This window comes from Micromonospora sp. BRA006-A (assembly GCF_033433935.1).
GTDB classification, from domain to species: Bacteria; Actinomycetota; Actinomycetes; order Mycobacteriales; family Micromonosporaceae; genus Micromonospora; species Micromonospora aurantiaca.
In genome coordinates, this window is the sequence record NZ_JANCLW010000001.1 from 6437343 (window position 1) to 6667449 (window position 230107).

205 protein-coding genes, 4 tRNA genes, 2 rRNA genes and 3 pseudogenes are annotated in these 230107 nt (G+C 72.3%); 116 read left to right on the forward strand and 98 right to left on the reverse strand.

Features of this window, described 5'->3' with window-relative positions; translation table 11 throughout:
* Positions 1-222, reverse strand: a 222-nt coding sequence (locus NMK34_RS29510; RefSeq protein ID WP_318336049.1) for a transposase family protein, incomplete at its 3' end; no start/stop codon positions are given.
* A 493-nt stretch (positions 223-715) separates the two neighbouring features.
* On the opposite strand from NMK34_RS29510, the gene NMK34_RS29515 reads away from it, so the two are divergent.
* Positions 716-1717, forward strand: a complete 1002-nt coding sequence (locus NMK34_RS29515; protein WP_318336050.1) for a DUF6236 family protein — start codon at positions 716-718, stop codon at positions 1715-1717.
* 32 nt (positions 1718-1749) lie between these two features.
* Here the strand turns inward: NMK34_RS29515 and NMK34_RS29520 are convergent, their stop codons facing one another.
* Complete coding sequence (locus NMK34_RS29520; RefSeq protein WP_318336051.1) at positions 1750-3036, reverse strand: RNA polymerase sigma factor; 1287 nt, start codon at positions 3034-3036, stop codon at positions 1750-1752.
* 318 nt (positions 3037-3354) lie between these two features.
* On the opposite strand from NMK34_RS29520, the gene NMK34_RS29525 reads away from it, so the two are divergent.
* Together NMK34_RS29525 and NMK34_RS29530 are read left to right on the forward strand one after the other, a co-directional pair.
* Positions 3355-3969, forward strand: a complete 615-nt coding sequence (locus NMK34_RS29525; protein ID WP_318336052.1) for a hypothetical protein — start codon at positions 3355-3357, stop codon at positions 3967-3969.
* The gene (locus NMK34_RS29530; RefSeq protein WP_318336053.1) at positions 3966-4487 is read left to right on the forward strand and encodes a hypothetical protein; all 522 of its coding nucleotides are present in this window, start codon (positions 3966-3968) and stop codon (positions 4485-4487) included. The genes NMK34_RS29525 and NMK34_RS29530 overlap by 4 nt, the downstream gene beginning before the upstream one ends.
* 42 nt (positions 4488-4529) lie before the next feature.
* On the opposite strand, the gene NMK34_RS29535 is transcribed toward NMK34_RS29530, so the two are convergent.
* Positions 4530-5567, reverse strand: a complete 1038-nt coding sequence (locus NMK34_RS29535; RefSeq protein WP_114919100.1) for a hypothetical protein — start codon at positions 5565-5567, stop codon at positions 4530-4532.
* Between the two features lie 155 nt (positions 5568-5722).
* Positions 5723-5809, reverse strand: a tRNA-Ser gene (locus NMK34_RS29540).
* A gap of 75 nt (positions 5810-5884) precedes the next feature.
* Here NMK34_RS29540 and deoD point away from each other — a divergent pair.
* The 3 genes from deoD (at position 5885) to NMK34_RS29555 (ending at position 7807) form a co-directional block, all read left to right on the forward strand.
* Positions 5885-6592, forward strand: a complete 708-nt coding sequence (gene deoD / locus NMK34_RS29545; protein WP_318336054.1) for a purine-nucleoside phosphorylase — start codon at positions 5885-5887, stop codon at positions 6590-6592.
* Positions 6593-6704: 112 nt separating this feature from the next.
* Positions 6705-7343 carry a TetR/AcrR family transcriptional regulator gene (locus NMK34_RS29550; protein WP_318336055.1) on the forward strand — a complete coding sequence of 213 codons (639 nt, stop codon included), beginning with the start codon at positions 6705-6707 and terminating at the stop codon, positions 7341-7343.
* Positions 7340-7807 carry an acyl-CoA thioesterase gene (locus NMK34_RS29555; RefSeq protein ID WP_318336056.1) on the forward strand — a complete coding sequence of 156 codons (468 nt, stop codon included), beginning with the start codon at positions 7340-7342 and terminating at the stop codon, positions 7805-7807. Before NMK34_RS29550 ends, NMK34_RS29555 begins: the two co-directional genes overlap by 4 nt.
* 26 nt (positions 7808-7833) lie before the next feature.
* Here the strand turns inward: NMK34_RS29555 and NMK34_RS29560 are convergent, their stop codons facing one another.
* The 4 genes from NMK34_RS29560 to NMK34_RS29575 all read right to left on the reverse strand — a co-directional run bounded on the left by NMK34_RS29560 (position 7834) and on the right by NMK34_RS29575 (position 9636).
* Positions 7834-8277 (reverse strand): nucleoside deaminase, encoded by a 444-nt coding sequence (locus NMK34_RS29560; RefSeq protein ID WP_412098971.1) that lies wholly within the window; start codon positions 8275-8277, stop codon positions 7834-7836.
* 172 nt (positions 8278-8449) lie between these two features.
* Positions 8450-8974, reverse strand: coding sequence for a tRNA adenosine deaminase-associated protein (locus NMK34_RS29565; RefSeq protein ID WP_318336057.1), 525 nt, complete (start codon positions 8972-8974; stop codon positions 8450-8452).
* A gap of 122 nt (positions 8975-9096) precedes the next feature.
* Positions 9097-9267, reverse strand: a complete 171-nt coding sequence (locus NMK34_RS29570; RefSeq protein WP_166457820.1) for a hypothetical protein — start codon at positions 9265-9267, stop codon at positions 9097-9099.
* Positions 9268-9339: 72 nt separating this feature from the next.
* Positions 9340-9636 carry a hypothetical protein gene (locus tag NMK34_RS29575; protein WP_318336459.1) on the reverse strand — a complete coding sequence of 99 codons (297 nt, stop codon included), beginning with the start codon at positions 9634-9636 and terminating at the stop codon, positions 9340-9342.
* Between the two features lie 172 nt (positions 9637-9808).
* Between NMK34_RS29575 and NMK34_RS29580 the strand changes: the two genes are divergently transcribed.
* Together NMK34_RS29580 and NMK34_RS29585 are read left to right on the forward strand one after the other, a co-directional pair.
* The gene (locus NMK34_RS29580; protein ID WP_318336058.1) at positions 9809-10540 is read left to right on the forward strand and encodes a M23 family metallopeptidase; all 732 of its coding nucleotides are present in this window, start codon (positions 9809-9811) and stop codon (positions 10538-10540) included.
* A 71-nt stretch (positions 10541-10611) separates the two neighbouring features.
* Complete coding sequence (locus NMK34_RS29585; RefSeq protein ID WP_318336059.1) at positions 10612-11682, forward strand: PHP domain-containing protein; 1071 nt, start codon at positions 10612-10614, stop codon at positions 11680-11682.
* Here the strand turns inward: NMK34_RS29585 and NMK34_RS29590 are convergent.
* Positions 11565-12661, reverse strand: a pseudogene (locus tag NMK34_RS29590) (DMT family transporter); the annotation flags it as partial. The gene NMK34_RS29585 and the pseudogene NMK34_RS29590 sit on opposite strands and share 118 nt — an antisense overlap.
* Positions 12662-12734: 73 nt before the next feature.
* Here NMK34_RS29590 and NMK34_RS29595 point away from each other — a divergent pair.
* The gene (locus NMK34_RS29595) at positions 12735-14405 is read left to right on the forward strand and encodes a DUF885 domain-containing protein (protein ID WP_318336060.1); all 1671 of its coding nucleotides are present in this window, start codon (positions 12735-12737) and stop codon (positions 14403-14405) included.
* 45 nt (positions 14406-14450) lie between these two features.
* On the opposite strand, the gene NMK34_RS29600 is transcribed toward NMK34_RS29595, so the two are convergent.
* The 3 genes from NMK34_RS29600 to NMK34_RS29610 all read right to left on the reverse strand — a co-directional run bounded on the left by NMK34_RS29600 (position 14451) and on the right by NMK34_RS29610 (position 18222).
* Positions 14451-15971 carry a DUF6114 domain-containing protein gene (locus NMK34_RS29600; RefSeq protein ID WP_318336061.1) on the reverse strand — a complete coding sequence of 507 codons (1521 nt, stop codon included), beginning with the start codon at positions 15969-15971 and terminating at the stop codon, positions 14451-14453.
* A gap of 77 nt (positions 15972-16048) precedes the next feature.
* Complete coding sequence (locus NMK34_RS29605) at positions 16049-16672, reverse strand: DUF6230 family protein (RefSeq protein ID WP_318336062.1); 624 nt, start codon at positions 16670-16672, stop codon at positions 16049-16051.
* Between the two features lie 392 nt (positions 16673-17064).
* Complete coding sequence (locus NMK34_RS29610; protein ID WP_318336063.1) at positions 17065-18222, reverse strand: DUF3068 domain-containing protein; 1158 nt, start codon at positions 18220-18222, stop codon at positions 17065-17067.
* A 113-nt stretch (positions 18223-18335) separates the two neighbouring features.
* Here NMK34_RS29610 and NMK34_RS29615 point away from each other — a divergent pair, with 113 nt between their 5' ends.
* Complete coding sequence (locus NMK34_RS29615; protein WP_318336064.1) at positions 18336-19577, forward strand: acyltransferase; 1242 nt, start codon at positions 18336-18338, stop codon at positions 19575-19577.
* Positions 19578-19728: 151 nt separating this feature from the next.
* The gene (locus NMK34_RS29620; RefSeq protein ID WP_318336460.1) at positions 19729-20907 is read left to right on the forward strand and encodes a glycosyltransferase family 4 protein; all 1179 of its coding nucleotides are present in this window, start codon (positions 19729-19731) and stop codon (positions 20905-20907) included.
* Here the strand turns inward: NMK34_RS29620 and NMK34_RS29625 are convergent.
* Genes NMK34_RS29625 through NMK34_RS29635 form a run of 3 tightly spaced genes read right to left on the reverse strand, consistent with a single transcriptional unit; the run spans position 20892 to position 24708 of the window.
* The gene (locus tag NMK34_RS29625; protein ID WP_318336065.1) at positions 20892-21086 is read right to left on the reverse strand and encodes a hypothetical protein; all 195 of its coding nucleotides are present in this window, start codon (positions 21084-21086) and stop codon (positions 20892-20894) included. The genes NMK34_RS29620 and NMK34_RS29625 overlap by 16 nt on opposite strands.
* Before the next feature lie 35 nt (positions 21087-21121).
* Entirely contained in the window at positions 21122-22831 is a 1710-nt protein-coding gene (locus tag NMK34_RS29630) for a hypothetical protein (protein WP_318336066.1), read from the reverse strand.
* On the reverse strand, positions 22831-24708 hold the full coding sequence (locus tag NMK34_RS29635) for a hypothetical protein (protein ID WP_412098972.1): 1878 nt from the start codon (positions 24706-24708) through the stop codon (positions 22831-22833). Before NMK34_RS29635 ends, NMK34_RS29630 begins: the two co-directional genes overlap by 1 nt.
* Before the next feature lie 169 nt (positions 24709-24877).
* Here NMK34_RS29635 and NMK34_RS29640 point away from each other — a divergent pair, with 169 nt between their 5' ends.
* Both NMK34_RS29640 and NMK34_RS29645 read left to right on the forward strand, forming a co-directional pair.
* Positions 24878-29401, forward strand: coding sequence for an alpha-(1->3)-arabinofuranosyltransferase family protein (locus tag NMK34_RS29640; RefSeq protein WP_318336068.1), 4524 nt, complete (start codon positions 24878-24880; stop codon positions 29399-29401).
* Positions 29377-30681: a lipopolysaccharide biosynthesis protein gene (locus NMK34_RS29645; protein ID WP_412098973.1), complete on the forward strand. Its 1305-nt coding sequence runs from the start codon at positions 29377-29379 to the stop codon at positions 30679-30681. The genes NMK34_RS29640 and NMK34_RS29645 overlap by 25 nt, the downstream gene beginning before the upstream one ends.
* Here NMK34_RS29645 and nudC read toward each other — a convergent pair.
* A pseudogene (gene nudC / locus NMK34_RS29650) lies at positions 30572-31495 on the reverse strand (NAD(+) diphosphatase); the annotation flags it as partial. The gene NMK34_RS29645 and the pseudogene nudC overlap by 110 nt on opposite strands.
* A 186-nt stretch (positions 31496-31681) precedes the next feature.
* Between nudC and NMK34_RS29655 the strand changes: the two are divergent.
* Positions 31682-33502, forward strand: coding sequence for a VanW family protein (locus NMK34_RS29655; RefSeq protein ID WP_318336461.1), 1821 nt, complete (start codon positions 31682-31684; stop codon positions 33500-33502).
* 58 nt (positions 33503-33560) lie between these two features.
* Here the strand turns inward: NMK34_RS29655 and NMK34_RS29660 are convergent, their stop codons facing one another.
* From NMK34_RS29660 to NMK34_RS29675, 4 genes are all read right to left on the reverse strand, one after another.
* Positions 33561-34187 (reverse strand): NADPH-dependent F420 reductase, encoded by a 627-nt coding sequence (locus tag NMK34_RS29660; protein WP_318336070.1) that lies wholly within the window; start codon positions 34185-34187, stop codon positions 33561-33563.
* A 204-nt stretch (positions 34188-34391) separates the two neighbouring features.
* A 5S ribosomal RNA gene (gene rrf, locus NMK34_RS29665) occupies positions 34392-34508 on the reverse strand.
* Positions 34509-34585: 77 nt separating this feature from the next.
* Positions 34586-37694 (reverse strand): 23S ribosomal RNA (locus NMK34_RS29670).
* A gap of 699 nt (positions 37695-38393) precedes the next feature.
* Positions 38394-38657 carry an SCO4848 family membrane protein gene (locus tag NMK34_RS29675; RefSeq protein ID WP_318336071.1) on the reverse strand — a complete coding sequence of 88 codons (264 nt, stop codon included), beginning with the start codon at positions 38655-38657 and terminating at the stop codon, positions 38394-38396.
* Between the two features lie 122 nt (positions 38658-38779).
* On the opposite strand from NMK34_RS29675, the gene NMK34_RS29680 reads away from it, so the two are divergent.
* From NMK34_RS29680 to NMK34_RS29710, 7 genes are all read left to right on the forward strand, one after another.
* Positions 38780-39220, forward strand: a complete 441-nt coding sequence (locus NMK34_RS29680; protein WP_318336072.1) for a PRC-barrel domain-containing protein — start codon at positions 38780-38782, stop codon at positions 39218-39220.
* 273 nt (positions 39221-39493) lie between these two features.
* Positions 39494-40552 carry a tryptophan--tRNA ligase gene (gene trpS / locus NMK34_RS29685; protein ID WP_318336073.1) on the forward strand — a complete coding sequence of 353 codons (1059 nt, stop codon included), beginning with the start codon at positions 39494-39496 and terminating at the stop codon, positions 40550-40552.
* 271 nt (positions 40553-40823) lie between these two features.
* Positions 40824-42542, forward strand: a complete 1719-nt coding sequence (gene argS / locus NMK34_RS29690; RefSeq protein WP_318336074.1) for an arginine--tRNA ligase — start codon at positions 40824-40826, stop codon at positions 42540-42542.
* Between the two features lie 149 nt (positions 42543-42691).
* Complete coding sequence (locus tag NMK34_RS29695; RefSeq protein ID WP_318336075.1) at positions 42692-44032, forward strand: MATE family efflux transporter; 1341 nt, start codon at positions 42692-42694, stop codon at positions 44030-44032.
* 47 nt (positions 44033-44079) lie between these two features.
* The gene (locus NMK34_RS29700; RefSeq protein WP_318336076.1) at positions 44080-45255 is read left to right on the forward strand and encodes a hypothetical protein; all 1176 of its coding nucleotides are present in this window, start codon (positions 44080-44082) and stop codon (positions 45253-45255) included.
* On the forward strand, positions 45230-45919 hold the full coding sequence (locus NMK34_RS29705) for a hypothetical protein (RefSeq protein ID WP_318336077.1): 690 nt from the start codon (positions 45230-45232) through the stop codon (positions 45917-45919). The genes NMK34_RS29700 and NMK34_RS29705 overlap by 26 nt, the downstream gene beginning before the upstream one ends.
* Entirely contained in the window at positions 45907-47340 is a 1434-nt protein-coding gene (locus tag NMK34_RS29710; protein ID WP_318336078.1) for a condensation domain-containing protein, read from the forward strand. The genes NMK34_RS29705 and NMK34_RS29710 overlap by 13 nt, the downstream gene beginning before the upstream one ends.
* Positions 47341-47392: 52 nt before the next feature.
* Here NMK34_RS29710 and NMK34_RS29715 read toward each other — a convergent pair whose 3' ends face one another.
* The 3 genes from NMK34_RS29715 to NMK34_RS29725 form a co-directional block, all read right to left on the reverse strand.
* Positions 47393-49453 (reverse strand): MMPL family transporter, encoded by a 2061-nt coding sequence (locus NMK34_RS29715; RefSeq protein WP_318336079.1) that lies wholly within the window; start codon positions 49451-49453, stop codon positions 47393-47395.
* Between the two features lie 158 nt (positions 49454-49611).
* Positions 49612-50277 (reverse strand): response regulator, encoded by a 666-nt coding sequence (locus NMK34_RS29720; RefSeq protein WP_030504405.1) that lies wholly within the window; start codon positions 50275-50277, stop codon positions 49612-49614.
* 28 nt (positions 50278-50305) lie between these two features.
* Positions 50306-51457, reverse strand: a complete 1152-nt coding sequence (locus NMK34_RS29725; RefSeq protein WP_318336080.1) for a sensor histidine kinase — start codon at positions 51455-51457, stop codon at positions 50306-50308.
* 169 nt (positions 51458-51626) lie between these two features.
* Between NMK34_RS29725 and NMK34_RS29730 the strand changes: the two genes are divergently transcribed.
* On the forward strand, positions 51627-52706 hold the full coding sequence (locus NMK34_RS29730; RefSeq protein ID WP_318336081.1) for an inositol-3-phosphate synthase: 1080 nt from the start codon (positions 51627-51629) through the stop codon (positions 52704-52706).
* Between the two features lie 48 nt (positions 52707-52754).
* Here the strand turns inward: NMK34_RS29730 and NMK34_RS29735 are convergent, their stop codons facing one another.
* The 15 genes from NMK34_RS29735 to NMK34_RS29805 all read right to left on the reverse strand — a co-directional run bounded on the left by NMK34_RS29735 (position 52755) and on the right by NMK34_RS29805 (position 68997).
* Positions 52755-53438 carry a 4'-phosphopantetheinyl transferase family protein gene (locus tag NMK34_RS29735; RefSeq protein ID WP_318336082.1) on the reverse strand — a complete coding sequence of 228 codons (684 nt, stop codon included), beginning with the start codon at positions 53436-53438 and terminating at the stop codon, positions 52755-52757.
* Positions 53431-54588 (reverse strand): acyl-CoA dehydrogenase family protein, encoded by a 1158-nt coding sequence (locus NMK34_RS29740; RefSeq protein ID WP_318336083.1) that lies wholly within the window; start codon positions 54586-54588, stop codon positions 53431-53433. Before NMK34_RS29740 ends, NMK34_RS29735 begins: the two co-directional genes overlap by 8 nt.
* Complete coding sequence (locus tag NMK34_RS29745; protein ID WP_318336084.1) at positions 54585-55238, reverse strand: hypothetical protein; 654 nt, start codon at positions 55236-55238, stop codon at positions 54585-54587. The genes NMK34_RS29740 and NMK34_RS29745 overlap by 4 nt, the downstream gene beginning before the upstream one ends.
* A complete protein-coding gene (locus tag NMK34_RS29750) occupies positions 55235-56068 on the reverse strand; it encodes a hypothetical protein (RefSeq protein ID WP_318336085.1) in 834 nt (277 codons plus the stop codon). The genes NMK34_RS29745 and NMK34_RS29750 overlap by 4 nt, the downstream gene beginning before the upstream one ends.
* 5 nt (positions 56069-56073) lie before the next feature.
* Positions 56074-56349 (reverse strand): acyl carrier protein, encoded by a 276-nt coding sequence (locus tag NMK34_RS29755; RefSeq protein ID WP_318336086.1) that lies wholly within the window; start codon positions 56347-56349, stop codon positions 56074-56076.
* A 34-nt stretch (positions 56350-56383) separates the two neighbouring features.
* Complete coding sequence (lysA, locus tag NMK34_RS29760; RefSeq protein WP_318336087.1) at positions 56384-57640, reverse strand: diaminopimelate decarboxylase; 1257 nt, start codon at positions 57638-57640, stop codon at positions 56384-56386.
* A complete protein-coding gene (locus tag NMK34_RS29765; protein ID WP_318336088.1) occupies positions 57637-59016 on the reverse strand; it encodes an ATP-grasp domain-containing protein in 1380 nt (459 codons plus the stop codon). The genes lysA and NMK34_RS29765 overlap by 4 nt, the downstream gene beginning before the upstream one ends.
* A 9-nt stretch (positions 59017-59025) precedes the next feature.
* Complete coding sequence (locus NMK34_RS29770) at positions 59026-59955, reverse strand: ketoacyl-ACP synthase III family protein (protein ID WP_318336089.1); 930 nt, start codon at positions 59953-59955, stop codon at positions 59026-59028.
* Positions 59952-60224 carry an acyl carrier protein gene (locus tag NMK34_RS29775; protein ID WP_228533073.1) on the reverse strand — a complete coding sequence of 91 codons (273 nt, stop codon included), beginning with the start codon at positions 60222-60224 and terminating at the stop codon, positions 59952-59954. Before NMK34_RS29775 ends, NMK34_RS29770 begins: the two co-directional genes overlap by 4 nt.
* The gene (locus NMK34_RS29780; protein ID WP_318336090.1) at positions 60221-61927 is read right to left on the reverse strand and encodes an acyl-CoA dehydrogenase family protein; all 1707 of its coding nucleotides are present in this window, start codon (positions 61925-61927) and stop codon (positions 60221-60223) included. The genes NMK34_RS29775 and NMK34_RS29780 overlap by 4 nt, the downstream gene beginning before the upstream one ends.
* Positions 61927-63648 (reverse strand): acyl-CoA dehydrogenase family protein, encoded by a 1722-nt coding sequence (locus NMK34_RS29785; RefSeq protein WP_318336091.1) that lies wholly within the window; start codon positions 63646-63648, stop codon positions 61927-61929. Before NMK34_RS29785 ends, NMK34_RS29780 begins: the two co-directional genes overlap by 1 nt.
* Position 63649: 1 nt before the next feature.
* Positions 63650-65422, reverse strand: coding sequence for a fatty acyl-AMP ligase (locus tag NMK34_RS29790; protein ID WP_318336092.1), 1773 nt, complete (start codon positions 65420-65422; stop codon positions 63650-63652).
* 115 nt (positions 65423-65537) lie between these two features.
* Positions 65538-66692: a hypothetical protein gene (locus tag NMK34_RS29795; RefSeq protein WP_318336093.1), complete on the reverse strand. Its 1155-nt coding sequence runs from the start codon at positions 66690-66692 to the stop codon at positions 65538-65540.
* Complete coding sequence (locus tag NMK34_RS29800; protein WP_318336094.1) at positions 66689-67723, reverse strand: Gfo/Idh/MocA family oxidoreductase; 1035 nt, start codon at positions 67721-67723, stop codon at positions 66689-66691. Before NMK34_RS29800 ends, NMK34_RS29795 begins: the two co-directional genes overlap by 4 nt.
* A complete protein-coding gene (locus tag NMK34_RS29805) occupies positions 67720-68997 on the reverse strand; it encodes an aspartate aminotransferase family protein (protein WP_318336095.1) in 1278 nt (425 codons plus the stop codon). The genes NMK34_RS29800 and NMK34_RS29805 overlap by 4 nt, the downstream gene beginning before the upstream one ends.
* Positions 68998-69265: 268 nt before the next feature.
* On the opposite strand from NMK34_RS29805, the gene NMK34_RS29810 reads away from it, so the two are divergent.
* The 4 genes from NMK34_RS29810 to NMK34_RS29825 all read left to right on the forward strand — a co-directional run bounded on the left by NMK34_RS29810 (position 69266) and on the right by NMK34_RS29825 (position 72380).
* The gene (locus tag NMK34_RS29810) at positions 69266-70090 is read left to right on the forward strand and encodes an inositol monophosphatase (RefSeq protein WP_318336096.1); all 825 of its coding nucleotides are present in this window, start codon (positions 69266-69268) and stop codon (positions 70088-70090) included.
* Positions 70087-70821, forward strand: coding sequence for a sulfotransferase (locus tag NMK34_RS29815; RefSeq protein ID WP_318336097.1), 735 nt, complete (start codon positions 70087-70089; stop codon positions 70819-70821). The genes NMK34_RS29810 and NMK34_RS29815 overlap by 4 nt, the downstream gene beginning before the upstream one ends.
* A 28-nt stretch (positions 70822-70849) precedes the next feature.
* Positions 70850-71602 carry a hypothetical protein gene (locus NMK34_RS29820; protein WP_318336098.1) on the forward strand — a complete coding sequence of 251 codons (753 nt, stop codon included), beginning with the start codon at positions 70850-70852 and terminating at the stop codon, positions 71600-71602.
* Between the two features lie 97 nt (positions 71603-71699).
* On the forward strand, positions 71700-72380 hold the full coding sequence (locus tag NMK34_RS29825) for a LuxR C-terminal-related transcriptional regulator (RefSeq protein WP_167796949.1): 681 nt from the start codon (positions 71700-71702) through the stop codon (positions 72378-72380).
* 75 nt (positions 72381-72455) lie between these two features.
* Here NMK34_RS29825 and NMK34_RS29830 read toward each other — a convergent pair whose 3' ends face one another.
* The 3 genes from NMK34_RS29830 to NMK34_RS29840 form a co-directional block, all read right to left on the reverse strand.
* The gene (locus NMK34_RS29830; protein WP_318336099.1) at positions 72456-73127 is read right to left on the reverse strand and encodes a LuxR C-terminal-related transcriptional regulator; all 672 of its coding nucleotides are present in this window, start codon (positions 73125-73127) and stop codon (positions 72456-72458) included.
* A gap of 145 nt (positions 73128-73272) precedes the next feature.
* The gene (locus NMK34_RS29835) at positions 73273-73941 is read right to left on the reverse strand and encodes a response regulator transcription factor (RefSeq protein ID WP_318336100.1); all 669 of its coding nucleotides are present in this window, start codon (positions 73939-73941) and stop codon (positions 73273-73275) included.
* Positions 73908-75266: a sensor histidine kinase gene (locus tag NMK34_RS29840; protein ID WP_318336101.1), complete on the reverse strand. Its 1359-nt coding sequence runs from the start codon at positions 75264-75266 to the stop codon at positions 73908-73910. The genes NMK34_RS29835 and NMK34_RS29840 overlap by 34 nt, the downstream gene beginning before the upstream one ends.
* Positions 75267-76103: 837 nt before the next feature.
* On the opposite strand from NMK34_RS29840, the gene NMK34_RS29845 reads away from it, so the two are divergent.
* Positions 76104-76625: an alpha/beta hydrolase gene (locus tag NMK34_RS29845; RefSeq protein WP_318336102.1), complete on the forward strand. Its 522-nt coding sequence runs from the start codon at positions 76104-76106 to the stop codon at positions 76623-76625.
* A 145-nt stretch (positions 76626-76770) separates the two neighbouring features.
* On the opposite strand, the gene NMK34_RS29850 is transcribed toward NMK34_RS29845, so the two are convergent.
* Together NMK34_RS29850 and NMK34_RS29855 are read right to left on the reverse strand one after the other, a co-directional pair.
* Complete coding sequence (locus tag NMK34_RS29850; RefSeq protein ID WP_318336103.1) at positions 76771-77064, reverse strand: DUF4287 domain-containing protein; 294 nt, start codon at positions 77062-77064, stop codon at positions 76771-76773.
* 182 nt (positions 77065-77246) lie between these two features.
* Positions 77247-78788 carry a non-reducing end alpha-L-arabinofuranosidase family hydrolase gene (locus tag NMK34_RS29855; protein ID WP_318336104.1) on the reverse strand — a complete coding sequence of 514 codons (1542 nt, stop codon included), beginning with the start codon at positions 78786-78788 and terminating at the stop codon, positions 77247-77249.
* A gap of 308 nt (positions 78789-79096) precedes the next feature.
* Between NMK34_RS29855 and NMK34_RS29860 the strand changes: the two genes are divergently transcribed.
* The 7 genes from NMK34_RS29860 to fxsT all read left to right on the forward strand — a co-directional run bounded on the left by NMK34_RS29860 (position 79097) and on the right by fxsT (position 92230).
* Positions 79097-81142 (forward strand): hypothetical protein, encoded by a 2046-nt coding sequence (locus NMK34_RS29860; protein ID WP_318336105.1) that lies wholly within the window; start codon positions 79097-79099, stop codon positions 81140-81142.
* A gap of 10 nt (positions 81143-81152) precedes the next feature.
* Positions 81153-83414, forward strand: a complete 2262-nt coding sequence (locus tag NMK34_RS29865; protein WP_318336106.1) for a hypothetical protein — start codon at positions 81153-81155, stop codon at positions 83412-83414.
* Positions 83415-83688: 274 nt separating this feature from the next.
* A complete protein-coding gene (locus tag NMK34_RS29870; protein WP_318336107.1) occupies positions 83689-83862 on the forward strand; it encodes a hypothetical protein in 174 nt (57 codons plus the stop codon).
* 6 nt (positions 83863-83868) lie between these two features.
* Positions 83869-86175 (forward strand): FxsB family cyclophane-forming radical SAM/SPASM peptide maturase, encoded by a 2307-nt coding sequence (locus NMK34_RS29875; RefSeq protein WP_318336108.1) that lies wholly within the window; start codon positions 83869-83871, stop codon positions 86173-86175.
* Positions 86172-86978, forward strand: coding sequence for an AAC(3) family N-acetyltransferase (locus tag NMK34_RS29880; protein WP_318336109.1), 807 nt, complete (start codon positions 86172-86174; stop codon positions 86976-86978). The genes NMK34_RS29875 and NMK34_RS29880 overlap by 4 nt, the downstream gene beginning before the upstream one ends.
* Positions 86979-87107: 129 nt before the next feature.
* On the forward strand, positions 87108-88298 hold the full coding sequence (locus NMK34_RS29885; protein WP_318336110.1) for a TIR-like protein FxsC: 1191 nt from the start codon (positions 87108-87110) through the stop codon (positions 88296-88298).
* Positions 88295-92230 (forward strand): FxSxx-COOH system tetratricopeptide repeat protein, encoded by a 3936-nt coding sequence (gene fxsT, locus NMK34_RS29890; RefSeq protein WP_318336111.1) that lies wholly within the window; start codon positions 88295-88297, stop codon positions 92228-92230. The genes NMK34_RS29885 and fxsT overlap by 4 nt, the downstream gene beginning before the upstream one ends.
* On the opposite strand, the gene NMK34_RS29895 is transcribed toward fxsT, so the two are convergent.
* The gene (locus NMK34_RS29895; RefSeq protein ID WP_318336112.1) at positions 92208-93128 is read right to left on the reverse strand and encodes an alpha/beta hydrolase; all 921 of its coding nucleotides are present in this window, start codon (positions 93126-93128) and stop codon (positions 92208-92210) included. The two genes, fxsT and NMK34_RS29895, sit on opposite strands and share 23 nt — an antisense overlap.
* Positions 93129-93169: 41 nt before the next feature.
* The gene (locus tag NMK34_RS29900) at positions 93170-96664 is read right to left on the reverse strand and encodes an NACHT domain-containing protein (protein ID WP_318336113.1); all 3495 of its coding nucleotides are present in this window, start codon (positions 96662-96664) and stop codon (positions 93170-93172) included.
* A 165-nt stretch (positions 96665-96829) separates the two neighbouring features.
* Here NMK34_RS29900 and NMK34_RS29905 point away from each other — a divergent pair, with 165 nt between their 5' ends.
* The 5 genes from NMK34_RS29905 to NMK34_RS29925 all read left to right on the forward strand — a co-directional run bounded on the left by NMK34_RS29905 (position 96830) and on the right by NMK34_RS29925 (position 100344).
* Positions 96830-97438 (forward strand): class I SAM-dependent methyltransferase, encoded by a 609-nt coding sequence (locus NMK34_RS29905; protein WP_318336114.1) that lies wholly within the window; start codon positions 96830-96832, stop codon positions 97436-97438.
* 72 nt (positions 97439-97510) lie between these two features.
* On the forward strand, positions 97511-98041 hold the full coding sequence (locus tag NMK34_RS29910; protein WP_318336115.1) for a hypothetical protein: 531 nt from the start codon (positions 97511-97513) through the stop codon (positions 98039-98041).
* Entirely contained in the window at positions 98035-98424 is a 390-nt protein-coding gene (locus NMK34_RS29915; RefSeq protein WP_318336116.1) for a DUF1330 domain-containing protein, read from the forward strand. The genes NMK34_RS29910 and NMK34_RS29915 overlap by 7 nt, the downstream gene beginning before the upstream one ends.
* A 47-nt stretch (positions 98425-98471) precedes the next feature.
* Positions 98472-99464, forward strand: a complete 993-nt coding sequence (locus NMK34_RS29920; protein ID WP_318336462.1) for a P1 family peptidase — start codon at positions 98472-98474, stop codon at positions 99462-99464.
* A gap of 175 nt (positions 99465-99639) precedes the next feature.
* On the forward strand, positions 99640-100344 hold the full coding sequence (locus tag NMK34_RS29925; protein WP_318336117.1) for an excalibur calcium-binding domain-containing protein: 705 nt from the start codon (positions 99640-99642) through the stop codon (positions 100342-100344).
* A gap of 41 nt (positions 100345-100385) precedes the next feature.
* On the opposite strand, the gene NMK34_RS29930 is transcribed toward NMK34_RS29925, so the two are convergent.
* The gene (locus NMK34_RS29930; RefSeq protein ID WP_318336118.1) at positions 100386-100763 is read right to left on the reverse strand and encodes a helix-turn-helix domain-containing protein; all 378 of its coding nucleotides are present in this window, start codon (positions 100761-100763) and stop codon (positions 100386-100388) included.
* Positions 100764-100841: 78 nt separating this feature from the next.
* On the opposite strand from NMK34_RS29930, the gene NMK34_RS29935 reads away from it, so the two are divergent.
* From NMK34_RS29935 to NMK34_RS29945, 3 genes are all read left to right on the forward strand, one after another.
* Complete coding sequence (locus NMK34_RS29935) at positions 100842-101252, forward strand: RidA family protein (RefSeq protein WP_318336119.1); 411 nt, start codon at positions 100842-100844, stop codon at positions 101250-101252.
* A gap of 379 nt (positions 101253-101631) precedes the next feature.
* Entirely contained in the window at positions 101632-102177 is a 546-nt protein-coding gene (locus NMK34_RS29940) for a hypothetical protein (protein ID WP_318336120.1), read from the forward strand.
* 157 nt (positions 102178-102334) lie between these two features.
* On the forward strand, positions 102335-102646 hold the full coding sequence (locus tag NMK34_RS29945) for a hypothetical protein (RefSeq protein ID WP_318336121.1): 312 nt from the start codon (positions 102335-102337) through the stop codon (positions 102644-102646).
* A 263-nt stretch (positions 102647-102909) separates the two neighbouring features.
* On the opposite strand, the gene NMK34_RS29950 is transcribed toward NMK34_RS29945, so the two are convergent.
* The 3 genes from NMK34_RS29950 to NMK34_RS29960 all read right to left on the reverse strand — a co-directional run bounded on the left by NMK34_RS29950 (position 102910) and on the right by NMK34_RS29960 (position 104436).
* The gene (locus NMK34_RS29950; protein ID WP_318336122.1) at positions 102910-103962 is read right to left on the reverse strand and encodes a polysaccharide deacetylase family protein; all 1053 of its coding nucleotides are present in this window, start codon (positions 103960-103962) and stop codon (positions 102910-102912) included.
* Between the two features lie 274 nt (positions 103963-104236).
* Positions 104237-104309: transfer RNA gene (locus NMK34_RS29955), tRNA-Arg, on the reverse strand.
* 36 nt (positions 104310-104345) lie between these two features.
* Positions 104346-104436: transfer RNA gene (locus tag NMK34_RS29960), tRNA-Ser, on the reverse strand.
* A gap of 479 nt (positions 104437-104915) precedes the next feature.
* On the opposite strand from NMK34_RS29960, the gene NMK34_RS29965 reads away from it, so the two are divergent.
* Complete coding sequence (locus tag NMK34_RS29965) at positions 104916-106010, forward strand: hypothetical protein (RefSeq protein ID WP_318336123.1); 1095 nt, start codon at positions 104916-104918, stop codon at positions 106008-106010.
* A gap of 100 nt (positions 106011-106110) precedes the next feature.
* Here NMK34_RS29965 and NMK34_RS29970 read toward each other — a convergent pair whose 3' ends face one another.
* A complete protein-coding gene (locus tag NMK34_RS29970) occupies positions 106111-106884 on the reverse strand; it encodes a CPBP family intramembrane glutamic endopeptidase (protein ID WP_318336124.1) in 774 nt (257 codons plus the stop codon).
* 122 nt (positions 106885-107006) lie between these two features.
* On the opposite strand from NMK34_RS29970, the gene NMK34_RS29975 reads away from it, so the two are divergent.
* The gene (locus NMK34_RS29975) at positions 107007-108128 is read left to right on the forward strand and encodes a globin domain-containing protein (RefSeq protein ID WP_318336125.1); all 1122 of its coding nucleotides are present in this window, start codon (positions 107007-107009) and stop codon (positions 108126-108128) included.
* A 68-nt stretch (positions 108129-108196) separates the two neighbouring features.
* Here NMK34_RS29975 and NMK34_RS29980 read toward each other — a convergent pair whose 3' ends face one another.
* The gene (locus NMK34_RS29980; RefSeq protein WP_318336126.1) at positions 108197-109729 is read right to left on the reverse strand and encodes a peptide deformylase; all 1533 of its coding nucleotides are present in this window, start codon (positions 109727-109729) and stop codon (positions 108197-108199) included.
* A 321-nt stretch (positions 109730-110050) separates the two neighbouring features.
* On the opposite strand from NMK34_RS29980, the gene NMK34_RS29985 reads away from it, so the two are divergent.
* Positions 110051-110833, forward strand: coding sequence for a hypothetical protein (locus NMK34_RS29985; protein ID WP_318336463.1), 783 nt, complete (start codon positions 110051-110053; stop codon positions 110831-110833).
* 4 nt (positions 110834-110837) lie between these two features.
* Here NMK34_RS29985 and NMK34_RS29990 read toward each other — a convergent pair whose 3' ends face one another.
* Positions 110838-112616 carry a hypothetical protein gene (locus tag NMK34_RS29990; protein ID WP_318336127.1) on the reverse strand — a complete coding sequence of 593 codons (1779 nt, stop codon included), beginning with the start codon at positions 112614-112616 and terminating at the stop codon, positions 110838-110840.
* A gap of 208 nt (positions 112617-112824) precedes the next feature.
* Here NMK34_RS29990 and NMK34_RS29995 point away from each other — a divergent pair, with 208 nt between their 5' ends.
* The gene (locus tag NMK34_RS29995; protein WP_013289245.1) at positions 112825-113529 is read left to right on the forward strand and encodes a class I SAM-dependent methyltransferase; all 705 of its coding nucleotides are present in this window, start codon (positions 112825-112827) and stop codon (positions 113527-113529) included.
* 53 nt (positions 113530-113582) lie between these two features.
* Here the strand turns inward: NMK34_RS29995 and NMK34_RS30000 are convergent, their stop codons facing one another.
* The 3 genes from NMK34_RS30000 to NMK34_RS30010 form a co-directional block, all read right to left on the reverse strand.
* Positions 113583-114116 carry a YbhB/YbcL family Raf kinase inhibitor-like protein gene (locus tag NMK34_RS30000; RefSeq protein WP_318336128.1) on the reverse strand — a complete coding sequence of 178 codons (534 nt, stop codon included), beginning with the start codon at positions 114114-114116 and terminating at the stop codon, positions 113583-113585.
* A gap of 40 nt (positions 114117-114156) precedes the next feature.
* Positions 114157-114846, reverse strand: a complete 690-nt coding sequence (locus tag NMK34_RS30005; RefSeq protein WP_318336129.1) for a DNA alkylation repair protein — start codon at positions 114844-114846, stop codon at positions 114157-114159.
* A 428-nt stretch (positions 114847-115274) separates the two neighbouring features.
* A tRNA-Ser gene (locus NMK34_RS30010) sits at positions 115275-115364 on the reverse strand.
* Positions 115365-115459: 95 nt separating this feature from the next.
* On the opposite strand from NMK34_RS30010, the gene NMK34_RS30015 reads away from it, so the two are divergent.
* Together NMK34_RS30015 and NMK34_RS30020 are read left to right on the forward strand one after the other, a co-directional pair.
* Complete coding sequence (locus NMK34_RS30015; protein ID WP_318336130.1) at positions 115460-115588, forward strand: hypothetical protein; 129 nt, start codon at positions 115460-115462, stop codon at positions 115586-115588.
* 9 nt (positions 115589-115597) lie between these two features.
* Positions 115598-116572 carry an NAD(P)H-quinone oxidoreductase gene (locus NMK34_RS30020; RefSeq protein ID WP_318336131.1) on the forward strand — a complete coding sequence of 325 codons (975 nt, stop codon included), beginning with the start codon at positions 115598-115600 and terminating at the stop codon, positions 116570-116572.
* Between the two features lie 3 nt (positions 116573-116575).
* On the opposite strand, the gene soxR is transcribed toward NMK34_RS30020, so the two are convergent.
* On the reverse strand, positions 116576-117028 hold the full coding sequence (soxR, locus tag NMK34_RS30025) for a redox-sensitive transcriptional activator SoxR (protein WP_318336132.1): 453 nt from the start codon (positions 117026-117028) through the stop codon (positions 116576-116578).
* Between the two features lie 46 nt (positions 117029-117074).
* On the opposite strand from soxR, the pseudogene NMK34_RS30030 reads away from it, so the two are divergent.
* Together NMK34_RS30030 and NMK34_RS30035 are read left to right on the forward strand one after the other, a co-directional pair.
* Positions 117075-117759: pseudogene (locus NMK34_RS30030) on the forward strand (transketolase).
* 14 nt (positions 117760-117773) lie between these two features.
* Positions 117774-118649: a transketolase gene (locus NMK34_RS30035; RefSeq protein WP_318336464.1), complete on the forward strand. Its 876-nt coding sequence runs from the start codon at positions 117774-117776 to the stop codon at positions 118647-118649.
* Positions 118650-118719: 70 nt separating this feature from the next.
* Here NMK34_RS30035 and NMK34_RS30040 read toward each other — a convergent pair whose 3' ends face one another.
* The 6 genes from NMK34_RS30040 to NMK34_RS30065 all read right to left on the reverse strand — a co-directional run bounded on the left by NMK34_RS30040 (position 118720) and on the right by NMK34_RS30065 (position 124159).
* A complete protein-coding gene (locus NMK34_RS30040) occupies positions 118720-119430 on the reverse strand; it encodes a glycosyltransferase family 2 protein (protein WP_135242490.1) in 711 nt (236 codons plus the stop codon).
* Between the two features lie 79 nt (positions 119431-119509).
* The gene (locus NMK34_RS30045; RefSeq protein WP_318336133.1) at positions 119510-120097 is read right to left on the reverse strand and encodes a hypothetical protein; all 588 of its coding nucleotides are present in this window, start codon (positions 120095-120097) and stop codon (positions 119510-119512) included.
* A gap of 57 nt (positions 120098-120154) precedes the next feature.
* Positions 120155-121597: a sensor histidine kinase gene (locus NMK34_RS30050; protein WP_412098974.1), complete on the reverse strand. Its 1443-nt coding sequence runs from the start codon at positions 121595-121597 to the stop codon at positions 120155-120157.
* A gap of 16 nt (positions 121598-121613) precedes the next feature.
* Positions 121614-122297 carry a response regulator transcription factor gene (locus NMK34_RS30055; protein WP_030499376.1) on the reverse strand — a complete coding sequence of 228 codons (684 nt, stop codon included), beginning with the start codon at positions 122295-122297 and terminating at the stop codon, positions 121614-121616.
* 68 nt (positions 122298-122365) lie between these two features.
* On the reverse strand, positions 122366-122878 hold the full coding sequence (locus NMK34_RS30060; protein ID WP_318336134.1) for a hypothetical protein: 513 nt from the start codon (positions 122876-122878) through the stop codon (positions 122366-122368).
* A gap of 108 nt (positions 122879-122986) precedes the next feature.
* Positions 122987-124159, reverse strand: coding sequence for an acetyl-CoA C-acyltransferase (locus NMK34_RS30065; protein WP_318336135.1), 1173 nt, complete (start codon positions 124157-124159; stop codon positions 122987-122989).
* Positions 124160-124258: 99 nt separating this feature from the next.
* On the opposite strand from NMK34_RS30065, the gene NMK34_RS30070 reads away from it, so the two are divergent.
* Positions 124259-124690 carry a PH domain-containing protein gene (locus NMK34_RS30070; protein WP_030272641.1) on the forward strand — a complete coding sequence of 144 codons (432 nt, stop codon included), beginning with the start codon at positions 124259-124261 and terminating at the stop codon, positions 124688-124690.
* A 3-nt stretch (positions 124691-124693) separates the two neighbouring features.
* Here the strand turns inward: NMK34_RS30070 and NMK34_RS30075 are convergent, their stop codons facing one another.
* Together NMK34_RS30075 and NMK34_RS30080 are read right to left on the reverse strand one after the other, a co-directional pair.
* The gene (locus tag NMK34_RS30075) at positions 124694-125635 is read right to left on the reverse strand and encodes a rhomboid family intramembrane serine protease (RefSeq protein WP_318336136.1); all 942 of its coding nucleotides are present in this window, start codon (positions 125633-125635) and stop codon (positions 124694-124696) included.
* Positions 125636-125660: 25 nt separating this feature from the next.
* Positions 125661-126191 (reverse strand): peptidylprolyl isomerase, encoded by a 531-nt coding sequence (locus NMK34_RS30080; protein ID WP_013289260.1) that lies wholly within the window; start codon positions 126189-126191, stop codon positions 125661-125663.
* 84 nt (positions 126192-126275) lie between these two features.
* Between NMK34_RS30080 and NMK34_RS30085 the strand changes: the two genes are divergently transcribed.
* Complete coding sequence (locus NMK34_RS30085) at positions 126276-127133, forward strand: hypothetical protein (RefSeq protein ID WP_318336137.1); 858 nt, start codon at positions 126276-126278, stop codon at positions 127131-127133.
* Between the two features lie 70 nt (positions 127134-127203).
* Here the strand turns inward: NMK34_RS30085 and corA are convergent, their stop codons facing one another.
* Positions 127204-128352 (reverse strand): magnesium/cobalt transporter CorA, encoded by a 1149-nt coding sequence (gene corA, locus NMK34_RS30090; RefSeq protein ID WP_318336138.1) that lies wholly within the window; start codon positions 128350-128352, stop codon positions 127204-127206.
* A 345-nt stretch (positions 128353-128697) separates the two neighbouring features.
* The gene (locus NMK34_RS30095) at positions 128698-129792 is read right to left on the reverse strand and encodes a PLP-dependent aminotransferase family protein (protein ID WP_318336139.1); all 1095 of its coding nucleotides are present in this window, start codon (positions 129790-129792) and stop codon (positions 128698-128700) included.
* Between the two features lie 198 nt (positions 129793-129990).
* Here NMK34_RS30095 and NMK34_RS30100 point away from each other — a divergent pair, with 198 nt between their 5' ends.
* On the forward strand, positions 129991-130869 hold the full coding sequence (locus tag NMK34_RS30100) for a 3'(2'),5'-bisphosphate nucleotidase CysQ (protein WP_318336140.1): 879 nt from the start codon (positions 129991-129993) through the stop codon (positions 130867-130869).
* Between the two features lie 101 nt (positions 130870-130970).
* Complete coding sequence (locus NMK34_RS30105; protein WP_318336141.1) at positions 130971-132542, forward strand: hypothetical protein; 1572 nt, start codon at positions 130971-130973, stop codon at positions 132540-132542.
* Between the two features lie 58 nt (positions 132543-132600).
* Here the strand turns inward: NMK34_RS30105 and NMK34_RS30110 are convergent, their stop codons facing one another.
* The 4 genes from NMK34_RS30110 to NMK34_RS30125 are packed head-to-tail and all read right to left on the reverse strand — an operon-like array spanning position 132601 to position 135558.
* Entirely contained in the window at positions 132601-133515 is a 915-nt protein-coding gene (locus NMK34_RS30110) for a glycosyltransferase family 2 protein (protein WP_013289266.1), read from the reverse strand.
* On the reverse strand, positions 133512-134513 hold the full coding sequence (locus NMK34_RS30115) for a sulfotransferase family protein (protein ID WP_135242499.1): 1002 nt from the start codon (positions 134511-134513) through the stop codon (positions 133512-133514). Before NMK34_RS30115 ends, NMK34_RS30110 begins: the two co-directional genes overlap by 4 nt.
* Positions 134510-135085 carry a glycosyltransferase gene (locus NMK34_RS30120; protein ID WP_318336142.1) on the reverse strand — a complete coding sequence of 192 codons (576 nt, stop codon included), beginning with the start codon at positions 135083-135085 and terminating at the stop codon, positions 134510-134512. Before NMK34_RS30120 ends, NMK34_RS30115 begins: the two co-directional genes overlap by 4 nt.
* Positions 135082-135558: a polysaccharide biosynthesis protein gene (locus NMK34_RS30125; protein ID WP_013289269.1), complete on the reverse strand. Its 477-nt coding sequence runs from the start codon at positions 135556-135558 to the stop codon at positions 135082-135084. Before NMK34_RS30125 ends, NMK34_RS30120 begins: the two co-directional genes overlap by 4 nt.
* A 500-nt stretch (positions 135559-136058) precedes the next feature.
* Here NMK34_RS30125 and NMK34_RS30130 point away from each other — a divergent pair, with 500 nt between their 5' ends.
* The 9 genes from NMK34_RS30130 (at position 136059) to NMK34_RS30170 (ending at position 149481) form a co-directional block, all read left to right on the forward strand.
* Positions 136059-137909: a Wzz/FepE/Etk N-terminal domain-containing protein gene (locus tag NMK34_RS30130; RefSeq protein ID WP_318336143.1), complete on the forward strand. Its 1851-nt coding sequence runs from the start codon at positions 136059-136061 to the stop codon at positions 137907-137909.
* Positions 137906-138913 carry a DUF3048 domain-containing protein gene (locus tag NMK34_RS30135; RefSeq protein WP_318336144.1) on the forward strand — a complete coding sequence of 336 codons (1008 nt, stop codon included), beginning with the start codon at positions 137906-137908 and terminating at the stop codon, positions 138911-138913. Before NMK34_RS30130 ends, NMK34_RS30135 begins: the two co-directional genes overlap by 4 nt.
* Positions 138910-140394, forward strand: coding sequence for an O-antigen ligase family protein (locus tag NMK34_RS30140; protein WP_318336145.1), 1485 nt, complete (start codon positions 138910-138912; stop codon positions 140392-140394). Before NMK34_RS30135 ends, NMK34_RS30140 begins: the two co-directional genes overlap by 4 nt.
* The gene (locus NMK34_RS30145; RefSeq protein WP_318336146.1) at positions 140394-141599 is read left to right on the forward strand and encodes a hypothetical protein; all 1206 of its coding nucleotides are present in this window, start codon (positions 140394-140396) and stop codon (positions 141597-141599) included. Before NMK34_RS30140 ends, NMK34_RS30145 begins: the two co-directional genes overlap by 1 nt.
* Positions 141600-141616: 17 nt before the next feature.
* A complete protein-coding gene (locus NMK34_RS30150; protein ID WP_013289274.1) occupies positions 141617-142480 on the forward strand; it encodes a sulfotransferase family protein in 864 nt (287 codons plus the stop codon).
* The gene (locus NMK34_RS30155; protein ID WP_318336147.1) at positions 142447-144060 is read left to right on the forward strand and encodes an oligosaccharide flippase family protein; all 1614 of its coding nucleotides are present in this window, start codon (positions 142447-142449) and stop codon (positions 144058-144060) included. The genes NMK34_RS30150 and NMK34_RS30155 overlap by 34 nt, the downstream gene beginning before the upstream one ends.
* Before the next feature lie 28 nt (positions 144061-144088).
* The gene (locus NMK34_RS30160) at positions 144089-145018 is read left to right on the forward strand and encodes a sulfotransferase (protein ID WP_318336148.1); all 930 of its coding nucleotides are present in this window, start codon (positions 144089-144091) and stop codon (positions 145016-145018) included.
* Positions 145019-145162: 144 nt separating this feature from the next.
* Positions 145163-146206, forward strand: coding sequence for a glycoside hydrolase family 26 protein (locus NMK34_RS30165; RefSeq protein WP_318336149.1), 1044 nt, complete (start codon positions 145163-145165; stop codon positions 146204-146206).
* A gap of 218 nt (positions 146207-146424) precedes the next feature.
* Complete coding sequence (locus NMK34_RS30170; RefSeq protein ID WP_318336150.1) at positions 146425-149481, forward strand: malectin domain-containing carbohydrate-binding protein; 3057 nt, start codon at positions 146425-146427, stop codon at positions 149479-149481.
* 97 nt (positions 149482-149578) lie between these two features.
* On the opposite strand, the gene NMK34_RS30175 is transcribed toward NMK34_RS30170, so the two are convergent.
* Positions 149579-149971: a cyclic nucleotide-binding/CBS domain-containing protein gene (locus NMK34_RS30175; RefSeq protein ID WP_013289279.1), complete on the reverse strand. Its 393-nt coding sequence runs from the start codon at positions 149969-149971 to the stop codon at positions 149579-149581.
* Positions 149972-150083: 112 nt separating this feature from the next.
* Between NMK34_RS30175 and NMK34_RS30180 the strand changes: the two genes are divergently transcribed.
* The 4 genes from NMK34_RS30180 (at position 150084) to NMK34_RS30195 (ending at position 153093) form a co-directional block, all read left to right on the forward strand.
* Positions 150084-150539 (forward strand): NUDIX domain-containing protein, encoded by a 456-nt coding sequence (locus NMK34_RS30180; RefSeq protein ID WP_262012989.1) that lies wholly within the window; start codon positions 150084-150086, stop codon positions 150537-150539.
* Between the two features lie 70 nt (positions 150540-150609).
* A complete protein-coding gene (locus NMK34_RS30185) occupies positions 150610-151341 on the forward strand; it encodes a phosphocholine cytidylyltransferase family protein (protein ID WP_318336466.1) in 732 nt (243 codons plus the stop codon).
* Positions 151329-152396 carry an iron-containing alcohol dehydrogenase family protein gene (locus tag NMK34_RS30190; protein ID WP_318336151.1) on the forward strand — a complete coding sequence of 356 codons (1068 nt, stop codon included), beginning with the start codon at positions 151329-151331 and terminating at the stop codon, positions 152394-152396. Before NMK34_RS30185 ends, NMK34_RS30190 begins: the two co-directional genes overlap by 13 nt.
* Positions 152371-153093 carry a CDP-alcohol phosphatidyltransferase family protein gene (locus NMK34_RS30195; protein ID WP_318336152.1) on the forward strand — a complete coding sequence of 241 codons (723 nt, stop codon included), beginning with the start codon at positions 152371-152373 and terminating at the stop codon, positions 153091-153093. Before NMK34_RS30190 ends, NMK34_RS30195 begins: the two co-directional genes overlap by 26 nt.
* 58 nt (positions 153094-153151) lie before the next feature.
* Here the strand turns inward: NMK34_RS30195 and NMK34_RS30200 are convergent, their stop codons facing one another.
* Positions 153152-154420, reverse strand: coding sequence for a glycosyltransferase family 4 protein (locus NMK34_RS30200; RefSeq protein ID WP_318336153.1), 1269 nt, complete (start codon positions 154418-154420; stop codon positions 153152-153154).
* Positions 154421-154444: 24 nt separating this feature from the next.
* Between NMK34_RS30200 and NMK34_RS30205 the strand changes: the two genes are divergently transcribed.
* The 5 genes from NMK34_RS30205 (at position 154445) to NMK34_RS30225 (ending at position 159913) form a co-directional block, all read left to right on the forward strand.
* Positions 154445-155305, forward strand: a complete 861-nt coding sequence (locus NMK34_RS30205; RefSeq protein ID WP_318336154.1) for an Fpg/Nei family DNA glycosylase — start codon at positions 154445-154447, stop codon at positions 155303-155305.
* Between the two features lie 324 nt (positions 155306-155629).
* Complete coding sequence (locus tag NMK34_RS30210; RefSeq protein WP_318336155.1) at positions 155630-157135, forward strand: sugar transferase; 1506 nt, start codon at positions 155630-155632, stop codon at positions 157133-157135.
* Positions 157136-157168: 33 nt separating this feature from the next.
* Positions 157169-158392, forward strand: coding sequence for a sensor histidine kinase (locus tag NMK34_RS30215; RefSeq protein WP_318336156.1), 1224 nt, complete (start codon positions 157169-157171; stop codon positions 158390-158392).
* Entirely contained in the window at positions 158389-159156 is a 768-nt protein-coding gene (locus tag NMK34_RS30220) for a LytR/AlgR family response regulator transcription factor (protein WP_013289288.1), read from the forward strand. The genes NMK34_RS30215 and NMK34_RS30220 overlap by 4 nt, the downstream gene beginning before the upstream one ends.
* Positions 159157-159250: 94 nt before the next feature.
* A complete protein-coding gene (locus NMK34_RS30225; RefSeq protein ID WP_318336157.1) occupies positions 159251-159913 on the forward strand; it encodes a DUF5701 family protein in 663 nt (220 codons plus the stop codon).
* Positions 159914-159935: 22 nt separating this feature from the next.
* Here NMK34_RS30225 and NMK34_RS30230 read toward each other — a convergent pair whose 3' ends face one another.
* The gene (locus NMK34_RS30230; protein ID WP_318336158.1) at positions 159936-160487 is read right to left on the reverse strand and encodes a Uma2 family endonuclease; all 552 of its coding nucleotides are present in this window, start codon (positions 160485-160487) and stop codon (positions 159936-159938) included.
* Positions 160488-160794: 307 nt separating this feature from the next.
* On the opposite strand from NMK34_RS30230, the gene NMK34_RS30235 reads away from it, so the two are divergent.
* The gene (locus tag NMK34_RS30235) at positions 160795-161145 is read left to right on the forward strand and encodes a hypothetical protein (protein WP_318336467.1); all 351 of its coding nucleotides are present in this window, start codon (positions 160795-160797) and stop codon (positions 161143-161145) included.
* Positions 161145-162785, forward strand: a complete 1641-nt coding sequence (locus NMK34_RS30240; RefSeq protein ID WP_318336159.1) for a cation acetate symporter — start codon at positions 161145-161147, stop codon at positions 162783-162785. The genes NMK34_RS30235 and NMK34_RS30240 overlap by 1 nt, the downstream gene beginning before the upstream one ends.
* 45 nt (positions 162786-162830) lie before the next feature.
* Here the strand turns inward: NMK34_RS30240 and NMK34_RS30245 are convergent, their stop codons facing one another.
* Positions 162831-163688 (reverse strand): hypothetical protein, encoded by an 858-nt coding sequence (locus NMK34_RS30245; RefSeq protein ID WP_318336160.1) that lies wholly within the window; start codon positions 163686-163688, stop codon positions 162831-162833.
* On the reverse strand, positions 163681-164181 hold the full coding sequence (locus NMK34_RS30250; RefSeq protein ID WP_269703455.1) for a SigE family RNA polymerase sigma factor: 501 nt from the start codon (positions 164179-164181) through the stop codon (positions 163681-163683). Before NMK34_RS30250 ends, NMK34_RS30245 begins: the two co-directional genes overlap by 8 nt.
* A 151-nt stretch (positions 164182-164332) precedes the next feature.
* Between NMK34_RS30250 and NMK34_RS30255 the strand changes: the two genes are divergently transcribed.
* The 3 genes from NMK34_RS30255 to NMK34_RS30265 are packed head-to-tail and all read left to right on the forward strand — an operon-like array spanning position 164333 to position 167267.
* Positions 164333-165097 (forward strand): ABC transporter ATP-binding protein, encoded by a 765-nt coding sequence (locus NMK34_RS30255; protein WP_135242523.1) that lies wholly within the window; start codon positions 164333-164335, stop codon positions 165095-165097.
* The gene (locus NMK34_RS30260) at positions 165082-166776 is read left to right on the forward strand and encodes an ABC transporter permease (protein ID WP_318336161.1); all 1695 of its coding nucleotides are present in this window, start codon (positions 165082-165084) and stop codon (positions 166774-166776) included. Before NMK34_RS30255 ends, NMK34_RS30260 begins: the two co-directional genes overlap by 16 nt.
* Positions 166776-167267 carry an SRPBCC family protein gene (locus tag NMK34_RS30265; protein WP_318336162.1) on the forward strand — a complete coding sequence of 164 codons (492 nt, stop codon included), beginning with the start codon at positions 166776-166778 and terminating at the stop codon, positions 167265-167267. Before NMK34_RS30260 ends, NMK34_RS30265 begins: the two co-directional genes overlap by 1 nt.
* 21 nt (positions 167268-167288) lie before the next feature.
* On the opposite strand, the gene NMK34_RS30270 is transcribed toward NMK34_RS30265, so the two are convergent.
* Positions 167289-167546 (reverse strand): hypothetical protein, encoded by a 258-nt coding sequence (locus tag NMK34_RS30270; RefSeq protein ID WP_262012975.1) that lies wholly within the window; start codon positions 167544-167546, stop codon positions 167289-167291.
* Between NMK34_RS30270 and NMK34_RS30275 the strand changes: the two genes are divergently transcribed.
* The 12 genes from NMK34_RS30275 to NMK34_RS30330 all read left to right on the forward strand — a co-directional run bounded on the left by NMK34_RS30275 (position 167536) and on the right by NMK34_RS30330 (position 179443).
* The gene (locus NMK34_RS30275) at positions 167536-168132 is read left to right on the forward strand and encodes a flavin reductase family protein (protein ID WP_318336163.1); all 597 of its coding nucleotides are present in this window, start codon (positions 167536-167538) and stop codon (positions 168130-168132) included. The genes NMK34_RS30270 and NMK34_RS30275 overlap by 11 nt on opposite strands.
* A 239-nt stretch (positions 168133-168371) precedes the next feature.
* Positions 168372-168740, forward strand: a complete 369-nt coding sequence (locus tag NMK34_RS30280; protein WP_013289297.1) for a DUF485 domain-containing protein — start codon at positions 168372-168374, stop codon at positions 168738-168740.
* Positions 168718-170391: a cation acetate symporter gene (locus tag NMK34_RS30285; protein ID WP_135242528.1), complete on the forward strand. Its 1674-nt coding sequence runs from the start codon at positions 168718-168720 to the stop codon at positions 170389-170391. Before NMK34_RS30280 ends, NMK34_RS30285 begins: the two co-directional genes overlap by 23 nt.
* Positions 170392-170458: 67 nt before the next feature.
* Positions 170459-171436, forward strand: coding sequence for an NAD-dependent epimerase/dehydratase family protein (locus NMK34_RS30290; RefSeq protein WP_318336164.1), 978 nt, complete (start codon positions 170459-170461; stop codon positions 171434-171436).
* Between the two features lie 74 nt (positions 171437-171510).
* On the forward strand, positions 171511-172758 hold the full coding sequence (locus NMK34_RS30295; RefSeq protein WP_318336165.1) for an LCP family protein: 1248 nt from the start codon (positions 171511-171513) through the stop codon (positions 172756-172758).
* A gap of 203 nt (positions 172759-172961) precedes the next feature.
* Positions 172962-174176: an LCP family protein gene (locus tag NMK34_RS30300; protein WP_318336166.1), complete on the forward strand. Its 1215-nt coding sequence runs from the start codon at positions 172962-172964 to the stop codon at positions 174174-174176.
* A gap of 179 nt (positions 174177-174355) precedes the next feature.
* Complete coding sequence (locus NMK34_RS30305) at positions 174356-175291, forward strand: LCP family protein (RefSeq protein WP_209310489.1); 936 nt, start codon at positions 174356-174358, stop codon at positions 175289-175291.
* Between the two features lie 26 nt (positions 175292-175317).
* Positions 175318-175653 carry a rhodanese-like domain-containing protein gene (locus NMK34_RS30310; protein ID WP_013289303.1) on the forward strand — a complete coding sequence of 112 codons (336 nt, stop codon included), beginning with the start codon at positions 175318-175320 and terminating at the stop codon, positions 175651-175653.
* A 15-nt stretch (positions 175654-175668) separates the two neighbouring features.
* Complete coding sequence (locus NMK34_RS30315) at positions 175669-176460, forward strand: glycerophosphodiester phosphodiesterase (protein ID WP_318336167.1); 792 nt, start codon at positions 175669-175671, stop codon at positions 176458-176460.
* 76 nt (positions 176461-176536) lie between these two features.
* A complete protein-coding gene (locus NMK34_RS30320; RefSeq protein ID WP_318336168.1) occupies positions 176537-177991 on the forward strand; it encodes an ATP-binding protein in 1455 nt (484 codons plus the stop codon).
* Positions 177992-178022: 31 nt separating this feature from the next.
* A complete protein-coding gene (locus tag NMK34_RS30325; RefSeq protein WP_318336169.1) occupies positions 178023-178472 on the forward strand; it encodes an ATP-binding protein in 450 nt (149 codons plus the stop codon).
* A gap of 86 nt (positions 178473-178558) precedes the next feature.
* The gene (locus NMK34_RS30330; protein ID WP_194800339.1) at positions 178559-179443 is read left to right on the forward strand and encodes a DUF5926 family protein; all 885 of its coding nucleotides are present in this window, start codon (positions 178559-178561) and stop codon (positions 179441-179443) included.
* 10 nt (positions 179444-179453) lie between these two features.
* Here the strand turns inward: NMK34_RS30330 and NMK34_RS30335 are convergent, their stop codons facing one another.
* The gene (locus tag NMK34_RS30335; protein WP_318336170.1) at positions 179454-180668 is read right to left on the reverse strand and encodes an arginine deiminase; all 1215 of its coding nucleotides are present in this window, start codon (positions 180666-180668) and stop codon (positions 179454-179456) included.
* Between the two features lie 162 nt (positions 180669-180830).
* Between NMK34_RS30335 and NMK34_RS30340 the strand changes: the two genes are divergently transcribed.
* The 4 genes from NMK34_RS30340 to pheA all read left to right on the forward strand — a co-directional run bounded on the left by NMK34_RS30340 (position 180831) and on the right by pheA (position 183758).
* Positions 180831-181571, forward strand: coding sequence for a hypothetical protein (locus tag NMK34_RS30340; RefSeq protein WP_135242537.1), 741 nt, complete (start codon positions 180831-180833; stop codon positions 181569-181571).
* A 144-nt stretch (positions 181572-181715) separates the two neighbouring features.
* Complete coding sequence (locus tag NMK34_RS30345; protein WP_318336171.1) at positions 181716-182165, forward strand: hypothetical protein; 450 nt, start codon at positions 181716-181718, stop codon at positions 182163-182165.
* A gap of 83 nt (positions 182166-182248) precedes the next feature.
* Positions 182249-182791, forward strand: a complete 543-nt coding sequence (locus NMK34_RS30350) for a hypothetical protein (protein ID WP_318336172.1) — start codon at positions 182249-182251, stop codon at positions 182789-182791.
* Positions 182792-182801: 10 nt separating this feature from the next.
* Positions 182802-183758: a prephenate dehydratase gene (gene pheA, locus NMK34_RS30355; protein WP_318336173.1), complete on the forward strand. Its 957-nt coding sequence runs from the start codon at positions 182802-182804 to the stop codon at positions 183756-183758.
* A 42-nt stretch (positions 183759-183800) separates the two neighbouring features.
* Here the strand turns inward: pheA and NMK34_RS30360 are convergent, their stop codons facing one another.
* The 3 genes from NMK34_RS30360 to NMK34_RS30370 all read right to left on the reverse strand — a co-directional run bounded on the left by NMK34_RS30360 (position 183801) and on the right by NMK34_RS30370 (position 185478).
* A complete protein-coding gene (locus NMK34_RS30360; protein ID WP_064448083.1) occupies positions 183801-184520 on the reverse strand; it encodes an AIM24 family protein in 720 nt (239 codons plus the stop codon).
* Positions 184521-184615: 95 nt separating this feature from the next.
* A complete protein-coding gene (locus NMK34_RS30365) occupies positions 184616-184960 on the reverse strand; it encodes a metallopeptidase family protein (RefSeq protein ID WP_026268384.1) in 345 nt (114 codons plus the stop codon).
* 89 nt (positions 184961-185049) lie between these two features.
* Entirely contained in the window at positions 185050-185478 is a 429-nt protein-coding gene (locus NMK34_RS30370) for an OsmC family protein (protein WP_013289315.1), read from the reverse strand.
* Between the two features lie 163 nt (positions 185479-185641).
* Between NMK34_RS30370 and NMK34_RS30375 the strand changes: the two genes are divergently transcribed.
* From NMK34_RS30375 to NMK34_RS30385, 3 genes are all read left to right on the forward strand, one after another.
* A complete protein-coding gene (locus NMK34_RS30375; protein WP_318336174.1) occupies positions 185642-186331 on the forward strand; it encodes a hypothetical protein in 690 nt (229 codons plus the stop codon).
* A 167-nt stretch (positions 186332-186498) separates the two neighbouring features.
* The gene (locus NMK34_RS30380; RefSeq protein ID WP_318336175.1) at positions 186499-187320 is read left to right on the forward strand and encodes an HAD family hydrolase; all 822 of its coding nucleotides are present in this window, start codon (positions 186499-186501) and stop codon (positions 187318-187320) included.
* Positions 187320-188132 carry an HAD family hydrolase gene (locus tag NMK34_RS30385; RefSeq protein WP_318336176.1) on the forward strand — a complete coding sequence of 271 codons (813 nt, stop codon included), beginning with the start codon at positions 187320-187322 and terminating at the stop codon, positions 188130-188132. Before NMK34_RS30380 ends, NMK34_RS30385 begins: the two co-directional genes overlap by 1 nt.
* A 35-nt stretch (positions 188133-188167) precedes the next feature.
* On the opposite strand, the gene NMK34_RS30390 is transcribed toward NMK34_RS30385, so the two are convergent.
* Positions 188168-188758 (reverse strand): bacterial proteasome activator family protein, encoded by a 591-nt coding sequence (locus NMK34_RS30390; protein ID WP_135242545.1) that lies wholly within the window; start codon positions 188756-188758, stop codon positions 188168-188170.
* A 57-nt stretch (positions 188759-188815) separates the two neighbouring features.
* Here NMK34_RS30390 and NMK34_RS30395 point away from each other — a divergent pair, with 57 nt between their 5' ends.
* Both NMK34_RS30395 and NMK34_RS30400 read left to right on the forward strand, forming a co-directional pair.
* Entirely contained in the window at positions 188816-189643 is an 828-nt protein-coding gene (locus NMK34_RS30395; RefSeq protein WP_318336177.1) for an alpha/beta hydrolase, read from the forward strand.
* A gap of 49 nt (positions 189644-189692) precedes the next feature.
* Positions 189693-190916 carry an ABC transporter substrate-binding protein gene (locus NMK34_RS30400; RefSeq protein WP_318336178.1) on the forward strand — a complete coding sequence of 408 codons (1224 nt, stop codon included), beginning with the start codon at positions 189693-189695 and terminating at the stop codon, positions 190914-190916.
* Positions 190917-190982: 66 nt separating this feature from the next.
* On the opposite strand, the gene ddaH is transcribed toward NMK34_RS30400, so the two are convergent.
* The gene (gene ddaH / locus NMK34_RS30405) at positions 190983-191816 is read right to left on the reverse strand and encodes a dimethylargininase (protein WP_318336179.1); all 834 of its coding nucleotides are present in this window, start codon (positions 191814-191816) and stop codon (positions 190983-190985) included.
* Positions 191817-191875: 59 nt separating this feature from the next.
* Between ddaH and NMK34_RS30410 the strand changes: the two genes are divergently transcribed.
* Together NMK34_RS30410 and NMK34_RS30415 are read left to right on the forward strand one after the other, a co-directional pair.
* A complete protein-coding gene (locus tag NMK34_RS30410) occupies positions 191876-192334 on the forward strand; it encodes an Lrp/AsnC family transcriptional regulator (protein WP_026268389.1) in 459 nt (152 codons plus the stop codon).
* Between the two features lie 61 nt (positions 192335-192395).
* Complete coding sequence (locus NMK34_RS30415) at positions 192396-193352, forward strand: zinc-binding dehydrogenase (RefSeq protein WP_318336180.1); 957 nt, start codon at positions 192396-192398, stop codon at positions 193350-193352.
* 7 nt (positions 193353-193359) lie between these two features.
* Here NMK34_RS30415 and NMK34_RS30420 read toward each other — a convergent pair whose 3' ends face one another.
* The 3 genes from NMK34_RS30420 to NMK34_RS30430 form a co-directional block, all read right to left on the reverse strand.
* Entirely contained in the window at positions 193360-194514 is a 1155-nt protein-coding gene (locus tag NMK34_RS30420) for a T3SS (YopN, CesT) and YbjN peptide-binding chaperone 1 (RefSeq protein ID WP_318336181.1), read from the reverse strand.
* A 65-nt stretch (positions 194515-194579) separates the two neighbouring features.
* The gene (locus tag NMK34_RS30425) at positions 194580-194837 is read right to left on the reverse strand and encodes a DUF6457 domain-containing protein (RefSeq protein ID WP_013289326.1); all 258 of its coding nucleotides are present in this window, start codon (positions 194835-194837) and stop codon (positions 194580-194582) included.
* Positions 194834-195580 (reverse strand): molybdenum cofactor guanylyltransferase, encoded by a 747-nt coding sequence (locus tag NMK34_RS30430; protein ID WP_318336182.1) that lies wholly within the window; start codon positions 195578-195580, stop codon positions 194834-194836. The genes NMK34_RS30425 and NMK34_RS30430 overlap by 4 nt, the downstream gene beginning before the upstream one ends.
* 266 nt (positions 195581-195846) lie before the next feature.
* On the opposite strand from NMK34_RS30430, the gene fdhD reads away from it, so the two are divergent.
* Entirely contained in the window at positions 195847-196701 is an 855-nt protein-coding gene (fdhD, locus tag NMK34_RS30435) for a formate dehydrogenase accessory sulfurtransferase FdhD (protein WP_318336183.1), read from the forward strand.
* Between the two features lie 47 nt (positions 196702-196748).
* Here fdhD and NMK34_RS30440 read toward each other — a convergent pair whose 3' ends face one another.
* Positions 196749-197912, reverse strand: coding sequence for a DUF4192 domain-containing protein (locus tag NMK34_RS30440; protein WP_318336184.1), 1164 nt, complete (start codon positions 197910-197912; stop codon positions 196749-196751).
* 152 nt (positions 197913-198064) lie between these two features.
* Between NMK34_RS30440 and NMK34_RS30445 the strand changes: the two genes are divergently transcribed.
* The 5 genes from NMK34_RS30445 to NMK34_RS30465 all read left to right on the forward strand — a co-directional run bounded on the left by NMK34_RS30445 (position 198065) and on the right by NMK34_RS30465 (position 204803).
* Positions 198065-198979, forward strand: a complete 915-nt coding sequence (locus tag NMK34_RS30445) for a fructosamine kinase family protein (RefSeq protein ID WP_318336185.1) — start codon at positions 198065-198067, stop codon at positions 198977-198979.
* Positions 198976-199992 (forward strand): GTP 3',8-cyclase MoaA, encoded by a 1017-nt coding sequence (gene moaA / locus NMK34_RS30450; RefSeq protein ID WP_318336186.1) that lies wholly within the window; start codon positions 198976-198978, stop codon positions 199990-199992. Before NMK34_RS30445 ends, moaA begins: the two co-directional genes overlap by 4 nt.
* 2 nt (positions 199993-199994) lie before the next feature.
* Positions 199995-200240 carry a MoaD/ThiS family protein gene (locus tag NMK34_RS30455; protein WP_194800319.1) on the forward strand — a complete coding sequence of 82 codons (246 nt, stop codon included), beginning with the start codon at positions 199995-199997 and terminating at the stop codon, positions 200238-200240.
* A gap of 20 nt (positions 200241-200260) precedes the next feature.
* Complete coding sequence (locus NMK34_RS30460) at positions 200261-201523, forward strand: metallophosphoesterase (protein WP_412098936.1); 1263 nt, start codon at positions 200261-200263, stop codon at positions 201521-201523.
* A 94-nt stretch (positions 201524-201617) separates the two neighbouring features.
* Positions 201618-204803, forward strand: coding sequence for a UvrD-helicase domain-containing protein (locus NMK34_RS30465; RefSeq protein ID WP_318336188.1), 3186 nt, complete (start codon positions 201618-201620; stop codon positions 204801-204803).
* A 48-nt stretch (positions 204804-204851) separates the two neighbouring features.
* Here NMK34_RS30465 and NMK34_RS30470 read toward each other — a convergent pair whose 3' ends face one another.
* Positions 204852-205478, reverse strand: a complete 627-nt coding sequence (locus tag NMK34_RS30470; RefSeq protein WP_318336189.1) for an A24 family peptidase — start codon at positions 205476-205478, stop codon at positions 204852-204854.
* An 11-nt stretch (positions 205479-205489) separates the two neighbouring features.
* On the reverse strand, positions 205490-206497 hold the full coding sequence (locus tag NMK34_RS30475) for an EamA family transporter (protein ID WP_318336190.1): 1008 nt from the start codon (positions 206495-206497) through the stop codon (positions 205490-205492).
* Between the two features lie 84 nt (positions 206498-206581).
* Between NMK34_RS30475 and NMK34_RS30480 the strand changes: the two genes are divergently transcribed.
* Both NMK34_RS30480 and NMK34_RS30485 read left to right on the forward strand, forming a co-directional pair.
* Positions 206582-207430: a flagellar basal body protein FliL gene (locus NMK34_RS30480; RefSeq protein WP_318336191.1), complete on the forward strand. Its 849-nt coding sequence runs from the start codon at positions 206582-206584 to the stop codon at positions 207428-207430.
* 143 nt (positions 207431-207573) lie between these two features.
* Positions 207574-208809 (forward strand): ATP-binding protein, encoded by a 1236-nt coding sequence (locus NMK34_RS30485; protein WP_318336192.1) that lies wholly within the window; start codon positions 207574-207576, stop codon positions 208807-208809.
* 20 nt (positions 208810-208829) lie between these two features.
* On the opposite strand, the gene NMK34_RS30490 is transcribed toward NMK34_RS30485, so the two are convergent.
* A complete protein-coding gene (locus NMK34_RS30490; RefSeq protein ID WP_135242561.1) occupies positions 208830-209375 on the reverse strand; it encodes a GNAT family N-acetyltransferase in 546 nt (181 codons plus the stop codon).
* Positions 209376-209510: 135 nt separating this feature from the next.
* Here NMK34_RS30490 and NMK34_RS30495 point away from each other — a divergent pair, with 135 nt between their 5' ends.
* Positions 209511-210056: a DoxX family protein gene (locus tag NMK34_RS30495; protein ID WP_135242562.1), complete on the forward strand. Its 546-nt coding sequence runs from the start codon at positions 209511-209513 to the stop codon at positions 210054-210056.
* 207 nt (positions 210057-210263) lie between these two features.
* Positions 210264-211688, forward strand: coding sequence for a glycosyltransferase 87 family protein (locus tag NMK34_RS30500; RefSeq protein ID WP_318336193.1), 1425 nt, complete (start codon positions 210264-210266; stop codon positions 211686-211688).
* A gap of 10 nt (positions 211689-211698) precedes the next feature.
* Here the strand turns inward: NMK34_RS30500 and NMK34_RS30505 are convergent, their stop codons facing one another.
* The 5 genes from NMK34_RS30505 to NMK34_RS30525 all read right to left on the reverse strand — a co-directional run bounded on the left by NMK34_RS30505 (position 211699) and on the right by NMK34_RS30525 (position 217686).
* A complete protein-coding gene (locus NMK34_RS30505; protein WP_262013026.1) occupies positions 211699-212124 on the reverse strand; it encodes a molybdenum cofactor biosynthesis protein MoaE in 426 nt (141 codons plus the stop codon).
* 35 nt (positions 212125-212159) lie between these two features.
* A complete protein-coding gene (locus NMK34_RS30510) occupies positions 212160-213419 on the reverse strand; it encodes a molybdopterin molybdotransferase MoeA (RefSeq protein WP_318336194.1) in 1260 nt (419 codons plus the stop codon).
* A 37-nt stretch (positions 213420-213456) separates the two neighbouring features.
* Complete coding sequence (locus NMK34_RS30515) at positions 213457-213927, reverse strand: MogA/MoaB family molybdenum cofactor biosynthesis protein (RefSeq protein WP_318336195.1); 471 nt, start codon at positions 213925-213927, stop codon at positions 213457-213459.
* Positions 213924-214415, reverse strand: coding sequence for a cyclic pyranopterin monophosphate synthase MoaC (moaC, locus tag NMK34_RS30520; protein ID WP_013289345.1), 492 nt, complete (start codon positions 214413-214415; stop codon positions 213924-213926). The genes NMK34_RS30515 and moaC overlap by 4 nt, the downstream gene beginning before the upstream one ends.
* A gap of 235 nt (positions 214416-214650) precedes the next feature.
* Positions 214651-217686 (reverse strand): AfsR/SARP family transcriptional regulator, encoded by a 3036-nt coding sequence (locus NMK34_RS30525; RefSeq protein WP_318336196.1) that lies wholly within the window; start codon positions 217684-217686, stop codon positions 214651-214653.
* A gap of 512 nt (positions 217687-218198) precedes the next feature.
* Between NMK34_RS30525 and NMK34_RS30530 the strand changes: the two genes are divergently transcribed.
* The 5 genes from NMK34_RS30530 to NMK34_RS30550 all read left to right on the forward strand — a co-directional run bounded on the left by NMK34_RS30530 (position 218199) and on the right by NMK34_RS30550 (position 223940).
* Positions 218199-220733: a bifunctional diguanylate cyclase/phosphodiesterase gene (locus tag NMK34_RS30530; protein ID WP_318336197.1), complete on the forward strand. Its 2535-nt coding sequence runs from the start codon at positions 218199-218201 to the stop codon at positions 220731-220733.
* A gap of 40 nt (positions 220734-220773) precedes the next feature.
* Positions 220774-222117: a glycosyltransferase 87 family protein gene (locus tag NMK34_RS30535; protein WP_318336198.1), complete on the forward strand. Its 1344-nt coding sequence runs from the start codon at positions 220774-220776 to the stop codon at positions 222115-222117.
* The gene (locus NMK34_RS30540) at positions 222114-222746 is read left to right on the forward strand and encodes a phosphoribosyltransferase (RefSeq protein ID WP_318336199.1); all 633 of its coding nucleotides are present in this window, start codon (positions 222114-222116) and stop codon (positions 222744-222746) included. The genes NMK34_RS30535 and NMK34_RS30540 overlap by 4 nt, the downstream gene beginning before the upstream one ends.
* A 23-nt stretch (positions 222747-222769) precedes the next feature.
* Positions 222770-223165 (forward strand): zf-TFIIB domain-containing protein, encoded by a 396-nt coding sequence (locus NMK34_RS30545; RefSeq protein ID WP_030499471.1) that lies wholly within the window; start codon positions 222770-222772, stop codon positions 223163-223165.
* 94 nt (positions 223166-223259) lie between these two features.
* Positions 223260-223940 carry a maleylpyruvate isomerase N-terminal domain-containing protein gene (locus tag NMK34_RS30550; protein ID WP_318336200.1) on the forward strand — a complete coding sequence of 227 codons (681 nt, stop codon included), beginning with the start codon at positions 223260-223262 and terminating at the stop codon, positions 223938-223940.
* A 6-nt stretch (positions 223941-223946) separates the two neighbouring features.
* Here NMK34_RS30550 and NMK34_RS30555 read toward each other — a convergent pair whose 3' ends face one another.
* Positions 223947-226625: a replicative DNA helicase gene (locus NMK34_RS30555; RefSeq protein WP_318336201.1), complete on the reverse strand. Its 2679-nt coding sequence runs from the start codon at positions 226623-226625 to the stop codon at positions 223947-223949.
* 397 nt (positions 226626-227022) lie between these two features.
* Between NMK34_RS30555 and NMK34_RS30560 the strand changes: the two genes are divergently transcribed.
* Positions 227023-228699 carry a hypothetical protein gene (locus NMK34_RS30560; protein ID WP_318336202.1) on the forward strand — a complete coding sequence of 559 codons (1677 nt, stop codon included), beginning with the start codon at positions 227023-227025 and terminating at the stop codon, positions 228697-228699.
* Between the two features lie 93 nt (positions 228700-228792).
* Here NMK34_RS30560 and rplI read toward each other — a convergent pair whose 3' ends face one another.
* From rplI to NMK34_RS30575, 3 genes are read right to left on the reverse strand one after another with little or no spacing between them, the layout of a single operon-like run.
* The gene (rplI, locus tag NMK34_RS30565; protein ID WP_135242573.1) at positions 228793-229239 is read right to left on the reverse strand and encodes a 50S ribosomal protein L9; all 447 of its coding nucleotides are present in this window, start codon (positions 229237-229239) and stop codon (positions 228793-228795) included.
* A 14-nt stretch (positions 229240-229253) separates the two neighbouring features.
* Complete coding sequence (gene rpsR / locus NMK34_RS30570) at positions 229254-229493, reverse strand: 30S ribosomal protein S18 (protein WP_013289355.1); 240 nt, start codon at positions 229491-229493, stop codon at positions 229254-229256.
* 41 nt (positions 229494-229534) lie between these two features.
* Positions 229535-230062, reverse strand: coding sequence for a single-stranded DNA-binding protein (locus NMK34_RS30575; RefSeq protein WP_018788497.1), 528 nt, complete (start codon positions 230060-230062; stop codon positions 229535-229537).
* Between the last annotated feature and the right edge of the window lie 45 nt (positions 230063-230107).

Consider the following 230107-nt stretch of genomic DNA (forward strand, 5'->3'; position numbering starts at 1 on the left):
GCGGACATAACGCCAGGCGGTCGTGACGCCGATGTCGAATCCGGCGGCCGGGCGGGTGTAGGTGTCGCCGTTGCGCAGGTGGGCCAGGGCGAGCAGGGCTTGCCGGCCGGGGTCGAGGCGTCGCCACCGAGACCGTTGCTGCTGGCGGCGGGTTCGGATGAGGGCGGCGAGGTGGTTCAGGCTGCGGGTGGACAACGGAATCGCGGCAGGGTAAGACAGCACAGCGAGGCTCCCGGTTGGGGCATCTGATCTTGGTCGATTGCTGTCTTACCGGGAGCCTCGTCCTACCTGGACACCGGCCTCCCACACCGCCCGTGACCTGCGCCGTCACGATGAAAATGGCTCAGTGATCCCTACGGGTCGTTGGCGTCCTGCTGACGTCAACGCCGCCTGACGTTACGGGCTGCGCTCTGGCTCGGGGCCGTCGAAGCATCTCCTGTTACACCGTCACGATCGCAGACCTCGCTGCAAGACCGGTCCTGGCTACGGCCGGAGAAGCGACCACGAGGAGGACCCTGCGCCCCCCGCTCGGCGCTAAGGACCGTGTTGCTGGTCGATCTGCGGGCGTCCAGGCAGATGAAGGATGCGATACGCGGGCAGACCGGTGAACTTCAATCAGACGGACGGCCTACTCCGCAAGCTTGAGGCGCATCGAGATGTGGCCTTTACTTACAGTACGCATGAGAGACACCCTGTGGAGGTTCGCTTGGCCGGGATGCTCTACTACCCCTTTGCAAACGCACCGGTGCCCGTCTTGCAGCAGGCAATCTTGTACTGGGATGACCTAGCCACTGTCGTTGCCCCAGGGTGGGAAGCCCGGCTGACCGACCGCATGAAGGCGGTTCAAGACGCGGGCCTTTACCGGCCGCTTGAGGCGGACCAGGCATTCGGACCATTCGAGCTGCACGAGGTCCAGGGGGAGCTCAGCCATGCCCTGAAACAGGTGCCGCATGATGACCTGATCCCCCCGGCCGAGCCACCGGACGGCGAGTTCAGCACCCTTCACGTCGGCAAGCTGCATAAAAGCGTCGCGAACGAACTTCGCCGACAGGATCTAGTCTACCCACACCCCGGCAACCCTTCGCGATTGGTCGCTGCACCTGCCCTGCTCAACATCGTTGTCAGCCTCATCGCAGGGCGCATTGCTGCCGACAACAACGCGCGCTCAGGCTGCACCGGCCCGCGCGGTTTGCGTCCACACACCGACATCCGCACGGCGCATCGATTCAACACTGAACCGACGTCCGGCTATGACGTCACAGCGTGCTGGGAGGTTGACCTCGGCCCACTCCTGCCGGTACCGAGAGACGACGTGATGATCAGTGACCTCGTGCATTTCAGAACGAAGTATGACGCCGAGCGACGAAGACTCATGCTGGCCGTAGACGAGCTCCTTCATCAACTGAAGCAAGCGGGCCGTCACCCGCAAGACGCGTATCGCTTGGTCGAGCGAGAGATAACCGAGGCGACAGCAGAGTTGAAAGCGGCAGCGCGAGGCACGAGGTGGGGTTGGGTCACCCGGCCGGTCGCTGCGTTTGTCGCCCTTGCCGCTGGCTCTGGAGCAGTGACCGAGCCAGGTCTGGAGGCACCCCTGACCGCTCTCTCCGGCGCAGCTATCAACATTGCGACGACGCAACTGCGGCGGAGCGTCGCTGGCACCGCCCAGAACTACACCTACCTGCATCGGACACAGAACCTGGTTGGAGGAGCCGGTTAAGCCGGATAGTGGGTACGGAAGAAGCCGGTAGATCAATTGGCAGGCTTGGGGCCGGCTCCCTCACGGGCCGGCCCTGAGACGTTCTCGCGGCAAGACTCACCTGTCGCGCCCAACTGGTCCCGCTGCCGCTTCAGGTACGCCGTCTCCGCGCTGTTCCCGGCCAACTCGATCGCCCGGTCGTACGCCGCCCGCGCCTCCCCACCGCGCCCCATCCGGCGCAACAGCTCGGCACGCGTCGCGTGGTACGCGTGATAGCCGTCCAGCGGCAACCCGTCCACCTCGGCCAGCGCGACCTGCGGCCCGTCGAGTTCGGCGATCGCCACGGCCCGGTTGAGCCGCACGATCGGCGACGGGTCGACGCGTACCAAATGGTCGTAGAGCGCGGCGACCTGCGCCCAGTCGGTGTCCCGCGCGTCGCGGGCGTCGGTGTGGACGGCGTTTATGGCGGCGAGGATCTGGTAGCGGCCCGGCGGACGGCCGGCGGCGATGCACGCGCGGACCAGGGCGTGTCCCTCGGCGATCAACTCCCGGTCCCAGGCGCTGCGGTCCTGCTCGGCGAGGACGACGAGTTCGCCGGTCGCGGAGACCCGGGCGGGCCGGCGGGCCTCGGTGAGCAGCATCAGCGCCAGGAGCCCGGTGGCCTCATGGTCGTCGGGCAGCAGCGTACGGACCAGCCGGGTGAGCCGGATCGCCTCGGCGGTTAGGTCGGCGCGGACCGCCTCCTTGCCGGGATCGGAGGCGAGGTAGCCCTCGTTGAAGATCAGGTACAGGACGGCGAGCACGCCGCTGACCCGGGCCGGCAGGTCGTCGCGGGACGGCATCCGGTACGGGATCCCGGCCGCCTTGATCTTCGTCTTGGCCCGCGTGATCCGCCTGCTCATGGCAGCTTCCTGGACGAGGTACGCCCGCGCGATCTCCGGCACGGTGAGCCCGCCGACCAGGCGCAGCGTCAACGCCACCCGCGCCTCCACGGCCAGCGCCGGGTGGCAGCAGGTGAAGATCAGGCGGAGCCGGTCGTCGTCGATGACACCGAGCGGTTCCGGTGCGTCGGCCAGCATCAGCGCCTCCCGGTGCTTGTCGTCCCGCCGGCTCTCGCGCCGGATCCGGTCGACGGCCCGCCGGTACGCGGTGGTGGTGAGCCACGCGCCGGGGTTCGGCGGTACGCCGTCTGCCGACCACCGTTCGACGGCTGCGGCGAACGCCTCGGCTGTCATCTCCTCGGCCACGTCGAGATCGCCGATGCGCCGGGCGAGCGTGGCGACGACCCGGGCCCACTCCTCGCGGTGGACCCGGGTGAGCGCTTCGCCGACGTCTGTCACGCGCCCAGGAACGGCCGCAGCTCCCCGATCGCGGCCATCTCCGCCTCGGTGGCCGAGCCGGTCGTGTCGTCGAGTACGGAGATCAGGTACTGCGCCATCGGTTCCTCTTTCACTCTGGTCGGCCGCCGTCACCCCGGCTACGAACACCGCCGCCCCGATCCGACAACTGTGCAGAGCAAGTATCGGGCGCGATGATGCGCGAGCGCTGCCGCGCCCGTACGTTGGGCATCGGCCGCGTCACTCGCTAGCGCGCCGACAGGCCCGACAATCCGTCGTACACATGTTCCATCCACAGCCTGTGGACGCCGAGAGGACCGGATGAGTTACCAGCTCAGCGCCGTGGTCGCCGACGTCGAGCTGCTTCGCGAGCAGACCGCCGACCTGGACCACGCGGTGCTCGCCGCGCTCCGCCAGGACTTCGCGCTTCTGCCTGTCACCCCACAACTGGTGCAGGAACTGACCGGTGGCCTGCCGGACTTCGCCACCGACGAGCCGCGCGCCGAGCGCCCGTTCCGGCTGGTGCTCTCGCCCTCACTGGCGGAGGTGCTGGCCCGGTGGTCGAGGAGCGGCCCGGTGGCGTACCTGGAGGCGGAGTTCGCGGGCGGCCTGGGCCATCAGTCGGCGGTGGTCTGGCTCGGCGGTGAGGTGAGCTGGGGCCCGCGGTACGACGCCGCGCTGGACCGGCCGCGAACCGAGTGGCCGATCAACACGGCGCTGGCCCGGCTGGGCGCGGAGCCGGGACCGTGGATCGACCCGTTCGCCGAGCTGGGCCTGCACCTGGAGCGCGACACGGACGGCTGGCTGACGCACGGCCGGCGTGGACTGTCCGCCGACTACTGGGACGAGCTGGCCGAGGAGTGGGAACTACGCCAATCCGACAAACAGCAGCAACCTCATCGCCCCGGTCCCGTTGGTGACTGGGGGATTGCATGAAACTACGACAATTCGGCTTTATTGCCGCACTGCTTGCTGCCGCGTCCGCAGCCGGCAGCGGCGTTCATCCACAGTGGCCCACCCGGCCGGTCGGCGCCGCCCAGGTGGTGAGTCTGGAGGGCCTGCGCAACGCGGAGTTCGGCGACACCGAGGCGGACCTGACCCGGCGCGGCGTGCTGCGCGCCGACGAGGAGGCATGCGGGCCCGCGCTCGTCGGGCACGGATCGGTCAGCCCGATCTTCGTCGACGACCGGCTCGTCCTGCTCTGGCTCGACGACCCGATGAGCACACCCGAAGGCATCAGCGCCGGCTCGCCGGTGGGCGAGGCCCGTTCCGCGTACCCGGGTGCCGTCGACCTGCCGGCACCGCCCGGCAGTCACCGCTTCGCCGGGCTGCTCGCCCGCCACGGCGACCGCGCGTACCTGTTCCTGCATGACGGCGTCACCGTCCGCGAGATCATCGCCGGGTACGCGGACTGGGCCCGCCGCCTCTTCGACGAGGGCTACGGCCCCTGCTGACCACACGCGTCGTGGGTCAGCAGGAGCGAACAGCGCGCTCTGCTACCGGTGAGCACCCGCCACTACGGTGACAACCTTCGTCCGGCCCGAGCTACTGGCTACGAATCGGTCCGACGGCGAATAGCCGACGAGGAAGTATCCGCTCTGGATAGGGACGACGTCTGCTGCAAACTGGCCCTTGGCATCGGTGTTCAGCGGGCCGTAGGTGGCGTAACAGCCGTTGTCGTCGCACAGGGTCAGGTAGATGTCGTTGACCTGGTTGGCATGCGGGGCCCAGCCGGAGGCGGTGAGCCACGACAGACGCCCGGAGAGCCGGACGCTCTGCCCCGCGGCCACCCGGGTGCGGTTCACCGTTGCCGTGACTCGGGTCTGCCGGGGGTCGATGGTGATCGGGAAAAACTGCTGGGGAATGTACTCGAAGTACGGCCGGTCCAGGGAGTAGGAGTAAGAGATCTCCACTTCCGGGCTGAGGGCGTAGATGGTGACCGTCTTGCTGAACGAGCCGTCGGACGCAGTGCTGGCCGGGGTCGGCTCGAAGCTGTTGTTGACCTCGACCGGGAAGTCGACGAGCGGCCGAACCTCGCCGGTGCCCGGCCAGCGGCCCTTGAGCACCCCCCGGACAGTCACCTGCCGGTTGTCGTAGTCGACGGTGCTGGGGTTGACCGTCACATCCTCCAGGAAGGTGACGACCCGGTAGAGGATCCACCCGGCCCGCTCCTGCCGTACGTGGTTGCCCGCAACGTCGGTCACCTCGACGTGCACGAGGTAGTCGCCGAGCGCGTCGAGAATCAGGGGCGCCGACGTGCGGAAGACGGTCTTCTCCGGAGTCTCCGAGTGGAGCACGAAGTCCGTGGAGCGCGCGACCAGTGCTCCGGTCTCCTCGTCGACGAGTTCCGCACGGATCTCGGCAACCGGCTGAGACGAGGTGACGGAGACGAACAGTCTTCCGAGGTCGTCCGACGAGTCGTTGTAGGCAGAGTTGACCTGCAGGACATCGGCGGCCTGGGCGGAGGCCGGCGAGTTGAAGGCCGACAAGACAGCGGCGAGTACGCCGACAGCAAGGACCGATCTGATCTTCATTTGTCCCCCGTGCAGAGCCCGCCGACTGTCGGCGGGAGCCGACAACAGTTATAGGCGCATCGACCCTCGTCACACAACCGGCTTGCCGAACGGGGACAAGCGGAACGCCCGGTGCGATCCTCGCGGATCGACCGGGCGTTCTCGCTGTTCACGAGCGGTGGCGGCGGGATTTGAACCCGCGGAGGGCGTAAACCCTCACACGCTTTCGAGGCGTGCTCCTTAGGCCACTCGGACACGCCACCGCCGACGAGGGTACAGGACCGCCGGCTTGGACGCCGAACCGGTATCCCTCGGCCCGGCCTGGCAGGATCTTTGCCATGAGTACGCACATCGGCGCTGAGCCGGGAGAGATCGCCGAGCGGGTCCTGATGCCGGGCGACCCGCTGCGGGCCAAGTGGATCGCGGAGACCTACCTGGAGGGGGCCCGCTGCTACACGACGGTGCGCGGCATGCTGGGCTTCACCGGGAAGTGGAACGGTGTCGACGTGTCCGTCCAGGGCTCCGGCATGGGAATGCCGTCCGCCTCGATCTACGCCCACGAGCTGGTAAACGAGTACGGCGTGAAGTCGCTGATCCGGGTGGGCTCCTGCGGCGCCCTGACCGAGGATCTGCAGCTGCGGGACGTGGTGGCGGCGATCGGTTCGTCCACCGACTCGAACATGAACCGGATGCGCTTCGACGGCCTGATCGACTACGCCCCGGTGGCCGACTTCGGGCTGCTGCGTACCTCGGTCGAGGTGGCCGAGCGGCGCGGCATCAGCATGCGGGTGGGGCCGATCCTGGCGGCGGACGCCTTCTACACGGACCGGCCGGACCTGTACGACACGCTCGCCGACTACGGCGTACTGGCGGTGGAGATGGAGTCGGCGGCGCTGTACACGATCGCGGCGCGTTTCAAGGCCCGCGCGCTGACCATCCTGACCGTCAGCGACCACATCAAGACCGGCGAGAAGACCACGTCGCAGGAGCGCGAGCAGACGTTCGGCCAGATGGTCGAGATCGCGCTGGACACCATCATCTCCTGACCTGATCGATCCTGGACCGCCCCGTCACCGCCCGGTGGCGGGGCGGTTACGCGTTACCGTCGTCACAGAAATAAATACGACCGGTCGTGCTCCTTTCCCCTACGCTGATCGCATGACCTCCGACGGCCGCGTCGCCCGCGGCGACCGCACCCGCACCGCGGTGCTGGACACCGCAGTGGCGCTGGCGACCGAGGTCGGCCTGCACGGCCTCTCCCTGGCCCAGCTCGCCGACCGGCTGGAGGTGAGCAAGTCCGGCCTCTTCGCGCACTGGCGCTCCAAGGAGGCCCTGCAACTCGCCACCGTCGACCGGGCCGTGGCGCAGTGGCAGGAGATGATCGTCGCGCCCGCCCTGGACGCACCCCCGGGCGTACGCCGGCTGCGCGCGCTGCACGAGGCCCGGATCGACTTCTACGCCGCCCGGGTACTGCCCGGCGGCTGCTTCTTCGCCAACACCGAGTTCGAGTACAACGCCCGTCCCGGCCCGGTCCGGGACCGGCTCGCCGACGCGTTGTCCCGCTGGACCGCCCTGTTGGAGCGACTCGTCCAGGAGGCGGTGGACCTCGGCGAACTCCCCGCCGACCTGGACGTGCCGCTGCTCGCGTACGAGATCGACGCGCTGGGGATCAGCGCGGTGATGCGGTCCCGTCTGCTCGACCCGGACGCCTCCTACCGGCACGCCCGCCAGGGCCTGCTGAACCGGCTGCGGGCGCTCTGCCCGGAGCCGGCCCTGCTACCGGAAGGCCAGTCATGAGCCACACCACCACCGACCGGCCGGTCGCGGAGTTCGGGCACGTCGAGCACGTGCCTGTGCACTTCGACGACCTGGACGCGATGGGCATCCTGCACAACGCCCGGTACGCCGTGCTGCTGGAACGCGCGCTGACGCCGTACTGGGCCGAGCGCGGTGTCGCCTTCCGCGGCGACGTGCACGCCACCCCCGACGTGTTCCACGCGGTCCGCGAGTTCACCATCACCTACCGGGCGCCGGTCATCGGCGTCGGCACGGTGGCTGTGCACTTCTGGCTGGAGCACTTCGGCACCAGCAGCGCCCGTTACGCCTTCGAGTTCCGCTCGACCGACGGCGCGACCGTGCACGCCACCGGCACCCGGTCGATCGTCCGGCTCGACCCGGCCACGCTGCGTCCGACCGCATGGACCGAGGTCGCCCAGGGGGTGGCCGCGACGCTGCTGCGCCCCGCGCCGGCAAGCGCCTGAGCCAAGAGCGCCTGAGACAGAACCCCTCAGCGGAAGAAGGCGCGCAGCAGCGCCGCGCTCTCGCGTTCCAGCACGCCGCCGTACACCTCGGGGCGGTGCGTGACGCGGCGGTCGCGCAGCACGTCCCAGAGTGATCCGACGGCGCCGGTCTTGGGTTCCCACGCGCCGAACACCACTGTCGAGACGCGGGCCAGGGCGATCGCCCCGGCGCACATGGTGCACGGTTCGAGCGTCACGACGAGCGTGCAGTCGTCCAGCCGCCACCGGCCGAGCCGCTGCGCGGCCCGCCGCAGCGCCAGCACCTCGGCGTGCGCGGTCGGGTCGCCGGTCAGCTCCCGCTCGTTGCGCCCGATCGCCAGTTCGGTGCCGTCGGGGCCGTAGAGCACCGCGCCGACCGGCACGTCGTCGGCGTCGGGGGTGGCACCGTCCGGGCCGGTCACCGCGACCTCGAGGGCCCGGCGCATCCACAGCTCGTGCCGCTGCCGGCGGCCGACCGCGCCCGGGTCGGCGAGCGCCTCGTCGGCGCCGGGACCGACGCGCGCGGCCCGGCCGGGGGTGGGCTGCCCCGGGCGTACGGTCTCCAGCGACGGATCGGTCGCGTCTGCCGGTTCGGCGGCGCCGGGCGTCAGGGACTGGCCGGGCTCAGACCTCACGCAGCTCCTCGACCTCGTCCACACAGCCGAGCACCTGGCAGATCTCGGCTGTCACGTCCGCCGGCATGGAGCCCTCGTGCGCGCAGAGCGTCAGCAGCTTCTGCGCCGGGATGCCCAGGTCGGCCAGCAGGTCCGCGTCGCCGACCGGGTCGGCCTCCGGGTCCACGGCGGGCTGCTCGCTGTCGTCGTCGCCGGCGGAGGTGCGCGGTTCGTCGACCTCCTCCAGCCCCGTCACCGAGGTCTTCAGGTCGCCGACGAGCAGCGCGCCCAGCCGGGACTCCTCCGCGTACGCCGAGTCCGAGCCGAAGACCCGCAGGTCCTCCCCCTCGTCCAGGCGCAGGATGACCAGGTACGTGTCGTCGGCCTCGACGAACAGCAGCGAGAGGTCGGCGTCCGGCTCGACGTCGCGCAGCCGGTCGGCCACCTCCTCGATGTCGGTGACGCCGCGCAGGCTCACCTCACCGGCGGTCCAGCCGCCGTCGACGCGCGCCACGGCAGCAGCGAAGTACGACACGGTCCCCCCAAATCAGCCTCGGCAGCACGCCGACACGTCACGCGATGCACGTTAACCGGTCGGATCGGCGGGCGAGCGGTCAACGCCCCGTATGGGCCGGCCGTTCCTGAAGAGAAAGCCGGTCAGCCGACGACGCGCCGGCGGGTGGCGATGAGTTGGCGCAGTCGCTCGGTGCGGGCCCGCTGCGGCCGCTGCCGCTGCTGCACCGCACGGGCACCGGCCAACTCGGCGAGGAGTTGCAGGCGACGGCGGCTCCGCTCGGGGTCGAGCCGCGGCGGTGTGGTCCAGGCCATACCGCGAGCGTGGACCGTCCTCACGCGTACGTCAAGGTGGCCTTCGCTACGCAGCGAAACCGGCACCGAAGGTCACCAGAGCGGCCAGTCTCCGGTCTGCGCCCAGCGCATCGCGACGATCCCGGCGGCGATGCTCCAGCCACCGGCGGTGACGATCGCGACGCCCGTCGCCACCCCCCTGTCGCCGTGACGGACCAGCACCGCGGCGGCCACCCAGGCCAGGCCGCCGGCCAGCAGCGTCCACCAGGCGTAACCGGCCACGCCGCCGCCGAGCAGCCCGAACAACAGCAACCAGGCGAACGCGACGAGCGCGCCGGCTGCGACGCCGGCGCCGGTGATCGGGTACGGCTCGCGGTAGCTGGGCCGCATCGACGTGCTCGACGGGAACAGCCCGGAGGGCGTACGCGGTGGCGGGAACGCCCCCGGACCGGCCCCCTCGGGTCCGCCGTGCCATCCGTGCGTCACCGCCGCCCCCTTTCCCGGATCACCCGTCCCGCGTTCGGCATTCGTCCCTACGGTAGTGGTCTGTCAGGATGACCGGATGCGCTCGCCATCGATCGGACGCCGGACGCGGCCGGCGTACCCGGTCCTGCTGCTCGTCGCGGCGCTCGCCGCCGGGGGGTGCGGCGCCTCCACCGGGCGCGCCGACAGGTGGCAGGAACCGAGCGCGGTGGCGACCGCGGCGCAGCCCGCCGATCCGGCCCCGCCGTCGGCCGCATCCTCGCCGGCCGCGCCGTCGCCGGCGCGCGCCGACGTGAAGCGGGTCTTCCCGGTACGGTCCGGCAACGTCGACTATCACCCGACGCACGGCGGCTACCCGGGCACCGACGTGTTCGCCGACTGCGGGGAACCGGTGGTGGCGGTCACCGACGGCGTGGTGCTGGAGGTGAGCCGCGTCGACAGGTTCGACAAGCGCGGGCCGCTGGGCCCGAACAACGGCGGGCTCTCGGTCTCGCTGCTCGGCGACGACGGGGTGCGCTACTACGGCTCGCACCTGAGCGTGATCGCCGCCGGTGTCGACGCCGGGGTACGCGTGCGCGCCGGGCAGCAGCTCGGCGAGGTGGGCCGCACCGGCAACGCCAACAACGTCTGCCACCTGCACTTCGGGCTCTCCCCGAAGTGCACGGGCAGTGACGACTGGTGGATCCGCCGGGGCGTGGTCTGGCCCGCGCCGTACCTGAACTCGTGGCGCAAGGGCGGCAACCGCTCGCCGGTCGCCGAGGTCACCACCTGGCAGCGCAAGCACGGCTGTCCGGCCGCGCCCGGCCGGTAGGCGCGCGGCGGCTGACCGGCTCGCGGTGCGGGGTCACCCGGCGGGCGGCGAATGCGCGTAGGTTCCAGGACATGAGTGCCCGGGATCCCATCGCCGACCTGCGCCGGATCGCGTTCCTGCTGGAACGGGCCAACGAGGCCACCTACCGGGTGCGGGCGTTCCGGTCGGCGGCGAACACGCTCGGCGCGCTGCCCGCCGCCGAGGTGGCCGAGCGGGCCCGCACCGGCAAGCTGACCGAGCTGCCCGGCGTCGGTGACGTCACCGCCCGCTGCGTGGCCGAGTCGCTGGCCGGCGAGGAGCCGGTCTACCTGCGCCGGTTGCTGGCGACCGAGGGCACCGACCTGGACGAGGCGGCGGCGAAGCTGCGGGACGCGCTGCGCGGCGACTGCCACACCCACTCGGACTGGTCCGACGGTGGCTCACCGATCGAGGAGATGGCGCTGGCCGCGGTCGAGCTGGGTCACGAGTACCTGGTGCTCACCGACCACTCGCCCCGGCTGAAGGTGGCCCGCGGCCTGACCGCGGAGCGGCTGCGCAAGCAGCTCGACCACGTCGCAGCCGTCAACGAGGCGCTGCCGAAGGGCTTCCGGATCCTCACCGGCATCGAGGTGGACATCCTCGCCGACGGCTCACTCGACCAGGACGAGAAGCTGCTGGCCCGCCTGGACGTGGTGGTCGGCTCGGTGCACAGCGGCCTCAACGACGACCGGGCGAAGATGACGCGCCGGATGCTGACCGCGATCGCGAACCCGCACCTGGACATCCTCGGCCACTGCACCGGCCGGATGGTCTCCTCCCGGCCCGCCGGGGTGACCGGGCCCGGCGACAAGGGGCACCGCGCGCGTACCCGCAAGGAGAGCGAGTTCGACGCGGACGCCGTCTTCGCCGCGTGCGCCGAGCACGACGTGGCCGTCGAGATCAACTCCCGGCCGGAGCGGCAGGATCCGCCGAAGCGGCTGATCCGGCTCGCGCTGGAGGCCGGGTGCCGGTTCGCCATCGACACCGACGCGCACGCGCCCGGCCAGCTCGACTGGCAGCGGTTCGGCTGCGAGCGGGCCGCGCTGTGCGGCGTACCGGCGAAGCAGGTGGTGAACACCTGGACGGCCGACCGTCTGGTGAAGTGGACGGCCGGCCGCGGCTGAGGAGTCAGCCCCGGGTGGCCGCTTCGGCCGGACGGGCGGTGGGTGCCACCGCGTCCGGGCGCGGGCGGCGCCGCCCGAACAGGCCCTGGGCGACCGCGACGCCGACGAGCACCACGAACGCGCCGACCGGTTGGTGCCAGTTCATCCGCTCGCCCAGCACCACAGCGCCGACGAGCACCGCGAACACCGGGATCAGGTACGTCACTGTGGACGCCGTGCTCGCCCCGGCCAGCCGGATGTTGCGCATGTTGATGACGAAGGCGAGCCCGGTGCCGAGCGCGCCGAGCGCCAGCACGCTCGCCGCCACGCGCGGGGAGAGGCCGATCGGCGACGGCGGCGTGCCGACGAACGGCGCGACGAGCGCGAGCTGCGCGGTCGCCACCAGCAGCTGCGCCGCCGACAGCGACAGACCGGAGTACGCGCTGCCCGCGACGAACCTCTTCTGGTACGGAATGGCCAGCCCGTAGCAGGCCGCCGCGCCGAAGCACATGAGCTGGCCGACGAAGTGGGCGCCACCGACGCCCTCCCAGACGCCGAGCACCACGAGGACGCCGACGAAGCCCAGCCCCAGCCCGACCGCACGCCGGGCGGTCAGCCGCTCGGTGCGGAACACCAGCACCGCCAGCGGCAGCACGATCAGCGGCGTGGTGGCGTTCCAGATGCCGGCGAGCATCGACTCGACCCGCTGCTCGCCGTAGCCGAACAGGGTGAACGGCACCGCGACGCCGAACGCGGCCACCACGAGCATGTGCGCCCAGACCCGGGGCTCGCGGGGCAGCCGGTCGCGCAGCACCGCGAGCACCACGAGCAGCGTCAGCGCGCCGGTGGCCACCCGGTAGAGGGTGAGGTGCACCGGGTGCAGCTCGGCCACGCCGACCTTGATGAACAGGAAGCTGGAACCCCAGATGGCGGCGAGTGCGACGAACCCGGGCAGCCAGCTGCGTACCGGGGCCCGGTCAGGAGTGATCTCGACGGTCACCCCTGACACTCTGCCGCAGAGGTACGACGAAGTCGCGCGGTATTCCGGATGCGGGGTCACGTAGGGTCGCCTCGTGGGACGAATCGATGACCTCGCCAACCGGTACGTGGCCGAGTGGGCCCCGCTGAGCCCGACCGGCGCCACCTACGTCGGCATCGCCGGCTACGACGACCAGCTCGACGACCTGTCGCCCGAGGGTTACGCGGCCCGCGCCGACCTGGCCCGCCGCACGCTCGGCGAACTCGACGTGACCGAGCCGGAGACCGAGGCGGAGCGGACCGCCCAGGAGGCCATGCAGGAACGCCTCGGCCTGGAGCTGGCCCGCTACGAGGCGGGCGAGACCGGCAGCGAGGTCAACGTGATCTCCAGCGGGCTGCACGAGATCCGGATGGTCTTCGACCTCATGCCGACCGACGGCGAGGAGGCGAAGGCGAACGTGGCCGCCCGGCTCAACCGCTTTGCGTCCGCGCTCGACGGCTACAAGCGCACGCTGCGCGAGGCCGCCGCCGCCGGACGGGTCAGCTCGCGGGTGCAGCTCGTCGAGGTCGCCAAGCAGTGCGACGTGTGGGTCGACCCGGAGGGCGACGACTTCTTCCACGGCCTGGTCGAGCGGCTCGACGCCGACGGCGCGCTCGGCGCGGAACTGCGCAAGGGCGCCGCCGCCGCGACCGCCGCCACGGCCGAGTTCGGCCAGTTCCTGCGCACCGAGCTGGCGCCGGTGGGCCGGGACAAGCAGGCCGCCGGGCGGGAGCGCTACGAACTGGCCTCGCAGTACTTCCTCGGCGCGACTGTTGATCTGGACGAGACGTACGCCTGGGGTTTCGCGGAGCTGGCCCGGCTGGAGGCCGAGATGCGCGCGGTGGCCGCACGGATCGCCGGGCGCGGCGCCTCGGTCGACGACGCGGTACGCGCGCTCGACGCCGACCCGGCGCGGACGGTACGCGGCAAGGAGGCGTTCCGGGACTGGATGCAGGCGCTCGCCGACAGGGCGATCACCGAGCTGAACGGCACCCACTTCGACATCCCCGAGCAGGTACGCCGGATCGAGTGCTGCCTCGCGCCGACGAGCGACGGCGCCATCTACTACACCGGCCCGAGCGAGGACTTCTCCCGGCCGGGCCGGATGTGGTGGGCGGTGCCGCAGGGCATCACCGACTTCTCCACCTGGCGCGAGGTGACCACCGTCTACCACGAGGGCGTGCCGGGTCACCACCTCCAGGTCGCCCAGACCGCCGTCCGGGCCGACCTGCTCAACCGCTGGCAGCGGCTGCTGTGCTGGGTCTCCGGGCACGGCGAGGGCTGGGCGCTCTACTCCGAGCGGCTGATGGACGAGTTGGGCTACCTCGACGACCCGGGTGACCGGCTCGGCATGCTCGACGGGCAGGCGCTGCGCGCGGCCCGGGTCATCGTGGACATCGGCATGCACCTGGAGCTGGAGATCCCGAAGGACAACCCGTTCGGCTTCCACCCGGGCGAGCGGTGGACGCCGGAGCTGGGCTGGGAGTTCATGCGGGCGCACTGCCGGGTGCCGGACGAGAACCTGCGCTTCGAGCTGAACCGCTACCTGGGCTGGCCCGGGCAGGCCCCCTCGTACAAGGTGGGCGAGCGGATCTGGTTGCAGGCCCGGGAGGACGCGAAGGCGCGCAAGGGCGCCGACTTCGACCTCAAGGAGTTCCACCGCCGGGCGCTCGACCTGGGTTCGCTGGGGCTCGACCCGCTGCGCAAGGCGCTGGCTCGGATCTGAGCCGTGGTCCGGGTGCCGGCGGTGCGTCCGCCGGCACCCGTCGCCCTACCCGCCGAGGGTCAACCGCAGCGGCTCGCCGGTGAGCGTGTTGCTGGTGACGTACGCCAGGTCGATGACCGGGTCGGTGAACGTCACCTTGAAGGGCAGCGTGACCGGCAGCCCGTCCGGGAACGGCAGGTCCGGGGTCAGCGTCAGCTTGATGCCGATGAGCTTGCCGACGAACCGGGTGCAGTAGAACGCGACGTCGTCGCGGACGACGAGCTGAGGGGTCGCGTACCGCTGGGTGCGACCGCGTGGACCGTCGGCGACCAGCAGGAAGTCGTCGGTCACCGCCTCCTTCATGCTGAACTTCAGCACCTTGAGCGCACCCTGCTCGGTCTGCAGGTCGGTGATCCCCTCGAACCGCAGCCCGGTCATGGTGACCTTGGAACCGGTGAGCTTCGACGGCGTCCGGCCCACCTTCGGCAGGCTCGGGTCCGCAGCGATCCGCGGCAAGGGCTTGCCGGGTTCCACTTTGCCGGGCTTCGCCGGTTGCTCTTTGCCCGGCTTGCCCGGTGCCGGGCAGTCGGTCGAGCCGGGGCGGGTCGCCGGCTTGCTCGTCGGGGCCGCCGATCCGCTCGCGGTCGGGGTGGGCGAGGGCGTCTCGTTCTTCTTGTTGCTGCCCTTGAACAGGTCACCGATCCCCTCGAAGAAGTCGGTGATGATGTTGCCCTCCCGCGTCGGGCTCGCGCTCGGCGACGGGGTGGGCGTCGCCGTGGGTGCGCTCGCGCCGGGCGTCGGCGTGGCGGGCTTCGACGGACAGGCGCTCGCGGTGGGCTTACTCGGGGCGGCCTGCACCGCGCGCGGCTGCACGGCGAGGCCGGCGGCGGCGAGGCCGAGCACCACGAGGACGATGCCGAAGGCGCGTGGGTCCGCCGATCGGCCCGCCCACTCCGGCGGCCCGCCGTCGGACCCGGCCGCCTGCCCGTTCACCGACTGCCGAGGGACCGGCCGCTCCCCGCCCGGCCGCTCGGCAGTCGGCTGCTCGACGGCCGGCCGTACGCCGGCCGGCACCTCGACGGCCGGTCGCTCGTCCGCGGGCTGTGTATCCACGGGCTGCCCGTCCACGACGGTGCCGGCCTCGGCGTCCGCCTCGGTCTCGGGTTCGTCGGCGGCCGGACCGGCGGGACCAGCCGGAGGGGTCGGCACCCAGGCGAACGCGAGCGCACTGCCCACGATGCCGAGCAGCAGACCGAGGAAGAAGCCGCCGAGGTTGAGCCCGATCAAGGAGTAGACGGTGGTGATCGCCGCGACGATCGAGTAGAACAGCCGCTGCGGCGGGCTGAGCCAGAGCAGCACCCCGCACGTCACCAGGATGGCCGGGATCAGCAGTGATAGCAGGCCGGTGGCGCCGCTACTGAAGCTCAGGCCGTTGAGGGTCAACCGGGTGGAGGCGAGCATCTCCACCCCGGCCAGGATGATCAACAGGCCACCCCAGAACGGCCGGCTCCGCTGCCAGCGGCGGAAGGTCCGCCATGCCCGGGCCGCGGTGCCGGGCCGGGCGTGGGACGGGTCGACGGTTGTCACGTACTCCTCCTGGCGGAGCGGGGACGGGGACGGTCGGGCGGGCCCGCGGTGGTCGGCCACCGCGGGCCGTGCTCAGCTCAGAAGCACTCCTTGCCCTTGGCGTCGTCGCCCACGTTGACCTTGAGCCGCAGCCCGACCAGGTTGAACGTCGAGGAGGTGGTGTAGCGGGAGACCTGCTTCAGGTCACGGATGGTCACCCGGTCGGAGTTCTGGCCGAACGAGCCGCGCTGCGCCGTCGGGTTGAGGTCGCTGGCGTCGCGTCCGATCTTGATGTTGGTGAAGGTCGCGTTGCCCTCGAGCGAGTCCATCGCGATCACGAGGTCCTTGGCCCGGGCGGGGTCCTTGCCCTCACCGGCGTTGATGGTGAGCACCACCGGCAGGCCGGGCAGGTCGGCGCGGACGGACTGGCAGAGCTTGTACAGCTCGGCGCTGCTGATCTCGGCCATCGCGACCGGGCGGGTCGCGCCGGCCTTGCCGTCCTCGCCCTTCTCGCGGACGATGCCGCCGTACTGCTTGAAGCCCTCACCCTCCAGGCGTTCGGCGCCGATCTTGAACGTCTGCCCGGACACGGTGATGTCGGAGGCGATGGCGCCGGTCGACATGCCGAACAGGATGGCACCGGCGGCGGCCGTGGTGGGCACGATCATGGCGGCGAACCGCCGCCACCGGGTACGACCCTGGTTGTCGAGCCGATTCTGCACGGGTTCCTCCTCGAACGAATGTGCGCGGCGGCCGGTGGGGAACCAGCGGCCCGCGCCGGGCCCGCCCTCTGTTACCGACGGGTAACGATCGAGCCTGATCGTGCACCCGATGCGGTGCAGCTCACAACCCCCTGATTACCCAGCGGTAACACCGAGGCGAGAGGTGCAGGTGACCAGGCGTCACGAGACCCCAGGCCAGGGTCGGCCTGGAGGGCGAAATGTCGCGTCAAACCGGGCATAGATGACGGTGAACGCGACGGAAAGTCACCGGATATCTGGCCGTTACAATCGAGTAACGAATGTAAAGTAGGTTCGCCCGCATGGGAGATCTTCACGACGGAGGGGTGGACCGCGATGCGGCCCACCCCTCCGTCGTGCTTCCGGCGAACCGGTCAGCGGCGCTCCACCTCACCGGCGCCCGAACGCTGGGCCGGCACCGACGGATCGTCGGACCGCCAGTTCGTCGACGCCGGCGGGATCTCGTCGTCGAGCGGGCCACCCACGGGCTCCTGGTCGACGCGGGTCGGCGTCGGGTCGGAGGTCGGCGCGTCCGCCCGGTGCCGGGCGCTGCCGTCACCCCTGGGCCGGGTCACCAGCCACACGCCCGCGATCAGGGCGATCAGGCCGAGCACACCGGCGATGATCGGGCCCCAGACACTGATCATGCCGATCTTGAAACGGTTGTCCTTCACCGTCTCGACGCTGCGGCTGATCGTGTCGTCGTTGTAGTTGAAGTCCGCGTCCAGCAGCACGGTCGGGGCACCGGTGTCCGGACGCAGCTCCTTGTACTGCTGCTCGCGCACCTTGACGTACGCGCCGGTCACCGGGTCCACCCAGAGCGTACGGGTGTTGCTGTAGACGACCTGGCCGCTGGTCGCGGTCGGCGCGAACTTGCCCAGCAGCGTCTTGACGCTGTCCGCCGGGGTGTTCAGCGGCTCGTTCTCGATCCGCTGCTCGAAGCGGTACGTCTCGACGCCCTTGATCTTCTCGGTGCCGGTGAACCGCGCCGGGAACGTCTTCTTCAGGTCGCGGTCGAACACCTGGTAGTCACGCTTGCCGGTGCCGAACGGGAACTTGTAGATCTGGCCCGAGTAGCGCACGTTGCCGACCGGGGTCTGCTCCGCGCCGGACTCGTTGAGCCACTGCTCGTCCCACGGCGCCGCCGCGCCGGAGATGCGGTAGAGCGCCAGCTCGGTGCTGTACTGGCTGATCACATCCTGGTTGTCGCTGCGCTTGACCGTCTGGAAGACGTTCCAGATGACCGCGTCGCCCTTCAGCTCCTTGGGCACGCGGTCCTTGGTGTCCTCCGGCTGCGGGATGACCTCGATGCTGGACACGAGATCGGCCTGCGGCACCTCGATGCTCACCGCGCCCGCTTCGGACTTGATCTGCAGGAACTTCGCGCCCTTCGCCTCCGCGACGGACGTCGTTGGTTCCAGGTCATAGGGCAGCTTGGTCACGGCGGGGGCCACGTAGAACGGCAGCCCGGCCGCGAAGACCAGCAACAAGACACCTAGCCCGAAGAGCGCGGCGCCCACGCGAAGCTTCACTCATCCTCCTGTAACCTGCCGCCCTACGGTCTGTCGTCCGGGGCACCCGATCCTTAGCATTGGCGGGAGGTTACTCCCCAGTCACCTGCAAAAGCGACCCCCTGGATGTCCAGATGTCCACAGCCACCACGCCAACAATCCCGGAGCCACCGGTAACGGGCCGTCTTCCCGCCCTCGACGCGCTGCGAGCGATCGGCGCCGTGGCGGTCGTCGGTCACCACGTCGGCTTCCAGACCGCCGTCACCATGAACACCACGTGGGGCGGCTGGTTGGCGCGCCTGGACGTGGGTGTGGCGATCTTCTTCGTGCTCTCCGGCTTCCTGCTGTTCCGCCCGTGGGCGCTCACCGTCGCCACCGGACGGCCCCGGCCCCGCACCAAGCGCTACTTCTGGCGCCGCGCGCTGCGGATCCTGCCCGCGTACTGGCTGGCGGTGGTGGTCTGCTTCGTCGTCCTGCCCGGCAACCACCCGGTGTCGGCCGGTGACTGGCTGCGTCACCTCACGCTCACCCAGATCTACGGCCCGGGTCAGCTGCGGCACGGGCTCAGCCAGACCTGGAGCCTCGCCACCGAGGTCGTCTTCTACCTGCTCCTGCCACTGCTCGCCGTGCTCGCCGTGGGCCGGACCTGGCGTCCCGTCCGCACCGTCCTGCTCGCCTCGTCCGGGGCGCTGCTGACCCTCGCGTGGGTCGCCATGATGGGCGCCGGCTGGCTCGACGGCGCACTGCACACGATGTGGTTCCCGTCGTACGGCGCCTGGTTCGGCGGCGGCATGGCGCTGGCCGCGGCGCACGTGGCCCTGCGTACCGGCACCGCGCCGGCCGCCTTCCGGGTGCTCGACGATCTCGCCTCGGCGCCGCTCGCCTGCTGGGGCGCGGCGGTCGCGGTGATGGCGATCGCGACGACGCCGATCGCCGGCCCGCGCGACCTGACCAGCCCGACCGCCGTCGAGTTCGGCACCAAGATGGCGCTCTACCTCCTGATCGCCGTCCTGATCACGGTCCCGGTGGCGTTCGGCGGCCGGACCCGGGCGAAGGAGGTCTTCAGCACCGGGTCGGCGCGGTGGATGGGCCACGTGTCGTACGGGCTGTTCCTGTGGCACCCGCTGGTCATCGAGCTGATCTACCTGCTCGAGGACCGGCCGCTGTTCACCGGCGACTTCGTCAACGTCTTCGCCCTGACCATGATCTTCGGGCTGATGTACGCGGCGGCCAGCTACTACGGCGTCGAGCGCCCGCTCCAGATGCTCGGCACGCAGCGCCGTGGCCGGCCGACCGGGCGCGGACCGGCGTCCGGGACACCCGTGACCACGGCCCCCGCGCCGGCCACCACGCCGGACGTCGCGGCACCGGCCTAGCAGTAACACCCCGCTCACCCCGAGTCACCCGGCGACGGCCGGCGGCCCGACGCCGCCGGTCGGGGCATTGCCGGGCGGAAGCCGAGCCCTTAATGTGACGCGCACCGCTAAATTACTTGAGAGTAGGGTTCGCGTGGAGCGTCGCTTCGGCATGCCCGGACACGTGCTGTTCCTCAACTGGCGAGACACTCGCAACCCCGAGGGCGGCGGTTCCGAGGTGTACGTGGAACGGATCGCCGCCGAGCTGGTGGCGCGCGGATTCCGCGCCACCCTGTTCTGCGCCGCGCACCGCGAGGCTCCCGCCGACGAGGTGAACGACGAGGGCATCCGGTTCGTCCGGCGCGGCGGCCGGCACACCGTCTACCTCTGGGCCGCGCTCTGCTACCTGGCCGGGGCGTTCGGCCTCGGCCCCCTCGCCGCGCGCCGGGGCGGCCGGCCGGACATCCTGGTCGACGTCTGCAACGGCCTGCCGTTCCTCTCCCCGCTCTGGGCCCGCCGCCCGGTGGTCAAGCTGATCCACCACGTGCACCGCGAGCAGTGGCCGGTGGTCCTGCCGCAGTGGGCCGCCCGGTTCGGCTGGTGGGTCGAGTCGTCGCTTGCGGTACGCGTCTACCGGCGCTGCCGGTACGTCACCGTGTCCGAGGCGACCCGGCGCGAACTCGCCACCCTCGGCGTACCGCCCGAGCAGGTCTCGGTGGTCTACAACGGCACGCCGGAGCTGCCCCGCACCGACGCCGAGCGCGCCCCGTTCCCGCTGCTCGTGACGCTCAACCGGCTGGTGCCGCACAAGCGGGTGGAGGTGGCGCTGCGCGCGGTCGCGGCGCTCGCCGACGAGCTGCCGCAGCTCCGGCTGGTGGTCGCCGGTCAGGGCTGGTGGGAGTCGCACCTGCGCGAGGTCGCCGACGAGCTGGACATCGCCGACCGGGTGGACTTCCGGGGCTTCGTGACGGAGGAGGAGAAGGCCGCGCTGCTCGCCTCGGCCTGGGTCGCCCTGACGCCGTCGCTGAAGGAGGGCTGGGGGCTGACGATCGTGGAGGCTGGCGCGGCGGGTACGCCGACAGTGGCGTTCCGGGAGGCGGGCGGCGTCGCGGAGGCGGTGGTCGACGGGCGTACCGGCCTGCTGGCCGACGACATCGACGACTACCTGGCGAAGGTGCGCGCGCTGCTGCACGACGACGGACTGCGCGCGGAGATGGGCGCTCAGGCCCGGCGGCACGCGGCGAACTTCACCTGGCCGGTGGCGGGGGAGCGCTTCGCGACCCTGCTGGAGACCGCGGACTCGCCCCGCCGGGTGCAGCGGCGGGGCGACCCGTCCTACCTGTTGCCGTAGACCTCGGGGGCGTACGGGTCCTGCTTCCCGGCCCGCTTGGCCGCCTCCGAGGCGCTGCGCGCCTCGGCCGCGGCCTCGTCCGCCGTGGCGGTCGCGGCGGCCGACAGCCCGCCGAGGGCCAGGATCCCCAGCAACGCCGCCACCAGGCCGGACACGACAAGGGTCAAAGCTCTACGCATGCCATTCCTCCGATGGTGAGACGTGCGAGCGGACGTTACCACGCAGTAGCTCGCCGGCGTAGGGTCGAAAAGGCGGCAGCCATGACCGCCAGAACGGCAGTTCCGCACGCCAGCACGACGAGCCAGCGGGCGGCTCCGGCCCGCTGCGGCGGCCCCGACGCCGCCGGGTTCCGGTAGAGGCTCAGCGATTCGCCCTCGTACCGGAGGTCGAGACCAGCCAGGACGGCCGGGTCCACTGTGCTCGGCGTGCCGTGCTGCACCACCACCCAGTCCACGCCGGTGGCCGAGACGGGCCGCCCCCCGGCGAGCACCCGGCGCACCTCGCGCAGGCGCGGATTCTCCCCGGCCACCGCCACGTCGTCGACCACCAGCGTGTCGTCGGTGAGCACGGTTCCCGGCAGGTAGCGGGGTGCCGGGTCGAGCACCACCCGGCCCGGGTTCCACGGATAGGCCCGGTAGGTGGTCAGCGGCAGGGCGAGCACCTCACCCGGGTCGTCGGGCAGGCGCTCGGCGACCGCCCGCCAGTCCGCCGGGTAGCGCACCGGGCTGATCCGGCCGGCCCCGCCGAACGCCAGGTCCGGCATCGCGGCCACGGGCAGGAGCAGCAGCCCGGCCAGCACGATCCCGCCGACCTCCCGGTCGATCCGGGCCACCAGCCGCTCGGCGCCGAGCGCCGCGCACACCACGAGCACGAGGGCGTACGGCGCGAGGAACTTCTGCCCGTCGCGGAGCAGTCCCGCGCCCGGCACGTGCGCCACCGCCCAGCTCAGCGCCGCGTTGCCGCCGGGCAGCACGGCGAGGGCGGCCAGCAGGTACCCGCCGCCGGCCAGCACGCCGAGCCGTACCGCCGCGCCCGCCGGCAGCCGGCGTCGCAGCAGGCCCGCGCCGACCAGCGCCAGGACCACGAGCACCACAGTCGCCAGCGGGGCCAGCGTGGTGGACCGGCTGGACGGGGTGGCCTGCACGTTCCAGATGCCGCCGGTGCCCGCGAGCGCCACCAGCGGGCCGGCCCAGTTCTCGGCGCGCGCCGCGAACGCCGCCACACCCGCCGGGTCGGACGTGCCACCCGCACCGGTGACCAGGGCCGCCACGATCCACGGGGCGTTCAGCAGCGCGACACCGCCCACCGCTACCGCCGACATCCGCAGCCGGGCCCGGTCCGCCGCCAGGACCAGCACCGTCGCCAGCGCGATCAGGCCGCCGGTCGGGGTGATCGCGGCGGGCGCGGCGAGCAGCACCACCCGGGCGAGCGCGCCGTCACGGCCAGCCCGCAGGTCCAGCGCCGCCCGCACCAGCCAGGGCAGTGCGGCGTACGCCAGCAGCAGCCCCCACTGCCCGATCAGCAGCCGCTCGGCCAGATACGGCGTCCACGCGTACGCCACGGCGGCGACCAGTCGCACCGCACGCCGCTGCGTCGGCACCAGCCGTCCGGCGCCCACGGCGGCGAACAGGACCGCACCGGCCAGCGCCACCCGCTGCACCACCCAGCCCGGCACGAGCTGCGTCACCAGCGAGACCAGCGCGTCCATCGGCACCGCCCGGGGCAGGCTCTGCGCCGGGGCCACCAGATCCCAGCTCAGCGGCTGCCGGGGAACGAACACCATGTCGTACCGCAGCGCATAGCCCGGTGCCGCGAGCGGCGCCAGGATGAACACGGTGGCGACGACCGCCACGAGGTACAGCGGCAGCGCCTCCCGCCACCGCCGGACCGCGGGGCCGCCGCCCTCGGCGCGACGTCCGGTCATTACGGCTTCGGCACCGCCCGGCCGATGGTGATCAGGTTGGTGCACAACCTGACTCCCGGCGTGTTCACCGTCAGCTCGACGGCGGACCCGGCGCCCTCCAGCATGAAGAACACGTCGTTCAGCCCGCTCTTGAGCGTGATCTCGCGGGTGGCGTCGCCGAGCTTGAACACCGCCGTCGAGTCGCCGGAGCTGACGTAGCCGAAGTGCACCACGTACGGCCACTCCACCAGGTAGCCGTCCATCGGGATCCGGGCGGTCCGGCCGCCCTCGGCCAGGTGCCCGCAGCCCTCCACGGTGCCGGGCGCGACCTTGCGTCCCTCGACCACCACCGGACGGATCCGGCCGTTCTCGTCGAACGTCGACGGCTTCTCGCTCATCGTCACGAACGTCGGCCGGCGCTGGGCCGGGCGGAAGAAGTGGGACTGGAGGTTGTCCGGCCAGAAGTACCCGGCCACCACCCGGTCCGGCACGATCGTGTCGAAGAAGACGGTGCCCGGCGGCGCGGCGGCCAGCTCGGCCTGCGTGGTGGCCAGGTAGTCCCGGCCGTGCTTGGTGCTCCAGTTGTCGCCGAACCGCGCGGTGCTCCACAGCGTGCCCACGCCGATGGTCGCCAGCAGCACCACCATCGAGACCAGGCCGACGGCGAAGGCGCCCGGCTCCCGCAGCACCGTCGGCAGCGGCCACGCGGACACGTCGTCCTCGTCGTGGTCCTTCATCCCGAGCAGCGCCACCCCGACGCAGATCGCGGCCACCAGCACCACGTCCGCGACGTAGCGGGGGACGACGCCGACCAGCGGCCCGAGCGGCCCGCCGAGCCGGGTCACCGCGAACAGCGCAGCGACCAGGCCGAGGTAGCAGGCGAGCAGCAGCCAGGCCCGCCCGGCGGACGGCCGCCGCCGCACGGTGACCACGATCAGCGCCGCGAGCACCGCCCAGGACAGCCACTTCGCGATGTCGTACGGGTCGGACAGCGGCGGCCCGTCACCGGCGTACGTCCAGCGCCACGGCCCGCCGAGCAGGCCCGGCACCACCGTGTCGCCGATCAGGTCGCCGAGGAAGGAGAAGACCTGCCCGACCGAGGTGGGCTCGTCCAGCCCTCGGGCCGGGCGGGTCAGGTAGTACGCCAGGTACGCCCCGGACAGCACGGTGAGCATCAGCCACGCCGGCCAGAACCGCACGACAGTGCTCACCAGGCTGCGCCACGCGCGGCCCTTGGTGAACAGGAACGCGGTCAGCAGGAACAGCAGCGGCACGATCAGCAGCGCCTTGGTGTCGAAGAGCAGGCCGAACACCACCCAGAACGCCACAAGCACGAGGTGCCGCATACGGCCGGTACGCACGTAGCGGACCTGGGCCGCCACCGCGAGGACCAGGGCGAGCTGCGGCGGCAGGACGAGCAGCCCGACCAGCCACAGCGACGACACCTCGAGGGTCAGCGGGCTGAACAGGAACAGGCTCAGCGGGACCAGCAGCCCCCAGCCGGGCCGCAGCAGGTCACGCAGCAGCCGGTAGAGGGCGATCCCCACCGCCGCCTGCCCGGCCGCCAGCAGCAGGATCCACGGCCAGCCGGCGAAACCGGCCGCCCGGACCATCAGCCACGCGACCGCCAGCCCGGCCGGCATGAGGTGGTTGTTGAAGGTGCCCAGCAGATAGTCCGGATCCAGGCGGGTGTCGAGCACCTGCGCGGCGATGACGAACTCGTCCTGTGAGAACCAGCCACGGGCGGCCAGCCCGGCGCGCGACGCGACGGACACGATGATGAGGGCGATCGCGACCGCGCGGACGCGGTCGGCGGCGATCCAGCGACCGATCGGTCCGGGTCCGTCGTCCTCCGCGCCGACGGCTGCCGGATGCGTCTCGGCCGCTGCTTGTGGCATTGACATGGTCGGCAGCCTGCCACACGCTTACACGCCGTGGGGACGGCCGTTCTCCTGATAACGCCTCGCCGCGCCCCCAGGTCGCCACTGCGCGTCCGGTCCGGATAACGTCGCGCGACACGCGTCATGTTGCAGGTGCGCGTACGGCCGGCGGAGACGGGAGCCGAAAATGCGTGCGGACGGGACGACAACGTCGCCGACGGGGACGGACACCCCCGCCCGGGAGACCGGCCGGGCCCGCCAGACGGCGCGACGGTTCCGGCACCTGACGATCTGCCTCGCGCTCACCGCCCTAGCCTTCCAGCAGGCACCCGGGCAGGTCGTACCGGACACGAAGGTCGACCTGAACGTCAATCCGGCGGGGTGGCTGCTGCGCTCGCTGCACCTGTGGGATCCCACCGGCACGTTCGGCCAGCTCCAGAACCAGGCGTACGGATATCTCTGGCCGATGGGCCCGTTCTTCCTGCTCGGGACGGAACTGGGCATCGCGCCGTGGATCGTCCAGCGGCTCTGGTGGGCGCTGCTGTTCTGCGTCGCGTACCTCGGTGTGGTGCGGCTGGCGGGGCGGCTCGGCATCGGCAGCCCCGCCGGCCGGATGATCGCCGGTGTCGCGTTCGCGCTGTCGCCGCGCATCCTGACCCAGCTCGGCTGGTCGTCGGTGGAGTCCTGGCCCAGCGCCGTCGCGCCGTGGGTGCTCATCCCGCTCGTGGGGCTCGCCCGGGGCGCCCGGCTGCGCCGCGCGGTCGCCGGGTCGGCGGTCGCCGTCGCCTGCGCGGGCGGCGTCAACGCCACAGCCGTCGCGGCGGTGGTGCCGCTCGCCCTGCTCTGGCTCGCCACGCTCCGGCCGTTGCGCCGCCGCGTCACCGCCCTCGCGGCCTGGTGCGGCGCGGTCGCCCTGGCCACCGCGTGGTGGCTGATCCCGCTGCTGGTCCTGGGCCGGTACAGCCCGCCGTTCCTGGACTACATCGAGACCGCCCGCAACACCACGAGCGTCACCGACGCGGTGACGACGCTGCGCGGTGCCTCCTACTGGGTCGCCTACCTGGCCTCCCCGTTCGGCGCGAACATCCCGGCCGGTGCCCGGCTGGCCAACGACACGCTGCTCGTGGTGGCCACCCTGGCGGTGGCCGCGCTCGGGGTGCTCGGCCTGTCCCGGCGCGGGATGCCGCACCGCCGGTTCCTCATCACCGGTCTGCTGGTCGGCGTCGCGCTCGTCGGACTCGGGCACACCGGCGACCTGCCGAACATCCTCGCCGGGCCGCAGCAGCAGTTCCTCGACGGCATCGGCGCCCCGCTGCGCAACGTGCACAAGTTCGACGTGCTGCTGCGCCTGCCGCTGGCGCTCGGCCTGGCGCACCTGGTCAGCCTCGCCGTACGCGCCGCCCGGACCGCGCCCGAGCAGCGTCGTGGCCGCGCCACGGCCCGAGCCTGGCTCACCGCCGGCACCGCGATGGTCGCGGTCGCGGGCGTCGCCTCACCGGCGCTCGCCGGTGGCCTCGCCACCCCGGGCGCGGTCAAGGACGTGCCCGGCTACTGGCACGAGGCCACCGACTGGCTGGACGCGAACACCGGACGCGGACGCGTGCTCGTCGTGCCCGGCGCGCGCTTCCCCACGTACGACTGGGGCAGCACCACCGACGAGATCGCCCAGCCGCTGCTGGACAGCCGGTGGGCGGTCCGCAACGCCATCCCGTTCACCCCGCCCGCCACGATCCGGCTGCTCGACGCGATCGAGTCGACGCTCGCCACCGGCGCCGGCTCGGCCGGCCTGGCCGACCTGCTCGCCCGCTCCGGGATCAGCCACGTCCTGTTCCGCGCCGACCTCGACCACGGCCGCTCGGACACGGCCCGCCCGGCGGTCGTCCGGCAGGCGCTGGAACGCTCACCCGGGCTGACCCGCGTCGTGTCCTTCGGTCCGGTACGCGGTGGCTCCGACACCCCTGACGAGTTCCGCGACCAGGGCCTGGACGTGCCCGGACGGGCGCTTGAGGTGTACCGGGTGGACCGGCCCGTCCAGCCGGTGGTCGCGTACGACCGCGACGACGTGACCACAGTCGTCGGCGGTCCCGAGTCGCTGCTCGAGCTGGCCGCCTCGGGCCAGCTCAGCGCCGCGCCCACGGTCCTGGCCGGCGACGTGAAGGCCGGCGAGACCAGCGGGCGGGTCGTGATGACCGACGGGCTGCGCCGGCGCGACGTCTCGTTCGGCCGGTTGCGCGACAACTCCTCCCAGACGCTCACCGCCGACGACACCTTCGCGGTGTCCGCGCCCGCGCACGACTACCTGCCCGACTGGGGGCCGGAGTGGTCGACGGTCGCGCGTTTCGAGGGCATCAGCGGGATCCGTGCCTCGTCCGCCCGCTCCCAGATCGACGCGACCGGCGGCACCCGGCCCGAATACCAGCCGTACGCGGCGATGGACGGGAACACCGCCACGTCCTGGCGGTCGGCGCCACACTCGCGCAGCGACAGGCAGTGGATCGAGGTGAACCTGGCGAACCCGACCCGGGTCACCCGGGTGGAGGTGTGGTTCGACCTGAAGGCCGACGCCCTGCCCACCACGGTCACCGTGACCGCCGGGTACGAGAGCCGCACCGTCGAGCAGTTCGGCGACCACATGGTCTTCGAGCTGCCCGGCGTGCATGCCACCCGCAAGGTCGAGGTCTCCGTGGACGCCGCGTTCGACCTGCGCCCGTTCGGTGACAAGTCGGTCGGCATCACCGAGATCAAGATTCCTGGCGTACAGACCGGCCGGACGCTCCAGCTGCCCGCCGCCCCCGCCACCGACCAGCCCGCCGGCGTGGTCGTGTCGGCGGCCCCGTCCACGCCCGCCTGTTTCACCGTCGACGGCCGGCCGCGCTGCTCCACCGACGCGATCCGCGGCTCGGAGGACGCCTCCACCATCGACCGCACCTTCACGCTGCCGATGGCCGGGACGTACGACGCGAAGCTGTGGGCCCGGCCGACCCCCGGCCCGGAGCTGAACGCCGCCCTGGACAAGCTGGTCGCCGACGCCCAGCCGTTGCGCCTCGCGCCGCAGGTCACCGCGTCCTCGACGGCGGTACCCGACCCGGCCGGCCGGCCCGGCGCGGTCCTCGACGGCGACCCGGCCACGACCTGGTCACCGGCGCTCAACGACGAGGCGCCGATCCTGCGCCTCACCTGGCTCGAACCGCAGGTCATCAGCAAGATCCGGTTCACCGTCGAGGAGGGGACCGCCGCCACCCGGCTCGGCAGCGTCCGGGTGGTCGGCAACGACGGGTTCCGCAGCAACCTGCTCACCAACGACGGCGTGCTCACGCTCGACCCGCCGATGCGGACCGACTCCATCACCATCCAGTTCCTCGACAAGCCGTCCGCGACCAGCACCGACCCGTACGGCCTGCGCCTGCCCGAGCCGCTGCCCATCGCCGTCGGCGAGGTGACGGTGCTGCCCCTCGGGACCACTGTCGCACCCCGCCCGGAGACGCCGCTGAAGCTGGCCTGCGGTTCCGGCCCGACGCTCCAGGTCGGTTCGTCCCGGATCACCACCACGCTCACCGGCACCGTCCGCGACCTGCTGGAACTGCGCGAGATGCCGGTCACCGCCTGCGGCCGTACCACGCCCGAGCAGCTCGACCTGGGCAGCGGCGAGCACCGCCTCGTCACCACCGCGAGCACGCTCGCCACCGCCACCCGCGTCGCACTGACGCCACGGACCGCGACGCCCGCCGCGGCGGCCACCGCCGGCGACATCGAGGTGGGTTCCTGGTCGGCCACCGAGCGTCGGGTACGGGTGTCCGAGCACTCCGTCGACCGGGTGCTCGCGGTCCGGGAGAACACAAACACCGGCTGGCAGGCGACCATCGGCGGCACGACGCTCACCCCGCTCGTGGTGGACGGCTGGCAGCAGGGCTGGATCCTTCCCGCCGGGGTCTCCGGGGACGTGGTGCTGCGCTTCACGCCGGACACCCCGTACCGGATGGGTCTGCTGCTCGGCGGTGTCCTGCTGGCGGTGGTGGTGCTGCTCGCGGTGCTGCCCGATCGCCGGCCCGCCGGGGATCGCGCGGTCGTCGTCGCACCGGCGGCCCGGCGGCGGCTCACCCGCTCGCTGCCGCTGCTGGCAGTCGGCGCCGCCGCGCTCGTGCTCCACAGCGGTCTGCTCGGCGCACTGCTGGTCGCGGCGGGCTTCATGCTCGCCGTACCCGGGCCGCGCCGCCTGCCCTGGACCGGTGACCCCCGGCGGGTCAGGAGGATCGCCCGGGCCGTCGAGACGTGGCTCCCCGGCGCGCTCGTGGTGCTCGCCGGATGGATCTACCTGGAATCGGGCGACAGGCACACCGACGCGCTGCCGCAACTCGTGACCGTCGCCGCGCTGGGTGCGCTCTGGCTCTCCACGACCGCCCGCCGACGACCCGTACGCCGGATCAGCCCGGCCTCGGCGGCGGCCGTGACCGTGCTGGCCCCCCGGGTGCCGGAGCCGGCCGGGCAGCCGACGCCCGTCCCCGCCCTCGCCGGGGCCGTCGCGGCTCCCACCGCCCACATCGACCCGGGCGCGGATCCTGATCGAGCGCCGGACCTCGACGCCGAGCCGGAGCCGGACCGGGATGCGGATCTGGACGGTCGCACCGAGCCCGACTCGGACGGGCGGCCGGGGCCGGATGCCGCGCCGGGACCGGACGGCGGACCGGCATCCCGCGTCTCGGAGATCACGTGAGCGAGGTCCGGCCGGGCCCCGAGCCGGCGGGCGGCCGGAGGACCGGGCTGGGGGCGGCGGGCGTCGCCGTCACGCTCGCCGGGGTCCTGGTGAACGGCCTGGCCTACCTGGTGCCGGTGCTCGCCGCCCGGAAGCTCGACGCGGACGACCTCGGCGCGCTCGCCACCGCCCTCGGCCTGGTCGCCATCGCCGGTGTGCCGGGGCTCGGCCTGCAACTCGCGGTCGCGGTACACCACGCCCGGCACGGCCCGTCCGACACCAGGCGGCTCACCGTGCTGACCGCCGCCCTCTGCGCGGGGGCGCTGCTGGTGGCGACGCCGGTCCTGGTCGCCGCGCTGGACCTGCCGACTGTGGTACCGGCGCTGCTGGCGGTCACCACCGCCTCGGTGGTGCTCTCGTCGCGTTCGCTCGGCGAACTGCAGGGCGGTCAGCGCTTCCTGCGGCTCGCCACCGCGATGGCGCTGCTGGCCGCCGCCCGCTACGGCGGGGTGATCGTGGGGCTGCTGCTCGGCGCGGGCCTGACCGGCGCACTCGGGATCGGTGCGCTCACCGCCGCGCTGGCGCCACCGGCGCTGGCCTGGCTCACCGGTACGCCCCGGCGTCCCTCGGCCATCCCGCGCCTGACCGTCGCCCAGGTGACCGCCGGGTGCGGCGCGACGCTGGCGATGCTCGTCGTCTCCTACGCCGACCTGCTGCTGGCCCGGCAACTGCTGCCGCCCTCGGGCTCCGGGGCGTACTCGGTGGGGACCGTCCTGACCAAGGGCGCGCTCTGGGCGCCGCAGGTCGCCGCCGTCCTGGCGCTGCCGCGCCTGGCCCGCGGGGACCGCCGCAGCCGCACCGTCGCGCTCGCGGTGACCGCTGCCTGCGGTCTGGTCCTGGTGGGCGCGTCGGCTGTCGCCGGCGGGCTGGCCTTCCGGCTCGTCGGCGGACCCGACTACACGGCGCTCGGCCGGTACGCGCCGCTGTTCGCCGCCGTCGGCGCGCTCTACGCGGTGACGTTCGTGCTGCTCAACGACCGCCTCGCCGGAGGCGTCAGGTGGGCGGCGGCGCCGCTGTGGTTCGGCACCGCCGCGCTGGTGACAGTCGCCGCGATCGTGCGCCCGCGTACCGTCGGCGGTCTCGTCGTCGCGGCCCTCGCCACCGCCGCGGTCACGACACTGCTGATGGCCGTGCCGGCGCGTCGGCGGACAGCCAGTCACCCAGCAACAGGTGATCGATCGAGTCCACCCGGCCCAGCGTCCGACCGGACGCGATCCGCTCCCGCAGCTCCGCCCGGGTGAACCAGCGCGCCTCCAGCAGCTCCACCCCGTCGACGCGGACCTGCTCGGAGGTGGCGACGGCCCGGAAGGCCACCATCAGACCGGCCGGGAACGGCCACGCCTGCGACCCCTGGTAGGTCACGCCGGTGACTGTCACCCCCGCCTCCTCCGCCAGCTCCCGGTGGACCGCGTCCTCCAGGCTCTCACCGACCTCGACGAACCCGGCGAGCGTCGAATAGGCCCCCTCGGCCGCGCCCGCGTGCCGGGCCAGCAGGCAGCGCTCCGGCGGGCCGGGCGCCTCGACGAGCACGATGACGGCCGGCTCGATCCGGGGGAACAGCAGCCGCCCGCAATCCGCGCCGGCACAGGTCCGGACGTGCCCGCCGGCACCAGCCACCGCCGCCGCCCCGCACGCGCCGCAGTATCGCTGCTGCCGGTGCCACGACAGCAACCCCCTGGCGTACGCCTGAACGGCCGCCCCGGCCGGGTCGAGCCGGCCGGCCAGCGCCCGCAGGTCGACGGCACGCGTCGCGGCGGCCGCCTCCACGGCCGCCCGCTCGCCCAGCGCGGACAGATCCGCGGCGAACACGGCGGCGTCCCCGTCGAGCCCGAGGAAGACGGTCTCGCCCGCGGCGGCCCGGACGGCCGACGCGCGCTCCCCGGTAAGCCGGACCGGGCCGTCCCCGTCGGCCAGGCAGCGGTCCCGCCACAGCGGCAGCACCACGCTCGCCGGATCGGTCAGCCGCTCGGCCAGCCAGTCCGCGTCGGTGCGCCGCGCCGCCGCCCGGTCCAGCCATCCGCCGCCGTACGCCGGCACCCGATCCTGTGTCCGCACCAGCTCACCGTGCCATGTTCCGCACCACGGCACGGCCCCGAAACGGGTGATCGGTGCGACACCGGCGGTCACCCGACACGACCGCCGGGCCGGACCCTCCCGGCGGGCCCGAGCGTTGGTTACCGTAGGTGTCTCCCGCGGGGGAAGCGGTCCCCGCGTGTACTTCCGATCGAGGTTGCAGTGACGATGTACGGCGAGAAGATGCCGGCTGCCGACGACCGTCCCACCATCAAGGTGGCGGCGGTGAGCTGGCCCGGCGTCGAGATGGAGCCGGTCGCCACACCACCCGGAGGCGGCGCGGCCAAGCCCGCACGCTCGCGACGGGCCCGGCTGCTGCTGGCCGGGGGGATCGTCGCGGCCGTGCTCGCCGGCGGTGTCGGCCTGGGCGCCTACGCGTACGCCGGCGACGTGCCCCGCGGCACCACGGTGCTCGGCACCGAGCTGGGCGGGCGGAGCAAGGCGGACGCCGCCCAGGCGCTCCGCGCCGAGCTGGAACGCCGGGCTGACACGCTCAACGCCCCGCTCCCGGTCGTCGTGGGTGAGAACAAGGCCGAGCTGAAGCCGTCCGAGGTGGGGCTCGCCATCGACGTGGACGCCACGGTGGCCGCCGCCGCCGAGGCCGACGCGCACGCGGTGAGCCGGCTCGTCGGCTCCCGTGCGGTCGAGCCGGTGGTCACCGTCGACCAGGCCAAGCTGGGTGCGGCCCTCCGCAAGGTGATGGGCGCGCAGGGGCGTGAGATGACCATGCCGGCGATCATCTGGACCGGCACCACACCGAAGCCGGTCTACCCGAAGCCCGCGCTGACGATCGACACCGACGGCGCCACGGCGGTGGTGAAGGCCGGGTGGCTGGCCGCCGAGCCGGTCACCGTGCCGCTCGTCGAGAAGTGGCCGGCGACCACCCGGGAGGAGGTGGACCGCCTCGTCGCCGAGCTGGCCCGGCCCGCGGTGGCCGCGCCGGTCACGCTCACCACCGACGGTGGCTCGGTCACCATCCCGCCCGCTGCCATCGCCCGCTCGCTGCGCTTCTCCGCCGACGACGCCGGCACGCTCACCCCGAAGGTCGACGTCAAGCGGCTGCGTACCGCGCTCGGGGACCAGCTGACCAAGCTCGAGGTCGAGCCGCGGGACGCCGGGCTGACGATCAGCGGCGGCAAGCCGAAGGTGCTGCCCAGCAAGGCCGGACGCCAGGTCGACGCCGCCGCGCTCGGCCCGGCGCTGCTCGCGGTGCTCCCGAAGACCGAGGGCCGTACGGTGACCGCCGAGCTGAAGCCGGCCGCCCCCGAGCTGACCGAGGCGGAGCTGGCGAAGCTCGGCATCAAGGAGCGGGTGTCGAGCTTCACCACCAACTTCACCGGCGGTCTCTCGTCGCCGCGCAGCCAGAACATCGTCCGCGCCGCGAAGGACGTGGACGGCGCGCTGGTCAAGCCGGGCGAGACGTTCTCGCTCAACGGGCACACCGGCGAACGCGGCTACGACCAGGGCTACAAGGACGCGCCGACGATCGTCGGCGGCAAGCTGGTGCCGGGTGTCGGCGGTGGCGTCTCCCAGTTCACCACCACGCTGTTCAACGCCACCTACTACGCCGGGCTGGAGGACGTCGAGCACAAGCCGCACTCGTTCTACTTCAGCCGCTACCCGGCGGTGATCGAGTCGACCATCTACTGGCCGCAGCTCGACTTCAAGTTCCGTAACAACACGCCCTACGGCGTCCTGATCGACACGTCGTACACGTCCAGCTCGATCACGGTCTCGATCTGGAGCACCAAGATCTACGACAGCGTGAAGACCGAGTACGGCCCGCGCCGCAACATCACCCAGCCGAAGACGGTCTACTTGACGCCGGGGCCGAGCTGCATCGCCGCGACCGGCAGCGTCGGGTTCGCCCAGGACGCGTACCGGGTCATCAAGAAGGACGGCAAGGTGTTCAAGCGGGAGAAGTTCAGCTGGCGCTACGATGCCGAGCCGCGCTTCATCTGCGCCCCGACGCCGGGCGGCGACGACTGATCCACCGAACGCCGAGAGGCCCCGCCGGACGCATCCGGCGGGGCCTCTTCCATGCTTGTCACGGCCGCGCGGCGGCCAGCCCTTCGCGTACGCCGTCGGCGTCCCGGTCAGTGCCGTAGACGGGCGTGTCCGGCTGCTGCCGCCAGCTCTCGTCCAGCGTGCCCGCGTCGACCGGGTCGAAGCCCAGCTCGTCCACCAGGCCCATGACGATCCGCTTGGCGTCCGCGTCGTCGCCGGCCACCGGCAGCGCGATCCGGCCCGCCGTGCCCGCCGGCTTGCCCTCGTCCATCAGGTGCGCGGCCTGGATGTTGTTGAAGACCTTCACCACCCGGGCGCCCTTGAGGTGGTCGGCGGTCCAGCGGCTGGAGCTGAGGCTACGGTCGAGCAGCTCGGCGATGTCGCCGTCCCGCTGGGGGTAGTAGTTGTTGGCGTCGACCACGAGCTTGCCGTCGAACAGCGCCGCGGGGAGCTGCGGCACCGCCTTCAGCGGGATCGCGATGACCACCAGCTCGGCGCCCTGCACGGCCTCCTCCACCGACACCGCCCGGGCGCCGGTCTCGGCGGCCAGGTCGGACAGGCTCTGTGGCCCGCGGGAGTTGGCCACCGCGACGTCGTGACCGAGTGAACGCAGACGACGGGTGAGGGTGCCCCCGATGTGCCCCGACCCGATGATTCCGATCTCCATGCCCACTCCTGTACCCCGTGCGGTCGGACCCGATCACGGTCCCGGCGTACGGCACGTCACGTTTCGCGCCACCGAGCCGGCGGGCGGACGTGCGTCGACGGTCCCGGCTCGACGGTACGAGACGGAGGCGGCCCGGCGTGGTGATTCCGGGGGAGAACGCAATTCAGGGCCACCCCGGTAGGGGTGGCCCTGAATTGAAAGATTGTCCGGCGGTGTCCTACTCTCCCACACCCTCCCGAGTGCAGTACCATCGGCGCTGGAGGGCTTAGCTTCCGGGTTCGGAATGTTACCGGGCGTTTCCCCTCCGCCATGACCGCCGTAACTCTATGAACATGTCAACCAACCCACTGGTGGGTGATCGTTTGTTCAGAGTTGCACAGTGGACGCGTAGCAGCTTGGTAGTCAAGTCCTCGGCCTATTAGTACCGGTCAACTGAACCCGTTACCGGGCTTACATTTCCGGCCTATCAACCCAGTCGTCTAGCTGGGGGCCTTACCCCACAAAGTGGGTGGGATACCTCATCTTGAAGCGAGCTTCCCGCTTAGATGCTTTCAGCGGTTATCCCTTCCGAACGTAGCTAACCAGCCGTGCCCCTGGCGGGACAACTGGCACACCAGAGGTTCGTCCGTCCCGGTCCTCTCGTACTAGGGACAGCCCTTCTCAAGTATCCTACGCGCACGGCGGATAGGGACCGAACTGTCTCACGACGTTCTAAACCCAGCTCGCGTACCGCTTTAATGGGCGAACAGCCCAACCCTTGGGACCTGCTACAGCCCCAGGATGCGACGAGCCGACATCGAGGTGCCAAACCATCCCGTCGATATGGACTCTTGGGGAAGATCAGCCTGTTATCCCCGGGGTACCTTTTATCCGTTGAGCGACACCGCTTCCACATGCCAGTGCCGGATCACTAGTCCCGACTTTCGTCCCTGCTCGACCTGTCAGTCTCACAGTCAAGCTCCCTTGTGCACTTGCACTCAACACCTGATTGCCAACCAGGCTGAGGGAACCTTTGGGCGCCTCCGTTACCCTTTAGGAGGCAACCGCCCCAGTTAAACTACCCACCAGACACTGTCCCTGAACCGGATAACGGTCCGAAGTTAGATACCCAAATCAACCAGAGTGGTATTTCAAGATTGCCTCCACCCATACTGGCGTATGGACTTCACCGGCTCCCACCTATCCTACACAAGCTAATTCAGATACCAATGTCAAGCTATAGTAAAGGTCCCGGGGTCTTTCCGTCCTGCCGCGCGTAACGAGCATCTTTACTCGTAATGCAATTTCGCCGGGCCTGTGGTTGAGACAGTGGGGAAGTCGTTACGCCATTCGTGCAGGTCGGAACTTACCCGACAAGGAATTTCGCTACCTTAGGATGGTTATAGTTACCACCGCCGTTTACTGGCGCTTAAGTTCTCCGCTTCGCTCGTGAGAGCTAACAGGTCCCCTTAACGTTCCAGCACCGGGCAGGCGTCAGTCCATATACATCGAATTACTTCTTCGCATGGACCTGTGTTTTTAGTAAACAGTCGCTTCCCCCTGCTCTCTGCGGCCATACAACGCTCCACCCGCGCGGGGCTTCACGTCTCCGGCCCCCCTTCTCCCTAAGTTACGGGGGCAATTTGCCGAGTTCCTTAACCACAGTTCGCCCGATCGCCTCGGTATTCTCTACCTGACCACCTGTGTCGGTTTGGGGTACGGGCCGCTAAGAACTCGCTAGAGGCTTTTCTCGGCAGCATAGGATCACTGACTTCACCTGAATCGGCTCGGCATCACGTCTCAGCCCATGTGGCGTGCGGATTTGCCTACACGCCGGCCTACACGCTTACCCCGGCACAACCACCGGCCGGGCTCAGCTACCTTCCTGCGTCACCCCATCGCTTGACTACTACCCGCCAGGTTCCCACGCTCCCCACCATTGGTCCGAAGACCGCCGGCAGTTCGGGTGGTTAGCACAACGAGGTTCGTCAGGGTCGCTCTTTCGCGGGTACGGGAATATCAACCCGTTGTCCATCGACTACGCCTCTCGGCCTCGCCTTAGGTCCCGACTCACCCAGGGCGGATTAGCCTGGCCCTGGAACCCTTGGTCATCCGGCGGAAGGGTTTCTCACCCTTCTTTCGCTACTCATGCCTGCATTCTCACTCGTGCCGCGTCCACAACTGGGTCACCCCGCTGCTTCACCCCCGGCACGACGCTCCCCTACCCATCCACACACCTGCATACCCCATCAAGGAGGCACGAAGTTAATATGTGAATGCCACAGCTTCGGCGGTGTGCTTGAGCCCCGCTACATTGTCGGCGCGGAACCACTTGACCAGTGAGCTATTACGCACTCTTTAAAGGGTGGCTGCTTCTAAGCCAACCTCCTGGTTGTCTATGCGACCCCACATCCTTTTCCACTTAGCACACGCTTAGGGGCCTTAGCTGGTGATCTGGGCTGTTTCCCTCTCGACTACGAAGCTTATCCCCCGCAGTCTCACTGCCGCGCTCTCACTTACCGGCATTCGGAGTTTGGCTGATTTCGGTAAGCTTGTGGGCCCCCTAGACCATCCAGTGCTCTACCTCCGGCAAGAAACACGCGACGCTGCACCTAAATGCATTTCGGGGAGAACCAGCTATCACGGAGTTTGATTGGCCTTTCACCCCTAACCACAGGTCATCCCCCAACTTTTCAACGTTGGTGGGTTCGGCCCTCCACGCGGTCTTACCCGCGCTTCAGCCTGCCCATGGCTAGATCACTCCGCTTCGGGTCTAGAGCATGCGACTGAAAACGCCCTATTCAGACTCGCTTTCGCTACGGCTCCCCCACACGGGTTAACCTCGCCACATGCCACTAACTCGCAGGCTCATTCTTCAAAAGGCACGCCGTCACCCCGCAAGGCTCCGACGGATTGTAGGCGAACGGTTTCAGGTACTATTTCACTCCCCTCCCGGGGTACTTTTCACCATTCCCTCACGGTACTCGTCCGCTATCGGTCACCAGGAAGTATTTAGGCTTACCAGGTGGTCCTGGCAGATTCACGGCAGATTTCAGGAGTCCGCCGCTACTCGGGAACACCCACAGAAGACCAGCAACTTTCACCTACCGGACTATCACCGTCTACGGTCAGCCATTCCAGACTGTTCGACTAGCCACTAGCTTTGTAACTCCTCGAGTGCGTGTCAGCACACTCAGCGGGGTCCCACAACCCCGACGACGCAACCCCTGACAGGTATCACACGCCGCCGGTTTAGCCTCAATCCGCTTTCGCTCGCCACTACTCACGGAATCACTATTTGTTTTCTCTTCCTACGGGTACTGAGATGTTTCACTTCCCCGCGTTCCCCCCACACACCCTATGTGTTCAGGTGCGGGTGACATCACATGACTGATGCCGGGTTTCCCCATTCGGACACCCTGGGATCACAGCTCGGTTGACAGCTCCCCCAGGCCTATCGCGGCCTCCCACGTCCTTCATCGGCTCCTGGTGCCAAGGCATCCACCGTTCGCCCTTGACAACTTGACCACAAAGATGCTCGCGTCCACTGTGCAATTCTCAACAAACAACCAACCCACAACCCACAGCCCCACKCCATGTGGCCCGCGCGTAAGGAAGGGCCCCCTATTAACGCCTCCAAACCAAAAGGCCTGACCAATCCGGGGTATAAAACAATTGGCACTGGCTTTACAAGCACCCTGTTGAGTTCTCAAAGAACAACCACACACCAACCAGAAGCCCCACAACCGTGGAACCCCAGCCGGGGCATTTCGTTCAACCACCCGCCGCTCTCGCGCCGGGCACTTTTACTACGTTACCTCACCGTCTCTGCCGTGTCAAACCGTGTGTCCCGGTCTGTCATGCTTCGTACGGGTCGGCGCCGCTGAGCACGCGCAGCAGTCACCCACTGCGATGATCATCGGATTTGGCAGGCCGGCCGCTGCGGTTTCCCGCTAGCTCGCCCGGTGCCCTGCCGGTCGACAACCTTACCCGGTCGGTTCCGCTCCGCCAAATCCGCCCTGCGGCGTTTCGGCGGGCCTCGCCCGGACCGTGTCCTCGCAAGACCTCAGTCTCGGTCGGACCCGGTACCAGCGCTGTTCGGTACTCCCGGGCTTTCGTCCCGTTTGCCCCGTTCCGCGCTGGCAGAGAGAAAGTTACGCGTCTGCGGGTTTGAACGTCAAATCGAGGGGTAGCGGCGCGCGTCACACCCGTCCGCAGCGCTCACGATCAAGGAGTTCGCGGGCGGCGGGCGGCGAGGGCGGCGCGGTAGGCGCGGATGCCCAGGACGCCCACAGTCGTGCCGATGGCCAGGGACGCCGCGATCAGCAGGGCGTGCACCCAGAGGAAGCTCGTCGGGCTGCCCTCGCCGACGACGCCGGCCGACCAGGCGCGCTCGTCGTTCCAGATGGCGACCGCGAACCTCGGCCAGATCGCCCACGTCCAGACTCCGACGGCGACCAGGAACAGCGACCAACCACGTGACAGGACCATGGTCGGCCAGTATGCCAGCGCGCCGTCCGCCCAGGTCAGGCCAGCGGTCGGCGCGGCAGGCGTTTCCGTTCCCGCCGCTGGGGCACTGATTCCGCCGAGCCGATTCGACGGAGGTGCCACCAATGCAGCCGTTCAACCCGTGGACGTGGCGGGATCCGTCCGCCCTGGCCGGTGGGTACGACCAGACCCGGCCCGGGGACGTGCCGGAACAGCGCACCGGCGAGGCGGACGACGGCCCGGACGCCCCCGGCCCGGGTACGCCGATCGACCTCACCGGCTACCGGGTGGAGGCGACGGACGGCCGGATCGGCTCCATCGACGAGACGAGCGAGGACGCGGACGCGCGGTACCTGGTGGTGGACACCGGTCCGTGGATCTTCGGCAAGAAGGTGCTGCTGCCGGCCGGCACGGTGGCGCAGGTCGATCACCTGGACCGCGTCGTCCACGTGGACCGCACCCGGGAGCAGGTGAAGGAGTCGCCGGCGTTCGACGCGGACCACTTCGCGCACCCGGAGTACCGGGAGCAGGTCGGCAGCTACTACACGGAGAGCTATCGACAGTAGTAAGCGTGGCAGGAGGCAGCGGCGCAGGCCGGTGAGCGGTTACCGTGTCAGTCATGGTCCGGTCGCGCAGCTGCCTCCCGGAGACCCGTAGCGGTCTCCGGGGCCACGCTGTCGACGGCCGGGAGCAGATCCTCGACGTACTCCGTGCCGGCGGACTCCGTTTCCGCGCCGGCGGGCGATGGCGGCGCTCGTTCTGACGAGCCCGCTCCACCGACCTGGGTGACACCCGGGTCGCGTCTCCCCGTCATCGAACGGCACGAAAGGCGTACGACCATGTCCTCTGCACGCATGCTCACCGGCGACCGCCCGACCGGCCGGCTGCACCTCGGCCACTACGTGGGCAGCATCGCCAACCGGGTGCGGTTGCACCAGCGCTACGAGAGCTTCTTCATCATCGCGGACCTGCACATGCTCACCACGCGCAACAGCCGCGCGGACATCGAGCAGGTCGCGCACAACGCCCGCGAGATGGTCACCGACATCCTGGCTGCCGGGGTGGAGCCGGAACGGGCGACGTTCTACCTCCAGTCGGCGATCCCCGAGGTCGGCGACCTGAACACGCTGTTCCAGAACCTCATCACGGTGCCCCGGCTGGAACGGGTGCCGTCGCTGAAGGAGATGACCCGGGACGCCGGCAAGGACGAGATGCCGTACGGCCTGCTCGGCTACCCGGTCCTCCAGGCCGCCGACATCCTCTGCGTCAAGGGGCAGGTCGTGCCGGTCGGGAAGGACAACGCCGCGCACGTCGAGGTGACGCGGGAGATCGCCCGGCGGTTCAACCACCTCTACGGCGAGGTCTTCCCGGTACCCGACATGATCATGTCGGAGACGCCCACGCTGGTGGGGACCGACGGCGCCGGGAAGATGAGCAAGAGCAAGGGGAACGCGATCGCGCTCTCCGACGACGCGGCGACGGTGCGCCGCAAGGTGATGGGGATGTACACCGACCCGAACCGGGTCCGCGCCGACGTGCCCGGCACGGTCGAGGGGAACCCGGTCTTCGAGTACCACGACATCTTCAACCCGGACCGGGCGCGGGTGGCGGACTTCAAGGCCCGCTACCGGGCCGGCCGGGTCGGTGACGTCGAGGTGAAGGAGGCGCTGGCGACCGCGCTCAACCGGTTCCTGGACCCGATCCGGGAGCGCCGGGCCCGCTTCGAGGCGCAGCCCGGCCTGGTCGACGAGCTGATCGTCACCGGCACCGAACGGACCCGCGAGCAGGTGCGCCGCACGCTCGTCGAGGTCCGCCGGGCGATGGGCCTGAGCAGCGCGTACACCCAGGTGCGGCGCCGGGCCGAGCGCTACCGCAAGGCCGTCGCCACCTCGGCCTGACGACGAGCCGGTCCGGGGTACGCGCTTGCGCCGACCCCGGACCGGCCGGTTACGCTGCCGACATGGCCAGCTCGCACGCGTACCCGATGACGTCCTCCGACGTCCGGCTCGGCGCGCTGCGACGCCGGCGGTCCCGCGACCGCCTGCGCTGAGCCTTCCCCTCCTGCGACCGGCGGATCGAGCCGCCGGTCGTCATCGATCGCCCTCGCTCCGCCGTCGCGTTCCCGTCAGGTGATCCGCGCGGCGGATCCACAGCGAGATCGGCGTACTCATGAATCTTGAAAGGTTGCTCACCGACCGGCTGGCGCCGGCGTTCGCGGCGGTCGCCGGCGTGCCGGTGGACCCGGCCGTGCGGCGCTCGCAGCACGCGGACTTCCAGTCCGACGCGGCGCTGGGCCTGGCCCGGCGGCTCGGCCGTCCGCCGCGGGACATCGCCGCGGAGGTACGGGAGCGCGCGGGGCTGGCCGACGTCTGCACGGCAGTCGAGGTGTCCGGTCCGGGTTTCCTGAACCTCACGGTGGCCGGGCACGCGCTCGGCGGAATGGTCTCCGCGCTGGCCGCCGACCCGCGGCTCGGCGTGCCCGTGGTGGCCGAGCCGGAGACGGTGGTGGTCGACTACTCGGGGCCGAACGTGGCGAAGGAGATGCACGTCGGACACCTGCGGTCGACGGTGATCGGGGACGCGGCGGCACGAACGTTGGAGTGGCTCGGGCACCGGGTGCTGCGCGCCAACCACCTCGGCGACTGGGGCACACCGTTCGGCATGTTGATCGAGCACCTGCTCGACCTGGGCGGGGCCGGCGCGGCGCAGGAGCTGTCCATGGGTGACCTGGACGGGTTCTACAAGGCGGCGCGGGTGAAGTTCGACGACGACGAGGCGTTCCGGGAGCGGTCGCGGCAGCGGGTGGTGGCGTTGCAGGGCGGTGACCCGGCGACGCTGCGGCTGTGGCGGCTGCTGGTGACGCAGTCGGAGAGCTACTTCCTGACCGTGTACGACCTGCTCGACGTGACGCTGACCGGCGACGACTTCCGGGGCGAGAGCAGCTACCACGACCAGCTCGCGCCGACCGTTGACGAGCTGGACCGGCTCGGGCTGCTGCGGCGCAGCGACGGCGCGGACTGCGTGTTCCCGCCCGGTTCCGTGGGCCGGGACGGCGAGCCGTTGCCGCTGATCGTGCGCAAGTCCGACGGCGGGTACGGCTACCCGGCCACCGACCTGGCCGCGCTGCGGCACCGGACCGGCACGCTCGGCGCGACCCGGCTGCTCTACGTGGTCGGGCTGCCGCAGCGGCGGCACTTCGAGATGGTGTTCGCGGTCGGCGCGCAGGCCGGCTGGCTGGCCGCGCCGGCACGGGCCGAGCACGTCGGGTTCGGCTCGATCCTCGGCCCGGACGGGCGGATGCTGCGCAGCCGGGCCGGCGGGTCGGTGAAGCTGGTCGGGCTGCTCACCGAGGCGGTGGAACGGGCCACCGCGCTGGCCCGGAAACGCAATCCGGAGCTCGGCGAGGCGGAGGCCGCCGCTGTGGGGCGCGCGGTGGGCATCGGCGCGATCAAGTACGCCGACCTGTCCGGCGACCGGCACAAGGACTACGTGCTGGACTGGGAGCGGATGCTGTCGCTGGACGGGAACACGGCGCCGTACCTCCAGTACGCGTACTCCCGGGTCCGGTCGATCTTCCGGCGGGCCGGCGCGGCGGCGCGGCCGGACGCGGACGTCTCGCTCGCCGAGCCGGCCGAGCGGGCGCTCGCCATCGAGCTGGTCGGCTTCGCCGCGGTGGTCGATGAGGTGGCCGGCACCCTGGAGTTCCACCGGCTGACCGCCTACCTGCACCGGCTGGCGGTCGCGTTCAGCGCGTTCTACGAACGCTGCCCGGTGCTGCGGGCCGAGGGTCCGCTACGGGACAGCCGGCTGGTGTTGTGCGAGCTGACCGGGCGGGTCCTGCGGCAGGGCCTGGACCTGCTCGGCATCCGTACCCCGGAACGGTTGTAGGCCGACCGGACACCTCCTGGGCATAGCCCTTTGGGCAGCTTGTGGGCCTGATTCGCGCGTATCTATGGTCGGTGCGTCTCCGCGAGCCCGACATGGGGGTGGGTCATGCCCGAACGTCCGACTACCGGCTCGGCGGCGGTGGCACCGTCGTGAGCACCACCGAAGCACCGACCACGATCGTCTGGGACGGCGCCGCCCGGATCCGCCGCCTCGCCGCCACGATCGCACTCGGCGAGACGGCCGGTGTCCTGGTGCCGGTGGTGGTGATCGCGCTGATGGCCCGGATCAGCGTCGAGGCGATGTACGTGCGCTCCCTCTACGTGCCGTTGGCGCTGCTCTTCGCCGCCCTCCAGGTGGGCTTCGACGTGAGCAACCAGGTCTCCGCGTCGGTGAGCCGCGGCGCCGGCCGGGCCAGGGACGTCCTCCCGGTCGCCGCCAGCATGGCCCGCGTCGGCGTGGCCGTCTGGGGCACCGTCAGCCTCGTACTGATCCTGGCGGCACCCTGGCTGGCGGCGCTGCTGAACGTCCCGGACGCGTCGGTGGGGGAATTCGTCGCCTTCACCCGCTGGGCCTGCCTGGCCAACCTGATCTTCTTCCCGACCGTGCTGCTCTCGTCGAGCCTGCGCGGTTACGGCCGGCCGGGCTCCGCGGCGGCCGTGGTGCTGACCGGCGCGGTCCTGGAGGTGGGCGGCGTCGCGGTCCTGGGCTTCGGCACCGACCTCGGCGTGTACGCGCTTCCCGTCGCGATCGCGATCGGCGGCGTGGCCGCGCTGACCGTCGGCATGGTGCAGGTGTACCGCTGCGGACTCTGGACGGCGAGCGGGCCGCTGACCTGGCGGCCGGAGGCGATCGGGCGACTGACCGGTACCGGGCTGCCGGTCACCGTGTCGTTCGTGGTGATGGCCGTGGCGAACGCGGGCCTGCTGTGGGCGCTCAGCCCGTTCGGGCCGGACGTGGTGTCCGGATACTCGGCGGCCGGCGCGCTGCAGAACCTGCTCATCGTGCCCGCCTCGGCGCTCGGTTCGGCGACCGCGATCGTGCTCAACCAGCTGCGGGGCGCGGGGCGGCCCGGCGAAGGGCCGGCGGTGTTCGCGGCCGGACTGCGCCTGACCGCCGCCGTGTACGCGGTGCTCGCGGCCGCGATCTGGTTGGGCCGGGAGCCCCTGGCCGCGCTGCTGGCAGGTGACCCGGCTGTCGCGTCGGAGACCGCACGGTTCCTGGGGATCGTCGGCCTGACCTACATCGGTCTGGGCCTGAACGTGATGACGCTGCTCCTTCTCGAACAGGTCGGCGGGGGCCTGATCGCGCTGCTGCTGAACGTGCCGTACTTCGGGGGCATGGTCGTCGTCGGCAGCGCGCTGGCCCGGACCCAGCAGGATCCGTCGGCCCTCTACTGGACGATCGCGGTGCTCAACGCCTGCGGCATGCTGCTCGTCCCGCTGCTCACGTGGCGGCACGTCCGCCGGACCAGCCGGGCGGACGCCCGGTGAACCGCCCCGAGTGGCGGGCGCGGGACGTTCGCCTGAGCGTCACGATCATGCACCATCCGGCTCGCGACGTCGCCCTGGACGTGCTCGTCGAGGCGTGCCGCCCGCTGGAGGCGCGCATCGTGCACGACCCGGACCCCGACGCCGCGCGCAGCCCGTTGCGGACCGCGAAGGTCGCCTGGGCCTCGATCGCCGAGGGCGCCACGCACCACCTCGTCCTACAGGACGACGCCCGGGTCTGCGACGACTTCGCCGCGCACGTGCTGGCCGCCATCGCGTGCCGCCCGGCACACGGCATCGCCCTCTACACCGACTGGAGCAGCCCGCAGAACAGCTTCCTGTGCCGGCTGGCCGCGGTCGCCGGGTCGCCGTGGGCGGCGCTGTCCCCGATGGAGTGGATCCCGGCGCTGGCGTTCCTGCTGCCGGCCGACGTGGCCGCGGACCTGGCCGCCTACCTGGCGCCGATCCCCGACGAGGTCACCGACGACGACCAGATGATCGCCCGATACTGCCGGGAACGCGGGGTGCCGATGCTGGCGACGGTGCCGCACCTGGTCGACAACCGCGGGCTGCCGACCCTGATCGCCGGGCACGGCGGCCGGCACCATGCCACCGTGTGGGCGCCGCCGGTGCCGTCCGGCACGCACTGGGAACTCGACCCCCGGATCGACGCGACCCTGGCGTCGCGGTCCCGCTACCAGTCCCACGACGAGTACGTCGTGCAGGTCAAGGACTCGCGCTGCCTGATCCGGCTGCTCCGGCCGCACACCGGTGAGCCCGGCGGCAACGAGTTCTGCTGGTACTGGGCGGACTGGTGCGACCTGCTCGGGATCGGCGCGGAGGAGGTGACGACCGCGCTGGCCGCGTACCTGGACAGCCGGCCGGGGCCGCGACCGCAGGCGCGGGCCGCCCTGGAGATCTGGGCCGCCGGCTACCTGCTCGGGCTGGAGGCCGCCGCGGTACGCCGTGACCTGCCCGTCCCACTCGGCCCCGCCCACCCCGCCCGGATCCGTTCGGCCGTGTCGACCTGGGTGGACTCCGGCCTGACCGCCCCGGACGGCACGGCCCTCGGCGCCGCCGGCCGGGCCGCGCTCATCGACCTCGGCGTGGCCGCTGTCGCTCTCGGCCTGCACCGCCGGAGCCCTGACACCTTCGTCACGGCCGGCGTTCCGGCCGACGCCAGTGGAGAGGACATCCGACATGACCACGCCTGCCACGACTCCTGACCCGGCCCTGGGCACCGTGGTCGAACGGATGGCGCTCCGCGAGGTGGCGGCGCACTTCCTCGTTCCGGCCGATCAGCCGCCGGGGGTGATCCGCCCGCCCGCACCCCCGATGGCGGTCCGGATCATGACCTGCCCGGACTGCGGCGCCGACGCGGTCACCTTCCGGGACGCGGGCGTCGCGTTGCCCTTCGCGGAGTGGCGGATCGTCGCCGCGGACGACCTCGACACCGGCGGCCTGCCCACGCTGACAGTGCTCGGCTGCGAGTGGTTCGCGCCGCGCGCGATGCTGCCGGTGGCGATCGCGATCGAGCGGTTCGGCCCGGTGTCGGCGACCGGCTTCCGCAGCCGCGCGGTGGCCGTCACCGAGCTGCGTGGCCTGCCGTTCGACGCCGTCCTGGCCGCCCTCGACGAGCAGGAGAGCTGGGCCGACGCCGTGTGCGCCGGCAGCGGCCTGCCGCCGGGGCCGGCGCGGACCGTACCGGCCGCCAGCCGGCTGGTCAGCCCGGCGGCCACCTGGACCGCCTTCCGCGCCTCGGTCACCGCCCGGTTCCTCGGCCCGCACGCGTCCGACGCCGGGCCGGGCCGATGGAACGAGCGGTACCTGGAGAACCGCCGGGACGCGGCGGTCCACACGCTGGACGGATACGCATCGTGCCCGGCCTGACCGCCGAGGTGCGCTGGCAGCCGGCCCACTTCACCGGTTCGCGGGCGATCGTCGAGCACCTGACGTGGGGTCAGGTGCTCGTGGAGCGCGACATCCGGCGGATGCCGCCGGGCACCGCCTACAACGTCACCGTGCCCGTGCTGATCCCCGAGGGCGTGGACCTGGCCATGGTGTGCGCCGCTGTGGGCGCGCTGGCCGGCCGATTCGAGGCACTGCGTACGCGGTTCCCGCGACGGGACGGCCGGCTGGTCCAGGAGGTGCTGGACAGCGGCAGCATCCCGGTCGGGGTCTTCTCCGGCGACGGTCCGGCCGAGCGGTTCACAGCGACCGCCCGGGAACTGGACGAGCAACTCCAGGCGACACCGTTCGACCACGATCGGGATCTGCCGATGCGCGTCCTGGTCTGCGTGCACCGGGGTGTGCCACGGGCTCTGGTGCTCTGCATCGCTCATCTGGCCGCCGATCTGCAGAGCAGCCGCCTGGCGGCACGGGTGCTGGCCGAGATGCTGGCCTGCCGGGCGGCGGGGCGCCCCGATCCGGCGACTCCGGAACTGGTTCATCCCGCCGACCTCGCCGCCTTCGAGCGTTCCCCCCGGGGCCGTACGGTCAGCGCCGCCGCCGTGGCCCACCTGCGCCGGCAACTGAACGCGGTCCCGCTCGACAACTTCGCCGCGCTCCGGCCGGTGGCACCGGCCGAACCCCGGTTCTGGCGCGGTGTCCTGGACTCGCCGATCTCGGCGCCGGTGCTGGGGCTGCTCGCCGACCGGTACCGCACCAGCACCGCCACCGTCGCGCTCGCGGTGACCGCCGCCCTGCTGGGCGTGGTCGCCGAGACCGACCGGTGCGGATTGCTGCTGGTCGTCGGAAACCGCACCACCACCGCACAGCGGGCCTCGATCGGCACGCTGACGCAGCACATGCCGGCCGTCGTCGACCTGACCGGGCCGGCCTTCTCCGACCTGGTCCGGCACTGTTGGGGCACTGCCGTGCGGGCCTTCCGGCACGGCCGCTTCGATCCGGTGGACGGGTGGGCGGCGCTGGCCGAGGTGATCCGGGAACGCGGCACCGAGCCGGAGATCCGATGCTTCTTCAACGACATGCGCGGCGCACCGGAGACGCCGCCCGTCACCGCACCGCTCGACAGTGACGTGGTGCGGCGGGTCCTGGCCGAGCCGAGCTTCCGGTGGACCGAGCGCCGGCCGGCCGGCAGCTCGTTCTTCATGGAGGTCGGCGACGTGCTCGACACCCCCGGGCACCTGCGCTGGACGCTGCTCGCGGACACCACCCTGCTGCCCCCCGACCTCATCCGTGCGGTCCTGGCCGGAGTGGACCGGCTGCTGGTGCGGCTGCTCGACACCGATCTGCTCCTCTCCGAGGTGGGCGAGGCCGCCGGTCTGCGCGGCGTGGTGGCCCCGCACTGAACGATCCGATCGACCGGGGCGGGGCAGCGGGGGTCTGCCCCGCCCCGGTCTCTCAGCCCTGGGCGGTGGCCGTCAGCTCCGGCTGCGCGTCGCCGGCGTCCGGAGCGGAGGGGACCGGCGGCCGGCCACCCAGGAAGCGAGGCGCCCACCACGCGGCGCGTCCGAGAATCGCCATCGTCGCCGGGACCAGCAGCATCCGGACGATCACCGCGTCGATCAGGACGGCCAGCACCAGACCCAGGCCGACCTCCTTGATCGGGGCGAAGCCCCCGGTCATGAAACCGGCGAAGGTGACCGCGAGGAGCAGGGCGGCAGCGGTCACGATGCCGCCGCTTCGCTGCAGGCCCTCCCGCACCGCCTGGTCCGGGGCCGCGCCGGCGAATCGGCGCTCACGGATCCGGGACAGGACGAAGACCTCGTAGTCGGTGGAGAGCCCGAACGCGATCGCCGCGACGACCACCGGCACGGTCAGGTCGATGCCGTCGAGCCGCTCACCGCCGAGCAGGCCGACCAGGTGCCCCTCCTGGAACACCCAGACCACCACACCGAGTGCGGCGAACAGGCTGAGCAGGTTGGTGAGCACGGCCTTCAGCGGGATCAGCACCGACCGGGTGAACGCCAGCAGCAGGACGAACGTCGCCAGCAGGACGATGCCGCCGGCGATCGGGAGGCGGTCGCGCAGCTCCTGCTGGTAGTCGACCAGACGGGCCGCGTCGCCGGTGACCTGCACCGTGAAGGGTGCGTCCAGGTCACGGATGTCGCGTACCGCCCGGGCGGTGTCCGGATCGCTCGTCGGGTTCTCCGGGGTGGCCTGCAGAACGGCCAGCCCGCCGCCGCTGCGACCCGGGTTCACCACCGAGACACCGGGCACCGCGGCGACCCGCTGCCGGAACTCGGCCAGGTCGGGATCGTCCGCCGAGGTCCGGGCGACGATCGTGATCGCGCTCGGGCCGGCGAGTGCCGGGAAGTGCTCGCGCAGTTCCTCGGTGAGCTGGCGGGTGGCACTGTCGGCCGGCAGTGACTTCGGGTTACTGGTGTCCAGCCGCAGGTTGGTCGCGGACAGGCCGGCCACGAGCAGGCCGACGAGCACCACCAGCAGCGTGAGCACCGGCATCTTCTGCACCCCACGGGCGACCGCGGCGAACGACCGGCCGCGCTCCTTCCGGGCCCGGACCGGCTTGATCCGGTTACGCAGCAGCTGGAGCAGCGCGGGAAGCAGGGTGATCGCGGCGAGCATGTCGATCAGCACCACGGCGGCGCCGGCCACGCCGATCGACCGCAGGAACGGATCGGCGAAGACCACCAGGCTGGCCAGGCTGACCGCGATGGTAAGGCCGGAGAAGACGATGGTCCGCCCGGCGCGTTCGGAGGCCCGCACGAGCGCCTCCTCCGCGTCCTCGGTCAGCGCCCGTTCCTCCCGGAACCGGCTGACCATGAGCAGCGCGTAGTCGACGCCGAGACCGATGGCGAGCATCGTGGTGACCTGGATCGAATAGATCGACACATCGGTGAAGAAGCTCATCACCAGCAGCGTGGTGAAGGTTCCGCCGACACCGACGAGGGCGATCAGCAGCGGCAGCCCGGCCGCGATCAGCGACATGAAGACCAGCAGCAACAGGAGCAGCAGCAACGGCGCGGAGACGATCTCGGCCCGCCTGGTGTCCGAGGTGGCCTGGTCGTTGAACTCGCGGTCGGTGAGCGGGCCGCCGGAGACCACAGCCGTCGTACCGTCGATCCCGGTCAGCTGCGTCCGTACCTTGTCGGCCAGCAGGTCGCCCTGGTGCGCCAGTTCCACGTTCACCAGGACCGCCGCGCCGTCGGTGGCGACCGGAGCCTGGGGACCGAACGGGTCGGTCACGGCCAGCACGCCGTCGACGGCGCGCAGCTCGGTGAGCGCGGCGGAGACCTTCGTACGGAACGCGGGGTCGGTGACCGAGCCGCCGGAGATGACCGCGTTGATCACCGGTGGCGCGAGCTTGGCGTCACCGAGCGCCTGCGCGCCCTGCTGCGACTCGCTGCCGGCGATGGCGCCGACGCTTGTCGTCATCCGGGCGAAGACGCCGTTTCCGACAGTGAAGCCGGCCGCTGCGATCACCAGCCAGATGACGAGCACGACGGCAGGACGCCGGCGAGCGAAACGCGTAACGGCACGGATCATCACACAGCTCCTCAGGACGGAAAGACCGATGTGATCTCATCCTGGTGAAGCGGGCCCTCCGGCAGATCGCCGCCGAGAGCCAAATCCGGTCTCACCCGAGCGAGGGAGAGCGCTCAGTCGAGATCCTCACCGGGACTGATCAGCCCGGCCTCGTAGGAGAAGACCACCGCCTGCACCCGGTCCCGCAGGCCCAGCTTGGCCAGCACGTTGCTGACGTGGGTCTTGACGGTGTGGTCGCTCACCGTCAGCCGGGCGGCGATCTCGGCGTTGGAGAGCCCACGAGCGACCAGGCACAGGATCTCCCGTTCCCGCCCGGTCAGCTCGTCCAGCCGGGCCGGCGGGCGGATCGCGCCCTGGGGCCGTCGCAGCAGGTCGGCGATCACCCGCCGGGTCACCGTCGGGGCGAGCAGCGCCTCGCCCTTGGCGATGACCCGTACCGCCTCGACCAGCTCGGCCCGGCGCATGGTCTTGAGCAGGAAACCGTTCGCGCCGGCCCGCAACGCGTCGTGCACGTGCTCGTCGACGTCGAACGTGGTGAGGATGAGCACCCGCGCGTCGGTGGTGGCGCAGATCCGGCGGGTGGCCTCGATGCCGTCGATCGGGCCCTCCATCCGGATGTCCATGACCACCACGTCCGGCTTCTTCTCGGCCACCACCCGCAGGGCCTCCAGGCCGTCCGCCGCCTCGCCCACCACAGTCAGGTCCGGCTCCGCGTCGAGGATCATGGCGAAGCCACCTCGGACCAGATCCTGGTCGTCGACGACCACGATGCGCACCATGGGGCGCCACCCCTCGATTCGTAGCAGCTCACTCGGTGGGCAGGACGGCGCGCACAGTGAAGCCGCCGCCGTCGGGACCTGATCCGACGCACAGCTCACCACCGCAGGCGGTGACCCGCTCCCGCATGCCCATCATTCCGTATCCGCCGCCGACATCCACCGCACCGATGCCGTCGTCGGTCACCGTGACCCGGATTTCGAGCGGGTTGAACTCGATCAGCACGTCCACCATCGACGCCCGCGCGTGCCGGATGGTGTTCGTCAGCGCCTCCTGCACCACCCGGAAGACCGTGGCGTCCACATCGGCGGGCAGGGGCCGCTGCTGCCCGCGCCAGCGCAGCGCCGCCTCCAGGCCGCCCCGGCGCGCCTCGCCGAGCAGTCGCGGTACGTCACCCACCCCCGGGACCGGGGCCGGCGGCTCCTCGCCCTCCGCCGAGCGCAGCGCGGCCAGCGACCGCCGGAGCTGGGCGATGGCGGACCGGCCGCTCTCGGCGATCACCTCGAAGGTCTTCTCGGCCCGAGCCGGGTCGCTGCGGGCCACCACCGGCCCGGCCTCCGCCTGGACCACCATGATCGCGACGGTGTGCGCCACGATGTCGTGCACCTCGCGGGCGATCCGGTTGCGGTCGCGCGCGGCGGCTGCGGCTCGTTCCTCCTCCTGGCGGGCGGCGCGTTCCTCGAGCACCGCGATCCGGTCGCCGCGTCCGCGGGAGGCGATCCCCATGCTGTACGCCGCCACGTACGCCATCCCGACGTACCCGAAGGTGGCGGCGTTCTCGCCCGGGACCACGAGTGAGACGACCACGCCCACGGCCTGCACCCCGATCGCGACCTGCCGCCAGGGGGACGGGCTCAGCGACGCGAACGTGTACGTCGCGACGAGCGGCCCGAACGGCAGCGGCGGCATCTGGTGCGAGAGCCCGAGGACGCTGATCGCCAGGCCCACCGTCACCGTGGTGAGCAGTGGAGCCCGCCGGCGCCAGATCAGCGGTAGCGACGCGCCGGCGGCCACCAGGATGTGCCAGACCTCGCCGTCCTCGGAGAACGTCACCGGCAGGGCGGTGCCGACGAACACGGCCACCGCGATCAGCCCGTCCAGCCAGAGCGTGGCGTTTCGGGGCAGCCGCGCGGGTCGTGCCCGCGTCCGGACGGTGGCCGGAAGAGGCATGGACAACGGCACGATCGGCTCCTCAACGCGCGGCGGTCCCCAGTATGCGGCCCCGGCGGCCGTCCGGGGCGTACGCACGCGCTCGGACCGCCGTCGATGTCCTGTTCAGGACATCGAGGTGGAGACCGGGACGAGCGGATCGGTTGAATCGAGTTCTGCCGCAGAGAGAAGGAGGCACCACGTGGGCGCAGTCCGCGTCGCCATAGCCGGGGTCGGCAACTGTGCCGCGTCGCTGGTGCAAGGCGTCGAGTACTACCGGGACGCGAGGACGACCGACACCGTTCCCGGCCTCATGCACGTCGCCTTCGGCGACTACCACGTCGGCGACATCGATTTCGTCGCCGCTTTCGACGTGGACGCGAAGAAGGTGGGCCGGGACCTGTCCGAGGCCATCGTCGCGAGTGGCAACAACACCATCAAGATCTGCGACGTGCCCCCGTCCGGGGTCGTCGTGCGGCGTGGCCCGACGCTCGACGGTCTCGGCGAGTACTACCGGGAGATGATCGAGGAGTCCGACGAGCAGGCCGTCGACGTGGTTCGCGCACTGCGCGACTCCGGGGCCGACGTCCTCGTGTCGTACCTGCCGGTGGGCTCGGAGGAGGCCGACCGGTTCTACGCCCGGTGCGCGCTGGAGGCGGGCGTGGGGTTCGTCAACGCGCTGCCGGTGTTCATCGCCTCGGACCCGGTGTGGGCGGCCCGGTTCACCGAGGCCGGCGTGCCGATCATCGGCGACGACATCAAGTCGCAGGTGGGCGCCACCATCACCCACCGGGTGCTGGCGAAGCTCTTCGAGGACCGCGGGGTCCGGCTGGAGCGCACCTACCAGCTGAACTTCGGCGGCAACATGGACTTCATGAACATGCTGGAGCGTCGCCGGCTGGCGTCGAAGAAGCTGTCCAAGACCCGGGCCGTCACCTCGCAGGTGCCTCACGAGATGGCCGCCGGCGACGTGCACATCGGCCCCAGCGACTACGTGCCGTTCCTGGAGGACCGCAAGTACGCCCTGGTCCGCCTGGAAGGGCGGGCGTTCGGCGACGTGCCGCTGCAACTGGAGTACAAGCTCGAACTCTGGGACTCGCCCAACTCGGCCGGCGTGATCATCGACGCGGTCCGGGCGACCCGGATCGCCATGGACCGGGGGATCGGCGGACCCATCCTCTCCGCCTCCTCGTACTTCATGAAGTCGCCGCCCGAGCAGTACGACGACGCCGCCGCCCGGGACGCCGTCGAGCGCTTCATCCGCGGTGAGGTCGAACGCTGACCGGCAGGTGACGGGGGAGCCGGAGTCCGGCTCCCCCGTCGTCGTCCGTCACGGTCCCCGCCTCAGATCGCCCCGGAACTCGTGGTGGTGGCAGACCGCGGGATCCGCTCCGGCCAGCGCCACGGCACCGCGGAAGGCCCCGTGGTCGGGCAGGTCCCGCAGGAAGTAGGCGCCGGGCAGCCGGCCGGACGGATCTCGGACCACCGCACCGCTCGCCGCGCCGGGGACCGGCAGCCGCAGCCCGAGCGCCAGGCGCGCGCCGGCGGCCTTGACGCACGCCTCCTTGCGGGTCCACAACCGCAGGTACGCGGCGTAGGCCCCGGTACCGGCGGCCGCCACCAGCGCGGCCTCCGCGGGGGTGAAGAAGCGTGCGGCCATCCGCCGCGGATCCAGCCCGGGCCGGGGGCGGTCCAGGTCCACGCCGACCTCACGGCCGGCGAGCGCGATCACCGCCCGTTCCCCGGCGTGCGCGAGGCTGAAATGCAGCGAGCCGCCCGGCAGGTACGGCCGCCCGAGCGGCTCGCGGCGCAGCGGCAGCGCGGTGGGCCGCAGGTCCAGCCGCCCGGCGAGGATCCCGTTCAGGGCGGCGTGCGCCGCGACGAAGCGCCGGCGCCCGTCCGGATCGCCGATGTCCGCAGCACGCCGCAGTTCGGCCGCGCCGAGCCAGCGGGCGGCGTCGACGTCGCGGTCCAGGTGGACGGTCCAGACGTCGACGCCGCCCGGCTCAGTCACGGTCGAGTTTGCCCTGGACGAGGCCCTGGAAGGTGTTGAGTCGCTGGATGTTGCCGGTGCCTTCCATGAATTCGACGCCCCGGGCGTCGCGGATCAGCTTGTCCAGCATCGGCTGCGTGAGCCGCGCGCCGGGGCCGAAGTACTCCAGCGCCTCCAGCGTCACCTCCTCGGCCAGCCGGGCCGCCCGGGCCTTCGCCGCCGAGGCCAGGTGGCCGTTGGCGGGCTGGGCGTCCACGATCGAGGCGGCCCGCCAGATGAGCTGCCGTACGCCGTCGATCCGCCGGCCGGTCCGCTCCCAGCGCAGCCGGTCGGCCTTGGACAGCGAACCGCGCTGCTCGGTGACGTAGTCGTGCGCGGACCGGGCGATGCCCAGTGCGATCGCCGCCACGCCCGGCCGGAGACGGTTGAACATCTGCACGCCGCTCCACACGCCGCGCCGGGTGGGGCTGAGGTGGCGGCCGAGCACCCGGTCCTCCGGGACCGGCACGCCGTCCAGGGTGATCGCGCTGAGCTGGGCACCGCGCAGGCCGATCGTCGGGATCGGCTCGGCCTTGAAGCCGGGCGCGCCGGCCTCGACGAGCACCGCGGTGGCGCCGAGCGGACCGGGCCGGTCCCGGGCGAAGACGACGCCGACCTGGGCCCGGGCGCCGTTGCCGATGTAGCGCTTGGCGCCCCGCAGCAGCAGGCCGCCCTCGCCGTCGGGGTCCAGTCTCGTACCCATCGCGCCTGCGTCCGAGCCGTGGTCGGGCTCGGTCAGCGCGAAGAAGGTCCACGTCGGCGCGGCCAGCAGCCGGCCGTAGAACCACTCCTTCTGGTCCCGGTCGGCGAGCAGGTCGACGAGCACCCCGGACAGCGAGGCGCCGGGGGACGCGAGCATCATGCCGGCGTCCCCGGCGGCGATCTCCTCGGCGAACACCACCCGCTCCATCGCCGTCATGCCGTCGAACCGGTACCCGCCGATGAGCGTCCGGTCCGGCAGCCACGGCGCCGGGATGAGCATGGTGGACAGATGCCGTACGGCCGGGTTGTCCAGGCACCGGTACACGGTGTCCGGGTCACGGTCCAGTTCCAGTGCCGTCGAGCGCAGGTCGCGCGCCCAGTCCCGGGCGTGCGCCCGGGCGGCGGTGAGCCGGTCGTCCAGTTCGATCACGGCGTCCACTCCTCTCCACCGATCCAGGCGTCGGCCAGCAACTCCGAGGCGTCGACCACAGCGCCCGGTCCGTCCGCGGTGAACCCGCTGGCTCCGAGCAGGCGCAGCAGCATCCGGTCGGCAGTGGTGATCTGCCGATGCAGCCAGGCCAGGGATCCGGCCGGTGGCGGCGTACCGGTGAGCCGGACCTTGATCTCGATCTGCTCGGTGACGGCGTCCGCCAGAGCACCCTTGATCATCTGTTGCAGCAGCAGCGGGGTGTCGCCGACGCGGCGGTCACCGAGGTGGGCGACTGTCACGTCGAGCAGGGCCTCGGAGAGCCCGAGCCGAAGCCCGGCCAGCGCGGCCAGCCAGTCCGGCCAGGGCGCCGGCGCGCCGGCCGGCCCGGGTGCGCCCCGGTAGCGGACGGCCGCCAGCCGGCCGTCCGGCGTCTCGACAGTGCCGAGCCGCTCCACGGCGGCCGGGTCCAGGGCGGCGACGGTGTCCCCGGTCCAGACCCGGCCGGCGTCGTGCAGCGCCGGCTCGGGCAGCACGCAGCACCCGGTCGGGCCGCACGGCAGAACCCGGTCCGCCAGCGTGGCGTGCATCGCGGTGAGCGTGGCGGTGAGCCCGCCGGTCCGGGCGCCGCGGCGGGCCTCCTCGGCGATCACGACCGCACCTCCGGGTCCGAGCCGGCGAAGACCGCCACGCAGAGGGTGCCCGAGACCGGGTCGTGGTCCGCCACCGCGATCGGCCCGGCGGTGCCCGCCCGTTGACGGGCGAACTCGGCCCAGACACCGGCAGCACCCAGCCCGGGCGCCGCAACCGCCTGGCCGCACGCGGTCAGGCCGGGACCGGTGATCAGGACGGCGTCCGCCGGCACCAGCTCGTCGAGCAGCGTCCCGGCTGCCGCCGGCGACACGTCCGGGCGCTGGTGCACCGTGGTCCCGTCCGAGCCGGCCGGTTCGAGCAGCACCGCCACCCCGACGTCGTGGCCGGGAACCGGATACCGGGGCCCGACCACCTCGTACGGGATCGTCGTCTGTTCCAGGATCAGCAGCAACGCCCGGCAGCCGGGGAAGTCGCCGGAGTAGGTTCCGAGCAGCCGCAGGGCGGTGAACGTCGCCGCCGGTCCCTGGTCGGACACCGCGAAGGCGAGCGGGTCGCCCTGCACCAGCTCGTTGAGGTAGCAGGCGGTGACCCGGCGCGGGTCGCCGTCCGGAGTGGAGTGCGCGATGGCGATCAGATCCACCGGCACCGCGAGGTCGAGGCCGCGCACCAGGCGGTCCGCCATCCCGGTGAACGAGTTCCGGGCTGCCGCCGCGTGCCGATCCCGGTCGAAGCGACGACCGTACAGCTCGGTCATGTCCGACAGGTATTCCTCGAGCAACGGATCGCCCCGGTACGGCTCCGGATCGGGGTCGAACCGGCGGGCGATCACCTGAGTCGGCCGGAGCCGGCCGGTACGGACCGACGCGGCCGGGGCGATGGACAGGAACATCGGCGTCAGGCCAGGCCCTGCTCGATGACGTAGTCGGCGAGCGTGGCGACCGACTCGAAGTGGTGTTGCTCCAGCGTGTCCGAGTCGATCACGACGTTCAGCCGGTCCTCGATGTGCATGAGCAGTTCGAGGACGTTCGTCGAGTCCAGCCCGAGTTCGTCCATCAGCCGGGTCTGCTCGGTCACCTGGACCGAGTCGCGGTTCAGCACCGCGACGACGGCGTCGATCATGTGGTCGACGACCGCGGCGCGGTCGACTGTGGCTTCCGAAGCCATGGTCATGGCGGGCCTCCTGTATGCCGGTCGGGATGGGTTGTCAGTCGAGGATCTGCGGGCCGAGCAGGTCCTCGACGGTGTCGCGGCGGCGGACCAGGCGGGCCCGGCCGCCGTCCACCAGCACCTCGGCCGGGTGGCCGTGGCTGAGGAAGAGCACCGGTGAGGCGCTCGGGCCGTACGCGCCGGAGCGCAGCACGCCGACCAGGTCGCCCGGCCGCAGCTCGGGCAGTTCCACGTTGCGGCCGACGGTGTCGTTCGGCGTGCACAGCGGGCCGGTGACGTTCCAGGGGCCGGCGTCCGTGCCGGCCCGGTTGAGCAGCCGCATCGGGAAGTTGCGCTTCACGTAGGAGCCGATGCCGACGGCCGCCATGTGGTGGTTCGTGCCGCCGTCGGTGACCGCGAAACGCTCCCCCATCGAACTCTTCACGTACCGCACCCGGGTGACGTAGGTGCCGCACGGCGCGGCCAGGTACCGGCCGAGTTCCAGCAGCAGCCGGGCCCCGGGGTGCGCGGCGTGGAACGTCTCGACCACCGGGTTGAGCAGGCCGGCGACCGCAGCCGGGTCGAGGTCCGGTTCGCCGGGGAAGTAGGCCACCCCGAGGCCACCGCCCACGTCGACGGCCTCCAGCACGAAGTCCAGCCGCTCGGCGAGCCGCTCGGCCAGGTCGATGATCCGGCGGGCGTTCTCGGCGACCACCTCGGGATCGAGGATGCGGGTGCCCAGGTAGGCGTGCACGCCCAGGACGCGTACCCCGGGATGGTTCTTGACCAGGTCGGCCTCGTCGAAGAGCTGCTGCTCGTCGATCCCGAACTGGCGCGGTTTGCCGCCCATGGTGAGGCCGGAGCCCTTGACCGCGAAGCTCGGGTTGACCCGAAGCATCACCGGTGCGATGACGCCCCGCTCCCGGGCCAGCTCGTCGATCGTCGCCAGTTCCCCGAACGACTCGCAGACCAGCGCGAAGACGCCCTCGGACAGACACGCCTCGAGTTCGGCGCGGCTCTTGCCGGGGCCGAGGAAGATGATGTCGCCCGGGGCCACCCCGGCGGCGAGTGCGGTACGCAGCTCCACCATCGACGACACCTCCGCCCGGGCGCCCTGCGCGCCGAGCAGCGCGCAGACGGCCACGTTCGGGTTGGCCTTCAGCGAGTAGAAGATCTCCATCGCCGGGTGCAGCCGCTCACGCAGGCCCAGGTACTGCCCGCGCAGGCTGTCCCCGTCGTACACGTAGAGGGGCGTGCCGAACCGCTCGGCCAGTTCGGACATGGCCACGCCCTGGATCGTCACTTCTCCGGTCACCGTCGTGTTCCTTCCGCCACGGCCGCCAGGCGGCCCGCGATCTCGGCGTCCATCGCCGTCAGCTCGTCGGCCGTCCGCGCGGTCAGCAGGCCGTACAGCCGGCCGTCCGCAGCTCCCGCGCCCTCCCGCACCAGGGCGTTCACCGTCGAGAAGTTCTGCACCACCATCCCGGCCCCACCGGCGGCGCTCAGCAGCCACGGGCCGAGCCCGTCGCGGACCTCACCGAAGCGCAGCGGCCGTGCCAGGCGCAGCGGGTACTGCCGGGCCAGCGCGTACCAGCCCGCCGGCACCAGGTGTTCCTGGAGACCGACCTGGTAGGTCGACATGTTGTGCCGCGCGTTGATCTCCACGACCGGGTAGACGCCGCCCTCCGGGTCGAGCATCGCGTCCACCCCGACCACGCCGTGGTAGCCGTCGCGGGCCAGCCGGGCGCCGAGCACCGCGGCGCTGTGCGTCACTACCTCGAGCTGCCGTGCGGTCAGCCCGGCCGGCATCCGGTGACCCTTGTGTACGCCGTTGGCGGTGACCGCCTCCTTGACGAAGTCGAAGTGCACCCCGCCGTCGCGGAACACGGTGAACTGGTAGTTGAGATCGACTGTCTTGGCGACCCACTCCTCCACCAGCAGCGCCAGCCGCCGATCGCCGGAACGGTCGGCCCGGCGGCGCAGCGTCCGGTGGATCTGGTCCAGCCGCGCCGCGTCCCGGATCAGCAGCAGGCCCTTGCCGGACACCCCGTACGAGTCCTTGAGCACCACCGGCCGCCCCGCAGCGAGCAGAGCGCGGGCGTGTTCGACCGCCTCGTCCAGTTCCTCGACGGTCTCGCAGATCCAGCCCGTGGACTGGCGCAGCCCCAGCTCGCTGGCGATCCGCCGGCTGTAGATCTTGCCGTTGACGGCCTTGCAGACCGCCGCCGGCGACCCGGCCAGCGTGACACCGGTCAGCGCGGCCAGCGCCTCCTCGTCGGCGGAGACCCCGTGCGGGACGATCGCGGCGGCCCCGGCCAGGGCGGACAACCGGGCCAGCAGAGCCGGGCTGTCCAGCGCGTCCTGGGTCACCGTGCGGTGCGGATCCTGGCGGTCGGTGGTCAGCACATGCGGCAGGGCCGCCCCGAGCGTCTCCAGATGGGCCAGGTGCTCCGGGTCCGGCCGGTCCTTGAGCACCACGTAGTCGTCCGGACCGGCCAGCAGCAGGGCGAACTCGTCCATCCGGTTCACCATCGCGTCACCCGCGGTCAGCGCGATGCGGGGCAGGCCCGGCTCGTCACCGCCCCACCGCTGCTCGACCTCGAAGTTGCCGAGGAACACCAGGGGGGTCTCGTCGGTGCCCAGCAACGCCGTCCGCAGCCGTCTGACGAAGGGTTCCCGTGTCGTCGTCATAGCGTCCTATCAGTGCTCGAAGACCGCGGCGGCGAAGGTCGACCCCAGCCCGACCGCGGCCATCAGGTAGCGGTCGCCGGGCCGAAGCCGGCCCAGTTCGCGGGCCGCGACATAGTTGAGGAAGGAGTCGGCGCAGAAGCAGTGGCCGGTGACCGGCATGTTGTCCAGGAACAGGCGCTCCACCGGGATCCCGACCTTGCGCGCCACCCGCACCCAGGACACCCGGTTCACGTTGTGCGGCAACACCACGTCCAGGTCGGCGACGGTGATCCCGGCGCGCGCCACCGCCGCGAGGATCACCTCGGCGAGCGCGTCCGGATAGCGTTGCTGGAACTCCAGGGACATCGCCGCGGTCAGGGACAGCCCGGCGTTGAACTCGCCGTGCATGGCCGAGGCGTACGACAGCAGCCGGTCGCGCCGGCCCGTGCCGACCAGGACGGCGGCGCAGCCCTCCCCCATCAGCGCCGTGCCCGGGATCATCCGGGCCGACGGGGTGAACGCCTTCTCACCGACGAAGACCAGGGCCAGCGCGCCGGGCTCGCCGTCCTCGGCGAGCAGCCGGCCGGCCATCTCGACGGCGAGCAGCCCGGACGCGCAGGCGTGCTGGGTGACCGCGAAGGCCCGCGCGTGCCGCAGGCCGAGGGCCCGCACCACGTCGTGCAGCGGATCCTCGGGGTACGGCGCGATCGCCTGCAGGGTCCGGGCCTGCACCACGTACCGGACCTGGGACTCGCGGCCGCGCAGCTCGGACAGTTTCGCCGCGGCGTTGAGCATCAGGTCGGTGATCGTGCCGGTCGGTTCCCGCAGCACCTCGGCCAGCCCGTAGTACCGGCGGAACATCCGGACCTGGGTGTCGGTCAGCCCCAGCTCACCGGCCAGCGACTCGATCGGCACCCGTTCCGGCGGCAGGTAGGCGGAGACCGCTTCGAGGGCGGTCACGTCCCGGCGTCCAGCGGCAGGCCGGACAGGTACTCGGTGAGCGCGTCGATGCTCGGGTGGTCCCACACGATCGTCGGTTCCAGGGGCATCCCGAGGTGGTCCTCGATCTCACCGCAGAGCGCGAGCGCGTACACCGAGTCGAGGCCCAGGTCGGCCAGGGGCGTGGCGGTGTCGATGGTGGCCGGATCCCGGTTGGTGAAGTCGGCGACGCGGTCCCGCAGCCACGGACGGAGCTGTCCGGCGGCCCGGTGGTTCGGCAAGATGGTCAATTCCGGCTCCTTGGAAGGTCGGGCAGCACGCCGTCGGACAGGTCGAAGGCCCGGCCGGCGGCGTACCGGCGGGCGAGCTCCGCGTGGATCGGGCCGGCCAGCGCGGCCGGCAGCGACCGGGACGTGCCGTCCAGCTCGTCGGCCAGCCGCAGCAGGGCCGCCGTCACCCAGGCCGGGTCGGCCAGGAAGGTCCCCGGGTGGCGCTGCTCGGCCAGCCAGAGGTTCAGGCAGGTGGCGGCGGTCAGCACCGTGGTGTAGCGGGCGGTCAGGTCGAGGGCCGCCGGGTCGCCGCCGATCGCCAGGTCCGCCGGGCGGAGGCCGAGCGCCGCCGCACGCAGCCGGGCCAGCTCGGCGGTGAAGCGCCGGACCAGTCCGCGCAGCCGCTCGTCGCCGGCCGGCATCGCCTCGGCGGCGGCGAGCAACTGCGCCGTGAGCGGGTCGGCCGTCGAGGCGATCCGCAGCCGGTCGAACGGCAGGGCCGGGAGATCGGCGTCCAGGTCGTACAGGGCGGGCGGTGGCTCCTGGCCGGTCGTCCAGGAGCGCCGGGCCAGCCGGGGGAGCTGAGGGAGGACGGTGGCCAGGCAGGCGACCCGGGCCGCGTGCCCGAATCCCGCCGGCGCCAGGTCGCGCTGCAACTTCTGGAAGATGCCGTACTCGCCGGTGCGCAGGTAGCTCTGCGCGCCGAGCAGCTCACCGAGCCGGGTCATGGCGCGGATGGACCGGCCGGACACGACGTACTTGACGGCCGAGGCGTACGCGTTGGTGTCCTCGGGCAGCAGGTGCACGGCGCGGGCGACTGTGGTGGACAGGCAGTCGGCGATCAGCAGATCCGTGAACGCCTCGGCCAGTGCGGTACGGACCACCGGCATGGCGCCCACCGGCCGTCCGCGCAGCCACCGGTCCTCGCCGAACCGCAGCACCGCGCGCAGGCCGGTGTCCAGCACGCCCAGCGTCATCGCCGGCAGCCCGGTCCGGGTGAGCTGGAACGAGCGCAGCGCGACCTCCATGGCCGAGCCGAGCGGCCCGAGTGCCACGCCCGCGTCGACCGGGCACCGGTCCAGCTCGATCCCGCCGAGCTGCACCCCGCGCATCCCGCTGCTGGGGAACCGTGGCAGATACCGCAGCGCGCCCGGCGGCAGCACGTCCTTCTCCACGAACAACTGGGTGTGGCTGCGGCCACCGGCCGCGTCCGAGGTACGACTGAAGATCACCATCGCGCTGCACCGCTGCGCGTTGGTGACCACCTCCTTGCGGCCGGTGAGCAGCAGTTCGCCAGGCCGCCCCGGGTCGGCCCGGAAGTCCACCCGGGCGAAGTCGTTGCCGTGTGCCAGCTCGTGGTAGACGGACGCCACCCGACGGCCGGAGAGCAGCAGCTCCGCCAGCCGTCGCTGCTGGGCCTCGTCGCCGCCGGCCCACACGTTTACCGAGGCGATGAACGAGCTGGCGCCGTAACCGAGGCCCAGGCAGGGGTCCCGCCGGAACACCGAGCGCATCGTCCGGATCAGCCGGTCCAGGCCGCTCATCCGGCCGCCGTGGGCGACCGGTACGAACTCGGCGTTGAGTCCGAAGTCGTCGAGCGCCAGCTCACCGTCGGCGAACATCTCCTGCCGCTCGTCGGCCGCCAGCACGGCCCGGTTCCCGAGGGGGTTCGCCGGATCCCACGGATCACCGAAGCGACTCTCCAGATCCCGCACCGTGGTCATCACGCCTCCCCGGCGCCGTCGAGGTCGAGCACCGAGGGGCGACGGTCCGGGGCGAGGGACGCGTACACCCGGTCGTAGCTCTCGGGATGGTCCGGCGCGGCGCCGAGGCGGTGCAGCACCCAGGTCAGCGCCGCGTCGAGCCACAGCCCGTCCGCCCACAGCGGGTCGGCCCCGGCGTGCTCGTGGTTGTGCAGCCACAGGTGCACCGCGCTCGCGCCGGCCACGCACAGCTCGTACCGGTGGGCCAGGTCGTAGGCGGCGGGTGCCACGTCGTGCGGCCGTGGGCGGTACCCGGCGAGTTCGGTGTGCAGCAGCTCGGTCGCGGCCAGGAGCGCCTCGGCCCGGGCCGCCGGGCCGCCGGCCGCGCGGACGGCCGGTACCGCCGCGGCCAGCCCGCGCAACGGCAGGCACCCGCGTCCGGCTGCCAGCGAGATCCGGTCCGGGTCCAGTTCGGGCACCGGCACCCGCAGGTCGGCCAGCGACCGCAGCCGGGCCACGTCCACCGGGTCGCCGGGCCAGCCCCGCGCCAGTTGCGGGAACTGGTTGATCAGCGCGTTGCGGTTGACCGGGGTGCTGCCGTCGAAGATCCCGACGATCCGGTGGTCCCGCTCCACCTTCTGGAAGCGTCCGTAGTCCGGGATGCCGGTCAGGAACGCACGGGCGCCGAGCTGCTCACCGCACCCACCGATCAGTTCGTCGGTGAGCGCCGGCACGAAGGCCTTGAGCACCGGGGCGAGCACGCCCAGTTCCTCGGTCTCCGCCGTCGCCGCCCGGCTGACCAGGGCGGTCACCGCCTCGGCCAGGAACAGCATGGTGTGCAGCCGGCCCACCCCGCGCCGCAGGTACGGCACGTCGGCCAGCCGCCGCCCGTACAGCCGGCGGTCGGTCAGGTATCGCCGGACCAGCGCCAGCGCGTGGTCGGCGGCACCGAGCGACAGCGCGGCGCAGGTGGTACGCGTCAGTTGCAGGGCGCGCAGCACCGTCTCCAGCCCGGCGCCACGCGCACCGACCAGCGCCGTCTCCGGCACCCACGCGTCGTCGAGGGCGATCCCGCTGATGTCGGCGCCCCGGATGCCGTGGGTCGGTTCCCCGGGCAGGCACCGGTACGAGCGCGCGGGAAGCTCCCGCTTGTCCGCGAGCAGCACGGTGAACCCACGTGGCCCGCCGTCCGGGTCGGTCCGCGCCAGCAGGCACACCACACCCGCCCGGGTGGCGTTGTTGATCAGCCATTTCGTTCCGGTCACCCGGTACCCGCCGTCGCTCCGGACCGCCGCGACCTCGCCGCCGAGCAGGTCGCTGCCGTGACCCGGTTCGGTGAGCGCCCAGCAGACGGGCACCCCGGCCAGGACCGTGCCGGCGAGCGCGCGGGCCTGCGCCAGGTCCGCCTCGTCGCGTGGCGACCGGGCCCAGACCGAGGCCGCGCCGAGGAACGTCTTGCCGTGTCCGATGGCCGTGGTCAGATCCCGGCGCGCGACCACCCGCAGAACCTGGACCAGGGTGTCGAAGCCGCGCAGTTCACCGCCGTACGCGGCCGGGACGTAGTGCGCCGGCAGGCCGAGCCGGTCCAGGTGCGCGCAGATCTCCGCCGGGAACGACTCGCTCTCGTCCGCGGCGGCGACCCGGGCGTGGTTGAAGACGACGTCGGCGTCGTCCGGATCGCCCAGCCGCTCGTCGAGGTGCCGGGCCACGGCAGCGGCCAGGGGCAGTGTGGGCGCGGCCATCTCAGGCCCGCACCGGGTCGCCGGTCCGGCGTGCGGCCCGCACGCCGTCGGTGAGTTCCTCGTGCTCGGCGCCGAGGGCACCGGTCAGGAACAGCATCCGGGCCAGGCCGCGCTGGATCTTGCCGCTGGTGGTGCGCGGCACCGTGCCGGGGCGGACCAGCACCACGCTGACCGCGCCGGTCCCGAACTCCCGGGACAGCACGTGGCGGACGGCGGTGACCACGGCGGCGCGGGCCGCCGGGTCGAGGGACCGGGCCCGGCACTCCTGCACCACCACCAGTTCCTCGTGCGGCACCTCGACGGTGAAGGCGGCACCGACACCCCGGGACAGGCTCTCGTCCACGGCGCGCACCGTCACCTCGATGTCGTGCGGGTACAGGTTGCGGCCGTTGACGATCAGCAGTTCCTTGATCCGGCCGGTCACGTAGAGCTGGCCGTCGCGCAGCAGGCCCAGGTCCCCGGTACGCAGGAAGCCGCCCTCGCCGTCGGCCAGCTCGTTGCCGAACACCTCCCGGGTCGCCTCCGGGTTGGCCCAGTAGCCCCGCGCCACGCTGGTGCCGCGCAGCCAGATCTCGCCGATCCGGTCGGGCGGTTGCGGCAGCCGGGTGGCGGGGTCGACGATCCTGATGTCGAACTCCGGGGTGGACTCGCCGCTGCTGACCAGTTCCCGCACCGGCTCCGGGTGACCGGCTCCGACCGGTGTCACGATGTTCCGTTCCAGTTCCTCGGCGTCGACGGTGAGCACCACCGGCGGGCGGCCGATGGTGGCGCCGCTGACGCTGAGCGTGATCTCGGCCAGGCCGTACCCGGGGCACATGGCGTCCGGCCGCAGCCCGGCGGCGGCGAATCGGCTGCCGAACGCGGCCAGGGTGGCCGCCTGCACCGGTTCCGAGCCGTTCACCGCGCGCTTCCAGCGGGACAGGTCGACGCCGGCGATCTGCTCGTCGGTGATCCGCCGGGTGCACAGGTCGTACGCGAAGTTCGGTGCCGGGGAGATCTCGATGTCGTGCCGGTCGATCAGCCGGAGCCAGGTGCCGGGGCGCTTGAGGAACGTCGTGGCCGACATCCCGACGCTGCAACCGCCCCGCGAGAGCGGGGCCAGCAACTGCCCGATCAGGCCGAAGTCGTGGTACATGGGCAGCCATCCGCCGACGCGGACGCCCTCGCCGCCACCGAGGATCTCGTTGAACGCCCGCAGGTTGGGCAGCAGGTTCGCGTGGTCCACCACGACGCCCTTGGGGTCGCTGGTGGAGCCGGAGGTGTACTGCAGGAAGGCGATGGTGGACCCGTCGACGGCCGGCCGCCGCCATGCCGTCGCCCGTTCCAGGGGGACGTCGTCGAAGGCCAGGCACGGTACGTCGGACAGCCCGCACTCGGCCGCCCAGTCGCGGACCGCGTCGAGAGCCGCGGCGTCGGTGACCACCGCGGCCACCTGGGCGTTGTGCGCGATGCCGGCGAGCCGGTCCCGTTGCCGGCGATATCCGTCCGGCAGCGGGGCCGGGACCGGGATCGCACCGGCGTGCTGGACGCCGAGGAAGTTCTCGGCGAAGGCGGTGCCGGGCTCGTTCAGCACGAGCACCCGGTCACCGGGGCGGACGGTGTCGGCGAGCAGCACGGCGATCTGCCGGGCCCGGGCGGCCAGGTCGGCCCACGACACCGTGCGCACCTCGGCGTCGCCCGATCCGGGGTCCGCGTCGAAGATCAGCGCCGGTCGCTCCGGGTGGACGGCGGCACGCTCCTGCAGCAGGTCGACGAACGTTTCGTGGTCGGGCATCAGGCGCTCCCCGCGGGTCGGTGACGTGCCGGACCCAGCGTCGCGCCGGATCCGGCATGTGCAGAAGGCTCGATCGAGCGGGCGGTTGGGGTAGCCGAACAGGTATGCCAGGCGGTCACGGCGTCTCCTGCCAGCCGCCGAGCCAGCCCTGCGCCACCCCGGCCAGGCCGATGGCGACCAGCGCCGCCCGTCGTTCCACGGTCAGGCCGGCGGCGTCCGGCTCGGCCAGGCCGGAGGTGATCCAACTGGTCATCGCGGCCTGGGCGAGCCCGGCACCGACGGCTGCCGGAGGCCAGACCCCGTCCGCCTCGCCACGGCGGACTGTCACCGCGTCCGCACCGAGCAGGTAACCGGCCGCCCACACCTCAAGGGCTAGTCGCCACTGCAGGCCCGAGGGCAGGCCGGTGACCCCGAGCAGGCGGTCGAACCCGTCCACCACCTGGTTCACGGTCAGCCCGACCAGACCGCAGTGATCGGCCCAGTACCAGCCGAAACCGTGCTCGACGGGTTCCCCGGTGCCGGGGCGCAGCGGCCGCAACAGGCACCGGCTGCGGTGCAGCTGCACGGTGTAGGGCAGCTTCTCGTCGGAGCGGCACCGCCGTGCCAGGGCCTCCTCGGCGCTCGCGCTGAACTGCCAGTACGTCGGCGACAGGACCGGCGCCGGCAGGAAGACGGTGGCGTGGAACCGGCCCGGATGCCCGACGATCGTCGGGTCGAACCGGTGGTCGACCAGGTGCGGCACGGTCCCGACGACCGGGATGCCGGCCTCCCGGCAGAACATCACCACCATCTCGTCGTCGTCCTTGACGTCGTCCGGGATGCCGGCCAGGTAGTCGGCCAGTTCCCGGGCCACCCGCACCGGCAGGACGAACCCCTGGGTGGGGGTCCACTCGAACAGCGACAGCGGCGCGAACGGCCAGCCGGCGATCACCGCGCGACGGACCAGGTACGAGTTCTGCGGGCTGTCCCAGTGCGAGTAGAGCGAGATGCCGTGTTCCGGGCGGGCCGCGATCGCGCGGTGGACCTGGGTGGCGAAGCTCCGGATCAGCCGGATGTCGTCCTGCAGCACCAGATGGTGGGTGGCGCCGTCGGCGACGGCGCGCCAGGCCACCTTGGCGGTACGCAACGGGCTGGGCACCCCGTCCGGGTCCGGATCGGTGACCACCCGGGCGGTCAGCGGGGCGCAGTCGCGCACCAGCGGTGGGATGCGCTCCCGCCGGCGCGGGTGGTGCATGATCGCCACGCTGAGCCGGATCTCGCCGGCCGTCACCGCGCTTCCGCGGCCGACAGACCGGCCGGCACGACCGGCTCCCCACCGCGGGTCGCCGACCGGTAGGCCGCCTCGATCAGCGCCGTCGTGGTGACGGCCTCCCGCATCGGCCGGTCCCAGCCGGTGCCCGCGGCGACCAGGCCGGCGAAGTCGGCGAACATGCCGGGGAACCACTCCTGGTGGGTCTGGTCCCGGTTCGGCGGGGCCAGGTCGGTGCGTTCCAGCCCGTCCGCCGTACGCACCTCGGCCATCCCGTCGTGCACGTCGGCGGCACCGTCCGGGCCGCTGACCAGGTAGCGGTTCGACCGGGTGTCACTGACCCAGCTCAGATCGATCTCGCAGGTCCCGCCGTCGCCGAACTCCAGGTCCAGCCGGGCGGCCACGTCCATCCCGCCGGCGGCGTCGCCGTCCGCCCACTGCGCGACGCAGGAGACCGTCCGGGGCGCCTCGCCGAAGAGCTGGGTGGCCATGTACGCGCAGTGCGTCCCGTGGTCGAGCATGATCCCGCCCCGGGCCACCGAGATGTCCCGGCGCCAGTCCGGTTGCCATCCGGGCACCCCGCGCGCGTGCGAGTCGCGGGCGATCCGGAACCGGGCCCGCAACGGGCCGCCGAGCCGTCCGCCGGCGACCGCGCCGGTGAGCACCCGCATCATCGGCGAGAAGCCGTAGTTGTGGGCGGGGTAGAGCAGCAGGCCCCGGTCCCGGGCCAGGTCGATCAGGTCGAGTGCCTCGTCGGTGCGTACCGCGACCGGCTTCTCGCAGATCACGTGCAGACCGGCGGCGAGCGCCTCGCGTTCCAGCTCGACGTGGTGGTTCGGTGGGGTGCAGATGTCGACGGCGTCCACCGGCTGGGCGGCGAGCAGCTCGGCCAGCGTGGGGTAGGTGGCCACGCCGGGGTCGAGCTGCCGGGCCCGGGCCCGCCGCTCCGGCGACGGGTCGAGCACCGCGACGACCCGGCCGGCGGTGACCGCACGGTAGGCGTGCAGCCGCCCTTCCCCGGCGGTGCCGAAACCGATGACGGCGATCCTCATGCCGGTACCTCCTCGAGGTGCTGGGGCGCCGCGCCGTCGATCAGGACGCGGCGGATGATCTCGACGGCCTGCTCGGCCAGCTCCGCGTCCACGTTCAGCGGTGGGTAGAGGCGCAGCGTGGTGCCCCCGGTCATCACCAGCACCCCGGCGTCGACCAACGCCAGGAACGTCTTCCGGAAGGTGTCCTTGTCCAGCGGCCGGCGGGACCGCTTGTCGGCGACCATCTCGATGCCGATCGCGAACCCGGCGCCCCGGACGTCGCCGACGAGCGGGGACTCGTCGACGAGCGGCTCCAGCGCGGCCAGCATCTCGGTGCCAAGCTTGCCCACACGGCTGGGCAGATCCTCGTCGACGAGCACGTCGGTGGTGGTGGCGACCGCCCGGCAGGCCAGCGGGAACGCGCCGAAGCTGGACGAGCTCGCGCTCGGGTCGGAGAAGGGGCTGGCGGCCATCAGATCCGCTGTGGAGATCACCCCGGTGACGGGGTATCCGGCGCCCATCCCCTTGCCGACGGTGAGGATGTCCGGCGTCACCTCGTCGCGCATGAAGGCGAACGGTTCACCGGTACGGCCGAACCCGGTCATCATCTCGTCGACGATCAGCAATGCGTCGAACTCGCCGGCGACCGAGGCCAGCGCGGTCAGGTAACCCGGTGGCGGCACCACGTTGCCCGACCGGCCCTGCACCGGCTCGACGACGAGCGCCGCCAGTGAGCCGGTGGAGTTCTCCTTGATGGTGTCCCGCACGGTCTCGACGCAGGCGTAGCCGCAGCTCGGGAACGTCATCTTCAGCGGGCAGTGGTAGCAGTTGGCGTACGGTGCGCTGAAATAGCCGGAGGGCAGCGGGCCGAGGCCGGTCCGCGCCCCCGCGGTGAGCGCCAGGCTGCCCAGCGTCTTGCCGTGGAAGCCGCCCCAGAACGACAGGAACTCGTGCTTGCCGGTGACCGACTTGGCCAGCCGCAGTGCCGCTTCCACCGCCTCGGTGCCGCCGCTGTAGAGCTGGATCCGGTCCAGCGGCGGCGGCAGGAACCCGCGCAGCGACTCGGCCATCGCCCGGCGGCCGGCCGACCCGAACGCGCCGGCCGGCGCGGTGGCCAGCTCGGCGGTGAGGGCGGCGATCAGGCGCGGGTTGGCGTGGCCGATCGAGTTGACCCCGCCGGCCCCCTGGAAGTCGATGATCTCGTTGCCGTCCACGTCGACCAGGACCGCGCCGGCGGCGGACTCGACGCACAACTGCGCCCAGAGCATGACCGCCTGCAGGCCGGGTCCGATCACCTCCTGCTCAGCGGCCCAGTGCCGGGCACCACGTGGCCGGTCGGGCGTACGCCCAAAACGTCGGCCGTCGCCTGAACTCTCTGCCATCGCTCCGCCTCTCGGGTGCGGCCGATCCACCGGTCACGCCGACCGCGGACCGCTTTCCGCCCATGCTCGGGATCCGGCGGCGGGCCCGGGAGCCTCCATCGGCCACGACGAATGGGCATGCCCGGACGGCTGACACGTCCGGGCAGCGCGGCACCGAGGCGGACGCGGTTAGCGTGGCGCCGTGACCAGCACCGTGCAGAACCTCATCGACGTGGCGGCGCAGTCCGCCGTGGACGCCGGCCGACTGGTCCGGCAGCGGTTCGGCGACCCGGTGGAGGTGTCCCGGAAGCAGGCGGCCCACGACGTCGTGACCGGGACCGACCTGGCCGCCGAGGCGTTGATCCGTGCCGCATTGGGTAGCGTCGGTGCGCGCTCGACGGTGGTGGGCGAGGAAGGCGGCCGGCCGGGCGGCACCCCGACCGAAGCGGACGATCCGGTGTGGCTCGTCGACCCGATCGACGGCACCTACAACTTCGTCCGGGGCATCCCGTTCTTCTGCGTGTCGATCGGCCTGCGGATCGCCGGTCGTACGGTGGGCGGCTGCGTCTACGACCCGCTGCGCGACGAGCTGTTCACCGCGGCGGACGGCCGAGCGTGGTTGAACGGCGCTCCGCTGCCCACGCGTAGCTCCGCGTCGTCGGCGCCGCCGCTCGTGCTGTGCGACATCCCGAACGCCGGGGGGCCGCCGTCCACCGCCGAGACCGACCTGCTGGCCGCCCTGCTCACCGCCGCCGCGGACGTGCGGCGGCTCGGTTCGTCCGCGCTGGCGCTGGCGTACGTGGCGGCGGGCCGCGCCGACGTGGCGGCCAACGCGGACGTCTACGACTGGGACACCGCTGCCGGGCGGGCGCTGGTAACCGCCACCGGTGGCGGTTACCTGAGTCATCCCGATCCGCTGCCGACCCGGCGGCGGGGCAGCTTCGTCGCATGGGCCCCCGCGTACGCGACCCTCGGCCGCGCGGTCGGTGAGGCCCTTCGCCCCGACAGCTTCGCGGAGGTCGTGTGACACGCCGGCGCTTTCTGATCATGGGCGGCCTGCACCGCAGCGGCACCACCCTGCTGGCCGCGCTGGTCGGCACCAATCCGACGGTGGCCGGGTTCCGGCAGACCGGCGCGCCGATGGACGAGGGCCAGTACCTGCAGACCGTCTGCCCCTACGACGAGCAGCACGGCGGCCCGGGGCGGTTCGCGTACGCGCCCGGAGCGCACATGACCGAGCACCACGAGCTGGCCGGCCCGGCCACCGCCCGGCTGCTGCGCGAGCAGTGGGGGCGCTACCTGGACCCCGGCCGCCCGGTGGTGCTGGAGAAGTCGCCGCCCAACCTGTTGCGCTTCCGGTTCTTCCAGCGGCTCTTCCCGGGCTCCCGGTTCGTGCTGGTCATGCGGCATCCGGTGGCGGTGGCGATGAGCACCCGGAAGTGGACGCCGGCGCTCACCGTGCGGCAGCTCGTCGAACACTGGCTGCACGCCCACGAGCTGGCCCGGGCCGACGCCGCCCACGTCGACGCGATGCTGACCGTCCGCTACGAGGACCTGATGGACGACCCGGACCGCACGTTGGGGGGCATCGCGGCCTTCGCCGGCCTTCCACCCGCCTTCGACGTCGGCGGCCTGGACCGGGACACGAACACCCGCTACCTGCAGGCCTGGCGGCAGGGCCCGGGGGCCGACGACGACCTCGCCGACCTCGCCGACCGGGTCGCACGGTACGGCTACCGGCTGCCCGCGCCCGCCTGAACCGGCTTCGTCTGAGAGGGGAGAACGGATGTCCCGGCTGCTCATCGTGCACGGCACCGGCGGGCCGCGGCGCTCCGACGACTCGGTCCGCCGGGAGTGGATCGGCTCCGTCGAGGACGGTCTGGCGCTGGCCGGCTATCCCGCGGCGGCGCCGGATGCCGCCCTGGTCAACCTCGACGCCCCGGACCGCCTACCGGCCGTCGGCGACAGCGATCCGGCCGCCGAGACCGCACTGCTGCGGCGCTGCTGGCAGGCCGCCACCTTCGACACCGAGGCCGGTGCGGAGCCGGTCGGCGTGGACGCGTTGGCCGGCCGGCTGGCCTGGTCCCGATACTTCTGCGGCCTGACCGCCGAGGAGCTGACCGGCACCCTGCGTCAGGTGCTGGCGTTCGCCACCGGCGCGGCGGCCGGGCATCCCGCGATCGACGCCGTACGCGCCGCGCTCACCCCGGACACCGAGATCGTGATCGGCCACTGCCTGGGCGGGGCGGCAGCCGCGCTGGCCCTCGCCGACGCCGGTGCCGCCGCTCCCGCGCTGATCACCCTGGGTGCACCGCATCCCCCGGCCGTGGGACCGCCCGCCTCCGGGCCGGCCTTCTGGGTGGATGTCGCCGACGTTCAGGACACGCTGCTCCTGGCGGCCGGGACCGGTCCGGCCGGCGTCACCGGGAGGGTGTCACTCGACTGCGACCCTCGGCTGCGCGGCGCTCGCAACTATCTGGCCTCGCCGGAGTTCGGCAAGGTGCTCGGCAGCCTGCTGGAGACGTGTGACGGCGGTTGACCTCCGGAGCATGTCCGGAACGAGACATGGTCCTGGAAGGGGTGTGCCGCCGTCCGTTTCGATGATTCGTGTGACTCCGAGTGAGAGGAGCGCGGTCATGACCGCGACGATCGTCGAACACCATCCGCACCGCGAGTCGGCAAGCCTGCGTATCGCACTCGTCATGATCAACGACATCCTGCGGGACGGTCTCAGCGTGGCACTGCGCGGCCTGGCCCTGACCACGTCCGTCCGTTCCTACCGCTCGATGCCCGAGTTGCTGACCGAGGCCGTCGACAAGCGACCGGAAGTGCTCGTCGTCAACGCGGCCGACGGCGTCGCGGGCATCGCGGCCGCCGGGCTGATCGCCCCGGAGAGCAAGATCGTCATGCTGATCCACGACGCCCACGCAGCCGAGGCGGTGCTGGCCGACGGTGTCGTGGTGGACGGCTTCCTGCTCCAGCAGGACCTGTCCGGTCGCACCTTGGAGAACGCGCTCCGGGCGATCATGACCGGTGAGGTGCCGATGCCCGCGGTCCTGGCGCAGCAGCTGCTGGCCCGGGCCGGCATCCGCCGTACGCCCTCGTCGATGGCGCCCATCAAGCTGACGCCGCGCGAGCACGAGACGTTGTTGCTGCTTGTCGAAGGGCTGAGCAACAAGCAGATCGCGCGACGCCTCAAGATCTCCGACCACGGCGCGAAGCGGCTGGTGGCAGGGGTGCTGCTCAAGCTCGGCTGCACCAATCGGACCTCGGCGGTGGTCACCGCCATCCGCTCCGGCCTGGTGGAGTGCGCGTAGCGCGGGCTTCCGCGCCGGCGCGCGGGACCACGAAGGTGGCGGCACCGGAAGCGGTGCCGCCACCTTCAGGGTTCCTCAGACCGCCTGTCGTAGCGGCGGCCGCTCGTAGAGGCCGTGCGCGGCCAGCTTGATGCCGAGTTCGAGCCGGCTCCGGGCACCCACCATCTGCATGATCTGCGTGACCTGCCGCTGGACGGTACGGGTGGACACGGCCAGCGCCCGCGCGACCACGTCGTCGGTGGCGCCGCCGGACAACCGCCGCAGCACGTCACGCTGCAACGGGTTGAGCCTGCCGTGCAGGTCGCTCACGTCCGCCCGCGCCTCGGACCAGTGGTGGTGGAAGATCGTCGTCAGCGCCTGCACAGCGGTCGGCGAGCGTACGGCCAGCGGTGACGCAGCCCCGCCCCGCGACACGATCGCCAGGTTGCGGTCCAGCACGACCATCAGAGTCGGCGAGTGCTTGCCGCTCCGCACGTCGGCCCGGACGCCCAGCAGGGCCCGCAGCCGGGCGCCCCGGTCCAGCAGTGTCTCCCCGGCCACCACTGCGCGCACCCGGGCCGCGCCGGACCACCCCGCCCGGTGCGGCCAGGCCCGGCCCGGCTCCTGATCGGACAGCAGCGCACAGTTGGCGGGTATCAGCGCGAGCACCTCGTCGCGCGCGGCTCTGATCACCCGCGCCGCCAGGCGCCAGCCCGCAGCCTCGGCCTCGACGGCCGCCGGCTTCGGTTCCACGGCTTCGTTCTGCATCAACTCTCCCCCGAGTTGCCGTCGCACGCACGTGGTCATGCGACAAGCGGACAGTGATTGAAACGTAGCGATGGGCGAACGTCGCGGGTACCGGGGAATCCCTCCCTCGCCGAGCCGGATTTCACCGGCTCACCCCCGGGCGGGCCTAGGATCCCCATCCGGCGGAGGTGTTCGACCGGAGGTACATCAGCACCGCCCGCACCCGCCGGTGCACTCCCTCCGCCGAGTCGATCTGCAGACGCTCCAGAATGCTCGTCACGTACGACTCGATGGTCTTGCTGCTCAGACGCAGTCGGTCGGCTATCGCCCGGTTGGTGAGCCCCTGCGCCATCAGCGCCAGCACCTCCTGCTCCCGGACGGTCAGGCGGTCGATCCGGCCGCCCGTCCGGCGCCGGGCCATCAGCTCCTCGACGAGGGCCGGATCGATGACCGCTCCACCGCTCGCCAGCTCACGCAACGCGGTGACCACCTGCTCGACGTCGAGGATGCGCTCCTTGAGCAGATATCCGACGCCACCCTCACCCGAGTTGACGATCGCCAGCGCGTACTCCGTCTCGATGTGCATGGAGAGGACCAGCACCGCGATGCCGGAGTAGTCCCGCCGGATCCGCTCGGCGACCGCGAGCCCCTCGGTGGTGTAGGTCGGTGGCATCCGGATGTCGACGATCACCGCGTCCGGGCGGTGGCCGGCCACCGCGTCCAGCAGTTCGTGCGCGTCCTTGACCGCCGCGAGCACCGTCATCCCGGCCTGCCGCAGGAGGGCCGACAGGCCCTCCCGGATCAGCACCGCGTCGTCTGCGATGACGATGCGCACGGGATCACCGTCCGCAGCGTCGTGCCGACACCGGGTCGGCTCTCCCACTCCAGCCGGCCGCCGAGTGCCTCGGCGCGGCGGCCGAGGTGACTCAGGCAGTCTTCGTCCTCGAGGGTCCGGGTCGAGCCGGAGCCGTCGTCGCACACCTCCAGGTGCAGGCAGTTCTGCTCCATCCGCATCCGGATCACCACTGTCGAGGCGCCTCCGTGCCGGACCGCGTTCGTCAACGCCTCCGCCGCGACGAAGTAGGCGGCTTCCGCCACCTCACGCGGAACCAGGCGGGGCCGGCCCTCGATCCGCACCGTCACCGGCGTGTTCGTGGTCAGGACGGCCAGCGCCTCGTGCAGCTCACGCCGCTCCAGCGCGGGCGGCCGCATCCCTCGGCTCAGCAGCCGCAACTCGGTGAGTGCCATGGCGAGTTCGGTGACCGCCGCGTCCAGGTGGGCGTCCGCCTCGGTGGTGTCCCGCATCGTCTGCCGCGCCATCTGCAACAGCAGGGTCGCGTTGACCAGCCGTAGCTGCGCGCCGTCGTGCAGATCCCGTTCGATCTCGCTGCGCGCCCGGTGCCGGCCGTTGCGCGCCTCCTGCTCGTATCGACGTTCCCAGAGCGCGGCGTCGGCCCGCCAGCCGCGGGCCTTGGCCAGCAGCACCAACGGCGGTATCAGGATCTGCAGGACCACACCTGCCGCATTGCTCACCAGCCAGGCCGCATGGGACGGGGTGGTGAACAAGGGCACCATCGCCGCGGTGCCCACCTGCAGGCAGAGCAGGACGCCCGGAAGCACGACGAGCCGCTGCGCGCCCTGCCACCGCCTGACCAGGTGGACAGCGAGCCAGACCGCCACCATCGTGACCACGATCCGCGCGACCACCGGCTGGTACGGCGCGGCGGCCCAGCCCGCTTCGGGAAGGCAGGCCAGGCACGGGTCGATCGCGCCGGCCGGTGCGGTATAGCTGTCGATGACCAGCAGCGGCAGCCCGCCGAGCGCGACGGCCAGCAGGACGCGGTCCGCCCGGGTACGCGTACGGCCGCGCGGCCGGGTGACCAGGATGGCCACCAGGAGGGTCCAGATCAGCGGGTGCGCGACGGCGGCCACTCCGGTGCCCGTCTCACCGTGCAGCGGCCCGGCGCTCCGGGCCAGCCACACCATCGCGACGGCGAAGAACAGCATGCCGGTCAGCGGGTTGGCGGCCGACCCGATCAGGATCATCCCGGCGGTGCCGTAGGAACAGACCAGAGCCAGAGCGGTAGCGACGAAGAGCGTGGTCTCCGGATCACCGGATTGGATCACCCGAACTGCGGCGACCAGGCTCCCGCCCAACATCACACAGACCAGCACGGCGACAGCCGCGCCCCGCAACGCTGGTCCCGCGTCGACTCGGCTGACTCTGCCGGGCATCGCAAGCCGGACCAATCATCCCTCCGCGGTCGGTAGCCGATGGGAGCCGACCAGCGGACGGTGGTGAACCGATGAACGGTCGCTCGACGGTCGCGACACGATCCCTGAAGATGATCAGACCGCCCGAATCGATCTCCTCGATCGGCGTCAATACTATCGCATCGCCGTTTAATCGGGGGCCGCTGAATCGCATAAGAGATTCCACAAAAGCGGTCATTACTCACCCACAGCCGCCGTAGCGGCCCCAAGCGCTCGAACCGGACACCGCCGAGCCGTAGCCCGATATCACCTATGATTCTGAGGGTATTTACCCTCCGTTCGGAACAGCAGGTCGACGCACTCCTTATCCGCCCCGCCCCGGCCGCACGGCATCGCATTCCACCCTGCGGGCACCCTTCGGCGATGGAGCAGGTCGGCGCACCAGCAGGCGATCCGCCGGACCGAAGGCGACGACACATTCCGGCAATCAGGATAATTGTCGTCCACACCCCGGAAACAGGCCCGCGCATACCACCTGCGGCCAGATGCCGGGGCCCCGACACAATAGAGGCACCTCGGAGGGCGATCCCCGCAAGGCCCGATCGGAAACCCGACCCGACCGCAATTCGCCTGGCCATCCGCCGCACGGAGTCGAACTGCACGTCCGAAAGGCGACACCGTTCCGAGCACGACTCACGACTGCGGCTCTCCGGCAACGGCGGACAGCATCGATCGAGACGAGGCACTAGCGTGACGCATCGATCGAAAGAGAGGGAGGCGATCATGGCGGATCGGCGCGCGGTACTCGCACCGGGACGGGGCTACGACACCCGGGGACCGCTCTTCGTCTACATCGGGGAGGCGTTGCGCCGGCTCGGTTTCGAGGTGCATGAGGTGACCTGGCGGTCGCTGGGCGAGCTGCGCCTCGACAGCGCGCCGGAGTGGGTCGCCGAGCAGCTGGATCCGGTCCTCGACGCCGGGGTGGACCTGCTCGTGGGCAAGTCGCTCGGCAGTTTCGCCGCGCCTCTCGCCGCCGACCGGGGCATCCCGGCGGTCTGGCTGACGCCGCTGCTGACCGACCCCGCCGTACGGGAGCCGCTGGGCCGGGCCACCGCGCCGTTCCTGCTGGCCGGCGGCACCGGCGATCAGGTCTGGGACGGCGCGGTGGCGCGCCGGCTCACGCCGTACGTGGTGGAGGTCGCCGGCGCCGACCACTCGATGATGGTGCCCGGACCGCTGGCGGCCTCGGCCGAGGCGCTCGGGCGGGTCTGCACCGCGGTGGAGGAGTTCGCCGCCGGCCGGTGACGGGTCAGCGGCGGCCCCGCCGTGTCCACACCACCGCCGCGACCGCCGCGACGAGCGGCAGCAGGCAGCAGAGCGTCAGGACGAACAGGTGCCACGGCTTGATCGCTCCCATGGGGCGAACGATAGGCGTCGCTGTCCACAGCCGCTACGCGGAGGCTCGGGCGGCCTTGCCGTCCAGCCACAACGTGTCGGTGTCGTCGCGATGGGATCCGGTGGTTCCGACGTGCTTAGCGCTGATCTTCGGCCCGTTCTTGATCACGTGGACCAGTGCCATCGCGTGTCCCCGGCCGAGTCCGTACTCGTCCTTGAGCCAGCCCACGATCACGGCGGCCTTCACGTCGGCGGCGTCGTAGCCGCGCTCCCTGGCCTGGTCGACGAGCGTGCGCGGGGTCTTGCCGGTCTTGTCCTCGATCGCGTCGAGGTATGCCTGGAAGGACATCTGTCCAACCCTTCGCTCGGGAGGTGGTGACGGCTCCAGCCTCCCGGGCGGGACGGTGCCGATCAACGCCGGACCGGGCCACCGTCGTTGCCTCCAGGGCAACGATCGCCGTCGGGCGGGACGCCGGAGAGCCCGGCCCGCGTGGTCGCGGGGCCGGGCTCTCCAGATCTCGGGGTACGCGCTCAGCGCTGGAGCGTGAGCAGCCCGGGCCGGTAGGGCAGGAGGCCGTAGTCGCCGCCGGAGTTGGGGGAGCGGCCTTGGTAGAGCAGTTGGAGGTTGCAGGGGTCGACGGTGAAGGTCTGGTCGGCGGTGGTGCGGATGAGTTCGCCGTGGCTGATGTCGTTGGTCCAGGTGGCGCCGCTGTTGGCCTTACCGGCGAAGGGGTTGGACTCGGTGGCGGCCTGCGGGGTCCAGGAGCCGTTCAGGCTGGTGGCGGTGAAGGAGCGGAAGTAGCGGCCCTGGGAGCCGATGGCTTCGACGATCATGAGGTAGCGGGTCTGGCCCTGGAGTTTGTAGACCTGCACGGCTTCGAACAGGTTGTTCGTCGAATCGCTCATGATGGTGGTGTAGTTGGAGCCGAAGCTGCCGGGGAAGTTCCCGATCGGCATGCTGGAGCGGTAGATCTTGCCGTTGTCACCGGCGAAGAACAGGTACATGTTCTGGTCGTCGGCGATCAGGGTCTGGTCGATCGGGCCGGTGCCGGAGCCGGAGATGCTGCCGGTGAACAGCGGCTGCGCCGACGACCAGCCGTTCGGGTTCGTCGGGTTCGTCGAGGTCCGGTACGAGAAGGCGGTCGGTCCCCACTGGTAGGCCAGCACCCAGACGTTGCGCGGCGCGAAGTAGAACAGGGTCGGCGCCACAGTGCCCGAGGACATCGCGTTCTGCGACGCGGAGGCCATCTGCGACCAGTTCGAGAACAACCCGAAGTTCATCGACCCCCACCTCGTGCCGGTGTCGTGGGTGGTGGCGTAGACCAGGTGCTGCCCGTTGTACGGCACCACAGTGAAGTCCTTCAGCGACACCCAGCCCGAGCGCGGCTGCGCCAACGCACCGGTCGACGACCACCGGTACGACGACGGCAGGTTGCACGTCCCACCCGGCGGCGGGGTCGTCGGAGGCGGCGTGGTGGGGTTGCCGCCGCCACCGTCCACCCGGACGAGCTGCCACTGCTGGTTGGCGCCGTTCCAGTCGTCGTACTGGACGATGTTTCCGCCGTCGGCGGTCGAGGCGCCCTGCACCTCCACCACCTTGTTGCTGTGGCGGCTGATCAGCCGGACGTAGCCGCTGTCGGAGTCGGCCAGCCGGAACTGCTGGTTGGTCCCGTTGAGGTCGGAGTACTGCACGATGCTGCCGCCGTTGGCGGTCGACCAGTTGTAGACGTCGAGCACCTTGCCGGACAGCCGTGACTTCAGACGGTAGTAGCCGCCGCCGGAGTCGACGAACTGCCACTGCTGCTGGTTGCCGTTGTTGCGCGACCACTGCACGATCCGCGCGCCGTCGTTCGTGGCCAGGTTGTAGACGTCGAGCGCCTTGCCGCTGTTGCGGTTGACCAGGACGTACCAGGCGTTCGTGTCGACACTCGCGGCGGCGGCGGGCGCGGACACGGCAGCCACTGCGGCGGCGCCGACGAGTACCGCGGTCGCGCCCGACGCGACGACTCGCGGCAGCCATCCGCGCCGTCGCGGCGGCGACACCGTCGATGGGGAACTACCGAATGCGAACATGTTCCTCCCTCTGAACATACGTTGTGAGCGCTAACAATTCGTCGTAACGCGCTGATCCCGCACCCGGCCTGGCACCCGGCGGACCGCGCCCGCCCGGTGGGCCATCGATGCCGCCGTCCCGTGCCATCGACTGTGAGCGATAACACGTCGTTCGTCAAGTCGTAACAATCGATGGACTGGCGAGCGCACGGTCGGCGGGACGATGTCAGCTTCTCGACCCAGCACTACCGCCGTCCGCACCGCGGCCCGACAGTGCACACGGCTGGAGGGGGGTGGGGGAATTGGGGCAGCCGGCGAACGAATCCGTCATGATCCGGGACTGGTTCAGCGTTCTGCGGGTGTCCGCCGAGGACCGGGCCGCGGTCTTCGGCGCACGCACCCAGGATCCACGGGTGGAGTTCGTCGCGCTGACGGTCAGGTACTGGATGGACGCGCACGCCACGCGCTCGATGACCCGCGAGCGCGTGCTGGCCGCGATGACCGGCCGTATCACCCCGGACAACGTCTGGGATCTGGTCTCGATGCTCGCGCGACTGCGACTGGCCGAGGCGTTCTTCGACCTGGCCGCCTCCGATGTCGACTCCGACGGCACGTTCCGTCGCTACCTGCTCGGTCTCGACCCCGCGCTGCTCGACGCGATGCGGCACTACGCGGCCTGGAACGGGATCAACCCGAAGCTGTTCCTGGACGGCTTCGCCGTCGGCGTCGGGGAGTCCGTGGCGACAGTGGTGGTCGACCTCGGCAAGCTCGTGCAGTTGATCGGCCGCCTCCAGCAGGAGCAGTTCACCACGCTCATCGTGCTCACAGTCGACCCCCGCGCCGGTGTCCAGCGCCTCGCCGACCAGGCGACAGTCGTACGCCAGGCGCTGGCCGGCATCGTCGCCGCGCTCGACCCGACGACCGTTCCGGAGCGGCTGCTGGCGCTGTGGCGCGGCTGGGCGGCCGAGTTCGCCCGGCACCTGGAGAACCTCGACCCGTTCGCCGCCGGCCGGCTGCTCGGGCGCGTCGCCGGCGACCTCTACCAGGTGCTCACCGGTCTGGTGCATCTCGCCCGGCTGCTCGGCGGCGTCGCGGTCCGCGCCGCCGTCCGGTACGTGCCGCTGCTGCTCGCGGGCGCCCGGGAGGCGCGCCTGCTGACCGCCCGGACGGCCGCGCTGCTGGTGGCGATCGGCCGGGCGGCGATCCTCGCCGCGCCCCAGGTGGGCCTCGCGGCGCTGCGGACGCTCTTCCCCCCGAAGGTGCTCGACGCGCTGTTCCGGCAGGGCCGGGTGCTGCTCGCCGACGCCGAACTCACACTGACCCTGTTCAACCAGGCGGCGCACGCCGAGGCGTTCGCCGGTGCCGGCGCGGGTACCCGGCTCGGCGCGCTGGTGAGTCTCGACGGCCGGCCCGTGCTGATGGCGAGCATGTCGGAGACGGTGTCGTCGGCCGGCCGGGCCGCGACCCGCGCCGAAATGAACGAGGCGCTCGACGAGATCATCAAGCGGGTCGAGGATCTGCGCGAGCTGAAACCACCGAAGACACCCCGGGACATCCAGGCCGCCGTCGTACGCGCCGCCATCGCCCGGCAACTGGAGCAGCGGCTGACCACCGCGTTCAACAGGGCGCTCCAGACCGTCGCGTACGAGGAGTTCCGCGCGTTGCGTAAGGCCGGGCAGGCGCAGCCGTGGCGGCTCGGCCAGCAGGTGCACCGGCGGATGGCGACCGAGATCGCGCAGCTCGCCGGCCGGTCACCGGGCCTGGAGCCGTTCGCGGAGAAGTCGCTGGCGACAGTGGTCGAGGCGGTCCGCGCGGCCCACCCGGAACTGGCGCCCGCGCTGCGCGGCTCCGAGACGGTACTGCGCCAGACGGTCGCCCAGATGCTGCTCGGCCACCCGGACCGGGATCTGCTGCTGCGGCTCGTCGGGTTCACCGGCAACCCGGCCGCGACCGGCGCGGAGAAGGCGCTCGCCACCCACCTGGCCGAACGGTTCCGGTGGAAGGCGTCCACCACGGTCGGGGATCTCCGCTCCGACCTGCTGCTCGTCGACCCCGAGGCGGCCCGCGTCACGAACGTCGACTGGACCTCCTCGACGAAGCTGGAGCGCTTCGAGAAGACCTGGGGGACCGTCGCCGACGACCTCGGGGAGACGTTCGACGGGCGCTGGGAGGCGATCGCGGAGGCGTACCAGCGCGCCGCGAAGGGCGGTGTGCCGGCGGAGGTCGTCGCCGGCCTCGACGAGCTGACCGCGCACGCCGTACGCGAGACGGTCGTCCGCCAGGCCGCCCTCAGCCAGTTGTTCCCCGGGTTCTTCGTCACCTCGCACGAGATGACGTACCGGGGCCTGCAAACCCTGTTCAACCTGCCGCAGTAGAGGAGCACCGATGGGCAGAGTCGTCGTCGCCGACGCCGATCCGGCGACGCTTGGTTTCAGCACCGCGCATTCCGACCGGTACGTCTACTCCAACTACTTCGTACCGGTGCGGCTCACGTTCGGCGGTGGCGAGACGCCCATCCTGCCGTTCTACGTCAAGCAGGCGCTGATCGAGGCGATCCGCTACGGCGGGCTCGACGGCGACCGGCTGCCGCACCTGCTCAAGGAACTCGGCCTCTACGACCTGTGGAAGGCCAACGAGATGGACGCCGCCACCGAGGCGCTTCCCGGCGCCGACTCGGGCATGTCGTACCGGGAGCCGCCGGCGCGGCGGCAGACGCTGCTCGGCGACCAGCAGGCGGAGTTCCTCGCCGGCCTGCTCCAGTCCGACGTGGGCATCGCGTTCCTCGACCGCACCCGGATCCGGCCGGTGGGCTTCGCGCTCGGCGAGCACGTCTACGCGCTGGCGCTCGCTCCCGGCGAGGAGGCGGTGCTGGAGCAGCGCACCTACACCAAGCGCGAGCTGACCCTGGAGGAGCAGAACGAGTCGGAACAGCAGACCGACGTCGAGCTGACCAGCGCGCTCACCACCGAACTCCAGGAGGGCTTCGAGCGGCAGAAGTCGCTCACCGACACCTGGGGGCTCAACGCGAGCCACACCGGCCAGTACACCAGCCCGACCGGCATCTGGGGCACCTTCAACGCCAGCCACACGATCGGCTTCGCCAGCAGCGTCACCGCGGCGAGCCAGGAGACGAGCCGCCGTGCCGTGAAGGACAGCCGGACCGCCACCTCGAAGGTCGCGGCGCGCTACCGCACCCAGCACAAGACCGACTTCAAGCTGGTCACCGAGACCGGCGCGGAGTCGTCCTCGAAGCGCACCGTCCGCAACCCGAACCGGGCCACACCGATCACGCTGCACTACTTCAAGGTGCTGCAACGGCTGGAGCTGGCCCACGAGCGGTACGGCGCGCGGGTCTGCTGGGCGCCCACGATCAAGGATCCGGCGTTCGCCTTCGCCCAGAAGATCACCGGCGGACGGCAGCGGATCCGCGACAACGCGGTAGCCGCGCTGCCCCCGATGCCGGTGAAGCCGGAGCGCCCGCCGCGTGGCGCACCCGCCGCGGTGGAGACGCGCGTCGTGTACTCCCCCGTGGTCACGCTCGACAAGTGGGGATTCACCGGCGACATGAGCGCCGACTACGACGTCGACGTCGCGTTCGACGCCGGCTGGGAGTGGGACGGCGACATCGACACGATCCGGCAGAACCTCACGCTGATCACCCGCCGTCCGCCGGACGCGATCGCCGCCCGGGTGGTGGGCGTGCCGGTGGTCACCGAGGCCGACGGCCGGCCGGTGCTCCGCGTACGCGTGCACGTCGGCGCCCGGAGCTGGCTGGCGGGTCCGGGTGCCGACGTACAGCTCGCCGCCGGGTTCCGGCGTACTCCGACGGTGGTGGACCAGACCGCCGACGACGCGGCGTACAACGCACTCGTCGCGGGTTACCTGACCGATCTCCAGGAGTGGCAGGACCGGCGCGACGAGGCTCTGGCCGCGGCGGAGACGGCCGGGGACGAGTTCGAGGCGCGGCTGCGGGCCGGCTTCTCGCCGGTGAACGAGATGGTCTCGCAGATCGTGGAGTCGCACTTCCCGGCCAGCGTGCGGGACGAGGCGTGGGAGATCGACTTCTGGCACCGGGTCTTCGACTGGGAGCGCGCGTCGTTCGTGGCGTACCCCGGCTGGTGGTCCGGCGGCGACGCCCGCGCCCCGGAGCGCGACCCCGGCGACTTCGTCAACGCGAGCTGGGCGAAGCTCTACCTGCCGGTCCGGGCCGGCATGGAGCTGACCGCGCTGCGGTGGATCTTCGGCAAGGTGGTGGCGACGCGCCTGGCACCGGAGGTGGAGCGGGAGCTGGAGGCGTTCGTGGACGAGCTGACGACCTACCGGACCGGCCACCTCGGCAGCGGCGACGAGATGCCCGAGCTGACCACCGAGTGCCAGGACGTGCCCGAGCGGGTCTACTGCCTGGCGAAGTGGACCGAGCTGATGCCCACCGACGGCACCCACCTGGAGGTGGTGCAGGGCGTCACGACCGCGGCCGACGCGGTGACCGCCAAGGAGATCAGTGACGCGGAGGCGTTGCGGGCGGCGCTGCTCGACGGCGAGGTGCAGACCAACCGGCTCCGGACCAAGGCGTACGACCAGATGACCGAGCCCGCCGACGTCGACATCCGCCTCGGCACGCCGCCCGGGAGCGGCCCGGCGCTCTGAGCCGCTCGTCCACCCCGGTCCCCTCGTCTGACCAGGGGATCGGGGTGGACGATTTCTGTAAAAGTCTGGACTTTTGATTCGTGGCCTAGATGGTTAAAAAGGCGCATAATTGATCCCTTCCGGTCGCTACCGCCGATGACGACGAGGCCGGTCGGTGAACCGTCCAGAGATTCACCTTCGCGCCAATGGGTCCATTGTGCTGGATCCCCCGGAGCTAATAGTGTGCCGTCGCCGCTGTGCTCGACGGGCGCATACACGAACCTAAGGAAAAGTCATGACTACCGTACCCATGCGCCAGGAAGAGCCCCCGGTGTCGCTGGGCAGGGTCCGCGCGGAGCCCCTCGACCGGCTCTCCGCAGCGGACATATCCCCGATAGTGCGCCGGGTGATGGCGGCTCATCTCGATGAGACCCGGGTTCCGGCGGCGAAGTTCGGCTCGTTCATCTGATCTGCGATGTCCCCGGGGCCGGCCCGCGCGGCGCTCACCGAGTTCGTCCTGAAGGTGCACGCCAGGTGTGACCTGGCGTGCGACCACTGCTACGTCTACGAACACGCCGACCAGAGCTGGCGCCGCCGCCCGGTGCGGATGACGCCGGACGTGCTCCGGGCCGCGGCCGGACGGATCGCCGAGCATGCCGCCGCCCACCGGCTGCCGGACGTCACCGTCGTCCTGCACGGCGGTGAACCGCTGCTCCTCGGCCCCGAACGGCTGGGTCAGGTTCTCGCCGACCTGCGGCGCGTCATCGGCCCGGTCACCCGGCTGCGGATCGGCATGCAGACGAACGGCGTACTGCTCTCCGAGCGGTTCTGCGACCTGCTCGCCGACCACGACGTCGCGGTGGGCGTGTCGCTCGACGGCGACCGGGCCGCCAACGACCGGCACCGGCGCTTCCGGTCCGGCGCCGGCAGCTACGACCAGGTGCTGCGCGCGCTCGCGCTGCTGCGCCGCCCGGCGTACCGGCGCATCTACTCCGGCCTGCTGTGCACGGTGGACGTGCGCAACGACCCGATCGCGGTGTACGAGGCGCTGCTCGCCCAGGAGCCACCGCGGATCGACTTCCTGCTCCCGCACGCCACCTGGGACGACCCGCCGTGGCGGCCGGCGGGCGGCGGCACCGCGTACGCGGGCTGGTTGCGCGCCGTCTACGACCGCTGGCTGGCGGACGGCCGGCCGGTCGCCGTCCGCCTCTTCGACTCGCTGCGGTCCACCGCCGCGGGCGGACCCAGCGGCACCGAGTGGCTCGGTCTCGACCCGGTCGACCTGGCGGTGATCGAGACGGACGGCGAGTGGGAGCAGGCGGACTCGCTCAAGACCGCGTACGACGGCGCGCCGGCCACCGGCATGACCGTCTTCTCGCACGCGGCCGACGACGTGGCGGCCAGCCCGCTCCTGGCCCGCCGCCGCTCCGGCCGGGCCGGTCTCAGCGACGAGTGCCGGCGGTGCCCGGTGGTCGACCAGTGCGGCGGCGGACTGTTCGCCCACCGGTACGGCGCCGGGCACTTCGACCATCCGAGTGTCTACTGCGCCGATCTGAAAGAGCTGATCGTGCACGTGAACGAGAACCCACCGGCACCCGTCCGGCTCGACGCCGGCCTGCCCGACGACTTCATCGACCGCCTCGCGGCCCCGACCGGCGACCGGGTCGCCATCGGCCGGCTCGTGGAGGCACAGATCGCCATCGTCCGCGCCCTGCTCGCCGAGGTGGCCGACCGGCTGCCGGCCGGCGGGGCCGGAGCCGACGGCTGGGAGGCGCTGACCGCGCTCGACCGCAGTGCGGCGGAGTCGGTGGCCCGGATCGCGGCCCACCCCTACGTACGGGCGTGGGCTGTCGACTGCCTCGCCGGCACCGGCAGCGGCGCCCGGCAGGGGCCCGACTACCTGGGCGCGCTCGCGGCCGCCGCCGCGCTCGGCGCCGGCACCCCGGTACGCCTGGACGTGCCGGTGCGATCCGGCCGCCTGCACCTGCCGACGGTGGGCACAGTGCTGCTGCCCGAGGTGGGCGACGGCACCGCACGGGTCGAGACCGGCCCGGGCTCGCTGCGGGTGACCGCCGGGGACGTGAGCGTGGCGATCCGCCCCGCGACGCCCGGGGACGCGCCCCGGTGGTGGCCGACCCGCGTACTCGCCGCGGCCGACGTGAGCGTCCTGCTGGAGGACGGCGACCCGCACCGGGACTGCCACCGGCTGCCCGCCGGTGACCGGCTCGACGACGCGGGCGCCGCGCGCTGGGCCGAGACGTTCGCGGCGGCGTGGCAGGTGATCCGGGACGAGGTGCCGGGCCACGCCGAGGAACTGCGTACCGGGCTGCGGGCGGTGGTCCCGTTGCGGCGCAGCGGCGCGGGTGTCAGCGAGGCGTCGACCGCCCGGCAGGCGTTCGGCGGCGTCGCGGCCACGGAGACCGACGCCGGCTCGCTCGCGGTGCTGCTCGTGCACGAGTTCCAGCACAGCAAGATGAACGCGCTGCTGGACGTCTGCGACCTGGTCGACGGCACCCGTCCGATCGACATCACCGTCGGCTGGCGGCCCGACCCGCGCCCCGCCGAGGCCGTCCTGCACGGCATCTACGCGCACGCGGCGGTGGCCGACATCTGGCGGATCCGGGCCGACCGCCAGGTCGACGGCGCGCAGGCGGTCTACCGCCGGTACCGCGACTGGACGGCCGAGGCGATCGGCGCGCTGCAACGGGCGGACGCGCTCACCCCGGCCGGTTCACGGCTGGTCCGGCAGGTCGCCCGCTCGATGTCCGGGTGGCCGTCGTGACCACCGCCGTCCCGCCCGCGTACCGGGTCGACACGCTCGCCGCCGATCTGCGCGCGCTCGGGCTCGGCCCCGGCGACGTGGTGCTCGTGCACTGCTCCCTGCGCGCGCTCGGACCTGTCGACGGCGGGCCGGCCACGCTGGCCGGCGCCCTGCGGGCCGCCGTCGGCCCGTACGGCACCGTCGTGGTCCCGGCGCAGACCCCTGACAACTCGGTGAGCAGCCCCGCGTACCAGGCCGCGACCGCCGGGCTCACCGACGAGGAACGTCTGGCGTACGAGGAACGGATGCCGGGCTTCGACCCGGCCGTGACGCCGTCGTTCGGGGTCGGCGCGTTCGCCGAGCACGTACGCCGGCTGCCCGGCGCGGTCCGCAGCCGGCACCCGCAGACGTCGTTCAGCGCGTGGGGGCCGCGGGCGGCGGAGCTGATGCGCGTCCACGACCTCGACTCCCATCTCGGGGAGCGGTCCCCGCTCGCCGCCCTGGAGGCGGCCGGCGCCCGGACGCTGCTGCTCGGTGTCGGTTATGCGACATGCACCGCGCTGCACCTCGCCGAGTACCGGTTGCGGCGCCCGGCACCGCGTCGTCCGTACCGCTGCTACGTGCTGCGCGACGGCCGCCGGGAACGGCTCGACTTCGAGGCTCCGCACCTGGATGCGGCCCCTTTCCCGGCGATCGGCGCGGAACTCGACCGGGCGGCGTTCACCCGGCACGGGACGGTCGGTGACGCACCGGCCCGGCTGCTGCCGATATCCGACGCGGTCGGCGCCGCCGTCGCGTGGATGGACGCCCACATCGGACGGTGAGGGCCTGGTAACCCGGGCGCAACCTCTCTACCCTGATCGATAGACGCCGCATCGTGTCGACTGGGGAGCAGCGCGTGATCACTACCGGTTGGGGGTCAGACACTCGTCCCGTGGAACGGTCGTGTCGTCGTGACCTCTGAGCGGCCCACGCTGCCGGGCCCGCCCTATTTCTTCCTCAGCTACGTCCCCCCGCCGACACACAACGACCGCACCCCGGGCGACCACTGGGTCCGCCGCTTCTACCACGATCTCAACCTGGCGATCGACGGCCGGCCCGGCGACCGGGTACGCCGGCAGGGCTTCGCCGACTTCATGGTGCGGCCACCGGAGGCCCGGACGGAACGAAGACGCACCGCGCTGGCCGAGGCCGAGGTGTTCGTCCCGCTGTACTCACCGGACTACCTCAACCGGGACGACTCGCGCCGGGAACGGGAATGGTTCCGGCAACGGCTCATCCGGGCCGGCCGCCCGCCGGACGGCGACAACATCCTGCCGGTCCTGTGGATCCCGTCGCCCGCCGCGCTCCACGCGCCGGACCAGTCCCGGGCCGTGGCGATGGCCGCCGACGTGGACGTGTACGCCGCGAACGGCATGAGCGCGCTCTGCCGGCTCCAGAAGTTCCAGGACGCCTACAAGGAGGTGCTGGGCCGCCTGGCGCAGCACATCGTCGACACCGCCGAGCAGACGCCGCTGCAACCGGCCGAGCCGCCGACCGGCCCGACCGACCTGCCGTCGTCCCCGACCAGCGAGGTGCCGTTCCGGGCGGTGGTGATCGCACCCGACCAACCGGCCGACCCGGGGCGGCTCAACGGCCGGTCCGACACGCACGCCGGCCGGTGGCGCCCGTTCCGCGGCCGGCCGCCCGTGATCGAGGACGTGACCGACGCGGTGCAGCGACTGCGGATGCCGATCGACGTCCGCGACTTCGTCCCCGACGCCGGACTGTTCCGGTCCTGCCCGGGCGTACTCATGATCGATCCGCTGGTGGTCGCGACGCCGGACGGTGCGGAGGCCGTCCAGGCGGCCGTCGACTGCCTGCACGGCTGGGTGGGGGTCGTGCTGATCAGCGAGGACGCCCACCACGCCCACCGCTCGCACGCGGCCGGGCTGCTCGACCGGGCGGTGACCATGCTCTCCGCCACCACACGCCCGCTGAAGATCACCACGTGGGACGACTGGCGGACCGAGATCCACGATCTGGTCCGCCGGATGCGTCGCCGCTACCTGGAGGCGGGACCGACCTACCCGCCGCCGGGACCGCCCATCAACAAGCCCCGGCTCTGGGAGAACCCGCCGTCCGACGAGGGAGTGGACACATGACCCGACGTGAGGGACAGGTCGTCACCTTCTACTCCTACAAGGGCGGCACCGGCCGGACGATGGCGCTGGCGAACGTCGCCTGGATCCTCGCCGCCAACGGCAAGCGGGTGCTCGCCGTCGACTGGGACCTGGAGTCCCCCGGCCTGTCGCGCTTCTTCGCGCCGTTCATCGACCGGGACGCGCTGGAGAGCACCGGCGGGGTGATCGACCTGATCCGGGAGTACGAGTGGGCGACCACCACCAAGCAGGACAAGGGCGACGACCGCTGGCACGAGCAGTACGCCCGGGTGCACAAGTACTCGTTCTCGCTGAACTGGTCCAACTTCCCCGGTGACGGGACGCTGGACTTCCTCGGCGCGGGCCAGCAGAACAACGACTACGCGGGCGCGCTGGCCGGGATGAACTGGGACGAGTTCTACGAGCGGCAGGGCGGCGGCTACTTCTTCGACGCGCTGCGCGCCGACATGAAGCGCAACTACGACTACGTGCTGATCGACAGCCGCACCGGGTTCTCCGACGTCGCCGACATCTGCACCATCCAACTGCCGGACGTGCTCGTCACCTGTTTCACCCTCAGCGAGCAGGGCATCACCGGTGCGGCGAAGGTGGCACGGCTGGTCGAGCACCGGTACGGGTCGCGGCGGATCCGGGTGCTGCCGGTGCCGATGCGTATCGACCCGGCGGAGAAGGTCAAGGCGGACACCGGGCGGGCGGTGGCGCGGCAGCGGTTCAGCGGTCTGCCCAGCGCCATGAGCGAGGCCGAACGGGACCGGTACTGGGCCCGGATGCAGGTGCCCTACCAGGCGTTCTACGCGTACGAGGAACTGCTCGCCACGTTCGCCGACCAGCCCGGCGTCAACGGGTCGCTGCTGTCCGCGTACGAGCTGCTGGCCCGGGAGATCACCCGGGGCGAGGTGGAGTCGCTGCCGCCGATGAGCAGCGCGATCCGCGAGCGGGTCAACGCCCGGTTCACCCGGACCTCCAACTCGGTGGAGAACGAGATCATGCTCCGGCACGCCCCGTACGACCGGGTGTGGGCGGAGTGGATCGGGCACCTGCTGGTCTCGGCCGACGTCCGGGTGACCGACCCGTGGTTCACCGACGACGAGGCGCCCCGGACCGCCCGGGAACTGATCATCGTCTCCGAGGCGAACGCCAACGAGGAGGCGGTGCTCGCCGCGCCGGACCGCTCGCCCGACCAGGTGCCGCTCGTCGTCTACGTGGCGGACGTGCGGCGCCTGGCGAACGTGCCCGCCGCGCACACCGTGTCGGTCGCCGGGCTGGAGGCACGCACCGCCGCCGCGCGGATCCTGCGCCTGGTCGGCCGCGAGGGTGTGCCCGCCGACCTGGAACTGCCGACCGGTCCCCGGTTCCCCGGCCGGGACAACACGGTGTTCGAGGTGCCGGGCCGCAACAAGCGCTTCACCGGCCGCGAGGCTGACCTGCGCGAGCTGCGGACGCTGCTGCGCAGCAGCCCGAAGGTGGTGCTCTCCGGCACCGGGCCGGTGGCGTTGCAGGGCATGGGCGGCATCGGCAAGAGCCAGCTCGCGCTGGAGTACGCCCACCGCTACCGGGCCGCGTACGACATGGTGTGGTGGATCGACGCCGACCAGGTGCCGTTCATCGAGTCCGCCATCGGTGACCTCGCGCCCTACCTGGGCGTACCGTCGTCGGAGTCGAACCGGGAGAACGCCCGGCTGGTGCTGCAGGCGCTGCGCCGCACCGACCTCCGGTGGCTGCTGATCATGGACAACGCCGACGAGGTCGAGGGCGTCCTGCCGTACGTGCCGGACGGCAAGGGCCACGTCGTCATCACGTCCCGGAACCTGCAGTGGGTCGAGCGGGCCACCACGATCCCCGTCGACGTGTTCAAGCGCGCGGAGAGCATCCAGCACCTCACCGAGCGGGTGCCGACCATGCGCGTCGACCAGGCCGACCGGATCGCCGCCCTGCTGGGCGACCTGCCGATCGCCGTCACCGCCGCCGCGGCCTGGCTGGCCGACACCGGCCACTCGGTCGACAGCTACCTCACCGAGATCGCCAAGTTCGGTCCGGGCGCGGTGATGGAACCGAACAGCAACGTCTCGGTGGAGGCCACCTGGGAGCTGTCGCTCAACCACCTGCGGACCCGGAACCCGGCGGCCTACCGGGTGCTGCAACTGTGCTCGGTGTTCGCCCCGGAGATCTCCGCCGACCTGGTCTACAGCGACGAGTTCGCCGAGGCGCTGGTGCCGTTCCACCCGCAGGCGAAGGAACGGCTGGTCCGCCAGCAACTGGTGCAGCAGGCCAACCGGCTCGCCCTGGTCCGCGTCGACCTGCGGGCCGAGAGCCCGTCCGGCGGCGAGCGGGGCCGGGGCGGCCTGGTGCTCATGCACCGCCTGCTCCAGCACGCCGTCCGGTCCCGGATGACCGAGGAGGAACTCGACGAGGCGCGCCGCCAGGTCCACCTCGTGCTCGCCGCCGCCCGGCCCGAGGGCGAGGTGGACGACCCCGACGGCTGGCCCCGGTTCCGGGTCATCTGGCCGCACCTGGAGGCGTCGAAGGCACCGCTGAGCCACCGGGTGGAGGTGCGGGCGCTGATGATCGACCGGGTCCGCTACCTCCAGTTGCGCGGCGACCTGGAGACCGGCCGGCGGCTCGGTGAGGAGGTCGCGCAGACCTGGGAGCAGATGCTCGCCGAGGAGACCGACGCACGGGCGCGCGACGACCTGCGCCGGCAGTTGCTGCACCTGCAGTTCAACCTCGCCAACATCCTCGCCTTCCTCGGGCAGTTCACCGAGTCCCGGGCGCTGGACGAGGAGGTCCTCGCGGCCCAGCGGGAACTGCTCGGCGAGGACCACCCGCACACCCTGATGACCGCCGGCGGGCTCGCCCGCGACCTGCGCGGCATGGGCAAGTACAACGAGGCGCTGCGCCTGGACGAGATCACGTTCAACGCGTGGAAGCGGAACTTCACCGAGGAGCACCCGCGCACCCTCGTCGCGCTGAACAACCTCGCCACCACCCAGCGCCTGATGGGCGACTTCCGGGAGGCCCGCAAGAACGACGAGATGGTGCTGGCCGGGCGCCGCGCGATCCTCGGTGAGGACCACCCGGACACGCTCGCCTCGTCCGCGTACGTGGGCATCGACATGCGCGACGCCGGCGACTACGAGCAGTCCATCGCCCGGCTCCGCGGCGTCCACCGGGATCTGCTGCGCACGGCCGGTGCCGAGCACCTGATGACCCTCCGCGCGCAGACCAACCTGGCGGTGTCGCTGCGCTCGGCGGGGCACGCGGTCGAGGCGGGCAAGCTCCTCGAAGCCGCGTACGAGCTGCTGAACGAGCGGTTCGGGCCGGACAACCCGGAGACGCTGACCTGCCGGCTGAGCCTGTCCGTCAACCTGCTCACCGTCGACCTGTTCCAGCGGGCCAGCCGGGAACTGACCGAGGTGCACCGCGTCTACCAGAACAACCTCGGCCCGGGACACCCGCTGACGCTCGTCTGCTTGGTCAACCTCGCCATGGTGGCCCGCCGCGCCGGGGACTTCGCCGAGGCCCGGCAGCTCGCCGGCCGGTCCGCCGACGCGCTCGCCGAGGTGCTGGGCGACGACCACCCGTACCCCCTCTCGGGGTGGATGAACCAGGCCATCTGCATCGCCGAGCAGCCCGACCCGCCGGAAGGCCGGGAGGCGGCGGACCTGGAGGCGCTGGCGCTGTTGCGACGTGCCCACGACGGCCTGGACCGGATGCTCGGCCGCGACCACCCGAACACACTGCGCTGCCGGGCGAACCTGACGGTGATGCAGGAGCGGGTGGAGGGCGGCCGGCGGGCGGAGCTGGAGGCGGTCACCCGCGAACTGACCTACCGGCTGGGTGAGAGCCACCCGGCGGTCGAGACCCTTCGGGAGAACCGGTTGCAGCGGCGCATCATCGACCCGCATCCGATCTGACGGTGGCCCGCTCCACCGGGTCGGCCAGCCAGGCGAGGATCTCCGGCAGCACCTCCACCGCGCCGAAGTGCGCGCTGCGCGGCTGCACGTGCAACTGTGCGCTGGGGATCTGTTCGGCCAGCCAGCGGGTGTGGCTGGCCGGGGCGAAGTTGTCGTCCGCGCCGTGCCAGAGCCGGACCGGCATCCGGATGTCCGGGAGCGTGACGCCCCAGTCGGCGCGCAACGCCAGCACGTCGTCGATCCAGCCGTGCGGCCCCTGGCGCAGCGCCTCGGCATAGGCGTCGGTGAGCTGCCGGCGGATCGGCACCCCGGCCACCACCCGGCGGTCGGCCTCGGTCATCTGCCCGACCAGCAGCGCCAGCAGCGAGCCCGGGTCGTCCATCGTGCGTTCGGCCCGCAGCCGCAACTGCTCGGCGAGCATCGGCACATCGTGCTCGGCGGCGCCGTAGTCGCGCACGTTGGCGTCGGTCATGCCGCCGAACCAGTCCAGCCCGGTCGCGCCCGCCGGGGCGAGGCCGACCAGGACGGCGGTCCGCCGTACCCGGTCCGGCAGCAGCGCGGCGCAGGCCAGGGCGTGCGGGCCGCCGCCGGAGCGCCCCACCACCGAGAACCCGTCCAGGCCCAGGTCGTCGGCGATGGCCGCGACGTCCGCGGCGGCGTCCGCGACGCGGCGGCCGGGCAGCCGGCTGGAACCGCCGTAACCCGGCCGGTCGTACGAGATCAGCCGTACGCCGAGCCGGTACAGCACGATGGACCGTGGTCGTGGACCGTTGCGGCTGCCGGGTGTGCCGTGCATCAGGAACACGGGCCAGCCGCGTTCCGCCCCGGCGATGTCGACCGCCAGGTTCCTCCTTCCCGTCCGGACGATGTGCTCTCGGTGCCTGGGCGAGTGTGCCAATCGGGGCCTCCGGACGGGTGGTGGCGGTACGGGCGGCGTGGTCAGACCGCCTCGGCGGCCGGGATCGGGCCGGCGTGGCCGGACTGGTCGGCGTGGCCGGACTGGTCGGCGTGGTCGTCGGATGCGGCGAGGACGCGCAGCGTGTCGAGGGCTGACGCCAGCGAGACCTCGGCGGGCACCCGGTCGTGGGCCCGCAGATAGTCCAGGAGCAGCCGGCACAGGCTCGCCTCGTCGAGGAACTCGTCCGGCAGCCGGTGCGCGAGCAGGGCGTGCATCGTCTTCGGCGGGATCTTCGGCCAGGCCAGGTCGGCGTACTCGTCCAACGCCATCAGCAGCCACAGCGCGGTGCGGTTGTCGGCCCGCGCGGCGGCGAACTGCTCGGCCATCTCGGCCGACACCACGCCGTCCTCCAGCGGCAGCTCCGCGAGCCGGTCCTCGATGTCGGCGAGCACCCTCCGGACCCGGGGCACGTACCGCTGCGGCAGCCGGTGGAGCCCGTGCCGCAGGATGAGCGCGTGCAGCACCGCGTGGTCGTCGGTCGAACCGAGCGAGTCGACCAGCTCCGGGAACTCGTCGATCAGGTACGGACACGAGATGATCAGCTCGGGTGGTGCGGTGGGCGAGTCGGGCAGCCGGCTAAGCGCCACCCGGGTCAGCCCGCACACCACCTCGCGGGGCAACTGCGCGCCGTCCTCGGCGAGGCATTCCAGCAGCACCGTGGCGCTCGTGCTGGACACCGCCTCCGGTGACTCGACGGCACGCGCCCACAGCCGCCGGTAGCTGCGCTCGTCGTACAGGATGAGCTGGTGCAGCGACGGCACCGGCCAGCGGCGGGTGGCGAGCGACACCAGGTCGGCGTGGAACCGGCCCGCCTCGAAGCTGTCCGGCTGCTGACCGCGCCACGTCCGCGCGCCCGCCTGCAACTGGCCGTAGGTGGTGATGTCGCCGAGCAGCCGCGCCTCCTCGGCGGCCACGTTCACCGTCTCCCCCCGGCGTTCGCGCCGCCGCTCGGCGATGATCCGGCCGTCGGCGTCCCGGTTCAGCCAGCTGATCATCGCGAGCTGGCCCTTCTCGTCCAGCCCGGCCCGCCACAGCCGGACCGTGGACACCCAGGTCGCCTCGTCCATCAGGTCGGTGTGGCGTACGCCGTCGGGTGACACCAGCGCGGCGAGCGCGACCAGGTTCGCGGTGTACGCGGCGAGCAGCCGCACCGGGTCGTACGGCGCGGGCCGGTAGCCGTCCACGCCGGCCAGGTCGGTCCGCTGCCGGGCCTCGGCCAGCAGGCCGGAGATGGTCTCCACGATCGCGTCCCGCTCCTGCGGATGGCGGGAGCTGAGATCCCGCGCGAACTCGACCAGCGCCTCCCGCTTGACCAGCGGCTGGTGGGAGAGCAGCGCCCGGAACTGACCGGTGTCCAGTTGATAGCCGAAGCCGGCCGGGCTGCGGGTGTGCCGGCGCAGCTCGGCCAGGCTCCGCAGCGCCCCGACGACGTACTCGGCGATCAGGAAGTCCCCGATCGTGGTGTGCAGGAACTCGTACGTGCGCCGGGCGTCCTCGCCCTGCACGTCGTCCGGGCCGTACACCACGAAGAACGCGGCGGTGACCAGCTGTTCCGGGCCGAGCACGTCGCCGAGTTCGAACCGGGAGCCGTCGCCGCTGCGGGAGCCGAAGCAGTCCAGGTCGAGGCGGAGCGCGGCCCGGTTCACCAGTTCCCGGTTGCGGTTGAACATGGCGAACGCGGTGATCGCCAGGTCGCGCCGGAGCTGGTGCTCGCGGGCCTCCCGCTCGTGGTGCGCGAGCGCGGTCGGCGCCTTCTCGCTGACCTGCCGCCTGATGAACGCGGTGAGCAGGCCGGTGAACAGGTCGGAGCGGGAGATGGCGGTGCCGGGACGGCGGTCGGCCCAGTGCTCGTTGTAGTAGATCGCGAGCAGCGTGAGCAGCAGCGGCTGGCGGGCCAGCTCGCCGTGCGACAGCAGTTCCCCGGCGGACAGCCGGCGGTAGCCGGACCGGTCCTCGTTGGCCGCGTTGACGGCGGTCAGCCAGGCCGTCACCTGGGCGTCGGTCAGGTCTTCCAGCCGGACCAGCACGGTGCCCTGCGGCACGCTGGCGCGGTCCATCACCAGGATCCGGGACGTGATGATCGGAATGATCGAGTAGCCCAGGTCCCACTGGGCCTCCTGGAACTCGGCCACCCGGTCGATGTACTGCGAGTGGGCGGTGCCGGTGACCTGGACCAGCTCGTCGAACCCGTCGAAGATCACCACGACGGTGGTGTGCTGGGTGGCCCGGCGCAGGTCCGCCCAGCGGATGCGCTCGTCCATCACCTGCTCGATCGCGGCCTCGATCTGCTCGGCCGGCGACGTGTCCCCGGACATCCGGCGCAGGGGCACCACTATCGCGGTGAACCGGCTCGCCGGCAGCCGGGCCGCGATCACCCGGGTCAGCAGCGTCTTGCCGGCGCCCGGCTGGCCGAGGAGCAGCAGCGGGCGGTGCACGCTCGCCGGGTCGGTCAGGTACCGGGAGAGGAACCCGACGAGGTCACCCCGGCGCGGCTGGTCGTCCCACCAGGCCTCCCGCTCCGGTGACGTGTGCTTGCCGTACTCGGCGGCCCGGAAGTCGGGGCTGATGAAGCCGCTGTCCACGTTCGGCAGCCGCAGATGGAAGTCGACGTCCTTGATCCGCAGGAGCGGCTGCCGGAACACCGCCGCGAGCGAGCCGGTGAGCCGGTCGAGGGATTCGCGGAGCAGGTCGGGCCGGTCGGTGGCGACCGGCCCGGACAGCTCGGCGAGGTTGCGGTAGAGCTGCGCCAGCGCGTCCAGCCGGGCCGAGACCTCCGTGGTCAGCGTGCGGTTGTCTCTCAGGTTGTGCTCGATCGCCTGCCGCATCATCCGGAACCCGAACTCGGGGAGGTCCGTGGCGAGCCGGTCGAACCGGTCCTGGTAGTGCGACATGGCCCGGCTCACCACGCGGGAGCGCAGCGACGTGAGGTCGAGCCCGCGCCGCACCGACGGCCAGGCGGCCAGGCCCTCGCAGAACGCGATGGTGGCGTCGTAGAGCCGGACGTACGCGGCCTCGACGTCCCGGCGGGTGTCGTCCATGCCGTACACCGAGGAGGGCAACGGGAAGTAGCCGCCGTCGATCTCCTGCGGGAGCGTGTGGTGCCGCCGCTCGGCCGGCACCATGCCGACCTTTTCCTCGTCGGTCAGTTCCAGCCTGTCGAAACCCGGCCCGACCTCGTCCCGGAAACCGTCGAAGAACGCGGAGAGGGCCAGCACGGTATGGCTGGCCTCCAGCAGCTCGTAATACGATTTCCCGCCGGTTGTCCGGATGCGGCCGGCCTGGTTTCCGGTGGCGTCGCGGACGAGCTGCACGAGTGCGTTCTTCGGGCCGAGCAGCGCGAGCGCCGTACCGTGGGAGAGGGCTCCGGCGCCCAGGATCCCCGCGCTGACGACCTTGTCGGTCTCGGTGATGCGCGTGCTGCCCGGGGCCAGCAGTCGTAACGCATCTCGATAGCTGAGGCTCGAACGGCGCGGCATGCCGCCCCTTCCGCTGCTGGCGATCGGATTCTTCAAGGATAGAAACTTCAGTGACGGAAAGCTATCGATTCCTCACCGGGCGGCGGCTTTACGACGACTTTTCCATTCATTCATCTCATTCATCCGGTAAATGCGGCGAAGGCGCCCGACCCCTATGGTCGACGGATGGACCACACACGGGTACGGCAGGCGTACGGGGCGGTCGCGACGCTCTACATCGAACTGTTCGGCGCCACCGGCAAGGTGCACGCGGACGACCTCGCGCTCATCGGCCGGCACCTGACCGTCCGGACCGGTCCGGTACTCGACCTCGGATGCGGGCCCGGTCACCTCACCGGCCATCTCCGTTCGCTCGGCGTCGACGCCACCGGGATCGACATCGTTCCCGAGTTCGTCGCGCACGCGCGGGCGACGCATCCGGGCGGCGCGTACCGGCTCGGGTCGCTGGACGACCTCGCCGTCCCCGACCACTCCGTCGCGGGCATCCTCGCCTGGTACTCGCTGATCCACCTCCCGCCACCGGACCTCGACGGCGTGCTGGCGGAGTTCCGCCGCGCGATCGTGCCGGGTGGACGGCTCGTAACCGGCATCTTCGTCGGCGACGAGGTGGGCGCCTTCGACCACAAGGTCGCGACCGCGTACCGCTGGCCGGTGGACGAGTTCTCCGCGCGCCTGCGGCGGGCGGGGTTCGCGGAGGTCGAGCGCCTGACGCGCCTCGACGACGAGGCCCACCGCCCGCACGCCGCCGTCGCGGCCGTGGCGTCCGGCGCCTGAGCGCGCTCCATCGTCACCAGGCCGCAACCGAACGCGGATCGCGGGGTGACACGGCGCTGTCACCGTCGGAGCATGGCCGCACGATGGGGTACGAGGACACGCCGGGCCGTCGCGACGCCGGCCGCCGCCCTGATCGTGCTGGCCGAGCTGACCGCTTGTTCACCGGAGATCAAGGGCGTCACCGGCCTCACAGTGGACGCCCACGGCCGGCCGCACGCGGCGCTCGCCTGGTGCGCGGACCGGCCGCCCGACCTCGTGGTGCTCACCTCCGTGGCGGAGTCCGCCTCGCCTGGTGCGCCCACGCCGGAGCGGCCGTACCGGCCGAGACGGAAGTACGACGTGCCGCGCGACGCGGCGACGCCCGCCCTCGTACCCCTTGAGGGTTTCCCGCCCGGGCCGGTGATCGACGCGCAGGCGGCCTTCCGGGTCTCCGGCGCCACCCACGACAACAGCTTCCGCACCGAGGGCGTGGACTTCCGGATCACCGAACTGGCCGAGCTGCGGCCGGGTTCGGTCCTGGTCACCGACTTCGACGACAGCGGGGAGGTGCTGCGGACGGTCCCGCTCGACGAGTTCACGAGAATGGGCGAGAAGGCGTGCTGACCGCTGTGTCAGGATCGGCGTTCGGAGTTCGACGGCCGGAAGGACACCATGCCCGCGTACGCCATCGCCCATCTCCAGGACGCCGCCCGGACATCGCCGAGTACATCGAGCGGCTCCCCGGCACCCTCGCCCCGCACGGCGGCCGTTTCCTCGTGCACGCCACGCCGCACGAGGTGAAGGAGGGCACGTGGCCCGGCGCCGTCGTGATGCTCGGCTTCCCGGGCATCGCCGAGGCGCGGGCCTGGTGGGACTCGCCCGCCTACCAGGAGATCGCGCCGCTGCGGTCGCGGCACATCGAGGGCGACATCATCCTGGTCGAGGGCGTCCCCGACGACTACTCCCCGACCGGCCTGGTGCAGGCGATCCGGGCGGCGGCGTCCTGAGCCGGCCCGGGCGGCGCGTCCGCGACCTCGGGATCGTCGTCGGGTCGCTGCCGACCGGGCCACACAACGCGATCACCGACGTCCCCGGCGTCCTGGTGGGTCACACCACCGTCGACGACGGCGCCGACCTGCACACCGGCGTCACCGTGATCGTGCCGAGCGGGCTCGGCCCCGGACGGTGGACGCTGCCCGCAGCGGTGTACGCCGGCAACGGCCACGGGAAGCTCGTCGGCTCGACGCAGGTGGACGAACTCGGCGTACTGGAGTCCCCGGTCGTGCTGACCGCCACGCTGTCGGTGTTCCGGGCGGCGGACGCGCTGCTCGGGCACCTGATGGAGCGCCGGCCGGACGGGCTGTCGTTCAACCCGCTGGTCGGTGAGACGAACGACGGGCACCTGTCGGACATCCGCCGCCGCCCCATCACGGAGGAACACGTCCTGTCCGCCGTCTCCCGGGCGAGCGGCGGACTCCCCGCCGAAGGCTGCGTCGGCGCCGGTACCGGCACCACCGCCCTGGGCTACAAGGCGGGCATCGGCACCTCGTCCCGCACGGTCCGGACCGCCGGCCACACACGGACGGTCGGGGCGCTGGTCCAGTCCAACTTCGGTGGCGTCCTCACCGCGCTCGGCGTACCGCTACCCGTCGACGAGCTGGTCCCGGCCGCCGACCGGACCGAGCCGCCCGGCAACTCGTGCATGATCGTGGTGGTGACCGACGTACCCCTGGACGCGCGCCAGCTCCGCCGGCTCGCCCGTCGGGCCGTGTTCGCGATGGCCCGGGTGGGCGCGTCGTTCAGCAACACTAGCGGGGACTACGCGATCGCGTTCACCACGTCGGATCAGCAGCCGATCCCGGACGACGCGATCGATCCGGTGTTCGCCGGCGTGCTGGACGCGGTGGAGGAGGCGCTGCTCAACTCGCTGTTCACCGCCGTCACCACGACTGGTGTGGGCGGGCGTACCAGTCACGCGGTTCCGCACCGGGCCGCCGTCGAGCGGCTGGCGGCAGCGGGACGGCTGACGACCCGGCCGTACGCCTGATCCACCGCGCCTCTCCCCGTCGGCCGTTCGGCGAGGCGCCGAGTCCGATCATCCGCCGCATCGATGCCGATGTTCCGGCCGACGCCGACCGTTTCGTCGCTTATCACGCCGGTAAGGGCCGGTCTGTCGGCTCAGCGACACTGCGGGCCGGACGCGTCGCTCCACACTGCCCGCTGTGACCGAACTCCCTCCCCCGAACCCGTGGCACGGGCAGGGCCCGCCGCCACCACCCCATCAGCCCGGCATGCCGTTCGCACCACCGCCACGGCCGTCATGGTGGAGCCGCCAGCCCGCCGCGATCAAGGTGCTCCTCGTCAGCGGCGTCGCGGTCCTCACCTGCTGCGGCGGGCTGCTCGGCATCGGCATCGCCGCCGGCCCCGCCACCGAACCGGACAAGGCACCGGAGAAGGCGGTCGCCCAGGAGGTGCCGGCAGTGGCGGCGCCCACCACCACGGCCCCCGCGCCCGAGGTCAGCACCGTGTCGCCCGAGCCGTCGCCGTCACCGACCACGGCCGCGCCGCCCACCGCGAAGCCCGCGTCGAAGCCGACCCCGCGCAAGACCACGAAGCCCGCCGTCTACTACAAGAACTGCGATGCCGTACGCGCAGCCGGCAAGGCGCCGTTGCGGCGCGGCCAGCCGGGGTACCGGACCGGGCTGGATCGTGACCTCGACGGCGAGGCGTGTGAGCCGGGTGGCGGCAACGGTGACTCCGGCGGCGGCAGTTCGGGCGGCGGCAGTTCGGGCGGCGGCGGCAACGACCCGCGCTTCGGCACCTGCAAGGAGGCGAACGCCAACGGGTACGGGCCGTACAAGCAGGGCAAGGATCCGGAGTACTACTGGTACATCGACCGGGACAACGACGGCATGGTCTGCGAGTGACACGCGACGCCGGGGCGGACCGGACGGTGCCGCCCCGGTGGTCACTCCAGCTCGTCGTCGAATGCCCTGCGGGCGCGCTCGATCTGCGCCATGTGGGCGTCGGCCCAGTCGAGCAGGACGTCGACCGGTGCACGCAGCGTCTTGCCCAGCGGGGTGATCCGGTACTCGACCGCGACCGGGCGCGTCGCCACGACCTGACGTTCGACGATGCCGTTGCGTTCGAGTCGCCGCAGCGTCGCCGTCAACGACTTCTGTGTCACCGCCGGAATGGCGCGGCGCAGCTCGTTGAAGCGGCACGGACGCTCGCACAGCTCGTTCAGGACGCTCAGCGACCACTTGTCCAGCACCTGATCGAGCAGTTCGCGATGCGGTGCGTCGATGCGCAGCTCGGCGGCACCGGGGGTGGCGGTATCGCTCATGAAACCAGGTCTCCTTGAAGTGTCCTCCGTCAACTAGGTATCAATGGTAAACCTCAGTTGCCCAGTGGAGGAGCACCGATGTCCGTCACCCGTTTCAGCCCTGCCGGTCTCCAGCCGAACACGCCGTACCACCACGTGGCAGTGGCCACCGGATCACGCCACATCCACGTCAGCGGCCAGGTCGCACGACTGGGCGACGGCTCACCCGTCGCCACCGGGAACCTGGCCGGTCAGGTCGCGCAGGTGCTGCGCAACACCGGCCGCGCCCTCGCCGGCGCGGACTCGTCGTTCGAGGACGTGGTCCGGCTGACCTTCTACGTCACCGACTGGACGCCCGAGAAGATCAGGCCGTTCATGGCCGGGATCGAGTCGGTCGCCGCGGAACTCGGGCTGCCGCAGCCGCTTCCGCCCGCGTCGCTGATCGGTGTCGATCACCTCTTCGAGCCCGGCGTGCTGGTGGAGTTGGAGGCGACAGCGATCGCGCAGTGAGCACCTTTCTGCTCGACGCACATCACATCCATCGTCATTCGCGCATCCACGGAACGAGTCCCTCCCTCGGGTAGATCCACCACCACAGGAGGCACGCGGGTGGCCAGTAGGTCACGGCGGCGACGGCGAGATACCAGGGACGCGATCCGTCGAGCAATCCGCGGTAGTCGTGGGCGTCGGCCCAGCCGTGCACGGCCCAACTCCACAGCGCACAGCCGGCAAGGAGAGCGAGGGACCAGCCAATCCGTGCGGAATTCCCGGGTCTCCGCCCGCGCCGTCGGTCCGGCGCCTCTCGCGCACGCCACGCCACGCGTACATCATGATCCTGCCTTGCAAGGCCACCGGCTCCGCGCGGGGCGGTCAGCCGACGTGACGGGGAGTGGAGGCCATGATCCGGCGGAATGACCCGCTCGCCCTGTTGGCGATCGCCATGGGCACGGCGGCCGGCGCCTTCGTCCTCGTAACGCCCTCCCGCATCCCTCATACCCCACAGACGCTGCTGATGGGTCTCACGCTGATCGGCACGCTCGTACTGCTCATGTACCTCGCGGGGCCGGCTGCCTTCGTAGCGGTGACCCGCACGCACGTCGTCGTGGGCAACCCGCTCGTCAGGTACCGCGTTCCACGGTCACTGGTCGACGGGGTCAGGATCGACGGGTTCGACATCGAGCTGCAGGTCTCGGGGCACGCGCCCATTCCGATTGCCGCCCTGACCCCGGGCGTGGGTGGCCACAACCGACTGCGTCCCGGGGATTACCAGACGCGCTTGAACAAGATCGCGGCGCTCTTGAACCACACGCCGGCGACGCTCGTAGCCGGCACGATGACGCGCCGGTACCGGCATGTGCACCTCGTCCTCTTGGCGGTGGACGTGCTGGCTCTGATCGGGATGGTGCTCTCCATCAGCACCGACCCCCTCGCGTAGATGTACGGCGCCGGAAGCGTCGGCCCGACCGGCCCACGGTCACGTGCCGTCGTCTGGGAAGCCGGCCCGTCGATCTTCATGGATGATGGGAGCGGGATGTCGCAGGGCTGGGAACTGGACGACAGGCAGGCGTTGACCTCGGTGGCGGTGGAGGCTGGTGCAGCGCTGGGACGCCGACTCCGGCGCGAAACCGGGCGACCCGCTGCACCACGGTGCCCATCCGATGTATGCGGCGGCCACTGCCGACATCGAGGGCCGCTGCCTGCTCGGCGTCTGCGGTGCGGACCAGACGCTGCGAATCCGGGACATCGTGACGGCCGAACCGCCGGCCCAGGTTCCGGTGGGCCAAACCGTCCGATCCCTGTCGATGGCCGCAACCGGCGAGAGACTGCTGGCGATGATGCACGGCGACATCGCCGGCGACGCGGAACGCCTGGCGGATTCCATGGCTGCGCTGTGGGACGTATGAGCCGCAGAGCGGGTCAGGCAGCCGCTACAGCTCAGCGACCGCGCTGACGTCGCCGTGCTCGGCGTGCTGAACGGCCGGGCGGTGCTCGTCCAGGGCCTGGACGTCGGCGCCGACGACGGGCACGAGGGCGAGGCCGACGGTAACGACGACGACATCGCCCCATCGTGAACGCCGCGATGGGGCGATGCCCGGACGTCAAGTCCGCCGCTTTCGACCGAGCCCAGCCCTGGGCCGTTTCCGGTGGCCTGGGCAGGCCACCGGGATCAGCCCGTGGTGCAGGAACGGATCTGAGGTCTGGCGCTGCTGTTGCCGTTCATCATCGTGGTGAAGCCGAAGGTGTTGCCGCTGCCGTTGGACCGCATCGTCATCACGTAACCGGTGCTGTCCCAACTGGGGGAGCCGTTCCAGGTGGTGGAGACCCGCTGCGGCGGCGTCAGAGCCACGACCACGGTCCAGTTGCCGGCCCCCTGAACCGTCACCGAGGTGTTGTACCGGTCACCCCAGACGTTGGGGGTCGTCGCCGTCGCCGTGCACCCGCCGCTGGGAGGCGGGGTGGTCGGCGTGCCGGTCGGCGGCGGAGTGGTCGGCGGCGGAGTGCCGTCCGGGGCCACGGCTCGGCCGGTGCTCGGGGAGATCATGCCCGGGCAGAGGTTGCGGCTGGTCAGGTTGGCCATGATCTGCGGAATGGCGTCACGGGTGTTCTGAATGCCGTCATGCATCAGGATCACCTGGCCGGCCTGGAGGCGGCCGGCGTTGGAGACGATCTGGCTGACGCTGGCGCCGTTCCAGTCCTGGGAGTCGACGTCCCAGATCACCTGGCGCAGGCCGAGCGACGCGGCGACCGACTGGAGGGTCGAGTTGGTCTCCCCGTAGGGCGGGCGGAACAACTGCGGCCGGACGCCGGTCGCCGACTGGATCGCCGAGTTGGTCTGGGAGAGGTCCGACTGCATCTGGCTCTGGCTCATCGAGGTCATGTGCGCGTGGTTCCAACTGTGGTTGGCCACCCACATGCCCGCGTCGACCTGGGCTCGCGCGGCGGACGGGTTGCTCTGCACGTTCTGCCCGACGTTGAACATGGTCGCCCGTACGCCGTTCGCGCGCAGCACGGACAGCAGTGCGCTGGTGCTGCCGGTCGGCCCGTCGTCGAAGGTGAGACCCACGTAGCCGTTGCAGGTGGCGGCGCTGGAGGGAGTGGCGGCCACCGCGAGACCGGCGGCACTGAGCACCACAGTGGAGGCGAGCACTGCCAACCGGAAGGTGAGACGCGATGTTCGGGGGGCGGGCGGGCGGCGGGAGCCGCCGATGCTGGCGTACATGCGCAGGTCCTCCTTGGGACGGGTGACACCTGACGACGCATGGCTTAATCGACAGAGATTGATGCCAACGCGTTCGGAGTATCGCAGCGGCGTTTCGAACACGTCAACGATTTTCCGGAAGTTTTCCGGAACAGACCGGCCACACCTCGTGGGGCTGGCTGAGCACGGCGGGCGCGGCCATCAGCCGGCACGCGGCGCACTGGTCGGCACCAACCCGCAGAAACGATCAAGGCCGTGACCCGCGTTTCCGCGGGTCACGGCCTTGATCGTGAAGTGCGCCCGAAGGGACTCGAACCCCTAACCTTCTGATCCGTAGTCAGATGCTCTATCCGTTGAGCTACGGGCGCTTGGTGCTCGGCCAGTCTACACAACCGGCTTTCGCGCGGAGACTCCGGGATTCGAACCCGGGAGGGGCTTTAAGACCCCAACCGCATTAGCAGTGCGGCGCCATAGACCAGACTAGGCGAAGTCTCCCTGGTGACCCCGAGGTCACCGCGCCCGAGGATACAGGCCCGCACCCGCCCGGGGCAAAGCGGATACCGGGACCGGCCCCCGCCACCGCGTTTCCGTCGTGTGCCGGATCACGTCCACGGCTACGCTCCATCGATATGCAGGAGCAGCCGCCGAGCGATCCGCCCCGTCGCGAGCCCGCAGCCAAGGCCCGGCGGAGCCGCTCCCCACGACCGACGTTCAACCCACCGGCGCCGGACCCCGCTGCGGAGAACGCGACGAGCGACACACCGGCGCCCCGGCGTCCGCGCCGGTCCGCGCCCACAGTCGTCTTCCAGCCGCCGACGCCGGCCGCCGCCGCACCGCCGGCGCCGCACCCGCGTCCGGCCGCCGACCCTTCGCCAGCCGATCCGGGTACGCCCGGCGAGCGGGCCACCCCGGAGGCTTCCACGACTACTTCGGGTACGACTGCCGCACAACCTCCGCCGAGCGCCGGGGAGGGCATGGCCCCGACCGATGAGAGGCCTGTCACGGCGGAACAGGATCAAGCCATCGACCCTCCGACAGCGCCGGGCGCACCACCGGCCGGGGCAGAGGCGCCGAAACGGACCCGCCGCGCTCCCGCCGCCAAGAAGGCGGCCCCGGTCGCCAAGAAGGCCGCCCCGGTCGCGAAGAAAGCAGCCCCGGCGGTCAAGAAGGCCGCCCGGAAGGCGTCGCCCCCGAAGCGGGAGACGGCGAGCCTGGCGACGGCGAGTGCGGCAGAGGCGAGCCCGGCCGAGCCGTCGGCACCCACCACCGCATCGACCCCGGAGCCGCCGACCGTGCAGCAGGCCGAGCAGACCGCAGAACACGAAGCGCCACCGACCGAGGTCACCCCCGCCGAGACCACGACACTTCACGCGGAGCAGTCCGCCGAGACGACGCACGGCACGGTCGTCGAGCGGGCCCCCTCACCACCTGACGTCACGCGTACCCCGGTGGAGGGCTGGCGGGCGGTGGGGCCGCAGCTGCGGGACCACCCCGGGTTCGCGCCGGAGCTGCTGGCCCTGGCGGCGGTCGACGCGCTCGGGCCGCGGGCCTCGGCCTGGGCGGAGCAGGTCCGTCGGGCCTACCCGGAGGCGGACGCCGACGGGGTGGCCCGGCTGGCGACGCGGCGGTTCGTCCGGATGGCCGGTACGGGTGGGGCGCTGGCGGCGGGCGCCGGGTTGTTCGCGCCGGTCGCGGAGCTGGCATCGGTGCTGTGGACGCAGGCGAACCTGGTGCTGCATCTGGCGGCGGCGTACGGGCGGGATCCGGCGCATCCGGATCGGGCGGCCGAGCTGCTGGTGCTCACGCTGGTGCACCCGGACGACGGCACCGCGCGGGCGGCGCTCGAGGCGGCTCGGGCTGCCGATGCTCCGGCGGAGGGTCCGTGGGGGCGGGTGGCGGAGGCGGCCTGGCGGCTGGCCACGCCGGTGGCCGCGCAGGCGGGCGGCTGGCTCGGGCTGCGGTTGGCCGCCCGGTTGCTGCCCGGTGCGGCGGCGCTGGCGGCCGCGACCGGCGGTACGGCAGCCGCGGAGCGCCTCGCCGCGCGGGCGGTCGCCCGGTATCGGGTGTGATCGACACCGGTTCGGCGAGCTGGCGTGGTCAGGCGGGGCCCGATGCCGCCACTTCCCCGACCTGGCGGCGGACGGAACGCGTGCCGGGCCGGCAGCCGGATCAGAGCCAGTCGAACCAGGACTTCGGCAGCATCGCGTAGCCGACGAACGCGAAGATGTCGAGCAGCGTGTGCGCGACGATCAGCGGGGCGACCCGGCGGGTGCGCAGGTAGAACAGCCCGAAGATCACGCCCATCACGGCGTTGCCGACGAACGCGCCGAAGCCCTGGTAGAGGTGGTAGGAGCCGCGCAGCAGCGCGCTCGTGGCGAGCACCGCGCCGATCCGCCAGTTGAGCTGCCGCAGCCGGGTGATCAGGTAGCCGACCACGATCACCTCCTCCAGCACGGCGTTCTGCACGGCGGCGAGGATCAGCACCGGCACCGTCCACCAGAGGTCCGGCAGCGCGGCCGGGACCAGCGTGGCGTTGAGGCCGAGCTGCGCCGCCGCCCAGAACAGCGCCAGCCCGGGCAGGCCGATGAGCGCGGTCAGGCCCGCGCCCCGGGCCAGGTCCGAGCCGGGCCGGCGGAAGTCGACGCCGAGCGTCCGTGCCGGGTCGCCCGGGTCGCGCGCCAGCAGGTGTACGGCGAGCAACACCGGCAGCAGCGCGAAGACGACCCCGAGCAGCTGGTACGTGAGGTCGAGGTACGGCCGGGCCGACGCGGAGGTGTTCAGCGCGGCGGTCTGCTTGGACAGTCCGCCGGTCGCGGTCAGCTTGGCGATCAGCGACACGAGCGCGTACACGGCCGACTGGCCGAGGGACAGACCGAGCACGAGCAGCGTCTCGGTGCCCAGCATCCGGCGGGAGACCGGACGGGCCAGCTCGTCAACCGTCACCGGACCATGAAAGCACTTCGGCGACCGGGCCGGACGGTCGCACAGCCTGTGCGACCGGCATACACGCTCCGTGGACATTCTATGCGGGCCGATCCGCCCGTACGGAGAAGGAGCGTGCCCCTGTGGAGAACTTCGCGCGGCTGCTGAAGGAGAGCTGGACCCTGGTCGAGGAGCACCGGGAGCGGCTCAGCGGTCACTTCTACGCCCGGCTGTTCCTCCTCGACCCGGAGCTGCGCAAGCTCTTCCCGGTGCAGATGAACGGCCAGGGGGACCGCATCCTGGAGGCCATCGTCACCGCGACCCAGACGGTGGGCGACCCGGAGAGCTTCGACGAGTACCTGCGGGCGCTGGGCCGGGACCACCGCAAGTATCACGTGGCGGCCGAGCACTACGCGACGATGGGCGTCGCACTGCTCGACGCGCTGCGCAGCACCGCCGGGGACGGCTGGAACCTGGAGTACGACCAGGCGTGGCGGGAGGCGTACGCGGGCATCAGCGAGCGGATGCTGGCCGGCGCGGAGGCGGACGAGAACCCGCCGTACTGGCACGCCGAGGTGCTCACGCACGAGCGGCACGGCCCGGACACCGCGGTGCTGACCGTCCGCGCGCTCCAGGATCCGCTGCCCTGGCGCGCCGGGCAGTACGTCAGCGTGGAGGTGCCCCGTTATCACCCGCGGGTGTGGCGGACGTACTCGGTGGCGAACGCGCCGAACGAGGAGAACGTGCTGGAGTTCCACGTGCGGACGCCACCAGGGGCGGCGGGTTGGGTGTCCGGGGCGCTGGTGCGCCGTACCAAGCCGGGTGACCTGCTGCGGGTGGCCGCGCCGATGGGCTCGATGACGCTTGATCCGGAGTCCACCCGGGACGTCCTCTGCGTGGCCGGCGGCGTCGGCCTGGCCCCGATCAAGGCGCTGGTGGAGGAGCTGACCCGGGTCAACCGCACGCGCTGGGTGCACGTCTTCTACGGCGCGCGCCGCCCGGATGAGCTGTACGGGCTGCCCGGCCTGGAGGACCTCGTCGCGTCCCACCCGTGGTTGTCGGTGACGCCGGCGTGCAGCGAGGACCCGGACTTCGGTGGCGAACTCGGCGACGTCTCCGAGGTGGTCACCAGGTACGGCCCGTGGACCACGCACGACTGCTACGTCTCCGGCTCGGCCGCCATGGTCCGGGCCACCCTGCGGGCGCTCGCCGCCGACGACGTCCCGCCCGACCACATCCGGTACGACACGTTCGGCAACCTCTGAACCTTGCTCCCCCCGAGCCGGGTCGCGTGCCCCCGCCCCCTGGGGCACGCGACCCGGCCCCCCGTTTCTCAGTAACGCCAGGGGGTGCCTGTCTCGCGGTACTCCTCCACCGGCACCAGCGGCACGCCGGGTGCCATCCGGTCGACGTACAGCCGCCCCTCCAGGTGGTCGATCTCGTGTGCGACCAGCCGCGCCATCGCGTACTCGAAGGACGTGATCACCCGACTGCCGTCCCACAGGGCGTGTTCCACGTCGATCCGCAGCGGCCGGGGCACCAGGCCGCGGTGGTCGAAGAAGGACAGGCAACCCTCGTACTGCTCGTCGGTCTCCGCGGCGGCGTCCACCACCCGGGGGTTGAGCAGCACCACCGGATCGGCCGCCCGGTCGGCTGGGCGCACGAGCGCCGCGGACCAGCCGATGCCGAGCTGAGGCGCGGCGAGGCCGACGCCCTTGCTGAACGGGTGCAGCTCGTCCAGGCGAACCAGCATCGCGGCGAGCCGATCCATCACCTGCCGGGCGTGCGCTTCGTCGGCCGGCAGGTCGAACTGGCGGGCCCGCTGCCGCAGCAGGTCGTCGCCGCGCTGCACGATGCCCACTGCCCGCATCCGGTCGCTGGCCCGCACCCGGGTGCCGCCGGTGGGCGCGCTGTCCGGTTCGGCGTCCGGCTCGGGGCTGCGGAACCGCCACTGCATCCGGTAGCGGGCGTTCAGCGGCGGGTCGTCGGTCCCCCAGTCGAAGACCACGCGGCCGCCGTCCACCGCACGCTGGATCGGGGTACGCAGCGGCCCCTCCTCCGCCGACAGTGAGGTCTCCGCACCCCACACCTTCGGGTCGAGGTCCGCGGGCAGGTCGAGCCGCACCGCCAGGTGCCGGGTGGGCAGGCGTACGGCCCGCTGGAACCAGGGGCCCCACTTGTCCCGGCCGACGCGGTACGCGTACTCGATGGTGACCCGGTCCCCGGGGTAGAGCGGGAAGCGTCCCTCGTCGTTCTCGAACAGCAGCCAGATCTCCTTGAACGCGTCCCGGTCGTGCTTGGCCCGCCAGTGCATCGGCTCGCGTCCGTTGCCGTCGTCCCGGTACGCGGTGAGTTGCAGCTCGGCGAAGGTGAGCGGGTGTTCCCGGTGGTGCCGGTTGGAGCGGCCGGGGTCGTTGGGGTAGCGGTCGACGGCGACCCGGACCAGGTAGCGGGTGACCGGTTCGGTGCCGGCGTTGTACAGCTCCCGCCGGATCGCGCAGTGGTAGCCGTCACCGGTGTGGGTGAGCGTCGCGACCTCCCGTTCCACCACGAGGCCGGTCCCCGGGGGCAGCCACTGGCCGGGGACGGGCGGGTCGCGGTGGGCCACGCCGGCGCGGCCGTGCCGCAGCTCGTCGTACTCCCGGAAGCGCTGCCAGATCGCGCCGCTGGCCTCCAGGACGGCCTCGGCACGGCGGGCGAAGTCCTCTGTGGGCCGGTGCCGGCGCCCTTCGACGTGGCTGACGTAGGACGGGTCGAAGCCCATCATCGTGGCCAGTTGCTTCTTGGACAGCCCTCGGCCGGTCCGGTGCCGGGCGAGTTCGGCCGCGAACGAGTCGGCGGCACGCTCGATCGGTGAGGTCGTCATCAGCTTCCTCGTACGCGGGAAGACCATTTTCACGTTGAGTGGCCGAACGTGTACGGAAACTGCCTCGTATTCGACACTCACCTTGACTTTTCAGCGGCGTACATCGATCCTTATGCCGTCTGCCGCCGGTTCTCCGGCGGCGTTTTCCGTCTCCGAGGCCGGGTAGTACCCGACGGCCGTGGAGTGACGGGGACCTCCCCGCGATACCGCGGCACCTCTTCCCCTCCCGCCGGGAGGGTGGTTAGGCTAGCCTTAGCTTGGGTCGACGGCAGGCGCCGACCGCAGGGCGACAGGACAGGGGACGGCCAGGTGACTGCGGTGATGCCGGGGCGCGACGCCGCCACCCCGCTCGCCCCGGTCACAGCGACCCTGCGCGCCATGTTCGGCACCGACGACCTGCCCGGGCTCGCGCCCGGCCTGCTGGTGCACGACGAGCTGGACCGCTGGTCCCCTGCCACCCGGCTGATCGACGGGACGCTGCTGTCCGAGTTCCTGACCGCCGCCGGCCGCCGCTGGGGCGGCACCCCGCACGCCTGTGCCGCGCTGGCCTGGAAGTCCTACAGCTACTGGACCGCGCTGCCCGCCGTGCTCGGCTGGGCGTCCGCCCGCCGGGTGCCGCTGCTCGACCCGGCGGACGTGCTCGTGCACTTCGAGGACCACCACCAGCTCCTCACGCTGGGGCTGCGCGCCTCCACCCCGGTGGCGGTGCTGCCGAGCGACCCGCTGGCGCTCGCCGGCGCTCCGGGCGTACTGGTGGTCCCGGACGAGGCGGCGCTGCTCGGCGCGCTGCGCGCGTCCCTGCTCGACGCCCACTTCGCGCCGCTGATCGGCGCCATCCAGGGCGAGGTCCGGATCGGCACCCGTACGCTGCTCGGCTCGGTGGCCTCCGGCATCGCCCACGGCGTCCTGCGCGCGTCGGACGCGCTGCCCGGCTCGGCCACCGCGGCCGTCGGCACGCTGCTCGGCGCGCTCGACCTGAGCGACCTGGTCGAGCTGGTGCCCGGCCCGGCCGGTGAACCGACGGTGCAGCGGCGCACCTGCTGCCTGGCGTTCACGCTGCCCCGGCCCAAGGTGTGCCAGGGCTGCTGCGTCCGCCAGGCCTGACCGCTCAGTCGACCAGCGGCCGGACGTCCCACAACCACACCCCGCCGGTACGCCTCGGCGTGATCCCGCTCAGCTCGGTCATCGCCCGGCGCAGCGCCTCGGCCTGCGGCAGCCGGGGGTCGAGTATCACCGCTCCGGCCCGCCAGTAGCGCAGGTCGTCCACGGCGGCCACCCGGTCCTGCGGCGTGATCGGCGGGACCGCGTCGGTGCGCCGTACCGTCTCGAAGAACGTGCTCGTCGGGCGCGGCGGCGCGGTGAACAGCGCGATCCGGTCGCCGCCGGGGCGGGTGTCCGGATAGAGGAAGTAGCCGCGGGCCAGCGGCATGTCCAGCCGGGTCTCGGCGGACCAGCGCAGCGGAACCGCGTACGTGGTGTCGGGCAGCGGCAGCGTGACGATGCTCCGCCCGTCCGCGACGTAGGGACGCCAGGCACCGGAGGTGACGAACGCCGGGGTCGGATCGAGGCGCTTCGCGGGCAGCGGGGTGGGCAGGATCGGCAGCAGCGCCATGGCGAGCACGGTGACGGTGGCGAACCGGATCTGGCCGCGCGCGTCCGGGTGCCGTACGGCCAGCCGCCGGACCCGCTCGGCGCCGAACGCGAGCAGCACGCCGATGATCGGGGTGAGCGCGAGCGACCATCGGGTGGGCACCACCGAGTGCAGGACCGGCAGGTTCTCCAGCGCGGCCCAGGGGCCGGGGATGCCGGTGTCCTGCCCGTCGTAGCGGATCTCCCGGCCGAGCGAGAAGAGCGCGAACACGAGCCCGACCGCCGCCAGCCCGAGCACGACCGCGTTGCGGCGCAGCCACCAGACCAGCGCGATCACCAGGATCACCAGCGGCCAGCCGAAGAACGCGTTCTCCTCGGTGGCGTTCTTGACGAGCGGTTCGCTGCCCCGGGCGTCGCCCGCCACCGACTCCCGGGACCAGGCCACGTACGCGGCGAGGTCGGTGGAGTAGCCGCGGATCAGCGTGGAGAGCCCGCTGTACGCGCCGGGGCCGAAGAACTGGACCCAGAGCGGGTACGCGAGCAGAACCCCCGCGACCACCGCGGCCACAGCGAGCCCGGCGGCGAACGGGCTGGCCGCCGAGCGCAGCGCGGGCCGGCCGAGCGCCAGCGCGAGCACCACCACGCCGAGCCCGATCGCGGTCATCAGCAGGATCTCCAGGTTGAGGAACGCCTGCCAGACGATCACGAGGGCGAGCAGGACGCCGTTGCGCAGCCACCGGCCGGGCTCGGCCAGGCGCAGCGTCCGCCAGATGATCAGCGGCACCACGAACTGGCTGACGATGTTGGGGTGCGAGTTGGCGTGCGAGATCATCGCCGGCGCGAACGCGCAGAAGGCGGCACCCAGCCAGGCCGGACCGCGGGACTTCACGACAACTCGGGAGAGCAGGAAATACCAGGACACGCCGGTGGCGGCGAGCCCGAGAGTGAGGAAAATCAGAAAGGACCAGCGCGGACCCGCCCAGAGCGTTATCGGGGTCAGCGGCAATGAAACGGATAATACGGACGTATTAGCCATGAGATTGACGACATCCGGCACATTCATCCGGTCCGAGGTGAACGGATAGGCGAAATCAGTGACGACGCGAGCACCATGCGCCATCATCCATTCGAATTGCGCCTGATCCGTCCGGTTGTCCCGGATGCCATTGCGCGGATCGGCCCACAGTCGAGCGGTCACCCAGAACGCGAGCAACACGAAGCTGAGCACGGCGAGCGCGTCGATCCGCCTACCCTGCCCCGATTTCGGCGCGCTCGCGCCGCTTTCCGGAGTAGTCATGACATTTCAGAGCGTAGTCAGGGTATGACGGGCACGTGCAATGTTCCGGGGAATCACGTACTATGTGCCGAGTTCGCCGAACGCCGAACAGGCACCCCTCCGGATCACAATTCGGCCCCCCTCCGTCCCCCGATTTCCCCCTCAGCCATCCAGATGGTTGACTCTGACGGTCCAGGCGCGGGTCAGTCATATCGTGAGGAATCGACGCATGGCAGAAATCACTGGGGATCAGCGCGTCCAGTCCGAGGTGCTCGAAGGCCTGGCGACGGCTGTCAACCACCGGCAGTGGTTCGTCGAGCTGGCGGTGCCCTACCTCGGTGACAACCCGATCGAGATCGGCAGTGGCCTCGGCGACTACGCCTCCGCCTGGGCGGCGTACGCACCCCGGATCACCGCCACCGAGGCCGACCCGGACCGGCTCATCCAGCTCAAGGAACGGCTGTCCGACCACCCGGGCGTCGAGGTCCGGCAGATGCTGCTCCCGCACCACGAGCGCGGCGACTACAGCGCGGCCGTCTCCTACAACGTGCTCGAGCACATCGACGACCACGTGGGCGCGCTGCGCAGCATGCGGGATCTGGTCCGCCCCGGCGGCGCCGTGGTCATCATCGTGCCGGCGTTCCAGTTCGCCATGAGCCCCGCCGACATCGCCACCGGCCACGTCCGCCGCTACACGAAGAAGACGCTCGCCGCGGCGATGACCGAGGCGGGCCTCACCGTCGAGCGGATCCACTACGCCAACGCACTCGGTCTGATCGGCTACTTCATGGCCACCAAGGTCTTCCGGCTGATGCCGAAGGAGGGCCCGATGGTGAAGGTGTACGACACGCTCGTGCTACCCGTCACCAAGGCCGCCGAGCAGCGCGTCCGGCCGCCGTTCGGCCAGTCCGTCTTCGCCGTAGCCCGCGTGTAAGGAAGGGCCCCTTATTAACAGACGTCTGTTAATAAGGGGCCCTTCCTTACACCTCACTCCTTGATCTGGTACGTGGGGCGGATGACCGCCCGGGCCAGGGTGTGGAACGCCAGGTTGAAGCCGACGAAGGCCGGGCTCGCTCCGGCGGGGATGTCGAGGCGGTCCACGTCCACCGCGTGCACCGCGAACACGTACCGGTGCGGGCGGTCGCCGGCCGGCGGCGCCGCGCCCCCGTAGCCGGTGTCGCCGTAGTCGTTGCGGACGCTGAACGCGCCGTCCAGGTCGGCCTCACGCACGCCGGTCGGCAACTCGGTGACGGACGCGGGCAGGTTCACCAGCACCCAGTGCCAGAAGCCGCTGCCGGTCGGGGCGTCCGGGTCGAAGCACGTGACCACGAAGCTCCTGGTCTCGGCCGGGAAGCCCGACCAGGACAGCTGCGGTGAGACGTTCTCGCCGCCGGTGCTGCCGTGCGCGTACCGCGCGTCCATCGGCTCGCCGTTGTGCACGTCGTCGCTGGTGAGGTCGAACGACGGCACCGTCGGCAGCAGCTCGTACGGGTCCGGGGCGATCGGTCGTTCCAGGGTCATCGAAACGGTCCTTCCGGGTACGCGAATGTCCTGCGCCCCTTCATACCCCGTTGTCCGCGCCACCGTGCTGTCGGCGCACCATCTCGTTGATCCAGACCGGCGCGTACGGGGACGTGCACCCGGGCGGCGTCGGATAGTCCTTCAGCACTCCGAGCCGCGCACCGATGCCGATCGCGCGCTCCCGGTACGCGGCGTGCTCTATCCCGATCTGCGCCAGGCAGTGGTTCATCGCCCACTGGAGGCGCTCCGGCGCGCCCGCCATCTCCGCCTCGATCACGTCGAGCAGACCGGCCAGGTCCAGCCCGTCCGGGTTGCGCGCCACCCGCTCGGTGGTCAGTGCCCAGCCGGCGCTCGCCACCACCGGATCCGGATCGGCCGACCAGGCCAGGCGCAGCGGCTCGGCGTGCGGGCTCTTCTTCACCACGTAGTTCACGAGCCAGTCGTGCACCTTCGGCGTCCGCGCCTCGCGCAGCATGGTGTCCAGCTCGTCCCGCCCGTACGCCTTCGGCCGGCAGATCAGCAGCGCCAGCAGCCGGGCCGCGCTGTCGCCGGTCGCCCACAGCTCGCGGGCCAGCTCCTGCTGCGTCTTCAGCCGCTTCGCGATCGCCCGCAGCTTGCCCAGGTTGACCCCGTGGTCGTCGCCGTGCCGCTCGTTCACCGCACGGATCTTCGGGTCGCCGAGCGCGGCCAGCTCGGCCGTCACCTCAGCCACCGTCGTCGTCTCCGCCACCAGGGCCTCCCGCCGTCGCCGCACCCCGCAGCCTACGACCGGCCCGACGCTCCCGCTGTTCCGCCGCCCCGCTGTTCCGCCGCCCCGCCGTTCCTCCCTCGGCCGCCCTGCCGTGCCGTCGCCCACATCCCGGCGCCCCACGTCCGTCGCGCTGGTCGCGACACCGGGCTGACGCACGGGTACGGCGCTTGCCCGCGACGACCGCAGTGCGGGTGATCCAGGGGTGGGGAACCGGAGAGACGCGGCCGTTCGGCGTTGAAGACCGACGGTCTGATGCTCGGCGCCCTGGGAGAAGGACCATCTCCTGTTGCGGCTTATGCCTCTCGGTCATGCTTATGACCCAGAGGCATAAGCCGTAGAGGCCATGACTTCACTCCAGCCGACACGCCCGGCGGGCTGGCTGAGCTGCGTGAAGGGAGATCAGCTACTGGCGGAGGGTGTGGGATTCGAACCCACGAAGACATCGCTGCCTTACCGGTTTTCAAGACCAGCGCCATCGGCCACTAGGCGAACCCTCCCGGCACGCCCCCGAGGGGTGCGCGACCGGGACCAGTGTGCCACGAACCCCGTACCGGGCAAGCCGCCGTCCCACCTCCCCTGCGAGAACGTGTGCGTGCGGGAGAGCCCGGCAGTGGTGCTGATCAGCGGAATCACGGCTGCCGGCAAGTCCACAGTGGCCGAAGGGCCGGCCCGGCAGCCGTCCCGGGCGGTGCACCTGCGCGGCGACGCGCGGATCGGGTAAGACTGAACCATGCGCGCAGTCACGATCACGGAACCCGGCGGACCCGAGGCGCTCGTCTGGACCCACGTGCCGGACCCGGAGCCCGGTCCGGGCGAGGTGATCGTGGAGGTGCGGGCGAGCGCGGTGAACCGGGCCGACCTGTTGCAGCGGCAGGGGCACTACCCGCCACCGCCGGGCGCGTCCGCGTACCCCGGTCTGGAGTGTTCGGGGACGGTGCGTGCGCTCGGTCCCGGCGTGACCGGCTGGTCGGTGGGCCAGGAGGTCTGCGCGCTGCTCGCCGGTGGCGGGTACGCCGAGCAGGTCGCGGTGCCGGCCGGGCAGTTGCTGCCGGTGCCGGCCGGGGTGGACCTGGTCGACGCGGCGGCCCTGCCGGAGGTGGCCTGCACGGTCTGGTCGAACGTGGTGGACCTGGCCCGGCTGGCCGAGGGGGAGACGCTGCTGGTGCACGGCGGCGGCAGCGGGATCGGCACGTTCGCGATCCAGCTCGGCGTGGCGCTCGGCGCGACAGTGGTGGTGACCGCCCGCTCGGCCAAGCACGACCGGCTGCGTGAGCTGGGCGCCGCGCACACGATCGACTACCGCGAGCAGGACTTCGTCGACGAGGTACGCCGGATCACCGACGGCCGGGGCGCGGACGTGATCCTGGACATCATGGGCGCGTCCTACCTGCCCCGGAACGTGGCGGCGCTGGCGACCGGCGGGCGGCTCGTGGTGATCGGCATGCAGGGCGGCCGCAAGGGCGAACTCGACCTGGGGATGCTGCTGGCGAAGCGCGCGGCGGTGCACGCGACCGCGCTGCGGTCCCGCCCGGTGGACGACAAGGCGACGATCGTCCGGGGCGTACGCGAGCAGGTGTGGCCCCTGGTGGAGGCGGGCCGGATCCGGCCGGTGGTGCACGCCCGGGTGGACATGGCCGACGCCGCCGCCGCGCACCGCCTGGTGGAGACGAACGACCACCTGGGCAAGGTTCTGCTGGTCCGGTGAGGGTCAGCCCTGGCCGGGGCGCGGGAGCATGAGGCGCGGGCCGGGGCCCTCGGCGGCGAGTGAGTCACCGGGGTTGTAGAGCGTGCAGCGCTGCAACGACAGGCAGCCGCAGCCGATACAGCCGTCCAGGTCGTCGCGGAGCTTGCCGAGCAGCCGGATCCGCTCGTCCAGCCGGTCCCGCCAGGCGCGGGACAGCGCGGCCCAGTCGTCGGGCGTGGGGGTACGCCCCGACGGCAGCGAGTCGAGCGCCGCCCGGATCTCCTCCAGCGAGACGCCGACCTGCTGGGAGATCCGGATGAACGCGACCCGGCGCAGCTCGGTGCGGGCGTAGCGGCGCTGGTTCCCGCCGGTGCGGGCGGCGTGGATCAGGCCGAGCCGCTCGTAGTAGCGCAGCGCCGAGGCGGCGACGCCGCTGCGGTCGGCGAGCTGTCCGATGGTCAGTGTTGCTTCGTGCATCACACGGCCTTGAGTTGAAGTTCGCTTCAAGTCCGAGGCTATCGGTATGACGACGACCACCGCCACCGACCTGGGTGCGTTCCTGAACCGGGTGCGCGCCGGCCGCGAGTTCGGCGCCAACCTGTACTCGACGCTCGACGTGCTCCAGGTGCTCTACGACCGGGTGCTCCGGATCACCCCGGCCACCGTGTCCGACCCGGACCGCGACCGCTTCCTGCTCTCCAAGGGTCACGCGGTCGCCGGGTACTACGCGCTGCTCGCCGCCCGCGGCTTCCTGCCGGCCGAGTGGCTCGACGACCAGGGCGGCCCGGCGAGCCGGCTCGGCGACCACCCGGACCGGACGCTCGTGCCGGGCGTGGAGATCGGTTCCGGTTCGCTGGGCCACGGGCTCGGGCTGGGCGTGGGCACCGCGCTCGGGCTGCGGGCCCAGGGCCGCACCGAACCCCGGGTGTACGTGCTGCTCGGCGACGCCGAACTGGACGAGGGCTCCAACCACGAGGCGATCGCGTACGCGGGCGCGACCGGGCTGGGCAACCTCACCGCGATCGTGCTGGACAACCGCTCGGCCACACACGGCTGGCCGGGCGGGGCGGCGAGCCGGTTCACGGTGAACGGGTGGAGCGCCGCAACGGTGGACGGGCGCGACCACGACGCCCCTGCACGCCGCCCTCACCGGGCACGACGATCACCGGCCGCACGTCGTCGTCGCGGTCGTCACGGACGGGGAGTGACAATGAGCAGCACCATGCGCGACGCGTTCGTGACAAGCACCGAGGAGGTGCTCGCCGATCCGCGGACGACAGTAGTGCTCGCCGACATCTCCGCCGCCGCGTTCGAGCCGGCCGCCGCCCGCTACCCGGACCGGGTGGTGAACGTCGGCATCCGCGAACAGCTGATGATCGGGGTCGCAGGTGGGCTGGCGCTGACCGGGCAGCGGCCGATCGTGCACAGCTACGCCCCGTTCCTGGTCGAGCGGGCGTACGAGCAGATCAAGCTGGACCTCGACCACCAGGACGTCGGCGCGGTGCTCGTCGGCATCGGCGGCTCGTACGACCGGGCGGCGGCGGGACGCACCCACCTCGGGCCGGCGGACGTGGCGCTGCTGGACACGCTCCACGGCTGGACAGTGCACGTGCCGGGGCACCCGGACGAGGTCCGGCCGCTGCTGCGCGACGTGGTGTGCGGGCAGGACTCGGCGTACCTGCGGCTGTCCATCCAGGCCAACGCGCAGGCGTACCCGCAGGCGGGTGACCTGCACGTGGTGCGCGACGCCGGACCGGGCGCGCCGCTGCTGGTGGCCGTCGGTCCGGTGCTCGACGCGGCGGTGGCGGCGACGGCCGACCGGCCAGTCACCGTGGCCTACACCCACCGGCCCCGGCCGTTGGACACCTCCGGGCTGCGGGCGCTCGCCGGGACCGAGGTGATCCTGGTCGAGCCGTACCTGGCGGGCACCTCGACGCGGGTGGTGTCGGAGGCGCTCGCCGACCGGCCGCACCGGCTGCTCGCCCTCGGAGTGGGCCGCAAGGACCTGCGCCGCTACGGCAGCGCCGAGGACCACGAACGCTGGCACGGCCTGGACGCCGCCGGGCTGCGCCGCTCGGTCGACGCGTTCCTCACCTGAGCGTCCCGGACACGGCGGAACCCCGCGACCTCGGCTCGTGCCGGGCTCGCGGGGTTCCGTCGACGCTGGCTCAGTGCGCGGCGGCGGGACCGGCCGGGCGGCGGCGGGCGCGCTCGCGGGCCAGGATCCAGATCGCCTCGACGCCGTCCTTCCAGGTGATCTTCTTGCCCTCCTCGCGGCCCCGGGCGCGGTAGCTGATCGGCACCTCGTACGGGCGGATGCGGCGGCGCAGCAGCTTGCCGGTGACCTCCGCCTCCATGCCGAAGCCGCGGGAGCGGACCTGCAGCGAGCGGTACAGCTCCAGCGGCATCAGCTTGAAGCAGGTCTCCAGGTCGCCGATGTAGGAGTTGTAGAGCACGTTCGCGGCGAGCGTGACGCCCTTGTTGCCCATCACGTACCAGAAGCTGTACGAGCTGTGGCTACCGAAGGTCCGATTGCCGTAGACGACAGTCGCCCGGCCGTCGAGCACCGGCTCCAGCAGGCGCGGGATGTCCTGCGGGTCGTACTCCAGGTCGGCGTCGAGGATGACCATGTACTCGCCCTCGGCGCTGTCGACGGCGGTCTTGATGGCCGCGCCCTTGCCGGCGTTGCGCTGGTGGGTGATCACCCGCAGGCGGGCGTCGTCCACGCGGCCGAGAACCTCGCCGGTGCCGTCCCGGCTGCCGTCGTCCACGACGACGAGCTCGATCTCGCAGGGGTAGTCCACCGCCAATGCCTGCTTGAGGGCATCCGCGATACGTTCTTCCTCGTTGTAGACCGGCATGAGGATCGAGAGCTTCACGGAATCTCCACGGAGGCGATGGCAGGTCGGGGCATAGCGTAGCCTGGCACATTGCTCAGGTCACGACAGCCCGGGCACCCTATTCCTGGCGAAGCGGTACGACCACGAGCCGGGCCACGCTCCGGTCGCCGTCCTTCGCGCCGGCCACACCGACCGTCGTACCGATCTTGATGTCGCTCGATCGGATCGTGGTCCGGCGCTCGACCACCCGCAGCTTCTCGCCGAACGTCCACGTCACTGTGAAGCCGTCGGTGGACTTGACGGTCATCGTCCTGTCGTCGATCGCCGTCACCTCGCCGCGCTGGACCGTGACGGTCTTCGTGCCGCCGTCCCTGGTCTTCACCACTGCCTCGCCGTGCAGGGTGTTGCGCTGCAGCAGCACCCGGGCCCGGTGCCGCTGGTGTCCCTGCTTCGCCCGCTCACCCTCGCCGCCCGGCCCGGCCTTCGGGCTGCCGGAGGGCGCCGGCGCGGCCAGCGGATCCACGTCCAGTTCTCCGGCGTCGACGCCCAGCGCGGCGAGTGCCTGACCCTCGGTACCCAGGGCCGCGCTCACCTCGACCGCGTCGTCCGGTGCTGCGCCGGGCCGGGCCGCGCCGCACCCGGCGAGCCCGAGCGCGGCCGCGGCGAGCAGTGCGGTGGCGCCGGTGACGATTCGCTGACGTGCCATCAGTGGTCCTCTCTCGCGGTGACGACCCGAGCGTTCCGCACCGATGCGAGGAGACGGTCAAGCCGATGTTCGAGCCGCGTAAGGATCCGGCGGCACCCGGACGGTGAAGGCGGCACCGCCCTCCGGGGCGTGCCCGGCGGCGATGTCCCCGCCGAGCCGGCGGACCAGCCCGGCGGCGAGCGCCAGGCCGAGCCCGCTGCCCACCTTGCGCACGCCCCGGTACCGCTCGTGCAGCGCGCCGCGCTCGAACGCCACCCGCAGGTCGTCGTCGGTGAAGCCGGGCCCGCCGTCCCGGACCTCCAGCACCCCGCCGCCCGCCGGACCGTCGGCGCGGACCGCGAGCACCACCGGCGCCCCCGGCGGTACGACCCGCAACGCGTTCTCCAGCAGCCCGTCGACCACCTGCCGGATCCGGCCCGGATCGGTGTACGCCGGCACCGGCACACCCGGCGTCTCCAGCCGGAACGGCACCCCGAGCGCCGCGCACCGGCCGGACCAGGCGCGCTCCGCGTCGGCGGCGAGCCCGGTCAGGTCGACCGGCACCGGTTCCAGGGGGAAGTCGACCGCCTCCAGCCGGGCCAGCGCCAGCAGGTCGCGGACCAGCCGGTCCAGGTGTTCGGCCTCGGCGAGCACGGTCCGGCCGGTCGCGGGCACCGCGTCGGCCTCGATCACCCCGTCGGCCAGCGCCTCGGCGTAGCCACGGATGGCGGTGAGCGGGGTCCGCAACTCGTGCGAGACGGAGAGCAGGAACTCGCGCTGCCGCCCCTCGCTCGTGGCGAGCGCGGCGGCCAGGCCGTTCAGCGCGTACGCCAGGTCGGCCACCTCGTCGGGCGGCTCGACCGGTACGCGGACCGCCCGGTCCCCGGCGCGCAGCCGCGCGGCGGCGGTGGCTGCGGTACGGATCGGCCGGGCCAGCCGGCGGGCGAGCAGCAGTCCGGCGGCCGCCCCGGCGGCTAGCCCGGCGAGCAGCGGCAACCAGAGTCCCCGCAGCACCTGCTGCCAGGGCGCGGCGCTGCGGGCCCGGGTCAGCACCACACCGTCCCCGCCGGGCAGCGCCCGCGCCTCGACCAGCCGGCGTTCCCCGTCGACAAGCCGCCGCCCGGAGACGTTCTCGCCGCCGGCCACCCGCGTCACGAGCGGTCGGGGCAGGCCCGGCCGGTCGGCCCGGCCGTCCTGGATCACGTACACCTCGATCTGCTGCTGGCGCAGTTGCCGGATGAGCCGGTCCCCGGCGCCGTCGCGCTGGCGTACCGGCCGTATCCGGAGCACGTCGGCGGCGAGCCGGGCCTGGGCGGCGAGCGCCGCCTGGTCCCGGCGTTCCGCACCGCGTACCGCGAGGGGCACCGCGACGAGCGCGGTGACGAGCACCGACACCAGCGCCACCGCGCAGGTGGCGAGCACGGCGCGGGCGGTGAGCGTCCGCCCGGGGCGCCGGCCGGGCCGGACCGGACCGGTGGGCGGCATCGGCGCCGTGGGCGGCATCGGCACCGTGGGCGGCATCGGCACCGTGGGCGGCTCAGGCATCGGCGGCGTACCCGACGCCCCGATGGGTGCGGATCACGCTGTCCGGGCCGAGCTTGGCCCGCACCTGCGCCACGTGCACGTCGACGGTCCGGGTGCCGGCGTGCGCCGCGTACCCCCACACGCCGGCCAGCAGTTCCTCCCTGGTGAACACCCGGCCGGGCCGCGCCATCAGGTGGGCCAGCAGGTCGAACTCGGTGGAGGTGAGCTGCACCGGCGTACCGGCGGCGGTCACCGTGCGGCGGGCCGGGTCGAGTGTGACGGCGCCGAGCGTGCGGGGCTGCTCGGCGGGCGTGCCGGCGGTGCGGCGCAGCACGGCCCGCAGCCGGGCGAGCAGTTCACGCGGGCTGAACGGCTTGGTGACGTAGTCGTCGGCGCCCAGTTCCAGCCCGACGACGCGGTCCACCTCGTCGTCGCGGGCCGTGAGGAAGATGACCGGCGTCCAGTCGCCGGCCGCGCGCAGCCGGCGGCAGATCTCGGTGCCGGCCAGGCCGGGCAACGCGATGTCGAGCACGCAGGCCACCGGGCGCAGTCGCCGCGCGGCGGCAAGCCCGGCCTCGCCGTCACGTTCCAGGTGTACGCCGAACCCGTCCCGGGTCAGGTAGAGCCGGACCAGGTCGGCGATGGCCGGCTCGTCCTCCACCACGAGGACGAGCCCGGGCGGGGCGGCGGTGGTCACCGGCCCATGATGACCGACCGGCGACCGCCCGGCCGGTCAGGGAATGTTCGGATCAGGTAAGGAGGACGTCAGCGGGCCGGGGCGGGCCGCAGCACCGTCGGGCGGGCGGCCGCCGGCGACTCACCGATGGTCGCCACCACCCGCTCGGCCGGCGTACGCAGGCGGGTGCGGAAGGCGTGGTTGAGCAGCGCGTCGAGCTGCCACACCTGCTTCGGGTGGTGGGTACGCAGGACGAAGCGCTCGCGCACCCCGTCGATCGCGGTGGCCGCCAGCTCCACGCTGTGCGCGCGGGCGTCGGGGCTCCACGTCACGTGGCTCAGCTCGCGCAGTTCGGTGTTGAGGTGCAGGCGCAGCCGGTGCAACACCCGGGTCTGCCGGGTGACCACCAACCGCCGGTGGGTGAGAAGCATCAGGTAGTCGCCGCCCACCGGGTCGTCCGGGCGGCTGCACCGGGTGACCAGGATGGTCGCGTCGCCGGAGCCGACGCACCGGCGGAACACCGGCATGTGCCGGGTGACGGTCTGGGTCGCCAGGCCGGTCTCGGCGGCGGCCGGGAGGAACGTTCGCGAGAACACGTCCATGCCCGGTCCAACGAGCCGATGACCAGGGGTGATATGGGTCACGCCCGATTTCTGGAACTTCCACACGTGCAAGTCGCACCCGCGGTGCGACACCGGCGACCGGCCGGGTCAGAGCAGCTCGACGATCGTGGCGTTGGCCATGCCGCCGCCCTCGCACATGGTCTGGAGGCCGTAGCGGATGCCGTTGTCCCGCATGTGCTGGAGCATCGTGGTCATGATCCGCGCACCGGACCCGCCGAGCGGGTGACCGAGCGCGATCGCCCCGCCCCGGGGGTTGAGCCGCTCCGGGTCCGCCTCGGTCTCGGCCAGCCAGGCCAGCGGCACCGGGGCGAACGCCTCGTTCACCTCGTACACCCCGATCTCCTCGATGCCCAGCCCCGCGCGGCGCAGCGCCTTCGCGGTGGCCGGGATCGGCGCGGTGAGCATGGTGACCGGGTCGTCGGCGGCGACCACGGCGGTGTGCACCCGGGCCAGCGGGCGCAGACCGTGCCGGCTGGCCCACTCGGCGGTGGTGACCGCGAGCGCGGCGGCGCCGTCGGAGATCTGCGACGCGGACCCGGCGGTGACCACGCCGTCGGCGCGGAACGGGGTGGGCAGCTCGCCCAGCTTCGCCAGCGAGGTGTCGCGGCGGATGCCCTCGTCGGCGGAGAACTTGCCGCCGTCGGCGAGCGCCACCGGGGCGAGTTCGGCCTCGAACGCGCCCGCGTCCTGCGCGGCGGCGGCCTTCTCGTGGCTGGCGAGCGCGAACTCGTCGAGCTGGGTACGCGAGAAGCGCCACCGCTGCGCGATCAGCTCGGCCCCGACGCCCTGGTTGAACGGCAACGGGGAGTCCTCCGCGACGCCCTCGACGCCGCGGTAGCGCTCCAGGATCGCCGCGCTGAACGGCATGCCACCGGCGACGCTGGCACCCATCGGAACCCGGGTCATCGACTCGACGCCACCGGCCACGACCAGGTCGGCCTGGCCGGACAGGACCGTCGCGGCGGCGAAGTGCAGCGCCTGCTGGCTGGACCCGCACTGGCGGTCGAGCGTGGTGCCGGGGACCGACTCCGGCCAGCCGGCGGCGAGCACCGCGTTGCGGGCCACGTTCCAGGACTGCTCGCCGACCTGCGACACACAGCCCCAGACGACGTCGTCGACCTGACCCGGGTCGATGCCGGTGCGCTCGGCGAGCGCGCGCAGCACGTGCGCCGAGAGGTCGACCGGGTGCACTCCGGCGAGGCTGCCCTTGCGCCGCCCGACCGGGGTCCGTACCGCGCCGACGATGACCGCGTCACTCATGTCTACTCCCCGGTAACCTCGCTTGCCCCGATCCTACGTGCTGATCCGACCGGTCGTCCTCCCCCGGCGTGCGGCAGGTGCGGCTGGCATGCTGGCTGGATGGATCCACAGTCGCCGCCGGTCCGGCAGTGGCGGGTGCCGCGCGAGGTGCCGGTGCTCAAGGCGGTGGGCGCGCTCGCGCTCGTCGCCCTGGGGCTGGTGTTCGCCGGCGGTGACCCGGTCCGGCCGGCGCTCGCCGGGCTGGCCGCCGCCGGTCTGCTCGCCTGGGCGCTGCGCGACGTGGTCGCGCCGGTCCGCCTCGCCGTCGACCCGGACGGGCTCACCGTGCTGCGGGGGTTCGCCGGGCGGCGCCGGCTGCCGTGGGACGCCGTGGAGGCGATCCGCCTGGACCGGCGCAGCCGGCGCGGGATCACCGCCGAGACGCTGGAGATCGACGCCGGCGAGTCGCTGCACCTGTTCGGCCGCCGCGACCTGGACGCCCCGCTGGACGAGGTGGCCGCGGCGCTGGACGAGGCCCGCCCCGCGCGCTGAGGCTCAGCCGAGCAGCGCGGCGGTGCGGACCAGCGTCAGGCCGATCAGCGCGACCAGCACGATCGCGCAGCCCGCCACCTGGAACACGGTGCGCCGTGACCGAGGCGCGTACGCCAGGACCAGCGCCACCAGCGCGCCCGCCACCAGACCGCCGAGGTGCCCGGCCACCGAGATGCTCGGCACGGTGAACGTGAAGATCAGGTTGATCACCAGGATCGGCACGATCGCCGAGGTGTCCCGGCCGAGCCGCCGCATGATCACGAAGACGGCGGCGAACAGGCCGAAGACGGCGGTCGAGGCGCCGGCCGTGAACCGGTTCGGCTCGGTGAAGACGTACGCGGCGACGTTGCCGCCGAGCCCGGCGAGCAGATAGAGCGCCAGGAAGCGCAGCGGCCCGAGCACCGCCTCCAGCGTCCGGCCGAGCACCCAGAGCGCCCACATGTTCAGCAGCAGGTGCGGCACGCCGTAGTGCAGGAACATGGCGGTGACCAGCCGGTACCACTCGCCGTCGGCCACCCCGCCGACGTGGCCGTCGGGGAAGCGCGCCAGGCCGAGCACCGCACCCCACTCGGTGAGCGGCGTCCCGTTGCCCATCAGGCCGCCCAGGCCACCGCCGGCCACTGCGGTCCCGCTGCGGGCCGAGAGGATGGACAGCAGCATCATCACCACGTTCAGCGCGATCAGCGCCTTCGTGACGTTGCCCTGGCGGCCGGCGGCACCGCCACCGAAGGCGGTACGCGCCGGCCGCACGCTGCGGCGGCCCTCGGCGACGCACTCCGGGCACTGGTGGCCGACGGAGGCGTCCCGCATGCACTCGGTGCAGATCGGCCGGTCGCACCGGGTGCACCGGATGTGTGTCTCCCGGCCGGGGTGCCGGTAGCAGACCGGAGTGGTCGGCACCGGACCCCCGGTGGCGTCGCCTGGCTGGCCGGAGCGCTCAGTCATGCGAGCAAAGGTACCCGCGTGCCGCTCAGGACTGCTTGTGCTCGATCTCGACCCGCTCGATCACCACGTCCTGGATCGGCCGGTCGCTCGGGCCGGTCGGGGTGTTGGCGATCGAGTCGACCACCTTCGCGGACTGCTCGTCGGCCACCTGGCCGAAGATGGTGTGCCGGTTGTTCAGGTGTGGCGTGGGCGACACCGTGATGAAGAACTGCGAGCCGTTGGTGCCCGGCCCGGCGTTCGCCATCGCCAGCAGGTACGGCCGGTCGAAGCGCAGCTCGGGGTGGAACTCGTCGGCGAACTTGTAGCCCGGACCACCGCGGCCGGTGCCGGTCGGGTCGCCCATCTGAATCATGAAACCGCTGATCACACGGTGCGAGACGGTGCCGTCGTAGTACGGCCCGCTGCCCGGCTGACCGGTACGCGGGTCGATGTACTCCCGGGTGCCCTCGGCCAGCTCCACGAAGTTGCGGACGGTCTTCGGCGCGTGGTTCGGGAAGAGCTCCAGCCGGATCGGGCCGGCGTTGGTGTGCAAGGTGGCGTAGACAGCCTCGGCCACGGGTACTCCTCACTCGTAGTTCAGTTCCTTGCGGATCCTCCCATGTGCCCGATCTGGCCATGCGGAGGCATTCGAAGGTGGAGGATGACGAAGGAACAACTCCCAGGAGGTGGGACCGTGTTTGGAATCGGGCGGCGAAAGACCCAGGGCCAGCTCGCGAAGGTCGAGTTGAACCAGGGCATCGGTCACCTGAGGCAGGCCGCCACGCACGCGGCGAAGGGTGCCGGCGCCACTGTCGGCCCGCGGGTCCAGGCAGCCCGGGTCGCCGTCGCGCCGACCGCGGTCCTGGTCCGGGACCGCGCGTCCAGCGGGTTCGCGTCGACCGCCGCGGCGCTCGCGCCGGTGCTGCTGGCCGTGCGCAACGCCCGGGTCGAGGCCGCCGGCAAGGCGTCGGACGGCCGCAAGGTGATGGCCAAGAAGCAGGCCGCGATGACCAAGAAGGCGAAGAACATGAAGGCCGGAAAGAAGAAGCAGCGCAGGTCGCGGGGCATGACCGCGGGCCTGCTGGTGGCCGGCACCGTCGCCGGCCTGGCCGGTGCGATGGCCATGCGCCGTCGCCGCGAGCAGCAGGAGTGGGCCGAGTACGACCCGACCGGCACGCTCGGCGCGACGGGCACGCTCGGCGCGACGGGCACGCTCGGCGCGACCGGTCGCGACAAGCTGGAGCCGATGCGGGAGGACGTGGACACGATCGTGGTGGAGACCCCGGACGCGAGCGCGAAGGTGACGCAGGCCGGCCCGACCGGTGCCGGCTCCTCGGCGGTGGCAAAGGGCAGCAGCGCGTCGACCGCCACCTCCGGCAGCCAGCCGGTGATCCACCCGAACGACCAGGTTCCCTCCGTCGCCGAGGGCGCCCGGGACGTCTCCGGCCGCCCGGCCGACGACATCACCAAGGCCGTCCAGGCCGGCAAGAACGCCGCGAAGGCCGGCGGCCGCCGCTGACCTCGTACCGTCGGATCAGCGCCGGCACGCGGGGCGACCCGCGTGGCCGGCGCTTCCGCGTGTACGGGGGTTACAGCCAGCCGTTGCGGCGGAACAGACGGTAGAGCGTGAAGGACGCCACGAGCATCAGCGCCCAGACGCCCGGATAGCCGTACGTCCATTTCAGCTCGGGCATGTTGTCGAAGTTCATGCCGTAGATGCCGGCGATCGCCGTCCACACCGCACCGATCGCGGCCCAGGCAGCGATCTTGCGCATGTCGTTGTTCTGGTCGACGGTGACCTGGGCCAGCCGGGCCTGGAGGATCGAGTTGAGCAGGTCGTCGTAGGAGTTCACCTGCTCGACGGTGCGGCTGAGGTGGTCCTGCACGTCGCGGAAGTAACGCCGTACCTCCTGCGGCACCGCGCGGTTGACCTGCGAGGTGAGCGTGATCAGCGGGCGCTGCAACGGCACCACCGCCCGCTTGAACTCGACCAGCTCCCGCTTCATCTGGTAGATCCGCTGGATCCGGCCGCTGCTCTGCCTGTCGAAGACGTCCGCCTCCAGCACGTCGAGGTCGTCCTCCAGCCGGTCGGCCACCTCCAGGTAGAGGTCCACCACTCGGTCGGTGATCGCGTACGCGACCGCCCACGGGCCGTGCCGCAGCAGGTCCCGCTTCGCCTCCAGGTCGGCGCGCACCGGCGCCAGCCGGCAGGCGTCGCCGTGCCGCACGCTGATCACGAAGTGCGGCCCGATGAAGAGCATCACCTGGCCGGTCTCCACCACCTCGGAGTTCTCGGTCAGCTCGGCGTGCTCGCAGTAGCGGGCGGTACGCAGCACCAGGAAGACGATCTCGCCGAAGTGTTCCAGCTTCGGGCGCTGCTGGGCCTTGACCGCGTCCTCCACCGCCAGCTCGTGCAGGCCGAAGGTGGCGGCGATCTCGGTCATCTCGGTCAGGTCCGGCTCGTGCAGGCCGAGCCAGACGAAGCCGTCGCTTTCCTGCCGGGCGGCGGCCAGGGCCTCGGCGTATCCGGGGCGGCCGGGGCGGCGCTCGCCGTCGACGTACAGCCCGCAGTCGACGATGCCGCTGCGCTCCGGGCCGGCCGGCCGGGGCGTACGCGGGGAGCCGTCCGCGTTGAGGATGCGGGACATCGCGCGTACCGGGGCCGACCAGGCGCGGGGGCGCAGGGCCCGGCTGCCGTCGGTGCCGGCGGTTCGGTCGCGTGCCACCCGGTCCGTCATCTCTCGCCCCCTTCCCCTGAAGCTGCGGCTTGCAGGTTACGCCGACCGGCGGGAAGCGCAGCGCGGGCGCGGGTGCGGGAGACGGGCGGTTGCGACGGGCGTCACGCGGCGGCGCCGGGCGGGCCGGGCCGCGTCAGGGGGGGTGAGGGGCGACACGGCCCACCCGGCACCCCTTGGGGGCGGGAGTGATGCTGGGCGTGCCGCCGGCCCGGCCGGTCGTCCGGCGTGCGGACTGGTCACCGGCAGAAGGTGAGCGGCACTCGCAGCATTGTGGGGGTGCCGGCCGGTCCGGCGGGAGTGCCGAACCGGCCAGCGGGGCCTTTTTGTCAGAAACCCGACAGAAAATCAGCCGCGAACGGCGGCCATCGCCTCCGCGAGACGCCGCACACCCTCGTCCATCCGGTCTGCCGTCACCGCCGAGTACGCCAGGCGCAGCGCGTGCCGGCCACCGTCGACCATGAAGTCGCTGCCCTTCACCACCGCCACGCCGCGCTCGGCGGCAGCCGGGGCGAGCCGGTCGACGTCGACGTCCTCGGGCAGCTCCACCCAGAGGAAGTAGCCGCCGTCCGGCTCCACGAACCGGGCCTCCGGGATGTGCCGGCGCAGCGACTCGGCCAGCACCGCCGACCGCTCGCCGAGCGCCGAACGGACCGTCCGGATCGACTCGTCGATCGCGCCGGAGACGCAGAACTGGTGCACGATCGCCTGCGCCACCATGCCGGGCGAGATGTAGAGGTTGGTGGCCCGCTTGGCGATCGCCGCGATCAGCTCGGCCGGGCCGACCAGGTAACCGACCCGGACTCCCGGGCAGACCGTCTTGGTGAAGCTGGAGGCGTGCACCACCACGCCCCGGCTGTCCATCGACAGCATCGAGGGCAGCGGCTCGCCCCGGAACCGGATGTCCGCGTACGGGTCGTCCTCGAAGATCGTGAACTCGTACTCGGCGGCCAGGTCCAGCAGCTCACGGCGCTTCTCCAGGGAGAGCGTCACGCCGGCCGGGTTCTGGTAGTTGGGGATCACGTGGGCCAGCCGCGGCCGTACCCCGGACTCCAGCAGCTTGCGCAGCTCGGCGGTGTCCAGACCGTCCGGCTGGATCGTCACGCCGTGCACCTCGCCGCCCATCTGCTTCAGGTTGAGCAGCGTGCGGTCGTACGTCGGGCGCTCGACCACCACCGCGTCGCCCCGGCGGACCAGGTGGTCGAAGAGGAACGCGTCGGCCTGCAACGAGCCGTTGGTGATCAGCACCTGGTCGGCCTCGACACCGTGCTTCTCGGCGATCCACTTCCGCAAGGGCGGGTAGCCGACGGAGGTGCCGTACGCGGTGACCCCGGCGGGGTCGGCGTCGAAGGCGCGGACGGCGGCGGCCTTGAGCCCCTCGACATCGACGATGTCCAGCGAAGGCGCGCCACGGGCGAACGAGATCAGCTGCTCGGCGGTCATGCGCAGAGCCTAGGGCCTGGCCCGGCGGGTCCGACCGCGATACACGCGAAGTTCAACATGCGGGCGGCCGGCCGGGTCACCGGTGCGTCCGGGGGATCCGAGACCGCCTCGCGACTGTCTACGATCCGACGGACGCTGGCGCCGGTCCGACCGGACGCCGAAGGATGACGGGTCGCGGCAGACCCGGGAGAACAAGGGATGAGGCTCGTGACCGAGGACGAGGCGGGACGGCTCGACGACCAGCGGTTCGCGCAGTGGCTGGCAACCGAGGCCGGCAAGGCGCTCACCGCGCTGCGGGACCGGCAGGGCTTCGCCGACCCGAAGGCGCTCAAGGACGCCGGCGACCGCGCGTCGCACGAGCTGATGACGGCGGCGCTGGCCCGGCTGCGGCCGGCCGACGCGGTGCTCTCCGAGGAGGAGGCCGACGCGCGCCGCGCGTGGGCGGACGGCGAGCGCGCGCCCCGGCACGAGGCGGACCGGGTCTGGATCATCGACCCGCTGGACGGCACGCGCGAGTTCTCCGAGGAGGGCCGGGACGACTGGGCGGTGCACGTGGCGCTCTGGCAGCGCTCCGCCGCCCCGGACGGCGCCCTGGTCGCCGGCGCGGTGGGCATGCCGGCCCGGACCACGGTGGACGGTACGCCGCTCGTGCTCGGCACCACCTGCCCGCAGCCGAAGGCGTCCGACGGACCGATCCGGATCGCGGTGAGCCGCAGCCGCCCGCCGGCGTTCGTGGGCGAGCTGGTCGAGATGCTCGGCGCCACCGCGGTGCCGATGGGCTCGGCCGGTGTGAAGGTCTGCGCGGTGGTGACCGGCGAGGTCGACGCGTACGTCCACGCGGGCGGTCAGTACGAGTGGGACAGTGCCGCACCGGTCGCTGTGGCGCTGGGCGCGGGCATGCACGCGTCCCGGATCGACGGTTCGCCGCTGCGCTACAACCGGGCCGACCCGCGGCTGCCCGATCTGCTGGTCTGCCGGCCCGAACTGGCCGACCAGTTGCTCGACGCGATCGCCCGGACCGGGGTCGAGATGCCCGCTTCGACCGTCACCGGTGACCAGGGTAAGGCGTTCGGCTGAGTGTCACGGTACGTACGGCCAGGTGGATGAGGGTTATCGTCGGGCAGGTATGCGTGGCGATCTGAGCCCCGATCACGGGCCGCCGACAGCCAGGGAGGGTCATGCCGGCCGACCGAGAGCCGCACAATGCCTTCGGGCAGCCGACCGGCCTGTGGCCGGGTCAGGACATTCCACGCCAGGTGGGCGGCCCTTCGCTGCCCTGGCCGGAGGCCGAGAGCGCGCCACCGCCACCACCGGCCCGGCCGGGCGGTGACCTGCCCTGGCCCGAGCGTGACCGGACCGACGCCGGTCACCACGACGGGCCCGGTCACGACCCGGCCGGCTGGGACGCCGCTCCCGGCACGACGAACGGCTGGGCGCCGCAGCACGGGCCGGTGGGCCACGGCGGTGACGCCTGGCCGCAGGGCGAGCCGCACGAAGACGCCTGGGCCACTCAGGCCGGTCCGGCGGGTGAGGCGGGCTGGGGTGCGGGCACCACGGCGACCGCCACGCTGACCGGACCGCCCCCGGTGGACGTTCCGCACGGACCCGTTCCGCACGGACCGGCCACCGGCGGGCCGGGCCGGCCGCCCGCGCCGCCGCTCGCCCCGGCCCCCGTGCCGTCGTCCGGCGGCTCCCGCCGTCGCTGGCGGGTCGCCCTCGCGGCGGCACTGGTCCTGGCCGTGGCCGGCAGCGGGGTCGCGGTGGCCACGCTGCGACCCGACGCGGCGGAGCGGCAGGCCGGCGGGACGCCCGGCTCCGTCGGGCCGGCCACCTCGATGGGCCCGGGCACGCCCGGCACCCCGAGCGCATCGCCGAGCGCCGACCAGGGTCTCGGCGGCAAGCCCTCGGCGCGTCCGTCGGCCTCCGCGGACGCCGGGCCGGCCTTCAGCGGTACGCGACTGACGCTGCCCGGCGCCTCGATCGGTGTGCAGAGCGGGGAGACGTTCGGCCAGGCGCTGGCCCGGTCCGACCAGACCTTCGGCAAGCTGCGGATGGCCCGGATCTTCTTCCCCGGCCTGCCGCCGGCCTGGTCCGGCAGCCGGGCCGACGTGGTGGACCGGACCGTCGTGGTGTCGTTCAAGGCGTCGCCGCAGGAGGTGAACACCGGCAAGTTCGACTCCCGCCTGACCTCCTGGTTCTCCTCGATCCCGCGCGAGCACAACGTCTACTGGTCGTACTTCCACGAGCCGGAGGACGACGTCGAGCGCGGCGCGTTCAGCACGACGGCGTACCGGACGGCGTGGAAGCGGATCGCCGGCCTGGCCGACCGGACCGGCAACCCGAAGCTGATCAACACGCTGATCCTGATGTGCTGGACGCTCGACCCGAAGTCCGGGCGCAGCTTCGACGCGTTCTACCCCGGTGGCGACGTGATCGAGGCGCTGGGCTGGGACTGCTACAACTGGGGCAAGAAGTGGAAGCGGTACGCCTCGCCGCAGGAGATCTACGGCCCCATGATCAGCAAGTCGAAGGCGCTGGGTAAGCCGTGGGGCGTCGCCGAGACCGGCAGCGACCTGGTGCCCGGTGACGGGGGCACCGGGCGGGCGGCCTGGATCCGGTCGATGACCGGCTTCCTCAACGGCCAGCGGCCGGAGTTCGTGGCGTACTACAACCAGACGGTCAGCCAGGGCGACTTCCGGCTGCTCGACCAGCCGAGCATCCAGGCGTGGAAGTCCTTCTGCACGGCCTGATCGCAGCGGAACGAGAACGGGCGGGCGACCTCGGTCGCCCGCCCGTCTCGCGTACGGCTCAGATGCCCCGGCCGCGCTTGTGCAGCGTGCGCAGCACCCGGTCGGCCTGCACGGCCCGGCTCGCCACCGCCAGCGCCAGGTAGGCGCGCGGCTCCTTCGGGTTACGGGCCAGCGTGCGCCGGGCCCAGCGGACCGCGTCGCGCCGGTTGCCCATCGCGGCCTGCGCGAAGGCGATCTGCCCGGCCACCCGCGCCTCGCCGTGCGGCACGGTGGCGAACTCCGGGTAGCGGCGCAGCAGCCACTGCAACGCGGTCGAGATGGTCTCCCAGCGCTGCGCGAAGTAGGACCGCTTGTGCCAGCGGACCAGCACGTACGGGCTCTCCACGTTCACCAGCGGGGCGTACCGGGCGGCGCGGAGCAGGAACTCGTAGTCCTCCGCGTAGCTGCCCGGGATCTGCTCGTCCACCAGGCCGATCGCGTCGAGCAGCGCGGCGCGGCGGATCAGGAACGTGGACGGGTGCAGCTCGGTGAGCCGGTCGCGCAGCAGCGCCTCCAGCGAGATCCGGGCCCGGTCCAGCGAACGGTCCACCGTACGGTCGTCGTAGCTGACCCGGATGCCGCAGCTCACCAGCGCGCCGTCCGGGTGCGCGTCGAGCGCCCCGAACTGGGCGGCCAGCTTGCCGGGCAGCCACTCGTCGTCGTCGTCGCAGAACGCCACCCAGTCGCCGGTGGCCGCCTCGATGCCGGTGTTGCGCGCGCCGGCCAGTCCGGCGGTACGGGTATTCGTGATCACCCGGATCCGCCGGTCACCCCGGTCGGTCTCCAGCGACCGGTCCGGCTCGGACTGGTCGTAGACGACGATCGCCTCGATCAGGCCCGGGTGGGCCTGGCTGAGGATCGCGTCGAGCGCCGCACGCAGCAGCTCCGGACGGTCCCGCGTCGGTACGACGACCGAGATGCTCGGCCCACTCATGCTCTCTCCACGGACTCGTCGGATCCCCGCTGGCCCAGATAGCCGTAGCGGACCCGCAGGGGAAGCGTGGCCAGGCTGACCACGGCACGGCTCCGGCGCGGCAGGCGGTCCCGCCACGCCTCGTCCCGGCGCACCGTCAACGGCCCCCCGCTGAAGCGCAGCGGGTTGCCGGCGACGCTGTGCGCGCGGAACGGTGCGGCCGGCTCGGGCGCCGCGCCGGTGTCGCCGGCCCCGGCCAGGATGCGCAGCGCCGCCGGGTCGTCCGGCAGGCCGGCGAAGTCCCGCACCCGGCGTACGGTGCCGGCCGGGTCGGCGGTGAAGTCCTCGTAGCGCAGCCGCAGCACCTTCGCCCGGGAGGCGAGCAGGTGGAACGCGGCGTTCTGCGCGGTCCACAGCTTGCTCACCTCGAACGGCGAGAAGGTCGGCATGAAGTCCTCGCCGTCGACCACCTCGGGGCGGCGCACCTGCTTGCCCCACGAGTACGCCACCGCCCGGCTGTCCCGGACCAGGTGCAGCACCCGCAGGTCGAGCCCTTCGGCCCAGCGCAGGGCGAAGGCGAGCGAGGCGTGCTTGCTGGAGTCCACCACCACGCGGGCGCCGGTCACCGACAGCGCGGCCCGGTAGATCCGGGTGTACAGGTCGGCGTAGCGGCGCACGTCGGCCAACTGCTCCGGCGGGAGCGCGTCCTTCGCCAGCCGGGGGATGTGCCGGGTCCGGTCGACGCGGTCCTTCAGCGCCAGCACGTCGTCCCGGTCGACAGCGGCCCAGCCGCCGAACGCCTGGTCGCCGACCTGACGCCAGAACGGGCAGGCGGTGAACCGCTCACCGCAGCCGCACCGCTCGTCGGCGCCGAGCGCCCGCTCCCACAGGTGCACCACCTCACCGACGGCGCACACGTCGGCGCTCTGCGCCAGCAGCAGCTCCAGCAGCGTGGACCCGCTGCGGCCGAGGCCACCGACGAAGAGGACCCGCGGCGGCGCCGGATCCGGGGCGCTCATCCGCGACGCCCGACGGCTCGTCGCCGTACCCGGCGGGCCACCAGCTCGTCGATCACCGCGCCGACCCGGGCGACCGCCTCGGCGCGCGGGTCCGGGCGGTTCGGGTCGGCGGCCAGCACGAACCGGTTCGGGTCGGCCAGGCCCTCGTCCAGCGCGGCGAGCAGCTCGGCCTCGGACTCGCACAACCGCACCATGCCGGCCGCGCCGAGACGGCGGGAGAACAGCTGCTGGTGGTTGTCGACGTGCTCGTCGTGCGACGGGTCGCGGGGCACCACGATCGGCAGGTGGCCGTTGCGCCGCGCCTCGGTGATGGTGGCCGGGCCGCCGTGGCTGACCACGAGCGTCGCCTCCGCCATCGCCCGCTGGAGTTCCTCGTGGCCGAGGAACGGGGTGGCCTCGGGCAGGGCCGGGGTGCGGCTGTGGCCGTACTGGAGGACCAGCCGGACCTCGGGCCGCGCCGCGTGCCAGCGCTCCAGCCAGCCGACCAGCCGGTCGAAGCGGTGCACGTCGGTGCCGACGACGACCAGCACGTACGGCGCCGCGGAGCGCCGATCCCGCTGCCGGGGGATCACAGGAGGTTCCCCACGACGGTCGCCTCCGGGTACATCCGGCGCTGCTCGTCCCACTGCACGAGCATCGCGGAGAGGAAGGGACGGCAGAGCCGGGCGGTGAGCGTCGCGCTGTCGATCCGGTCGTACACCTCGATGTAGACGGTCGGGATCTTGCGCATGCGGGCCGCCACCACGAACGGCAGGGCGACCCCGGCGCCGGTGGTGACCACCGCGTCGACCTGACGCCGGCGGATCACCTTCAGCGCGAGGAACGCGTTGCGTACCAGGTTCTTGACGTTGCGTGTGGTGGGGTGGTGCGCCCAGACCACGTCCTCACCGGCGAGCAGCGAGCGCGCGTCGGGGGTGTCGAACGTTACCCATGCGCGGCGCCGATCCCGGTACCACGGTTCCAGGGCCAGGAGCTGGGCCAGGTGCCCGCCACTGGAACCCACCAGCAGGACCTGCCCCGAGTCCTCGGTTGACCCGCTCACCACAGACTTCCTCCCGTACGCGGATGACGCGTCCGGATTTTTGTGAAAGCCCCTCGGACGCGTCCTGACAACCTACTGGCGCGCCCCTGGGCAACTGAAGGGGCCATTGGACGGATCCTGACGCGCCGGTCGGCTCACCTCTCGATTCCCGTCACTGGGATGCCCACCCGCCGGCCACCGTCCAGGTCAGCCCGGTTCGCCCCGTGCTGCCGGGGCGGGCCACCGGAGGAAAGTGAGATGTGTCAGGATTCCGTCACCGCTCCGCACGAGAGCCGTCGGCGACGCCGGCTTATCCGGGGACAGGTCGGGCCCGACACCGGGAAACCCGCCGAATGGTCAGCGCCGATCGGCCATTTCTACGCGGGCTGCCCACACCCGGGCAGGCTTACCGGAACGTGAGCAGACTTTCCCTCGTCGTTCGGATCGGGGACACTCAAGGCCACGGTCAGGTCCAGCTGTGCCGTGGACTGCCCGGCTCGGTCGAAAGGGAGCGACAGACTCTGATGCCCTCACCCCATTTGGCCGAGAGCGACGCCGACGGTCTTGCCCTGATGGCCTACCTGGGCTGGCTGCGCCGCCGCTGGTGGATCCTGCTGCTCGCCGCGGCCCTCGGCCTGGGCGGTGGGCTGGCGCTGAGCCAGATCCAGGAGGCGCGCTACACCTCGACCACGTCGCTGCTGGTGCGCCCGCTCGGCTCGGGCGCGGAGAGCAACCCCAACACCAAGGTCAACCTCGACACCGAGGCCCAGGTCGTCCGTTCCCTGGTCGTGGCCGAGCGGGCCAAGGCGCTGATGAAGGTCGACACCGGGGCCGACCAGCTCGTCAAGTCGGTGACCGTCAAGGTGCCGCCGAACAGCCAGATCCTCCAGGTGGTCTACGAGGCGAACAGCCCCGAGGGCGCCCAGTCGGGCTCGCACGCGTTCGCCCAGGCGTACCTGGACCTGCGCAAGGCCACCGCGCAGAAGACGCTGGAGAACGAGACGAACGCGCTCAAGCAGCAGATCGCCGAACTGAACAAGCAGCTCAGCGCCGTCGCCGGGCGGATCGCGGCGGCGCCGTCGAACTCGCCCGAGCGGGAGCGGGCCGAGGCCGAGCGGAGCGTCCTGACCAACCAGATCACCGGCCTGAACAACCGGCTCAGCCCGCTGGTGTCGGCCGGCTCCGACCCGGGCGAGATCATCTCCGACGCCCGGCTGCCCGACTCGCCCAGCTCGCCGAACCGCACGCTCAACCTCGCCAGCGGCATGGGTGCGGGCCTGCTGCTCGGCATCGTGCTGGCGCTGGTGCTGGACCGGCTCGACACCCGGATCCGGCGCGGTCGTGACATCTCCGACCGGGTCGGCCTGCCGCTGCTCGTGGAGCTGCCGTCGCGGACGCCGTCGCTCGCAGTCCTGCCGGCCACCCACCGGGTCTCCCGTGAGCTGGGCCGGCTGCGCAACGTGCTGCTGTCCGCCGTGCCCGAGCCGGCACAGGGCGGACGCGGCCGCCAACTGCTGCTCTGCGACGCCTCGGCCGGCTCCGCCGCCGGGTTCGTCGCCGCCAACCTCGCCGCCGCGTACGCCCGTACCGGCCAGCAGGTCGCGCTGATCACCACCAAGCCCGACTCGACGGTGGGCGCCATCACCGGCGTGGCCGAGGGACGGCACAACCTGGCGTCGGTGCTGCGCCGCGACGTACCCCCGCTCAAGGCGCTCGCGCCGGTCCCGGGGCTGGGCCAGCTCCGGGTGCTGGTGCCGGGCGACCTGGACGCGGAGGTCGAGCTGCCGGTCGCCGGCCTGCTGGAGATCCTGCACGAGCTGTCCGCGCGCTTCGACCACGTGATCATCGAGACCGCGCAGCCCACGTTCGCCGTGGAGGCCCAGGCCCTGGGCCGGTACGTCGACGCCGTGATCATGGTGGCCGAGGCGGGCAAGACCCGCAGCGGCGAGATCACCGCCGCCCTGCAGCAGTTCGAGCAGGTGAACGCACCGGTGATCGGTGCCGTGCTGGCCCCGCGCCTGGCCGCCCCGGCGGCCGGCGCCGCCCGGCCGGCGTCCTCGGGCGGTTCGGGCACGTCGGGCGGTTCGGGCACGTCGGGCACGCCGAGCACCCCGGTGGCACCGGCGAACCGGCCCAAGCCCCGGCCGAGCCCCGGCCCGTCCGCCGAGTCGACGATGGTGCTGCCGCGCATGCAGTCGTCCCGCCCCGCCCCGGCGAAGCCGGCACCGGGCAAGGCCACCCCGCCGCCGAGCCCCGGCAACCAGGGCATGCCGGGCAAGCCGGTACCGCTCAACGGCACCGGCGGCACGTACCGCTCCCGGGGTGACGGCGACGGCCGCAGCTACGCCCTCGACTCCGGCGAGGACCTGGGGTGAACCGCCGGCAGATGCTCCGCGCCGCCATCGCCCCCGCCGTCGTCCTCGGCGTCGGTACCGGGTGCAGCGAGCCCGAGCCCAAGCCGGGCAAGGTCCAGGTGGTGGACCCGGGCGACGTCACCGCCTCGCCGTCATCGGCCAGTGCCTCGCCGACCCTGCCCACCGGCCCGCTCACCGGTGCGCCGGTGAGCACCCCGGCCGCTGCCACCCGCCAGGCGGTCGCCGTGCCGCTGCGGGTGAGCCCCGCGACCACCCCGGCCGGCCTGGACGCCGCCGACCTGGTCTACGCCGAGTTCGCCGAGTCCGACACGCTGCACCTGACCGCCGTGTTCCACTCCAAGGACGCCGCCAAGATCGGCCCGGTCACCGAGATCCGGCCGGTCGACATCCGGTCGCTCGCCGTGCTGCGCCCGTTCGTCGGCTACGACGGCGGCCCCACCGGCTTCCTCACCCAGTTCGAGAACTCCGACCTCGACGGCGTGACGCCCGACGACGACAGCAAGGTCTTCTCCGGCGACTACACGTCGACCGCCGCACTGCTCAAGGCCGCCCCGAAGGGTGGCCAGCCGCCCACCCCGCCGATCGACCACGCCGGCGAGGGCGACGCACTCGCCATCCGCGACCTCGCGCCGGCCACCGAACTCACCGTCACCGTCTCCGGCGGCCCGCCGATGGTCTGGCGGTACGACCAGGCCAAGTCCGTCTGGGCCACCAAGGTCGGCAAGGTCACCGTGACCGCCGCCGCCGTCATCGTGCTGACGATGGAGTACCGCACGCTGGACGTCCGCAACCCGTCTCCGCGCTCGCTGCCCTCGGCGAACGTCTTCGGTGAGGGCGCGGTGCTGGCGGTCTCCGGGCCGAACAGCGCGAAGGGCCGGTGGCGCAAGCCCGGCCTCAGCATGGTCTGCACGCTCGCCGACACCGGCGGCGATCTCCTGCACCCCCAGCCCGGCAACGCGTGGGTGATCTACGCGCCGACCACCGCCAAGGTCACCGTGAGATGAGCACCGCCACCCCGCCCCGCACCGCGCGCGGGACGGTTCCGGTCGGGGCGGTGTCGCCGCCGGACGGGAACCGCCTGCGGCCGGTGACGGTACGGCCGGAGAGCTGGTCGTGGCGGCTGCCGACGGCATGGCCGCTGATCTCGGTCTTCCTGCTGTACCCGCTGTGGTGGGTGCTCGGCGTGTCGAGCTTCGTCTTCGTCATCTTCGCGGTGCCGATGGTGGTGCAGATGCGCAAGCGGGGCCCGATCCGGGTACCGCCCGGCTTCGGGATCTGGATGGTCCTGCTGCTCTGGGTGTTCCTGTCCGTGCTCACCCTCGACCTCACCGCGCCGAACACGCTGCCACCCGGCGGCAGCGGCAAGTACATCGGCTGGGGCATCCGGCTCGCCAACTACGTCGCCATGACCGTGACCATGCTCTACGTCTACAACCTGCGGGAGCGGGAGCTGTCCCAGCGCCGGATGGTCCGCCTGTTCGGGTTCATGGGCGTGGTCGTGGTGCTCGGCGGCTGGATCGGCTCGCTGTACCCGAACCTCACGTTCGTCGCGCCGCTGCGATTCGTCCTGCCCCAGTCGATCGCCGGTCACCCGTACGTCACCTCGCTCATGGAGATCAAGTTCGCCCAGGTGCAGCAGGTGATCGAGGGGGAGGCCAGCTCGCCCCGCCCGTCCGCGCCGTTCACCTACACGAACTCGTGGGGCCAGAACACCGCCATCCTGCTGGTCTGGCTGATCGTCGGCTGGGTCGTGCTGGGCAAGCCGATGCGCCGGACCGCCGGCGTGGCGATCGCCCTCGCGGCGATCTTCCCGATCGTCTACTCGTTGAACCGGGGCCTCTGGATCGGTCTCGGCATCGCGGCCGCGTACGTCGCGCTGCGGCTCGCGCTGCGCGGCCGGATGGTGGTGCTCGGCGGGCTCGCCCTGGCGGTCGGGCTGATCGGGGTGCTGATCGTCGCCACACCGCTCGGCCGCACCTTCGACGAACGCCTCCAGAACGGCCACAGCGACGACATCCGGACCACGCTGTCCCAGGGCGCGGTCACCGCGGCGAACCATTCGCCGATCCTCGGGTACGGCGGCAACCGGGCGCTGATCGGCAGCAACCGGTCCATCGCCATCGGCAAGTCCGAGGACTGCAAGCAGTGCGGCAACCGGGAACTCGGCAGCAACGGCCAGGTCTGGGCGCTGCTCGTCGGGCAGGGCTGGGTCGGCGCGATCTGCTACAACGCCTTCTTCATCTACTGCATCTGGCGCTACCGCCGCGACCACAGCGCGGTCGGCATCGCCGGCACGCTCGTGCTCATCCTCATGCTCTTCTTCCAGTTCACCTACGGTGCGATGGAAGCGACACTCGCCTACGCCCTGATCACTGTCGCCCTGCTGGCCCGCAACGACCGGATACGCCGGTCGCTCGCGCCGGCGCCACCCCAGGGCACGATCGCCGGGCTACGGGCCCGACTGGAAAAGACCGGTGACAGCTGATGGTGTTCCGCGTACCCCCGGACGGCGACGGCCGTGCCGCGTACCTCGGTGAACTGGCCGGGCTGATCTGGCCCGCACCGGCCGAGCCCAGCCTGCGCCGCGGCGGCGCCGGCTGGGTGTTGGTGCCCTCGGCGTCCCGCCCCCGGCTGCTCGTGCCGACCGGCTCGGGCCGGGCGGCGGCGAGCGCGGTCCGGCACTCCACCGAGGCGGTCGGCCGCAAGGCCAAGCTGGTCCGGCAGGGTCTGTCCACCGCGTTCCGGCTCGGGCTGGGCCCGCTGGTGTTCCGCGACCGGCTGGTGGTCGACGGCGGCGGGCTGGACGCGTACCTGACCGAGGTGCTCGGCGAGCCGGCGCTGGTGAGCCTGCACATCGGGCCGGCCCGGGCGAACCGCAAGCCGGTGCTGCAACTGCTCGCCCCGGACGGCCGGGCCCTCGGGTACGCCAAGCTCGGCGTCGACCCGCTGACCCGCGCGCTGGTGCACGCCGAGGCGGACGCGCTGCGCCGCCTCGCCGAGGTGCCGCTCGGCCCGGTGGTGCTGGCCGGGGTACGCCACCACGGCGACTGGCACGGCCACGCGCTGCTCGTGCAGGAGGCGCTGCCGGTGCGGCTGCCCCGGGCCGCCCCGGCCGCCGCGGAGGCGGCCGAACGCGCCGCGATGGTGGCGGTCGCGGGCTGTCTCGGCGTACGCCGGCAGTCGTGGGCGGCCAGCGGGCACGCGGCCCGGCTCACCGCCGCGGTGGACGCGCTCGGGCCCCGGCCGGAGGCCGGGCGGCTGCGCGCGGCGCTGAAGTCCGTCGCGGACGCCGACCCGGTGGTGGCCTTCGGCGCCTGGCACGGGGACTGGAACGGCGGCAACAGCGCGGTGCTGGCCGACAGCCGGGTGCTGGTCTGGGACTGGGAACGGTTCGAGGCGGATGTGCCGGCCGGGTACGACGCGCTGCACCTGGCGGTGCAGGGCGCGATGACCCACGACGGGGTGGAGCCGGTCGAGGCGGCCCGCGCGCTGATCGCCGGCGCCGGGGCCACCCTGGCGCCGTTCGACCAGACCGGTGGGGGCGCCGATCTGGTCGCCGTGCTCTACCTGGTGGAGCTGGCGGCGCGCTACCTGCGGGACCGGCAGGCGGAGGCGGGTGCGCGACTGGGGCACGTCGACACCTGGCTGCTGCCCGCCGTCGAGGAACACCTGGCCCGCCGGGCCGGGTGAGAGTGAGGAGTGGGGACGTGACGCTGGCCAAGGAGCAGGCGCTCCGCGCGGTGAAGTCGGTGAGCCGGACGGTCGGCCGGCTGACCGCCGGTTCGCGGATGGTGCCGGGATTCCTGATCGTGGGGGCGCAGCGCTGCGGCACCACCTCGCTGTTCAAGACGCTGTCGCAGCATCCCGGTGTGCTGCCGCCCGCGTACCACAAGGGCGTGCACTACTTCGACATGGACTACCACCGGGGGATGAGCTGGTACCTCGGGCACTTCCCCACCACCGGCAAGGCCGAGGCGGTGAAGGCCCAGATCGGGGTACGCGGGATCACCGGCGAGTCCAGCCCGTACTACATGTTCCACCCGCTGGCCGGGCAGCGCATCGCCCGGGATCTGCCCTCGGTGAAGCTGCTGGTGCTGCTGCGTGACCCGGTGGAGCGCGCCTACTCCGCGCACTCGCACGAGCTGGCCCGCGGCTACGAGACCGAGACGGACTTCGAGCGGGCGCTCGCGCTGGAGGAGTCCCGTACGGCGGGCGAGCGGGAGCGGATGATCAGCTCCGCGTCGTACGCCAGCGAACACCTCCAGCACAACGCGTACCTGGCCCGGGGCCGCTACATCGAGCAGCTGGAGCGCCTGGAGGCGCTGGTCGGCCGGGACCGGATGCACGTCATCGACAGCGACGACTTCTTCGCCGACCCGCGTCCCTCCTTCGACGCGGTGTGCGACTTCCTCGGGCTGCCCCGCTGGGCGGACATCGCGTTCGGCAAGCACAACTCCCGGTCCCGTTCGCCCATGTCGGCGGAACTGCGGACCCGGCTGGAGGACCACTTCGCGCCGTACGACGAGCGGCTGGCGACGTGGTGGGGACGCGTGCCGTCGTGGCGGCGGTGACGCGGGCGGACGCCGGCGGCACCCCGACGCTCACCGCACCGCCCCCCGGTCCGGGCGCGGGGCTGGGCGGCGCGGCCCGGCAGGGCTTCGCCAACCTGGTCGGGGTCGGGCTTGCCGCGGTCGCCGGCTTCGGCCTGAACATCGTCATCGCCCGCGGCTGGTCGGTCCGCGAGGCGGGCATGTTCTTCGCGGCCACCAGCGCGTTCATGATCGCCGCGTCGGCGGCGCGGCTCGGCACCGACGTCGGCACCGTCTACTTCGTCAGCCGCCAGCGCACGCTCGACCGCCGCGACCAGATCCGGGGCACGATCCTGGTCGGGTTGCTGCCGGTGCTCGTGGTCGGCACGCTGCTCGGGCTGGCCGGCTGGCTGGCCGCGCCGGCCCTGGCCCGGACCACCATGCCGGAGGCCGGGCCGGAGGCGGTGACCGCACTGCGCATCCTGCTGGCGTTCGTGCCGCTGGCCGCGCTCAACGACTACGCGCTCGCCGCCTGCCGCGGCTTCGGCCAGATGCGTCCGCTGCTGACCGTGGAGCGGCTCGGCCGCACGCTGGTGCAGTTCCTGGCCGTGGCGGTGGCCGCCTGGCTCGGGCTGTCCGCCACCGTCGCACTGCCGCTGGCGTGGGTGGTGCCGTACCTGATCGCCGCGGTGGTCGCGCTGTTCTGGCTGAGCCGTCTGGTCGGCCGGGCCGGGCGGCAGGTGACCCGGCCGGTGCCGGCGCGTGAGCTGGCCGGGCCGTTCTGGCGGTTCACCGGGCCTCGTGCGGTCAGCAGCCTGGCCGCGATCGTGGTTCAGCGGCTGGACATCGTGCTGCTCAGCGCGTTGCGCGGACCGGCGGATGCGGCGATCTACACGGCCGCGACCCGGTTCCTGGCGCTGGGTCAGCTCTCCAGCGTCGCGCTGTCCAGTTCGGTGCAGCACCGGCTGGCCGCCGCGTTCGCCCGTAACGACCGGGCCGAGGCGGGTCAGCTCTACCAGGTCGCCACCGGCTGGCTCGTGATCCTCTCCTGGCCCGCGTACCTGATCTTCGCGGCGTTCGCCACGCCGATGCTGGCGCTGTTCGGGACCGGCTACGCCGACGGCCGCCGGGTCGTGGTGCTGCTGGCGCTGACCATGCTGCTGGCCACCGGGTGCGGCATGGTCGACATGGTGCTCAACATGGCCGGGCGCACCGCGTGGACGTTCTACAACGCGATGACCGGCACCGTGCTCAACGTGGTCGGCAACGTGGTGCTCATCCCGCGTTACGGCATCCTCGGCGCGGCCCTGGCCTGGACCGTCTCGATCCTGGTCACCAACCTGGTACCGCTGACCCAGCTCTGGTGGTCGATGCGGCTGCACCCGTTCGGCGCCGGTACCCGGGCCGCGATGGCGCTCGCCGTCGCGACGCTGGGCCTGCCGCTCGGCGTGGCGACGTTGCTCGGCGCCGGTTCGCTCGTGCTCGCGCTGGTCACGGCCGCCGGGCTGGTCGCGTACGCGGCGGGTGTCTGGCGCTGGCGGCGCACCCTGAACCTCGACGCGCTGCGGTCCCTGCGCCGTGGCCGTAACCGGGCCGGGGCGGACCCGGCCGCCCAGTCCTGACCGATCCTGCGCACCGATGGGACCTTCGATGACAAGCGACTCCCCCGCCCCGCACTCCGGCCTGTCCACCGTGAAGGCCGCGAAGCTCGCCGCGGTCGGTCTGCTGACGGACCGCAAGGAACGCCGGGAGCTGGAGCGGCCGGTCGAGGGGGGCGGCCGCCGGCTCACCCTGAAGGTGGAGCGTCCGATCTTCATCCTGGGCGCCCCGCGCTCCGGCACCACGTTCCTCGGCAGTTGCGTCGGCGCGCTGCCGGACGTGTCGTACCACTTCGAACCGCGCCTGACCAAGGCCGTCGCCCGCTGTGTCTACGAGGGAAGCTGGACGCCGCAGCGGGCGGCCCGCTACTTCCGCGGGTACTACGGGGCGCTGCTCGCCGCGTCCGGGCACGGCGGGCTGCGGTTCGCCGAGAAGGACCCGGAGAACTGCTTCATCGTGCCGTTCCTGACCGAGGTCTTCCCGGACGCGGTCTTCCTGCACGTCTACCGGGACGGGCGGGACGTGGCGGTGTCGCACGCCGAGCAGCCCTGGCTGAACGCCGCGTCCACCGGTACCGGCCGCAGCGGCCGGGGCGGTACGCCGTGGGGCGCCGCGCCCCGGTTCTGGGTGGAGCCGGAGCGGCGCGAGGAGTTCACGCAGGTCTCCGACCTGGGCCGGTCGGCCTGGATGTGGCGGCGGTTCACCAGCAGCGCGCTGACCCAGCTCGCCGAGCTGCCCGCGGAGCGGGTGCGGCACCTGCGGTACGAGGACATCGTCACCCGCCCGGCCGAGGCGGCCGAGGTCGTGGCCGACTTCCTGGAGGTCGGTGATCCGGCCGGGCGGGAGGCGCTGCACGCCCGCTTCGCCAAGGCGCGGCCGGGTTCGGTGGGCCGCTGGCGGCAGCGACTGACCGAAAAGGATCTGGCCGATGTGATGGCTCAGGCCGGGCCGCTGCTGACGCGACTCGGCTACCCCGCCTGAGCGCCGCGTCACAGGTAGAGTGCCAGAGGTCGCCCGCCCGGCCCGGCGTGCCTCTCCGCCCACGCGGATCCGTCAGGGCCCCCATACCGTGGCCGGCGACCGTCCTGGGGAGAGGTTGCGGTGGTACGACGGTTACGACTGACGATGGCTGCCGTGCTGGGCCTGGCCTTCCTGGCCCCGGCCGTGGCGGCCTGTGACATCGGCTCGGAGCGATCCGACGAGACGGCGACGGCGGTGCCGCCCCCGCCCACTGTGACACCGCGGACCGCTCCGGTCCGCACCACCGGGTGGGGGCCGGAGCCGCCGGAGAAGGGGGCCTGGCTCGGCACCTGGGTCAAGCCGGAGTACCACAACGCCAGCGGGCGGGCCGCGGCGTACGACGCGTTCAACCAGGCGGCCGGCGGAAAGCTCGCCATCGCGCACATGTTCCACGAGTGGAACGAACCGTTCCCGAGCGCCACGGAGAAGTTGTTCCAGTCCCGGGGCAAGCTCCAGATGATCTCGTGGCAGGGCACCGACACCCGGTCCACAGTCAGCGGCGTCTACGACGCGCTGATCCGGGAACGCGCCAAGGACGTCAAGGAGTTCGGCGTTCCGGTGCTGCTGCGTTACCGGTGGGAGATGGACCGGCCGAACCTGGCCGCGAGCATGCACTCGCCGGAGGACTACGTCGCCGCCTGGAAGCACGTCCGCGGCATCTTCGCCGAGATGGGCGTCACCAACGCCGGGTGGGTGTGGTGCCCGCACGCGGACGGGTTCGCCGAGCCGCAGCGCCGGGCCGCCGCCTACTACCCGGGCGACGACCAGGTCGACTGGCTCTGCGCGGACGTCTATCCCAGTCCGGAGTGGAACAGTTTCTCCAACCGGATGGACCACTTCATGGCGTTCGCCAAGAAGCACCCGCGGCCGGTCATCATCGGCGAGTACGGCCTGACCCAGGACGGGCGGCCGGGCCAGCGGGCCGAGTGGATGCGCGAGGTCGGGCCGTACCTGAAGAAGCACCCGCAGATCAAGGCGGCGGTCTACTTCGCGGCCCGGCAGACGGAGAAGCCCATCTACGACAGCACGTTCGGCAACGACCCGGAGAGCGAGCAGGTCTTCCGGGAGATGGCGACCGATCCGTACTTCCAGCCACCGATGCCCGACCTGAGCGTTTCCTCAGGAACACCCTCCGTGTCCGGGGACTGATCGTCGCTCGTCTTTTCGTGTGACCCGGGCCCTTTCCTCGGTCAAAAAGGCCGAACCCGGGTGGACGGGCGACGGCCGAATGCGAGAAGGTATTGCTCTCACGTCTGCGGTCGGTCGAGTGACGCCCCGCCTCATGTCGGCACCGACCACGATCGCAGCGCCTCCGACGTTTCCCCCCGGAGTAGCCTGTGGCTTCCTCGATCCTGAGACACCGCTCGGTGTCCGCATTCGGCGCTGCCGTGCTCGGCATCGCCACCTTGTTCACACCGGTGCCGGCGCTGGCCGCACCGGCTGCGGCGCCCGCGCCCGACCACAGCACGCTGGTCGGCGAGGTGCCGTCGGACAAGACGCCGAACATCAACGACGGCAACGTCGTGGCCATCCACGACGCCGGTAGCAAGGTGATCGTCGGCGGCTCGTTCACCAACGCGCAGAACCGGGGCTCCTCACCCACCCCGGTCGACCGCCGCGGACTGCTCGCCTTCGACAAGGCGACCGGCAAGATCGACAACGCGTTCGCGCCGGTGCTGGACAACGACGTCACCGCGATCATCGCCGGGCCGACCCCCGGCACGGTGTACGTCGCCGGCAAGTTCAACAAGGTCGGCGACAAGAACTTCCGCAAGCTGGTGCTGCTGAACGTCGCCGACGGCACCCCGGTCGAGGGGTTCAAGGGCCCGGCGTTCAACGGCACGGTGAACGACATCGCGCTCGTCGACGGTCACCTGCTGGTCGGCGGCATCTTCACCACGGCGACCGCGACGATCAACCGCAACGGGCTGGCCTCGCTGAACCCGACCACCGGTGCGGTGGACGAGTACCTCACCGTGGCGCTGACCGAGAACCACAACTGGACCCCGACCAACAACGGCGCCTCGGCCGGTGTCGGCGTGGAGAAGCTCTCCGTCTCCCCCGACGGCAAGCACCTCGTGGTGATCGGCAACTTCAAGAAGGCCGACGGCGTCGTGCACGACCAGATCGTGCGGATCAACCTCGGTGAGAGCTCCGCGACCGTCTCCGACTGGAACACCGACGGCTACTCCGCGGCCTGCAAGTACACCGCGTTCGACTCCTGGGTGCGCGACGTCCAGTTCTCCCCGGACAGCAAGTACTTCGTGGTGGTCACCACCGGCGCGTCGTACCCGGGCACGCTCTGCGACTCCGCCGCCCGCTGGGAGACCTCCGCCACCGGTGCCGGCCAGAAGCCGACCTGGACGAACTTCAGCGGCGGCGACACGTTCCTCTCGGTCGGCATCAGCGAGAAGGCCATCTACGTCGGCGGCCACTTCCGCTGGTCGAACAACCCGCTCGCCCGTGACAAGGCCGGACCGGGCGCGGTGCCGCGGGCCAGCATCGCCGCGCTCGACCCGGTGAGCGGCCTGCCGCTGTCCTGGAACCCGGGCCGCCACCCGCGCGGCTACGGCGTCACCGAGATGCTGGTGACCCAGGAGGGTCTCTGGCTCGGCAGCGACCAGGAGTACATCGGCAACTTCGACTACCAGCGCAAGCGGATCGCCTTCTTCCCGCTGGACGGGGGCAGCACCCCGCACTCGACCAGCACCAAGGGCCTTCCCGGCAACGTCTACCAGGCCGGCCGCGCGGCGCAGACCGAGGTGCTCTACCGGGTCAACGCCGGTGGCCCGGCCATCCCGGCGACCGACGGCGGGCCGGACTGGGCCGCCGACAGCGCCACCGAGCCCAGCCCGTACCACAACACGGGCAACCAGGTCACCAGCTACACCACGAACGCGACGTTCGACGCCACCGTGCCGGCGAGCACGCCGGCCACGCTGTTCAACACCGAGCGGTGGGACGAGGCGACGGCGCCGGACATGCAGTGGGACATCCCGGTCGCCGCGGGCACCCGGGTCGACGTCCGGATCTACATGGCCAACCGCTGGTCCGGCACGAGCAAGCCGGGCGCCCGCAAGTTCGACGTCAGCATCGACGGCGTCCTCAAGCTGAACGACTTCGACCCGGTCGTCGCCGCCGGCGGAACCGACCGCGGCACCATGCAGTCCATCTCGGTGGTCAGCGACGGCGTCGTCGACATCGACTTCGGCCGGGTGCTGCAGAACCCGCTGCTGCACGGCATCGAGATCGTCAAGACCGCGCCCACGCCGGACGCCTCCGACGTGCTCTACCGGGTCAACGCGGGCGGCGACCAGCTCGCCGCGCCGAGCGGCCCGGCCTGGGCCGCTGACACCGCCGCCGCGCCGAGCACCTACCACAACGCCGGCAACCAGGTGACCAGCTACACCACGAACGCCACGCTCGACGGCACGGTGCCGTCGGGTACGCCGGTCGAGCTGTTCAACGCGGAGCGGTGGGACGAGTCGCCCGCGCCGGACATGCAGTGGGACTTCCCGGTCCCGGCCGGCACGCCGGTGCAGGTGCGCCTCTACCTGGCCAACCGCTGGTCCGGCACCGCCACCGCCGGCAAGCGCAAGTTCAACGTGTCGATCGACGGCGTGGTCAAGCTGAGCAACTTCGACCCGATCGCCGCGATCGGCGCCACCAACCGGGGCACCATGCGCGCGTTCCCGGTCACCAGCGACGGTAACATCGACATCGACTTCGGTCGTGTCCTGGAGAACCCGCTGGTGCAGGGCATCGAGATCGTCAAGCTGCCCCCGGTGCCGCCGGCCACCACCGTCGACAGCATCACCAAGCGGACGTACGACGGCGCCACCTCGGTCGGCAACGCGATGTCGGTGCCGAACGCGGACAACACCGGCTGGTCGGGCGTCAAGGGCGCCTTCTGGGTCGGCGGTGACCTGTTCTACGGCGTCGGCGGCGACCTCTACAAGCGCTCGTTCGACGGCAGCGAGTTCGGCACCCCGAAGAAGCTGGACCCGTACCACGACGCCAAGTGGGACCTGGTCGTCACCGGCTCCGCGCCGGAGGGCTCCACGTACGCCGGCACGACCGGCAACTTCTCCGCGGAGCTGCCGAACGTGACCGCCATGTTCTACAAGGGCGGCCGGATCTACTACTCGCTGGCCGGTCAGAGCACGCTGTTCTGGCGCGGCTTCACGCCGGACACCGGCACCGTCGGCGCCGAGCGCAACACGGTCACCGGCACCACGGCCTTCGCCGACGCGGGCGGCCTGTTCCTGGACGGCGAAACGCTCTACGTCGTCTCCCGGAGCACCGGCACCCTGTCCTCGATGGCGTGGTCCGACGGCGTGCCGACCGGCTCCGCCACGGTGCGCAGCGGTCCGAGCGTCGACGACGTGGACTGGCGCGGCACCTCGGTCTTCGTCGGCCCCTGACGGGCGGGCACGACCGAGACGGAACAGATACGACGATGGCCCGGCCGATATCGGCCGGGCCATCGCCCTTTCTCCGGCGCCGTACGCGCCGGGCGGATCAGGTACGGGTCGGTGCGTGCTCACCCGCCCAGACCCGCATCAGGTCCCGTACCGAGATCACTCCCGCCACCTCCCGGCCGTCGAGCACGACCAGGTGACGGAACCCGCCGCGGGCCATCGCCGCGGCTGCCTCCTCGACCGTCCAGTCCGGGCCGGCGTAGACGACGTCCCAGGTCAGGTGTGCCCCGGTGCGCTCGACATCCGGGTCGAGCCCGGCGCCGATCGCCTTCAGCACATCGCGTTCGGTCATGATCCCCACTCCCTCGGAGTCCGGGTCGATCACGACCGCCGACCCGACACCGCGGGCCGACATCATCCGGGCCGCCTGCCGGAGCGTGTGCTCCGGCCCGACCACCAGTACCTCGCTGGACATCGCTTCCCGTACCTGCATCACACATCACCCCTGTGGGACGGCGACTGAGTACGGACATGGTGGGCCATCGATGCGTACCGGGACAAGAACGGGCATCGCCGGAGACGGCCCGGATGGCTACTGTCGGAGGGTGCCCACCGAGCCCCTCCGCTGCGCCGGCGCGCTGATCGTCGACGACGACGGCCGCATCTTCATCCAACGCCGATCCCCCGACCGACGCCTCTTTCCGAACTGCTGGGACATCGTCGGCGGCCACCTCGAACCGGGCGAGGAGATCGACGACGCGCTGCGCCGGGAGGTCACCGAGGAGACCGGCTGGGCCGTGTCGCACGTGCTCGGCCTGGTCGGCGAATACCGATACACCGCCGACGACGGGCTGACCCGGGTGGAGACCGACTTCCTGATCCGGGTGGACGGCGACCTGAGCCGGCCCCGGCTGGAGGCCGGCAAGCACACCGAGTTCCGCTGGCTGGCGGAGTCGGAGATCGCGCTGCTCGACGAGCACCGGGACGTCAACGACGGGCTGATCCGGCGGATCGCGGAGGACGGCTTCGCGGCGCTGCGCTCGATCGGTCTGACGGGCTGAACCACTGCCGCTCCGTGCCCGGCGATATCCTCGCCGGGTGGAATCGGGTCGAGAAGAGGAGCGTGTCGGCATGATCGGGATGGTGCTCGCCGCGGGAGCGGGGCGCCGGCTGCGGCCGTACACCGACACCCTGCCCAAGGCCCTGGTGCCGGTCGACGGGGAGACCACCATCCTCGACATCGCGCTGCGCAACCTCGCCGAGGTGGGGCTGAACGAGGTCGTGATCGTGGTCGGCTACGCGGCCGGCGCGGTGCGGCAGCGCCAGGCCGCGCTGGAGGAGAAGTACGGCGTCACGATCACGCTGGTCCACAACGACAAGGCCGAGGAGTGGAACAACGCGTACTCGCTCTGGCTGGCGCGGGAGCACTTCTCCCGTGGCGTGCTGCTCGTAAACGGCGACACCGTGCACCCGGTCAGCGTGGAGAAGACGCTGCTGGCCGAGCGCGGCCCGGGCGTCCTGCTCGCCGTGGACACGCTCAAGCCGCTGGCCGAGGAGGAGATGAAGACCACCTTCGACGCCGCCGGCCAGCTCACCCGCATCACCAAGCTGATGGACCCGGGCGAGGCGTACGGCGAGTACATCGGCGCGACGCTGATCGAGCCGCAGGTGGCCGAGCCGCTCGCGGACGCGCTGGAGGCGACCTGGCGGCGCGACCCGAACCTCTACTACGAGGACGGCTACCAGGAGTTCGCCGAGCGCGGTGGCGAGGTGCGGGCCGCCCCGATCGGTGACGTCTCCTGGGTAGAGGTCGACAACCACGCCGATCTGGCCCGGGCGCGGGAGATCGCGTGCCGCTACTAGCCCGCAGCGTCCTCACCCCGCTGCACATCGACGTGCGGCGGGGCGCGGTGGCCGACCTGGCGGCGATCCTCTCCGACGGGCGGATCTCCGCCGGTGGCGACGTCGCCGTGGTGGTCGGGCCGGGGCAGGGCGAACGGATCGCCGAACTGATCCGGCCGTCGCTGCGCTCGGCTGACGTGTTCACCGTCGCCGGGGGCACGCTCGACGCCGCCGACGACCTGGGGGCGAAGCTGCGCACCCGGTCGTACGACGCGGTGGTCGGCATCGGCGGCGGCAAGACGATCGACGTGGCCAAGTACGCCGCGACCCGGCGCGGTCTGCCGATGGTGACGGTGGCGACCGCACTGGCGAACGACGGCATCGCCTCCCCGGTCGCGAGCCTGATCACCGAGGGCCTGAAGGGCTCCTACGGCGTGCACATCCCGATCGCGGTGATCGTGGACCTGGACTTCGTGGAGGCCGGGCCGGAGCGGCACAACCGGGCCGGCGTCGGGGACGTGATCAGCAACATCAGCGCGCTGGCGGACTGGGAACTGGCTCGGCGGGTACGCGGTGAGCCGGTCGACGGGCTGGCCGCCTCACTGGCCCGGGCGGGCGCGGAGGCGGTGCTCAACCATCCCGGTGACATGAGCGACGACGCGTTCGTGACCGTCCTGGCCGAAGCGTTGATCTCCAGTGGGCTCGCCATGGCCGTCTGCGGCACCAGCCGTCCGTCCAGCGGCGGCTGCCACGAGATCATGCACGCGATCGACGCGCTGTTCCCCGGCACCGCCTCGCACGGCGAGCTGGCCGGGCTCGGCGCGCTGTTCTGCACGTACCTGCGCGGCGACGAGCGCCGGTTCGCCGAGATGGCGGCCTGCCTGACCCGGCACGGGCTGCCCCGGCTGCCCGCCGAGGTGGAGCTGACCGACGACCAGTTCGTCGAGGCGGTGCAGTTCGCGCCGGCCACCCGGCCGGACCGCTACACCATCCTCGAACACCTCGCGATGTCCGCTACCGAGACGCGGGAGCGGCTGGCAGACTACGCCGGTGCCCTCCGCGACCACATTGGCTGAGCCCCGTCCCACCGTCGCCGACTTCCACCGGGTCAACCGGGGAGGCGGCCTGTTCAGCGAGTCGATCAGCCAGTGGATCGGGGCGGCCTTCGCGCTCGCCGCGCAGCGCCTGGGGTTGCGCCCGACCGCGCTGACGCTGACCAACCTGGTGCTGGGACTGGCCGCTTCGATCACCGTGGTGGTGCTCGCCGACGACGTGGCCGCCGGCACCGTACCGGCCTGGGCGGTCGGGCTGCTCGCGCTCGTCGCGTGGCAGATCGCGTACGCGCTGGACTGCGCCGACGGGCAGCTCGCCCGGGTGACCGGTCAGGGCAGCGCGGCCGGTGCCCGGATCGACGTGCTCTGCGACGTCGCCGCCCAGATCGCCCTGGTGGCCGCGATCGGCGCGACAGCCGTGGCGCAGCGCCCGTCCACGCCGGTCTGGCTGGTGGCCGTGTTCGCCGGCACCTGGATGGTCAACCTGGTGACGTCGGTGATGCAGTCGGGGCCGAACGCGGCGAGCATGGTCACCTCGACCTCGCTCCCGGTGCGCCTGGTGAAGCTGGTCCGCGACTACGGCGCGGTGATCTTCGTGGCCGGCCTGGTGCTGGCCTTCGCGCCCGCGCTGGCGTTCTGGGTGATGGTCGCGTTCACAGTCGTCAACGGCGGCTTCCTGCTGGCGAGCATCGCCTTCTCCGCCCGCGCCTCCCTGCGATAAGGAAGGGCCCCTTCTTAACGCCTCGTGCATTGAAAGGGGCCCCTCCTAACACCTGGGGTCAGCGCGCGGGGCGGCCTCCGGCCAGGCCGGCGTAGACGTCGATCAGGCGCTTGGTGATCACGTCGGGGTGGAACGTGCGCTCGTAGCGGGACCGGGCCGCACCGGCGAGCGTCCCCGCCTCGGCGGCGGCCAGCGGCAGCGCGGCGGCCAGCGCCTCGACCTCCGGCGCCACCACCCAACCCGCCTCGCCGCGCTGCACCCCGGACGGCAACGCGACAGGCCCGTCGCCCGGCGCGGCGGTGGCCACCTCGGCCGGGCCGGTGCCGGCGGGCTCGCGCGGGCCGTCCGCGCCCACCAGGTACGGAATGCCGCCGAGCGCAGTGCCGAGCACCGGCCGCCCGGACGCCAGCGCCTCGATGATCACCGTGGGCAGCACGTCGTGCCAGGTGGAGGTGGCCAGCACCACGGAGCTGTCGGCCAGCGCCGCGCGTACCCCGGAGCGGTCGAGCTGGCCCAGGTAGAGCACGTCGGGCCGTTCGGCGGCGGCCGCCTCGGCCAGCGGACGCAGCTCACCGTCACCGGCGATGCGCAGCGGGCCGAGCGCGCCCACCGGGTGCCGCCGCCACGCCGCGAGCAGCAGGTCAAGGCCCTTCTCCGGGCTGAGCCGCCCCATGAAGAGGAAGCCGTTCCCGGCCGGCGCCGGGGTGCCCGGATCGGGCACCGCGTTCGGCTTGACCACGATCCGCTCGCCCGGGATGCCGTAGTCGCGCAGATGATCAGCCACAGCCGTGGTGAGCGCGATGTACCGGTCCACCGACTTCCAGGTGGGCCGGTGCACGGCGAGCGTGGTGGCCATCAGCGCGCTCTGCACCCGCGAGTTGCGGTAGCAGCGGTGCACGATCGCCGGTACGCCGAGCGTCCGCCCCCGGCAGTCCTGGCAGATCACGCCGTCGCGGAAGTACAGGCCCGAGGAGCAGACCTGCCGGTAGTTGTGCACGGTCTGCACCACCGGCACCCCGCGCTTGTGCGCGGTCCGCACCACCCAGGGCGAGAGCAGAGGGTACGGGTTGTGCAGGTGCAACACGTCCGGCCGGTGCTCGGTGAGCAGGCGGTCCAGGTCGTGCTGGGCCTTCGGGGCCCAGATCGGCGAGATCGGCAGCAGCGCCTTGGCCGGCTTGGACATCGACGGGATCTCGTCGGAGCTGCGCAGGAACGGCAGCACCTCCACACCGGCGGCGGTGAGCTGGGCGATCTCCGCGTCGACGATGGTGTTCTCGCCGGAGGGCTGGGCTTCCCGGTACCGGTTGTGCGCCACCACGATTCTCACGGGAAAGAAGGCTACCGTTGGACGATGCCCGAACTACCGGAGGTGGAAGCGCTCGCCGGTTACCTGCGCGAGCGTGCGGTGGGCCGCCGCGTCGAGCGGTTCGAGGTCGCCGCGATCAACGCGCTGAAGACGTACGACCCGCCGCCGAGCGCGGTCGCCGCCCGCACCGTCACCGGTGCCGGCCGGTACGGCAAGTTCCTGGACGTCCGGTTCGACGAGGGACTGCACCTGGTGGTCCACCTGGCCCGGGCGGGCTGGCTGCACTACCGGGAGGCGTTCCCGTCGGCGGCCCCGCTGCGGCCCGGCAAGGGCCCGATCGCGGTGCGGTTACGCCTCGACGACGGCTCCGGCTTCGACCTGACCGAGGCCGGCACCCAGAAGAAGCTTGCCGCCTACCTGGTCACCGACCCGGCACAGGTGCCGGGCGTGGCGAAGCTCGGGCCGGACGCGCTGGAGGCGGATCTCCCGACCTTCGCCGAGCGGCTGCGCAGCCGTAAGGGCCAGGTGAAGGGCGTGCTGACCGACCAGTCGGTGCTGGCCGGCGTCGGGAACGCGTACTCCGACGAGATCCTGCACGCGGCGCGGCTCTCGCCGTTCGCGATCACCGACCGGCTCACCGACGACCAGCTCGCCGGCCTGCACGCGGCGACGCGCACGGTCCTCGGCGACGCGGTGCGCCGGTCGATGGGCCAGCGGGCCGCGGAGCTGAAGGGTGAGAAACGCTCGGGCCTCAAGGTGCACGCCCGGAAAGGGCTGCCGTGTCCGGTCTGCGGCGACACCGTGCGGGAGGTGTCGTTCGCCGATTCGAGCCTCCAGTACTGCCCCACCTGTCAGACCGGCGGCAAGCCGCTGGCTGACCGAAGGTTGTCCCGGCTCGTACGGTGAGTAATGGCATTCGCCGGTTACCGAGCGGAATCGACCGGCGATCGCCTAAGGTCCGGTCCGCCCCTCTACCCGAGCCGTCATCCATCGGTATAGTGGCTCGGTCCCCGGCTTCACAACTGATTCGGAGCCGGCCAGATCTCACCGAGCACCAGCGGAACGGCTTCCTCGCGGGGGCCGGTCCGGGCCGGGCCCGCGTGGGAGACTGGGACGGTGAGCGACCCGGGCCCTCACGCCGAGTGAGGACGCGGGTCATGCGGGAGGACATGGGTTGAGGTGACGACAAGCCTCCAGCGCCCGGTAACCGACAGAGGCCGGAGCAAGAGCGTGCGGCACGTCGACAGCTTTGAGATCCAGCCGCCGACTCCGCCGTCGCACAACGGCGTACCGCGGTCGGCGTGGGCCCGCGCCCGCCGGCGGGTGTCCCGGTGGCACCGGCCCTACATCGCCCTCCTGCTGCTGCTGGACTTCGGTGCGGCCGCCCTGGCCAGCTTCCTGGCCGTGCAGATCTTCGAGCAGGCCGCCTCCGGCTTCCGGGACGCGCCCGAGGCGTGGTTCTACACCGTGGCGTTCGTGCTCCTGCCGCTCGGCTGGGTGCTCATCCTCTGGGGCAACCGGGCCTACGACCGCCGCTACCTCGGTCTCGGCCCGGACGAGTACAAGCGGGTGATCCGGGCCGGCGTGGCGGTCGCCGCGACGGTCTCCTTCCTCGCCTTCGCCACGAAGACCACCCTGTCCCGGTGGACGGTCGGCTTCGCGCTGCTCGGCGCCCTGCTGCTGATCCTGCTCGTCCGCATGATCGCCCGGGCCTGCCTGCACGCGCTGCGCCGCCGCGCCGGCCACGCCGGACACCGGATGGTGCTCGTCGGCACGCTGCCGGAGTGCCTGGAGGTCTACTCCACCGTCACCCGGAACCCGTCCGTCGGCCTGGTGCCGGTGGCCATCCACCTCACCGACGGGTACGCCGCCGCGCGCGGCCTGGAGACCCCGGTGCCGGTGTACGCGGGCCGGGACGTCCTGGCCCTGGTGCGTGAGGTCGGCGGCGACACCATCGCGGTCTGCGGCTCGGCCAGCGCCGAGCCGGGCGAACTGCGCCGCCTGGCCTGGCAGTTGGAGGGCTCCGGCGTCGACCTGGTGGTCGCACCCCAGCTCACCGACATCGCCGGTCCCCGGGTGCACATCCGCCCGATCGAGGGCCTGCCGCTGCTGCACGTCGAGGAGCCGACCCTGTCCGGGCCGGCGCTGCTCGCCAAGAACCTGATGGACCGGGTCGCCGCCGGGCTGGGTCTGCTGCTGCTGGTCCCGCTCTTCGTGGCCGTCGCCGTCGCCATCCGGATCTCCGACCCCGGGCCGGTCTTCTTCCGCCAGCCCCGGGTGGGGCACGAGGGGCGGACGTTCCGGGTCTGGAAGTTCCGGACCATGTACGTGGACGCCGAGGAGCGGCTGGCCGGCCTGGTCGACCGCAACGAGACCGACGGCATGCTGTTCAAGATGAAGCAGGATCCCCGGGTCTTCCCGGTGGGCCGCTTCCTGCGCGCCACGTCGCTGGACGAGCTGCCCCAGCTGATCAACGTGCTCTGGGGCGAGATGTCGCTCGTCGGCCCGCGTCCGCTGCCCGCCGACGACGGCGACTTCCTCGGCGACGTCCGGCGCCGGCTGCTGGTGCGGCCGGGCATGACCGGGCTGTGGCAGGTCTCCGGCCGCTCCGACCTGTCCTGGGACGAGGCGGTCCGGCTCGACCTCTACTACGTCGACAACTGGTCGCTGGCGTACGACCTGAGCATCCTGTGGCGGACCGTGGGCGTGGTGCTGGCCCGCAAGGGCGCGTACTAGCGCTACCGGGCCGGCACCCGGCAGGATCGCTGCGTGGGTGGCAACCTCTCCGCCGTCTTCGCCGTCGTCTCGCTGGTCACCGCGTTGGCCGCGGCGCTCTGGGCGGTGCTGCGGCTGCGCGGACGGCGGGGCATCGCCACCGCCACGCAGCGGGCCACGTACGAGGTGCTGCACACCGCCGGGCTCGCCGCCGAGCCGCTGCGCGCCGGCCTGACCGCGGCGGACGCGGCGAAGGCCGTACGCCATCTGCGGGCCCTCGTCGGCGCGGCCGGGCTGGCGCTGACGGACCGGGACGCGTTGCTCGCGATCGACGGGCAGGGCGCGCACCACGGTGACCAGTTGGTCGCGGCGGCCCGGCGCGCGGCCGAGGGCGGGCGCTCGACGGTGCTGGGCGAGTCGGAGCTGCGCTGCGACCTGGTCGACTGTCCGGTACGCGGCGCGGTGGTGGCGCCGCTGCGCGCGGACGGGCGGGTGGTCGGGGCGCTGGTGGCGGTGGCCGACGAGCGCCCGGCCCCGGGGCTGGTGCAGGCGACGCTGGAGACCGCGCACTGGGCCGGTGACCAGCTCGCGCTGGCCGAGCTGGAGTCGTCGCGGGAGCGGCTGGCGCGGGCCGAGGTACGCGCGCTGCGCGCCCAGATCAGCCCGCACTTCATCTACAACGCGCTGACCGCGATCGGTTCGTTCGTGCGGACCGACCCGGAGCGGGCGCGGGAGCTGATCCTGGAGTTCGCCGAGTTCACCCGTTACTCCTTCCGGGCGCACGGCGAGTTCACCACGCTCGCCGAGGAACTGCGCTCGATCGACCGCTACCTGACCATCGAGCGGGCGCGCTTCGGCGAGCGGCTCCAGGTACGCCTCCAGATCGCGCCGGAGGTGCTGCCGGTGACGTTGCCGTTCCTCTGTCTCCAGCCGCTCGTGGAGAACGCGGTCCGGCACGGGTTGTCCCGCAAGCCGGGCACCGGCATGGTGAGCATCGAGGCCCGGGACGCGGGCGCGGAGTGTCACATCACGGTGGAGGACGACGGGGTGGGGATGGATCCGACGACGCTTACCGCCGGCATCGCCGAGGTGTCGGGCGCGGCCGGGGATCCGGCCGACGACCCGGGGCAGCACGTCGGCCTCTCGAACGTCGACGAACGGCTCCGGTCGGTCTTCGGGGACGGGTTCGGCCTAGTGGTGGAGACGGGCCTGGGTTCGGGTACGAAGGTCAGCATGCGCGTGCCGAAGTTCCACCCCGGCGTCCGGGCGTCGTCGTGACAGTCACCGGCACCGGGTTCCTCCGGGTGCTGGCGGTGGACGACGAGCCGCCCGCGCTCGACGAGCTGGCGTACCACCTGCGCGCCGACCCCCGGGTGGCCCGGCTGCACACGGCCGGGGACGCGACCGAGGCGCTGCGGGTGCTGCGCGACGACGACGTGGACGTGGTGTTCCTCGACATCCGGATGCCCGGGCTGGACGGCATGGAGCTGGCCCGGGTGCTGCGCCGCTTCGCCCGGCCCCCGGCGATCGTGTTCGTCACCGCGTACGACGACGGCGCGGTGGACGCGTTCGACCTGGGCGCCACCGACTACGTGCGCAAGCCGGTACGCGCCGAGCGGCTGGCCGAGTCGCTGCGCCGGGTGATCGGCTCCCGGGTGGTGCCGTCGCATCCGGCCGCGCTGGCCCGGGCGGAGGAGGATCCGACCATCCCGATCGAGCTGGCAGGCACCACCCGGATGCTGCCCCGCTCGGCGGTGCGGTGGGTGGAGGCGCAGGGCGACTACGCGCGGCTGCACACGGCGGAGGGGTCGCACCTGGTCCGGGTCTCGCTGGCGACGCTGGCCGAACGCTGGGCGGACGCCGGGTTCGTCCGGATCCACCGCTCATATCTGGTGCAGTTGCGGCTCATCGCTGAGCTGCGGCTGGTCAACTCCGGTTATGTGGTGGTGATCGACGGATCCGAGCTGCCGGTGAGCCGCCGGCACACCCGGGAGCTGAAGGACAAGCTGGTGCGTGCCGCGAAGCAGGACTGGAGTCGCTGAGGGTCGGGGCCGCCGTCGGCGCGGTAGTCGGCTTGTCGCTGCCGCACACTGGCGTACAATGTACGGCAGACCGTACGACAGGGTGGGGGACCGCATGTCCGACGACCGCTTCGACGCCGCTACCGAATTCGACAGCCAGCTCGACCGCCTCGTGCAGCTCGGCTACCCGGCACTGGCCGAGAAGACCGAGGAGGAGTTCCGGACGCTGCTCACCCCGCTGCGCGACGCGGCGGTCACCGGTGCCGCCGGCCTGGCCGGGCCCACCGACGCGCGGGTGCCGTTCCTGCTGGTGACCACGCGGGAGCTGGTGCCGGTGCCGGAGCGCATCGCGCTCACCACGCTGGCCGGCAAGCGCAAGACCGGCGTCCTCGACCGCAACTTCCCCGCCGACGACCTGCCCACCTTCCACCCGATCAAGGAGCTGGAGGTGCCCGCCGGGCCCGCGTACCTGCTGTTCGACGTGGACCGGGGCGAGGAGTACCGCAACGTGCCGCCGTCGGCAGCGCTGGAGGACATGACCGCGAAGGACCGGCTGCCGATCACCATCGACGAGGGTCTGGCGTTCGTCACGCTGCACCCGCAGGCACTGGCGAGCAACAGGTGCTTCTCGCTCGTGGGGTCGCGCTGCGGCGACCGGCGGGTGCCCGCGCTGTGGATCAGTCAGGGCGCGCCGAAGCTCGGCTGGTGCTGGTTCGGCAACCCGCACACCTGGCTCGGCTCGGCGACCGCGAACCCGGTACGGGTGGGGCTGAGCTGACGCGAGCGCCGGAGCCCGGCGTTCAGAAGATCTCGCCGACCGGCAGAACGAGCGGGAACGGCTGGTCGGCGCGGTACACGTCGGCAGTGGAGAGCACTGCGGACTCGCGGTAGCGACCACCGACGTTCTCCAGCACCGTCACGGTCTCCTTGCGCGGCTCGACGAGCCAGTAGTTCGCGATGCCGGCGACGCCGTACTCGTGGCGTTTGAGCACCAGGTCACGGCCGGCGTTGCCGGGCGAGACGACCTCGGCCACGAGCAGCACGTCGGCCGGGGTGAGCGCCGGGCCGCCACGCTCCAACGCCTCCTCGCGGGCGACGAAGACGTCCGGCACGAAGTAGGACGAGCGGTTCGCGCTGACGCCGACGTCCTGACCGACGAGCAGACCGGACGGCGCCTGCCGATCGAGGAGGCGACGGAGACGGTTGGCGATCGCCCCGTGCCGGACGTCCGCGTGTGGGGACACGAGCAGGCTCCCGTCGAAGATCTCGTAGTCCTGGCCGTCCTCGGGGAGATCCTGGAGGTCGTCGACCGTCCAGACGTCGCCGCTGCCGGGCCGTGCCGGGCTGGTCACTGTCACACCTCCTCTCTACCGGCTCACCCTGACACCCCGTCCGGTCGTCCACAACGACTCCACGCCATCCACCGGGTTATCCACAACCGTGAAGCGTTATCCACAGGTTGTGCACAGGGCCCGAACGCCTGCTCTTGACATTCCCGCTGAGCGGGCGAGACTGCCGGAGGTGACCGGAGCCGAGGAACAGCATCTGACGGGGCGGCCCGCCGAGGCCGCCCCGGTTCCCGGCCCCCGCGCGTCCCCGCCCGGCCGCCATGAGCCGGGCAGCCGGCCGCAGCCGGCCGCCGCGCCGAAGCGGACCCGGATCGTGCTGGCCGAGGTCTCCCGGGCCGGCAATCCGGCCGACCGCACCCGCTCCGAGCTGACCCAGCAGACCCCGGTCGGCGAGACGCTCGTGCAGGGGCTGATGCGCGCCCAGCTCTCCCTCGCGCTGCGGCTCAGCCTGCTGGTGCTGGTCGGGCTCGGCGGCCTGCCCTGGCTGTTCGCCATCGCGCCAACGGTCGGCCGGGTGACAGTGCTCGGGGTCAACCTGCCGTGGCTGCTGCTCGGCGTCGTGTCCTTCCCGTTCCTGATCGTGGTCGGCTGGGCGTACGTGCGGCTGGCCGAACGCAACGAGCAGGACTTCGTCGACCTGATCCGACGGCCGGAACGCTGATGTCCAACGACTACGTGGTCCCGGCGATCGTCGCCGTCACCCTGGTCACCGTCGGTATCGGCTTCTACGGGCTGCGGCTGGCCCGCACCACCTCGGACTTCCTGGTCGCGTCCCGGGCGGTCAGCCCGACCTGGAACGCCGCCGCGATCGGCGGGGAGTACCTGTCGGCGGCGAGCTTCCTCGGCGTCGCCGGGCTGATCCTCAAGTACGGCGTGGACGTGCTCTGGTACCCGGTCGGCTTCGCCGCCGGATACCTGGCGCTGCTGCTGTTCGTGGCCGCGCCGCTGCGCCGCTCCGGCGCGTTCACGCTGCCCGACTTCTGCGAGGTGCGGCTCGGTTCCCGCCGGCTGCGCACGCTCGCCACCGTCTTCGTGATCTTCATCGGTTGGCTCTACCTGGTGCCGCAGTTGCAGGGCGCCGGGCTGACGCTGGCCACGCTCACCGGCTCGCCGTACCCGCTCGGCGCGCTGCTCGTCGCCGTGGTGGTGACCGCGAACGTGGCGCTGGGCGGCATGCGGGCGATCACGTTCGTGCAGGCGTTCCAGTACTGGCTGAAGCTCACCGCGCTCGCCGTACCCGCGATCTTCCTGGCGTTGCAGTGGCAGGCCGACGCCCGCCCGGCGGTGACTCCGCCCGACGGGCCGACGTTCCGGACCGCGACCACAGTCGTGGTCGAGCACCGCGCGACGCTCACGCTGCCCGACGGCGACATCCGGGAGGTACGCCCCGGCGACCGCCTCGAGTTCGCCGCCGGTGACCCGGTGCCGGAGGTGTCCGGCGCGGCGACCGGCGCCACCGAATGGCTGCTGCCGGACACCGCGGGCGAGGACGACAGGGGACTGTTCGCCACGTACTCGCTGATCCTGGCCACGTTCCTCGGCACGATGGGCCTACCGCACGTGCTGGTCCGCTTCTACACCAACCCCGACGGTGCCGCCGCCCGCCGGACCACGCTCGTGGTGCTGGCGCTGGTCGGCGTCTTCTATCTGCTGCCGACGGTCTACGGCGTGCTGGGTCGCATCTACACCCCGCAACTGCTGGTGAGCGGCCAGACCGACGCGGTGGTGGTGCTGCTGCCCGGTGCGGCGCTCGGCGACGGCACCACCGGCCGGCTGCTCGCGGCGCTGGTCGCGGCCGGCGCGTTCGCGGCGTTCCTGTCCACGTCGTCCGGCCTGCTCACCAGCGTCGCCGGGGTGATCTCGACGGACGTGCTGGGCCGCGGCTCGGTACGCGGTTTCCGGCTCGCCACGGTGATCGCCGGTGGGGTGCCGGCGGTGCTCTCGCTGAACGTGTCCGGGCTGGACGTGTCGCAGGTGGTCGGGTTGGCGTTCGCGGTGGCCGCGTCGAGTTTCTGCCCGCTGCTGGTGCTCGGCATCTGGTGGCGCGGCCTGACCGACCTGGGCGCCGCCGCCGGGGTGCTGGTCGGCGGCGGCGCGGCGGTCGGCGCGGTGCTGCTCACCGTGCTGGGCCCGCCGCTGACCGGCTGGCCGGCGACGCTGACCACCCAGCCGGCCGCGTGGACGGTGCCGCTGGCGTTCACCGTCATGGTGGTCGTGTCGATGGCGAGCCGGCGGCGGCTGCCCCGCGACGTCGGCGCCACCATGCTCCGCCTGCACACGCCGGAGTCGCTGCGCCTGTGAGGCGGGGTCCGCTCGCGCCGGCCCCGCCCCGCACCCGAGCACCGGTCAGCAGGTGTCCGTGCCGGCGCACAGCCGGTTCACCACCGACCGGGCGGTACGGCGGGCCTCGGTGGGCGTGGTCTGGGAGTCGAGGCGTAGCTGCGCCACCAGGTCGCCCTGCCGGACGACGAGCCAGCGACCGGGCCTCCCCCCGACATCGCTGCCCACCAGCACCCCGTCGTCGCCGCCGAGCGACTCGGCCATGATCGACAGTGAGTCGCCCGGCTGCTCCATCTCGCAGCCCTTGACCAAGGTGCGGAGATTCTTCATGACCGTGGTGGCGGAGGTGCCCGAGTGCCGGGTCACCCGCTGGACGATCCAGTCACTGGGCGAGTTGAACGCCACCGACCGGGTGGCGATCTCCCCGTCGGCCAGCGTCGGCGACTCGTTCACGCAGAGGGAGGCCATGAACTCCAGGGACCAGTCGCCGTCCACCTTTCCCGTACTCATCGTGAAGCCCGTCGGCAGGTCGGCGAGCTGGAGCATCGCCGCCGCCGGAATCGTCCGGCTCGGCGCGCGGCTGGTCGACCCGCCGCCGGTGGTGCCGGCGGGCCGTCCGGTGGTGCGGCTCGGCGTCGGCGTCCCGCTCTCGGACGGCTCGGCCGACGGCGTGGAGCTGGGCGTGGGCGCCGGGGTCGGCGGGGTGGGAACGACGGTGGCCGGCGGCACGGGTGGCGGTGCGGCGTCGGGACGGACCAGCGCCACACCCGACGCGACGAGACCCACAGCGACCACGGCGGCCAGACCGGCGGCGATCTGGGTACGCCGCGTCCGCTGCCGACCTCGACGCCGCACCTGCTCGGTGGGTGCCCAGACGAGGTGCTCGGTGTCCCGGTACAGGTCCGAGAAGATCGGATCAGGCATTGCGGATCTCCTCCGGCAGGGTCATGTCGAGCAGGGCGGCGAGGGCCTTGCGGCCCCGGGAGAGGCGAGCCTTGACCGTCCCGCTGGGTACACCGGTCTGCGCGGCGATCTCCGCGACCGACAGGTCGGCCAGGTGATACAGGACCACCGCCTGCCGCTGGTCCGAGGAGAGCTGCCGCAGCGCGGCGACCAGGGCCACGGTGTTCTCCGAGGGCGGCCGCACCGGCGGTGGTGGACCGTGCCGCCGGTAGGCGACGACGCTGTTGCGCACCTTGCGCCACCGGTTCACCAGCAGGCGGTGGCCGACGGTACGGACCCACGCCTCCGGGTCGTCGTACTCGCTGACCTGCGACCAGCGCTGCCAGGCCCGCGCGTACGCCTCCTGGGCGGCGTCCTGTGCCTCGGCCCGGTCACCGCCGAGCGCGTACAGCACCGTCACCACGCGTTGTCTGCTGCTCCGGTAGAACTCCTCGAACGCACTGTCCGCATCCATGTCTCTCCCCGCTGCCGTCCCTGGGACTGACACCCACCGCCCGGGTCGCCGGTTGCAGGCCGTCGGCAATGCGACTCGTACCTCTCAGGGATGAGGCGAGATCATCCTGCCGTCCGAGCGGCCGCTGGCCGCAGCCCGATACGGTCGGACCATGACCGATCAGCACCCGGCACTGTCCCTTCGTGGTCTGGCCAAGCGCTTCGACACCAAGGTCGCGGTGGCGGGCGTCGACCTCGCGGTGCCGACCGGCTCGTTCTACGGGCTGCTCGGCCCGAACGGCGCGGGCAAGACCACGACCCTCTCCATGGCCGTCGGCCTGCTGCGGCCCGACGCCGGTGAGGCGCGGGTGCTGGGGTACGACGTCTGGGCCGACCCGGTACGCGCCAAGAGCCTGCTCGGTGTGATGCCGGACGGCGTACGCCTCTTCGACCGGCTCAGCGGGGCGGAGCTCCTGGCGTACCACGGTCTGCTGCGCGGCATGGACCCGGCGGTGGTCGACCAGCGGGCGGCGGAGTTGCTCGACGTGCTGGCGCTCTCCGACGCCGGCCGCACGCTCGTGGTCGACTACTCGGCGGGCATGAAGAAGAAGATCGGGCTGGCCTGCGCGCTGCTGCACGGTCCGCGCCTGCTGGTGCTGGACGAGCCGTTCGAGGCGGTCGACCCGGTCTCGGCGGCGCTGATCCGCGACATCCTGCACCGGTACGTCGGCGGCGGCGGCACGGTTATCTTCTCCAGCCACGTGATGGAGGTGGTCGAGCGGCTCTGCTCCCACGTGGCGATCCTGGCCGAGGGCCGGATCAAGCGGGTGGGCACGCTGACCGAGGTGCGCGGCGACCGGTCGCTGGAGGACGTCTTCGTGGAGGTCGTCGGCGGCCGGACCGCGACCGGCGAGGAGCTGTCGTGGCTGTCCCGGTGACCGTGCCCGAGCGCCCGGCCCGGCGGGTGTCGCCCTGGCACTTCGTCCGGCTCAAGCTGCGGGTGCTCGGCAACAACTTCCGGGGCCAGACCTGGCGGGTCGCGCTGTTCATCCTCGGCCTGCTGCTCGGGCTCTGGTTCGCCGCCGTCGGGTTCTTCCTGCTGGCCGCGCCGGGCCTGGCGGGTGAGTCCCGGTACGCGCTGATGATCGCCGCCTTCGGCGGTGGCCTGCTCACGCTCGGCTGGCTGCTCCTGCCGCTCGTCTTCTTCGGCGTGGACGAGACGCTCGACCCGGCCCGGTTCGCGCTGCTGCCGCTGTCCCGCCGCACCCTGGTCACCGGCCTGCTCGCCGCCGCCCTGGTCAGCGTGCCGGCGCTGGCGACGGCGATCACGGCGGCCGGGCTGGTGGTCACCGCCGGCGCGCTCGGTGGATGGGCGGCCGCCCTGGTCGGCGCGCTCGGCGTGGTCGTCGGGCTGCTCGTCTGCCTGGCCGGTGCCCGCGCGCTGACCAGTGCGTTCGCGAGGATGCTGCGCTCCCGCCGGGTCCGCGACCTGGCCGCCGTGCTGCTCGCGGTGCTGGCCGCACTGCTCGGGCCGCTGCAGTTGCTGGTGCTCGCCGCGGTACGGCAGACCGACTGGGACCGGCTGGACGGTGTGGCAGGGGTGGTCGGCTGGACGCCGTTCGGCGCACCGTGGACCGCCGGTCTGGACGTGGCCCAGGGCCGGGCCGGCGCGGCGGTGGTGAAGCTGCTGATCGCGCTCGCGACGCTCGGCGTACTCCTGTTCTGGTGGTCCCGGTCGCTGGAGACGGCGATGGTGGGCGCGGCGAGCAGCGGCCCCGCGCGGACGCCGCGCGCGGTGGCCGGCGGCGCGGCCGCGCAGCTCTTCCCCCGCGCGGTGGGCTGGGCCCGGCGGGACCGGTTCGGCGCGATCGTCGCCCGGGAGTGCCGCTACTGGTGGCGGGACGCCCGCCGCCGGGCCAACCTGATCACCGTCGCCGTGGTCGGCGTGTTCGTGCCGCTGATGGTCAACCTGGGCGGCCCCGCGTTCCTGTCCGAGGGCGGCGCCGCATTCGACCAGGCCACAGCCGATTCCTCACCGGCCATGGTCAGCCTCACCATGATCTTCGTGGGGGCGCTCGCGTCGTTGACGCTCGCCAACCAGTTCGGCTTCGACGGCAGCTCGTACGCGGCGAACGTGGTCGCCGGTGTGCCGGGGCGGGTGGAGCTGCGGGCCCGGATGGCCGCGTTCTCGATCTACGTGGTGCCGATGCTCGTGGTGATCGCGGTGGCGCTGGCGGTCGTCCTCGGCCGGCCCGAATGGCTCGGCGTGATGGGTGGCGCGTTGTTCGCCGCGTACGGCTGCGGGCTCGCGATCAACGCGTTCGTCTCCGTGCTCGGCGCGTACTCGCTGCCCGAGTCGAGCAACCCGTTCGCCCTCAACAGCGGCGCGGGCTTCACCAAGGGTCTCCTCACCCTGGTCTCCATGGTCGGCTCGGCGGTGGTGGCGGTGCCGTTCGTCGTGGCCGCCGCGCTGCTCGGCGACGTGTGGCTCTGGCTCGCGCTGCCGCTCGGCCTGGCGTACGGCGGGGGCGCCGCGCTGCTCGGCGCGTACATGGCCGGGGACACGCTGGATCACCGGCAGCCGGAGTTGCTGGCGAATGTCACTCCGAGGCGCTGATGCCTGTCGTCGAAGCGGTCGTCACCGTCCCGGTCCCCCCGGAGCTGGCGTTCGCCGTCTCCCAGACCACCGCCCCGGTGCGGTACCGGTGGGATCCGTTCGTCCGCGAGCAGCACTTCGTCGACGGCGCGACGCGGCCCGGCCGGGGCGTGCGGACGTTCACCCGCTCCCGGCACGGCCTGGTCATGGTCAGCGAGTACGTCTCCTGGTCGCCGCCGACGAACGTCGGCATGAAGATGGTGCGCGGACCGTGGTTCTTCGAACGGTTCGGCGGCGGCTGGCGGTTCGCGCCCGGCCCGGATCCCGGCACCACTGTCGCGACGTGGCGGTACAACTTCCGCTGCCGCCCGGCGTTCCTGCGCCCGGTCGCCGAGCGGATCGGGGAGTGGCTGCTCGGGCGGGACATCCGGCGCCGGATCGCCGGGTACGCGGACGGCTGCGCCGACCCGGAGGTGCTGGCCGCCGCCCGCCGGTTGCTCGCCGACGACTGATCCGCGGGTCTCGGCCCGCCGTCAGGCGGTGCGGCGCATCGCCGCGTAGACGTGGTGGCCGTCGCCGACGCTGGTCATGGTGACCAGCTCCCAGCCGTAGTTGGACAGATGCTCGACCGCTTCCATCAGCGGCTGGTAGGCCCGGCGGCCCCAGGTGTTGTTCGCCCTGACCAGCAGGTGCCGGTGTGGATAGGCACGCAGGTCGACCTGGCCGCCGAGGATGGCGTCGGCGGCGACGACCCGTTCCTGGGCGAGCTGCTGCGGGGGGATGAGGTTCATGCCCGGCAGGGTAGGGCGTTCCGTCGAACCTCGCCCGGCGGCGGGCGGCACAATGTTTCACGTGAATCCAGAGCCGGGCGCGCAGATCCACTCCACCGACCCGTTCGCGGCACCGGCCGCGCAACGCTCGCCGGTACGCCGGCTGCGCGGACGGCTGGCCGCCCCGGTGACGCTCTGGACCGCGCCCGGCCCGGCCGGGCTGACCGTCTCCTCCACGCTGGTCGCCGAGGGCGAGCCGGACCGGCTGCTCGGCCTGGTCGACGCGGAGTCGGACCTGTGGGCGGCGATCGAGGAGGCGGGACGGTTCGCGGTGGCCCCGCTGGGCCCGCAGCACCGGCAGCTCGCCGACCGCTTCGCCGGCCTGTTCCCGTCGCCCGGCGGCCTGTTCGCGCTGGACGCCTGGACCGAGACGCCGTACGGGCCGGTGCCCGCGGACGCCGGCGGGTGGGCGGGCTGCCGCCTGGACACCGCCCGCGAGTACGGCTGGGGCCTGCTGGTCGAGGCCACCATCGAATCGGTCGACCTGCCTGCGGACACGCCCCCGCTGCTGCACTACCGAGGCCGCTACCACGACCTCCCCGGCTGACCCCTCCGCTCCGTCGATCATGAAGTTGGCCGCGTTCAGCGTCCGATTTGTCGCCGTCAACCTCATGATCGACGGGGTGGGGGTGACCGGTTAGCGGAGTGACGTGGGTCACTGGGCGCAGTGGGGGTGCCGTTCGGCGCAGCCGTCCGCCGGCGGGCGGCGGAGCCTTCCCGGGCCGGGAGCGCGCTCTCTACCGTGCGCGAAACTCCCCCACGCCTTGCGAAGGTGGTGATCCACAGATGTCCACGGACACACCCGCGTCCGCACCCGCCGAGTCGGCGGCGGAACGGTACCTCGCCGTCCAGCGGTCGGACGAGTTCGCCGGGTTGCGGCGCACGCTGCGCGGCTTCGTCTTCCCGATGACCGTCGCGTTCTTCCTGTGGTACGCGCTCTACGTCATCCTCTCCGCGTACGCGCGGGGATTCATGGGCACCAAGCTGATCGGCAACATCAACGTCGCCCTGGTCTTCGGCCTGCTCCAGTTCGTCTCCACGTTCCTCATCGCCTGGTTCTACTCGCGGTTCGCCAGCCGCCGGATCGACCCGGTCGCCGACCGGATCCGCGACGAGATGGGGGAGGTGACCCATGAACACGGTCCTCGCGGCTGAGGCGGGCAGCACCACCGCCCGGAACCTCACCATCACGCTGTTCCTGGTCTTCGTGGCGATCACGCTGGCGATCACCGTCTGGGCCAGCCGGCAGACGAAGACCGCCACCGACTTCTACGCCGGCGGCCGGTCCTTCTCCGGCTTCCAGAACGGCATGGCGATCGGCGGCGACTACATGTCGGCGGCGTCCTTCCTGGGCATCGCCGGCATCATCGCGCTCTACGGCTACGACGGCTTCCTCTACTCGATCGGCTTCCTGGTCGCCTGGCTGGTGGCGCTGCTGCTCGTGGCCGAGCTGCTGCGCAACTCCGGCCGGTACACGATGGCGGACGTCCTGGCGTTCCGGATGCGGCAGCGGCCGGTCCGGACCGCGGCGGCCGTCTCCACCATCACGGTGTCGATCTTCTACCTGCTGGCCCAGATGGTCGGCGCCGGCGCGCTCGTCGCCCTGCTGCTCGGCATCAAGCCGGGCACCACGTTCCTCGGTATGGACGCCGACACCGCCAAGGTCGCCACCATCATCATGGTCGGCGCCCTGATGATCATCTACGTGACGGTCGGCGGCATGAAGGGCACCACGTACGTCCAGATCGTCAAGGCGTTCCTGCTGATGGGCGGCGCGCTGGCGATGACGCTGCTGGTGCTCGCCAAGTACAAGTTCAACCTGTCCTCGCTGCTCGGCGACGCGGCCAGCGCCTCGGGCAAGGGAGCGGCGTTCCTCGAACCCGGGTTGCGCTACGGCGTGGAGACACCCGGGGACGCGCTGAAGACGTTCTACAGCAAGATGGACCTGCTCTCGCTGGGCATCGCGCTGGTCCTCGGCACGGCCGGCCTGCCGCACATCCTGATCCGCTTCTACACCGTGCCGACCGCGCGGGCGGCCCGTAAGAGCGTGCTCTGGGCGATCGGCATCATCGGCACGTTCTACCTGCTCACCCTGGCGCTGGGCTTCGGCGCGGCGGCGATCGTCGGCGGGTCGGAGATCACCGCGCAGGACAAGGCGGGCAACACGGCGGCGCCACAGCTCGCCGAGAAGCTGGGCGAACAGTTCCTCGGCGGGGACCTGGGCGGCGCGACACTGCTGGCGATCATCGCAGCGGTCGCGTTCGCCACGATCCTCGCGGTGGTCGCCGGGCTCACCCTGGCGTCGTCGTCCAGCCTGGCGCACGACTTCTACGCCAACGTGATGAAGAACGGGCAGGCGTCGGAACGGCAGGAGGTGACCGTCGCCCGGATCTCCGCGCTGGTGATCGGCGCGGTGTCGATCGTCCTGTCGATCTACGCGCAGAACCTGAACGTGGCGTTCCTGGTCGCACTGGCGTTCGCGGTGGCCGCGTCGGGCAACCTGCCGGCCATCCTCTACAGCCTGTTCTGGAAGCGGTTCAACACCTCGGGCGCGGTCTGGGCCATCTACGGCGGCCTGCTCGCCGCCGTGGTGCTCGTCTTCTTCTCGCCGGTCGTCTCCGGCGCGCCGACGGCGATGTTCCCCGACCACGACTGGCAGTGGTTCCCGCTGTCGAACCCGGGCATCATCTCGATCCCGTTCGGCTTCCTGTGCGGCTGGCTCGGCACGATCCTGTCCAAGGAGAGCGACGAGGAGAAGTACGCGGAGCTGGAGGTGCGCTCGCTCACCGGAGCCGGCGCCCACTGAGCACCACGGTCGAGCGGGGCCCCTGCCTTACGCGGGGGCCCCGCCTCGCGTGTATAGGCTGACCGCCATGAAGGTCGCTCCCCGCTTCGGTACCGGTCACCGCATCCTCGTCACCGGCGGCGCCGGTTTCGTCCCGTCCCACCTGGTCGACCGGCTCGTCGAGCGCGGCTGCACCGTCGTGGTGCTGGACAACTTCGTCACCGGGTCCAAGGACAACGTCGCCCACCTGCTGGACGAGCCGACCTTCACGCTCGTCGAGGCGGACATCTCCGACGGCCTGCCGCAGCACCCGGCGATGACCGAGCGGTTCGACGCGATCCTGCACATGGCGTCCCCGGCCAGCCCCACCGACTTCGAGAAGCTGCCGGTGGAGATCCTCCGGGTCGGCTCGGTGGCGACGCTGGCGCTGCTGGAGCGGGCCACCGACGACGGCGCCCGGTTCCTGATGGCCTCCACGTCGGAGGCGTACGGCGACCCGAAGGAGCACCCGCAGCGCGAGACGTACTGGGGCAACGTCAACCCGATCGGCATCCGGAGCGTCTACGACGAGGCGAAGCGCTTCTCCGAGGCGGCCACCATGGCCTACCACCGCAGCCGGGGCACGGACACCGCGATCGTGCGGATCTTCAACACGTACGGCCCGCGGATGCGCCCGGACGACGGCCGCGCCATCCCGACGTTCATCTCGCAGGCCCTGCGCGGCGAGCCGATCACCGTGCACGGCACCGGCAACCAGACCCGCTCGATCTGCTATGTCGACGACCTGGTGCGCGGCATCCTGCTGCTGCTCGACTCGACCCAGACCGGGCCGATCAACTGCGGCACCGAGCACGAGATGTCGATGCGGCAACTGGCCGAGACGATCGTGTCACTCACCGGAAGCACGTCCGAGGTGAGCTACATCACTCGCGCTTCCGACGACCCGGAGATGCGCCGCCCGGACCTGACCCTCGCCCGCGAACTGCTGGGATACGAGCCGAGCGTCACGCCCGAAGACGGCCTCCGACGCACGATCGAGTACTTCCGCGGGCGTCTCGGGTACTGAACCCGCCGGGGACGCGGCTGACATCGGCGCGCGTACGAGGGCGTCGGTGGCCCGGCCGACCTACCCTCGGTTACATGTCAGCGACCTCGTCTGCCGGCGCCCCGATCCCCCGACACCTGAGCCGGGGCGCGGGCCGCGCCTCGGTTCCCGGCTCCGGCCGGGCCGCCACCGGGCGCGCCCGGCCCTCGGAAACCAGGTGGTACCCCGCACACGACGAGGCGCCCCGCTCCGGCGGTCCCGGCGGCCCGGCCGGGCCGACCGGGCCCGGTGGTCCGGGCGGTGGCGGTCCGGGCGGATCCGGGCGGCGTGGCCCCCGGCCACGCTGGGGGCGCATCGGCCTGGTGGCGGGCGTCGCGGTGCTGGTGCTGGCGCTGCTCGGCGGCCTCGGCGCGTGGTTCTACGCCCGCAACCTGGACGACGACCTGGCGCGCACCGACCCGTTCGCCGGGATCACCGGCGGCCGGCCGGCCAAGCAGGTCGACGGCGCGTTCAACATCCTGCTCGTGGGCAGCGACTCGCGGGATCCGGACGCTCCTGTCGACGGTTCCGGCAAGTGGCGCGCGGACACCGTGATCGTCATGCACATCCCGGCCGACCACAAGAGCGCCTACCTGGTCTCGGTGCCGCGTGACCTGTACGTGCCGATCCCGGAGAGCGCCGGCGCGTCCTGCGACTCGGGCTCGCGCAACAAGATCAACGCGGCGTTCGCGTTCGGTGGCCTGCCGCTCGCGGTGAAGACCGTGGAGTGCTTCACCGACGTACGGATCGACCACGTCATGGCCATCGACTTCGGCGGTTTCAAGGAGGTCACCGACGCGCTGGGCGGGGTCGACCTCAAGGTGGAGCGGACCATCACCTCGATCCACAAGCCGTACCGGACGTTCACCAAGGGCGTGAACCACATGAACGGCGCCGAGGCGCTGGACTGGGTCCGGCAGCGCAAGCAGTTCCCGGACGGCGACTTCGCCCGGATGCGGCACCAGCAGGAGTTCCTGAAGGCGCTGATGGACAAGGCGGCCAGCACCGGGACGCTGACCAACCCGAAGAAGCTGAACGACTTCCTCAAGGCGGTCACCGCCGCCGTCACGGTCGACCAGGGATTCTCGTTGACCGACATGGCAGTGCAGTTCCGCAGCCTGCGGGGCGAGAACCTGACGTTCGTCACCAGCCCGCACCTGGGCGGCCAGACCATCGACGGCCAGTCGGTGGTGGTCTCCGACCGGGAGAAGGCGCTGGCGATGTACAAGGCGATCGCCGCGGACCGGATGGCCGAGTGGATGCAGGCCAACCAGAAGGGCTCGGGCGACAACGCGGGCGGCTGACGCCGGCACGACATGACCGGTAACGAGCGCTAGGGCCTCGCCACCACGGAGGCCAACCGCCGACCGGCTCCTTACCCTTGCCCGTTCGGCCACAACCCGAGGATGTAGGCCGGTATTGACGGGAATTGCGAGCCTACGAGGTCGCGAATACGGGAACAGATACGTAAAGTGGTCCCGCCCCCGATCACCGAGCTGGAGCACGCATGTCGGTCCAGACCAGCCGTCGCCCGCAGTCACCGGCACCCGGATCATCCGGGCGGGTCCCTCCGGTCATCCCCACACAGCCCGGTTCCGGCGGTCGCGGTCCCGGCGGTGGCAAGAAGAAGCGCACCAAGCGCAAGGACCCGCTCTGGGCCAAGCTCACACTGGTGCTCGGCGCGGTGCTGATGGTGACAAGCGGCGTCGCGATCGTCGGCAGCAAGGCGGTAATCGGCCAGGCCACCGACAACATCGCCCAGCGCAACCTGCTCGGCGGGGCGGGCAAGAGCGAGGCCGAGGGCGGCAACAGCCTCGAAGGTCCGATCGACATGCTGCTGCTCGGTGTGGACGCCCGCGAGCGCTGGGCCGCCGATGACGTCCGGTCGGACACGATCATCATCCTGCACATCCCGGCCAGCCACGACCAGGCGTACCTGATCTCGATCCCCCGGGACACCGAGGCGCGTATCCCGGCGTTCGAGAAGAGCGGCTACAAGGGCGGCACCGACAAGATCAACGCGGCCTTCTTCCACGGCGCCCAGAACGGCGGCGGCTGGGAGGGCGGCGCCCAGCTGATGGCCAAGACGATCAAGTCGATGACCGGGATCGGCTTCGACGGCGCCGCGATCATCAACTTCGGCGGCTTCAAGAGCGTGATCGACGCGCTCGGCTCGGTGCGGATCTGCGTGAGCCACGAGGTCAAGTCGCACCACATGTCGTACGTCGACGGCAAGCCGATGTGGAACGCCGACGCGAAGAAGACCGGCAAGCCGTACAAGGCAGTGGTGCACAAGAAGGGCTGCCGGGAGATGGAGGGCTGGGAGGCGCTCGACTACTCCCGCCAGCGCTACGGCCTGCCGAACAGCGACTACGACAGGCAGCAGAACCAGCAGCAGCTGATCAAGGCGATGGCCAAGAAGGCCACCGAGGGCGGCATGCTGACCAACCCGCTGAAGCTGAACTCGCTGATGAAGGCCGCGGGCAAGGCGTTCGTCCTGGACACCGGCGGCGTGCCGATCGCCGACTTCATCTTCACGCTCAAGAACCTCAACGGGAACGACCTGGTCACGCTGCGGACCAACGGTGGCACCTTCGCCGGCAACGACAACGGCCGGGAGACGTTCAACGAGACGACGATGGACATGTTCCAGGCGGTCAAGAACGACAAGCTGGCCGACTTCGTGGTGAACAACCCGGACGTCCTCTCCACCCGGAAATGACCCGCTGACCTGCGCGAAAGCGGTAACGGTCGGCCGATCCCCCCGTAGCCTGACGTGAGCGGGTCTCATGTCGCGGCTACGGGGGGATCGTCACGTCCAGGCCAGCACGGAACCGACGCGGGCGGGGTGGACCCGCCCGCTGGGCCCGGTTCCTGCTCGGCACCGGCCTCGTGCTGGTCCTGCTCGCCACGCTCGGCGTCGCCGGGCTGCACTGGCTCACCTCGCGCTACGACCGCACCGTGGCCAAGGAGCAGCTGCTCGACCCGGCCGCCCGCAAGAAGCGGACGGACCTGGACGGGGCGCTCAACTACCTGCTGATCGGCTCCGACCACCGGCCCGGCGCGAACCCGGAGGACCAGCGCTCCGACAGCATCCTGATCGTGCACGTACCGGCCGGGATGCGGCAGGCGTACCTGATCTCCGTACCGCGCGACCTGCTGGTGGCGCTCCCCCCGGCACCGGGCTTCCCCGGCGGCCAGGACAAGGTCAACGCCGCGTACGAGCACGGCGGCGGCGGTGAGGGCGGCGCGCGCCTGCTCAGCACCACCCTGAACCGGCTCACCGGGATCCGCTTCGACGGCGCGGCACTCGTCGACTTCTCCGGCTTCAAGGAGGTGATCGACCAGCTCGGCGGCATCCGGATGTGCGTGGACACGCCGGTGCGCTCGATCCACACCCGGTACCAGTTCGAGGCCGGCTGCCAGCAGATGGACGGCGCGCGGACGCTCGACTACGTGCGGCAGCGCTACGACCTGCCCGGTGGCGACTTCGACAGGCAGCGGCACCAGCAGCAGATGCTGCGGGCAGTGCTCGACCGGGCGGGCGAGACACGGCTGCGCAGCGACCCGGTCAAGCTGGACCGGGTGCTGCGGGCGGCCGGCGGGGCGCTGACCGTGGACACCAACGGCGTACCCCTGGACGAGCTGTTGTTCGCGTTGCGCGGCCTGCCCGCGGACGCCCTGCGCGGGGTCCAGGTGCCCTCCTACCCGCAGACCATCGACGGCGTCTCGTACGTCGTGCTGGACGACGGCGGCGCCGGGCTGTTCGGCGCGCTGCGCGACACGCGCGTGCCGGAGTGGGCCGGCGCCAACCCGCGCTGGGTCAACCGGCTGTGAGCGCCGTGGGCGACTAGGCTTCTACCGTGTTCGGAGCCTCACTACCCAGCGTGCCCGCGTCGGCCGTGCCCGACGACGTCTACCTGCTCGACGTCCGCGAGGACGACGAGTGGGCCGCCGGCCACGCGCCGGCCGCCCACCACCTGCCGATGACCGAGCTGCCCGCCCGGATCGCCGAGATCCCGCAGGACCGCGACGTGGCGGTGATCTGCCGCTCCGGCGGCCGGTCCGCCCAGGTGGTCGGCTACCTCATGCGCAACGGCTGGGACCAGGTCCGCAACGTCGACGGCGGGATGGGCGACTGGGCCGCCGCGGGCCGTCCGGTGGTCACCGACGACGGGCAGCCGGGCCGGGTCGCCTGAGCCGGTGACACGGCCATGACCGTCCCCCTGGTCTTCGCCCATCGCGGTGCCTCGTACGACCTGCCGGAGCACACACTCGCCGCCTACCTGCGCGCCCTGGACGAGGGCGCGGACGGGCTGGAGTGCGACGTCCGGCTGACCCGTGACGGGCACCTGGTCTGCGTGCACGACCGCCGGCTGGACCGCACCAGCAACGGCCACGGGCTGGTCAGCGCGCGGACGCTCGCCGAGCTGGAGGCGCTGGACTTCGGTTCCTGGCACCGGGCCGCGACGCTCGCCGAGGACGACGTGCTGCTCGACGAGTCGCACACCCGGCTGCTCACGCTGGAGCGGCTGCTCGACGCGGTGCTGGCCGCCGGGCGGCCGGTCCGGCTGCTGATCGAGACCAAGCACCCGTCCCGCTACCGGGGCGAGGTCGAGCGCCGCCTGGTCGAGATGCTGCGCCGGTACGGGCTGGCCGAGCCCCGCCCGGACCATCCGGTCCAGGTGACGGTGATGTCGTTCTCGCCGCTCGCCGTACGCCGGGTCCGGGAACTCGCGCCGGCGCTGCCCACCGTGCTGCTGCTGGAGGTGCTGCCGCGCCTGCTGCCGCTGGGCCGGCTGCCGTTCGGCACCCGGATCGCCGGTCCCGGCGTGGACCTGGTCCGGGCCCGCCCGCGCCTGGTCCCCTCGCTGCGCGCCGCCGGCAACTCGGTGTACGTCTGGACCGTCAACGAGCCGGAGGACCTGGAACTCGTGCTGGAAGCGGGCGTGGACGGGGTGATCACGGACCGGCCGGCCCACGCGCTGGCCCGGTTGGGCCGGTGAGTCCCGTCGATCGGTACCGGGGACCGTCGACCGGCCGGGGGTGTCCCGGACGCGGACGGCGCGGCACACTCGGGACATGCCGGAGCGAACCGACTACCCCGCCTTCATCGCCGGCCACACCGCAGCGATCAAAATGATCAACTCAGGCGAGTCCGGCCTCGCCGTCCTCACCCGCCTGCTCCGCGAGGTCGAACCCGCGGTCGGCGCGGCCGGCCTGGTCTTCGTGGAGTTCACCCCGGCCGGCGGACGGGTCGTCGCCGCGACCGGCAGCGCCGAGTTCGTCCTCGGCCGCCCGCTGCCCGCCACCGACCCGGCCACCGTCTGCCTGCTCGCCGGCCCGCCGGTACGGGAGGTCCGGGTCGACGCGATCCCCGGTGCGCTCGCCGACGAGGTCGCCGGCCGGGGCCTCTGCCGGATGATCGTGGCGCGCGCCGAGATCGGCGGGCTCACCGTCGGCAGCCTGCACGCGCTCTACCCGCTGAGCGAACCGCTGCAACCCTCGCAACGCGCCGTCATCGGCTACATCGCCGCCTGCATCGCCCACATGTACGGCGACCAGACCGGCCTGCCCGTACACGGGGACGGGCCGGTCGTGGCGGCGCTCGCCGACGGCCTCGCGGTGGTGGACCGGGACGGACGTGTCCGGCTCTGGAACCCGGCCGCGGTCGAGGTGACCGGCCGGCCGGCGGACGAGGCGCTGAGCCGGCCGTTGCCGTTCCCGCTGCCGCCGCCCGGTCAGGTGCTCGACCACCGGCTGCCGGACGGCCGCTGGCTGCGGATCACGTCCGGCGAACTGCCCGGCCCGAACGCGCTGCGCGTGGTCAGCTTCCGCGACACCACCGACCAGCAGCGGCGCGACCACGACCGGGATCTGTTCGTCGCGGTGACCAGCCACGAACTGCGGACCCCGGTCACCGTCATCAAGGGGTACGCGGACACGCTCACCGACCACTGGGACTCGCTGAGCGACGGCGACCGCAGGCAGGCCGCCCGGATCATCGGCCAGCGCGCCAACGAACTGGCCCGCCTGGTCGACCGGCTGCTGACCGCCGCCACCGAGAACCGTCCCGGTGGCGAACCGGCCGCGCCGTTCGACCTGGTCGACGCGCTGCGCGCGGCGGTGGTGGACCTGCCGGCGGACGTCCGGCACCGGGTCGTGCTCGACCTGCCCGCCGACCTGCCCAAGGCGCTCGGCGACCGGCACAGCCTCGCCACGGTCCTCACCGAACTGGGCACCAACGCCGGGAAGTACTCGCTGCCGGACACACCGATCGAGATCACCGCCGAGGCGAACGAGCGGACCGTCTCGTTCCGGGTCGCCGACCGGGGCATCGGTATCCGGCCGGAACACGTGGAGCGGGCCTTCGACCGGTTCTGGCAGGGGGAGTCCGGCGACCGCCGCCGGTATCCCGGCGCCGGGCTCGGTCTCTATCTCGTCCGCCAGATCGTTGAACAGCAGAATGGATGGGTATCGCTCCGGCCCAGGGCCGGTGGCGGTACGGTCGCAGAGGTGCGGCTGCCCCGGGGTTGACCGGGGCACTCACGGGCGGGGAAGGAACGACGTGTCGACTGGTCCGGCCGAACGGTCGTGGTGCGTGGTGGTGCCCCACGACGCCACCGGCGCGCGCCTGGCCCGGCATCGGCTCGCCGACGAGCTGACCGGCGTCGTACCCCCGGTCCTGGTGGCCGACCTGGTCGCGGTCCTCGCCGAACTGGTCGGCAACGCGGTCCGGCACGCCGACTCGCTGCCCGGCGGCGTGGTGCGGGTCGCCTGGCGGCTGCGCCCGACCGAGCAGGGGCCGAGCGTCGAGCTGCGGGTCACCGACGGCGGTTCCGGTGCCGGCCCGTGCATGCGTACCGCCGCGCCGGACGCGGCCGACGGCCGAGGGCTGCACATCGTCGCCGGGCTCGCCAGCGGCTGGGGCGTGGAGCGCGACGGCCTGGGCCAGAGCGTGTGGGCGCGGTTCGACCCGGTCCCGGCGCATCGGACCGACCTGGTCGCCGCCGGCTGACCGACGCGGCGGACGGGTCCGGCCCCCGCCGCCGAGACCCGGCATCTAGGCTGTCTCGCCATGACCGAGCGGAGCGGAGCGGGCGCATGAGCAAGCGTCGGAAGAACCAGCGGGCCGGCGAGGCCACCCCGAAGCGGGAGAAGGTGCGCGACGTCTTCGTGCCCCGGCCGTTCGAGGGCCTGGCGGACGAGCCGGAGTGGATCGCCCTGCGCGAGCTGGTCCCGGCGGCGTCCGCGCCGCTGCGGCTGACCCCGGAACTGATCGAGGAGTACGGCGACCGGCCGGTCACGCTGGCGACAGTGCTGCCGATGGCCGCACCGGCGATGACCAAGCCGGACGGGCGGGTCTTCATCGGCCTGCAGCGGCACCAGCAGTCCGGCGACGTCTCCCGCGACCTGGCCGACGCGCTGATCTCCGCGCTGCGCACCGAGCCGGGCGGCCAGGTGAGCGTGCCGCCGCTGCCCGGGCCGGGCCCCCGCCTCCAGGACATCCTGGTGGACGGCCCGCTGGAGATCACCATGCACGACGGGTTCGACTTCTGGCTCGACCCGGGCGCCGCCGACGACCCGAACGTCCAGGCGTCCCTGGAGCGGGCCAACTCGGCCATCTACCCGACCGTCAAGCTGGCCGCCGCGCCGGCCGCGTACTGGTGCCAGGTGCCGGAGAAGGCCCACGTGCGCCTGGTCCTGCCGGAGGACGAGGACACCGCGCTCGACGCGCTGTCCCGGCTCGCCGCGGCGGGCGCGCTGACGCTCGGCGACGACACGAAGTTCGCGGGCATGTTCCGGGCGCACGGGCGCCTGGCGCCGGTCTGGGATCTGCCGGAGGACACCCCGGCCGCCGAGTGGGAGGCGCCGGTGGCGGAGTTCGCCAAGCGCTACGCCGAGGCGGTCGCGGAGCGGGAGCCGCTCGACGCGGCCGGCCGCCGGGCCCGCCAGGGCCTGCTCGGCCGCCAGCTGACGCTGCGCTGACGTCTCCGGGTCAGGCGGCCCCGCCCTTCTCCCGCACCAGCGGGCAGGACATGCAGCGCGGGCCGCCCCGCCCGGAGCCCAGTTCGGAACCGGCGATGGCGATCACCTCGATGCCGGCGCGTTCCAGTTGCGCGTTGGTCTCCACGTTGCGCTCGTAGCCGACGCACAGCCGGGGCGCGAGCGCGAGCGTGTTGTTGCCGTCGTCCCACTGCTCGCGTTCGGCGGTGACCGGGTCCAGACCGGTGTCGATCACCCGGAGCTGGTCGAGGTCCATCGCGTCGGCCGCGGCCCGCAGGAACGGCGCCGGGCCGTCGACCCGCAGGTCGTCGCCGTCCGCGCCGGCGATGACCGTGTACGCGGACAGCTCGTGGGCGACGTTCGGGTACATCAGCACGGCGTCCACGTCGACCATCGTGCAGATCGTGTCCAGGTGCATGGTGGCGCGTTCCTGCGCGATCGGCACCACCAGGATGGTGTGCGCCAGGCCGGCCGCGAACACCTGCCGGGCCAGCCGTTCCGCGCCGGCCGGGGTGGTGCGTTCACCGACGCCGACGGCGAGCACCCCCGGCGCGAGCAGCAGCACGTCGCCGCCCTCCAGGTGCTCCATCCGGGGGTGGTAGACGAACTCGGTGCCGACGAAGCGCGGATGGTAGCGGTAGATCGCGTCGGTGAGCGTGGTCTCCCGCCGCCGGGCCGGCATGGCCAGGCTCGTCACGCCGACCCGGTCGCCGATCCAGACCGACGAGTCGCGGGTGAACAGCAGGTTGGGCAGCGGGTCGATGACGAAGTCGTGCCGGTCCATGAGCGTCCAGACCAGACCGCCGGGACGGTCGGCGCCGAGCCGCAGTTCCTCGTGGGCGAGCCCGGCGGTGAGCACGTCGGCCAGCCCGGCCGGATCGAGGTACGCCAGATGGTCGGCGACGCGGCGCCGCAGGGTGTGGCCGAGCCGGCGGGACCGCAGCACCTGCTCGGTCAGCTCGGCCCGCGCGTCGGGCACGGCGAGCGTCTCGGCCAGCAGGTCGGCCAGGTAGAGCACCTCGACCCCGCGGGACCGCAACGCCGCCGCGAACGCGTCGTGCTCCTCCTGCGCGCGTCCCACCCATGGGATAGCGTCGAACAGGAGACTGTCGTTGTTGCGTGGGGTGAGGCGGGCCAGTTCCGGTCCCGGGCGGTGCAGCAGCACCGTCCCGAGCCGGGCGACTTCGCTGTCCACATGGTGGGTCACCCCCGCAGCCTAGGGCAGGCTTGCGCACCATCCGGAAAAGAAGTGTGAATGAATATGGCATTCATCCGCACTCACTCCGGCGGTCCAACTTGCCGAGCCCCGGGGGGCGCAACGTAGGGTAGTGGAGACATAACTTCGAGAGACCTTTTGCCGGAGGTCGCGATGACTGTCTTTCCCGCTCGTCGAGCCGTACCGAGCAGGGCACTGCCGCCCCGCACGGTGCCGCACTCCCCCCGGGTCGAGCCCACCTCGGTGCTCGAGCCGGCCCGACCGACTCCATTGGAGTGGGCCCGGCGTCGCCGGGCGGAGCGGGGGGCCCGCCGGTTGGAAGCGGCAGGGGCCCGCGCCCTGGGCCAACTCGACCACCTCGGTCCCGCCTGGCACGTCATCGAGTGGCCCCGGACGGACCCGGCCGACATGCTGCTCGACCGCGGCCGTGACGACCGGGCCGGGTTCCTGGCCATCGGCCCGAGCGGTCTGTTCGCGGTCACCATCGCCGACCACGGCCGGGCCCGCGTGCTGGTGGCCGGCGACGTGGTCCAGATCAACGGCAAGCGCCCGCCGTACGTGCTGGAGGCCCGCCGGGACGCCAAGCGTGCCAGCAAGGCCCTCTCCGACGCGGTCGGCCTGCCGATCCCGGTGACGCCGGTGCTGACGTTCGTCGGCTCCGGGGTGATCAGCGTCTACGGCCTGCCGAAGGACTGCCTCATGGCCACCCACCGCGAGTTGGACCGCCTGCTCGTGGCCGGTGGGAACCGGATCAGTCCGGCCACCGCCGAGAAGCTCTCCCGCGTCGCGCAGGCGCCGGCCACGTGGTTCAACGGCACGTACCGTCCAACCGCCGACTACCGGTGGTATGACGAGGGCCGAACGGCCGCTGACAAGCAGGCCGCCCGCCGGTAACGTCTCCGGCGACGCCACGCGGCCCACGGCACCGCCCCCGACTGGTTCCGTCGGTCCGCGCCGTCGCCGGCCGCCCGGCAGCCGATGCTTCCGCCGCACCGACCGGCTAGCGTGGACAGACCGTCGGTGTACATAGGAGGCGCGGTGGCCCACGTCGAACTCTCACTCTCGGAAGTGTTCGCGCCCGCGGCATCCGCCGAGCAGGAGTCCGACAACTTCGGGCAGTGGTCCGGCATGGTCTCCCGGGCCGCCGAGCCGTGCCTGCTGATCGACGCCGGCACCACTGTCGTGGCGATCTCCTCGTCCGGCTGCGACCTGCTCTGCCTGGGCGCCCCGGAGGACGTGATCGGCCTGCCGCTGCTGGAGGGCGGCCTGCGCCTCGTCGACTTCACGGCGAGCCCGAGCGAGCTGACCGAGCAGGAGACCGACAAGATCCCGCCGCTGCTCGCGCTGCACTCCGGGCGGCTCGCCCGCGGCCTGCTGCGGGTGCAGGGGCCCGGTTCCGACGCCGGCCGGACCGTCGACGCCATCTCCACGCCGGTGCTCACCGACGGCGCGGTGGCCGGGTCGCTCACCTTCCTCTCCGCAGTCTGAGCCGCGACGAGACCCGGAGCCCTTCACCCGGGCCGGTCCTGCTCCTACGATGACCTCGGTCCACCCCACGACGACATCCCTCGATGCCCGAGGACGCCCCCGTGCCCCGCACCCCACGCCCCCGGCACCGCCACCGCCCGCTGGCGCTGCTGACAGTGCTCGCCCTCGCCGCCTGCGGCACCCCGCCCGAGTTGCGCGCGCCGCCAACCGCCGCCGCCACGCCCGTCCCGGCCCCGTCGGCGTCCGTCACGGCCAGCCCGAGCGCGACGCCGACCCCACCCGTGCCGGTTCTCCCGCCCACGCTCTCCCCGTCCGTGCCGGCGTCGGCGGCACCCTGCCGGGGGCGGCCCTCCGGCGACCGGATCGTCGCGCTGCTGCGCGGCTCCGCCGGCGTGCTGCCCCGCGACGTCCGGGTCACCGTGTCGGCCGGTCCGCTCTGCGCCGAGGGCTGGCAGTACACCGTCCTGTCGGTCACCGGGCACGAGGAGTTGCAGGTGGTCACGCGCGGCGAGAACGGCACGCCGAGGCTGGTCACCGCCGGCACGGACGTGTGCGGCGTCGAGGTGCGGACCGTGGCGCCGGCCGGCATCCGTACCCTGGCCTGCGACGGCACGCCGGGTGCGTAGGCTGGTCGGCATGCCGGGAACACCGCCGACCCGCTTCGTCTACCTGGGCCCCGAGGGCACCTTCGCCGAGCAGGCCCTGCGTACGGTGCCCGCCGCCGAGCGCGGGGACCGCACGCCGGCCCGCAGCGTCGGCGAGGCGCTCGACGCGGTACGCGCCGGCGAGGCGGACGCGGCGCTGGTGCCACTGGAGAACTCCATCGGCGGCGCGGTCGGGGTGACCCTCGACGAGCTGGTCGAGGGCGACCCGCTGGTGATCACCCGCGAGGTGGTCCTCCCGGTGGAGTTCGTGCTGGCCGCCCGCACCGGCACCACGCTGGCCGACGTACGCTCCGTCGCAGCCCACCCGCAGGCGTCCACCCAGTGCCGGGGCTGGCTGCGGGCGCACCTGCCGGACGCCACAGTGGTCGATGTGCTCTCCAACGGCGCCGCCGCGGCCGGGGCGGCGAGCGGCGAGTACGACGCCGCCATCTGCGCCCCGATCGGCGCGAGCCGGCACCGCCTGGCAGTGCTGGCCGACAAGATCGCCGACCACCCGGACGCGGTGACCAGGTTCGCGCTGGTGTCCCGCCCCGGGCCGCCCCCGCCACCAACCGGCGACGACCTGACCTCGCTCGCGGTGTGCCTCGCCCACGACCGGGTGGGCGCGCTGCTGGCGGTGCTGATGGAGCTGGCCGTGCGCGGCGTGAACATGACCCGGATCGAGTCCCGCCCCACCGGCGAGGCGCTCGGCCGCTACGTGTTCTTCCTGGACTGCGCCGGGCACGTCGCCGACGTACGCCTCGGCGAGGCGTTGCAGGGACTGCGCCGGGTCTGCGCCGACGTGCGGTTCCTGGGGTCGTACCCCCGGCACCGCTGGAGCACGGCGGCGGGTGACCAGCAGACGCCGGTGCCGCCGGGGCTCACCGACGCCGACTACGCCGACGCGGCGGCCTGGGTGGCCCGGCTGCGGGCCGGCGAGCTGAGCTGACCGACCCGGGGCGACCTCCGCGGACGCCCCGGGCGCCCAGGGTCACTGCAGCAGGCCGCCGAGCACGCCGCCCTGCTGCTGGGAGCCGCTGCCGGCCACCGGAGGCTCCTCCGAGGGCTGGACCACGACGAAGCCCTGACCGGCGAAGCTCATCGTGAACGCCTCACCGGTGCTGCGGCCGAGCAGCGTGCCCAGGCCGAGCTGCTCGGCACGGTGGTAGCCGGTCTGGAGGTTCGCCGACCAGCACACCGCCGCCTGCGGGTCCACGTACGTCGGGGCGTCCACGTTGAGCACCACAGGGGTGCCCTTGGTGGTGATGGCGATCCGGCCGTGGCCGGTGAAGACGCAGTTGAACAGGCCGGACGAGGACGCGAACCCGGCGCCGCCGACCATCTTGATGTCGTACTGGAGCGTCGAGTCGAACGCCAGCACGCTGGAACCGTTGATGGACAGCGCGTCGCCCGGCTCCAGGTCGATGACGTGCACGTCCTTGGCGAAGTCGGCGAGGAAGACGTCGCCGCGCCCGGAGACCTTCATCAGCGGCACGCCCTCACCGGTGAGCCGCTGCTTGATGAACTTGCCGATGCCGCCGGAGCCGAGCGCCTGGAACTGCACCTGCCCCTGGTAGGCGACCATCGACCCGACCCGGGCCATCGCCTCGCCGTTCAGCTCGATCTTCAGCATCTTGGAGTTCTGCAACCGCATGCCGGGCTGCTGGGACTCCTTCTCAAGGTTCTCCGCGGAGAACAGCGCGCTGCGCATGGGTTTTCCTCCTGCATCAGGATCTGCCTGATCCGCAGGTTAGGGGACCGGCGCAACCGCCGGGATCAGCCGAGCGGGGACGCGCCGGAGGCCGGTCAGCCCCAGCCCAGGGCGTGCAGCCGCTCGTCGTCGATGCCGAAGTGGTGGGCGATCTCGTGCACCACCGTCACCGCCACCTCGTCGACCACGTCGTCGTCGGTGTCGCAGATCGCCAGGATCGGGTTGCGGTAGATCAGGATGCGGTCGGGCAGCACACCGGAGTAGTCCCAGCCGCGAGAGGTGAGGGCATGCCCCTCGTACAGACCGAGCAGGTCCTCGCCCGGCGGCGGGTCGTCCTCCACCAGGATGACCACGTTGCTCATCAACCCGAGCAGTTCCTCGGGCACCTCGTCGAGCGCCTCGCCGACCAGTTCCTCGAACCGGTCCCGGCTCATCTCCACGGCCACGCGGCCCGGTCACTCCCTCCGGATCGGGCACACCGCACGGCGAGGGCGCCCCGCAGGACACCCCCGCCGTGCCGTACGCGATGTCAGGCCAGACGGGCGTTCAGCGTGATCTGCGCGCCCGGCGACAGCAGCCGGGAGATCGGGCAGTTCTCCTTGGCCGCCTCGGCGAGCTTGGTGAACTCGGCCTGGTCGATGCCCGGAACCTGGCCCACGGTCTCCAGGTCGATGCGGGTCACCGTCATGCCGGCGTCGGTCTTGTCGAAGTGCACCTTGGCGGTGGTCTCCACCGCCGTCTCCTGGGCGCCGGCGTCGGCGAGCTGCTTGGAGAGGGCCATCGAGAAGCAGCCGGCGTGCGCGGCGCCGATCAGCTCCTCGGGGTTGGTGCCCTCGCCCTCCTCGAAGCGCGACTTGAAGGAGTAGTTGCCGGACAGGCCGCCCTTGCCGGTGCGGACGGTGCCGGACCCCTCGGTGAGGTTGCCCTGCCAGCGAGCGGATGCGGTACGGATAGGCATGGCACCGACGCTAACCGAAAGCGGGCCGCCCCGCACCGGACCCCGGGGTCGCGATCCGGGCCGGCGGGAGCGGGCTGTGCCATGATTCGACGCAGGCCCGCGTACGGGAAGGGTGGCCATGTCGCAGGATCTCCCCGTTCCCCGGCAGGACAAGCGAATCCCCATGCAGGACACCAGGTCCGACGACACCACGATCGTCGAGTGGGGCGACACCGAGCCGGAGTCGTCCGGCCGGGCCGCGCGCTCGCTCGCCGCGCTGGGCCGGGACCGCCGTCTGCCGCCCGTGCTCACCGGGCTCGGCGCGGTGGCCGCGCTCGCCTCGCTGATCGGCGAGTGGCTGGCGATCACGGTGCCGGCCGAGACCCGGGGCGAGGACGCACCGGCCCGGCTGACCAGCGGCATCTCCGAGATCGGCGGGCTCGGTACGGCGTACCTGGTGGGCCTGCTCGGGCTGTCGGTGGCGGTGGGGCTGGCGCTGCGCGGTGCCCCGGCGGTGCGGCAGCACGCCCGGCTGGCCGGGCTGGGTCTCGCGGCGGCCGTGCTCGGGGTGCTGGTCGCGACCGCCGCCTCCCTCGAACAGCTGGCCCGGCGCATCCTGTTCTTCGTCGGCGAGCAGAGCCTCCAGGTCGAGCACGGACGCGGCCTGGTCAGCGCGTTCGTCGCTGTCGCACTGCTGGCGGCCGCGCTGCACCTGGCCGGTCGCGCGGCCGGCGGGACGGCCACCGACGGGGAGCCGGACGAGGACCGGCCCGAGCGCCGCCGCCGGGCGGACGAGGACGACGTGCCCCCGGCCCCGGCGGATCTGACGGTGCAGCCCACGGTGCCGTTCGCGGGCCCCGAACGGGCGTACTGAACCAGCTCCGGCAGCGCGTCCGGCGGCCACCGGAGCTTCGCCGCCGATTCGCCGGAAAGCCGTGGTTGCCGCCCGTTCCGCGAGATACGGTTGCTGCCCGCCGTCCCATGGTCGCGGCACCGAGGACCTGGTCGGCCGGCGTGACGGCGGCGGGCGAAGGAGGAACCATGACCCGCCCGGGACTGCCCAAGCTGATCGCCACCGACCTCGACGGCACGCTCGTCCGCAGCGACGAGACCGTCTCCGCGTACACCCATCGGGTGCTGGACCGGGTGCGGTCCGCCGGGATCCCGGTGGTCGGCGCGACCGGCCGCGGACCGCGCCTCACCGAACTCACCCGCAACGACATCCGGGCCGCCGACTTCCTGGTGATGGCCGGCGGCGGCCGGGTGGTGGACCAGAGCGACCCGGAGGGGCCCCTGGTGCTGCGGGACGAGCGGCTGCCCGGTGAGGTGCTGGCCCGGATCCTCACCGACCTGGAGGCGGCGGTCGGCCCGCTCACCGTGATGGTGGAGGCGTCGGACGAGCACGACGCGCCGCTGTGGGGCGACTACCACCCGAGCTGGCCCTACCCGGACCGGTTCGAGGCCCGCAGCCGGGTCGAGTGCCTGTCCTGCGACGTGATCAAGGCGTTCGCCCGGACCGCCGACCACCACGTGGACGAGCTGCTGGCCGCCGCCCGGGCGATCGTGCCGCCGGACGTGGCCACGCTCACCCAGGCCGGGCTCGGCTTCATCGAGATCTGCCCGCCCCGCACCGACAAGGCCAGCGGGCTCAGTGTCATCGCCGAACGACTCGGCGTGGACCCGGCCGACGTGCTGGTCTTCGGCGACCAGCCGAACGACCTGCCGATGTTCGACTGGGCCGGATGGGCCCGGGTGGCGGTGGCGAACGCCCACCCGGAGGTCCGGGCCGCGGCGGACGAGGTCACCTTGCGCAACGACGACGACGGCGTCGCGGTCTACCTGGACCGGCTACTCTCCCGGTGATGGAAGATCCACCTCGGCTCGTCGCCTCCGACATCGACGGCACACTGCTGCGCGACGATCGGACGGTCAGCCCGCGTACCGCCGCGGTGCTGGCCCGCATCGCCGCCGCCGGCACCCCGGTGGTCCTGGTCACCGGCCGTCCGATCCGCTGGCTCCCGATGGTGTACGAGCAGCTCGACGCGCCGCTGCCGGCCATCTGCGCCAACGGCGCGGTGGTGTACGACCCGGACACCGACCAGGTGCTGCGGGCCGACCCGCTCGCCCCGGAGCTGCTGGCCGAGGTGGCCCGGCGGCTGCGGGCCGAGGTGCCCGGCGTGAGCCTCGCGGTGGAGATCGTGGACAGCCGGCAGATGCGGCACGAGGCGCACTACCCGCTGCGCTGGGACGCCGACCTCGACGCGATCCGGGCGGTCGAGTCGCCGGAGGAACTGCTGGCCGCGCCCGCGGTGAAGTTGCTGGCGCGGGCCGGTGAGCAGGACCCGGACGTCTTCGTGCGGGTGGTGGCGGGCGCGCTGGAGGGGCTGGCCGAGGCGACCCACTCGTCGTACAGCGGGCTGATCGAGATCTCGGCCGCCGGTGTGACGAAGGCAGCGGGCCTGGCCTGGTACGCGGAACGGCTCGGCGTCGACGAGCGGGACGTGGTGGCCTTCGGCGACATGCCCAACGACGTGCCGATGCTGGCCTGGGCCGGACGGGCGGTGGCCGTCGCCAACGCCCACCCGGCCGTACGGGAGATCGCCCACGAGGTCACCGGCCCGAACACCGAGGACGGCGTGGCCGCGTACCTGGAGAAGGTCTTCGAGCTGGACTGAGCGGCCGGGGCACCGTGCGGCGCCCCGGCCGACTGTCACAGGTACTGGCCGGGCGCGTGGCCCTCGCCGGCGCCGGGCATCCCGGGCATGCCCGGCATCACGCCGCCCGGGCCGCTGGGCAGCGCCTGACGGCCGGAACGCATCTGCTCCAGCTGGACGCGGGCGGCCATCTGCTGGGCCACCAGCGCGGCCTGGATGCCGTGGAACAGCCCTTCCAGCCAGCCCACCAGCTGGGCGTGCGCGATCCGCAGCTCGCCCTCGCTCGGCGCCTGCTGCTCGGTGAACGGCAGCGAGATCCGCTCCAGCTCCTCGCGCAGCTCGGGCGCGAGGCCCTCCTTCAGCTCGACGATCGAGCGTTCGTGGATCTCCCGCATCCGGTGCCGGCTCGCGTCGTCGAGCGGCGCCGCCTTCACCTCCTCCAGCAGCTGCTTGATCATGCTGCCGATCCGCATCACCTTGGCCGGCTGCTCGACCAGACGGGTCGGGTCCTCGCCCTTGCCCTCGTCGGTCTGCACCGTGCCGACCGGGCGGCCGTCCGGCCCGACCACCACCACGGTGCCCGGGATGCCATCGTTGCCCTGTTCGTCGTCGTGTCCGGCGGAGTGCGCTTCGGTCATGGCACCCATCTTTACCCACGCCGACCATGTGCACGCGGCCGGTCCGGGGGACGCTACGGTCGCCGCATGCTCTCCGACCCGCGCGAGGTGCTGACCCGCCCGTCCCCGCCCCCGGATGCCACCGTCTCCTACGGCGACCACCCGGACCAGTGCGCCGACCTGCGGCTGCCGGCCGGTGACGGGCCGCCCCGGCCGCTGGTGGTCGTGGTGCACGGCGGCTTCTGGCGGGCGGAGTACGACAGGGCCCACACCGGCCCGATGGCGGCGGCGCTGGCCGCGCTCGGCCACCCGGTCGCGCAGATCGAATACCGGCGGACCGGCCGGCCGGGCGGAGGGTGGCCGCACACGCTGACCGACGTCCGCGCCGGGATCGCCGCGCTGCCGGCACTCGCCGCCGCCGCGATGCCCGGCCGGGTGACGCCCGTACCGCCGATCCTGGTCGGTCACTCCGCGGGCGGGCACCTGTCCCTGTACGTGGCCGCGCACGCACCGGAGACGGTCGGCGGGGTGCTCGCGCTGGCGCCGGTGGCCGACCTCGCGCAGGCGTACCGGCTGGACCTGGACGAGGGTGCGGTGGCCGCGCTGCTCGGCGGCGGCCCGGACGACGTGCCGGACCGGTACGCGGCAGCCGATCCATCGGCATTGGTGCCCATTCAAACACGCACAGTAGTCATTCACGGCGATCAAGATACCCAGGTTCCGGTCGCGATCAGCCGCTCCTGGGTGGCGTCCGACCACGCCGCGGGAGGCTCCGCCACGCTCGTTGAGCTGCCCGCATGCGAGCATTTCGGGCTGATCGCACCGGGTTCCACCGCATGGCCCCAGGTGGTGGCGGCGTTGCGGTCGCTTCACGATGATCTTCAGGGCATTGACGCAGCGTCGTCGACCAGGTAGAACGCCGAAGGGGTGTGCACCATGGCCACCCCGTCGGGAAGGAAACTCGGTGGCACAGATGAACCGCAGGCGGGCGCTGCAACTGCTGGCCGCGCTGGGTACCACCGGACTGGCGGCGGGTTGCGGCTCCGGGGACGACGAGTCCGGAGACCAGGCCGGATCCGGCAGCCCGATCAAAGTCGGGCTGATCGTGCCCGGCAGCGGAGCGAACAAGGCCATCGGTGACGAGATCACCAACGGCTTCCAGCTCTTCGTCAGCATGCGCGGCCAGCAGATCGCCGGCCACCCGGTCACGCTCGTGACCGCCGAGGAGGGCGACACCGCCGCCACCGGAAAGGCCGCCGTCGACCGGCTGCTCTCCGAGGGCGTGCTCGCGCTCACCGGCGTGGTCAGCCCCACCGTGATGACCGGAATCAAGGAGGCGGTCGAGGAGGCCCGGGTGCCCCTGCTGGGCTCCAACGCCTCCCCGTCGACGCTCCAGGGCGTCGTCTACATCTGGCGCACCTCGTACGTGCTCACCGAGCCCGGCGAGGCGCTCGGCGAGTACCTGCGCCAGAAGCTGGACGCGTCCAGCCGGATCGCCATCTTCGGCACCCGTGGCCTGGGCAGCCAGGACGTCATCGAAGGGCTGCGGCGCGCGTACGAGCGGGGCCGCCGGCTCACCGAGGACCCGATCTTCACCGACGACGACCCGAACCCGTCCCGGACGCTCTACTCCGGGCCGATCCGCAAGGCGCTCGGGCGCAAGCCGGACGCGGTCTTCTGCCACTACTCCGGCGCGCAGGCCGTGCAGTTCGTCAAGCAGCTCTACGCCCAGGGCTACCGGGGACCGATCTACGCCCCCGGCTTCCTCACCGAGGGCACCGCGCTCGACCAGCTCGACGACGGGGAGAAGGGCCGCGAGCGCAAGCTCATCCAGACGTACGGGATCGAGACCGCGCTGAACTACTCGGCCGACCTGAACAACACCGCGAACCGGATCTTCGCCTCGGCGTACCGGAAGACGTTCAACTCGGCGCCCACCACGTACGCGATGGCGTCGTACGACGCCGCGCTGGTGCTGGACAAGGCGATCCGGCTGGCCGGGTCGAACCCCTCGCCGCAGCAGGTCAACCTGGCGCTCGGCAAGGTCGGCCAGGTGGACAGCCCGCGCGGCACCTGGCAGTTCAACCAGACCCGCACCCCACAGCAGAAGTGGTACCTGCGCCGGGTGCAGACCGACGGCCGGCTGCTCTCCAACGTCGTGATCAACGAGCTGGCGACGCTGGGCTGACCGGCCCCCGTACGCGCGCAAGGGCGGTCTCCCACCGGGAGACCGCCCTTCGCGTCGAGGCTCTGCTCAGTGCCGCAGCTCGGCGATGCAGCACTTCACGCTGCCACCGCCCTTCTTCAGCTCGGCCAGCTCCACCGGGACCGGGTGGTAGCCGGCCGCCTTCAGCTTGCCGGCGAGCCGCGTCGCCTCGTTGTTCAGCACCACGTTGAGCCCGTCGCTGACCAGGTTCAGACCGAACGCCAGCGCGTCCTCGTCGTCCGCGACGATCGCGTCCGGGAAGAGCTGGGCCAGCACCTTCTGGCTCGCGGCCGAGAAGGCGCCCGGGTAGTAGACGACGTTCTCGTCGTCGATCGAGGCCAGCGCGACGTCCAGGTGGTAGAAGCGCGGATCGACCAGGTGCAGCGAGACGACCGGCCGACCGAGCGCCTCCTGCGCCTCGGCGTGCGCGGCCGGCTCGGTCCGGAAGCCGTACCCGGCCAGGATCAGGCCGCCGTGCGCCTCCGGCAGGTACGCGAAGTCGCCCTCACCCTCGTTCGTCTCGCTCGGCGCGATGAACCGCCAGCCCTGCTGCTCGTAGAACGCCCGGTGCGCGGCGGCCTCGGCGGACCGCTGCTCATGCTTGAACCGGGCGCCGTAGACCGTGCCGTCGACCACGAACGCGCCGTTCGCGGCGTAGACCATGTCCGGCAGGCCCGCCTCGGGAGTCAGCAGGTGCACCTCGTGGCCCAGCCCGACGAGCGTCTCGCGCAGCCGGTCCCACTGCTTGACCGCCAGGTCGGCGTCGACCGGCGTGGTCACGTCCATCCACGGGTTGATCGCGTACTCGACCGTGAAGTGCTCGGGCGAGCACATGAGATATGTCCGCTTTCGCGAGACTCGCTGCTGGTTCACGGTCACCAAGAGTAGGTACGGTACAACTTTGGTAACAGCCACAAGCATTGCTTCCCGGGAGCGGAACGTTGCAGATAGACGCGGTCGACCAGCGAATCATTGCGTTACTCGTCGCGGATGCTCGCGCCTCGTACGCGGACATCGGCAGCCGGGTGTCACTCTCCGCCCCCGCCGTCAAGCGACGCGTCGACCGCCTCCGATCCGCCGGGGTGATCCGGGGATTCACCGCCGTCGTCGACCCGGCCGCGGTCGGCTGGACCACCGAGGCGTTCGTCGAGCTGTTCTGCGCCGGCCGGACCACACCGGCGCAGATCGGCGCCGCCGCCCGCCGCCACCCCGAGGTGGTCGGCGCGTACACCGTCTCCGGCGAGGCGGACGCGCTCGTGCACCTGCGCGCCGCGGACATCGCCCACCTGGAGGAGGCGCTGGAACGGCTACGCGCCGAATCGTTCGTCACGTCGTCGCGCAGCACCATCGTGCTCTCCCGGCTGGTCGAGTCCCCCGGCGTCGGACCGTCCACGCCTTGACCTCAACCTCGCTTCATGTCGTGCACTGGACCCCGTGACCGGCGAGACACGAGGAGGCGGTATGCGTGCGGTGTGGCTGCGGGAGTTCGGCGGACCGGAGGTGCTCGTGCCCGGGACGGCACCCGACCCGGCACCCGGACCGGGCCAGGTCCTCGTCGACGTGGCGCACGCGAACATCACGTTCGTCGAGACGATGTTCCGGGCCAGCGGCTTCGGGCCGTTCGGCACCGCACTGCCGGTGATCCCCGGTAACGGGGTCGGCGGCACGATCACCGCGCTGGGCCCGGGCGTCGATCCGGCGCTCGCCGGCCGCGTCGTGGTCACCGCCACCGGCGGCACCGGCGGGTACGCCGAGCGCGTCGTCGTCGACCGGGACGCGCCTGTCCCCGTACCCCCGGGGTTGCCGCTGGACGCGGCGGTGGCGCTGATGGCCGACGGCCGGACCGCCCTGATGCTGGCCCGGGCGGCCGGGCTGCGGCCCGGCGACCGGGTGCTGGTCGAGGCGGCGGCCGGCGGCGTCGGGTCGCTGCTCACGCAGCTCGCGGCCGCCGCCGGCGCGACGGTGGTGGCCGCGGCCGGCGGCGGCCGCAAGGTGGGCGTGCTCCGCGCCGCCGGCCTAGACGTGGCGGTCGACTACCGGCAGGCGGGCTGGGCCGACCGGGTCCGGGACGCCGTGGGCGCCGTCGACGTGATGTTCGACGGCGTGGGCGGGCCGCTCGCCCGGGAGGCGTTCGACCTGCTGGACCGCGGTGGGCGAATGCTCAGCTTCGGGCTGGCCGGCGGCACCTGGGCGGACATCCCGGCCGAGTCGGCAGCCGCACGCGGGGTGACGCTGCTGAGCCCCCGGCCCGGCCCGGACGAGCTGCGCGCCCTCACCGAGGCGGCGCTCGCCGAGGGCGCGGCCGGGCGGCTGCGGCCGTTGATCGGGCAGCGCTTCCCGCTGGAACGGGCCGCCGCCGCGCACGCCGCGATCGAGGCCCGGGAAACCCTGGGCAAGACCTTGCTCGACGTACGCTGAGCAGCGCTCAGAGGTACATGCCGGTGCGGTGCTCCTCGGCCCGGGCCGGCTTGTCGCCCTCGCCGAAGAAGCGCTTGCCGCCGAACTCGCCGTGCAGACGGTCGTCCAGCTCGTCGGCGAGACCGGTCATCACCTGCACCGCGAGCATCAGGTGGGTGGGCTGGAAGTTGCGGCCGAACACCGGGATCGAGGCCCACACCGTGTCGTCGGCGCAGTAGAGCCGGCCGATCGGCATCCGGTTGGTCAGCTCGGAGAGCTTCACGTACAGGCGCTCGGTCGGCTCGACCTCGGTCAGCACCGGCGAGAAGACGTCCACGAGCGGCGGGTTGTCGCGCACCCGGACGAAGACCATGGCCGAGCCGGCCCGGATGTTGATGTCGCCGTCGGAGTCGACCTGGAGCTGGTCGGACGCGGACTTCAGCATCGTCGACACGACGGTACGGACCCGCTCCTCCAGGGCCAGCACGTCGTTCTCGCCGGACTGCGCGGCCGCCGCCGCGGCCAGCGCCTCGTCCAGGTCGGCCTCGACGTCGCGGTCCGGGCCGAACTCGCTGCGTGCGGTACCGAGCGGCTCCACGGGAAGCGCGTCGCCCTCGGCGTCGTGCACCAGGTAGACGAGGAAGGCCGGGTGCGGTGCACCGTAGACGTCACGCAGCGTCCGGGACAGCACGGCGGCCAGCCGGGTCGACTCGTCGGTGCCGCAGTCCAGCCCGAACTGCTCACCGGAACCCGGCACCACACCCGGCGGCGACCAGCCGAGCGCGACCATGTCGGCCACCGCCGCCCGGTCCAGCCGGTAGCCCTGCGGCAGCGTGGCGTTTCCGACCGCGCGGCCCGAGAGGCGCCCCTCCTCGCCCGCGTCCACGCTCACCGAGTAGACGGCGTCGCCGGTGCCCGAGGCGGTCGGGTCGAGCGTGACCTCCAGGTGCCCACCGGAGGGCAGCTCGCGCAGCCGGTCGGCGAGCGCCCGGGCGAACTCGCGCCAGGCCTCGGTGACCTTGGCCCGCAGATCAGCAGTGGTCGGCTCGTCGAGCAGGATCGACTCGTGGTGCTCCGGCGCGCCGCCGGTGGCGTGGTGCGCCGACGTCGCGCCGGTGGCGTGGTGCTCCGGCGCGCCGCCGGCAGGCTCGTCGACCGGCTCCGAGGGGTGGTCCGCCGTCATGATCGCCTCCGTCCGTTCCCGCCACCCTACCCAGGGGCGAAGGGGACCGAATCCCGCGCGAGGCGCTAATCCTCAGGTGTGGAACCACCCAGGTCCACCGGCCAGGACCCGGCCAGCGCACTGAGCCGCTCGGCCGCCGCGGCCGGGTCCGCGCCGCGCCCCACCGCCAGCCCCAGCAGGTACGCGGTGACCGGCGCACCCGGCCGGACCACCTGGTGGGCCACGTCCCGGGCCACGTCGAGCACAGTCGGCACGGGCACCCCCGCCGGGTCCAGGTCCAGTTCGGCGCAGACCGCCGTGACCCAGTCGTCCAGCACCGTCATCTCGTCCACTCCTCCGCCCGGCGTACGTCCTCGTCAGTGTCGCAGTCGAACCACGGCGGCGGCCCCGAGCCGGACCAGGACACCTCGCGTACGGCGACGTCGGCCAGCAGCCCGCGTACCGGCGCGCCGTCGAGCGAGCCGCCCCGCGTCACGGCGAGCCGGTCGAGGGCGGACCGCAGGGCCGGTACCCGCCAGATCGCGCACAGGTGCTGGCGCCGGCCGTCCCGGTCCACGTAGCAGGCGAGCCCGGCGGACCGGCCGTCCAACGTCTCCCGCCAGACGGCAGGTGCGTCTTCCGGCCCGGCGGCTGCCGGTGCGTCTTCCGGCTCGGCGGCGGCAGGTGCGTCTTCCGGCTCGCTGGCTGCGGCGTCGAGCGCGGGCGGCGGGTCGTCGCGGGGGTGACAGGCGGCGAGCGCGCGTCGCAGCTCGGCCACCGCTGCGGTGGTGAGCAGCGGCAGGTCGGCGGCGAGCACTGCGACTGTCGTCGTACCGGGTTCGAGCAACGCCAACCCGGCTGCCGTGGCGGCCACCGGACCGCCCCCGGGCGGCTCCTCCCGGGCCGTCCGGACTCCCCTGGGCAGCGGGCCGGACGAGCCGACCACGATCCGCTGGTCCGCGTCGGCCACCGCGTCCAGTACCCGGTGCAGCATCGGCCGGCCGCCTACCGCCCGGGCCGGCTTGTCCACCCCGCCCATCCGCCGCGCCGCACCACCGGCGAGCAGGATCGCCGCGTACCCCGTCACCGCCTCACAGTAGCCACAGCCACGTCGTCGCTTCCCGGCTCGGGGCTCTGCCCGGCGTTGTTGGCGGTTTTCCGACGTTGATCGACTGCTTTCCGCCGAAGTGGTGGCATCCAGGGCCCTCCGATACCGCCACTTCGCCGAACTGGTGTCGATCATCGGGCCCCGGCCTGCCCCGGGCGGCCTGGGGCGGCCGGGGGCGGGGTGGGTGGGGGCGGGAAGACCTGGGGCGACGTGCGGGCGGCGGGGCGCCCGGGGAGGATGGCGGCATGGGACGGGCGACGGATCGGCGTGGTGTGCTGCGGATCGACCTCGACGCGGCCGGGGACGGCCGGGGGCGGATCCGGCGGCAGGACACCCTGGCCGTTGAGGAGCCGCTGGAGATCCGCGTCGGCGCGGCCGGCCCGGGTCGACGCCGGCCGCTGGCGGTGACGATGCGTACGCCCGGCGACGACCTGGACCTGGCGATCGGCTTCCTGCTCACCGAAGGGCTGATCCGGTCGGCGGAGGACGTGCACACCGCGCAGCTCTGCGCCGGGGCGGAGACGCCGAACACGTACAACGTGGTCGACGTGGTGCTCTCGCCCGGCGTTCCGGAACCCGTCACCGACCCGGCGCGCAACTTCTACACCACCAGCTCGTGCGGCGTGTGCGGCAAGGCGAGCATCGACTCGGTACGCACCCGCTCGCAGTTCGCGGTGCGGGACGACCCGCTGGTGGTCACCGCCGACCTGCTGGCCGGGCTGCCGGACCGGCTGCGTGCCGCGCAGCGCGCCTTCGACCGCACCGGCGGCCTGCACGCCGCCGGCCTCTTCACCCCCGACGGTGACCTCGTCGTGCTGCGCGAGGACGTCGGGCGGCACAACGCGGTGGACAAGGTGCTCGGCTGGGCCACCCGGGAAGGGCGGCTGCCGCTGGCCGGGCACGTGCTGCTGGTCTCCGGACGGGCCAGCTTCGAACTCACCCAGAAGGCCTGGATGGCAGGCGTGCCGCTGCTCGCGGCGGTGTCCGCGCCGAGCACGCTCGCGGTCGAGCTGGCCGAGGAGGCCGGGATGACGCTTGTCGGCTTCCTGCGCGGGCCGACCATGAACGTCTACACCGGGGCAGCGCGCGTCGGCGGCTGACGGCACCGGCATCACGGACGTGGCCGGCCCGGCGGGCGGGTGAGCGTTCACCCGCCTGGCCGGCGTCGGCGGCGGCGCAGCACCGCGCCGTCGTTCGAACCGCCCCGGCCGTCCAGCGCGGACGGGGCGACGCCGCGCCGGAGCGCCTCGTCGAGCAGCACCGCGAGCGAATAGCCGGGGTGGGCGGACAACACCCGTTCCAGGGCGACGGCGGCCAGTGCCCCGTGCCCCGATCGCCAGGCGGCGAACGCGAGCAGGCAGCCCGGCGCGGCGATCAGGTCCGGCTCGGCGCGGCGCAGCACGTCCGTCCAGAGGCTGATGTCCTCGCCCCGGCCGTCGGTGCGGGACCAGGCGTGGTCGCGTACCGCGACGTGGACGAGGAGCACTGTCAGCCAGGCCACCTCGTCGTCGTCCATCCGCTCGCCGCGCCGCTGCCGGCGAAAGGCGGCTCGCACGGCTGCCGTGCCCGCCGTCCGCACCGCACGCGGCGCCGCACCCGATGCGGGGCCGTCCGCCGGAACCGGCAACTCCCCGTCCGATCCGGGGCCGTCGGCCGGAACCGGCGACTGTCCGCCCGGCCCGGAGCCGTCGGCCGGTGCGCCGCCCAGCGGGCTTCCGGCCGACGGTGCGGACGGGGGCCCGGTGAGCGCGGCCAGGCGGAGACGGGCCCGAGCGGTGGCCCGGCGCATGGCGAGCCGGACCGGCCCGTCGAGCGGGGACACCTGTGCCGCGAGCGCGGCCCGGTCGGGCAGCGCGACCTGACCGGCGAACACGGCGGCCGCGCTGACCTGGCTGGCGGCCGGGTCGTACGGGGTGCCCTCGGGTGGGCAGCAGGACGGCTCGGCGCACAGGTACGACCACCAGCGCCCGTCGGTGACCCGTAGCGCGTCGAGCACCACTAGACCGGTGGCGGTCAGCGCGTCGCCGATCGCGTCCACGATCCCCGTCACCCGGGCGGCCGGACCGTAGCCGACGACTGTGGCGGCGTCGGCGTCCTGCCGGGCCACCACCTGTGCCAGGTGCCGAGCCGCCGGGCCTGGGTCGGCGCCCGGTGCGGGCAGGTCGCCTCGGGCGGCGAAGACGACGCGGCGGCCGCGTACCGCGACCACCACGACGCTGTCGGCGGGATGGAAGCCGAGCAGGTAGGGCACGGCCGCGACCATGTCGGCCGGCGAGCGGACGGAGAGGCGCGCTGGCTCGGTGGAGTTCATGCCGGGAGCGTGGGCGGTGGAGTGCCACCGCGTCCGTCCCTGTGGACGACACGCCGCCCGTCCACAGATACGGAGCGTATCGGTGCAGCTCAGTGGCGATCGGTGGCGTCGCTCGGCACACGGATGTCCGGGGTACCGGCTACCTTGCGCACATGGACCTGGCGTACCTGCGGGCACACCCGGAGCACCTGCCGACCTTCCTGACCCACCAGCGGATCCGGGAGACGCCGGTGTCCGGTGGTGACATCTGCGCCGCCTCCCGGCTCACGCTGGACGACGGGCACTCGGTGTTCGCCAAGACGTGGCCGGAACGGGCCGCGCGTCCGCTGCCGGAGGGCTTCTTCGCCGCCGAGGCGGCCGGACTGCGCTGGCTGCGCGAGGCCGGCTCGGTGCCCGTACCGGATGTGTTCGTCGCGTTGCCCGACCTGCTGGCGCTCGACTGGGTGGAGCCCGGCGAACCGACGCCGGAGGCCGCGGAGGCGTTCGGCCGCGACCTGGCCGGGCTGCACCGCGCCGGAGCGCCCGCGTTCGGCGCGGACTGGCCGGGGTTCATCGGCGCGCTGCCGCAGGACAACACGCCCGACCCCGGTCCGTGGCCGGACTGGTTCGCCCGGCGCCGCCTCCTGCCCTACCTGCGCATGTCGGTCGACGGTGGCGCGCTCGACGGCGCCGGGGCGGCGCTCGTCGAGCAGGTCGTCGACCGGATCGGCGAGTTCGGCGGTGACGAGCCGCCGGCCCGGCTGCACGGCGATCTCTGGCCGGGCAATCTGCTCTGGGGCGCCGACGGCCGGGTGTGGCTGGTCGATCCGGCCGCGCACGGCGGCCACCGCGAGACCGACCTGGCGCAGCTCGCGCTGTTCGGCGGCCCGCCACACTTGGACCGGATCATGTCGGCCTACCGGGAGGCGTGGCCGCTCGCCGACGGGTGGCGGGAGCGGGTGCCGCTGCACCAGTTGCATCTGCTGCTCGTGCACACCGCGATCTTCGGCGCGGCGTACGCGGACGCCGTGGGTTCCACCGCCCGTGCCGCCCTCCGCGGGCTCGACCGCGCTACGGTCGACCGATGAGCACCCCCCGGACGACGACCGACGGCGTCCTCGCCGACCGGTACGGCCGTGTCGCCCGGGACCTGCGGGTCTCGCTCACCGACAAGTGCAACCTGCGCTGCACCTACTGCATGCCGGCCGAGGGCCTGCCCTGGCTGGCCAATCCGCAGCTACTCACCGACGACGAGATCGTCCGGCTGGTGGGTGTCGCGGTGACCCGGCTCGGCATCACCGAGGTGCGCTTCACCGGCGGTGAGCCGCTCATCCGGCCCGGCCTGCCCGGCATCGTGGCGGCGGTCGCCGCGCTCACGCCCCGGCCGCGCATCTCGCTGACCACAAACGGCATCGGCCTGGCCCGCATGGCGCCGGCGCTGCGCGCGGCCGGGCTGGACCGCGTCAACGTCTCGCTCGACACGCTGGACCGGGACCGGTTCACCGCGCTGACCCGCCGCGACCGGCTCCCCGACGTACTCGCCGGGCTGGCCGGGGCCGCCGAAGCCGGGCTGACCCCGGTGAAGATCAACTCGGTGCTCATGCGGGGAACGAATGACGACGAGGCGCCCGCGCTGCTCCGGTTCGCCCTCGCGCACGGCTACGAGCTGCGGTTCATCGAGCAGATGCCGCTCGACGCCCAGCACGGCTGGGACCGCTCGACCATGGTCACCGCCGACGAGATCCTGGCGTCCCTGCACGCCGCGTTCGCGCTCACGCCGGACCCGTCCGAGCGGGGCGCGGCACCGGCCGAGACGTGGCTGGTGGACGGCGGGCCGGCCCGGGTCGGGGTGATCGCCAGCGTGACCCGGCCGTTCTGCGGCGACTGCGACCGCACCCGGCTCACCGCCGACGGCCAGGTGCGCAACTGTCTGTTCGCCACCGAGGAGTCGGACCTGCGCGGCGCGTTGCGCGACGGCGCGGACGACGAGGAGCTGGCCCGGCGCTGGCGGTCCGCGATGTGGGCCAAGCGGGCCGGGCACGGCATCGACGACCCCACGTTCCTCCAGCCCGCACGCTCGATGTCGGCGATCGGAGGCTGAGGGTGGAGCTCACCGTCCGCTACTTCGCCGGCGCCCGCGCGGCCGCCGGACGACCCGAGGAGACCGCATCCGCGGGCGTGTCACTGGACGAACTCCTCGATGAACTGGCCGCCCGGCACGGCGAACGCCTCGCGGTGGTGCTGAAGGCGGCGAGTTTCCTGGTCGACGGCGTGGCCTGTCATGATCGACGGGCACTGTTGCCGGCCGGGGTGACGGTGGACGTGCTGCCGCCCTTCGCGGGCGGCTGAGGGGGGCACACGTGCTGGCCATGGCGACATTCCTGGGCTTCGTCGTGCTCGTGATCGGCCTGATCCACTTCTACCTGTGGAAGCGGCTGGTCCGGGACACCACGTGCCCCGGGCGGTGGCGCCGGGCGGGCACGGTGGCGATCGCGGCGCTGGCGGTGCTCGTACCGGTGACCATGGCGGGCACCCGCAACGGCTGGTACTGGCTGGCCTGGCCCGGCTACCTCTGGGTCGCACTCATGTTCTACCTGCTCGTGCTGCTGCTGGTCCTGGAGGTGCCGACCGCCGTGGTCCGGCTCGTGCTGCGTCGCCGAGCCCGCGCGGCGGTCGCCGCCGGTCCGGAGCCGGAGCCCGCGCTCGTCGGCGCCGCGACCGCGGAGGGTACGACGCCGCCGCCTGTCGACAGCACCGACGCGCCGCCGCCCGGCACCCACGCGCCGGACCACGACCCCTCCCGGCGGCTGCTGCTCGCGCGCGGGGCGGCGATCTTCGCCGGGCTCACCGCCGCCGGCGTCACCGGCTACGGCGTGCGCACCGCGATGGGCCCGCCGCAGCTCGACCGGGTGCAGATCCCGCTGGCCAAGCTGCCCCGGAGCATGGACGGCCTGCGTATCGCCACCGTCTCGGACATCCACCTCGGGCCGCTGCGCGGCAGGGCGCACACCGAGCGGATCGTCGCGATGATCAACCGGATGGACGCCGACCTGGTCGCAGTGGTCGGTGACCTGGTCGACGGCACGGTGGCCGAGTTGGGTGAGGCCGCCGAGCCGCTGCGCGACCTGCGGTCCCGGTACGGCAGCTTCTTCGTCACCGGCAACCACGAGTACTACTCCGGTGTGGAGGAGTGGGTCCGCGAGGTGGACCGGCTCGGCCTGCGCGTGCTCCAGAACGAGCGACAGGAGATCCAGGCCCGGGGCGGTGTGCTGGACCTCGCCGGGGTGAACGACGTGAGCGCCGCCGGCACCGGGGTGGCCGCGCCCGCCGACTACGCCGCCGCCCTCGGCGACCGCGACCCGAGCCGGCCGGTGGTACTGCTGGCGCACCAGCCGGTGGCCGCGCAGGAGGCGGCGAAGTTCGGCGTCGACCTCCAGCTCTCCGGGCACACGCACGGCGGCCAGATGGTGCCGTTCAACCTGGCGGTGAAGCTCGAACAACCGGTGGTCTCCGGTCTCGGCGAGGTCGACGGCACGAAGGTCTACGTCACGAACGGCGCCGGCTTCTGGGGCCCGCCGGTACGGGTGGGCGCGCCTCCCCAGGTGACGCTCGTCGAGCTGCGCGCTCAATAGCGTGCACGGGCCGCCGAGTCCAGCACCGCATTGCTCAGGTCACCCGTACGCGTGGCGACGGGCGGGCGGTGGACCGGACGTGACAGGATGCGGCGTGCCTCCGTTCAGCGCCGCACCCCCCGGTGGCCTCCCGCCGTACGTCGCGGATCTGCACATCCACTCGAAGTACTCCCGCGCGTGCAGCCGCGACCTGACCCTGCCGAACCTGGCCTGGTGGGCCCGGCGCAAGGGCATCGGCGTGCTCGGCACCGGCGACTTCACCCATCCCGCCTGGTACGACCACCTGCGCGAGACGCTGCACCCGGCCGAGCCGGGCCTGTACCGGCTCTCACCCGAGGCGGAGCAGGACGTGGCCCGGCGGCTGCCGCCCCGGCTGGCCAGTGAGGCGGAGGCCGACCCGGTCCGGTACATGCTGAGCGTGGAGATCTCCACGATCTACAAGCGCGACGACCGGACGCGCAAGGTGCACCACCTGATCTACCTGCCGGACCTGGACGCGGTGGCCCGGTTCAACACCGCGCTGGGCCGGATCGGCAACCTCGGCTCGGACGGCCGGCCGATCCTCGGGCTGGACTCCCGCGACCTGCTGGAGATCACGCTGGAGGCGAGCCCGGACGGCTACCTGGTGCCCGCGCACATCTGGACGCCGTGGTTCTCCGCGCTCGGCTCGAAGTCCGGCTTCGACGCGATCGCCGACTGCTACGCCGACCTGGCCGAGCACATCTTCGCGGTGGAGACCGGCCTGTCGTCCGACCCGGAGATGAACTGGCGGGTCGGCAGCCTGGACCGCTACCAGCTGGTGTCGAACTCGGACGCGCACTCGCCGCCCGCGCTGGCCCGGGAGGCGACGGTCCTGACCGCCGCCCGCGACTACTTCGCGATCCGCGAGGCGCTGCGTACCGGTGACGGGCTCGCGGGCACCGTGGAGTTCTTCCCGGAGGAGGGCAAGTACCACGCCGACGGGCACCGCCTGTGCGGCGTGAACTGGTCGCCGGAGCGGACCCGCGAGGCGGGCGGGCGCTGCCCGGAGTGCGGCAAGCCGCTGACGGTGGGCGTACTCAGCCGGATCGAGGAGCTGGCGGACCGCCCGGCGGGGCACCGTCCGGCACACGCCCGCGAGGTGACGCATCTGGTGCCACTGGCCGAGATCCTGGGCGAGCTGAACCGGGTCGGCGCGCGGTCGAAGAAGGTCGAGGGCAAGCTCAACGAGCTGATCGCCGCGCTCGGCCCGGAGCTGGAGATCCTCACGCGTACCCCGATCGAGGAGATCGGCCGCGTCGGCGGTGAGCTGCTCGCGGAGGGCATCGGCCGGCTGCGCCGCGGCGACGTGCGCCGGGTGCCGGGCTACGACGGGGAGTACGGCGTGATCACGCTGTTCGATCCGGCGGAACTGGGTGCTGCGGGTGGCCGGGCCGGGCAGGAGACGCTGTTCGACGTACCGGTGCCCGCGCAGCGGCGGCCCGCGGAGCCGGCACCGAAGCCGAAGGCCAAGCGCCCGGCGGCGGGCCGGCCGGAGCCGAAGCGCACGCCGCCGCCCGCGCCCCCGATCGCGCCGCCGCCGTCTCCGCACGAGCCGTTCGAGCCGATGCTCGCCGGGATGGAGGAGGTCGGCACCGGTCTGCTGGATCGGCTGGACGCGATGCAGCGGGTGGCCGCTTCGGCGCCGGGTGGCCCGCTGCTGATCGTGGCCGGTCCGGGCACCGGCAAGACCCGGACGCTCACCCACCGGATCGCGTACCTGTGCGCGGAGCTGAACGTCTTCCCCGACCAGTGCCTGGCGATCACGTTCACCCGGCGGGCGGCCGAGGAGCTGCGGCACCGGCTGGACGGGCTGCTCGGCCCGGTCGCCGAGGACGTCACCGTCGGCACGTTCCACTCGCTCGGCCTGACCGTGCTGCGGGAGAACGCGGCGGCGGCCGGGCTGCCGGCGGACTTCCGGATCGCCGACGACGCGGACCGGTCGGCGGCGCGTGCCGAGGCCGGTGACGACGACGAGCGGTACGTGGCACTGCTGCGCAAGCGGGACCTGGTCGACCTGGACGAGCTGCTGACGCTGCCGGTGGCCCTGCTGAAGGGTGATCGGAAGCTGGTCCGGGAGTACCGCGAGCGGTGGAAGTGGATCTTCGTCGACGAGTACCAGGACGTCGACGCGGTGCAGTACGAGCTGCTGCGGCTGCTCAGCCCGCCGGACGGGAACCTGTGCGCGATCGGCGACCCGGACCAGGCGATCTACTCGTTCCGGGGCGCCGACGTGGGCTACTTCCTGCGCTTCTCGCAGGACTTCACCGACGCCCGGCTGGTCCGGCTGAACCGCAACTACCGCTCCTCCGCGCCGATCCTGGCCGCCGCCGTGCAGGCCATCGCGCCGTCGTCGCTGGTGCGCGGCCGTCGTCTCGACCCGGCCCGGCTCGACCCGGAGGCGCCGCTTGTCGGCCGGTACGCGGCGAGTTCCGCCTACGACGAGGCCGACTTCGTGGCCCGTACCGTGGACGAGCTGGTCGGCGGCCTGTCCCACCGCTCGCTCGACTCGGGGCGGATCGACGGGCGGACCACCTCGCTGTCCTTCTCCGACATCGCGGTGCTGTACCGCACCGACGCGCAGGCCGCGCCGATCGTGGACGCGCTGGCCCGGGCGAACGTCCCGGTGCAGAAGCGCTCGCACGACCGGCTGCGCGACCGGCCGGGCGTGCCGGCGATCGCCCGCGAACTGCGCCACGCCGGGCTCGACGGCTCGCTCGCCGCCCGGGTACGGCAGGCCGGGCAGATCCTGGCCGAGCGCTTCGCCGTGCCCACGCTGGACGGCTCCGGCGCGGTACGCCCCGAGGACGTCCGCACGGCGGTGGACCTGCTCACCCCGCTGGCCCGGCGCTGCGGCGACGACCTGGACCTGTTCCTCAACCAGCTCGCCACCGGCGCGGAGGTGGACGCGCTGGACCCGCGCGCCGAGGCGGTCACGCTGCTCACGCTGCACGCGGCGAAGGGCCTGGAGTTCCCGGTGGTGTTCCTGGTCGGCGCCGAGGACGGTCTGCTGCCGCTGCGCTGGCCCGGCGCCGAGCCGGACGACGACGCGGTGGCCGAGGAGCGGCGGCTGTTCTTCGTCGGGCTGACCCGGGCGCAGGACCGGCTCTACGTCAGCCACGCGGGCCGGCGTACCCGGCACGGCGCGGAACGGGACACCCGCCCGTCGCCGTTCCTCGGCGTGATCGACCCGGCGTTGTTCGAGCGCCTGGACGCGACCGAGCCCCGCCGCCCGAAGGACCACCAGCTCCGTCTGATCTGACCGGCGCGGGTCCGGCGGGCCACGAACGCCGGTCCAGGCCCGCACGATTCAGGTGAGGACGGCGGCGAGCCACGCGCCGCCGAGCAGCGCCGGGCCGAACGGCACCGGCGTGTCCCGGCGTACCCGGCCGGTAGCGAGCAGGACGAGCACCGCGGTTCCGGCGAGCACGTGCGGCAGGAGCAGCCCGAGCCGCAGCGCCGGCCAGCCGAGCCAGCCCAGCGGAAGTCCGAGCGCGGCGGCGAGCTTCACGTCGCCGAAGCCGAGCCGGGCGCGGGGCAGCAGGGCCAGCAGCGCGTACCCGATGAAGGAGAGCGCGGCCCCGGCCACCGCGACGGCCAGGCGGCGCGGTTCGCCGGTGGCCGCCGTGGCCGCGGCCAGGCCGAGGCCGCCGAGCGCGACCACGCCGACGAGCGGGTCGGGCAGCCGCAGCGCGGTCAGGTCGGTGACCGTGAGGACCAGCCCGGCGGCGGCGACCAGCAGCAGCGCGGGCAGTGCCGGGTCGGTGCTCCTGGTGGCGGCGAGCCCGCCGAACACCACGACGCCGACCAGGGCGAGCGTGCTCCGGCGCGGGGCGCCGCCAGGGGGCACCGTGACGAGCGACCGGCCGACCGGCACCGCCGCCCACCCGGCCGCCGCACCGAGCAGGACGGTCCCCGTCACCAGCAGCGCCGACACGGGCCGGGACGCTACCGCCGGGCGGGCTCCCCGGCCGTCCCGTCGACGGCTGGTGGCGGGGACCGGCGGGGACGCTCGGTGCTCACCACCACCGCCACGCCGACCACGATGACCGCGCCGCCCATCAGCACCTGCGAGGTGATCGGTTCGGCGATGAACAGCGCGCCGAGTGCCACCGCGACCACCGGGTTCACGTACGCGTAGGTGGAGACCAGGGAGATCGGCGCGTGGGCGAGCAGCCAGACGTACGCGGTGAAGGCGACAAGCGATCCGGCCGCCATCAGGTAGGCCAGCGCCGCCCAGGACCGCCCGGTCACGTCGGCGAAGGAGAAGTCGCGCAGCTCGCCCCGGGCCACGCCGACGAGCGCGAGCACCGCCGCGCCGGCGACCATCTCGTAGACGGTGGCCACGAACGGGTCGGCGGGCATCAGGATCTTCCCGGACAGGTACGAGCCGACCGACCAGCTCGCCGCCGCCGCGACCACGGTCAGCGCGCCCGCCACCGGCACGCCGTCGACCCCGTCCCGGGGCAGCACGAGCAGGACCAGGCCGGCGAAGCCGAGCGCCACCCCGAGGAACGTCCAGGGTCGCGGCCGGTCCCCGCCTGCCGTCCGCAGGAGGACCACGAGCAGCGGCACGGTGGCGACGAGCAGCGCCGCCACACCGGACGGTACGGCGGTCCCGGGCGGGCCGGACTCGGCGAGCACCACCAGACCGTTGCCGCCGGCGAGCAGCAGCACGCCGATCAGCGCGGCCGAGCCGACGCGACGCGCGGGCACCCGCAGGGCGCCGGGTCCGCGCCGCAGGCGCAGCACGACGGCGAGCACCACAGCGGCGGCGGCGAACCGCATGGCCGCGGAGATCAGTGGCGGCAGGGACTCGACGGCCACCCGGATGCCCAGGTAGGTCGAGCCCCACAGCAGGTAGACCAGCACGAGAGCGGTCCAGATCAGCGCGGTGCGGGCCGGCGGCGTCGCGGAATCGACGACGTTCGTCGCACTCGTGGGGCGTGAGCTCATCGTCTGACCACGCTACGGTGACCACGGCGTCGGCGTCCCAGTTGGTGGCCGGCCTCTCAGCACTGGCGTACGCAGGAGGCGTTCATGTCGAACTTCGGTCCACCGGGTGGCGGCTCTCCCGACCCCTGGGGACGGCCCGACGACGGCTACGCCCCGCAGCCCGACCCCCGCTACGCGCCGCAGGGCGATCCGCGTTACGCCCCGCAGCCGGATCCGCGGTACGGCCCGCCGGGCGCGCGGCCGTACGGCCCGCCCGCCGATCAGTACGGCCCGCCCGACCAGTACGGGCCGCCCACCCAGCAGCACGGGCCCGCCGACCGGTACGGCCCGCCGGCCGATCAGTACGGGCCACCGACGCAGCGCTTCGAGCCGGGCCCGGCCTGGTCCCCGCAGCAGGGCCCTCCGGGTGACCCCTATGCCGGGCCGCAGTACGGGGGTGGTCAGCCGCCGTACGCCGAGCCGGCGCCGCCGAAGCGCGGGAAGGGCCCGCTGCTGGTGGTGGTCATCGTGCTGGCCGTGCTGCTGCTGGTTGGCGCCGGGGCGTACTGGATGCTGGGCCGGGACGAGCAGACCCCGACCGGCGGCACGACGGCCGCCACCCCGCCGGCCGCGGATCCGACCGGCGAGGCGGTGCCGCCGAGCGAACCGGCCGACACGACGCCCACGACGGCGGCCCCGGCCTCGTCGACCGATCCGCGTTTCGTCAAGGCGGGCCAGTGCGTCGCCAACGAGGGTGGCGGCGGCCAGCCGAAGCTGGTGATCGCCGACTGCGCCCCGAAGACGTACGAGGTGCTGCGCCGCATCGACGGCGCGACGAGCGGCAAGAAGGACGCGGAGGCGAAGTGCGGGAAGGTGGCCGGTTACACCGACTGGTACTTCTTCGACAGTGAGCTGGACACGCTCGACTTCGTGCTCTGCCTGAAGCGCCGCTGACCCTGTCCGCCTGTCGGTAACCAAAACTAGGGCTGTCTAGCGTGGATGCTAGACAGCCCTAGTTTTGTATCGAGGCCGACACGCGGTAGCCGCCTCTACGCGCATCTAGCCTGGTCACTAGAGAACCCGATACTGTGCGATTCGTGGATCCGGTCCGCAACCCGTACGCACCGGGCGCCGGCCAGCGCCCGCCCGAACTCGCCGGGCGGGGGCGGGAACTGGACGTCTTCGACGTGGTGCTGGAACGGATCGCCCGCGGTCGCCCCGAACGCAGCCTGATGCTCACCGGCCTGCGGGGAGTCGGCAAGACGGTACTGCTCAACACGCTGCGTTCCGAGGCGATCAACCACCTCTGGGGCACCGGCAAGATCGAGGCCCGGCCGGACCAGTCGCTGCGCCGCCCGATCGCCGCCGCGCTGCACATGGCGGTCCGCGAACTGGCACCCCGGCACCGCGCACCGGACCGGATCGACGCGTTCCTCGGCGTCCTCAAGGCGTTCGCGCAACGCTCCACCCCCACCGGGCGCGGCAGCGCGGCGCCCAAGCTGCGCGACCGCTGGCAGCCCGGCATCGACGTACCGGCGAGCAGCGGCCGCGCCGACTCCGGCGACATCGAGATCGACCTGGTCGAACTGCTCAGCGACGCGGCGGCGGTCGCCACCGACGTCGGCACCGGCATCGCGATCTTCATCGACGAGATGCAGGACGTCGGCGCCGAGGACGTCTCCGCGCTCTGCGCGGCCTGCCACGAGCTGTCCCAGCTCGGTGCGCCGCTGATCGTCGTGGGCGCGGGCCTGCCGCACCTCCCGGCCGTGCTCAGCGCCGCCAAGTCGTACTCCGAACGGCTCTACCGCTACCAGCGCATCGACCGGCTCGACCGGATCGCCGCCGACCAGGCGCTCTGCGCGCCGGCCGAGCGGGAGGAGGTCGAGTACGAGCAGAAGGCCCTCGACCTGCTCTACGAGAAGTCCGGCGGCTATCCCTACTTCGTCCAGGCGTACGGCAAGGCCACCTGGGACCACGCGCCCCGCTCCCCGATCACCGCGGCGGACGTCCGGGTCGCCGCGCCCGAGGCGGAGGCCGAACTGGCGGTGGGGTTCTTCGGCTCCCGGTTCGAACGGGCCACGCCTGCCGAACGCGAGTACATGCGCGCGATGGCGACGCTGGCGCTGGTGGACGGCGAGGAGGGCGGCCGGGACGACATGGACGCGGCGGTGCCGACCGCCGAGATCGCCCGCGCGCTCGGCCGCAAGCCGGCCAGCCTCTCCCCGGCGCGTGACGCGCTCATCAAGAAGGGGCTGATCTACTCCGGCGAGCGGGGAACGGTGGCGTTCACCGTGCCGCACTTCGGCCGCTACCTGCGTACCCAGCCCGCCTGACCGCTGCTCTTGAAACGGCCTCAGACCCGCGACCACGGTGGCGGGAAGACCACCTCGCCGGCCGGCGGTGGCGGCTCCCCGCTCACCGACGGCGGCAGCACCAGCGCCTGCCACGGCTCCCCCAGCCCGGACCAGGGACTGGTGAGGCCCAGCCGGTCCGCCGGGCCGAACCCGAACCGGCGGTAGTAGGCCGGGTCGCCCAGCACCACCACCAGCCGCTCGCCCAGCTCGGTCGCGGCGTCCAGGGCCGCCTGCACCGCCGCCGTGCCGTGCCCCAGCCGCTGCCGGTGCCGCGCCACCGCCACCGGACCGAGGGCCAGCGCCGGCCAGGTGCCGCGTTCGGTGCGCACGCCGACGCGCGTGAGCAGCGCGTACGCCACCACCTCGCCGCCGTACTCGGCGACCATGGCCAGCTCCGGTATCCACGCCGGGCTGTGCCGCAGTTCCTCGACCAGGCCGACCTCCGGTGGGGTGGCCACGTCGGGACGGGCGAAGGCGGCGGCCAGCACCCGGGCCACCGGCGCCTCGTCGGCGGGGCCCTCCGGGCGTAGTCGCAGCGTCGTCACCCGCGCGACCTTACCGAACGCGACCGGTCCATCCGCGACGGTCGCTGAAATCGATACCGTTCGGACGTCCACGTCGGCCGATACCTTTCGTGTGTTGCGGGGATGACGACGCCCCCGACGGGGTAAGACTGAGCCATGAAGCCCGTGCGCTCCCTCGCCCGAGTCATGTTGAGCGGCATCTTCGTGGTCAGCGGCGCCCGCAACCTGCGCAACCCGGAACGCCTGGTGCAGGCCGCGGAACCGGTCACCGGGAAGGTCGCCCCGCTGATCCAGAACGTGCACCCCCGTATCCCCACCGACACGGTCTCGCTGATCCGGGCCAACGCCGCCACCCAGCTCGTCGGCGGCCTGATGCTCGCCACCGGCCGGTTCACCCGCCCGGCCGCGCTGGTGCTCGCAGGCACGCTGATCCCGACCACCGCCGCCGGGCACGCCTTCTGGAACAACGACGACCCGGCCGCGCGCAACAACAACCAGATCCACTTCCTGAAGAACCTCGGCCTGCTCGGCGGCCTCCTCCTCGCCGCCGCCGACACCGAGGGCAAGCCGGGCCTGCGCTGGCGCGCCGGCCACCGGATCGACCACTCGCGCCGGTCGGTCACGCGCGCGGTCCGCACCGCTCGTCGCGAGGCGAAGATCGCCGTACGCTCCGCGGCGACCGCCCGCCGCATGCCCGGCTGACAAGCGTTTTCGTACGGCCCGCCACCCCCCGCAAGGCCACCAATCACCTGAACCGTCCGAGACCCGTTAACGCGGTGGAAATGTCGCAAACACGTGTGGGATCGGACACGGTCGCGTAACGCGGGAGGCAGCAACGTGAGGCGCCGTTCTAGGCTCCGTTCTGGACCTGGACGGGTACGACGACCTTGGTACGGGGGTGGCCACGCCATGCCGACGACAGTCGGTAGACGGACCAACCGCCTCGCCCCGACCTCCCGCGTCGACCGCCGGATCGTCGTGCGTCTCGGCGTCGTCGCCGCCGTGTCGTACGCCGCGTGGCTCGCCATCGGCGCTTTCGGACGGCCGTACAACTTCTTCGACATGAAGATCTACCACGGCGCGGTGCTGTGGTGGGCCGGCGGCAACGAGCTGTACGACTTCGTCGCGCCGTCGACCACGCTGGGCTTCACCTACCCGCCGTTCGCCGCCCTGGTCATGCTGCCGATGACCTGGCTGCCGGTGGACGGCGCCGGCTTCGTCAACGCGCTCGCCAGCATCGGCGCGCTCGCCGTCGTCCTCGCCGCGCTGCTACGCCCCATCGTGGACCGCCTCGGCTGGCCGCTCTGGTTCACCGCCGGCATCGCCACCCCGCTCGCCGTCGCCATCGAACCGTCCCGGGAGACGCTCGGCTACGGGCAGGTCAACCTGCTGCTGTTCGCGCTGATCATGGCGGACATGGTGGGCCTGCGCTGGCGGGCCAAGCGGGGCACCCACTACGAGACGGCCGACTCGCCGCTGGCCCGGTTCGTCTACAGCGGCGCCTGGGCCGGCGTGGGCATCGGTCTCGCCACAGCGGTCAAGCTCACCCCGGCGCTGTTCGTGGCCTACCTGATGCTCACCCGGCAGTGGCGGGCCGCGCTCACCGCTGTGGGCACCACGATCGGCGTGACCATCGCGACGTTCGGTGTGCTCGGTGAGGAGTCCCGCGCGTACTTCACCGGCGTGCTCTGGCAGACCGAGCGGGTCGGCGCGGCGGACATGACCGCCAACCAGTCCCTCGCCGGTCTGCTGGCGCGGCTCTACGACTCGATCGAGACGCCCGGCCTGCTCTGGCTGGCGTTCTCGGTGCTGATCCTGGCGCTGGGCCTGTCCCGGGCGATGAGCGCCCGCGCCGACGGCGACGAGTTGACCGCGTTCACGCTGGTCGGGCTCACCGCCAACGTGATCAGCCCGATCTCCTGGTCGCACCACCTGATCTGGGTCATCCCGTCGATCATCGTGCTGGCCGACGCCGCGGTACGCCGCCGCGAAGCCAGCCGCGGCCTGCCCCTGCGCGGCACCGGCGGCCCCTCGGCAAACGGTGTGCCGGCGCTGCGCCCACCGATCTGGTACCCGACGTTGACCGGCCTGCGCCACGGCGTCGGCGCGCTCGGGCTCTACCTGCTGTTCCTGATCTCACCCATCTGGCCGTACGAGCACCAGCTCCCCGAGGTGTCCCACTACCAGGACGGTCTGTTCGGCGCGCTGATGGAGAACTCTCTGGCCATCGCGCTGATCGTGCTCGTCGCGGCGCTACCGTGGCGTCCCGGCGCCGAGCCAGCGTTCTACCACGAGCGGCTGGGCCGCACCGCCGCGCTCGCCGGCCGACGCTGAGCCGGCCCGGTCAGGGGCAGTTCACCCACTCCTCGGTGCCGTCGTCGAAGACCTGCCGCTTCCAGATCGGCAGCCGCGCCTTCACCTCGTCGACCAGCCGGGCGCAGGCGGCGAACGCGGCCGCGCGATGCGCCGTGCTGACCGCCGCCACCAGCGCCACGTCCCCGATCTCCAGCGGGCCGATCCGGTGCGACACCGCCACCGCGTACACCTGCGGGTCGGCCGCGATCTCGGCCGCCACCTCGCGCAGCACCGCCTCGGCGGTGGGGTGGCCCTCGTACTCCAGCCGGGTGACCGCCCGCCCGTGGTCGTGGTCGCGGACCACGCCCTGGAAGGACACCACCGCACCGGCCCGGCGGTCGGCGACCGCCGCCTCGTGTTCGGCCAGGTCGAGCGGCCGGTCGGTCACCGCGCCGAGCACCACGCCTGCTTCCACTGTCACGACGTCTCCCGTCGGTTCGTTCGTCGCGCTCACCCGAACCGCTCCCCGGGGGTCAACGGCAGCGGCACGAGCGGCACCCGATCGCCGGCCGCGCCGCTGGTGCCGGGCCGGATCACCGCGAACCCGTCCGCTCCGGCCAGCCCGCGCAGCATCGCCGAGCCGACGTGCCGCACCGGGTACGCGGTGCCGGCGACGCGGTCCCAGCGGGCCAGCGCCAGATGGGTGTAGTCGCCGCGCCCGGGAATCGGCTCGGCCAGCCTCACGTGCGGGAGCACCGGCATCTGCCGGCCGGTGAGACCCGCGAGCAGGGGTGCGACGAGCGACACCAGCGCCACCACCGCCGACTGCGGGTTGCCGGGCAGGCCGGCCACGAACCGCACCCGCCCGTCCCCGTCCACCAGCCGGGCGAGCAGCATCGGGAAGCCCGGACGCACCGCCACCGTGTTCACCACGTAGTCGGCGCCGAGCGCCTCCAGCGTCGGGTGCAGGTGGTCGACCGGGCCGTGCATGGTGCCGCCGGTCGTGCAGACCAGGTCGGCGTTGGCGAGCGCGCCCCGAAGCGCCGCCACGTGCGCGGGCAGCGTGTCGGCGACCGGGCCGACCACGTCGGCGGCGCGCACCTGGCAGCCGTAGCGGCGCAGCCAGGCCGGCACCGACGGGCCGAGCGCGTCGCGGACCCGGCCCGCGCCGGGCGGACCCGAGGTGAGCAACTCGTCGCCGAAGACCAGCAGCGCGGCCCGGGGTGGGCGGCGGACCCGCAGCGTGTCGTGCCCGCAGGAGGCGGCCAGGCCGATCACCGCCGGGTCCACCGGCGTGCCGGCGGGCAGCAGTTCCTCCCCGAGGTACGCCTCCTCGCCCGGCTCCCGCCACTCCGGCGCCGGGCGGGGCGTGCCGGCCACCAGGCCGTCCGCCGTACGCGTCGACTCCTCGATCCGCAGGATCGCCGTCGTGCCCTCGGGGACCATCGCGCCGGTGGCGATCTCCACCGTGCTGCCGTCGGCCTCCAGCGGAGGTGCGGTCTGCCCGGCGAGCACCCGCCCGGCGACGCGCCACGGCCCCGCGCCGCGTACCGCCCAGCCGTCCACGCTGGAGGTGGGGAACGCGGGCAGGTCGGTACGTGTGGTCAGCGGCTCGGCCAGGGTGTGCCCGTCGGCCTCGGCCAGCGGCCGGGCGACCGCGGGGAGCGCGGCGGACAGGCCCACCGCGTACACCCGGGAGCGGGCCTCCTCCCACCCGGCCGGTGGTGGCGTGCCCGCCTCGGCCGCGGCGGCTTCGGTTTCCGTGCTCATCCGGCGAGCCTAACGCCGGGGCACGTGCCTCGCGGGTTCAGTGGTCGCCGCCGCGAAGCTGGTCGACGGCGTGCCGCAGGATCGGCCCGAGCACCGCCAGACCGTCCCGGGCGCCGCCGCGTGAACCGGGCAGGTTGACCACGAGCGTCCGGCCGGCCACCCCGGCCAGGCCCCGGGACAGCGCCGCCGTCGGCACGGCGTCGCGGCTGTGCGCGCGGATCGCCTCGGCGATGCCGGGAACCTCGTAGTCGAGCAGCGCGCGGGTCACGTCGGGTGTGCGGTCCGTCGGGGTGATGCCGGTGCCGCCGCTGGTCAGCACCACGTCGACGCCCTCGGCGCGGGCCGCGCGCAGGGCGTCGCCGACCGGTTCGCCGTCCGGCACCACCACCGGGTCGTCGACCTCGCACCCCAGCTCCCGCAGCCCGGTCACGAGCAGTGGGCCGCTGGTGTCCTCGTAGACCCCGGCGGCCGCCCGGTTCGACGCCACGATCACCCGGGCCCGGATCACGGCCGGTCCTCCGGCCGGACCCACTCGCCGGTCTTGCCGCCCTCCTTGCGGAGCACCCGGACGGCGTCCACCGACGCGGCCGGGTCGACCGCCTTCACCATGTCGACAAGGGCCAGCCCGGCGACCGCCACCGCGGTCAGCGCCTCCATCTCCACGCCCGTGCGGTCGGCGGTCTTCGCGGTGGCGGTGATCTCCACCGTGTCGGCGGTGAGGTCGAGGTCGACTGTGACGCCGTGCAGCGCGATCGGGTGGCAGAGCGGGATCAGGTCGGGGGTGCGCTTGGCGCCCATGATGCCGGCGAGCCGGCCGACGGCGAGCGCGTCGCCCTTGGGCAGGCCGTCGCGGCGCAGCAACTCCACCACCTCGGCGGTGGTGCGGAGGCGGCCGGCGGCGACCGCGAGCCGGCCCGAGACCGGCTTGGCGGAGACGTCGACCATCCGGGCCGCACCGGCCGGGTCGACGTGGGTGAGCTGCGCGGGTTCGGTCACGGCCCGACCCTATCCGCCGGGTACGACGGCGTGGGTGCTCCGGCCGGCGGCGGGGAGGAGCGTCGTGTCGGGTGCGCGTGCACGACGCCCCTCCCTCACCTGCCCACCGCCGATTCGCTGGGGGGAACTGGCGGTGGGGGCCTCGTTCGGCCGGGTCCGCTCTGGCGCTGAACCCTCCCCGTGGCCGATGCCCGGGACGCTAACGAACGCCGCGATAAGAAATCGATAAGCCGGTTCAGGCAGGCGTCTCGGCGAGCTGTCGGCGCAGGTCGTGGCGCTCGGGCGCACCCATCCGCTCGAAGATCGCCAGCGCGCGCTGCCGGTAGCGGTCCGCTTCGGCGGCGTCCGTTCCGGCCAGATGGTCGGCCAGGGCACTCAGGGCGCGTCCCTGCTCGTAGGGATGCGCGATGCGGCTGGCCAGGCCGAGGGCTTCACGGTGCGCGAAGACGGCCTGGTCGACGTGTCCGGCCGCGGCCAGTGTCAGGCCGAGGTCGTTCGACGCCGCCGCCTGCACATGCCGGTCACTCGAGTCCCTCGCCAGGTCGAGAGCCAGTTCGTGCTGGCTTCGTGCCTCTGCGAGCCGGCCCACATGCCGGTACGCGATACCGAGTTCATTGCGAGCCTCCGCCTCACCGAACCGGTGCCCGTTCTGCTCGCGCAGCCGGAGTGATGCCACGATCAGACGGGCCGCCTTGCGGTGGTTACCGAGGCGGTTCTCCACCGAGGCGATGTGGCCGAGCGCGTTGGACATGTGAAACCAGTTGCCCTGGCACCGAGCTAGGAAGAGGTGCTGCCGATGGGCGCGGAGCGCTTCGGGATACCGCCCGACGGCGATCAGCGCGTACCCGAGGTTGGGCAGGGCCACGATCGGGTCGACCGCGCCCCGCGTGTCCTCCCGGAGCAACTGCCGTCCCAGACTCACCGACCGCTCGGAGCTTCCCGTGAGCCAGTGGACCACCACGAGGTTCGCCCGGTAACGGTGCTCGTTGCGCCGGTCGTGCAGGTCGCGGGAGATGGACACCGCCACCTCGAGGTGACGCAGCGAGTCCAGATAGCTGCCGGTCCGGGTGTACGCGGACGCCAGGTAGTTGTGCATGACCGCCTGTGCCGCACGGTCACCGCTGCGCTCGGCAGCGGTGAGGCCCGTCTGGTGGGTGGCGACGATGTCACCGAAGTATCCCCGCATGTAACAGAACCGCCACATGGCCCGTGCCAGGCGCCAGGCGTATCCCGAGTGCCCCTCTTCCTTAAGGGCGAATCTGATCAGCGCGATGAGGTTGAGCCGCTCCTGCTCCAACCATTCGATGTCCGATTTGTCGCTCTCGTTGATCAGGTCGGCGCGGAGCGGCGCCTCCAGGCGCAGGTGGGTAGCCAGTACCTGCTGGTCCAGGGAGCTTGCCCGGACCGCCACCTGGTGCAGGACGTGGTCGAGCAGGCGATTGCCCGCCTGGCGGCGCTGCGCGGGATCCGTCGACTCACGGAAGAGTTCGGCCGAGTACTGACGCATCAGATCGTGCATCCGGTAGCGCCCCGGAGCGACCTCCTCGATCAGGTGCTGGTCGAGGAGGTCGTCCAGCATCCGTTCCGTCCGGTCGAGCGGGAGAGCGGCGAGAGCGGCGGCCATGCGCGCGTCGAAGGAGTCGCCCGGGTGCAGGCCGATCAGCCGGAACAACCATTTCACGGGTTCGCTCAGGTGCTCGTAGGAGGCCGAGAAGGCGCCGGCGACGGTCTGCTGCTCCACCGCCAACCGCCGCAGCACGGTGCCGCCGGCCTCCAGCCGTCGAGCCAGGTCGGCGACTCGCCAGGCCGGCCGGTGGGCCAACCATCCGCCGGCCAGCCGGACGGCCAGCGGCAGATGGCCGCAGCGGCGAGCCACCTCCGTCGCGGCATCCGGTTCCTTGCTGATCCGCTCCGTACCGGCGGTGCGTGCCAGGAGTTCCACCGCCTCGTCGGAGGTCATCACGGGAAGCGAGACGGGCGGACCGATGTCGCTCACCGACAGCCGCCGACGACTGGTCACCAGCACCGCCGACCCTGAGCCGACGGGCAGGAGCGGCTGCACCTGCTGCCCGTCGGCCGCGTTGTCCAGCACGAGGACGACGTGGCGACCCCGCATCTCGCGCTGCCACAACCCGGCCCGTTCCTCGTGATCACTGGGGATCCGGCCGGCCGGTACCTCCAGTTGGCGAAGCAGCACAGTGAGGGCATCGCCCGGCTCGACCGGGGCTCCCTCGGTGTGCCCCCGCAGATCGATGAAGAGTTGCCCGTCCGGGTACCGGTCGCTGAGCAGGCGCGCCAGGTGAAGCGCGAAGAGGGTCTTGCCGCTGCCCGCCATACCGTCGATCACACGTACGGTCGGTGCTTCGTCACCCGACGCTCCGATCTCCGCCAGCATCCGCTCGACGAGTTCTCGCCGTCCGATGAAATCAGCGGAATTCCTCGGAAGGTGGCGAGGGCGCACCCGCCGCGCGCTCGAGGTGACCGCGCCTCCCCGCTCAGGACCGCCCTTCCTGGCGGCGGACGGCGAGTGCCCTGCGGTCCGGCCCATTAACGACCTCCGCAGACTGAGCAGTTCGGTTCCCGGCTCCACGCCGAGTTGCCGGATGAGAATCGACTCGGCCCGTTGGATGACGGCTAGCGCACCGCCCGCGTCCCCGTCCGCCTTCAGCGCACTGGCCAGCAGCGCATGCGCCTGCTCCCGATAGGGATGGCTGTTCACGTGGTCGGTGAGTAGCGCGATGGCCGCTCTGGTGCGGCCGAGTGCGACATCGAGCCGGGCACGAAGCTCGATCGCCGCCAGCCGCTGCTCCTCCAGTGCCGCCCGGCGCGCCGTCAGAACCGGCCCCACCCGCAGGCCAGCCACCAGAGGACCGCGCCACAGACGTTCGCCCTGGCCGAGCAGCTCGTCAACACGTTCGTGCTGCCCGTCCGACCAGGCCGACGCCGCCTCACCGGTCAGGTGCTCGAAACGACGCACGTCCACCCGCTCGTCGTCCACGTCCAGGCGATAGCCGCCGGAGAGCCGAACCAGGGTCGGGCCGTGGTGTCGATCGAACGTCCGCCGAAGGTTGCCCACGTACGTCCGCACGTTCGCCAGGGCGGAGCGGGGCGGGTCGTCGGGCCACAGTTCGTCGACGAGCGTGTCGACGGTGACCAGCTGGCCGCGGTGCAGCACCAGAACCGCCAGCGCCGTCTGCTGCTTGGGCGTGCCGAGCGGTAGTGGGGCCGCTCCCTGCCACACCTCCGGCACACCCAGCAGCCGGATATCCACCAACTGTTCCCCCCGCGCGGCGCGCGCCAATCGAAATTACTCGCACCCGTGTGGACTATACGAAATGCAGACTTACGGAAGATAGCACTCGATTCACCACAGGACTTCCGATGCCGGAGAGCAACGGCGCTTTTTCTGTGAGTTGTCGTGGCGGATGTTACGGAAGGACGAAACCGAACGGCTAGAGACACCCGGTGATGAGGGCTCGATAATCCCACTTGAAAGCGCGCGCTGAATATGCGTTCAGTCTCCGGTCAAAGACCGAGCGTAACAAGAACCAGGTGCATTGGCGCAATATGCGCATATGGACATCTAATAGATGTATCCCGGCCTAAAAGCCATAACATGTTCGACGTCGGATGGGCCGGTGATCGCCGGTTCTGGGGGTCGAACGAAGGGCGAGGCCATGCGCGGCAACGACTGGCTGTGAAGCGAACTTCCGGGGCGCCTGAGCGGGCCGTACAGTACGAGCACACGCACCGCTACGAACGAGCGCGGTGGAGGCAGACCACGTGACTCGCGCCCACGCACGCGACAATGGGACCGATCGGCGGCTCTTGCTGCTTGTCGGTCTCGTCGTGTTTGTGGCCGGCCTGGCCGCGCTGGTCAGTTTCCGGCTGATCGCCGCCGACGACCTGGCGACCCAGAACAACATCACACGGGCGGCCACGATCACTTTTCTCGTAGCCGTAGCCGCGACGGTGAATGTGCGAATCCGCATTCGCGCCACCACTCACGGCGTCTCGTGGACGGACGCGGCTTCCGTGATCGGACTTGCGGTCGCACCCGTGCCATGGGTCATCATCGCCACCGGCCTGGGTGTCGCGATCACCCGCCTGATCGGTCGCCTCACCCCGATCAAGCTGGCCTTCGGCGTCGCCAAGGAGATGACGCTGGCAGCAGCCGGAGGCGTCGTCCTCATCGCCGCCGGCTGGTCCTGGCCCTGGTCAGGACCCATCGGCCGCTCACTGCCCGCCCTGGTGCTGGCCTACGTGACCGTCGTCGTCCTCGACGAACTGCTCACCTTCCCGGTCCTCGCCTTCGCGACCGGCACACCGATCCGCAAGCGCTTCCGGGAGCAGCTGGACCTGCGGCTGGCAAGCGTGCTCGCCCGCTTCTCGGTGATCCTGTGCACGCTGCTCATCCTCCGGATCGACCCGACCTTTCTGATCGTCGTGCCGCCGCTCGTGTTGAGCCTGCATCTCGCCTACTCCAGCCGACTTCGTAATCGCGCCGAGCGGGAGGCCTGGCAACGGTTGGCCCGAACGACCGATGCATTGAATGTAGTCGATCTAAATCGAGTACTCACCACAGCCGTCACACAAGCGACCGAGCTGTTCTCCGCCGACGAGGTCGAAATCGAACTACGCGAGGAAGCACTGGTGGTGCGCGGCGTCGGAGGAGCCATCACCTACCGCGGCCCGGCCGGCGAGCCGAGCGCGATCGAGGGTTCGGTCCTCACCAACCGCCTCGAAGGCCACGACAAGACGGTCGACGTCGGCGTGCTGCGGCTGCGGTTCGCCGGCCCGGTCGAGCTCTCCGAACGCGAGCAGTACACCCTGCGTACCTTCGCCTCCGCCCTCTGCACCGCGGTCCGCAACGCCCAGGCGTACGCCGAACTCGCCCGCATCGCCGAGGACCACGCCTACGCCGCCACCCACGACGCCCTCACCGGCCTGTCCAACCGGCGGCACCTGCTCGACGAGGGCAGCGCCCAGCTCACCAGCCGGCACGCCGACGGCGTCACCGCCCTGGTGCTGATCGACCTCAACCACTTCAAGGAGGTCAACGACACCCTCGGGCACGGTGCCGGCGACCAGGTGCTGATCCAGGTCGCCGAACGCCTCCGCGGCGCGGCCCGCCCCGACGACCTGGTCGCCCGGCTCGGCGGCGACGAGTTCGCCGTACTCCTGCGCGGCCTGCCCGCCCCCGCCGTCGCCGCCCACCGCGCCGAGGCCCTGCTCGCGGCGCTGCACGACCCGCTCGACCTCGACGGCATGCGGATCAGCGTGGAAGCCAGCGGCGGCATCGCCGTCGCCCCCGCCACCGGCGGCATGGCCGAACTGCTGCGCCGCGCCGACGTCGCCATGTACCAGGCCAAACGTGCCGGCCAACGCGTCGCCACCTACGCCCCGGCCCGCGACACCGCCGACCTGAGCCGGCTCACCCTCGGCGGCGAACTGCCCCGCGCCGTCGCCGACCACGAGTTCACCGTCAACTTCCAGCCCATCGTCGACCTCGGCAGCGGCGAGGTGATCGGCGCCGAGGCCCTGGCCCGCTGGCACCACCCCACCCACGGGCTGATCGACCCGCTGCGCTTCCTCGAAGCGGTGGAACGCTCCGGGCTGCTCCCCGCCTTCGCCGAGGCGATCCTCGACCAGGCCCTCATCGCCGCCGGGTCCTGGCGCGACGCCGGCTTCGACCTGCCCGTCTCGGTGAACGTGTCCCCGCGCAGCCTGCTCGACGCCCGCTTCCCCGGCGCCGTACTGGCCCGGCTACGCGCCCACGACCTCCCGCCGGACCGGCTCGTCCTGGAACTGACCGAGACGCTCACCCTCAGCCAGCTCGACGTCGTCGACCGCGTCCTCAGCCGGCTGCGCGACTCCGGCGTCCGGCTCGCGCTCGACGACTTCGGCACCGGATACTCGTCGCTCTCCCTGCTCTCCCGCATCCCCGTACACGAACTCAAGATCGACCGCAGCTTCGTCGGCGCCATGGAGACCGCGCCCGAAGCCGCCGCCGTCATCCGCTCCACCCTCGACCTCGGCCGCAGCCTCGACCTCACCGTCGTCGCCGAAGGCGTGGAGAGCGAACCGCAACGCCGCGCGCTCTGGGAACTCGGCTGCGCCGCCGGGCAGGGCCACCTGTTCGCCCGGCCACTGCCCGCCGCCGCGCTGCTCGCCGCCCTGCAACGCGGCAACGGCGGCCGGACCGGCGCGCTCGCACCCGCGCTGCACGACACCGGCGCCGTCATCCGCCTCCCCGGCCGCCGTACCGGCCGCACCCGCCCGGCACCCCCCGCCGCCAGCGACGCCCGGCAACCCTGACCCGGCCGGGGCACCCCGCCGGTCTGCCACACTGGCCCGCGTGACCGCCCACGCCGACCCGGCAACCCCCGTCTCCCGCCGCTGGTCGGCACTCGACACCGCCGCCGGCGGCCTCGCCCTCGACCTGGGCCTCTACGCCGCCGCCACCGTCTTCGCCGCGATCACCGCCGCCACCTCCACGCTGCCGCCGCACCGCGCCTGGGGCGCCGTCGCCGCCATCGGGTACGCCCTCGCCACGCTCGCCGCGACCACCCAACTGCTCGCCCGCCGCCGCGACCCCGGCACACCCCTGGCCGGCCTGCCCGCACGCTGGACCGTCGCCGGCCTCACCTGGGCCGCCACCGCGCTCCTGCCGGTCGTCACGCAGAGCGTCGAACGTGCCGGCGGACGCACCGACCGCGCCCAGGAGGAGGTGATCGTCGTCGAACACGCCGGCGCTCGCCTCGCCGAACACGGCACCCCCTACCTCGGGCCCGACGCCATCGCCGCCCTGCCCCCCGGCGAACAACTCCTCGGCTACACCCCCTACCAGCCCGGCATGGCACTGTTCGGGCTGCCCCGAGCCGCCGTCGACGCCTGGTGGACCGACTCCCGCGTCTGGTTCGCCGTGGTCACCGCACTCACAGTCGTCGCCCTCGTCGCCACACTCCGCGCAAGCGGCGGCCCGTCCGCGCCCCGCCGCGACGCCGCCGTCCTGCGCGCCGTCCAGGCCGCCACCGTCCTGCCCGTCTGCGCGCTCACCCTCGCCACCGGTGGCGACGACCTCCCCGTACTCGCGCTCTGCCTCCTCGCCCTCGCGCTCGCCGCCGCCGGACGACCCGGCCGCGCCGGCCTCGCGGTCGGCGCCGCCGGCGCCCTGAAACTCTTCGCCTGGCCGGTCGCCGTCGTGCTGATCTGCTGGGCCGCCACCCGCCGGGCCGCGCTCCGCACCGCCCTCGGCGCCATCGGCCTCCCCGTCCTCGCGCTGGTCCCGGTACTCCTCGTCGACCGCGACGCCCTCGTCGAGAACGTGCTGCGCTTCCCGCTCGGCCACGGCCTCGTCACCAGCCCCGCCCAGTCACCCTTCCCCGGGCACCTCATCGCCGAGACACTCCCGGCCGGCCGCGCCGTCGCCGCCGCGCTGCTCGTCGCCGCCGGCGGAGCCATCGCCGTCCGGCTGCTGCGCCGCCCGCCCCGCACCGCCGCCGCCACCGCCCTCATCTGCGGGTACGGCCTGCTCGCCGCGATCCTGCTGATGCCCTCCACCCGCTTCGGGTACCTGCTCTACCCGGCTGCCCTGCTCGTCCTCGCCCCCGCGCTGGCACTCACCCGACCGGACGACCCGGCGGCATTCCCGGCAACCGCCCCGCGCGATCCGGCCGGAAGGCGTACACCTGAGGAATGACCACCTACCGCGACCGGGCCGAAGCGGGACGTGAACTCGCCGAGCGACTCACCGACCTCGCCGGCCACCCCGACGTCATCGTCCTCGGCCTGGTCCGCGGCGGCGTACCCGTCGCCCGGGTGGTCGCCGACCAGCTCGGCGCACCACTGGACGTCCTCGTCGTCCGCAAGCTCGGCGTGCCCTGGGCACCCGAGGTCGCGTACGGCGCACTCGGCCCCGGCGGCGTCCAGGTCCTCAACGAGATGGTCGCCGACCGGATCAGCGAGAACGACAGGGCCCAGGTCCGCCGCCGCGAACAGGCCGAACTGGAACGCCGCGAACAGCGCTACCGCAGCGGCCGCCCACCGCTCGACCTCACCGGCCGCACCGCCGTCATCGTCGACGACGGACTCGCCACCGGCGCCACCGCCCGCGCCGCCGCCCAGGTCGCCCGCCACCTCGGCGCCGTCCGCGTCCTCGTCGCCGTCCCGGTCGGCTCCGAGCAGGCGTACGACATGCTCGCCGCCGACGCCGACACGGTCGTGACCTGCCAACTCCCGCACGACTTCGCCGCCGTCGGCGCGTACTACGAGGACTTCCACGAGGTCTCCGACGACGAGGTCACGCAGGCGCTGACCGCCACTGCGTGAAAACACCCGGTACCGTCGTTGTCATGCAGATGACCTGTCCCAAGTGCCGCGGAGAAATGCGCCAGTACGAGCGCAGCGGAGTAGTCATCGACCAGTGCGGCGAATGCCGGGGCATCTTCCTCGACCGCGGCGAGCTGGAAAAGCTGTTCGATGCCGAGGCCAACTGGAACCAGCAGCACGGCGGCGCCCGGCAGGCCGCGCCCTCCGGAGCCGGCTACCCACCGCCCCCGCCGCCCCCGCCCGCCGCCGCGCCGCACCAGCCCGGCTACGGCGCCGTCCCCCCGCCCCCTCCTCCGCCGCCGCCCGGCCACGGCTACGCGCAGCCCGCGTACGGCCACGGTCAGCAGCAGCACTACGGCTACCACGGCCACTACCGGCGCAAGAAGAAGCACGGCTTCCTCGGCGAACTGTTCGACTGACCGCCGACCACGCGCACGCCGGGCCGGTGCACCGCATCGACCCGGCGCGCTCGTCGGCGTGCCGTGCCCGCCCCACCGTGGCAGGCTGCTCGGCATGAGCCCGATCCGGCAGCACGAGGCGCTGGCCCAGGCGTACGACGGCATCACCGCCGTCGTCACCCCGCTCGACGACGCCGGCCTGCAACGGCCCACCCGCTGCCGCGGCTGGCTCGTCGCCGACCTGCTCTTCCACGTGCTCTGCGACGCCCAGCGCGCACTCGTCGCCCTGGCCAGCCCCGCACCCGGACCGGCCGACGTGGACGACGTCAGCTACTGGCGCGCCTTCACCCCCGGCGACGACGACGCGAGCGCCGGGCACGCCTGGTGGGCGCGCCGCTCCGCCGCCGCCTTCGACCGGCCCACCGGGGTGGTCCGGCTCTGGGCCGACACCGCGCCCGCCGCCGTCCGCGCGGCCACCGCAGCCGACCCCGACGGGTACGTGACCACGCAGGGTCACGTGCTGCGCGTACCCCATCTGCTCGCCACCCTGACCACCGAGGCGGTCATCCATCACCTGGACCTGGTGGTGGATCTGCCGGACGCGCCGCGGCCGGCGACGGACCCGACGCGGGTCGCGGTGACCACGATGGACGGCCTGCTCAGCGACGACGCGGTACGGCCGGCCGGCTGGGACGACCACGACTACCTGCTGAAGGCCTCCGGGCGGGTGCCGCTCACCGACCGGGACCGGCTGGAGCTGGGCGAGGCCGCCGGCTGGTTCCCGCTGCTCGGCTGACGCCGCTCAGACGATCGCCATGTCGACGAAGCGCGACAGGTGCAGTTGGGCCGCTACAGTGACCGTGTCCGTCGGCCCATTCCTGTGCTTGGCAACAATAAAGTCCGCCTCGCCCGCTCGCGGCGACTCCTTGTCGTAGTAGTCGTCGCGGTGCAAAAGGATGACAACGTCCGCATCTTGCTCGATCGAGTTGTGCGCGGCGATGCCGTTGGCGATGAAGTTGTGTGTGCCGAGCACGGTGGCGTCGTAGACGTCCTGCTCACCCATCGACTCGATCGAGACGATCTCGTCCCAGAAGACATCGTTCGTCGCGTGCAGATCAAGATCCGCAGAGTCCAACACCGCAGCCACCTTGACGAGTCGTGACCGGCTGGGTGCACGCTTCCACATTGCGCTGCCGGAGAACTGGGTGCCGACGGCCGCTGCGAACTCGCGGTGGCTCATCTTGCGCTCCGCCAAGACTTCGCGAACTCGTGACCACACCTCCTTGGGCACGGTGTCCACGTTCGGATTGCTGACGACGGATTCGAGGGTCACAAGCAGCGCCGCGCAGCCGTTGGCCCGCTCGCCGTGCACACCGATCTCCCGGAGGAAGCGGAGCTGGTCGTCGCGACCGGAAATGTCCAGGGTGTACTGCGGCCGGTGTCTAGCGACCGGCACCTGTCGCAACCGAGCCGAAATTCCGTAGCGAAGCAGCAGGCGTGAGATGTCCTCCAGCATGCGCCGTGATGTCGAGGAGAAGTAGATCCGTCCGCCCCGACCGGACTTGTTGACGGTTACGGACCCGTCCGTCGCCCAGATGTGTCGCAGGAAGAGCGTGATTTGCTCCTTGGGCAGGCCGAACACCGCCGGTGGTAAGAACTTCTCGTGGGATCGCAGCCCGAACAGCCCCAACCCGTCCAACCACTCGGCTATCGGATTCCGTCGCCCGCGGGCGAGCCGGAATGGCGCCGGCAGCCGGAGCGTGGTCACTCGGGCAGCAGGGTAGTCGTCTCGCACAGCCGTGATCCCGAAGTGCGTGGCGGCCTCCGTCACGGCCGCCAGGTTGGCCTCGTCACAACTGGCGTAGCGGATCGGCTGCCGGCGGACGAACGAGCCGTCTCCGAGGAGGTGTGCCAGCATCACCACCTCCGGATCGGCCCACGGCTTGATGTTCAGCGGCGGCGGAATGTGCCGAGGTGCGGCAAGCCGTGTTCCCACCGTGAGTTCTCCCAGCGGCAGCCAACCGCCGAACGTGAGGAATGGGTGGTTGGCGGTCGCCTCCACCTGCTTCCCGGATGAAAGAGTCATCCGGAACACTTCGCGCGTCCCACTGGGGAAGGCGTGCGTGAGCGTCCGGGGGGTGTAGCGGAGACCTTCGTCGAGGGCCCAAACTGGAATGTCCCTGATATTCCCGGCAAGGAGCGCCCCCAGGGTGATCTCCGAGTTGTCATCGGCTCTGACGAGTCTCGTATCCGCCGTCAGACAGCCCGACTCACGCAGGTCCGAAAGCTGCGGTCGCTTGTCGGTGCGCTGCTCGGGGCCACGGTTCAGCTGACTCACCGCGATCACCGGGCACTCGACCTCCTTGGCCAGCAGCTTCAGGCCACGCGACAGGTCCGCGACCTCCTGCTGCCGGCTCTCGGTGCGCTTCGGCGAGGTCATCAGCTGGAGATAGTCGACGACGATCAGCTTCAGGTCGTGCTTCTGCTTGAGCCGCCGCGCCTTCGCCCGGATCTCCATGAGGTTCATGCTCGGCGTGTCGTCGACGAAGAGCGGCGCCTCGCTGATCTCGCCCATGCAGCGGGCCAGCTTGGTCCAGTCGTCGTCGGAGAGCTGCCCGCTGCGCAGGACGTGCAGCGGTACGCGCGCCTCGGCCGAGAGGAGTCGCATGACGATCTCGACCTTGCTCATTTCCAGCGAGAAGATCGCCGACGCCTGATTGGCTCGAATCGCTGCATTTCGGGCAAAGTCCATAGATGCGGTCGATTTGCCCAAGCCAGGCCTGCCAGCCACGATGATGAGCTGGCCGGCGTGCAGGCCGTTGAGCAGGCGGTCGAGGTCGGTGAACCCGGTCGGCACACCGGTCATCACCCCGCCCTGGGCGCCGACCGCCTCGATCTCGTCGAGCGTCGGCTGGAGCATGTCGGCCAGGACGGCGAAGTCCTCGCTGACACGCTTCTCGGTGATCTCGTAGACGGCCTGCTGGGCGAGGTCGACGATGTCGTCGACGTCGCGGCTGCCGCTCGGGCCGGTGCCGTAGCCGAGCTGCACGATCCGGGTGCCGGCCTCGACCAGCCGGCGGAGCACCGCTCGTTCGCCGACGATGCGGGCGTAGTAGGCGGCGTTCGCGGCGGTGGGCACGCTGGCGATCAGCGTGTGCAGGTAGGGGGCGCCGCCGATCCGGGCGAGGTCGCCGGAGTCGGCGAGCGCCGCCGCCACGGTGATCGGGTCGGCGGGTTCGCCGCGACCGTAGATGTCCAGGATCGCGTCGAAGATGGTGGCGTGGACGGGGCGGTAGAAGTCGTTCGTCTTCAGGATCTCCACGACGTCCGCGATGGCGTCCTTGGACAGCAGCATGCCGCCGAGTACGCACTGCTCGGCGGCGACGTCCTGGGGTGGTGTCTTTTCGAACGCAGATTCGCGCGGCGGCTCGGGCGATTGTCCCCCGGTCCGTTCCGCACGCGTCTCGTCGGTGACCGACACGGGTTCCCCCCTCGCTGCGTCGGATCGAGTCCAGCTCTATCGCCGGGGTATGACAACTCTCCGCCGACCCTCCGGTCGATCGGGGGTCATCGCCCGGCGGTCGGGGGACAACGATACGGAACCCGAGGTCAGCCGCTCAACAAGGCCGGTGGATGAGCCTCGGGACAACCTGTGGACGCCTGGGGACAGGCATGTGCGCAGGGTGTGCACAGGGGTGTGGAAAAGTGATGGGGAATTCCGGGCTTATCGCCTCTGACCTGGGCTTTTCCTATCCCCACCCTGTGGACGGAAGATTTCCGGCCAAGCTTTGTCGTCGTTCGTCCCGTACTATCGCTGCGAACGGCGACACCTGGGACAGCGGGTTTACTTTCGGGTTGAGAGAGGTCACGCTCCGGCCGTGAGACACCGGGACTGGGGAAGCGGGGAGGACAGCCCGCGCGAGCGACGGCCGAGCGGTTCCTGGGACGAGCCCGCCGGGCCGCGCCGGGTCGACTCGTACGCGCCGGAGGGCTACCGCACGGCGAGCCGGCGGCGGGCGATCGAGCGTGGCCAGGACGAGCCGGTGGAGACGTACCTTCCGCGGTGGGCGCTGGAGTCCGGGGTGAGCCGGGCGGACGGCGGTGGCCGGCATGCCGCGCCCGACGACGACGAGGTGGAGGCGCCGTCCTCCGGTGGTGGTCGGCGGGCGGAGACCGGCCGGCGGGATCTGCGCGCGATCGGCGCGGGTCCGTTGTCGGACCACACCGCCGAGTGGACGATGGACGCCCCGCAGGAGCGGGGGTACGTGGGTAACCGGCGGGCGGACGAGGACGACGAGCCGGTGTCGGGTGCGGCGCCCCGGAGTCGTCCGCGCCGGGCGGCGACGCGCCGGCCGCAGGTGATCTGGTCGGGGCTGCCGGAGTCGGCGGGTCCGGGCGAGGAGCCGGCCGGGCCGGACGGTGGACGGCCGGCGGGTCGGCGGCGTCGGTCGGCGTCGGGTTCCTCCTGGCCGCCGCCGGCGGGGTCGGACTCCACCTGGTCGCGTCCGGCGGCCTCGGACGGCGCGTGGTCGCGCTCGGCGACGGATGCCGGGTGGGCGGCGGCGTCGGATGCGGGCCGGTCGGCGCCGACGGCGGAGCCGGAGCCGGCGTGGGGGCGGGCGACGGCGTCCGAGCCGGAGCCGACCTGGTCACGGGCGGCGCCGCCGGAGTCGGCGCGTCCGGCGGCGGATCCGTGGCAGCGCCGCCGGGGCGCCGAGCGTGATCCGGTGGATCCGCCCGCTGTCGACCCGTGGGACGCGTCGGGGGTGCACGCCTGGGACCGGCCGGTGCCCGCGAGCCGCTGGGAGCGGGCGGAGAGCGGGTGGGACCGTACGGAGCACACGGGTGAGTGGGACCGGTTCACCGACACCGGTTTCCTGGAGCCGGTGCGGGACACGGACGACCGGTATGCGGGGGCGGATCCGTGGGATCGTTCGGCGCCGCCGGTGCGGGAGGGCTGGGCGTCGCCGGCGCGGGCCGAGGCGTTCTGGTCGGGTACAAGGCTCTCGGGTGACGATCCGCGGTGGATGGAGACGCCGTCGACGGCTCCGCGTTCGCCGGCGGTGGCGTACTCGGCGCCGCGTCCGCGTACCGTGCCTCGCCGTCGCCCGGTGGAGCCGGCGGCGTCGACGTTGCGGCGACGGGTGGAGACGATCGGTGGCGGTTCGTGGGGTCGTCGGCTGGAGGACGACCTGCTGGACCCGGATCCGGGTGGTCCGTTGCGGCCGCTGGTCTACACGGCGGCCTGTTATCTGGTGCCGGCGGTGCTGCTCGTGATCGGTCTGCTGTTCCTCAGTGGTCAGCCGCCGGCGGGGTGCGTCACGGACATCACCGGCGGGGGTTGTGACTCGCCGCGTGCGCACGCGCTGGAGTCGTTGGTGTCGGCGGCGCCGCGGTTCGGGTTGGCGATGGTGAGCAGTCTGGTGGTGGCGGTGCTGCTGCGGCAGGTCGGTACGACGTGGCGGTCGGCGACTGTGGCGCTGGCGGCCGCTGTGGTGGGTGGCGGCCTGTCCACGGTGGTGATCAGCGCGGTGACGGGCCGGCCGCTCGGTTGAGCGGATTCGGCCGAGCGAATCCGGCCGGCGGCGGGAATGCGGAAAGGCCCGCACCGGCAGCCGGTGCGGGCCCTTCGCGTCGTGCTTCGGGTGTCAGCCCTTGACCACGTTAAGGTCGAACTTGGCGGTCACCTCGGGGTGCAGCCGGATGCTGACCGGGTAGGAGCCGAGCGCCTTGATGTGGCCGGGCAGCTCCAGCCGGCGGCGGTCCAGGGTCGGGCCGCCGGCCGCCTTGACGGCGTCGACGATCTCGGCCGGGGTGACCGAGCCGAAGAGCCGCCCGCCGTCGCCGGCGCGGGCCTTCAGGTTGACCTTGAGACCCTCGACCTGGGTCTTGACCTCGGTGGCGTGGCCGAGGTCGCGGATCTCACGGGCCGAGCGGGCCCGCTTGATGACCGTGACCTGCTTCTCCGCGCCCTTGGTCCAGGCGATCGCGAAGCCCTGCGGCAGCAGGTAGTTACGGCCGTAGCCGTCCTTGACCTCGACGATGTCGCCCGGAGAGCCGAGGCCGGACACCTCCTGAGTCAGGATGATCTTCATGTCCGTGCCTCCTCTCAGCGGGTCGTGGCCGTGTACGGCAGGAGCGCCATCTCGCGGGCGTTCTTGACCGCACGGGCGATCTGCCGCTGCTGCTGCGAGGTGACGCCGGTCACCCGCCGAGCGCGGATCTTGCCGCGGTCGGAGATGAACTTGCGCAGCAGCGCGGTGTCCTTGTAATCGATGTAGGTGATCCCGTCCTTGTCGAGCGGGTTCACCTTCTTCTTCGGCTTGCGAAGGGCCGCAGCCTTAGCCATTGCTCGTGCTCCTGGTTTGCGATCGCGGGCGCTCGGCGCCATTAGAACGGAGGCTCCTCGTCGAAGTTGCCGCCCGAACCACCGCGGGAGGGGGCGGGGGCAGCAGAGGCCCAGGGGTCGTCGAAGTTGCCTCCGCCGCCGCCCTGACCGCCACCACCACCGAAGCCGCCGCCACCGCCACCGGAGCGGGACATCTTCTGCACCTTCGCCGTGGCGTAGCGCAGCGACGGGCCGATCTCGTCGACCTCCAGCTCGATGACGGTGCGCTTCTCACCCTCACGGGTCTCGTACGACCGCTGGCGCAGCCGGCCGGACACGATCACGCGAGCGCCGCGCTGCAGCGACTCGGCGACGTTCTCGGCGGCCTGGCGCCAGACCGTGCACGAGAGGAACAGCGGCTCGCCGTCCTTCCACTCGCCGGAGGCCTTGTCCATGAAACGGGGCGTCGAAGCGACCCGGAACTTGGCGACCGCCGCGCCGGAGGGGGTGAATCGCAACTCGGGGTCATCGGTCAGGTTGCCGATGACCGTGATGGTGGTGTCTCCTGCCATGACCATCTCCTCGCGCACTCATCTCTGTGCCGTACAGGCTCTCAGAGCCGTACGACAGCGTGG

Bases quoted from the DNA above. Each gene is read 5' to 3' on its own strand.
- NMK34_RS29515 (WP_318336050.1), top strand. From the start codon at position 716: ATGCTCTACTACCCCTTTGCAAACGCACCGGTGCCCGTCTTGCAGCAG.
- NMK34_RS29525 (WP_318336052.1), top strand. From the start codon at position 3,355: ATGAGTTACCAGCTCAGCGCCGTGGTCGCCGACGTCGAGCTGCTTCGC.
- NMK34_RS29530 (WP_318336053.1), top strand. From the start codon at position 3,966: ATGAAACTACGACAATTCGGCTTTATTGCCGCACTGCTTGCTGCCGCG.
- NMK34_RS29535 (WP_114919100.1), bottom strand. From the start codon at position 5,567: ATGAAGATCAGATCGGTCCTTGCTGTCGGCGTACTCGCCGCTGTCTTG.
- deoD (WP_318336054.1), top strand. From the start codon at position 5,885: ATGAGTACGCACATCGGCGCTGAGCCGGGAGAGATCGCCGAGCGGGTC.
- NMK34_RS29550 (WP_318336055.1), top strand. From the start codon at position 6,705: ATGACCTCCGACGGCCGCGTCGCCCGCGGCGACCGCACCCGCACCGCG.
- NMK34_RS29555 (WP_318336056.1), top strand. From the start codon at position 7,340: ATGAGCCACACCACCACCGACCGGCCGGTCGCGGAGTTCGGGCACGTC.
- NMK34_RS29570 (WP_166457820.1), bottom strand. From the start codon at position 9,267: ATGGCCTGGACCACACCGCCGCGGCTCGACCCCGAGCGGAGCCGCCGT.
- NMK34_RS29575 (WP_318336459.1), bottom strand. From the start codon at position 9,636: ATGCGGCCCAGCTACCGCGAGCCGTACCCGATCACCGGCGCCGGCGTC.
- NMK34_RS29580 (WP_318336058.1), top strand. From the start codon at position 9,809: ATGCGCTCGCCATCGATCGGACGCCGGACGCGGCCGGCGTACCCGGTC.
- NMK34_RS29585 (WP_318336059.1), top strand. From the start codon at position 10,612: ATGAGTGCCCGGGATCCCATCGCCGACCTGCGCCGGATCGCGTTCCTG.
- NMK34_RS29615 (WP_318336064.1), top strand. From the start codon at position 18,336: ATGTCCACAGCCACCACGCCAACAATCCCGGAGCCACCGGTAACGGGC.
- NMK34_RS29620 (WP_318336460.1), top strand. From the start codon at position 19,729: ATGCCCGGACACGTGCTGTTCCTCAACTGGCGAGACACTCGCAACCCC.
- NMK34_RS29625 (WP_318336065.1), bottom strand. From the start codon at position 21,086: ATGCGTAGAGCTTTGACCCTTGTCGTGTCCGGCCTGGTGGCGGCGTTG.
- NMK34_RS29630 (WP_318336066.1), bottom strand. From the start codon at position 22,831: ATGACCGGACGTCGCGCCGAGGGCGGCGGCCCCGCGGTCCGGCGGTGG.
- NMK34_RS29635 (WP_412098972.1), bottom strand. From the start codon at position 24,708: ATGCCACAAGCAGCGGCCGAGACGCATCCGGCAGCCGTCGGCGCGGAG.
- NMK34_RS29640 (WP_318336068.1), top strand. From the start codon at position 24,878: ATGCGTGCGGACGGGACGACAACGTCGCCGACGGGGACGGACACCCCC.
- NMK34_RS29655 (WP_318336461.1), top strand. From the start codon at position 31,682: ATGTACGGCGAGAAGATGCCGGCTGCCGACGACCGTCCCACCATCAAG.
- NMK34_RS29660 (WP_318336070.1), bottom strand. From the start codon at position 34,187: ATGGAGATCGGAATCATCGGGTCGGGGCACATCGGGGGCACCCTCACC.
- NMK34_RS29675 (WP_318336071.1), bottom strand. From the start codon at position 38,657: ATGGTCCTGTCACGTGGTTGGTCGCTGTTCCTGGTCGCCGTCGGAGTC.
- NMK34_RS29680 (WP_318336072.1), top strand. From the start codon at position 38,780: ATGCAGCCGTTCAACCCGTGGACGTGGCGGGATCCGTCCGCCCTGGCC.
- trpS (WP_318336073.1), top strand. From the start codon at position 39,494: ATGTCCTCTGCACGCATGCTCACCGGCGACCGCCCGACCGGCCGGCTG.
- argS (WP_318336074.1), top strand. From the start codon at position 40,824: ATGAATCTTGAAAGGTTGCTCACCGACCGGCTGGCGCCGGCGTTCGCG.
- NMK34_RS29700 (WP_318336076.1), top strand. From the start codon at position 44,080: ATGCACCATCCGGCTCGCGACGTCGCCCTGGACGTGCTCGTCGAGGCG.
- NMK34_RS29705 (WP_318336077.1), top strand. From the start codon at position 45,230: ATGACCACGCCTGCCACGACTCCTGACCCGGCCCTGGGCACCGTGGTC.
- NMK34_RS29720 (WP_030504405.1), bottom strand. From the start codon at position 50,277: ATGGTGCGCATCGTGGTCGTCGACGACCAGGATCTGGTCCGAGGTGGC.
- NMK34_RS29750 (WP_318336085.1), bottom strand. From the start codon at position 56,068: ATGTTCCTGTCCATCGCCCCGGCCGCGTCGGTCCGTACCGGCCGGCTC.
- NMK34_RS29755 (WP_318336086.1), bottom strand. From the start codon at position 56,349: ATGACCATGGCTTCGGAAGCCACAGTCGACCGCGCCGCGGTCGTCGAC.
- NMK34_RS29765 (WP_318336088.1), bottom strand. From the start codon at position 59,016: ATGACGACGACACGGGAACCCTTCGTCAGACGGCTGCGGACGGCGTTG.
- NMK34_RS29780 (WP_318336090.1), bottom strand. From the start codon at position 61,927: ATGACCACGGTGCGGGATCTGGAGAGTCGCTTCGGTGATCCGTGGGAT.
- NMK34_RS29785 (WP_318336091.1), bottom strand. From the start codon at position 63,648: ATGGCCGCGCCCACACTGCCCCTGGCCGCTGCCGTGGCCCGGCACCTC.
- NMK34_RS29790 (WP_318336092.1), bottom strand. From the start codon at position 65,422: ATGCCCGACCACGAAACGTTCGTCGACCTGCTGCAGGAGCGTGCCGCC.
- NMK34_RS29800 (WP_318336094.1), bottom strand. From the start codon at position 67,723: ATGAGGATCGCCGTCATCGGTTTCGGCACCGCCGGGGAAGGGCGGCTG.
- NMK34_RS29820 (WP_318336098.1), top strand. From the start codon at position 70,850: ATGTCCCGGCTGCTCATCGTGCACGGCACCGGCGGGCCGCGGCGCTCC.
- NMK34_RS29825 (WP_167796949.1), top strand. From the start codon at position 71,700: ATGACCGCGACGATCGTCGAACACCATCCGCACCGCGAGTCGGCAAGC.
- NMK34_RS29830 (WP_318336099.1), bottom strand. From the start codon at position 73,127: ATGCAGAACGAAGCCGTGGAACCGAAGCCGGCGGCCGTCGAGGCCGAG.
- NMK34_RS29840 (WP_318336101.1), bottom strand. From the start codon at position 75,266: ATGTTGGGCGGGAGCCTGGTCGCCGCAGTTCGGGTGATCCAATCCGGT.
- NMK34_RS29845 (WP_318336102.1), top strand. From the start codon at position 76,104: ATGGCGGATCGGCGCGCGGTACTCGCACCGGGACGGGGCTACGACACC.
- NMK34_RS29850 (WP_318336103.1), bottom strand. From the start codon at position 77,064: ATGTCCTTCCAGGCATACCTCGACGCGATCGAGGACAAGACCGGCAAG.
- NMK34_RS29855 (WP_318336104.1), bottom strand. From the start codon at position 78,788: ATGTTCGCATTCGGTAGTTCCCCATCGACGGTGTCGCCGCCGCGACGG.
- NMK34_RS29860 (WP_318336105.1), top strand. From the start codon at position 79,097: ATGATCCGGGACTGGTTCAGCGTTCTGCGGGTGTCCGCCGAGGACCGG.
- NMK34_RS29865 (WP_318336106.1), top strand. From the start codon at position 81,153: ATGGGCAGAGTCGTCGTCGCCGACGCCGATCCGGCGACGCTTGGTTTC.
- NMK34_RS29870 (WP_318336107.1), top strand. From the start codon at position 83,689: ATGACTACCGTACCCATGCGCCAGGAAGAGCCCCCGGTGTCGCTGGGC.
- NMK34_RS29875 (WP_318336108.1), top strand. From the start codon at position 83,869: ATGTCCCCGGGGCCGGCCCGCGCGGCGCTCACCGAGTTCGTCCTGAAG.
- fxsT (WP_318336111.1), top strand. From the start codon at position 88,295: ATGACCCGACGTGAGGGACAGGTCGTCACCTTCTACTCCTACAAGGGC.
- NMK34_RS29900 (WP_318336113.1), bottom strand. From the start codon at position 96,664: ATGCCGCGCCGTTCGAGCCTCAGCTATCGAGATGCGTTACGACTGCTG.
- NMK34_RS29905 (WP_318336114.1), top strand. From the start codon at position 96,830: ATGGACCACACACGGGTACGGCAGGCGTACGGGGCGGTCGCGACGCTC.
- NMK34_RS29910 (WP_318336115.1), top strand. From the start codon at position 97,511: ATGGCCGCACGATGGGGTACGAGGACACGCCGGGCCGTCGCGACGCCG.
- NMK34_RS29930 (WP_318336118.1), bottom strand. From the start codon at position 100,763: ATGAGCGATACCGCCACCCCCGGTGCCGCCGAGCTGCGCATCGACGCA.
- NMK34_RS29935 (WP_318336119.1), top strand. From the start codon at position 100,842: ATGTCCGTCACCCGTTTCAGCCCTGCCGGTCTCCAGCCGAACACGCCG.
- NMK34_RS29950 (WP_318336122.1), bottom strand. From the start codon at position 103,962: ATGTACGCCAGCATCGGCGGCTCCCGCCGCCCGCCCGCCCCCCGAACA.
- NMK34_RS29965 (WP_318336123.1), top strand. From the start codon at position 104,916: ATGGCCCCGACCGATGAGAGGCCTGTCACGGCGGAACAGGATCAAGCC.
- NMK34_RS29980 (WP_318336126.1), bottom strand. From the start codon at position 109,729: ATGACGACCTCACCGATCGAGCGTGCCGCCGACTCGTTCGCGGCCGAA.
- NMK34_RS29985 (WP_318336463.1), top strand. From the start codon at position 110,051: ATGCCGGGGCGCGACGCCGCCACCCCGCTCGCCCCGGTCACAGCGACC.
- NMK34_RS29990 (WP_318336127.1), bottom strand. From the start codon at position 112,616: ATGACTACTCCGGAAAGCGGCGCGAGCGCGCCGAAATCGGGGCAGGGT.
- NMK34_RS29995 (WP_013289245.1), top strand. From the start codon at position 112,825: ATGGCAGAAATCACTGGGGATCAGCGCGTCCAGTCCGAGGTGCTCGAA.
- NMK34_RS30000 (WP_318336128.1), bottom strand. From the start codon at position 114,116: ATGACCCTGGAACGACCGATCGCCCCGGACCCGTACGAGCTGCTGCCG.
- NMK34_RS30020 (WP_318336131.1), top strand. From the start codon at position 115,598: ATGCGCGCAGTCACGATCACGGAACCCGGCGGACCCGAGGCGCTCGTC.
- soxR (WP_318336132.1), bottom strand. From the start codon at position 117,028: ATGCACGAAGCAACACTGACCATCGGACAGCTCGCCGACCGCAGCGGC.
- NMK34_RS30035 (WP_318336464.1), top strand. From the start codon at position 117,774: ATGCGCGACGCGTTCGTGACAAGCACCGAGGAGGTGCTCGCCGATCCG.
- NMK34_RS30045 (WP_318336133.1), bottom strand. From the start codon at position 120,097: ATGGCACGTCAGCGAATCGTCACCGGCGCCACCGCACTGCTCGCCGCG.
- NMK34_RS30050 (WP_412098974.1), bottom strand. From the start codon at position 121,597: ATGCCGCCCACGGTGCCGATGCCGCCCACGGCGCCGATGCCGCCCACC.
- NMK34_RS30060 (WP_318336134.1), bottom strand. From the start codon at position 122,878: ATGGACGTGTTCTCGCGAACGTTCCTCCCGGCCGCCGCCGAGACCGGC.
- NMK34_RS30065 (WP_318336135.1), bottom strand. From the start codon at position 124,159: ATGAGTGACGCGGTCATCGTCGGCGCGGTACGGACCCCGGTCGGGCGG.
- NMK34_RS30070 (WP_030272641.1), top strand. From the start codon at position 124,259: ATGGATCCACAGTCGCCGCCGGTCCGGCAGTGGCGGGTGCCGCGCGAG.
- NMK34_RS30075 (WP_318336136.1), bottom strand. From the start codon at position 125,635: ATGACTGAGCGCTCCGGCCAGCCAGGCGACGCCACCGGGGGTCCGGTG.
- NMK34_RS30085 (WP_318336137.1), top strand. From the start codon at position 126,276: ATGACGAAGGAACAACTCCCAGGAGGTGGGACCGTGTTTGGAATCGGG.
- corA (WP_318336138.1), bottom strand. From the start codon at position 128,352: ATGACGGACCGGGTGGCACGCGACCGAACCGCCGGCACCGACGGCAGC.
- NMK34_RS30095 (WP_318336139.1), bottom strand. From the start codon at position 129,792: ATGACCGCCGAGCAGCTGATCTCGTTCGCCCGTGGCGCGCCTTCGCTG.
- NMK34_RS30100 (WP_318336140.1), top strand. From the start codon at position 129,991: ATGAGGCTCGTGACCGAGGACGAGGCGGGACGGCTCGACGACCAGCGG.
- NMK34_RS30105 (WP_318336141.1), top strand. From the start codon at position 130,971: ATGCCGGCCGACCGAGAGCCGCACAATGCCTTCGGGCAGCCGACCGGC.
- NMK34_RS30110 (WP_013289266.1), bottom strand. From the start codon at position 133,515: ATGAGTGGGCCGAGCATCTCGGTCGTCGTACCGACGCGGGACCGTCCG.
- NMK34_RS30115 (WP_135242499.1), bottom strand. From the start codon at position 134,513: ATGAGCGCCCCGGATCCGGCGCCGCCGCGGGTCCTCTTCGTCGGTGGC.
- NMK34_RS30130 (WP_318336143.1), top strand. From the start codon at position 136,059: ATGCCCTCACCCCATTTGGCCGAGAGCGACGCCGACGGTCTTGCCCTG.
- NMK34_RS30140 (WP_318336145.1), top strand. From the start codon at position 138,910: ATGAGCACCGCCACCCCGCCCCGCACCGCGCGCGGGACGGTTCCGGTC.
- NMK34_RS30145 (WP_318336146.1), top strand. From the start codon at position 140,394: ATGGTGTTCCGCGTACCCCCGGACGGCGACGGCCGTGCCGCGTACCTC.
- NMK34_RS30160 (WP_318336148.1), top strand. From the start codon at position 144,089: ATGACAAGCGACTCCCCCGCCCCGCACTCCGGCCTGTCCACCGTGAAG.
- NMK34_RS30165 (WP_318336149.1), top strand. From the start codon at position 145,163: ATGGCTGCCGTGCTGGGCCTGGCCTTCCTGGCCCCGGCCGTGGCGGCC.
- NMK34_RS30175 (WP_013289279.1), bottom strand. From the start codon at position 149,971: ATGCAGGTACGGGAAGCGATGTCCAGCGAGGTACTGGTGGTCGGGCCG.
- NMK34_RS30185 (WP_318336466.1), top strand. From the start codon at position 150,610: ATGATCGGGATGGTGCTCGCCGCGGGAGCGGGGCGCCGGCTGCGGCCG.
- NMK34_RS30205 (WP_318336154.1), top strand. From the start codon at position 154,445: ATGCCCGAACTACCGGAGGTGGAAGCGCTCGCCGGTTACCTGCGCGAG.
- NMK34_RS30225 (WP_318336157.1), top strand. From the start codon at position 159,251: ATGTCCGACGACCGCTTCGACGCCGCTACCGAATTCGACAGCCAGCTC.
- NMK34_RS30240 (WP_318336159.1), top strand. From the start codon at position 161,145: ATGTCCAACGACTACGTGGTCCCGGCGATCGTCGCCGTCACCCTGGTC.
- NMK34_RS30245 (WP_318336160.1), bottom strand. From the start codon at position 163,688: ATGCCTGATCCGATCTTCTCGGACCTGTACCGGGACACCGAGCACCTC.
- NMK34_RS30250 (WP_269703455.1), bottom strand. From the start codon at position 164,181: ATGGATGCGGACAGTGCGTTCGAGGAGTTCTACCGGAGCAGCAGACAA.
- NMK34_RS30255 (WP_135242523.1), top strand. From the start codon at position 164,333: ATGACCGATCAGCACCCGGCACTGTCCCTTCGTGGTCTGGCCAAGCGC.
- NMK34_RS30265 (WP_318336162.1), top strand. From the start codon at position 166,776: ATGCCTGTCGTCGAAGCGGTCGTCACCGTCCCGGTCCCCCCGGAGCTG.
- NMK34_RS30275 (WP_318336163.1), top strand. From the start codon at position 167,536: ATGAGGTTCATGCCCGGCAGGGTAGGGCGTTCCGTCGAACCTCGCCCG.
- NMK34_RS30270 (WP_262012975.1), bottom strand. From the start codon at position 167,546: ATGAACCTCATCCCCCCGCAGCAGCTCGCCCAGGAACGGGTCGTCGCC.
- NMK34_RS30280 (WP_013289297.1), top strand. From the start codon at position 168,372: ATGTCCACGGACACACCCGCGTCCGCACCCGCCGAGTCGGCGGCGGAA.
- NMK34_RS30285 (WP_135242528.1), top strand. From the start codon at position 168,718: ATGAACACGGTCCTCGCGGCTGAGGCGGGCAGCACCACCGCCCGGAAC.
- NMK34_RS30290 (WP_318336164.1), top strand. From the start codon at position 170,459: ATGAAGGTCGCTCCCCGCTTCGGTACCGGTCACCGCATCCTCGTCACC.
- NMK34_RS30295 (WP_318336165.1), top strand. From the start codon at position 171,511: ATGTCAGCGACCTCGTCTGCCGGCGCCCCGATCCCCCGACACCTGAGC.
- NMK34_RS30300 (WP_318336166.1), top strand. From the start codon at position 172,962: ATGTCGGTCCAGACCAGCCGTCGCCCGCAGTCACCGGCACCCGGATCA.
- NMK34_RS30315 (WP_318336167.1), top strand. From the start codon at position 175,669: ATGACCGTCCCCCTGGTCTTCGCCCATCGCGGTGCCTCGTACGACCTG.
- NMK34_RS30320 (WP_318336168.1), top strand. From the start codon at position 176,537: ATGCCGGAGCGAACCGACTACCCCGCCTTCATCGCCGGCCACACCGCA.
- NMK34_RS30330 (WP_194800339.1), top strand. From the start codon at position 178,559: ATGAGCAAGCGTCGGAAGAACCAGCGGGCCGGCGAGGCCACCCCGAAG.
- NMK34_RS30340 (WP_135242537.1), top strand. From the start codon at position 180,831: ATGACTGTCTTTCCCGCTCGTCGAGCCGTACCGAGCAGGGCACTGCCG.
- NMK34_RS30350 (WP_318336172.1), top strand. From the start codon at position 182,249: ATGCCCGAGGACGCCCCCGTGCCCCGCACCCCACGCCCCCGGCACCGC.
- pheA (WP_318336173.1), top strand. From the start codon at position 182,802: ATGCCGGGAACACCGCCGACCCGCTTCGTCTACCTGGGCCCCGAGGGC.
- NMK34_RS30360 (WP_064448083.1), bottom strand. From the start codon at position 184,520: ATGCGCAGCGCGCTGTTCTCCGCGGAGAACCTTGAGAAGGAGTCCCAG.
- NMK34_RS30370 (WP_013289315.1), bottom strand. From the start codon at position 185,478: ATGCCTATCCGTACCGCATCCGCTCGCTGGCAGGGCAACCTCACCGAG.
- NMK34_RS30375 (WP_318336174.1), top strand. From the start codon at position 185,642: ATGCAGGACACCAGGTCCGACGACACCACGATCGTCGAGTGGGGCGAC.
- NMK34_RS30380 (WP_318336175.1), top strand. From the start codon at position 186,499: ATGACCCGCCCGGGACTGCCCAAGCTGATCGCCACCGACCTCGACGGC.
- NMK34_RS30385 (WP_318336176.1), top strand. From the start codon at position 187,320: ATGGAAGATCCACCTCGGCTCGTCGCCTCCGACATCGACGGCACACTG.
- NMK34_RS30390 (WP_135242545.1), bottom strand. From the start codon at position 188,758: ATGGGTGCCATGACCGAAGCGCACTCCGCCGGACACGACGACGAACAG.
- NMK34_RS30395 (WP_318336177.1), top strand. From the start codon at position 188,816: ATGCTCTCCGACCCGCGCGAGGTGCTGACCCGCCCGTCCCCGCCCCCG.
- NMK34_RS30415 (WP_318336180.1), top strand. From the start codon at position 192,396: ATGCGTGCGGTGTGGCTGCGGGAGTTCGGCGGACCGGAGGTGCTCGTG.
- NMK34_RS30420 (WP_318336181.1), bottom strand. From the start codon at position 194,514: ATGACGGCGGACCACCCCTCGGAGCCGGTCGACGAGCCTGCCGGCGGC.
- NMK34_RS30425 (WP_013289326.1), bottom strand. From the start codon at position 194,837: ATGACGGTGCTGGACGACTGGGTCACGGCGGTCTGCGCCGAACTGGAC.
- fdhD (WP_318336183.1), top strand. From the start codon at position 195,847: ATGGGACGGGCGACGGATCGGCGTGGTGTGCTGCGGATCGACCTCGAC.
- NMK34_RS30440 (WP_318336184.1), bottom strand. From the start codon at position 197,912: ATGAACTCCACCGAGCCAGCGCGCCTCTCCGTCCGCTCGCCGGCCGAC.
- NMK34_RS30445 (WP_318336185.1), top strand. From the start codon at position 198,065: ATGGACCTGGCGTACCTGCGGGCACACCCGGAGCACCTGCCGACCTTC.
- moaA (WP_318336186.1), top strand. From the start codon at position 198,976: ATGAGCACCCCCCGGACGACGACCGACGGCGTCCTCGCCGACCGGTAC.
- NMK34_RS30460 (WP_412098936.1), top strand. From the start codon at position 200,261: ATGGCGACATTCCTGGGCTTCGTCGTGCTCGTGATCGGCCTGATCCAC.
- NMK34_RS30475 (WP_318336190.1), bottom strand. From the start codon at position 206,497: ATGAGCTCACGCCCCACGAGTGCGACGAACGTCGTCGATTCCGCGACG.
- NMK34_RS30480 (WP_318336191.1), top strand. From the start codon at position 206,582: ATGTCGAACTTCGGTCCACCGGGTGGCGGCTCTCCCGACCCCTGGGGA.
- NMK34_RS30495 (WP_135242562.1), top strand. From the start codon at position 209,511: ATGAAGCCCGTGCGCTCCCTCGCCCGAGTCATGTTGAGCGGCATCTTC.
- NMK34_RS30500 (WP_318336193.1), top strand. From the start codon at position 210,264: ATGCCGACGACAGTCGGTAGACGGACCAACCGCCTCGCCCCGACCTCC.
- NMK34_RS30510 (WP_318336194.1), bottom strand. From the start codon at position 213,419: ATGAGCACGGAAACCGAAGCCGCCGCGGCCGAGGCGGGCACGCCACCA.
- NMK34_RS30540 (WP_318336199.1), top strand. From the start codon at position 222,114: ATGACCACCTACCGCGACCGGGCCGAAGCGGGACGTGAACTCGCCGAG.
- NMK34_RS30545 (WP_030499471.1), top strand. From the start codon at position 222,770: ATGCAGATGACCTGTCCCAAGTGCCGCGGAGAAATGCGCCAGTACGAG.
- NMK34_RS30550 (WP_318336200.1), top strand. From the start codon at position 223,260: ATGAGCCCGATCCGGCAGCACGAGGCGCTGGCCCAGGCGTACGACGGC.
- rplI (WP_135242573.1), bottom strand. From the start codon at position 229,239: ATGAAGATCATCCTGACTCAGGAGGTGTCCGGCCTCGGCTCTCCGGGC.
- rpsR (WP_013289355.1), bottom strand. From the start codon at position 229,493: ATGGCTAAGGCTGCGGCCCTTCGCAAGCCGAAGAAGAAGGTGAACCCG.